General features: G+C 45.6%; 217 protein-coding genes, 6 tRNA genes, 7 rRNA genes, 1 other RNA gene, 2 pseudogenes and 1 riboswitch (2 of these 234 only partly in view). Of the genes and pseudogenes, 157 read left to right on the plus strand and 76 right to left on the minus strand.

Annotation, left to right across the window (positions count from 1 at the left end):
• Together K0I73_RS00240 and K0I73_RS00245 are read right to left on the minus strand one after the other, a co-directional pair.
• On the minus strand, positions 1-457 hold the 5' portion of the coding sequence (locus K0I73_RS00240) for a substrate-binding domain-containing protein (RefSeq protein WP_220062612.1). 449 nt of this gene lie to the left of the window's left edge; 457 of the gene's 906 nt are visible here — the first part of the coding sequence; it begins with the start codon at positions 455-457; the stop codon falls past the left edge of the window.
• Positions 458-480: 23 nt separating this feature from the next.
• Entirely contained in the window at positions 481-1,326 is an 846-nt protein-coding gene (locus tag K0I73_RS00245; protein ID WP_220062613.1) for a formate dehydrogenase accessory sulfurtransferase FdhD, read from the minus strand.
• 300 nt (positions 1,327-1,626) lie between these two features.
• Here K0I73_RS00245 and K0I73_RS00250 point away from each other — a divergent pair, with 300 nt between their 5' ends.
• The 13 genes from K0I73_RS00250 to K0I73_RS00310 all read left to right on the plus strand — a co-directional run bounded on the left by K0I73_RS00250 (position 1,627) and on the right by K0I73_RS00310 (position 16,955).
• Positions 1,627-2,097 (plus strand): DUF3305 domain-containing protein, encoded by a 471-nt coding sequence (locus K0I73_RS00250; RefSeq protein ID WP_220062614.1) that lies wholly within the window; start codon positions 1,627-1,629, stop codon positions 2,095-2,097.
• Positions 2,097-2,684 carry a DUF3306 domain-containing protein gene (locus tag K0I73_RS00255; protein ID WP_220062615.1) on the plus strand — a complete coding sequence of 196 codons (588 nt, stop codon included), beginning with the start codon at positions 2,097-2,099 and terminating at the stop codon, positions 2,682-2,684. Before K0I73_RS00250 ends, K0I73_RS00255 begins: the two co-directional genes overlap by 1 nt.
• Positions 2,685-2,872: 188 nt before the next feature.
• Positions 2,873-4,543, plus strand: a complete 1,671-nt coding sequence (locus tag K0I73_RS00260) for a 4Fe-4S binding protein (protein WP_220064192.1) — start codon at positions 2,873-2,875, stop codon at positions 4,541-4,543.
• A 10-nt stretch (positions 4,544-4,553) separates the two neighbouring features.
• Positions 4,554-5,219 carry a TorD/DmsD family molecular chaperone gene (locus K0I73_RS00265; protein ID WP_220062616.1) on the plus strand — a complete coding sequence of 222 codons (666 nt, stop codon included), beginning with the start codon at positions 4,554-4,556 and terminating at the stop codon, positions 5,217-5,219.
• Positions 5,220-5,392: 173 nt separating this feature from the next.
• A complete protein-coding gene (locus K0I73_RS00270) occupies positions 5,393-5,593 on the plus strand; it encodes a twin-arginine translocation signal domain-containing protein (RefSeq protein WP_220062617.1) in 201 nt (66 codons plus the stop codon).
• A gap of 67 nt (positions 5,594-5,660) precedes the next feature.
• The gene (locus tag K0I73_RS00275; RefSeq protein ID WP_220064193.1) at positions 5,661-8,510 is read left to right on the plus strand and encodes a formate dehydrogenase subunit alpha; all 2,850 of its coding nucleotides are present in this window, start codon (positions 5,661-5,663) and stop codon (positions 8,508-8,510) included.
• 27 nt (positions 8,511-8,537) lie between these two features.
• A complete protein-coding gene (gene fdh3B, locus K0I73_RS00280) occupies positions 8,538-9,128 on the plus strand; it encodes a formate dehydrogenase FDH3 subunit beta (protein WP_220062618.1) in 591 nt (196 codons plus the stop codon).
• Between the two features lie 50 nt (positions 9,129-9,178).
• Positions 9,179-10,186 (plus strand): formate dehydrogenase subunit gamma, encoded by a 1,008-nt coding sequence (locus K0I73_RS00285; RefSeq protein ID WP_220062619.1) that lies wholly within the window; start codon positions 9,179-9,181, stop codon positions 10,184-10,186.
• Positions 10,187-10,709: 523 nt separating this feature from the next.
• On the plus strand, positions 10,710-10,907 hold the full coding sequence (locus K0I73_RS00290; RefSeq protein WP_220062620.1) for a twin-arginine translocation signal domain-containing protein: 198 nt from the start codon (positions 10,710-10,712) through the stop codon (positions 10,905-10,907).
• A 17-nt stretch (positions 10,908-10,924) separates the two neighbouring features.
• Entirely contained in the window at positions 10,925-13,780 is a 2,856-nt protein-coding gene (locus K0I73_RS00295; RefSeq protein WP_220062621.1) for a molybdopterin-dependent oxidoreductase, read from the plus strand.
• Between the two features lie 20 nt (positions 13,781-13,800).
• Positions 13,801-14,370 carry a formate dehydrogenase FDH3 subunit beta gene (gene fdh3B, locus K0I73_RS00300; RefSeq protein WP_220062622.1) on the plus strand — a complete coding sequence of 190 codons (570 nt, stop codon included), beginning with the start codon at positions 13,801-13,803 and terminating at the stop codon, positions 14,368-14,370.
• A gap of 68 nt (positions 14,371-14,438) precedes the next feature.
• Complete coding sequence (locus tag K0I73_RS00305; protein ID WP_220062623.1) at positions 14,439-15,431, plus strand: formate dehydrogenase subunit gamma; 993 nt, start codon at positions 14,439-14,441, stop codon at positions 15,429-15,431.
• A 141-nt stretch (positions 15,432-15,572) separates the two neighbouring features.
• The gene (locus tag K0I73_RS00310; protein WP_220062624.1) at positions 15,573-16,955 is read left to right on the plus strand and encodes a class II fumarate hydratase; all 1,383 of its coding nucleotides are present in this window, start codon (positions 15,573-15,575) and stop codon (positions 16,953-16,955) included.
• Positions 16,956-17,173: 218 nt separating this feature from the next.
• On the opposite strand, the gene K0I73_RS00315 is transcribed toward K0I73_RS00310, so the two are convergent.
• Positions 17,174-18,337 (minus strand): iron-containing alcohol dehydrogenase, encoded by a 1,164-nt coding sequence (locus K0I73_RS00315; protein ID WP_220062625.1) that lies wholly within the window; start codon positions 18,335-18,337, stop codon positions 17,174-17,176.
• A gap of 195 nt (positions 18,338-18,532) precedes the next feature.
• Here K0I73_RS00315 and K0I73_RS00320 point away from each other — a divergent pair, with 195 nt between their 5' ends.
• Positions 18,533-19,402 carry an AraC family transcriptional regulator gene (locus tag K0I73_RS00320; RefSeq protein WP_220062626.1) on the plus strand — a complete coding sequence of 290 codons (870 nt, stop codon included), beginning with the start codon at positions 18,533-18,535 and terminating at the stop codon, positions 19,400-19,402.
• Positions 19,403-19,437: 35 nt separating this feature from the next.
• On the opposite strand, the gene K0I73_RS00325 is transcribed toward K0I73_RS00320, so the two are convergent.
• On the minus strand, positions 19,438-19,962 hold the full coding sequence (locus K0I73_RS00325) for a phage baseplate protein (protein WP_220062627.1): 525 nt from the start codon (positions 19,960-19,962) through the stop codon (positions 19,438-19,440).
• 373 nt (positions 19,963-20,335) lie between these two features.
• Here K0I73_RS00325 and K0I73_RS00330 point away from each other — a divergent pair, with 373 nt between their 5' ends.
• Both K0I73_RS00330 and K0I73_RS00335 read left to right on the plus strand, forming a co-directional pair.
• Positions 20,336-21,673, plus strand: coding sequence for a coproporphyrinogen III oxidase family protein (locus K0I73_RS00330; RefSeq protein ID WP_220062628.1), 1,338 nt, complete (start codon positions 20,336-20,338; stop codon positions 21,671-21,673).
• A gap of 90 nt (positions 21,674-21,763) precedes the next feature.
• Positions 21,764-22,387, plus strand: a complete 624-nt coding sequence (locus tag K0I73_RS00335; protein WP_258405243.1) for an HD domain-containing protein — start codon at positions 21,764-21,766, stop codon at positions 22,385-22,387.
• 3 nt (positions 22,388-22,390) lie between these two features.
• Here the strand turns inward: K0I73_RS00335 and K0I73_RS00340 are convergent, their stop codons facing one another.
• The gene (locus K0I73_RS00340) at positions 22,391-22,588 is read right to left on the minus strand and encodes a hypothetical protein (RefSeq protein ID WP_220062629.1); all 198 of its coding nucleotides are present in this window, start codon (positions 22,586-22,588) and stop codon (positions 22,391-22,393) included.
• A 309-nt stretch (positions 22,589-22,897) separates the two neighbouring features.
• Here K0I73_RS00340 and K0I73_RS00345 point away from each other — a divergent pair, with 309 nt between their 5' ends.
• From K0I73_RS00345 to K0I73_RS00365, 5 genes are all read left to right on the plus strand, one after another.
• The gene (locus K0I73_RS00345) at positions 22,898-23,179 is read left to right on the plus strand and encodes a putative quinol monooxygenase (RefSeq protein ID WP_220062630.1); all 282 of its coding nucleotides are present in this window, start codon (positions 22,898-22,900) and stop codon (positions 23,177-23,179) included.
• A gap of 46 nt (positions 23,180-23,225) precedes the next feature.
• Positions 23,226-23,642 (plus strand): GNAT family N-acetyltransferase, encoded by a 417-nt coding sequence (locus K0I73_RS00350; RefSeq protein WP_258405244.1) that lies wholly within the window; start codon positions 23,226-23,228, stop codon positions 23,640-23,642.
• A gap of 128 nt (positions 23,643-23,770) precedes the next feature.
• Positions 23,771-24,610, plus strand: coding sequence for a PfkB family carbohydrate kinase (locus K0I73_RS00355; RefSeq protein WP_220062632.1), 840 nt, complete (start codon positions 23,771-23,773; stop codon positions 24,608-24,610).
• Positions 24,611-25,069: 459 nt separating this feature from the next.
• A complete protein-coding gene (locus K0I73_RS00360) occupies positions 25,070-25,762 on the plus strand; it encodes an MOSC domain-containing protein (RefSeq protein ID WP_220062633.1) in 693 nt (230 codons plus the stop codon).
• A gap of 100 nt (positions 25,763-25,862) precedes the next feature.
• Positions 25,863-26,186, plus strand: coding sequence for a DUF4870 domain-containing protein (locus tag K0I73_RS00365; protein WP_220064195.1), 324 nt, complete (start codon positions 25,863-25,865; stop codon positions 26,184-26,186).
• A gap of 103 nt (positions 26,187-26,289) precedes the next feature.
• On the opposite strand, the gene K0I73_RS00370 is transcribed toward K0I73_RS00365, so the two are convergent.
• Together K0I73_RS00370 and K0I73_RS00375 are read right to left on the minus strand one after the other, a co-directional pair.
• Positions 26,290-28,206 (minus strand): methyl-accepting chemotaxis protein, encoded by a 1,917-nt coding sequence (locus K0I73_RS00370; RefSeq protein WP_220062634.1) that lies wholly within the window; start codon positions 28,204-28,206, stop codon positions 26,290-26,292.
• A 244-nt stretch (positions 28,207-28,450) separates the two neighbouring features.
• Positions 28,451-30,100 (minus strand): electron transfer flavoprotein-ubiquinone oxidoreductase, encoded by a 1,650-nt coding sequence (locus K0I73_RS00375; protein WP_220062635.1) that lies wholly within the window; start codon positions 30,098-30,100, stop codon positions 28,451-28,453.
• A gap of 228 nt (positions 30,101-30,328) precedes the next feature.
• Positions 30,329-30,463, plus strand: a riboswitch (molybdenum cofactor riboswitch).
• Here K0I73_RS00375 and moaA point away from each other — a divergent pair.
• The 16 genes from moaA to gltS all read left to right on the plus strand — a co-directional run bounded on the left by moaA (position 30,451) and on the right by gltS (position 41,690).
• Positions 30,451-31,431 carry a GTP 3',8-cyclase MoaA gene (moaA, locus tag K0I73_RS00380; RefSeq protein WP_220062636.1) on the plus strand — a complete coding sequence of 327 codons (981 nt, stop codon included), beginning with the start codon at positions 30,451-30,453 and terminating at the stop codon, positions 31,429-31,431. Its footprint overlaps the riboswitch before it by 13 nt.
• 125 nt (positions 31,432-31,556) lie before the next feature.
• Entirely contained in the window at positions 31,557-32,087 is a 531-nt protein-coding gene (gene moaB / locus K0I73_RS00385; RefSeq protein ID WP_220062637.1) for a molybdenum cofactor biosynthesis protein B, read from the plus strand.
• Positions 32,080-32,556 carry a cyclic pyranopterin monophosphate synthase MoaC gene (gene moaC, locus K0I73_RS00390; RefSeq protein WP_220062638.1) on the plus strand — a complete coding sequence of 159 codons (477 nt, stop codon included), beginning with the start codon at positions 32,080-32,082 and terminating at the stop codon, positions 32,554-32,556. The genes moaB and moaC overlap by 8 nt, the downstream gene beginning before the upstream one ends.
• A gap of 28 nt (positions 32,557-32,584) precedes the next feature.
• Entirely contained in the window at positions 32,585-32,836 is a 252-nt protein-coding gene (gene moaD, locus K0I73_RS00395; RefSeq protein ID WP_220062639.1) for a molybdopterin synthase sulfur carrier subunit, read from the plus strand.
• A gap of 1 nt (position 32,837) precedes the next feature.
• On the plus strand, positions 32,838-33,302 hold the full coding sequence (gene moaE, locus K0I73_RS00400) for a molybdopterin synthase catalytic subunit MoaE (RefSeq protein ID WP_220062640.1): 465 nt from the start codon (positions 32,838-32,840) through the stop codon (positions 33,300-33,302).
• Between the two features lie 90 nt (positions 33,303-33,392).
• Complete coding sequence (gene modA, locus K0I73_RS00405; protein WP_258405331.1) at positions 33,393-34,145, plus strand: molybdate ABC transporter substrate-binding protein; 753 nt, start codon at positions 33,393-33,395, stop codon at positions 34,143-34,145.
• Positions 34,146-34,148: 3 nt separating this feature from the next.
• Positions 34,149-34,829 (plus strand): molybdate ABC transporter permease subunit, encoded by a 681-nt coding sequence (gene modB, locus K0I73_RS00410; RefSeq protein ID WP_220062642.1) that lies wholly within the window; start codon positions 34,149-34,151, stop codon positions 34,827-34,829.
• The gene (locus tag K0I73_RS00415) at positions 34,810-35,919 is read left to right on the plus strand and encodes an ABC transporter ATP-binding protein (protein ID WP_220062643.1); all 1,110 of its coding nucleotides are present in this window, start codon (positions 34,810-34,812) and stop codon (positions 35,917-35,919) included. The genes modB and K0I73_RS00415 overlap by 20 nt, the downstream gene beginning before the upstream one ends.
• Positions 35,920-36,018: 99 nt before the next feature.
• Positions 36,019-36,381, plus strand: coding sequence for a NirD/YgiW/YdeI family stress tolerance protein (locus K0I73_RS00420; RefSeq protein WP_350355281.1), 363 nt, complete (start codon positions 36,019-36,021; stop codon positions 36,379-36,381).
• Between the two features lie 57 nt (positions 36,382-36,438).
• Complete coding sequence (locus K0I73_RS00425; protein WP_220062644.1) at positions 36,439-36,975, plus strand: PepSY domain-containing protein; 537 nt, start codon at positions 36,439-36,441, stop codon at positions 36,973-36,975.
• Positions 36,975-37,652 carry a response regulator transcription factor gene (locus K0I73_RS00430; RefSeq protein WP_220062645.1) on the plus strand — a complete coding sequence of 226 codons (678 nt, stop codon included), beginning with the start codon at positions 36,975-36,977 and terminating at the stop codon, positions 37,650-37,652. Before K0I73_RS00425 ends, K0I73_RS00430 begins: the two co-directional genes overlap by 1 nt.
• 49 nt (positions 37,653-37,701) lie before the next feature.
• A complete protein-coding gene (locus K0I73_RS00435; protein ID WP_220064197.1) occupies positions 37,702-38,961 on the plus strand; it encodes a sensor histidine kinase in 1,260 nt (419 codons plus the stop codon).
• A 15-nt stretch (positions 38,962-38,976) separates the two neighbouring features.
• Entirely contained in the window at positions 38,977-39,651 is a 675-nt protein-coding gene (locus K0I73_RS00440; RefSeq protein ID WP_220062646.1) for a TIGR01621 family pseudouridine synthase, read from the plus strand.
• Positions 39,652-39,671: 20 nt separating this feature from the next.
• Positions 39,672-39,839 carry a YqaE/Pmp3 family membrane protein gene (locus K0I73_RS00445; RefSeq protein WP_220062647.1) on the plus strand — a complete coding sequence of 56 codons (168 nt, stop codon included), beginning with the start codon at positions 39,672-39,674 and terminating at the stop codon, positions 39,837-39,839.
• A 111-nt stretch (positions 39,840-39,950) separates the two neighbouring features.
• Entirely contained in the window at positions 39,951-40,211 is a 261-nt protein-coding gene (locus K0I73_RS19055) for a DUF2986 domain-containing protein (RefSeq protein WP_258405245.1), read from the plus strand.
• Between the two features lie 255 nt (positions 40,212-40,466).
• A complete protein-coding gene (gene gltS, locus K0I73_RS00455) occupies positions 40,467-41,690 on the plus strand; it encodes a sodium/glutamate symporter (RefSeq protein ID WP_220062648.1) in 1,224 nt (407 codons plus the stop codon).
• A gap of 97 nt (positions 41,691-41,787) precedes the next feature.
• Here gltS and K0I73_RS00460 read toward each other — a convergent pair whose 3' ends face one another.
• Entirely contained in the window at positions 41,788-44,325 is a 2,538-nt protein-coding gene (locus K0I73_RS00460) for a M14 family zinc carboxypeptidase (protein ID WP_220062649.1), read from the minus strand.
• A 207-nt stretch (positions 44,326-44,532) separates the two neighbouring features.
• On the opposite strand from K0I73_RS00460, the gene nfuA reads away from it, so the two are divergent.
• Positions 44,533-45,111 (plus strand): Fe-S biogenesis protein NfuA, encoded by a 579-nt coding sequence (nfuA, locus tag K0I73_RS00465; RefSeq protein WP_220062650.1) that lies wholly within the window; start codon positions 44,533-44,535, stop codon positions 45,109-45,111.
• Positions 45,112-45,180: 69 nt separating this feature from the next.
• Here the strand turns inward: nfuA and K0I73_RS00470 are convergent, their stop codons facing one another.
• Positions 45,181-46,518 carry an MATE family efflux transporter gene (locus K0I73_RS00470; RefSeq protein ID WP_220062651.1) on the minus strand — a complete coding sequence of 446 codons (1,338 nt, stop codon included), beginning with the start codon at positions 46,516-46,518 and terminating at the stop codon, positions 45,181-45,183.
• 22 nt (positions 46,519-46,540) lie between these two features.
• On the opposite strand from K0I73_RS00470, the gene K0I73_RS00475 reads away from it, so the two are divergent.
• Positions 46,541-47,587, plus strand: coding sequence for a polysaccharide deacetylase family protein (locus K0I73_RS00475; protein WP_220062652.1), 1,047 nt, complete (start codon positions 46,541-46,543; stop codon positions 47,585-47,587).
• A 63-nt stretch (positions 47,588-47,650) separates the two neighbouring features.
• On the opposite strand, the gene K0I73_RS00480 is transcribed toward K0I73_RS00475, so the two are convergent.
• The 5 genes from K0I73_RS00480 to K0I73_RS00500 form a co-directional block, all read right to left on the minus strand.
• Positions 47,651-48,277 (minus strand): SCO family protein, encoded by a 627-nt coding sequence (locus K0I73_RS00480; protein ID WP_220062653.1) that lies wholly within the window; start codon positions 48,275-48,277, stop codon positions 47,651-47,653.
• Positions 48,278-48,281: 4 nt separating this feature from the next.
• Entirely contained in the window at positions 48,282-49,184 is a 903-nt protein-coding gene (gene cyoE / locus K0I73_RS00485; protein ID WP_220062654.1) for a heme o synthase, read from the minus strand.
• A 13-nt stretch (positions 49,185-49,197) separates the two neighbouring features.
• Positions 49,198-50,181 (minus strand): COX15/CtaA family protein, encoded by a 984-nt coding sequence (locus K0I73_RS00490; RefSeq protein WP_220062655.1) that lies wholly within the window; start codon positions 50,179-50,181, stop codon positions 49,198-49,200.
• A complete protein-coding gene (locus tag K0I73_RS00495) occupies positions 50,181-50,726 on the minus strand; it encodes a redox-active disulfide-containing membrane protein (protein WP_220062656.1) in 546 nt (181 codons plus the stop codon). Before K0I73_RS00495 ends, K0I73_RS00490 begins: the two co-directional genes overlap by 1 nt.
• Positions 50,727-50,918: 192 nt before the next feature.
• Complete coding sequence (locus K0I73_RS00500; protein WP_350355282.1) at positions 50,919-51,743, minus strand: SURF1 family protein; 825 nt, start codon at positions 51,741-51,743, stop codon at positions 50,919-50,921.
• Between K0I73_RS00500 and K0I73_RS00505 the strand changes: the two genes are divergently transcribed.
• Positions 51,661-51,879 carry a DUF2909 family protein gene (locus tag K0I73_RS00505; protein ID WP_220062658.1) on the plus strand — a complete coding sequence of 73 codons (219 nt, stop codon included), beginning with the start codon at positions 51,661-51,663 and terminating at the stop codon, positions 51,877-51,879. The genes K0I73_RS00500 and K0I73_RS00505 overlap by 83 nt on opposite strands.
• Positions 51,880-51,924: 45 nt before the next feature.
• Here K0I73_RS00505 and K0I73_RS00510 read toward each other — a convergent pair whose 3' ends face one another.
• The 7 genes from K0I73_RS00510 to yrfG all read right to left on the minus strand — a co-directional run bounded on the left by K0I73_RS00510 (position 51,925) and on the right by yrfG (position 58,845).
• The gene (locus K0I73_RS00510; RefSeq protein WP_220062659.1) at positions 51,925-52,800 is read right to left on the minus strand and encodes a cytochrome c oxidase subunit 3; all 876 of its coding nucleotides are present in this window, start codon (positions 52,798-52,800) and stop codon (positions 51,925-51,927) included.
• A complete protein-coding gene (locus K0I73_RS00515) occupies positions 52,797-53,366 on the minus strand; it encodes a cytochrome c oxidase assembly protein (protein ID WP_220062660.1) in 570 nt (189 codons plus the stop codon). The genes K0I73_RS00510 and K0I73_RS00515 overlap by 4 nt, the downstream gene beginning before the upstream one ends.
• A gap of 1 nt (position 53,367) precedes the next feature.
• On the minus strand, positions 53,368-54,960 hold the full coding sequence (gene ctaD / locus K0I73_RS00520) for a cytochrome c oxidase subunit I (RefSeq protein WP_220062661.1): 1,593 nt from the start codon (positions 54,958-54,960) through the stop codon (positions 53,368-53,370).
• 9 nt (positions 54,961-54,969) lie between these two features.
• Positions 54,970-56,532 (minus strand): cytochrome c oxidase subunit II, encoded by a 1,563-nt coding sequence (gene coxB, locus K0I73_RS00525; RefSeq protein ID WP_220062662.1) that lies wholly within the window; start codon positions 56,530-56,532, stop codon positions 54,970-54,972.
• Between the two features lie 397 nt (positions 56,533-56,929).
• Positions 56,930-57,439 (minus strand): cell division inhibitor SulA, encoded by a 510-nt coding sequence (locus K0I73_RS00530; RefSeq protein WP_220062663.1) that lies wholly within the window; start codon positions 57,437-57,439, stop codon positions 56,930-56,932.
• A complete protein-coding gene (gene lexA, locus K0I73_RS00535) occupies positions 57,436-58,053 on the minus strand; it encodes a transcriptional repressor LexA (RefSeq protein ID WP_220062664.1) in 618 nt (205 codons plus the stop codon). The genes K0I73_RS00530 and lexA overlap by 4 nt, the downstream gene beginning before the upstream one ends.
• 123 nt (positions 58,054-58,176) lie before the next feature.
• Positions 58,177-58,845: a GMP/IMP nucleotidase gene (yrfG, locus tag K0I73_RS00540; protein ID WP_220064199.1), complete on the minus strand. Its 669-nt coding sequence runs from the start codon at positions 58,843-58,845 to the stop codon at positions 58,177-58,179.
• Positions 58,846-58,942: 97 nt separating this feature from the next.
• On the opposite strand from yrfG, the gene nudE reads away from it, so the two are divergent.
• From nudE to K0I73_RS00565, 5 genes are all read left to right on the plus strand, one after another.
• The gene (nudE, locus tag K0I73_RS00545; RefSeq protein WP_220062665.1) at positions 58,943-59,488 is read left to right on the plus strand and encodes an ADP compounds hydrolase NudE; all 546 of its coding nucleotides are present in this window, start codon (positions 58,943-58,945) and stop codon (positions 59,486-59,488) included.
• A 51-nt stretch (positions 59,489-59,539) separates the two neighbouring features.
• Positions 59,540-60,352 carry a 3'(2'),5'-bisphosphate nucleotidase CysQ gene (cysQ, locus tag K0I73_RS00550; protein ID WP_220062666.1) on the plus strand — a complete coding sequence of 271 codons (813 nt, stop codon included), beginning with the start codon at positions 59,540-59,542 and terminating at the stop codon, positions 60,350-60,352.
• A complete protein-coding gene (locus tag K0I73_RS00555) occupies positions 60,345-60,806 on the plus strand; it encodes a GNAT family N-acetyltransferase (RefSeq protein WP_258405246.1) in 462 nt (153 codons plus the stop codon). Before cysQ ends, K0I73_RS00555 begins: the two co-directional genes overlap by 8 nt.
• A gap of 193 nt (positions 60,807-60,999) precedes the next feature.
• Positions 61,000-61,608 carry a TetR-like C-terminal domain-containing protein gene (locus tag K0I73_RS00560; RefSeq protein ID WP_220062667.1) on the plus strand — a complete coding sequence of 203 codons (609 nt, stop codon included), beginning with the start codon at positions 61,000-61,002 and terminating at the stop codon, positions 61,606-61,608.
• Positions 61,599-63,464: an MFS transporter gene (locus K0I73_RS00565; protein WP_220062668.1), complete on the plus strand. Its 1,866-nt coding sequence runs from the start codon at positions 61,599-61,601 to the stop codon at positions 63,462-63,464. The genes K0I73_RS00560 and K0I73_RS00565 overlap by 10 nt, the downstream gene beginning before the upstream one ends.
• An 83-nt stretch (positions 63,465-63,547) precedes the next feature.
• On the opposite strand, the gene mnmH is transcribed toward K0I73_RS00565, so the two are convergent.
• The 3 genes from mnmH to K0I73_RS00580 form a co-directional block, all read right to left on the minus strand.
• Positions 63,548-64,654: a tRNA 2-selenouridine(34) synthase MnmH gene (mnmH, locus tag K0I73_RS00570; protein ID WP_220062669.1), complete on the minus strand. Its 1,107-nt coding sequence runs from the start codon at positions 64,652-64,654 to the stop codon at positions 63,548-63,550.
• Entirely contained in the window at positions 64,654-65,697 is a 1,044-nt protein-coding gene (gene selD, locus K0I73_RS00575) for a selenide, water dikinase SelD (protein ID WP_220062670.1), read from the minus strand. The genes mnmH and selD overlap by 1 nt, the downstream gene beginning before the upstream one ends.
• A 181-nt stretch (positions 65,698-65,878) precedes the next feature.
• Complete coding sequence (locus K0I73_RS00580) at positions 65,879-66,985, minus strand: fatty acid desaturase (protein WP_220062671.1); 1,107 nt, start codon at positions 66,983-66,985, stop codon at positions 65,879-65,881.
• Positions 66,986-67,128: 143 nt separating this feature from the next.
• On the opposite strand from K0I73_RS00580, the gene fabR reads away from it, so the two are divergent.
• Positions 67,129-67,743 carry an HTH-type transcriptional repressor FabR gene (gene fabR / locus K0I73_RS00585; protein WP_220064201.1) on the plus strand — a complete coding sequence of 205 codons (615 nt, stop codon included), beginning with the start codon at positions 67,129-67,131 and terminating at the stop codon, positions 67,741-67,743.
• A gap of 75 nt (positions 67,744-67,818) precedes the next feature.
• Here fabR and trmA read toward each other — a convergent pair whose 3' ends face one another.
• Positions 67,819-68,916 (minus strand): tRNA (uridine(54)-C5)-methyltransferase TrmA, encoded by a 1,098-nt coding sequence (gene trmA / locus K0I73_RS00590; RefSeq protein ID WP_220062672.1) that lies wholly within the window; start codon positions 68,914-68,916, stop codon positions 67,819-67,821.
• A 142-nt stretch (positions 68,917-69,058) separates the two neighbouring features.
• Between trmA and murI the strand changes: the two genes are divergently transcribed.
• Positions 69,059-69,850, plus strand: coding sequence for a glutamate racemase (murI, locus tag K0I73_RS00595; protein WP_220062673.1), 792 nt, complete (start codon positions 69,059-69,061; stop codon positions 69,848-69,850).
• A gap of 43 nt (positions 69,851-69,893) precedes the next feature.
• Here the strand turns inward: murI and K0I73_RS00600 are convergent, their stop codons facing one another.
• Positions 69,894-70,355, minus strand: coding sequence for an RNA recognition motif domain-containing protein (locus K0I73_RS00600; RefSeq protein ID WP_220062674.1), 462 nt, complete (start codon positions 70,353-70,355; stop codon positions 69,894-69,896).
• 659 nt (positions 70,356-71,014) lie between these two features.
• Between K0I73_RS00600 and K0I73_RS00605 the strand changes: the two genes are divergently transcribed.
• The 7 genes from K0I73_RS00605 (at position 71,015) to rrf (K0I73_RS00635) (ending at position 76,712) form a co-directional block, all read left to right on the plus strand.
• Positions 71,015-72,557 (plus strand): 16S ribosomal RNA (locus K0I73_RS00605).
• Between the two features lie 126 nt (positions 72,558-72,683).
• Positions 72,684-72,760 (plus strand) — tRNA-Ile (locus K0I73_RS00610).
• Between the two features lie 135 nt (positions 72,761-72,895).
• A tRNA-Ala gene (locus K0I73_RS00615) sits at positions 72,896-72,971 on the plus strand.
• 327 nt (positions 72,972-73,298) lie between these two features.
• Positions 73,299-76,192: ribosomal RNA gene (locus tag K0I73_RS00620) — 23S ribosomal RNA — on the plus strand.
• A gap of 124 nt (positions 76,193-76,316) precedes the next feature.
• Positions 76,317-76,432 (plus strand): 5S ribosomal RNA (rrf, locus tag K0I73_RS00625).
• Between the two features lie 57 nt (positions 76,433-76,489).
• Positions 76,490-76,565 (plus strand) — tRNA-Thr (locus K0I73_RS00630).
• Positions 76,566-76,596: 31 nt separating this feature from the next.
• Positions 76,597-76,712: ribosomal RNA gene (rrf, locus tag K0I73_RS00635) — 5S ribosomal RNA — on the plus strand.
• Together the 16S, 23S and 5S rRNA genes with 3 tRNA genes alongside form the textbook arrangement of a ribosomal RNA operon.
• 324 nt (positions 76,713-77,036) lie before the next feature.
• On the opposite strand, the pseudogene K0I73_RS00640 reads toward rrf (K0I73_RS00635), so the two are convergent.
• A pseudogene (locus tag K0I73_RS00640) lies at positions 77,037-77,894 on the minus strand (IS630 family transposase).
• A gap of 423 nt (positions 77,895-78,317) precedes the next feature.
• Between K0I73_RS00640 and murB the strand changes: the two are divergent.
• Both murB and birA read left to right on the plus strand, forming a co-directional pair.
• Complete coding sequence (gene murB, locus K0I73_RS00645; RefSeq protein ID WP_220062675.1) at positions 78,318-79,352, plus strand: UDP-N-acetylmuramate dehydrogenase; 1,035 nt, start codon at positions 78,318-78,320, stop codon at positions 79,350-79,352.
• Positions 79,345-80,304 carry a bifunctional biotin--[acetyl-CoA-carboxylase] ligase/biotin operon repressor BirA gene (birA, locus tag K0I73_RS00650; protein ID WP_220064202.1) on the plus strand — a complete coding sequence of 320 codons (960 nt, stop codon included), beginning with the start codon at positions 79,345-79,347 and terminating at the stop codon, positions 80,302-80,304. Before murB ends, birA begins: the two co-directional genes overlap by 8 nt.
• Positions 80,305-80,308: 4 nt before the next feature.
• Here the strand turns inward: birA and coaA are convergent, their stop codons facing one another.
• Positions 80,309-81,259, minus strand: a complete 951-nt coding sequence (gene coaA / locus K0I73_RS00655) for a type I pantothenate kinase (protein ID WP_220062676.1) — start codon at positions 81,257-81,259, stop codon at positions 80,309-80,311.
• A gap of 234 nt (positions 81,260-81,493) precedes the next feature.
• Here coaA and K0I73_RS00660 point away from each other — a divergent pair.
• From K0I73_RS00660 to rplQ, 44 genes are all read left to right on the plus strand, one after another.
• Positions 81,494-81,569, plus strand: a tRNA-Thr gene (locus K0I73_RS00660).
• Between the two features lie 7 nt (positions 81,570-81,576).
• A tRNA-Tyr gene (locus K0I73_RS00665) sits at positions 81,577-81,661 on the plus strand.
• Between the two features lie 36 nt (positions 81,662-81,697).
• Positions 81,698-81,771, plus strand: a tRNA-Gly gene (locus K0I73_RS00670).
• 187 nt (positions 81,772-81,958) lie between these two features.
• A complete protein-coding gene (gene tuf, locus K0I73_RS00675; protein ID WP_220062677.1) occupies positions 81,959-83,143 on the plus strand; it encodes an elongation factor Tu in 1,185 nt (394 codons plus the stop codon).
• A gap of 282 nt (positions 83,144-83,425) precedes the next feature.
• The gene (secE, locus tag K0I73_RS00680) at positions 83,426-83,797 is read left to right on the plus strand and encodes a preprotein translocase subunit SecE (protein WP_220062678.1); all 372 of its coding nucleotides are present in this window, start codon (positions 83,426-83,428) and stop codon (positions 83,795-83,797) included.
• 9 nt (positions 83,798-83,806) lie between these two features.
• Complete coding sequence (nusG, locus tag K0I73_RS00685) at positions 83,807-84,349, plus strand: transcription termination/antitermination protein NusG (RefSeq protein WP_220062679.1); 543 nt, start codon at positions 83,807-83,809, stop codon at positions 84,347-84,349.
• A 126-nt stretch (positions 84,350-84,475) separates the two neighbouring features.
• Positions 84,476-84,904 (plus strand): 50S ribosomal protein L11, encoded by a 429-nt coding sequence (gene rplK, locus K0I73_RS00690; RefSeq protein WP_220062680.1) that lies wholly within the window; start codon positions 84,476-84,478, stop codon positions 84,902-84,904.
• A 4-nt stretch (positions 84,905-84,908) separates the two neighbouring features.
• A complete protein-coding gene (rplA, locus tag K0I73_RS00695; RefSeq protein WP_220062681.1) occupies positions 84,909-85,610 on the plus strand; it encodes a 50S ribosomal protein L1 in 702 nt (233 codons plus the stop codon).
• A 280-nt stretch (positions 85,611-85,890) separates the two neighbouring features.
• Complete coding sequence (gene rplJ, locus K0I73_RS00700) at positions 85,891-86,388, plus strand: 50S ribosomal protein L10 (protein WP_110456993.1); 498 nt, start codon at positions 85,891-85,893, stop codon at positions 86,386-86,388.
• Between the two features lie 53 nt (positions 86,389-86,441).
• Positions 86,442-86,807, plus strand: coding sequence for a 50S ribosomal protein L7/L12 (gene rplL / locus K0I73_RS00705; protein WP_028767981.1), 366 nt, complete (start codon positions 86,442-86,444; stop codon positions 86,805-86,807).
• Positions 86,808-87,048: 241 nt separating this feature from the next.
• Positions 87,049-91,080 (plus strand): DNA-directed RNA polymerase subunit beta, encoded by a 4,032-nt coding sequence (rpoB, locus tag K0I73_RS00710; protein WP_220062682.1) that lies wholly within the window; start codon positions 87,049-87,051, stop codon positions 91,078-91,080.
• 81 nt (positions 91,081-91,161) lie between these two features.
• On the plus strand, positions 91,162-95,379 hold the full coding sequence (gene rpoC / locus K0I73_RS00715; protein ID WP_220062683.1) for a DNA-directed RNA polymerase subunit beta': 4,218 nt from the start codon (positions 91,162-91,164) through the stop codon (positions 95,377-95,379).
• A gap of 189 nt (positions 95,380-95,568) precedes the next feature.
• Positions 95,569-95,943: a 30S ribosomal protein S12 gene (gene rpsL / locus K0I73_RS00720; protein ID WP_069670836.1), complete on the plus strand. Its 375-nt coding sequence runs from the start codon at positions 95,569-95,571 to the stop codon at positions 95,941-95,943.
• Between the two features lie 79 nt (positions 95,944-96,022).
• Entirely contained in the window at positions 96,023-96,493 is a 471-nt protein-coding gene (gene rpsG / locus K0I73_RS00725; RefSeq protein ID WP_220062684.1) for a 30S ribosomal protein S7, read from the plus strand.
• A 76-nt stretch (positions 96,494-96,569) separates the two neighbouring features.
• Complete coding sequence (gene fusA, locus K0I73_RS00730; protein WP_220062685.1) at positions 96,570-98,666, plus strand: elongation factor G; 2,097 nt, start codon at positions 96,570-96,572, stop codon at positions 98,664-98,666.
• Positions 98,667-98,745: 79 nt separating this feature from the next.
• The gene (gene tuf, locus K0I73_RS00735; RefSeq protein ID WP_220062677.1) at positions 98,746-99,930 is read left to right on the plus strand and encodes an elongation factor Tu; all 1,185 of its coding nucleotides are present in this window, start codon (positions 98,746-98,748) and stop codon (positions 99,928-99,930) included.
• A gap of 360 nt (positions 99,931-100,290) precedes the next feature.
• Positions 100,291-100,602, plus strand: a complete 312-nt coding sequence (rpsJ, locus tag K0I73_RS00740) for a 30S ribosomal protein S10 (protein WP_011070616.1) — start codon at positions 100,291-100,293, stop codon at positions 100,600-100,602.
• A 27-nt stretch (positions 100,603-100,629) separates the two neighbouring features.
• Positions 100,630-101,268, plus strand: coding sequence for a 50S ribosomal protein L3 (gene rplC, locus K0I73_RS00745; protein WP_220062686.1), 639 nt, complete (start codon positions 100,630-100,632; stop codon positions 101,266-101,268).
• A gap of 16 nt (positions 101,269-101,284) precedes the next feature.
• Positions 101,285-101,890: a 50S ribosomal protein L4 gene (rplD, locus tag K0I73_RS00750; RefSeq protein ID WP_220062687.1), complete on the plus strand. Its 606-nt coding sequence runs from the start codon at positions 101,285-101,287 to the stop codon at positions 101,888-101,890.
• Positions 101,887-102,186: a 50S ribosomal protein L23 gene (gene rplW, locus K0I73_RS00755; RefSeq protein WP_011863968.1), complete on the plus strand. Its 300-nt coding sequence runs from the start codon at positions 101,887-101,889 to the stop codon at positions 102,184-102,186. The genes rplD and rplW overlap by 4 nt, the downstream gene beginning before the upstream one ends.
• A gap of 16 nt (positions 102,187-102,202) precedes the next feature.
• Positions 102,203-103,030, plus strand: a complete 828-nt coding sequence (rplB, locus tag K0I73_RS00760; protein ID WP_028764679.1) for a 50S ribosomal protein L2 — start codon at positions 102,203-102,205, stop codon at positions 103,028-103,030.
• A gap of 11 nt (positions 103,031-103,041) precedes the next feature.
• The gene (gene rpsS / locus K0I73_RS00765) at positions 103,042-103,320 is read left to right on the plus strand and encodes a 30S ribosomal protein S19 (RefSeq protein WP_006083596.1); all 279 of its coding nucleotides are present in this window, start codon (positions 103,042-103,044) and stop codon (positions 103,318-103,320) included.
• 15 nt (positions 103,321-103,335) lie between these two features.
• Entirely contained in the window at positions 103,336-103,668 is a 333-nt protein-coding gene (rplV, locus tag K0I73_RS00770) for a 50S ribosomal protein L22 (protein ID WP_011863971.1), read from the plus strand.
• 9 nt (positions 103,669-103,677) lie between these two features.
• On the plus strand, positions 103,678-104,367 hold the full coding sequence (rpsC, locus tag K0I73_RS00775; protein ID WP_110456982.1) for a 30S ribosomal protein S3: 690 nt from the start codon (positions 103,678-103,680) through the stop codon (positions 104,365-104,367).
• A gap of 11 nt (positions 104,368-104,378) precedes the next feature.
• Positions 104,379-104,789 carry a 50S ribosomal protein L16 gene (rplP, locus tag K0I73_RS00780; RefSeq protein ID WP_028764677.1) on the plus strand — a complete coding sequence of 137 codons (411 nt, stop codon included), beginning with the start codon at positions 104,379-104,381 and terminating at the stop codon, positions 104,787-104,789.
• Complete coding sequence (rpmC, locus tag K0I73_RS00785; protein ID WP_011863974.1) at positions 104,789-104,980, plus strand: 50S ribosomal protein L29; 192 nt, start codon at positions 104,789-104,791, stop codon at positions 104,978-104,980. The genes rplP and rpmC overlap by 1 nt, the downstream gene beginning before the upstream one ends.
• A complete protein-coding gene (gene rpsQ / locus K0I73_RS00790) occupies positions 104,980-105,228 on the plus strand; it encodes a 30S ribosomal protein S17 (protein WP_220062688.1) in 249 nt (82 codons plus the stop codon). Before rpmC ends, rpsQ begins: the two co-directional genes overlap by 1 nt.
• Positions 105,229-105,407: 179 nt before the next feature.
• Complete coding sequence (gene rplN, locus K0I73_RS00795) at positions 105,408-105,776, plus strand: 50S ribosomal protein L14 (protein WP_011863976.1); 369 nt, start codon at positions 105,408-105,410, stop codon at positions 105,774-105,776.
• A gap of 11 nt (positions 105,777-105,787) precedes the next feature.
• Positions 105,788-106,102 (plus strand): 50S ribosomal protein L24, encoded by a 315-nt coding sequence (gene rplX / locus K0I73_RS00800; protein ID WP_110456979.1) that lies wholly within the window; start codon positions 105,788-105,790, stop codon positions 106,100-106,102.
• A 12-nt stretch (positions 106,103-106,114) separates the two neighbouring features.
• Complete coding sequence (gene rplE / locus K0I73_RS00805; RefSeq protein ID WP_220062689.1) at positions 106,115-106,654, plus strand: 50S ribosomal protein L5; 540 nt, start codon at positions 106,115-106,117, stop codon at positions 106,652-106,654.
• Positions 106,655-106,664: 10 nt separating this feature from the next.
• Positions 106,665-106,970, plus strand: coding sequence for a 30S ribosomal protein S14 (gene rpsN / locus K0I73_RS00810; RefSeq protein ID WP_220062690.1), 306 nt, complete (start codon positions 106,665-106,667; stop codon positions 106,968-106,970).
• 23 nt (positions 106,971-106,993) lie between these two features.
• Complete coding sequence (gene rpsH / locus K0I73_RS00815) at positions 106,994-107,386, plus strand: 30S ribosomal protein S8 (protein WP_220062691.1); 393 nt, start codon at positions 106,994-106,996, stop codon at positions 107,384-107,386.
• Between the two features lie 10 nt (positions 107,387-107,396).
• The gene (gene rplF, locus K0I73_RS00820; protein ID WP_220062692.1) at positions 107,397-107,927 is read left to right on the plus strand and encodes a 50S ribosomal protein L6; all 531 of its coding nucleotides are present in this window, start codon (positions 107,397-107,399) and stop codon (positions 107,925-107,927) included.
• Positions 107,928-107,937: 10 nt separating this feature from the next.
• On the plus strand, positions 107,938-108,288 hold the full coding sequence (gene rplR, locus K0I73_RS00825) for a 50S ribosomal protein L18 (RefSeq protein WP_028764670.1): 351 nt from the start codon (positions 107,938-107,940) through the stop codon (positions 108,286-108,288).
• Between the two features lie 13 nt (positions 108,289-108,301).
• A complete protein-coding gene (gene rpsE / locus K0I73_RS00830; protein WP_028764669.1) occupies positions 108,302-108,808 on the plus strand; it encodes a 30S ribosomal protein S5 in 507 nt (168 codons plus the stop codon).
• 5 nt (positions 108,809-108,813) lie between these two features.
• The gene (gene rpmD, locus K0I73_RS00835; protein WP_028764668.1) at positions 108,814-108,999 is read left to right on the plus strand and encodes a 50S ribosomal protein L30; all 186 of its coding nucleotides are present in this window, start codon (positions 108,814-108,816) and stop codon (positions 108,997-108,999) included.
• Between the two features lies 1 nt (position 109,000).
• The gene (gene rplO, locus K0I73_RS00840; protein ID WP_110456973.1) at positions 109,001-109,435 is read left to right on the plus strand and encodes a 50S ribosomal protein L15; all 435 of its coding nucleotides are present in this window, start codon (positions 109,001-109,003) and stop codon (positions 109,433-109,435) included.
• A gap of 7 nt (positions 109,436-109,442) precedes the next feature.
• Positions 109,443-110,783: a preprotein translocase subunit SecY gene (gene secY, locus K0I73_RS00845; protein ID WP_220062693.1), complete on the plus strand. Its 1,341-nt coding sequence runs from the start codon at positions 109,443-109,445 to the stop codon at positions 110,781-110,783.
• A gap of 21 nt (positions 110,784-110,804) precedes the next feature.
• Positions 110,805-110,918: a 50S ribosomal protein L36 gene (gene rpmJ, locus K0I73_RS00850; protein WP_006083579.1), complete on the plus strand. Its 114-nt coding sequence runs from the start codon at positions 110,805-110,807 to the stop codon at positions 110,916-110,918.
• Between the two features lie 116 nt (positions 110,919-111,034).
• Positions 111,035-111,391: a 30S ribosomal protein S13 gene (gene rpsM, locus K0I73_RS00855; RefSeq protein WP_028764665.1), complete on the plus strand. Its 357-nt coding sequence runs from the start codon at positions 111,035-111,037 to the stop codon at positions 111,389-111,391.
• 17 nt (positions 111,392-111,408) lie between these two features.
• Positions 111,409-111,801, plus strand: a complete 393-nt coding sequence (gene rpsK / locus K0I73_RS00860) for a 30S ribosomal protein S11 (protein ID WP_011863988.1) — start codon at positions 111,409-111,411, stop codon at positions 111,799-111,801.
• A 35-nt stretch (positions 111,802-111,836) separates the two neighbouring features.
• Positions 111,837-112,457, plus strand: a complete 621-nt coding sequence (rpsD, locus tag K0I73_RS00865) for a 30S ribosomal protein S4 (protein WP_220062694.1) — start codon at positions 111,837-111,839, stop codon at positions 112,455-112,457.
• 24 nt (positions 112,458-112,481) lie between these two features.
• The gene (locus tag K0I73_RS00870; RefSeq protein WP_011863990.1) at positions 112,482-113,471 is read left to right on the plus strand and encodes a DNA-directed RNA polymerase subunit alpha; all 990 of its coding nucleotides are present in this window, start codon (positions 112,482-112,484) and stop codon (positions 113,469-113,471) included.
• A 40-nt stretch (positions 113,472-113,511) separates the two neighbouring features.
• Positions 113,512-113,904, plus strand: coding sequence for a 50S ribosomal protein L17 (rplQ, locus tag K0I73_RS00875; protein WP_220062695.1), 393 nt, complete (start codon positions 113,512-113,514; stop codon positions 113,902-113,904).
• A gap of 441 nt (positions 113,905-114,345) precedes the next feature.
• On the opposite strand, the gene K0I73_RS00880 is transcribed toward rplQ, so the two are convergent.
• The 6 genes from K0I73_RS00880 to ccmA all read right to left on the minus strand — a co-directional run bounded on the left by K0I73_RS00880 (position 114,346) and on the right by ccmA (position 118,199).
• The gene (locus tag K0I73_RS00880) at positions 114,346-115,161 is read right to left on the minus strand and encodes an ABC transporter substrate-binding protein (RefSeq protein ID WP_220062696.1); all 816 of its coding nucleotides are present in this window, start codon (positions 115,159-115,161) and stop codon (positions 114,346-114,348) included.
• Positions 115,162-115,421: 260 nt separating this feature from the next.
• Positions 115,422-115,907 (minus strand): cytochrome c maturation protein CcmE, encoded by a 486-nt coding sequence (gene ccmE, locus K0I73_RS00885; RefSeq protein WP_220062697.1) that lies wholly within the window; start codon positions 115,905-115,907, stop codon positions 115,422-115,424.
• A 2-nt stretch (positions 115,908-115,909) separates the two neighbouring features.
• Positions 115,910-116,104, minus strand: coding sequence for a heme exporter protein CcmD (gene ccmD / locus K0I73_RS00890; protein WP_220062698.1), 195 nt, complete (start codon positions 116,102-116,104; stop codon positions 115,910-115,912).
• Positions 116,104-116,850, minus strand: a complete 747-nt coding sequence (locus tag K0I73_RS00895; protein WP_220062699.1) for a heme ABC transporter permease — start codon at positions 116,848-116,850, stop codon at positions 116,104-116,106. The genes ccmD and K0I73_RS00895 overlap by 1 nt, the downstream gene beginning before the upstream one ends.
• 1 nt (position 116,851) lies before the next feature.
• Positions 116,852-117,538 carry a heme exporter protein CcmB gene (ccmB, locus tag K0I73_RS00900; RefSeq protein ID WP_220062700.1) on the minus strand — a complete coding sequence of 229 codons (687 nt, stop codon included), beginning with the start codon at positions 117,536-117,538 and terminating at the stop codon, positions 116,852-116,854.
• Positions 117,539-117,548: 10 nt separating this feature from the next.
• Positions 117,549-118,199: a cytochrome c biogenesis heme-transporting ATPase CcmA gene (gene ccmA, locus K0I73_RS00905; RefSeq protein WP_220062701.1), complete on the minus strand. Its 651-nt coding sequence runs from the start codon at positions 118,197-118,199 to the stop codon at positions 117,549-117,551.
• Between the two features lie 335 nt (positions 118,200-118,534).
• On the opposite strand from ccmA, the gene K0I73_RS00910 reads away from it, so the two are divergent.
• Complete coding sequence (locus tag K0I73_RS00910; RefSeq protein WP_220062702.1) at positions 118,535-118,828, plus strand: c-type cytochrome; 294 nt, start codon at positions 118,535-118,537, stop codon at positions 118,826-118,828.
• Between the two features lie 164 nt (positions 118,829-118,992).
• Here the strand turns inward: K0I73_RS00910 and K0I73_RS00915 are convergent.
• Positions 118,993-120,059: pseudogene (locus tag K0I73_RS00915) on the minus strand (IS4 family transposase); the annotation flags it as partial.
• Between the two features lie 192 nt (positions 120,060-120,251).
• On the minus strand, positions 120,252-121,496 hold the full coding sequence (ccmI, locus tag K0I73_RS00920) for a c-type cytochrome biogenesis protein CcmI (protein ID WP_220062703.1): 1,245 nt from the start codon (positions 121,494-121,496) through the stop codon (positions 120,252-120,254).
• Positions 121,497-121,903: 407 nt separating this feature from the next.
• Here ccmI and K0I73_RS00925 point away from each other — a divergent pair, with 407 nt between their 5' ends.
• From K0I73_RS00925 to K0I73_RS00960, 8 genes are all read left to right on the plus strand, one after another.
• A complete protein-coding gene (locus K0I73_RS00925; RefSeq protein ID WP_220062704.1) occupies positions 121,904-123,877 on the plus strand; it encodes a heme lyase CcmF/NrfE family subunit in 1,974 nt (657 codons plus the stop codon).
• A 17-nt stretch (positions 123,878-123,894) separates the two neighbouring features.
• The gene (locus tag K0I73_RS00930) at positions 123,895-124,452 is read left to right on the plus strand and encodes a DsbE family thiol:disulfide interchange protein (protein WP_220062705.1); all 558 of its coding nucleotides are present in this window, start codon (positions 123,895-123,897) and stop codon (positions 124,450-124,452) included.
• Positions 124,452-124,931 carry a heme lyase NrfEFG subunit NrfF gene (gene nrfF, locus K0I73_RS00935; RefSeq protein WP_220062706.1) on the plus strand — a complete coding sequence of 160 codons (480 nt, stop codon included), beginning with the start codon at positions 124,452-124,454 and terminating at the stop codon, positions 124,929-124,931. The genes K0I73_RS00930 and nrfF overlap by 1 nt, the downstream gene beginning before the upstream one ends.
• Positions 124,928-125,521, plus strand: a complete 594-nt coding sequence (locus K0I73_RS00940; RefSeq protein ID WP_220062707.1) for a TlpA disulfide reductase family protein — start codon at positions 124,928-124,930, stop codon at positions 125,519-125,521. Before nrfF ends, K0I73_RS00940 begins: the two co-directional genes overlap by 4 nt.
• Positions 125,522-126,148: 627 nt before the next feature.
• A 16S ribosomal RNA gene (locus K0I73_RS00945) occupies positions 126,149-127,691 on the plus strand.
• Positions 127,692-128,040: 349 nt separating this feature from the next.
• Positions 128,041-130,934: ribosomal RNA gene (locus tag K0I73_RS00950) — 23S ribosomal RNA — on the plus strand.
• A gap of 124 nt (positions 130,935-131,058) precedes the next feature.
• A 5S ribosomal RNA gene (gene rrf / locus K0I73_RS00955) occupies positions 131,059-131,174 on the plus strand.
• A 465-nt stretch (positions 131,175-131,639) separates the two neighbouring features.
• Entirely contained in the window at positions 131,640-132,914 is a 1,275-nt protein-coding gene (locus K0I73_RS00960) for a CinA family nicotinamide mononucleotide deamidase-related protein (RefSeq protein ID WP_220062708.1), read from the plus strand.
• Positions 132,915-132,930: 16 nt separating this feature from the next.
• Here the strand turns inward: K0I73_RS00960 and K0I73_RS00965 are convergent, their stop codons facing one another.
• Positions 132,931-133,473, minus strand: a complete 543-nt coding sequence (locus tag K0I73_RS00965) for a YceB family lipoprotein (protein WP_434086691.1) — start codon at positions 133,471-133,473, stop codon at positions 132,931-132,933.
• Complete coding sequence (gene ppc, locus K0I73_RS00970) at positions 133,473-136,112, minus strand: phosphoenolpyruvate carboxylase (protein ID WP_220062709.1); 2,640 nt, start codon at positions 136,110-136,112, stop codon at positions 133,473-133,475. Before ppc ends, K0I73_RS00965 begins: the two co-directional genes overlap by 1 nt.
• Before the next feature lie 532 nt (positions 136,113-136,644).
• On the opposite strand from ppc, the gene argC reads away from it, so the two are divergent.
• The 5 genes from argC (at position 136,645) to argH (ending at position 142,096) form a co-directional block, all read left to right on the plus strand.
• Entirely contained in the window at positions 136,645-137,625 is a 981-nt protein-coding gene (gene argC, locus K0I73_RS00975) for an N-acetyl-gamma-glutamyl-phosphate reductase (protein ID WP_220062710.1), read from the plus strand.
• Between the two features lie 24 nt (positions 137,626-137,649).
• Positions 137,650-138,435: an acetylglutamate kinase gene (gene argB / locus K0I73_RS00980; protein WP_220062711.1), complete on the plus strand. Its 786-nt coding sequence runs from the start codon at positions 137,650-137,652 to the stop codon at positions 138,433-138,435.
• Positions 138,436-138,460: 25 nt separating this feature from the next.
• Complete coding sequence (locus K0I73_RS00985) at positions 138,461-139,366, plus strand: ornithine carbamoyltransferase (protein ID WP_220062712.1); 906 nt, start codon at positions 138,461-138,463, stop codon at positions 139,364-139,366.
• A 64-nt stretch (positions 139,367-139,430) separates the two neighbouring features.
• Positions 139,431-140,651 carry an argininosuccinate synthase gene (locus tag K0I73_RS00990; RefSeq protein WP_220062713.1) on the plus strand — a complete coding sequence of 407 codons (1,221 nt, stop codon included), beginning with the start codon at positions 139,431-139,433 and terminating at the stop codon, positions 140,649-140,651.
• Positions 140,652-140,734: 83 nt separating this feature from the next.
• Positions 140,735-142,096, plus strand: a complete 1,362-nt coding sequence (gene argH / locus K0I73_RS00995) for an argininosuccinate lyase (protein WP_220062714.1) — start codon at positions 140,735-140,737, stop codon at positions 142,094-142,096.
• Between the two features lie 169 nt (positions 142,097-142,265).
• On the opposite strand, the gene K0I73_RS01000 is transcribed toward argH, so the two are convergent.
• Positions 142,266-144,806 carry a penicillin-binding protein 1A gene (locus tag K0I73_RS01000; protein WP_220062715.1) on the minus strand — a complete coding sequence of 847 codons (2,541 nt, stop codon included), beginning with the start codon at positions 144,804-144,806 and terminating at the stop codon, positions 142,266-142,268.
• Between the two features lie 184 nt (positions 144,807-144,990).
• Here K0I73_RS01000 and K0I73_RS01005 point away from each other — a divergent pair, with 184 nt between their 5' ends.
• From K0I73_RS01005 to K0I73_RS01045, 9 genes are all read left to right on the plus strand, one after another.
• On the plus strand, positions 144,991-146,070 hold the full coding sequence (locus K0I73_RS01005; protein ID WP_220062716.1) for a pilus assembly protein PilM: 1,080 nt from the start codon (positions 144,991-144,993) through the stop codon (positions 146,068-146,070).
• The gene (locus K0I73_RS01010) at positions 146,058-146,639 is read left to right on the plus strand and encodes a PilN domain-containing protein (protein WP_220062717.1); all 582 of its coding nucleotides are present in this window, start codon (positions 146,058-146,060) and stop codon (positions 146,637-146,639) included. Before K0I73_RS01005 ends, K0I73_RS01010 begins: the two co-directional genes overlap by 13 nt.
• Entirely contained in the window at positions 146,636-147,259 is a 624-nt protein-coding gene (locus tag K0I73_RS01015) for a type IV pilus inner membrane component PilO (RefSeq protein ID WP_220062718.1), read from the plus strand. The genes K0I73_RS01010 and K0I73_RS01015 overlap by 4 nt, the downstream gene beginning before the upstream one ends.
• A complete protein-coding gene (locus tag K0I73_RS01020) occupies positions 147,256-147,771 on the plus strand; it encodes a pilus assembly protein PilP (RefSeq protein WP_220062719.1) in 516 nt (171 codons plus the stop codon). Before K0I73_RS01015 ends, K0I73_RS01020 begins: the two co-directional genes overlap by 4 nt.
• A 21-nt stretch (positions 147,772-147,792) precedes the next feature.
• Positions 147,793-149,844: a type IV pilus secretin PilQ gene (locus K0I73_RS01025; RefSeq protein WP_220062720.1), complete on the plus strand. Its 2,052-nt coding sequence runs from the start codon at positions 147,793-147,795 to the stop codon at positions 149,842-149,844.
• Between the two features lie 215 nt (positions 149,845-150,059).
• Entirely contained in the window at positions 150,060-150,575 is a 516-nt protein-coding gene (aroK, locus tag K0I73_RS01030; protein WP_220062721.1) for a shikimate kinase AroK, read from the plus strand.
• Positions 150,576-150,590: 15 nt separating this feature from the next.
• Positions 150,591-151,667, plus strand: coding sequence for a 3-dehydroquinate synthase (gene aroB / locus K0I73_RS01035; protein ID WP_220062722.1), 1,077 nt, complete (start codon positions 150,591-150,593; stop codon positions 151,665-151,667).
• A gap of 18 nt (positions 151,668-151,685) precedes the next feature.
• Positions 151,686-153,137, plus strand: a complete 1,452-nt coding sequence (locus tag K0I73_RS01040) for an AAA family ATPase (RefSeq protein ID WP_220062723.1) — start codon at positions 151,686-151,688, stop codon at positions 153,135-153,137.
• Between the two features lie 52 nt (positions 153,138-153,189).
• Positions 153,190-154,029 (plus strand): Dam family site-specific DNA-(adenine-N6)-methyltransferase, encoded by an 840-nt coding sequence (locus K0I73_RS01045; protein WP_220062724.1) that lies wholly within the window; start codon positions 153,190-153,192, stop codon positions 154,027-154,029.
• On the opposite strand, the gene K0I73_RS01050 is transcribed toward K0I73_RS01045, so the two are convergent.
• Together K0I73_RS01050 and K0I73_RS01055 are read right to left on the minus strand one after the other, a co-directional pair.
• Positions 154,026-154,244, minus strand: a complete 219-nt coding sequence (locus K0I73_RS01050) for a DUF2970 domain-containing protein (protein ID WP_220064204.1) — start codon at positions 154,242-154,244, stop codon at positions 154,026-154,028. The two genes, K0I73_RS01045 and K0I73_RS01050, sit on opposite strands and share 4 nt — an antisense overlap.
• A complete protein-coding gene (locus K0I73_RS01055) occupies positions 154,225-154,557 on the minus strand; it encodes a hypothetical protein (protein WP_220062725.1) in 333 nt (110 codons plus the stop codon). Before K0I73_RS01055 ends, K0I73_RS01050 begins: the two co-directional genes overlap by 20 nt.
• Before the next feature lie 214 nt (positions 154,558-154,771).
• Here K0I73_RS01055 and rpe point away from each other — a divergent pair, with 214 nt between their 5' ends.
• From rpe to trpS, 3 genes are read left to right on the plus strand one after another with little or no spacing between them, the layout of a single operon-like run.
• Positions 154,772-155,452: a ribulose-phosphate 3-epimerase gene (gene rpe / locus K0I73_RS01060; protein ID WP_220062726.1), complete on the plus strand. Its 681-nt coding sequence runs from the start codon at positions 154,772-154,774 to the stop codon at positions 155,450-155,452.
• Positions 155,449-156,147, plus strand: a complete 699-nt coding sequence (locus K0I73_RS01065) for a phosphoglycolate phosphatase (RefSeq protein WP_220062727.1) — start codon at positions 155,449-155,451, stop codon at positions 156,145-156,147. The genes rpe and K0I73_RS01065 overlap by 4 nt, the downstream gene beginning before the upstream one ends.
• A 5-nt stretch (positions 156,148-156,152) precedes the next feature.
• Positions 156,153-157,151 (plus strand): tryptophan--tRNA ligase, encoded by a 999-nt coding sequence (gene trpS, locus K0I73_RS01070; RefSeq protein ID WP_220062728.1) that lies wholly within the window; start codon positions 156,153-156,155, stop codon positions 157,149-157,151.
• A 148-nt stretch (positions 157,152-157,299) separates the two neighbouring features.
• Here trpS and K0I73_RS01075 read toward each other — a convergent pair whose 3' ends face one another.
• Positions 157,300-158,175 carry a LysR substrate-binding domain-containing protein gene (locus tag K0I73_RS01075; protein ID WP_220062729.1) on the minus strand — a complete coding sequence of 292 codons (876 nt, stop codon included), beginning with the start codon at positions 158,173-158,175 and terminating at the stop codon, positions 157,300-157,302.
• A gap of 129 nt (positions 158,176-158,304) precedes the next feature.
• Here K0I73_RS01075 and K0I73_RS01080 point away from each other — a divergent pair, with 129 nt between their 5' ends.
• Positions 158,305-159,177: a DMT family transporter gene (locus tag K0I73_RS01080; RefSeq protein ID WP_220064205.1), complete on the plus strand. Its 873-nt coding sequence runs from the start codon at positions 158,305-158,307 to the stop codon at positions 159,175-159,177.
• Positions 159,178-159,197: 20 nt separating this feature from the next.
• On the opposite strand, the gene K0I73_RS01085 is transcribed toward K0I73_RS01080, so the two are convergent.
• The 4 genes from K0I73_RS01085 to K0I73_RS01100 form a co-directional block, all read right to left on the minus strand.
• On the minus strand, positions 159,198-159,767 hold the full coding sequence (locus tag K0I73_RS01085; RefSeq protein WP_220062730.1) for a BON domain-containing protein: 570 nt from the start codon (positions 159,765-159,767) through the stop codon (positions 159,198-159,200).
• Positions 159,764-160,357, minus strand: a complete 594-nt coding sequence (locus K0I73_RS01090) for a phosphoheptose isomerase (protein WP_220062731.1) — start codon at positions 160,355-160,357, stop codon at positions 159,764-159,766. Before K0I73_RS01090 ends, K0I73_RS01085 begins: the two co-directional genes overlap by 4 nt.
• 68 nt (positions 160,358-160,425) lie before the next feature.
• The gene (locus tag K0I73_RS01095) at positions 160,426-160,770 is read right to left on the minus strand and encodes a YraN family protein (protein ID WP_220062732.1); all 345 of its coding nucleotides are present in this window, start codon (positions 160,768-160,770) and stop codon (positions 160,426-160,428) included.
• Entirely contained in the window at positions 160,767-162,617 is a 1,851-nt protein-coding gene (locus tag K0I73_RS01100; RefSeq protein ID WP_220062733.1) for a penicillin-binding protein activator, read from the minus strand. Before K0I73_RS01100 ends, K0I73_RS01095 begins: the two co-directional genes overlap by 4 nt.
• 88 nt (positions 162,618-162,705) lie before the next feature.
• On the opposite strand from K0I73_RS01100, the gene rsmI reads away from it, so the two are divergent.
• The 3 genes from rsmI to K0I73_RS01115 all read left to right on the plus strand — a co-directional run bounded on the left by rsmI (position 162,706) and on the right by K0I73_RS01115 (position 164,993).
• Positions 162,706-163,548, plus strand: coding sequence for a 16S rRNA (cytidine(1402)-2'-O)-methyltransferase (gene rsmI, locus K0I73_RS01105; protein WP_220064206.1), 843 nt, complete (start codon positions 162,706-162,708; stop codon positions 163,546-163,548).
• Positions 163,549-163,633: 85 nt separating this feature from the next.
• An RNA gene (gene rnpB / locus K0I73_RS01110) (RNase P RNA component class A) lies at positions 163,634-163,979 on the plus strand.
• A 123-nt stretch (positions 163,980-164,102) separates the two neighbouring features.
• On the plus strand, positions 164,103-164,993 hold the full coding sequence (locus K0I73_RS01115; protein WP_220062734.1) for a DMT family transporter: 891 nt from the start codon (positions 164,103-164,105) through the stop codon (positions 164,991-164,993).
• A gap of 149 nt (positions 164,994-165,142) precedes the next feature.
• On the opposite strand, the gene K0I73_RS01120 is transcribed toward K0I73_RS01115, so the two are convergent.
• The 8 genes from K0I73_RS01120 to K0I73_RS01155 all read right to left on the minus strand — a co-directional run bounded on the left by K0I73_RS01120 (position 165,143) and on the right by K0I73_RS01155 (position 173,468).
• The gene (locus K0I73_RS01120) at positions 165,143-166,537 is read right to left on the minus strand and encodes an ATP-binding protein (protein WP_220062735.1); all 1,395 of its coding nucleotides are present in this window, start codon (positions 166,535-166,537) and stop codon (positions 165,143-165,145) included.
• Entirely contained in the window at positions 166,537-167,196 is a 660-nt protein-coding gene (locus K0I73_RS01125) for a response regulator transcription factor (RefSeq protein WP_220062736.1), read from the minus strand. Before K0I73_RS01125 ends, K0I73_RS01120 begins: the two co-directional genes overlap by 1 nt.
• Positions 167,197-167,237: 41 nt before the next feature.
• Positions 167,238-168,080: an FAD:protein FMN transferase gene (locus K0I73_RS01130; protein WP_220064207.1), complete on the minus strand. Its 843-nt coding sequence runs from the start codon at positions 168,078-168,080 to the stop codon at positions 167,238-167,240.
• A 148-nt stretch (positions 168,081-168,228) separates the two neighbouring features.
• Positions 168,229-169,527: a DUF3570 domain-containing protein gene (locus K0I73_RS01135; protein ID WP_220062737.1), complete on the minus strand. Its 1,299-nt coding sequence runs from the start codon at positions 169,525-169,527 to the stop codon at positions 168,229-168,231.
• The gene (locus K0I73_RS01140) at positions 169,518-169,733 is read right to left on the minus strand and encodes a DUF4266 domain-containing protein (protein ID WP_220062738.1); all 216 of its coding nucleotides are present in this window, start codon (positions 169,731-169,733) and stop codon (positions 169,518-169,520) included. The genes K0I73_RS01135 and K0I73_RS01140 overlap by 10 nt, the downstream gene beginning before the upstream one ends.
• 3 nt (positions 169,734-169,736) lie before the next feature.
• Positions 169,737-170,219: a TlpA family protein disulfide reductase gene (locus K0I73_RS01145; protein ID WP_220062739.1), complete on the minus strand. Its 483-nt coding sequence runs from the start codon at positions 170,217-170,219 to the stop codon at positions 169,737-169,739.
• Between the two features lie 180 nt (positions 170,220-170,399).
• A complete protein-coding gene (locus K0I73_RS01150) occupies positions 170,400-172,070 on the minus strand; it encodes a BamA/TamA family outer membrane protein (RefSeq protein ID WP_220062740.1) in 1,671 nt (556 codons plus the stop codon).
• A 177-nt stretch (positions 172,071-172,247) separates the two neighbouring features.
• Positions 172,248-173,468: a threonine/serine exporter family protein gene (locus K0I73_RS01155; RefSeq protein WP_220062741.1), complete on the minus strand. Its 1,221-nt coding sequence runs from the start codon at positions 173,466-173,468 to the stop codon at positions 172,248-172,250.
• 145 nt (positions 173,469-173,613) lie between these two features.
• Between K0I73_RS01155 and K0I73_RS01160 the strand changes: the two genes are divergently transcribed.
• On the plus strand, positions 173,614-174,009 hold the full coding sequence (locus K0I73_RS01160; protein WP_220062742.1) for an MAPEG family protein: 396 nt from the start codon (positions 173,614-173,616) through the stop codon (positions 174,007-174,009).
• 190 nt (positions 174,010-174,199) lie between these two features.
• Positions 174,200-176,488, plus strand: coding sequence for a YgiQ family radical SAM protein (locus K0I73_RS01165; protein ID WP_220062743.1), 2,289 nt, complete (start codon positions 174,200-174,202; stop codon positions 176,486-176,488).
• 79 nt (positions 176,489-176,567) lie between these two features.
• On the opposite strand, the gene K0I73_RS01170 is transcribed toward K0I73_RS01165, so the two are convergent.
• From K0I73_RS01170 to speFL, 4 genes are all read right to left on the minus strand, one after another.
• A complete protein-coding gene (locus K0I73_RS01170; RefSeq protein WP_220062744.1) occupies positions 176,568-177,698 on the minus strand; it encodes a porin in 1,131 nt (376 codons plus the stop codon).
• A gap of 108 nt (positions 177,699-177,806) precedes the next feature.
• Positions 177,807-179,126, minus strand: coding sequence for a putrescine-ornithine antiporter (potE, locus tag K0I73_RS01175; RefSeq protein WP_220062745.1), 1,320 nt, complete (start codon positions 179,124-179,126; stop codon positions 177,807-177,809).
• Positions 179,127-179,184: 58 nt separating this feature from the next.
• On the minus strand, positions 179,185-181,347 hold the full coding sequence (speF, locus tag K0I73_RS01180; RefSeq protein WP_220062746.1) for an ornithine decarboxylase SpeF: 2,163 nt from the start codon (positions 181,345-181,347) through the stop codon (positions 179,185-179,187).
• Positions 181,348-181,627: 280 nt separating this feature from the next.
• Positions 181,628-181,732, minus strand: coding sequence for a leader peptide SpeFL (gene speFL, locus K0I73_RS19235; protein ID WP_110459032.1), 105 nt, complete (start codon positions 181,730-181,732; stop codon positions 181,628-181,630).
• A 652-nt stretch (positions 181,733-182,384) separates the two neighbouring features.
• Here speFL and K0I73_RS01190 point away from each other — a divergent pair.
• A complete protein-coding gene (locus K0I73_RS01190) occupies positions 182,385-182,711 on the plus strand; it encodes a YkvA family protein (RefSeq protein ID WP_220062747.1) in 327 nt (108 codons plus the stop codon).
• A gap of 11 nt (positions 182,712-182,722) precedes the next feature.
• On the opposite strand, the gene lpxL is transcribed toward K0I73_RS01190, so the two are convergent.
• Positions 182,723-183,652: an LpxL/LpxP family Kdo(2)-lipid IV(A) lauroyl/palmitoleoyl acyltransferase gene (lpxL, locus tag K0I73_RS01195; protein WP_220062748.1), complete on the minus strand. Its 930-nt coding sequence runs from the start codon at positions 183,650-183,652 to the stop codon at positions 182,723-182,725.
• A gap of 158 nt (positions 183,653-183,810) precedes the next feature.
• Here lpxL and K0I73_RS01200 point away from each other — a divergent pair, with 158 nt between their 5' ends.
• The 5 genes from K0I73_RS01200 to K0I73_RS01220 all read left to right on the plus strand — a co-directional run bounded on the left by K0I73_RS01200 (position 183,811) and on the right by K0I73_RS01220 (position 188,097).
• Complete coding sequence (locus K0I73_RS01200; RefSeq protein ID WP_258405247.1) at positions 183,811-184,389, plus strand: hypothetical protein; 579 nt, start codon at positions 183,811-183,813, stop codon at positions 184,387-184,389.
• A gap of 1,071 nt (positions 184,390-185,460) precedes the next feature.
• Positions 185,461-186,000: a hypothetical protein gene (locus K0I73_RS01205; protein WP_220062750.1), complete on the plus strand. Its 540-nt coding sequence runs from the start codon at positions 185,461-185,463 to the stop codon at positions 185,998-186,000.
• Positions 185,997-186,980, plus strand: a complete 984-nt coding sequence (locus K0I73_RS01210) for a HEPN domain-containing protein (protein WP_220062751.1) — start codon at positions 185,997-185,999, stop codon at positions 186,978-186,980. Before K0I73_RS01205 ends, K0I73_RS01210 begins: the two co-directional genes overlap by 4 nt.
• Before the next feature lie 115 nt (positions 186,981-187,095).
• On the plus strand, positions 187,096-187,611 hold the full coding sequence (locus K0I73_RS01215; RefSeq protein WP_220062752.1) for a hypothetical protein: 516 nt from the start codon (positions 187,096-187,098) through the stop codon (positions 187,609-187,611).
• A 60-nt stretch (positions 187,612-187,671) separates the two neighbouring features.
• Positions 187,672-188,097: a GNAT family N-acetyltransferase gene (locus K0I73_RS01220; RefSeq protein ID WP_258405248.1), complete on the plus strand. Its 426-nt coding sequence runs from the start codon at positions 187,672-187,674 to the stop codon at positions 188,095-188,097.
• Positions 188,098-188,940: 843 nt separating this feature from the next.
• Here the strand turns inward: K0I73_RS01220 and K0I73_RS01225 are convergent.
• From K0I73_RS01225 to K0I73_RS01240, 4 genes are all read right to left on the minus strand, one after another.
• The gene (locus tag K0I73_RS01225) at positions 188,941-189,519 is read right to left on the minus strand and encodes a lipid-binding SYLF domain-containing protein (RefSeq protein ID WP_220062754.1); all 579 of its coding nucleotides are present in this window, start codon (positions 189,517-189,519) and stop codon (positions 188,941-188,943) included.
• A 120-nt stretch (positions 189,520-189,639) separates the two neighbouring features.
• Positions 189,640-191,709 carry a S9 family peptidase gene (locus K0I73_RS01230; protein ID WP_220062755.1) on the minus strand — a complete coding sequence of 690 codons (2,070 nt, stop codon included), beginning with the start codon at positions 191,707-191,709 and terminating at the stop codon, positions 189,640-189,642.
• 91 nt (positions 191,710-191,800) lie between these two features.
• A complete protein-coding gene (locus K0I73_RS01235; protein WP_220062756.1) occupies positions 191,801-192,676 on the minus strand; it encodes a hypothetical protein in 876 nt (291 codons plus the stop codon).
• A gap of 143 nt (positions 192,677-192,819) precedes the next feature.
• The gene (locus K0I73_RS01240; protein ID WP_434086692.1) at positions 192,820-193,218 is read right to left on the minus strand and encodes a nitrous oxide-stimulated promoter family protein; all 399 of its coding nucleotides are present in this window, start codon (positions 193,216-193,218) and stop codon (positions 192,820-192,822) included.
• Between the two features lie 320 nt (positions 193,219-193,538).
• Here K0I73_RS01240 and K0I73_RS01245 point away from each other — a divergent pair, with 320 nt between their 5' ends.
• The 6 genes from K0I73_RS01245 to K0I73_RS01270 all read left to right on the plus strand — a co-directional run bounded on the left by K0I73_RS01245 (position 193,539) and on the right by K0I73_RS01270 (position 197,670).
• The gene (locus K0I73_RS01245; RefSeq protein ID WP_220062757.1) at positions 193,539-194,282 is read left to right on the plus strand and encodes a hypothetical protein; all 744 of its coding nucleotides are present in this window, start codon (positions 193,539-193,541) and stop codon (positions 194,280-194,282) included.
• 144 nt (positions 194,283-194,426) lie between these two features.
• A complete protein-coding gene (locus tag K0I73_RS01250; RefSeq protein ID WP_220062758.1) occupies positions 194,427-194,723 on the plus strand; it encodes a hypothetical protein in 297 nt (98 codons plus the stop codon).
• Positions 194,720-195,001 carry a DUF3630 family protein gene (locus tag K0I73_RS01255; protein ID WP_220062759.1) on the plus strand — a complete coding sequence of 94 codons (282 nt, stop codon included), beginning with the start codon at positions 194,720-194,722 and terminating at the stop codon, positions 194,999-195,001. Before K0I73_RS01250 ends, K0I73_RS01255 begins: the two co-directional genes overlap by 4 nt.
• A complete protein-coding gene (locus tag K0I73_RS01260) occupies positions 195,001-196,005 on the plus strand; it encodes a serine/threonine protein kinase (protein WP_220062760.1) in 1,005 nt (334 codons plus the stop codon). The genes K0I73_RS01255 and K0I73_RS01260 overlap by 1 nt, the downstream gene beginning before the upstream one ends.
• 146 nt (positions 196,006-196,151) lie before the next feature.
• A complete protein-coding gene (locus K0I73_RS01265) occupies positions 196,152-196,763 on the plus strand; it encodes a thiol:disulfide interchange protein DsbA/DsbL (RefSeq protein ID WP_220062761.1) in 612 nt (203 codons plus the stop codon).
• 694 nt (positions 196,764-197,457) lie between these two features.
• Positions 197,458-197,670: a DUF1107 domain-containing protein gene (locus tag K0I73_RS01270; protein ID WP_220062762.1), complete on the plus strand. Its 213-nt coding sequence runs from the start codon at positions 197,458-197,460 to the stop codon at positions 197,668-197,670.
• Positions 197,671-197,694: 24 nt separating this feature from the next.
• On the opposite strand, the gene K0I73_RS01275 is transcribed toward K0I73_RS01270, so the two are convergent.
• Positions 197,695-197,901, minus strand: coding sequence for a cell division protein ZapB (locus K0I73_RS01275; protein ID WP_220062763.1), 207 nt, complete (start codon positions 197,899-197,901; stop codon positions 197,695-197,697).
• Between the two features lie 162 nt (positions 197,902-198,063).
• On the opposite strand from K0I73_RS01275, the gene K0I73_RS01280 reads away from it, so the two are divergent.
• On the plus strand, positions 198,064-198,351 hold the full coding sequence (locus tag K0I73_RS01280; RefSeq protein ID WP_220062764.1) for a hypothetical protein: 288 nt from the start codon (positions 198,064-198,066) through the stop codon (positions 198,349-198,351).
• Positions 198,352-198,399: 48 nt separating this feature from the next.
• Here K0I73_RS01280 and K0I73_RS01285 read toward each other — a convergent pair whose 3' ends face one another.
• The gene (locus K0I73_RS01285) at positions 198,400-198,990 is read right to left on the minus strand and encodes an outer membrane beta-barrel protein (RefSeq protein WP_220062765.1); all 591 of its coding nucleotides are present in this window, start codon (positions 198,988-198,990) and stop codon (positions 198,400-198,402) included.
• 173 nt (positions 198,991-199,163) lie between these two features.
• On the opposite strand from K0I73_RS01285, the gene K0I73_RS01290 reads away from it, so the two are divergent.
• Together K0I73_RS01290 and K0I73_RS01295 are read left to right on the plus strand one after the other, a co-directional pair.
• On the plus strand, positions 199,164-200,510 hold the full coding sequence (locus K0I73_RS01290) for an esterase/lipase family protein (RefSeq protein WP_350355287.1): 1,347 nt from the start codon (positions 199,164-199,166) through the stop codon (positions 200,508-200,510).
• 171 nt (positions 200,511-200,681) lie between these two features.
• Positions 200,682-201,773 carry a branched-chain amino acid aminotransferase gene (locus K0I73_RS01295; RefSeq protein WP_220062766.1) on the plus strand — a complete coding sequence of 364 codons (1,092 nt, stop codon included), beginning with the start codon at positions 200,682-200,684 and terminating at the stop codon, positions 201,771-201,773.
• Between the two features lie 384 nt (positions 201,774-202,157).
• Here the strand turns inward: K0I73_RS01295 and yihG (K0I73_RS01300) are convergent, their stop codons facing one another.
• The 3 genes from yihG (K0I73_RS01300) to K0I73_RS01310 all read right to left on the minus strand — a co-directional run bounded on the left by yihG (K0I73_RS01300) (position 202,158) and on the right by K0I73_RS01310 (position 206,046).
• The gene (yihG, locus tag K0I73_RS01300) at positions 202,158-203,105 is read right to left on the minus strand and encodes a 1-acylglycerol-3-phosphate O-acyltransferase, YihG family (RefSeq protein ID WP_220062767.1); all 948 of its coding nucleotides are present in this window, start codon (positions 203,103-203,105) and stop codon (positions 202,158-202,160) included.
• A gap of 27 nt (positions 203,106-203,132) precedes the next feature.
• Entirely contained in the window at positions 203,133-204,017 is an 885-nt protein-coding gene (yihG, locus tag K0I73_RS01305; RefSeq protein WP_220062768.1) for a 1-acylglycerol-3-phosphate O-acyltransferase, YihG family, read from the minus strand.
• A 505-nt stretch (positions 204,018-204,522) separates the two neighbouring features.
• On the minus strand, positions 204,523-206,046 hold the full coding sequence (locus tag K0I73_RS01310) for a YifB family Mg chelatase-like AAA ATPase (protein WP_220062769.1): 1,524 nt from the start codon (positions 206,044-206,046) through the stop codon (positions 204,523-204,525).
• A 378-nt stretch (positions 206,047-206,424) separates the two neighbouring features.
• Between K0I73_RS01310 and paeA the strand changes: the two genes are divergently transcribed.
• Positions 206,425-207,741 (plus strand): polyamine export protein PaeA, encoded by a 1,317-nt coding sequence (gene paeA, locus K0I73_RS01315; protein ID WP_220062770.1) that lies wholly within the window; start codon positions 206,425-206,427, stop codon positions 207,739-207,741.
• Positions 207,742-207,785: 44 nt separating this feature from the next.
• Here the strand turns inward: paeA and K0I73_RS01320 are convergent, their stop codons facing one another.
• Both K0I73_RS01320 and ilvY read right to left on the minus strand, forming a co-directional pair.
• Positions 207,786-208,595 carry a GGDEF domain-containing protein gene (locus tag K0I73_RS01320; RefSeq protein ID WP_220062771.1) on the minus strand — a complete coding sequence of 270 codons (810 nt, stop codon included), beginning with the start codon at positions 208,593-208,595 and terminating at the stop codon, positions 207,786-207,788.
• Between the two features lie 181 nt (positions 208,596-208,776).
• Entirely contained in the window at positions 208,777-209,661 is an 885-nt protein-coding gene (gene ilvY / locus K0I73_RS01325; RefSeq protein WP_220062772.1) for an HTH-type transcriptional activator IlvY, read from the minus strand.
• Between the two features lie 179 nt (positions 209,662-209,840).
• Between ilvY and ilvC the strand changes: the two genes are divergently transcribed.
• The 7 genes from ilvC (at position 209,841) to K0I73_RS01360 (ending at position 219,680) form a co-directional block, all read left to right on the plus strand.
• Positions 209,841-211,322, plus strand: a complete 1,482-nt coding sequence (gene ilvC / locus K0I73_RS01330) for a ketol-acid reductoisomerase (protein WP_220062773.1) — start codon at positions 209,841-209,843, stop codon at positions 211,320-211,322.
• Positions 211,323-211,838: 516 nt separating this feature from the next.
• Positions 211,839-213,512, plus strand: coding sequence for an acetolactate synthase 2 catalytic subunit (gene ilvG, locus K0I73_RS01335; protein WP_220062774.1), 1,674 nt, complete (start codon positions 211,839-211,841; stop codon positions 213,510-213,512).
• The gene (ilvM, locus tag K0I73_RS01340; RefSeq protein ID WP_220062775.1) at positions 213,509-213,790 is read left to right on the plus strand and encodes an acetolactate synthase 2 small subunit; all 282 of its coding nucleotides are present in this window, start codon (positions 213,509-213,511) and stop codon (positions 213,788-213,790) included. Before ilvG ends, ilvM begins: the two co-directional genes overlap by 4 nt.
• A gap of 31 nt (positions 213,791-213,821) precedes the next feature.
• On the plus strand, positions 213,822-214,745 hold the full coding sequence (locus K0I73_RS01345) for a branched-chain amino acid transaminase (protein ID WP_220062776.1): 924 nt from the start codon (positions 213,822-213,824) through the stop codon (positions 214,743-214,745).
• 158 nt (positions 214,746-214,903) lie between these two features.
• Positions 214,904-216,754 (plus strand): dihydroxy-acid dehydratase, encoded by a 1,851-nt coding sequence (ilvD, locus tag K0I73_RS01350; protein ID WP_220062777.1) that lies wholly within the window; start codon positions 214,904-214,906, stop codon positions 216,752-216,754.
• A 1-nt stretch (position 216,755) separates the two neighbouring features.
• A complete protein-coding gene (gene ilvA / locus K0I73_RS01355) occupies positions 216,756-218,306 on the plus strand; it encodes a threonine ammonia-lyase, biosynthetic (RefSeq protein ID WP_220064210.1) in 1,551 nt (516 codons plus the stop codon).
• A gap of 231 nt (positions 218,307-218,537) precedes the next feature.
• A complete protein-coding gene (locus K0I73_RS01360) occupies positions 218,538-219,680 on the plus strand; it encodes a pyridoxal-phosphate-dependent aminotransferase family protein (protein WP_220062778.1) in 1,143 nt (380 codons plus the stop codon).
• A gap of 81 nt (positions 219,681-219,761) precedes the next feature.
• On the opposite strand, the gene K0I73_RS01365 is transcribed toward K0I73_RS01360, so the two are convergent.
• Positions 219,762-220,145 carry a hypothetical protein gene (locus tag K0I73_RS01365; protein ID WP_258405249.1) on the minus strand — a complete coding sequence of 128 codons (384 nt, stop codon included), beginning with the start codon at positions 220,143-220,145 and terminating at the stop codon, positions 219,762-219,764.
• A 364-nt stretch (positions 220,146-220,509) separates the two neighbouring features.
• Between K0I73_RS01365 and K0I73_RS01370 the strand changes: the two genes are divergently transcribed.
• Complete coding sequence (locus tag K0I73_RS01370) at positions 220,510-220,980, plus strand: Hsp20/alpha crystallin family protein (protein ID WP_220062779.1); 471 nt, start codon at positions 220,510-220,512, stop codon at positions 220,978-220,980.
• A gap of 73 nt (positions 220,981-221,053) precedes the next feature.
• On the opposite strand, the gene K0I73_RS01375 is transcribed toward K0I73_RS01370, so the two are convergent.
• The 4 genes from K0I73_RS01375 to ubiK form a co-directional block, all read right to left on the minus strand.
• Positions 221,054-222,961, minus strand: coding sequence for a hypothetical protein (locus K0I73_RS01375; RefSeq protein WP_220062780.1), 1,908 nt, complete (start codon positions 222,959-222,961; stop codon positions 221,054-221,056).
• Between the two features lie 183 nt (positions 222,962-223,144).
• Entirely contained in the window at positions 223,145-223,906 is a 762-nt protein-coding gene (locus K0I73_RS01380) for a phosphatase PAP2 family protein (protein ID WP_258405250.1), read from the minus strand.
• Positions 223,907-223,982: 76 nt separating this feature from the next.
• Entirely contained in the window at positions 223,983-225,356 is a 1,374-nt protein-coding gene (creD, locus tag K0I73_RS01385) for a cell envelope integrity protein CreD (RefSeq protein ID WP_220062781.1), read from the minus strand.
• A gap of 155 nt (positions 225,357-225,511) precedes the next feature.
• The gene (gene ubiK / locus K0I73_RS01390; RefSeq protein WP_220062782.1) at positions 225,512-225,766 is read right to left on the minus strand and encodes a ubiquinone biosynthesis accessory factor UbiK; all 255 of its coding nucleotides are present in this window, start codon (positions 225,764-225,766) and stop codon (positions 225,512-225,514) included.
• A gap of 161 nt (positions 225,767-225,927) precedes the next feature.
• Between ubiK and rep the strand changes: the two genes are divergently transcribed.
• Positions 225,928-227,940, plus strand: coding sequence for a DNA helicase Rep (gene rep, locus K0I73_RS01395; protein ID WP_220062783.1), 2,013 nt, complete (start codon positions 225,928-225,930; stop codon positions 227,938-227,940).
• Positions 227,941-228,104: 164 nt separating this feature from the next.
• Here rep and K0I73_RS01400 read toward each other — a convergent pair whose 3' ends face one another.
• Positions 228,105-230,686, minus strand: partial view of a sensor domain-containing diguanylate cyclase gene (locus tag K0I73_RS01400; protein WP_220062784.1) — the 3' portion only. The gene runs 61 nt beyond the window's last position; 2,582 of the gene's 2,643 nt are visible here — the last part of the coding sequence; its start codon lies beyond the right edge, outside the window; the stop codon is at positions 228,105-228,107.

A 230,686-nucleotide genomic window follows, 5' to 3' on the forward strand; every position in this document is an offset into this window, starting at 1 on the left:
GACGAGTATAGCCGTGAACCATAACCCACTGTTGATGGTTGGGGTAACCTTTAAGTAATGCAGGATGGCGAATGTTACGCTCTTCAATATTGCCCCAATGTAAGGTGCAAACATCGGCGTAACCGCGAGAGAGCAGATCGAGCCCCATACGCGATCCCGTTGAACTGTAACTAACGAGATCGCTCTTTCCAATGCGTGACATTAAACGGGCAACCAGCATGGATAGCAGGGGATCATCGCTCCCAGTAATATGCATGCGGTCAGACAGCATGCCGCTATGACAAGAGTCCATAACCCAGCGGTCGATCAGTATTTTTGGGAACAACCATTTCCCTGTTACTTTGGTCGCAGGCAATATTCGATCATTTGCCATGGCATAGACCTTCTTTTCATTAAGGTCTAGATATTCAGCTACCTGCTTGGCACTCATGTAGATGAGTTCACTCGGCTCGGTCATCAATATTCCTTTGATTCTTTTAATTAACTGATGTTACGTTTGGGCGGTGTTGCATCAAACTCGACGTTTTCTGCGCCGTTATAAATAAGAAAGTGACGCCCCTTGGCGCGAGCTATCATGGTGATCCCCAGTTTTTGAGCGAGTTCCAGTCCCATCTGGGTTGCGCCGCTGCGAGATAACAACACAGGGATCCCCATCTTGGCGACTTTAATCACCATTTCTGAGGTTAATCTTCCTGTGGTATAAAAGAGTTTGTTACCGCCCATCTCTTGTTTGAGCCACATCTCACCCGCTAAGGTATCAACGGCATTGTGGCGACCAACATCTTCGACAAAGCCAGTGATCTGATCGCCTTGGCATAATCCGCAACCATGCACTGCACCCGCATTTTTGTAGGTCTCGTTATAGGCGCTAATGTTGTTTAGTAGGCTGTATAGCATGCTCTGTTTTAGTTGTGGCTTCGGCAGTTCTATATCGTCTAATCCATCCATAAAACCACCATAAACAGTACCTTGACCGCACCCTGTAGTTACGGTTTTTTCCGCGAGCTTCTCATCTAAATGCTCAGTGGTCTCTTTGGTGATAACGGCTGCGGAGTTAACGTCCCAATCGACTATCACAGATTCAAGTTGTTTTACATTTGAAATGAAACCTTGGTTCTTTAGATAACCAAGGGCCAGCGCTTCTGGGCGCGCCCCCAATGTCATCAAGGTGACGATTGGGCGCCAATTGAGGTAGACGGTAAGTGGTCGTTCGCAGGCGATATGTTTATCGACGATCTCTCCTTGTTCGTTAATCGCTTTTACCGCGATGGTGAGCGGGGCATCCGCTTGAGTTTTTAAGAATGTAGGCTGTTTGCTAATGGTCATGAATATCATCTTTTCGCAATGGGCTAGATGCAGCATAGCAATATTCATTCCTAGGCGATGAATTGGTGTTGAAATGCGTGATCTAGTTAAATTCTCTGTGACAAAACGCCCTTTTATGTCCCGTACTAAATAGCATTTAGGACAAATTGTCCTACTCTTGAACAGGAATTGATGATCTAGTTCAAACTATTTTGATGGATCCGCTGGCATGATTTTTGCTGCAACACAGTGATATCGCTAACCCGTAGCTTGGTCCTGAGTATTGAAGACTAGGCTCCTTAATCAGTAAACGGAGACGCAATGCAACGCACTGAAAGTCAATGGCCCATGTATGTTTCACTGAAGAAAGTGGAAAAGCAGGTTGGGCGCTGGATAGCTGAAAGCTGGGAGTTGGACCAAGTGCTTCCTGCATCACAAGATGCGCCTAATGGCGCTCAGTTGATCGCATTAGAGCTGCATAAAGATGAGCGTGGCAGTTATCGAATTAACCTCGATATGGACAACGCTATGCTTTATGTGGTGTGCGATGAACTGGAAGATGGAACCTGGATCCCCACCATGATTTCAGCGGATCAAAATGTGGCTGCAGGTTGCCTTGAAGGAGATACCCCAGTGCTTAACTTTGCAATGCCTGAAGCCGTCGCTTGCTGGATCGAAGCCTTTATTACTCGTCACGGTGAGGTGGAGATCTGCGCCCATAGGCGTAAGCATGTTAATCGCCGTAAAAATGAGGGACCAAGCACTAATTCAGATCGGGGGCTAGTTTCATAATGAGTGAGCAACCCAGTGGATTACTGGCTCGTTGGAATCTGCGTCGTCAGAAAGTTCAACAAGAAGAGCAAGCTGAGCAGTTGAGCGAGCAAGAGAGTCAAGCCGTTGCATCCTCGTCTGTGACCGACGAGCCAAATGAAGTTAGTGCCTTAGAGCCTGCAGAGGCAAATAAAGTATTGATGGCTGAGGATCTGCCCGATCCCGAGAAGATTGAGGTCGGGGGCAGTTTTGCCAGCTTTATGGCTGAGAATGTCGACCCCGATGCAAAAACTGCCGCATTGAGAGCCCTATGGAAGCAACCTCATTATAACGAGATCGATGGTTTGCTCGAATACGCGCTTGATTACACTAATCAACCTAAATTATCGGCCGAAGTATCGGCTGAATTAGCGAAGAAGGTTTTCCGTCATCTAGTTAAGGATGATGAGAAAGTTCAACCTGAAGGGGAAGAGATGACCGCTTCGGCTGAGCAAGATATTGATAATGTCGAGGGTGAAACGGTAGCGGACAATTTGGACGCCACGGGAGATGACTTGCCCCAAAATGAACCAGAAGCACAGGCTGCACCTAAACCCCCTGTTGCTTAAGGTCAGTTTAGAGTGTTTTTAAATCCATAATTTTGGTACGTGAATTGCTGTGTTAGAGGCGTATTAACAACAAGGTTCTTGTCGTTGATATTAAAGGTGAAGCTGGCGCAATCCAAGTGCAGGCCAAAGAGCAAAACAGCCACCTCGCGGCATCAGCTGCCAAAACTGTTCAGGAACACAATGTGAGCATGCATTTAAAGAGTAGTGAGAGCGTGACCGACCTAAAGCAGGTTCGTCAGCAAGTATTGGGGCAGACACAGATTCTTCAAAATCTGATCCCACCAACTGTGAGCTATACCACCGAGGGTAATGTATTAGTCATTGGCCCCGAGGATTTAGCTCGCTTAGCTGCGGACAAATTGTCCAACATGGGTCAGCGTGCGATTCTGGCTAATGAGTCCATTACTAGTCAAGATGAAGCCCATCTTGAGAAGGTGATGGCCGCCGCTGACGGAGTTGAGAGTTATTACAATAAGTTAATTGAAATCAAAGGCTTTCTTGGTCAATTCCAAGTTAAAGTTGAGCTAGATACTGGCTCTGCCGACCTCAGCCTAGTTGCTATTCGTAAAGCGCATTTCGATCTTATCCTCGACCTGAGCCAGTCTCCTTGTATTAACCTTGAGATGCTACCGCCAGGGTATTTTTACGTTGGCCAAGATGAAACTAAGCTCGCCGATGCAATTGCTCAGCTTCCCGATCTAATCGGTGAGTTTGACAAGCCTCGCTATGTCAAAGTAAACAGCGAAATTTGTGCTCACAACCGTAATGGTATCGATGGTTGTAATCGCTGTCTTAATTTCTGTCCCGCAGATGCTATTTCAAGTGTGAACAAGAAGATAGAGATCGACCCTTATCTTTGTCATGGTGCAGGAAGTTGCACCAATGCTTGCCCCACAGGTGCCATTAGTTATGACCTACCGACACCACAGGCGTTGCATTCCTATCTGCATAAGCTCGTTAGCCGTTTTCGTGAGCAAGCCCAGATAGCGCCAGTCATTCTGTTCCATGATGCAGCCAATGGTGCCAGCTTAGTTGGTGACGACTTGCCTGGTGTGATTATTCCAGTAGAACTTGAAGAGATCACTGTGGCGAGCATGGACCACTGGATGTCGGCTTTGGCTTGGGGAGCAAGACAGGTCATAGTGCTAAATACCGATGCTACCGCGCCAACGCTGGCACAGATGCTTAATGGTGAGCAGTCACTCGCAAACGATATTTTCGACGAGATGGGACAGCCTCATCGCGTTAGTGTGCTTAATCAAGATCAGCTAGGTGAGCTAACTTATCTTATTGAGATCAGCGCAAGCTGGCCTGTGATTGTGCCTGGTGAGTTTGCTGCAACCACTAAGCGCCAAACCCTATATGCGGCAATAGACCATCTAAACAGCCAAGCGGCTTCTACCGATACCTGCCTAAGCAAAAGCAACATTCCTTTCGGTAAAGTTAGCGTTAATAAAGACAACTGTACCTTATGCCTTTCTTGTGTATCGACCTGTCCTACACAGGCGTTGACGGATGGAGGTGATAAGCCATCACTGCATTTTGTTGAACAAGATTGCGTGCAGTGCGGCCTGTGTGAGTCTGCCTGTCCAGAGAAGGTGATTAGCCTTACACCACAAATGAATTTCGATGCTACTGCGCGTCAGAAGCGTCAAACCTTGAACGAGGAGGAACCATTTGAGTGTATTCGATGTGGAACCCCTTTTGCTACCCAATCCATGGTGCAACGGATGCTGGAAGTAGTCGGAGGCCATAGTGCCTTTAGCGCTAACACAGAAAGATTAAAGATGTGTAGTGACTGCCGGGTAAAAGACATGTTTGAAGACATCCTTCAAGATCCTGAAAAGCAACTGCGATAAGAGTTTAGCCATGACCGAATTAGTAAGAGAAGTATCAGAAAACGATCAGCTAAGAGCCGATATCTACCAGCTTTTGGCGGCGCTACTACGTCATCAGCCTAGTGCTGAATTATTGCAGTTTCTTTCGACCCTTGAGATCGATGTCGATGACGACAGCGATATGACAAAAGCTTGGTCTGGGTTGAAGCTTGCTGCAGAGCAATTTACTACCGAACAACTCGAAGAGGAGTATTTCAATATTTTCCTCGGTGTTGGCAGTGGTGAGATTTTACCCTATGGCAGCTGGTTTATGACGGGCTCATTGATGGATAAGCCGCTTGCATTGTTACGTCAAGATTTAATGCAGTTAGGCTTTGAACGCTCTGAAGATGTGAAGGAGCCTGAAGATCATGTTGCCGCGCTTTGCGAAGTGATGGGCACCTTGATTCTTGAGGCACCGGGTTATCGTCAATTAGCATTTTATCAGCGTCACATCGGTAGCTGGATCGAGCGTTTTTGCGACCATCTAGCGCGCACCCCAAGTGCCGCGTTTTATGCGACGGTAGCTCAGTTAGCCAAGGCATTCTTTGTTATCGAAGCTAACGAGTTTGAACAACTGAGTTTAAATATTCCGGTGAACTGCCCAGGTAGTGAAGCGGTGAAGATTGAACCGTCAACCAATGAGTTAGCATCATAAGTAGACGGTTTACCCCTTATGTCAGTTCGTTGATATGAATTGGCATAGCGAAAAATGAGGGTTCGCCCTCAACACAAGTGGGTCGTAGCCTTGCAAGGTTAAGTCAAACTGAGTTTGGCTTAACTGCGATGACTAAGGTTACGGCTCAAATTGAGACAACATTAGGAGACACTATGAAGAAGCAAGCTTCCGATATGGGTCGTCGTCAACTACTAAAAGCGTTAGCTGTTGGTAGTGCTGCCGGTGCAGTTGCGACAGTCAGTGGTCAAGCTATGGCCGCGACACCAGCATCTGCCCCAGAGTCAAAGCATGGCGATGGTTATCACGAAACAGATCATATTCGTAGTTATTACGCGTCGTTACGTACCAAGTAAGTAGCTACTAGGTAGTTTACCTAAATGGTAATTACGCTGTAATTCAATAACATTAGGAGAGTGTGTGATGCGATTAACCCGCAAAACAGACCAGGCAGAAGTTGCGAAAAAGCCCGCCCTAGGTCTAAACCGTCGTCAGTTCCTTCAGACAGCAGGTCTTGCTACTGGTGGTATTGCCGCGGCCTCTATGCTTGGCGCTGGAATGATGCGCAAAGCAGAAGCAAAAGAAGTGCCTCATGATGCACCTACAGAAGTAAAGCGTACCATCTGTTCTCACTGTTCAGTGGGCTGTGGTATTTACGCTGAAGTGCAAAACGGGGTGTGGACAGGTCAAGAGCCTGCTTTCGATCATCCGTTCAACGCTGGTGGACACTGTGCTAAAGGTGCATCGCTACGTGAACATGGTCACGGTGAGAAGCGTCTTAAGTATCCAATGAAGCTGGAAGGCGGCAAGTGGAAGCGTCTCTCATGGGAACAAGCCATTGAAGAAGTTGGCCAAAAAGCATTGGATATCCGTGCTGAATCGGGCCCTGACTCAGTATTCTTTATGGGTAGTGCTAAGTTCTCAAACGAACAAGCTTATTTGTACCGTAAATTCGCCGCAATGTGGGGCACTAACAACGTCGACCACTCAGCGCGTATTTGTCACTCTACCACTGTAGCCGGTGTTGCAAACACTTGGGGCTATGGTGCGCAAACCAACTCTTTCAACGATATTCGTAATGCTAAAGCTATGATGTTCATTGGGTCTAACCCCTCTGAAGCACATCCAGTTGCAATGCAGCATATCTTGGAAGGTAAAGAGCGCGGCTCGAAAATTATCGTAGTCGACCCTCGTTTCACCCGTACTGCGGCTAAGGCCGACGAGTACGTGCATATTCGCCCAGGTACCGATATTCCTTATATCTATGGTCTACTGTGGCACATTTTTGAAAACAAGTGGGAAGATCAAACCTTCATCGACCAGCGCGTCTACGGTATGGAACGCATCCGCGAAGCCGCCGCTAAGTGGACTCCTGATGAAGTTGAAAATGTGGTTGGTGTTCCGCAAGAGCAGATGTATCGCGTTGCTAAGATGCTTGCCGAAACTAAGCCGGGCACCATCGTATGGTGTATGGGTGGTACTCAGCATCACATCGGTAATGCCAACACTCGTGCCTACTGTATCCTTCAGTTAGCTCTGGGTAACATGGGTGTATCTGGTGGCGGAACTAATATCTTCCGTGGTCATGATAACGTACAGGGCGCGACTGACTTTGGTCTGTTGTTCGATACGCTACCTGGCTATTACGGCCTGAAAACAGGTTCTTGGAAGCACTGGTGTAACGTTTGGGACTTGGATTATGAATGGGTAAAAAATCGCTTCGATCAAGCGCAATACCTTGGCCAAGATCCAATGACGTCTACCGGTATCCCATGTTCTCGCTGGCACGATGGTGTACTCGAAGACAAGTCAAAAATTGCTCAGAAAGATAACATTCGTATGTCATTCTTCTGGGGGCAGTCTGTTAACACCGAAACCCGTGGTCGTGAAGTGCGTGAAGCATTGAACAAGATGGATACTGTGGTTGTTGTGGATCCATTCCCAACGATGGCGGGTGTGATGCATACCCGTAAAGATGGTGTTTACCTATTACCTGCCGCCACACAGTTCGAAACTTATGGTTCTGTGTCGGCTTCTAACCGCTCATTGCAGTGGCGTACTCAGGTTATCGAGCCCTTGTTCGAGTCTAAGCCTGACCACGTCATCATGTACAAGCTGGCTAAGAAGTGGGGCATTGAGAAGGAGTTCTGTAAGCATATCAAGGTCAATGGTGACGAGCCGTTGATCGAGGATATCGTCCGCGAATACAACAAGGGCATGTGGACCATTGGTTACACAGGCCAAAGCCCTGAGCGTTTGAAGATGCACCAAGAAAACTGGGGCACCTTCGATATTAAATCGCTTGAAGCACCGGGCGGCCCAGCTAAGGGTGAAACCTACGGTCTACCTTGGCCATGTTGGGGGACGCCAGAGATGAAGCACCCTGGTACGCAAATTCTATATCGTACTGGTCGTGAAGTGAAATACGGTGGCGGTAACTTCCGTGCTCGTTATGGTGTTGAACACGATGGCAACAACATCTTGGCCGAAGGCTCTTACTCTAAGGGCAGCGAGATCAAAGATGGTTATCCAGAGTTTACCGATAAGATGCTTAAGCAACTTGGTTGGTGGGATGATTTAACTGCTGAAGAGAAAGCGGCTGCTGAAGGTAAAAACTGGAAGACAGACATCTCTGGTGGTATTCAGCGTGTGGCAATTAATCATGGCTGTATTCCTTACGGTAACGCTAAAGCGCGCTGTATTGTATGGAACTTCCCTGATGATATCCCTGTGCACCGCGAGCCACTTTATACGCCTCGTCGTGATCTGGTATCTAAGTATCCAACTTATGATGATCGTATGGTTGCGCGTCTTCCAACTCTGTATAAGTCAATTCAAGATCAAGACTTTGCCAAAGAGTTCCCACTGGCATTGACCTCGGGTCGTTTGGTTGAATATGAAGGTGGTGGTGAAGAGACACGCTCTAATCCTTGGCTAGCTGAACTTCAACAAGAGATGTTCATCGAAATCAGCCCTGGTGATGCAGCGGATCGTGGTCTTCGTGATGGTGATGAAGTATGGGTTCACAGCCCAGAAGGCGCCAAGATTAAGGTTCAGGCTATGGTAACCCCACGGGTTATTAACGGTGAGTGTTTCATGCCATACCACTTCGCGGGTATGTTCGAAGGTGAAAGCCTAGAAAAGAGCTATCCAGAAGGTACAGTACCTTACATCATTGGCGAATCAGCCAACACCGTATTGACCTATGGCTATGACGTTGTGACTCAGATGCAAGAGACTAAGTCTAGCTTGTGTCAGATAACCAAAGCCTAACTGAACTTGATGAGGAGATAAGCCATTATGGCAGTCATGAAATTTCTATGTGACACCAAACGCTGCATCGAGTGTAACGGTTGCGTCACAGCATGTAAGAACGAAAACGATTCTGCTCTCGAGTGGGGTATTCAACGCCGTCGCGTAGTGACCATCAATGATGGTCAGCCAGGTGAAGCATCTATCTCAGTGGCGTGTATGCACTGTACCGATGCGCCTTGCCAAGCAGTTTGCCCTGCAAACTGCTTCTACAAGACTGAAGACGGTTTAACACTACACAACAAAGATACTTGTATCGGTTGTGGTTACTGCCTCTATGCTTGCCCATTTGGCGCACCTCAGTTCCCTAAACAGGGAGCATTTGGTAGCCGTGGCAAGATGGATAAGTGTACTTTCTGTGCTGGTGGCCCAGAAGAGACCTTCTCCGATGCAGAACGTCAGAAGTATGGTGCCAACCGCCTTGCCGAAGGTAAGTTGCCTATGTGTGCCGAGCTTTGTTCGACCAAGGCGCTGCTCGCCGGTGATGCGGAAGTGGTTTCCAACATCTACCGTGAGCGTATCGCGGCCCGTGGTAACCCTAATGCAATCTGGGGTTACACCCCTAAGACTGGCGTTTAAAGTGAATAGTACCGTAAGCCCTCGGGCTTACGGTCTGTAAAGGAGTGACTATGTTATTAAAATCACTGCGCAGCCTATTCACTGTGTTGTTATTGCCGTTGGTCTTGGCGATGGGCTTAGGCTTGAGTACGGCGGCGGTTGCGGTCGATGAGCAAACCAGTCAACAGGTGGCAAATACCAGCGATGCCGATCTATGGCGAGCCGTGAAGTCTGGAGATAAGGGATACACTACGGCACAAGGTGCTGAGGGTGGCGTTATGATTAATGTTTCGGCTATTGAAGGCACAAACATTAAGAATGAATATCTTACTCCCGTTATGGCACTGGCCGTGGTAGGTGTTTTTGGTGCTTTCTTGTTCTTTTATCTGGTTAACGGAGCCTCTAAGTTAAGCCATGGTTTCTCTGGCAAGATGGTTCTGCGCTGGACTAAGGCCGACCTTTGGATTCACTGGGTACTGGCTATCTCATGCATGGCGTTGATCTTTACTGGTCTCAACATCATGCTGGGTAAACATGTATTACAGCCTTATGTCGGTACAGGTATTTGGGCATCGCTCATCTATGGCAGCAAGACCATTCACGACTATGTGGGTCCGCTGTTCATCGTCGCCTGGGCTTTATGTGTGGTTAAATGGATGCCGATGCAGACATTTAAACTGTATGACCTTAAGTGGTTCCTGGTGGTTGGTGGTTACATCAACTTTGGTCCATTTAAAGGCAAGCATCCAGACAGTGGCTTTGCCAACGCGGGTGAGAAGATGTGGTTCTGGACACTAACATTATTCGGACTCTTTATTGCTGTCTCGGGTATTATGTTGGTGATGCCAGGTCTAGATCTGCCACGTGAAGCATCGATGGCGGCATTGTTAATTCATGGTATCAGCGCGATTACCATCATCGGCTTTACTATCGTCCATATTTGGATGGCGACGGTATTGAGTGAGGGTGGTATGGAATGTATGAAGTCTGGTTACTGTGATGAGAACTGGGCAATTCAGCACCATAACCTTTGGTATGATGAGATCAAAGAGAACGGTACTTTGCAGTATAAAGAGTAAGCTAGTCGTTATAGATTAAGGCTACTTTTACTAGAACACCTCGCTAGGAAACTAACGAGGTGTTTTTTATTGCATTAACTAACCTGAGTTTAGGGCTGGCTACCTATTCGCCTTCATATTAGCTATTACTTAATGTGCAATATTTATCTCAATATTGAGATAAATATTGCACTCTGCTCAAGCATCAACTTTCTTTTTCTTTAACAACAACTTCATTACATTTTTCTGTGAGACATCTCTGCTGTTTTCTGCGATGACGAGTGTTCAATTACTCCAAAATATGACTGGCTTAACACTTTGGGTATTTATCTTTTTTTAGTGCCTAACTAACCCCGATTAGATCAATATTGCTTAACCAGTCATTGCTTATATTGCGTGCGTAACTAATCGGATGTTTTTAAAAAATATAGTTATTTTACCAAATTAACACTCATAAATAACATTGTTGCAACCAATGGGCAGTGTCTTAATTTGCATAGAACCATCCCTACTATTTCACCCTTCTTAATCCCTAGGAGCAAGAATGAAGACGCAACAGCCCGATCTCAATCGGAGATCTTTGCTGAAAGCCCTCACTATAGGCGGTACGGCTGGTGTAGCCATTGCTGCGAGTGGTGTAAGTGTTGCCAATGCAACAGAAAGTAAATCTCAAGAAAAACATGCCGATGGCTACCATGAAACTGCACATATCCGCAGTTATTACAATAGCTTGCGTAGCTAATTAGGAGAACTACAGCGATGAAGTTAACTCGCAAATCAAACGAGGCACCGGCAGTTGCTAAGCCAAGCTTAGGCATCAGCCGTCGTCAATTCATGAAGCATGCAGGTATCACAACTGGTGGTATCGCGGCAGCCTCTCTTCTCGGTACCGGCATGATGCGCCGCGCCGAAGCGAAAGATATTCCACACGATGCACCAATCGAAATTAAGCGCACCGTATGTAGTGCCTGTGCGGTCGGTTGTGGTCTGTACGCCGAAGTACAAAATGGTGTCTGGACGGGTCAGGAACCAGCATTTGATCACCCATTCAACGCCGGTGGTCACTGTGCCAAAGGGGCTGCGCTGCGTGAACATGGTCATGGTGAGAAGCGTCTTAAGTACCCAATGAAGTTGGTCGACGGCAAGTGGAAGAAGCTCTCTTGGGAGCAGGCCTTCAACGAAGTTGGCGACAAGATGCAGAGCATTCGTCAAGAGTCGGGTCCAGATTCACTCTACTTCATGGGTAGCGCCAAGTTCTCTAACGAAGGCTGCTACATGTACCGTAAATTCGCGGCCATGTGGGGTACCAACAACGTCGACCACTCGGCACGTATCTGTCACTCTACCACTGTAGCCGGTGTTGCTAACACCTGGGGTTATGGTGCGCAAACCAACTCTTTCAACGATATTCAGAACGCGAACGCGATCTTCTTCATCGGTTCAAATCCTGCCGAGGCACACCCTGTTGCCATGCAGCATATCTTGATCGCGAAAGAGAAGAACAACGCCAAGCTCATCGTGGTCGACCCACGTTTCTCTCGCACCGCGGCTCACTCAGATCTGCACTGTGCACTGCGTCCTGGTACCGATATTCCTTTCATCTACGGTATGCTTTGGCACATCTTCGAAAACGGCTGGGAAGACAAGACCTTCATCCAGCAGCGCGTATTCGAAATGGACACCATCCGTGAAGAGGTGAAGAAGTTCCCACCACAAGAAGTGGCCAACATCACAGGCGTGAGCGAAGAGCAGGTTTATCAAGCGGCTAAACTGATGGCCGAGAACCGTCCAGGTACTGTTATCTGGTGTATGGGTGGTACTCAACATCATGTGGGTAATGCCAACACTCGCGCTTACTGTATCTTGCAGCTTGCCCTTGGCAATATGGGTGTTAAAGGTGGCGGTACTAACATTTTCCGTGGTCACGACAACGTACAGGGCGCGACTGATTTAGGTCTGCTGTTCGATACCCTGCCTGGCTACTACGGCCTGAAGACGGGTTCTTGGAAGCATTGGTCACACGTTTGGGAGCTGGATTTCGATTGGGTTAAGGGCCGTTTCGACCAGAACGAATATCTGGGTCGTATCCCAATGAATACCCCTGGTATTCCATGTTCTCGTTGGCACGACGGCGTATTAGAGACGCCTGAGAAGCTAGCGCAGAAAGATCGCGTTCGTATGGCGTTCTTCTGGGGTCAATCAGTCAACACCGAAACCCGTCAGCGTGATGTGCGTGATGCTCTGGATAAGATGGATACCGTTGTCGTTGTGGATCCATTCCCAACTATGGCGGGTGTAATGCATCGTCGTAAGAACGGTGTCTATCTGCTGCCTGCGGCGACTCAGTTCGAGACCCAAGGTTCAGTGTCTAACTCTGGCCGTAGCCAACAGTGGCGTGAGAAGGTGATCGAGCCACTATTCGAATCTAAGACAGATATCGAAATCATGTACCGTCTATCGCAAAAGCTTGGCTTCGATAAAGAGTACACTAAGCGCATCGCTAAAGATGCCAAAGACATGCTCGTGATCGAAGATATTACTCGAGAAATCAACCGCGGTATGTGGACCATTGGTATGTCTGGCCAAAGCCCAGAGCGTTTGAAGCTACACACCCAAAATTGGGGTAGCTTCAGCAATAAGACGCTTGAAGCAGAAGGCGGCCCAGCCAAAGGTGAAACCTATGGTCTGCCTTGGCCATGTTGGGGTACGCCAGAGCAGAAACACCCTGGTACCCAGATCCTCTACAATACAAACAAACACGTGCTGCAGGGCGGTGGTAACTTCCGTGCCCGTTATGGCGTCGAATACCAAGGCAAGAACCTATTGGCCGAAGGCAGTTTCTCTAAAGGGGCCGAGATTCAGGATGGTTACCCAGAGTTCAGCGATAAGCTGCTTAAGCAACTTGGCTGGTGGGATGACTTGACTGCTGAAGAGAAAGCGGAAGCCGAAGGCAAGAACTGGAAGACCGATCTTTCAGGTGGTATCCAGCGTGTGGCCATGAAGCATGGTTGTATTCCTTACGGTAACGCAAAGGCCCGCTGTATCGTTTGGACCTTCCCTGATCAGGTGCCTGTGCACCGTGAGCCACTGTACACGCCGCGTCGTGATCTTGTGTCTAAGTACCCAACATATGATGATATGCAAGTACATCGTCTACCGACGCTGTATAAGTCAATCCAGCAGAATGACACTGCGGCTAAGTATCCACTAGGTTTGACTTCTGGTCGTCTGGTTGAGTTCGAGGGTGGTGGTGAAGAGTCTCGCTGTAACCCATGGCTGGCGGAGCTGCAACAAGAGATGTTTGTTGAGATCCACCCAGGCGATGCAGCCGACCGTGGTATCCGTAACGGCGATACCGTATGGCTGGAAGGCGCCGAAGGTGGCCGCATTAAGATCAAGGCCATGGTTACCCCTCGCGTTAAGCCTGGTGTGACCTGGATGCCATACCACTTCGCTGGTGTGATGCATGGTGAGAGCCTAGAGAATAACTATCCAGAAGGTACTGTACCTTATGTGCTCGGTGAGTCGGCGAACACGGCCTTGACCTATGGTTATGACCCTGTGACCCAGATGCAAGAAACTAAAGCATCGCTTTGTCAGATCACTAAAGCCTAAGTACTGGGAGAATTGCCAACATGGCTACAATGAAATTTTTATGTGACACCAAGCGCTGCATCGAATGTAACGGCTGTGTCACTGCATGTAAGAACGAAAACGACTCTGCATTAGAGTGGGGTATCCAACGTCGCCGCGTGGTGACTATCAATGATGGTCTGCCTGGCGAGTCATCTATCTCTGTGGCTTGTATGCACTGTACCGATGCGCCTTGTCAGGCAGTTTGTCCAGCAAACTGTTTCTATAAGACGGAAGATGGTCTGACGCTGCACAACAAAGATACCTGTATCGGTTGTGGTTACTGCCTCTACGCTTGTCCGTTTGGTGCGCCTCAGTTCCCTAAGAAGGGCGCTTTTGGCAGCCGCGGCAAGATGGATAAGTGTACCTTCTGTGCTGGTGGTCCTGAAGAGAACCATTCTGATGCCGAGCGTCAGAAGTACGGTTCAAACCGCATTGCCGAAGGTAAGTTACCTATGTGTGCCGAGTTGTGTGCGACTAAGTCGCTACTTGCTGGTGATGCTGAGGTTATCTCAAACATCTTCCGCGAGCGTGTTGCATACCGTGGTTCTAAGAATGCGATTTGGGGTTAATCCTCAACTTGTATAACGCCACAATGATCCATGCCGGGCTTGCTCGGTGTGGACGATAAGGATGTAATATGAACAAATGGTTCAAACAATTTAGCGTGATTTTAGCGCTAGTGATTGGTACCACATTCAGTGCGCTGTCATTGGCGCACGATGATGCTACCGATCATAGTCATGGGGCAACAGAGGGACAGATCTGGTCTGAGTTACAAGCAGGCGCAACGGGATACACCACCTCTCACGGTCAGTTCCACAATCAGCCGATCAATAGCTATGATCTGCGGGTATTGGAGCTGCGCAGTGATTGGTTAGCGCCAGCACTCATGGCGGCGTTGTTCGGCATGATCATCATCTTCGTGCTGTTTATCAAGGTGAACGGTATCTCCAAGTTGCATCATGGCTTCTCGGGTAAGTTAGTGTATCGTTGGTCTAAGTTTGATGTCTCCATCCACTGGTTGGGCGCGATCCCTTGTCTGCTGCTGATCCTCACGGGTCTGGCATTGTTAGCAGGGCGATTCTTCTTCCAGCCGTACTTGGGTGAAGGCTTCTGGGCTGGGCTGATCTATGGTGCCAAACAGATCCACGACTTCATGGCGATTCCGTTCATGATAGGTTGGGCATTGATGACCACACTCTGGGCAAAGAACCAGCTGCCTAAGATGTATGACGTCAAGTGGTTCATGGTCGTCGGTGGTTACATCAACTTCGGTCCTTTCAAGGGCAAGCACCCGGATGCCGGTTTTGCCAATGCCGGTGAGAAGATGTGGTTCTGGGCATTTGCCCTGTTCGGCCTGATCATCTCGGCCTCAGGCATGTTATTGCTGTTCCCGAACCTGTTCGAGCCTAGCCGCACCCTGAGCCTGATTGCATTGGTACTCCACTCTGTCAGTGCCATCGTTATCTGCGCCTTCTCTATCGTGCATATCTTCATGGCAACCGTGATGTCAGAAGGTGGTATGGAGTGTATGGTGTCGGGTTACTGTGATGAGAACTGGGCGACCCAGCATCACAACCTTTGGTATGACGAGATTAAAGAAGGCGGCACGCTTAAGTATAAAGAGTAATCTTTAAGCTACGAGCTACAAGTGAAACACCTCGTCGGGTAACTAACGAGGTGTTTTTTTATCTCAGCCACTTGGAAATTAGCTAGGTTGATCTGACTCGTCTAAGCTCAAGGTATCTTTAAGGCATGGAGATGAGCCGATATGGAATATAAGGCGGTGCAAGACAGCATGGGGGAGGTCAAGATCCCTGAGGATGCGCTTTACGGGGCTCAAACGGCGAGAGCGATAAGTAACTTTCCTATTAGTGGTCAATCGCTGCCACGAGACTTTATTCGCGCGTTACTGCTGGCAAAAGTTGCTGCAGCTGAGGCGAATGCCGAACTCAAGTTGCTGGACCTGCAGATTGCAAAGGCCATCGCAGAAGCGGTGCAGCAGCTGCTGGTTGATCCCGCCATGATGCGACATTTTCCTATCGATATATTTCAAACGGGTTCGGCAACGAGTACCAATATGAATGCCAACGAGGTATTAGCGACCTTGGTATCGGCCAAGCTTGGACGACAGATTCACGCCAATGATGTCATCAACATGGGCCAGAGTAGTAATGACATCATTCCCAGTGTTATTCATATTAGTGCCTTGCTGGCATTAGATCATTCGTTATTACCCTCTTTAGACTTGCTAGCGGAAACCATTAAGAAAAAGGCGCTGCAGCTGAGCGGTTATACCAAAACGGGGCGAACCCATTTGATGGATGCCATGCCAGTGCGTTTTGATCAAGTGCTTAATGGTTGGGCGAGTCAAATAGAACAGTGCCGTGAAATGTTAAAGACGCTGCGTTTGCCTCTGTCTGCGGTTGCTCAAGGTGGAACCGCCGTTGGCACAGGCGTGAACACTCATAAAGATTTTGGGCGTATCTTCTGTGAAAAATTATCAGTACTGACTCGAGTGGACTTTCATCCTGCTGACAATCTGTTCAGTCGTATGGGAAGTCATGATACGGCTGTGTCGCTCTCTGGTCAGCTCAAGTCCACCGCGGTTGCGATTATGAAGATCAGTAATGACCTGCGCTGGATGAACTCGGGGCCGCTAGCGGGACTTAACGAGATAGCGTTAGAACCACTACAGCCAGGATCTTCCATCATGCCAGGTAAAGTGAATCCGGTGATCCCTGAGGCTGCTTGTATGGTGGCGGCGCAAGTGATTGGTAATGATGCGGCGATTACTATTGGTGGTCAGTCTGGTAATTTCGAGTTAAACGTCATGCAGCCGCTCATCGCGGCGAACCTATTACAGAGCGTTGAGATATTAAGTAATGTTAGCCGACTGTTAGCGAGTAAGGCGGTAGCCAGCTTTATTGTCAATCAGGAAAAACTAGAGGAGTCTTTGAGTCGAAATCCCATTTTGGTAACCGCGTTAACTCCGCGAGTCGGTTATGTGCTGGCGGCCAAGATAGTTAAACAAGCCTATCAGCAGCAACGTCCTATAACCGAGGTCGCTCAAGAGCTGACAGATTTGAGTCAAGATGAGTTAACAAAGCTGCTTGACCCGCAGCGGATGACTTATGGCGGGTTAGGGGATTAACAGCAATAAGCATAATCACTCGCTTTGTATCAATCACCTAAAGAGACCATTTGCTCGCGGTGCAAATTGGACTCATCAATTGGATCGGCCTAGTAGTATTGGTTATTCGCGCTGTCGACTTATTATTTTGGCTGCTACAAAGCGTAACCAGATATTATAAAAAGCAAAAGAGACTGATTAAGGTCAGTCTCTTCCTAGTTTTGTTTAGGCTACTTGCTTTACCAAGCTTGTTCCAGGATCTCACGGCTAACATCTAAGCCTAGATCGCCAGACTCCGATAGCGCCGTCATACTATGAGCTTCCAGAGCGTTAACGATATCGTCAATTTGCTCTTTGGCTATATCGTAGTCACGCAGGCGTGTTTTGAGTCCTACTTGCTGGAAGAAGGCTTCGGTTTTTGCAATCGCTTGCTCGACGCGGCTCTCTTCATCGCCATCGGTGATATCCCATACGCGTTCCGCGTATTGGAGTAACTTAGCGTGCTTTTGGGTTTTACGTACACGCCATACCGATGGCAAGAGTGCGGCCAGAGTCTGTGCGTGATCGATATGAAACAGCGCAGTGAGTTCATGGCCTATCATGTGTGTGGTCCAGTCGAATGGCACGCCGACACCTATCATGCCGTTAAGCGCTGAAGTGGCACTCCACATCAAGTTCGCTCGCGCTTGATAGTTTTCTGGTTCGGCTACTGTAATAGGGCCAATTTCGATCAGAGTTCGCATGATCCCTTCAGCCGTTCTGTCTTGTACCCGCCCATCAACAGGATAAGTTGCGTATTGTTCAAGCACATGAACGAATGCATCAACCACACCGTTAGCCACTTGGATCTTGGGCAAGCTGAAGGTGAGTGTTGGATCTAGCATCGAGAAAGTAGGGTAGATGCTGGGATGGTTTACGGGGAACTTACCACCTTGGTAGCTGACAACACCAAAGGCGTTCATTTCTGACCCCGTTGCTGGCAAGGTTGCAATAGTTCCAAGCGGCAATACATCTTTCGCATCGACAGGAACAGGCGCGAATCCATGGAACAGCAGACTGCTGGTATCACCTTCAAACTTGGTCGCGAGGGCAATAAACTTGGTGCCATCCATCACTGAACCACCGCCAACAGCCAATAAGAAATCAACCGATTCTTTGCGAGCGAGCTCTGCAGCCTCGATTAAGGTTTCATATTTAGGGTTAGCTTCAATTCCACCAAATTCAATGACGGTGCGTGATCCAAGCGCAGAAATGACTTTGTCTAATGTGCCAAAACGCTTAACGCTACCACCACCATAGGTGACCATGACTCGAGCATTTGCAGGGATGAGCTTATCGAGTTCGGCAATTCTATCTTTACCAAAAACGATGTGTGTGGGGTTGCGATAGTCAAAATTAAGCATAGTCATTACCTTGTTTAGCAAGCTGTAAAATCTGAGGTTAATGTTAGTTGAATTTAACTAAATAGAAATACCCATTGCTGGAGAACGCTTGCCTATTCCTGTCTTATTTATCTTTTATAGCCTAATTTTGTGTTAATTTAATGCGCTTTCCTGTTTTGGTGATAATATCGCTATCAATGATATATAGGGGATGAGATGAGTCATATTGCGAGTTTGATGATGTCGCTGGCGACAAAAGAGGGTGTCAATGATACCGCCGTTGAGGGGATCAAGGTATTTCGCAGCTCAGCCTATGGGTCTCGCGGTCCCATGTGCTATTCACAAGGCATTTTGATCGTGGGTCAGGGGAAGAAGCGAGTATATTTAGACGATAAGGTATTCGACTATGATCCACAGAACTCTTTGGTGATGACAGTGCCAATGCCTGTTGAATGTGAAACTTTTGCATCAGTCGAAGAGCCAGTATTGGTGTTGATGATAGATATTGATATGGGTCAGCTTAATCAACTTATTCGCTTGATGGATGAGCATCACAAGCTGCCAAAAAATCTTCACGAATCTCGTCAGTCAGGCTATTTTGTCGCAGTGAATAATGAAGATATAGAGTGCTGTGTCGAGCGGCTATTGTTGGCGCTGCAGTCACCCTTAGAAGCGCAGGTCTTGGGCAAACCTATGCTGCAGGAGTTGCTATATCGTCTGTTGAGCTTGCCCAATGCCGCTCCGCTGTATGCGTTAGCCTTAAGTCATACGCGGCTGTCACGCATCGACAAGGCGCTGAGCTTTTTACATCGCAATTATGGGCATAGCGTCGAGGTTGAGCAGCTCGCCTCCTTGGTTAACATGAGTCCTTCTGCTTTTCATCGCTGTTTTAAAGAGGTTACAGCCTCTTCACCTATTCAGTATTTAAAGAAAATACGGCTTAACAAAGCAAGAGAGCTACTACAAGAGCAGAAACTGAAAGTAAAAGAGGTTGCTATAGAGGTGGGTTATGAGAGTGCTGCACAGTTTAGTCGAGAGTTTAAGCGTTACTTTAATCAGAGTCCGGGTGAGTGTGCCCGGCTATAGCTGTGCAGACTGGATATATTGTTGTGGGATGAACATCACAGCTTAATGCACTGTAGTAAGACTACGAAAGGTGGCATATTGTTATGGGCTATGCTGTGGCCTTCTGGTTCTGTGCGGCGCTTTTGGTGTTGTCGCATGCCGACATCATCGCCTTCGCCAGTCGCATATTCCGGCTCGTCTCCCGCGTCATAGTAGTACCAATCGTCATAGACGTGGGTATGTTTGGGTAATTCGGCGAGCGTGAGTTTATGCTTTTCCTCGCCGCCGATAGCCTTGAGCTTGCGTACAGACAGATCATTTTCTTGATCATTTGCCGCTAAGGTAACGCGACCAACCCCCTCGTTATAGCGCTGCCAACCTTCTGGGCAGTTGGCAAGCTCGAAGTAGGCGACAGTTCTGGCTGGAATGATGCTTCCGGATTCGGCGATCTGTTTGCTAAGGGCGATGACCTGTTGGCTGTTGGCTAGAGTATTGGTCGCGAGTTCGGTGTATTTGATATAGCCAAAGAGAGCGAGTGAGACGGTGAGCAACACCGAAACCAATAAGTTCCATTTCATCATTAACGTCCTTGTATAGACTAGCGTTCCGCCAGCAGGGCTTGAGCCTACATCTTTATTTTTATTAGTTATTCAACTTACGTTATTTAGTTCATCGCTGCAACATGTCGATTTTTGCAAAACCTTTGCGAAGCCATATTGTTACTGGTATTCGGTCATAGATGGGTGATCACCCTTATTCAATGTTTACTAAAACATGACATGCTTAACAATTCTTCGTCTAATCCAATGTTAGGTGTTGTAACTCCAAGCCAGTTCACGTTTTATATCTTCTTTAGATGATACTTTTGTGTTCCGCAAAAGGATGTGTATCTCTTTTAAGTCTTATTTATTCAATGGCTTTGCAACTCAAGGTCTGGTTCAGTTAGGAATTACTATGTCGTCTATTGTTCAAGCGGTTTCTGGAGTATTGATCAAGCCGTATCAAGCCAATATTACCGTCCCCAACTGGATGCTGAGCTCGATGGAACGGGTGATGCAGTATTATGTCGATAAGAATTTGCGACTCGATACTCAATCGGCATCTATGATGCCAGCGCCTGTGGAAGGCAAGAAGTACATGCTGTATGCCCATGTTCCTTTTTGCCATACGCTCTGCTCTTTCTGTACTTTCCATCGCTTCCTCTTTAAGGAGGATAAGGCGCGAGCCTATTTCATCTCGCTGCGTAAGGAGATGGAGATGGTCAAGGCGCTGGGCTACGACTTCGAGTCCATGTATATCGGCGGCGGCACGACGACGGTATTAGAAGATGAGCTAGCACGTACCATAGAACATGCTAAAAAACTCTTTCCTAGCATTAAAGAGGTGTCGTGTGAGTCAGATCCACAGCATCTCGATAGTCCAGGATTTAAGTTGCTTGAAGGTTTAGTTGATCGTATGTCTATCGGGGTACAGAGCTTTAATGACGACATTTTAGCGATGACAGACCGCTTAGAAAAATTCGGTTCTGGTCAGCAAACCTTCGACAAGATCATGGCGGCGAAAGAGCTATTTCCCATCATCAATGTCGATTTGATCTTCGGCTTTAGAGGTCAAACCGATGAGGTGATTCAGCACGATTTGGATATGGCCTCACGGTTAGACCCTCGTCAGATCACGACCTATCCTTTGATGATCACCCATCAAACCCGTAAGAGTGTCAAAGCCAAGCTTGCTGCACCTCAGGGGGATATGACGCGTCAGTACACTCAAATCCTTAATAGCCTGACGGGTCAATATAATCAATTATCGGCTTGGGCATTTGGTAAGGCCAACAATGAAGGCTTCGATGAGTATGTTATCGATTATGATGAGTACCTAGGCGTCGGTTCGGGTTCCTTTAGTTTCTTGAATGACACCCTGTACGTGAACAATTTTTCACTGCGTAAATATCAGGAAAACATTGCCGCTGGCCGTATGGGCGTAGAGCAGCAGAAGAATTACAGTAAGAAAGATGTGATGCAGTATCGCTTCTTATTGGGTATGTTCTCTGGTCGTCTATCACGTAAATATTTCCGTGAAACCTTTGGTGTTAATCTCGACTTTGCACTGTTTAAAGAGATGACGTCAATGAAAGCGATTGGCGCGATTAAGAATGATCCGACCGACCCTGATAATTTGATCGTCACTGACAACGGTAAGATGATGGGATTGTTAATGATGAAAGAGTTCTACTCGGGAATGGATAATGTTCGGGCGCAGCTTCGTAAGCCATTGAAACCTTGTGATATGTAGATAACCCTAGGTCAGGTTAGGTAAACGACTTGCGATGTAGATGCTAAAAGGTTGACTATAGGTCAGCCTTTTCTATTTTGGGAGTCTGCTTTGGACGCGTTTGAGATGTTATTTTCCGAGTATCTTGTGAAAGAGATGCAAACCGATCCAGCCCACGATCTGCTCCATATCCGCAGGGTAGTCAAGTCGGCTAAGGCGCTGTGTGCTCAAGAGCAGGCTTGTCTCGACGTTGTGTTACCCGCGGCTTGGTTGCATGACTGCCTCTCATTACCTAAGAATCATCTTCAACACACCCAAAGTTCGCGTTTAGCCGCGGATAAGGCGATCGAATATTTAGCCGCGATTCGTTATCCCCAAAGGTATTTTGAGCAGATCCACCATGCGATAGCCGCCCACAGTTTCAGTGCCAAAGTTGAGCCGCAAACTATCGAAGCTAAAATTGTCCAAGATGCCGATAGGTTAGATGCACTTGGCGCTATCGGCATCGCTCGCTGTCTACAAGTGGGTATCAGTCTTAATCGACCACTTTACTGCCAAGATGATCCCTTCTGTGAACTGCGCGCTCCAGATGATCACTCTTATACGCTGGATCATTTTTATCAAAAACTACTGACGCTACCAGAATTGATGCAAACGACATCGGCAAAAGCCGAGGCATTGAAACGACTTGAACTGATGAAGCTGTTTTTAGGACAACTCGTCGATGAAATTTAACCTCTAGAAGAGGTGGTGACGTTTAGGTTTAGTGGAGATTAGGGTTTCTAACTGCTTCACATCTCGTTTTACTTGTTGGATAAAAGCGTCTTCGTAATTGAGTTGTTCAAACTCAAACAGGCAGGCTCGGTAGCGTGCTAGTTTCTGCTCTGGAGTCAGCTGTCTATCCATGAACTCTTCAAAGTTAATTATCGAGTCCATTCAATAACCTAAATCTCTGTCTTATTAAGTTGATGATATCAATTTTTGTAAGTGTGAACTGTCAATGGCGATGCAAATATTGAATAGCACTAACGGATTACCGCTTTTAAAGTGTCTGTTAAACAGTGGCTTAGGTAATATTTTATTGAGGGTGGTTGTCATTTAGTGCAATTGGCTGACATGGCTATGAGAGATGGCTTACAAAAAGGAGCTAACATCACTCCATCATATTTTTAGATTGGAGAGTGTATAAATCGACAAGGTTTTAGAGTAGGTTTATGTTTCATCAATAAGGATTTTGGAGTGAATATGCTTGTACGAATTGGAGAGTTTCAGGCTGCTGTAGGGCAAGGAGATGCCTTGCATCAATTTTTACTGTCCCTGACTGATTATATTAAGGGATCTTCAGGTTGCCTCGCTTATGAGGTGCTGCGTCAGAGCGATGACTCACAAGCCTTTGTGGTGATTGAGCGTTGGGCTTCTCAAGCGGATCACCAAGCCTCAGTCGCCGGCTTTCCCGTTGCCGATATGCAGGCGGCTATGTCCTTATTTGCCGCGCCGCCGACAGGGCGTTATTACCAAGCAGATTAATGCATAGGTGTATCGCTAAGAGATGAATTATTGCAGGAGGAGCAAGGTGACAGAGGTATTGGGTGATTTTACCCTGATAAGAAGAGTCGTCGGTGTTGATGATTTTGTGCGTTTACGCCAGATCACCGGGCTGACACCCAGACCGAGAGCTGCCGCCGAGAAAGGCTTGCCTCGTAGTCTGTATGGTGTGCATATTTGTCACGATGATCGCGCCATTGCTATGGGGCGAGTAGTGGGGGATGGAGCACTTAATTTTGAGGTGGTAGATGTGGCGGTCGCCCCCGATTTTCAGGGGCAAGGACTGGGACGAGCCATTATGCAGTCGATAATGGACTATTTAAACTCAGAGGCACCTGAGGGAGCTTATATCACCTTAATGGCTGATGTTCCTGAGCTTTATCTAAAATTTGGCTTTGACTACAGTCGCCCAGCAAGTGAAGGCATGTATATCCTGCAGTCGTAATTAGTTGAGCTGGCGATTGCCCCTTGGTATAAAGGGTTTCGACAAGCCTATCAAGATGAGACTCAAACGCTGAAGCTAGGGTTTTCGGCGTTGTTTCTTCTCCTCTCTCGGCGTGAAATGGAGCATGCATGGCCAATATTCTTCTGGTTGCCAACCTCAACTGTGATCGCATCCTAAGGCTCAATAAACCCTTAGAGATGGGTGGACGTTTCCATTATCAAGATGGTGGGCTGCGGCTCGGAGGCGGTGGAGCCAATACAGGTATTGGACTCGTGTGGGCGGGGCATGATGTGGGATTAGTCAGCCAAGTTGGGCGAGATAAGATTGGTGACTGGCTGCTTGCTGAAGCCAGCACTATGGGGATCGATTGCCGCCTAATACAGCGCTATGAACAAAATACTTGTGAGATGCTGTTGGTAATGACTCCTGATGGCGAGCGCACCATTATTCGTCCAGAGCGTCCCATATTTGAATTAGCGGCGCCACCTAAATGGTCTCAGTGGGATGCGCTCTATATTAATTCCTCTGCAGAAGGGGCCGTTAGCTGGGCTAAGACGGCACTAAATGACTGTTTAGTATTGGCTCAATTAGCGAAAGACAATCGACCTAGACCTTGTCACTATTTAATTGCGTCAAAAGCTGATATGACAGGTCGTAGTGATCTATCGCCTTGGGAGTATGGGTTAACCATCGCAGGTGAAAGCTTGCGCGGCTTTATCATCACAGATGGTGAATCTGGGGCAGTGCTTTATCAAGCCGATAGTGAGGCGATAGTTGCTGCGCAGCCCGCTGACGTGGTTGATACCACAGGGGCTGGCGATGCGTATGCCGCTGGGCTGATCCATGGCTTAATGCTAGGTGAGAGTGTCATTGAGGCGATGGAGGAGGGGGCACGTTGGGCCGCTTTTGCGGTTGCCACTCAAAGCTCTATTCCTGGCAAATGGCTAAAGCAATATCTATCTGTTTAAGGATGGTGATATTGTCATCATAGTGTCACGTGGTTTGATTAAAGTGTTCATATGGGTCGCAAGTAATTCCCTGACCTTGTTATTTGTAGCTTCTTTCTAACATTGAGTGTTTTTCTGTTCTCGCCCCTATATTCTAGGGGCTTTTTTTATGCCAATTAAACTCAATGGTGAGGAGCATTGTGGGGTGCAGGTTTTGTCGTTGAAGGTATTCTCAAGGGAAACCGACTCCGTCACCTCTAACCTGGCACTAGAATCATCGAGTTAGAATAAAAAGTAAGCTCGCATGATCAACAAGCCCTATTAAGAATTGATGGATTAATCGCTATAAAATCATTATCTTCTATACCTGCATATTGGAATGTGGCCCTCTACTTTTTTGTAAATGAGACCGAGATGACAGTGGCGAAGAATGGCTTAAGTCGGCTAGACCATAGGTAAAATAGTGGCATAGGATGCTTTATGATAAAACCAATGATAGAGAGAATATCTGGCTTGTATGCTGGTGATGAGCCAAAGCAGTTTGATGGCGCAAGCAGTATGATCGACGCTAAACAATCGCGCCAGCAGTTGCTAGTGGGTTATTCAAGCGTCGAAGGCGATGCTCAGTCGGATCCTAAGCATCATGGTGGTGTCGATCGTGTGTTACACCATTTTCCTCGTGAACATTACGGTCAATATCGCCGCTGGGATATGATGAGCGGCTTTAAAGATGCCCCTGCTATGGGTGAGAATATCAGTACTGTTGGTCTCGATGAAACCATGGTTAATATCGGTGATGTTGTTGCGATTGGCGAGGTTATTGTGCAGGTGACTCAACCCCGCTCACCCTGTTTTAAGCTTAATCATCAGTTTGGTCATTCCGAGTTTGCGTTGGCGATGCAGACCAGTGGTTTATGTGGGTGGTTTTATCGCATTTTAACTCCAGGAGTGATTAACTTAAGCGATGGCATTTCTCTGGTCGAACGCCACAGCGATATCAGTGTGCGTCAAGCGATGGAGATCTACTTTGCAACGGAGTTTGATGCTACTGGTTATGACCGCCTTGTTAGTTGTGAAGGCTTGGCTCAATCTTGGATGACGAGTTTGCAGCGACGTTTGCAGAGTAAAAAAATAGAGCCTTGGCAGATACGCCTATTTGGTGTTAATCGCTGAGAGAAAAGCTGGATAAGCCAGTATTGTTAAACATTAGATGAATAATCAAGGAGCGCTATTCGTGACTGAGTACGAGGAATTATCGAGAGATGATAAGAACATGGGCGTGGCGGTACATCTTGCCAGCTTTTCAGGTTATATCATTCCATTCGGATCTATTTTAGGGCCTCTGATTGTATGGTTGATGAAGCGAGAAGAGATTGCTTTTGTCGATCAATGTGGGCGCAACTGTTTAAATTTTAAGATTAGCGTCATGATCTATGCTGTGATAAGCATGATCTTAATGTTTGTCGGTATCGGTTTTCTCTTACTGGGTTTTCTGGCCATCTTTGATATTGTGGTGACGATTATTGCCGCCATGAAGGCGAGCGAGGGGATTAGTTATCAATATCCTCTGTCGATAAAGTTTTTTAAGCCAGACTGATATTAATTGAGTTTATCGTTTGAGTGCTCTTGATTGGTAGATAGAGATAACAAAGCCCGCGTTAAGCGGGCTTTGTTTTAGTCTTAGTTTTAATCTTAGTTAATTACACTTTAAAACCTGCAACCAAGGCATCTAATCGAAGTGCTAATTGATTTAATGACTGACTGGCCTGCGCCACAGCTTGTGAAGTCTCAGTGGTTCTCTGAGTGATTTCGCTGATCTCTGTGACGTTACGATTGATATCTTCAACAACGGTAGATTGCTCTTCCGTCGCCGCGGCCACCTGAATATTCATGTCGCTAATTGCCCCAATTTGTTGGGTAATTTCGCTGAGTGAATGGCTCGCCTCATCTACAGCTTCTACACCCTCTTGGCTACGACTCTTACTCTGAGTCATGGCCTGCACCGCTCTGGCTGCTTCGGCTTGCAGATTATCGATCATCTTCTGTACTTCATCGGTGGAGTCTGCAGTACGAGAGGCTAGATTACGTACCTCTTCGGCGACGACTGCAAACCCTCTGCCAGCTTCTCCAGCACGAGCGGCCTCAATTGCCGCGTTAAGTGCTAACAAGTTGGTTTGATCGGAAACGGCCCTGATCACATCCAAAATACTGCCAATAGAGGTGGTGTGAGTCGCAAGAGATTCGATAACATTGCCAACCTGCTCAACATCTTTTGATAGCTGATTGATGGTGTCACGAGCACGAGTGACGACAACTTGGCCGGCATTAGATTCGTTGTCTGCTTCTTTTGCGTTATCGGCAGCTTGGGCGGCATTACCTGCAATCTCATGTACCGTGGCTCCCATCTCATTTATCGCTGTCACCACCATCATGGTTTGATCTTTTTGCAGTTGGCTGTCATCTAAAGTCTGTTGCGCTTGTTCGGCAACATCTTTAGCTGCTTGACTCAATTGCACGCTGGTATCGGTTACTTCAATAATAGAGCGCTGGATCTTCTCTATGAAGCTATTAAAGCCTTTGGCAAGCTGTGTGAGTTCATCATTGCCTTCGACGGGCAAGCGCTGGCGAAGATCACCTTCACCTTGGCCGATATCTTGTAGCATATCAGCTACTTTTGCGATGGGTTTACTCACTGAGCTGGCGACAAACGTAGAGAGACCAATGAATACAACGGCAATAACTAAGGTCGAAAGTAAGATTTTATAGGCAGACTCTTCAAGTAAGGAGAACACCTCGCTTTCTGGAACCTCTGCGACTAGATACCAGTCCATTGAGGGAATATAGCTACTGGCAACTAACATCGACTTACCATCAACTTCGGTTCTGGCTAGGCTAAAATCGCTGCGAGATAGCAGTGAGCTGGTATTCGCTTCTGGATAGAGTGAAGCTAAGCTGGCTTGGCCAATTTGACTGGTATTTTGATGCAGTTTTACTTGTCCTTTCGCATCGACAAGATAGACAAATCCACTATCTTCGATTTTGAATGAGCCTAATAGGTGCACCATATCATCGAGGGATTTTGCTAGGCCGACTAAGCCTCTATCATTGGGTTGTTGATAGTTGATAAACAGTTTTACTTCGCCGTTGGCTTCGGTAAAGACGTTCAGCATACGCTCTTGGCCGCTATCGCGATAACTGAAGAACCAGCCATCTTGATCTGGCGTCAAGACTCGCAAGAAACCATCTTGGGTGTAATAGGCCGCGGTTTCCCGATCGGCATAGGATGCCTGTGCAAGCTTATATTGCTTCTGCAGTCCTTTGAGTTGGTCGATGACCAATGACTCACTTTTTTCTGGACGTCCATCGACTAGCCACTGTTTAAGCATTCTACTGTTGGCCAATTGCTCTGCTGCGTTCATTAACACAGAGATATCCATCTCTACTTTATTTCGGATAGCGTGCAAAGTGTTGGGGAACTCAGAGGTCAGCATTCGTTGTTCGACAATCTCTTTAGCACTGCGTTGACTGAGTACGCCTACCAGTACAGTTGAGAGCAGCACCGCAACGGTTACCGTTAATAAGATTTTTTGTTTGATCGTTAGCATATTAAGCTTCATTGTGTTCACTCACATCTACAATATTCGAATAGTCATTCGGTAGTTTGATTGGTTAAATCTAAGGTTAGTCGCTATTTATTCAACACGCTCAACCGTTTAATGATTTTGGGTAGGATTTTTCAAACTGTGCGTTTTTAGATAACGCTTGTAGGTATAGTGAGCAATTATGAGGACTTATGTTTATAAGCGCAAGCTAAAACGCGCCCGAATTAGGCGCGTTTTTTGTTTTAACTAAACTAGTTAGTTACATATTAGGGTAGTTCGGGCCTCCACCACCTTCAGGTGTAACCCAAGTGATATTTTGGCTAGGATCTTTGATATCGCAGGTCTTGCAGTGGATGCAGTTTTGCCCGTTGATCATAAATTTCTTCTCACCCGCTTCTTCAACGATTTCATAGACTCCGGCAGGGCAGTAGCGCTGTGCCGGCTCATCGAATTTTACCAGGTTAACCGTAAGCGGAATACTGGCATCCTTGAGGCGAAGATGGCACTGTTGATCTTCTTCATGATAAGTATTCGACAGATAAACCGATGACAGCTTGTCGAAGCTAAGCTTGCCATCAGGTTTAGGATAGTCAATTTTGTTATAGGCACTGATCTCTGCCATTTGGGCGTAATCTTGCTTTTCATCACGCAGAGTGATGGGGAACTTACCGCCGAACCAGTTTTGGTCAATATAGTTAAAGGCACCGCCCAAATAAGCGCCAAACTTATGCATTGCTGGGCCAAAGTTACGTGAGGTGTAAAGCTCTTGCGCTAGCCAGCTTTGGTCGAACTTTTCTTGGTAACAGTCGAGATCTTTGCCACCTTCGACACCGGCGTGTAGTGCGTGACAGATGGTTTCCGCCGCAATCATACCGCTCTTCATCGCAGTATGGGTGCCCTTGATCTTGGCAAAGTTGAGTGTCCCTGCATCGCAGCCTATGATCAGGCCACCAGGAAAACTCATTTTAGGTAACGAATTTAGGCCGCCTTTAGTGATTGCTCTAGCGCCATAGCTGATGCGTTCACCACCTGTTAAATATTGGCTAATGACAGGGTGAGTCTTGTAGCGTTGGAACTCATCAAACGGGCTTAAATGTGGATTTTGATAATTGAGGTCGATGATCAGGCCGACTGCAACTTGGTGATCTTCTAAATGATAGAGGAAGCCTCCGCCAGAAGCACCATCGGTCAGCGGCCAACCACCAGTATGAACCACCTTTCCTTGCTGGTGCTGATCGGCAGGAACTTTCCAAATCTCTTTAAAGCCGAGTCCGTAATGTTGCGGGGTTTTCCCATTGTCGAGATGGTATTTCTCGATGAGTTGCTTACCAAGGTGGCCACGACAACCTTCACTAAATACTGTGTATTTAGCATGAAGTTCCATGCCTGGCTCAAAACTGTCTTTAGCTTGGCCATCGGCTCCAATGCCCATGTCACCAATGATGATCCCTTTTACACTATTGTCGTCATTAAACAGCAGATCGCTAGCGGGGAAGCCTGGGAAAATTTCGACACCTAGTGCTTCGGCTCGCTCGGCCAACCAGCGGGCGAGATTGCCGACACTGATAATATAGTTACCATCGTTGTGCATGGTCTTAGGGATGAAGGCATTTGGCATTGCACGAGAGGCGGAATCCGAGCTGAGCATAAATAGCTCGTCATGAGTCACGGCTGTGTGTAACGGTGCACCAGTCTCTTTCCAGTCGCTGAATAACTCGTCGAGTACTTTGGGTTCGAATACCGCGCCAGATAAAATATGTGCGCCCACTTCCGATCCTTTTTCAACAACACAAACGGACAACTCTTGTCCACTGTCTTGAGAAATCTGCATTAGTCGACATGCGGTAGCTAAGCCTGCAGGACCAGCCCCAACGATAACGACATCAAACTCCATCGATTCGCGTTCCATCACTTCACCTCTATTATTGCTTATCCCCCGATTGAAACGGGTGTTTTATTCTTTTAAACACCTTACCTTAAAATTGGAGCATGGCACAGAGTTTAAGCAGTTAAGATAGACTAATTGATAGGATTAATCAGCGTGAGGGGTGTCACATAATCTTAACGGCGAATTGATCTTGGGCAAATAATGATTCGTTAAAGGTATTATCTGCGATTGAATTAAGCCTATAATTGATAAACGACGGTTCTCCGAGCTTTCAGTCCTACGTCAAAAGATACGGGCAGTCAGCCGTGGCAATAACGCCACCGGGGTGAGAAAAGAAATTGACTCACCTCCCCTTACTTGGAAAGGTGATCATGTCTCAACTACAAGACAATTTTGGTAGACGGTTTCATTACCTGCGGATGTCAGTTACAGACGTCTGTAACTTCAAATGCACTTATTGCCTTCCCGATGGCTATCGCCCCGATGGTAAACCTAAGTTTTTAGATCTTAATGAGATTGAAAACCTTGTGGGCGCCTTTGCCGAAGTCGGTACTCAAAAAATTCGTATCACAGGCGGCGAGCCAACTCTGCGTAAAGATTTTAGCGATATCATTCGTATCGTTGCCGATAATGACAAAATCTCAACTATTGCTACCACGACTAATGGTTATCGCCTAGAAAAGCATGCCAAAGAGTGGTACGACGCTGGCTTAAGACGAATCAATGTTTCGGTGGATAGCCTTGATCCGCGCATGTTTTATCAAATCACTGGTGAGAACAAATTTGACGATGTGATGCGTGGTGTCGATGCAGCGTTAAATGCTGGCTTCGAGCGCGTTAAAATCAATGCCGTGTTGCTCAAAGGACTTAACGATAAAGACCTGCCGCGCTTTTTGCATTGGATCAAGCATACGCCAATCGATCTGCGCTTTATTGAGCTGATGGAAACAGGGTTAGGTCGTGATTATTTTCAGGCCCATCATTTGGCTGGTGCCGATATTAAAAACCAGTTACTTGAAGATGGTTGGCAATTAGATCAGTCAGCCGTCGACGATGGCCCGGCACAAAACTTTAGTCATAGTGATTTCAAAGGTCGTATTGGTTTGATCATGCCCTATGAGAAGAACTTCTGCGCCAGCTGTAACCGTCTTAGGGTATCGGCTAAGGGGAAGTTGCACTTGTGTCTATTTACCGAGCATGGCGTTGATCTGAGAGACCTATTACAGCAGCGCTCTCAGCGAGATGAGTTGATCGAGAGACTTCATGGGCAGCTACAAACCAAAAAGCAAACCCATTTTCTCCATGATGGTATTACAGGTGTCACTCAACATTTAGCATCTATTGGTGGTTAATAGTTTTCTATGACCTAACTCAAGAATAATGTTTTAGGTCATGGATATATTTAGCCTACTCATGCTTACATCCTTTATTTGGCATGATTTTCCTGATAATTCACTGTTAGGCGAAGAGAGACGTTATGGGTCATTGTACTAATTCAAAATTTAAAGCCTTAAACATCGCTGTACTTACACTATCTGACACGCGTGATCTCAGTCGAGATACATCTGGGCAGTTTCTAGTCGATGCCTTGGTTGAAACTGGGCATAAGTTGATTGATCGGAAATTGATAAAAGATGACAAATATCAGATCCGCTCAGTGTTATCGCAATGGATCGCCACCGACGATGTACAGGTGATTATCACCACTGGTGGCACAGGATTTACCGAGCGCGACAATACTCCCGAAGCGGTCAGACCGCTGTTTGATCGTGAGATAGAAGGCTTTGGCGAACTGTTTCGTCATGTCACTTATACCGAGCTGGGTACCTCAACGGTTCAGTCCCGGGCGCTGGGTGGATTTGCAAATAAAACCGCGATCTTTTGTTTGCCAGGCTCGACAGGTGCTTGCCGCACCGGTTGGAACAAGATAATCAAAGAACAACTCGACGCAACACATAGACCTTGCAACTTTGTGATGCACGTAAAAAAGGTAGCAATTGATGAATAATGAATTCACCCACATAAATGCCGATGGTAACGCCCATATGGTCGATGTCACCGAAAAGGCTGTTACTGAGCGAGAAGCTCGCGCCGAGGCCTTTATCGAAATGGCGCCATCGACGCTCGAGATGATCATGAGTGGCAGCCATCATAAGGGTGACGTATTTGCCACCGCCCGTATTGCTGGCATTCAAGCCGCCAAGAAAACCTCAGATCTTATTCCTCTGTGTCATCCTTTGATGTTGACCAAAGTCGAAGTCGATCTTGAGGCTCAACCTGCACATAATCGTGTTCGCATTACCAGCCTATGTAAGTTATCGGGAAAAACTGGTGTCGAGATGGAGGCGCTAACCGCCGCATCCGTTGCCGCGTTGACGATTTACGATATGTGTAAAGCGGTACAGAAAGATATGGTGATTTCGCAGACTCGTTTACTTGAAAAGCGTGGCGGAAAATCGGGTCACTTCAAAGTATAAATGCCAATCGTGTTTAAGGTGTAGATAAATGATAAATGTACTTTTTTTTGCTCAAGTTCGTGAGTTGTTGGGTGAAAGCGCGCTAAAGATTGAAGCGTCAGATTCGAATAAAACGGCCGAAGATTTACGTGCACAGTTAGCGGCAAAAGATGATAAATGGGGCAAGGTATTAGCGTCTGATAAATTATTGGTCGCCGTTAACCAGACCATAAGTAGCTGGGATACTCCAGTTGAAGACGGTGATGAAGTCGCATTCTTCCCTCCAGTGACTGGAGGCTAAGATGAGTAATGTTTTAGACAGAGTGCTCGTTCAAACTCAAGATTTTAGTGTGCCAGATGAGTATGCCCAGATTGCCGATGACAAGGGTGATGGTGCCGTGGTGACCTTTGTCGGTAAAGTGCGTGACTTTAATGATGGCAGCGCGGTCACCGACTTAACGCTTGAACACTACCCAGGTATGACTGAAGCTGTGCTGAATCAAATTGCCGTGGAAGCTCGCGAGCGTTGGCCGCTCAACAAGGTGACGATTATTCATCGTGTTGGCACCATGACTCTGGGTGAACAGATAGTCTTTATCGGCGTCACCAGCGCTCATCGTAAGGCGGCGTTTGCAGCATGTGAGTTCTTAATCGACTTTTTAAAGACCAAGGCGCCTTTTTGGAAACTAGAGGCGGGTGATCAAGGTAAAAATTGGGTTGAAGCCAAAGATGCCGATGAGCAAGCGGCTCAAATGTGGCAGAAATAGGCGATTGCTCGCCTAGGTCATGGGTGGTTGCTGGGGGTTGGAGATAGCAAAAAGATGGATTTATTAAGATGCCTTGCGGCAGCGAGCTTGATGTTGATCGGTTCGTTCTCTAGTTTTGCAGCCGAAGTTCCTTCGATTGCCGCTGCGGCGAATATCAAATTTGCGTTAGATAAAATTGCGACCAATTTTACCCAAGATACAGGCAAGCAGGTGCGTATCTCTTATGGCTCATCGGGTAATCTCGTTGCCCAAATTCGTCATGGCGCACCTTTCGAACTGTTTCTGTCAGCCGATGATAAGTATATTTATCAGTTGCATAAGCTGGGGGTGACTACGACCGATGGTGAATTATATGCCATTGGCCGTTTAGCGTTGACCGCGCCGAAATTTTCCTCGTTATCGCTAGACCCTCAACTTAATGGTTTGAAATCCTTATTGGAGAAGGGCGAGTTAAATCGCTTTGCTATTGCCAATCCAGATCATGCCCCCTATGGCGAACGTGCTCGGGAGTTGTTACAGCAGATCGGCTTATGGCAGCAAGTCCATCCTTATCTCATCTATGGCGAGAATGTATCGCAAGCGGCGCAGTTTGCCCTTAGCGGTTCAACTGAGGGGGGAATTGTGGCCTTATCTTTAGCAATGGCACCACAGTTTAAAGCGGCAGGTCATTATGTGGCGCTGCCAAGCGAGTTACATTCACCTATGTATCAACGTATGGTGCTAACAGAGAAGGCGGGCGATACCGCAAAGCTGTTTTTTGATTATCTTCAACAACAGCGGTCTCGTGCGGTGTTTAGTGAGTTTGGCTTTGGATTACCAAACCAAACGCTGGCCGAGCAATAGTCGATGGATTGGCAAGCGCTAGGGTTATCGGTCAAGCTGAGTGCGGTGACGGTATTGATTTTGATCCCCTTTGCTATCTGGGTGGGGCGTTTCCTCGCATATCGTCAGTTTCGTGGCAAATCTTGGATAGAAGCCTTGATCATGGTGCCTTTGGTTTTGCCGCCTACGGTCATTGGTTACTACTTGCTGGTGGGGCTGGGGAGCCAGTCTTGGTTAGGGCAGCTGCTTGAGCGGCTTTTAGGCCAACAGTTAGTCTTTCATTTCTCTGGTTTAGTGGTGGCTTCCGTATTGGTTAATATTCCCTTCGCGATTCAGCCGATCCAACGCGCTTTCGAAGCCGTGCCCGAAGAGGTCCGCGATGCTGCAGCTTGCTGTGGTATGAGCCCAATAAAAGCCCTGACAAAAATAGAGCTACCTATGGTGTGGCCTGGCGTTCTTACCGCTTTGGTGCTCTGTTTCTCTCATGTGTTAGGCGAGTTTGGCGTTGTTTTGATGATGGGCGGAAATATCGCCGGAGAAACCAAGACAATAGCGATCTCTATATACGATAGTGTACAGGCGTTTGATTTTGCCAGTGCTGGACAGATGTCGTTGGTGTTACTCCTGTTTGCGATAACTGCCTTAGCATTAACCACCAGTTTATCTCGTCGTTTAGGGGGCCTAAATGTCTCAAGACGTCGCTGATCTCTACTGCAAGGTTAATCAGACCAAAGAGATAGTGCTCGATGCCGAGTTTACTTGCCGTGCCGGTGAGCTGTTAGCCGTGGTGGGACCATCTGGTGGGGGAAAATCGACGCTGCTAAGGATGATTGCAGGGCTGAATAAGCCTGAATCTGGTGAGATCCGTTACGGCGAACGCCATTGGTTTAGTAGCCAGCATGCCCAATATCTTACGCCCCAGCAGCGTCATTTGGGTTATGTACCGCAGCATTTCGGCCTGTTTCCTAATATGAGTGCGCTAGATAATGTTGTAGCGGCGCTTGACCATATCCCTAAATCTGCTCGGGTTCGACGAGCTAAAGATTGGCTCGAGCGAGTCAATTTAGATGGCTTACCCGATAGGCTACCCGCTAACTTATCTGGTGGCCAGCGGCAAAGGGTCGCACTTGCTAGAGCCTTAGCTAGAGAACCGTCAGTCTTGCTACTCGACGAGCCTTTTTCTGCGGTTGATCGTGAAACTCGAGAGCGTTTATATCTTGAGCTTGCGAGACTGAAAGAACAGTTATCTATTCCTGTCATCATGGTGACTCATGATCTCAATGAGGCGTTATTGCTAGCCGATAGAATGATCCTCATTAGCCAAGGGATTATGCTGCAACAGGGGACGCCTAGAGAGGTGCTTACTCGACCGCGCAATGAAGCTGTTGCTAAGCAGATGGGGCTGCGTAATATGTTTGATGCCCATGTTGTAGCGCAAGAGCAGGAGCGGCAGATCACTTGGTTAAAGTTTGGTGAGCATCTAATCGCAAGTACCTATTTTGAAAGCTTAGAGGTGGGGACCAAGGTGCGATGGGTGATCCCTAATCAGGGTATTCGGTTTAACTCCATCACCAAAGGTAGACTATGTCGCAGTTTTAATAAGCTAGTGATCACAGTTGAATCCGTCCTCGCGATGGGTGAAACCATGCGTATAGTAGGCAGCATCAAGGGGGTAAAGCATCATCTTAATGCCGAAGTCCCACTGCATTTGGCGCAAAAACTCGCTTTGGCTCCCGGTGTCGAGACTGAGGTCGCATTGAAATCGGAGTTAATTCATATTTTGGAATCGAAATAAAGCGTTTAGTGGTTAAATGATCAATCGTTAATCTTACTTCCATCTCCCCTGCATTGAGCTAGCTCTAAAATGAGTTTACATATTGTGGAGAGGATGACGATGGCTATGCCCAAAAAACTAACTGGAACCTTGATCTTATCTTGTGTCTTAACCCTGCCAGCCTTTGCTGCCTACAATGGCCCTGGAGCACAAAAGCCCGTCAATAGCGCTGCCGATGCGTTGAAAGCTAAAGATGATACGCCAGTTGAGTTGACAGGCCATTTAATTAAGAGCTTGGGAGATGAGAAGTATCTATTTCGTGATGGCAGTAGCGAGGTCGAAGTTGAGATAGATAATGCCCTTTGGCGTGATATTGAGGTTAACAGTAATACCTCTGTCACCTTAAGGGGAGAAATAGACGATGAATGGCATGGCATCGAGATTGAAATAGATGAAATGGAACTGCTTGGCGATAAAGGCTAGCAAGGTCACAACAGCTGCGGTTAAGATACGGTTATTGAAGAATTTAATGGAGGAGCTATGGCTCGTTGGTTAATCAGTTTGGTGCTGCTGTCGAGTATTCCAAGCGTGGTCTGCGCCAATCCTGCGGTGCTAGAGTTGCTATCAGATAGCCAAAATCTGACCCCACAGATGTTGATTGCTAAAGCAGAGAAAGACTATCCAGGTGTTATTTCAGAGTTCGATATCGATGTGGAAAATGGGGAGCTGATATATGAGATCAGTATCATAGATACCAAGCAAGATACCGCAACTGAGTTTGAGTTCTGGGCTAAAGATGGTCGTTTAATCCGTCAAAAAGTAGAAGCGCTTGAAGCCGATGACCGCGATGAACTCAAGGCGACCAAACTCGTGCTAGAGATGGGGCTGACATTCTCCCAATTAATTAAGCAAGCGATGGGAGATAGCACGGCTCATATTCTCGAGGCTCAACTCGACCATGATCTCGGCATTAGCTACCTCGAATTAAAGCTGATTGATGAAAATGGTAAGCGTAAGCTTGCCTTCGACATCGAACAGCAACGACCTTTACCTCTGCTTAAGTGGGACCTAAATTGATGAAAATATTGCTGGTAGAAGATGATAAAACCACGATTGACTATGTGGTCAAAGGATTTATAGAACAGGGACACAATATCGAAACTGCTAGTGATGGTCATCAAGGATTGCTGTTAGCCACAAGCATGCAATATGACCTGATTATTTTAGATCGAATGTTGCCCCAGCTCGATGGCCTCAAGGTATTGGCCGCTATTCGGGCAACAGGCAATCAGACTCCTGTGCTGATCTTATCTGCGCTCAGTCATGTAGACGAACGTGTCAAAGGGCTTCGCGCTGGTGGTGATGACTACATGACCAAGCCTTTTGCGTTTTCAGAGCTATTAGTACGTGCCGAAAAATTGATGCAGCGGGGTAATTCACAACCCGCGCATACCGAGTTAACCGTTGGTAATTTAGTGATGGAGTTGCTAACGCGAAAAGTCACCTTGGAAGGAAGTGAAATAATGCTGCAACCGAAAGAGTTTCAGCTGCTTAAGTATTTGATGGAACATCCGAATCAGGTGATCAGTCGAACCTTACTTTTCGAAGCTGTCTGGGACTACCACTTCGATCCACGCACCAATGTTATCGACGTTCATATTGCCAAGTTGCGTCGAAAGTTCGAAGAGCTAGGCTATGGTGAGCTCATCGAAACTGTTCGAGGGGCAGGTTATCGCCTCCGTAAAGGGCATTAAGCCTTACCAAAGTAGTGCGTGGCGCATTACGATAATATTTTCTGCTCTGGTGACTTTGATTATCGGTACCTTGCTGTTTGGTATGTACCGGCAGTTAATTAATGAACAGGAACTTCAGACTATTCAGCACTTGGTGGCCGAGAAAACGCGTTATCAGCAGATGGCGCTAACTTTAGACAGACGTAGTTTTGCCACTCAAATTCGTAATGCCGATCCTAAAACCGCATTGGTCGCTTGGCGCAGCTCCCTTGACCTTGTTGGCGCCTTAAGCTTGATGCCAGATGATATGCCTATCTTGCCCGATACTAGAGATTTTCCGATTTTAACTGGAGGTCCAGATAAGCTGCATATACTCACCGGAGGCTTAGCAATCACCCGCTATGGACCTGTGCTTATTGCGACTCGAACCGACCAGCTGGCGACGCTTATCGAGCGTTTTGTTAATGCCGCGATCACTGCATTAATGTTAACTATTGTGCTGACACTGGCGCTGGGCTATCTCTTTTCGAAGGCTATTCTGCGTCGCCTAGTGCAATACAATCGCTTGAGTCGTCGCATTGAGCGGGGTGAGTATTCAACTCGTTTGCCTATCAGTTGGCGTCAAGATGAGTTCGATATGCTGGCGGTTAAATTTAATGGCGTGTTGGACACCTTAGAAAACAACCTGAATGCGGTGCGAGGAGCTACGGATAATATTGCGCACGATCTTCGAACGCCCCTGTCACACCTGCGCATTGGTATTGAGCAACTGCCGACCAAGTCTGCTGGCGATCTTGATGAGGCCTGCGCGATCTTAACCGAAGAGCTAGATGATTGTTTAGCCACTTTCGATGCCATGTTATCGCTTACTCGCATCGAAGAGGGGCAGCAAACATTAGAGTTACAACCGTTAAGTTTGCAGGCGATGTGCAGCGATCTGTATGAGATGGCAGATGCCATGGCGGAACTTAATGGCCAAACCTTATCACTGGTGACCGAGGATGATTACACTGTGATGGGGGATAAATATCTGCTGTTCCAAGCACTGTTTAATTTGGTCGACAATGCGATTAAATATTCGGGCGAGGGTGCGAGTGTTAAGATTGTGCAGCAAGGACCAAGGGTGCAGATCATCGATAATGGTCCCGGAATTCCGAGCGATGCAACAGATAAGGTCTTCGATCGTTTAGTGCGACTCGATCCGAGCCGCCACAATAAAGGTACAGGCTTGGGATTGTCGCTAGTGAAAGCGATTTTACAACGTCATAATGCCACTATTACTTTAGATGATAATCAGCCAGGTTTGCTGGTTACCATTACCTTTTCTTAAATATCGTAGGTCATCATGTATCAAATTATCGCCGATGAAACCGACTTCTTGGTGATCAACAAGTCTGCCAAGGTTCATTTTCATAGCCAAGACGGCACCGCCGGGGTGATGGCGCAATTGGAACTCGATCTTGGCATAAAGCTATATTCTGTTCACCGACTCGATACCATGACCTCTGGGTTATTGCTGTTTGCTAAGAGCAGTGAAGCGGCTGCGAGCTTTACCGCTAAGTTTGCTGCTCATCAGGTGCAGAAATATTACCTTGCACTTGCTAAAGGCAAGCCTAAGAAGAAGCAGGGATCTATCATTGGTGACATGGCCAAGTCACGTCGTAGTATGTATAAACTGCTGCGTAGTACCGAGAATCCAGCCATAACGCAGTTTTTTTCTCAATCGGTTGCCGATGGTCTGAGGCTATACCTGTTAAAGCCATTAAGTGGCAAGACCCATCAGCTAAGAGTGGCATTAGCCAGTATTGGCGTGCCCATTTTAGGCGATACCCTTTATGGGGGGGAAGAAGCTGACCGTGGCTATCTGCATGCCTATGGGTTGCAGTTTGAGTTAGATGGTCATCTATTCGAGTTTTGCTGTATGCCATCGTCAGGAGCGTTTTTTGTCGATGAAGCGGTAAAAAACCAGTTGCAAACATGGTCTAAGCCTGAGAAATTAGAATGGCCAAAGCGAAAATAATCAAGAAGGAATGAGCTTAAATGGATACCAATAAACTGTTATTAGTGATTATTGCGATACTACTGCCGCCAGTCGCCGTATTTTTGAAGAGTGGTGTGGGTAAAGACTTGCTGATCAACATCATCTTATGTCTGTTATTCTTTGTGCCAGGCTTACTTCACGCACTGTGGGTTGTGACTAAGTCATAGCCTGATAAGATAGAAAAAAAGCACAGCCGAAGCTGTGCTTTTTTGTGGGCAATATTTAAGTCATTATTACTTAATAAGTAATTACCTCAACTGTCGTTAATGGAGTTGCTAATGCACTTGGATCGTCAACAGTTACAGGTTAAAAGTTGTACGGGCAGGCTAGTGTTGGCACACAAACCAGGGCTTTTGGGGTATACTGCCGCGATGAACAGAAAGAAAAAAATTAATCAAACGCTTAAAGCAAAGGCCAAGAAAGCTAATGCTAAGCTTCATCACACGGGTAAGCCCAAGTATATTTCTAAAGCCGAGCGGGAACGTTTAGCGATAGAAACTCAGCATTCAGTTGAAGAGCTTTCTCCACTGAAATCTTAGCCACACCCAATTTCAATTTTTTCATTTACCTAAATAGTGACTTTAATCTTTTCATCGTCAGGCCGGCTAACGCAGATTTAAACTGTATGTGAGCGGGTTGATTCATGGTTTTTAACTCAAATGTTAATTTGCCTTTGATGAGATCAAATGTGACTGTTTTAAGACGTGGGCTTAGTGTCAATTGAGCAGGCGTGAATGGGCTAATCACTATAGATTGATTCTAGTTGTTAGTGATATGACCAATAGAGGAGTTTCATGAATACTGTATATGCCATCGGAGAGCTTGAGTCTTTCTTAGTCGCGATTTTAGTCCTATTTATTGGCCATACGGTCAATCGCCATGTGGCCGCTTTCAAGAAATATAATATCCCTGAACCCATAGTGGGCGGCTTGATTATCGCCTCAGTGATCACCCTGTTGCACTTTAACCAGATCTCATTAGAGTTCACCTTGTCGATGCAAAATACCTTAATGTTGATGTTCTTCGCCACGGTCGGGTTAGCCGCGAGCTATAAACTCTTGATGAAAGGAGGCAGTAAGGTCTTTTTGTTTTTAGGAATCGCCTCCCTTTACATAGTGATTCAAAATGCGGTTGGGGTCAGTATCGCTACGGCATTAGGCTTACAGCCTTTGATGGGGCTAATTGCAGGTTCGATAACACTATCGGGTGGTCATGGCACTGGTGCGGCGTGGGCGCAAACATTTTCCGAAGATTACGGGATCAATACTCTTGAGCTTGCCATGGCCGCCGCGACCTTTGGTTTGGTCATGGGGGGGATTATTGGTGGCCCTGTCGCTCAAAGGTTGATTAACAAAAATGCTCTTGTTTCCTCCTATGGTGTTGGTGGTAATCATCATAAAGATCACCCAGATCTGGTGACTTATGATCAACTTGAAGAAGATCGGGTGACAGCCAAGAGCATTCTCGAGGTGATGTTTATCCTGCTGCTTTGTGTCGCTGGAGCCAAATGGTTTGGCGCTCTCATTGCCTATTTTGATATCGGCTGGTTAAAGATGCCAGACTTCGTTTATGCGTTGTTTTTTGGCGTGATGATCACTAACATCACCGAGCTTTCACGTGGCTATAAGATCAACAGTGAGAGTGTCGATGTCTTGGGTACGGTATCCCTGTCGCTATTTTTGGCTATGGCGTTGATGAATCTCAAGTTGTGGGAAATTTTCGACTTAGCGGTACCTTTGTTGATCATCTTATTGGTGCAAACTGTGGTGTTAGGTTTGTTTGCATATTTTGTTACCTTTAGATTGATGGGGGCTAATTACGACGCTGCTGTTATGGCTGGTGGTCATTGCGGCTTCGGTATGGGCGCAACACCGACAGCTGTGATGAATATGGGGGCATTGGTATCGAGAACCGGCCCATCGCCACAGGCGTTTATGGTTGTTCCCATCGTCGGGGCTTTCTTTATTGATATCGTTAATGCCATCATTTTGCAGGGATATTTAAGCTTTATCGCTTAGCTAGCTTGAAGCATAAAAAACGGCAGTTAAGATCGATTGGTATTCGCTGCCGTTTTGGCTTTATTTAATCCTTAATCTATTAAGAGTAATGACGTGATTAATGCAAGGCTGGAATAAAATAGAGGCTATTGCTGTAAATTTTATCTGAGCCAAGCCAAATGTTTCTAAAGAGTAGGTTATCGGTTAAGGCCACGATTGCTCCTTTGCCGTGACGCTCAACAACAATGGCTGGGGTTTGGTTTAGACTGCGTTGGTATTCCTTTGCAAGATAGCCATCGAGCAGCGGCTCATCGGCATAAGTTGCTGCAGTGATAAAGGGGGTGGTGGTTTTAAGTAACCCTATTGCTTTATTCTTCAGCACTGGAAGCTGGGATGTTTCAATGCCAAAAGTCACAGGGTGAGTCGGATCGATATCTAGTGCGACAACTGCGCCACCAATAGCCTGCCTAGCATTTAACTTACTCTTGTCTGCAAAAGATAACCCTTCAGTAGGGAAGAGTTGGCTGAAGTGGCGGGCATTTCTAACATCACTCTTCAGTAAGTTGCCTCTACTTAGCCATTCAAGGGCACCTTTTTGGGCGACGATAATTCCGCCATCATTAACGAACTGCCCCAGTTTCCTTACCGTTTTATCTTCAAGGCTTCTATAGCTGCCATTGGCAAGAAAAAGATGGCTGTATCCCGCTAACTCTAAGCTAGGCAAACGGGAAGTATCCACTTGCGTCAATGCCACGCCGACACGGTTATCCATGAAATACCATAGCTCTCCGACCTCTGATGCAGAGGTTCCATCTCCGGTAAGGATCAGTGGCTTTATTGGTGCAATCTTGTGGAAGTCGTCGCTTCCCAGATCGATTCCGCTTGTCGATAGGCTGCTAGAGACATTATAGAAGGTGACCTGATAACTATTGGCGAGTGAAGAGACAAGGGTGGTTAGCTCTTGGGACGGCAGCTCTTGCTTACCTAATGGGATCTGCAAAGTGCCTGATGCAAATTGAGTAACCTGTTTGCCCGTATTGATACTAAATGGACTCGCGGCGAATTTTACCGTAACACCAGCCGTTAATAACTTTTGCAACATGGGAGTCGCATTTTGCTGACGCCAGTCAATTAGCAGCGCCACACTATTGGCTTCAATCCTTGGTGATGTAAAGGCGGGCGGCGTTGTAAGTAAGTCATCTACATTCAGGCTAACATCTTGAGCCAGCTGTAGATTGTAGGAATAGGCTAAGTTCCATGTCGAAACATCGTAGAAGGTGGCATCTTCAAATTCGGTGCGCTGATCGAACATTGCCAACAACAGGCTTTTTTGTGGTTGATTAATAGGAATAAACAGGCTATCCCGCTGCTCGTATCTATGTTTGCCCTGCTTGATATTGTCATTGAGATAAAAGTAGATAATTTGGTGTTGTTGCAATAGGTTTGCGAGATCATCCCGACGAGCGGGATCACCACTAGCACTAACCAAAAAGCCAGCCTCTCGCCCTGATGGTTGATGTTTATCTTTTCGTTGGTAAAATCGAGTTTGATACTCTTTTAACTCTTTTTGCAGTGCAAAAGCGCCTCTTAGGCTTGAATAGGAGGTAGCCACTTGGTTGGCGATAGCGTCTGCAAAAATAAGCCTGCCGTTATCTGAATCTTGAATTTGGCCACGAACACTTGCCTGTTCAAACAGAATGCCCACAGAGCCATTGATATCTGGGTAGCTAGAACCTTTACCATAGTAAAAGTCATCGAACATCTGCTTGCTGAAATAGGCCTGCTTGCGGGCATCGAGTGCCTCGGCGTGGTAGCTAGCGAGTTTATTGGTCAGTAGTTGGTTTTCATTCGGGGTGAGTGGGTGAGTGCGACTCGGTACGCCAGGTTGGAAAAAATAGCTCTTGTTGTGTCCCATTTCGTGGAAGTCGCCAACGTAATGAGGGTTCCACTTGTGAAATAGCGCGATACGTCCTTGAGACTCCGGATGCCTTAGGAATAACCAGTCGCGGTTGAGATCGGCAAAATAGTGATTACGACGACCCGATGGCCAATTTTGTTTATGTTCGTTGTGGTTAGGGTCGCTAACCTTAATCTTGCCCGTGTAGTTGTTGGTCCAAGTTGAAAAGCGGTCAAAGCCATCGGGGTTTTGCGTTGGGGTGATGAGTACGACCGCATTATCGAGCAGCTCTTGTATCCAGCTTTCTTGACTCGTGCTGAGTTGATAGCTGACTGCTAATGCGGCGTGAGCGCCACTTGCTTCATCGCCATGTATCGAATAAGCCAACCAAATGATCAGCGGCCCCGTTTGCTTAGTCCCCGCTTTGACTTGAGCACGATCAGCGAGTATTTGACTCAAATTAGCTTGGTTCTTGGGAGAGGTGATCACCGCTGTTAGCTGTTGCCTTGCTTCATGGCTCACTCCCGTTGCTTCAAGACTCACTCTTGGGCTTTGCTGCGCCAATTGCTTGAGGTAGAAGTTAATTTGATCGTGGCGTAGATGCCATGTGCCAAGAGGATAGCCTAAAAACTGCTGGGGAGATTCGATAGCTAATGGTGACGCACTTGCTGGCGAGACACCGACCACGCTTGGGTTATTTGATGCAAAGCAGTAAGAAAAAGAGGTGATGGTCAGTAGTAAAATACACAATCGCAGCATGATATTTCTATTTAATTATTGTATATAAAGGTTAAATTAACAGTTCGCTAACCTAGTTACCATATTATTTAATGGGTTTGTGCTCTACTTTTTAAGCAAAATTTGACGAGTAATCGTCATAGGGGCTACAAAGCTTATCGCAGTCAGAGTATCATAGTGCTAATTCTTACTAAAACACTCGGGTTTAACCTGACGGAGCATGTCTTAATGATCACCATTTCCGATGCAGCTCAGGCACATTTTGTAAAGCTACTCGCTGATCAGCCTGAAGGAACTCATATTCGCGTTTTTGTTATCAGCCCAGGTACGCCTTCTGCTGAGTGCGGTGTATCTTACTGTCCACCAGATGCCGTTGAAGCCGATGATATTGAGCTTGAGTTTAATGGTTTTCATGCCATGGTCGATGAAAAAAGCGCTCCTTTCTTGGAAGATGCAACCATCGATTTTGTGACCGATCAGCTCGGTTCGCAGCTTACTTTGAAGGCGCCAAACGCAAAAATGCGTAAAGTCGATAACGATGCGCCTTTGAAAGAGCGTATCGAATATGTGATTCAATCTGAAATCAACCCACAGCTAGCCAGTCACGGTGGTAACATCATGTTGGTTGAGATCGATGCCGAAGGCGTTGCCGTTCTGCAGTTCGGCGGTGGTTGTAACGGTTGCTCTATGGTCGATGTAACGCTTAAAGATGGTATTGAGAAGCAGCTTCTTGATATGTTCCCTGGTGAGCTGAGCGGTGTGCGAGATGTGACCGATCATGAACATGGCGACCACTCATATCAGTAACTCTGATAAATGACTAATACCAATCAGTATGAAAACGGGATGACTTAGGTCATCCCGTTTTGTTTGCAACTAACTTAGTTTTACCTTTAGTCGGTAATGAAAATGACATGCCAAGGTTAGACTTCGCGCGACCATAAACAGACTCATCGCCGCCCAAAGGGCGTGATTCCCTGACGACTGTAGTAGTATCCAGACGGGGAAAAACACGCCGAAGGTCGAGAGAATCATGCTGTTACGCATGATTTTTCCCTCCGCGGCACCAATATAAACCCCATCGAATAGGTATGAACCAAATGCCAGTAGCGGCATAAATATCACCCAAATAAGGTACTGCTCTGCAACTTGTTGTACCGTTTCAAGGCTGGTGAGCACGCTAATGATCTGGTTCCCAAAGAGTGCAAAAAATAGCATAAACAGCGTGGCGGATATCGCCGACCATAGCGTTGCTAAGGTGACGGACTCCGTCATGCGATGACGATTATTTTGGCCAAACGCCCGTCCAACCTCCGCCTCTGCATAGTAGGCGATACCATCTAACGCATAGGAGATGAGCAGCAATAAATTAAGCAACACGGCATTGGCGGCAACCGTAGTGTCGCCTAAGCTTGCTCCTTCAAATGTCATAAAGGCGAAGGTCAGTTGTAAGCACAGGCTTCTAATGAAAATATCACGATTTAAACCAAGCAGTTTTTTGTAGCTAGTTAAGGTGAGCTGACGACACAGTTCGATAAAGTCAAAACCTCCTTGTTTAACTAATTCTCGATAGACCATGCTTGCCGCTACAATAAAGCCAATAATATCGGCGATCACCGATGCCAACGCAGCTCCTTTAACTCCCCACTCAAAACCGATCACGAATAGTAGGTCTAGGATAATATTGGTCATATTGGCCGCGATTAATTGCCACATCGCGGCTTTAGGTTGCTGCCGACCTAATAGCCAGCCGAGTAGAGCGAGGTTAAGAAGCGCAAATGGTGTAGACCAGATCCTAACTTCAAAATAGACTCGGCTGTAATGCAGTACTTCAGAACTCGCATCCGACAATGCTGTGGCCAAACTCATTATTGGGGATTGAAACACAATTGCGCAGAATCCGAGGATCAGCGCTAGACTGGCCGATTGCAGTAATAGTCGATACTGACTCTGGAGATCTTTAGCGCCATAGGCCTGAGCGACGAGACCGGTCGTCGACATGCGTAAGAATCCTAACACCCATAAAATCAGCGTGATGATCGTTGACCCGACAGCAACGCCTCCTAAATAATAGGCGTTACTCAAGTGCCCAATCACAGCGGTATCCACTAAGCCTAAAAGTGGCACCGTAATGTTTGATAAAATCATCGGTAAAGCAAGCGCTAATAGTTGCCTGTTTTTCTGTTTATCCAACAGTAAATTAAGTGCTGACATAGACTCTCAGAGGTTATTTTTTATGTTAAGAAGCGTTTTACTTACGCTGATGTTCTTGATGAGCATCTCTGCTCATGCCGTGGTGATTTTACAATATCATCATGTATCTGAAGATACACCAAGCGTTACCAGCGTGACTCCAACACAGTTTCGACAACAGATGGCTTACCTGAGTGATAATGGATTTAAGGTTAAGCCGCTTTCTGAAATCGTTAACGGTATTAAGCAAGGGGTAGAGTTTGCAGATAAGACGGTAGCCATCACTTTTGATGACGGCTACCAAAACATTGCCGATAACGCGCACCCTATTTTAAAGGAATATGGTTTCCCTTATGCCATTTTTATTGCCGTTGAGCCGATTGAGCGGAAATATCGAGACGTTATGAGCTGGGATACGCTTAATCGTTTGAGCGATGAGGGCGTAGAGTTAGCTAATCATAGTTGGGGGCATGAACATCTAATTCGTCATAATCCTAATGAAACCGAGAAGGTGTGGTTAAAGCGCATCGAAGATAATTTGCTCTCAACCGAGGCCAAAATTGTGGCTAAGACGGGGCAGAATCTAAAAATGCTAGCCTATCCCTATGGTGAGTACAATTCACAGTTAGAGGCCTTACTTGAAAGCCATGGTTTTATCGGTTTTGGTCAGCAATCTGGGGCCGCAGGGAAATACTCTTCCCTTACTGCGTTGCCGCGCTTTCCTGTCGCTGGGGTCTATGCCGAACTATCGAGTTTGCAAGCCAAGCTATACAGTCTCAATATGCCTGTATTGGCCATCGAGCCTGCTAATACTCAGTTGGCTGTGGGGAATTGGCGTCCAGAGATGAAAGTTACTTTGGATATGAGTGATATCTATCCGCATCAGTTAATGTGTTTTGTACAAGGACAGGGAGCGGTAAAACCCTTGTGGATCAGTGAGAGTCAGTTTAGCGTGCGTGCAGCGCTGGACTTACCTCCAGGTCGGTCTCGTTACAATTGCACTGCGCCTAGTAAGGCAACTGGTCGCTACTATTGGTTTTCCCAAGCTTGGGTAAGGCCTAAAAATGACGGCACTTGGATACAAGAGTAATCAAGCTGAACTCGGGACAATAAACGTGGCGTTATTCCATCTCTTAACCCGAGTTCAGGTTAATCACCGATAGTGTTCGTCTAACTCTGCGATATCTGCGATCAGGTTAGCCGTCGTAATTTGCGGCAGTTTGCCAATCTCGCTGGCCTGAGGTTTGATGGTGGCGTAGCGCTTGCCCTCAGGTGAGATAAGTACCATAGAAGCACTGTGATCGACCTGATAGTTTTGGCCCTCTCCCACCATGGCATAAACGAAACCTAATTGGCGAGTTAATGGCAACAGTGAGGCATGGGAGCCTGTTGCAGCGACAAAGTCTGAGTTGAAAAAGTTAATGTAATCTAAAAGCTTAGCTTGAGTATCTCGAGCTGGGTCCACTGAAATAAAAACCACTTGCATATTTATGGTGGGCGCGAGCTTTTGGTAGGCTGCAGTCAGCTTAGCCATGGTGGTTGGGCAAACATCGGGGCAGGAAGTGTAGCCGATAAAGACTAAGCTCCATCTCCCCTTTAAACGATCATTATTAAAAATCTCACCATTTTGATCGGTTAGCTCAAAAGGCGCTAGTTCACGCTGTTGTGGATAGAGGTAACTGGTCGTGAGCTCTGGCTCTGATCCTTGGTAGGTGATCGCCGCAAAGCTACCTAAACCGGCAAATAGTAACATCCCGGCGATGATCAGAGCGATTTTCATTAGATTAACCCCAGAGGTAGTGGTCGACTAACAGCACTAGAAATAGTGTCATTAGGTGATAAATTGAAAATCGGAATACTTGCATGGCAAGGCCAGGCTTATCGCGGTATTTGAGTTCCCAAGCTTTGTAGATAAAGCCACTACTTAATAGAGTTGAACCAACTAAATAGAGTGGGCCACACATGCCAACCAGTACTGGGTAAAGTGAGGCTATAGCTAGCAGCACTGTGTAAAGCAATATGCAGGTCTTAGTGAACTCTATGCCATGGGTTACTGGTAGCATAGGGACATCGACCTTGGCATATTCTGCTTTGCGGTGAATGGCTAAGGCCCAGAAATGGGGAGGTGTCCAGGCAAAGATTATAATGACCAGCAGTAGGGCATGCCCATGGAATTCGCCAGTGATAGATGTCCAGCCTAGCAAGGGCGGCATGGCTCCAGCGAGGCCGCCAACGACAATATTTTGTGGGGTCGCTCTTTTAAGGTAGGCGGTATATATCACTGCGTAACCAATGAGGCTAGCAAAGGTCAACCAAGCGGTAAGGGGGTTAACCGCTAGATATAGCAACATAAAACCTAAGATTGCCATTGATGTGGCAAAGGTTAGCGCCCTGAAGATCGAGACTCGTCCTTTAGGAAGCGGTCTGTTATAGGTGCGGGCCATTAGCCCATCGATTCGGCGATCGATCAAGTGGTTGTAGGCCGCAGCGGCACCAGCCATCATACCAATACCCACCAGGCCTGCCACCAGAGGTTGCAGCGGCACCGCTCCTGGTACGGCCAAACACATACCAACCAATACCGTCAGTAACATTAATGCGACCACTTTGGGTTTGGTCATCTCTAAATAGTCACGCCAATGTAAGCTGCTGGCTTGCTGGCTTGTTAGTGTAAGAGGTTTTGCCATTGCCTTGCCTCGCTTATGCTTTACGCCAAAGGGCGTAGTTGATAAAAACCATGGTGAGCAGCAATAGTGCCGCTCCAGCGTTGTGAGAAACTGCGATACCCAGAGGTAGATGCAACACGACATTACTAATGCCGAGAGCGACCTGAATAACAACAAGAGATATCAGCGTCCAAGCTGCGCGCTTTAATTGGGACGATCGCGATAGGGTTAACATCCTGTAGGCGAGCCAGAGCAGTATGGTGGCGGTAACAATGGCACCGAATCGATGGGCAACATGAATTGTCATACGGGAAGAGTAATCCAAAATGCCAAACTCGTAGCTTCCTTCAGTCTTGTGTAGAGGGTTAAAGGCATGCAGTGGGTTGAGATTATTAACCCAGTCACCTTCACATATTGGCAATGCGGTACATGCTAGTGCCGCATAGTTAGATGATGTCCAGCCGCCGAGGATTGTCTGCGTCACTAATATTGCTAAGCTTATCAGCGCTAATGGCGCGAGCTTTTTTGCGGTTGGATCGCCACCCGGTATTCGTAGTGGCTTAGTACGCAAATAGAGGATCCAAAGCAGAGAGATTAAAGTAAAACCTCCAATGAGATGTGACATCACCACAATTGGCATTAACTTCATGGTGACAGTCCACATCCCGAGTGCTGCTTGAAATAAGATGAGTATAGCTATCGCGCTTGGGAGTTTTTTGGGCGCATCTTGAGTTCTAAAGCTCATAAACAAGATGTAAACGATCAATAAGCCAAGCGTGCCAGCGATATAGCGATGGATCATCTCAAGCCATGCTTTATCGGGTTCTACGGTATGTTCAGGAAAGGCCATTTGGACTTGGTTGAGCTCATGAGTCTGAGTGGGTACTTTTAACATGCCATAACAGCCTGGCCAATCTGGACAACCCAGTCCAGCGTCAGAGAGTCGCGTATAAGCGCCCATTAAAATAACGCACATGGTGAAGACGAGGGTGAGTTTAAGTAGTGGAGAGATCTGCATTAACCGACCCTCGACAGCTTAAGCATTTTACGTAAATCTGCCACCATGGCTTTTCCGAGTAAGATCTGTTGTTGTTTATCGTCCACTTGGTCATAGCGCATCACTAGTGACCCTAGTGGGTCGACGATGATCAGCTCTTGATGAAGCATCATCTCAGCTAGTTGCTGGCTGGTCTTCGCGGTATCGAATTGAAATTGTTCTAGCGCTTCAAGATCACTATTAGGTTGTAACAGAACGATTGCTTTGACCCTATCTTGATCTCGTCCTAATGCGATATGACTTTGGCGAAGGATGTAGAGGCGATCTAAGCAGCTGCTATCACACTGGCTAGGAAGCAGATAGATCATCTGCCAAGATTTAGGTTGTGGATTTTCCATCGCTAAACTGCTGTAGCTAGTATCAGGGGTGAGCAACTGGCCTTTGTTTGTGGCTCCACCATGGTAAAGGTTAAGACTCAGCACAAGTTTAGCGGCAACGACTGGTAACACGAACACCAGTAGCAGTATTAAAAGTGGTTTTGCGCCTTTGGATTTATGGGAGTTCATTTTAGCTCCTCTCGTTGATCATTTAGTGCATGGCAACTGCGGCATCACTTATGCCTGCACCGAAAAATGCCAACTTCCCGAGACGGCTAGGAAGTGATTAATTTACTGTTTTAAGCTGCTTAATTTCGCAGCGACTAAATTCTAACCTACAAGGTCTTATTGCTTTAAGCAACAGATCAATTGAGTGTGTCCTTAATTGGGCTTTTTTGTCTTTTTCTTTTTTATTATCAATAAATAAAGCATTAGCAGTAGGAATGCGCCCGCCATAGAAAACCATTGTAATGCGTAACCTTGATGCTTCTGTGCTCCGAGCGGAATCGGTTGCCAGGGTCTAGGGAGCGTATTGCCGAGTAGTCGATCGGGTTGCAGCACCGCAGGTGCAAACTCTTGCTGCAATAGTTGCCCAAGTTCAGTCAGATTAAGGTTTTGGACTCGCAGTGGATTTCCTGGCTCCGCTAATAAATGCTCACTGAGTGGGTTGGTTGATTTCTGATACAGCTTGCCATGTAACGATTGCGTGGACGTGATCGGTGCGACCATAGGTAGCTGGCGCCTATCCATTGTTCCGGCAACAAAGCCCAGTTCAACCAGCAATAAGGGAGTGCCTTGCTTAACTTGCACCGCTTGGTAGGCTAAGTACCCGACGGTGCCTTGATAAACTTGATTGTCTAGTAGGATGATTTGGGTGTTTATGGGGCTGACGTCAACCTTTAAACGATATCCAGTTAATCTGGCACCAATAGGAAGCCCTATGAGTTGCGCGAATGAGAGTGGCTCAGCATTTTGTCTTTCATTTAATTCTTGTTGCCATGCTTGCTTCTCTTCGGCTCTGCTTAGTTGCCAAAAACCTAACTTGACCAATATGCTAAACACCAGCACAGTAAGACAGGTGACAAAGATAGTCGACCAAGAGACAAGCCGCTTAGGAGCCCCCATGACTGGAATATTGTTATTTAAGTTAGTTTTAGTGCTACTACTGCTTTTCATCATATTTAATCTTGGGAGAGCACTCTTCATCTTGGTTAAGGGAGAGGACAAGGCACCAATGAGTCGATATTTGGGGCGACGAGTCCTTTTTTCCGTGTTAGTTGTGTTGTTACTATTGTTGGCGCTAGGACTTGGGATCATTTCTCCAAATCCTCGGCCTTATTAGCGTGTGTTAAACAATCAGCTTCAAAACGTAAACCAGCCTATCGGTTTATAGGACGTAAACAAAAATAAATAGGCACAACCATACGACATCCACGAAGTGCCAATACCAACTACCCGCCTGAAAGGCAAAATGTTTATCTGGAGTAAAGTGACCCTTCAACACTCTAAGAAATAGGACAAATAGAAACACAGTTCCCAAGGTGACGTGCATGCCGTGAAAACCCGTTAACAAGAAAAAGGTATTGCCGTAGACACCTGATGAAAGTGTTAACCCCATCTCTTGGTAGGCGTGCATATACTCTTCTGCTTGTAATATCAGGAACGCTAGACCCAACAATATGGTCGCGCCGAGCCACAGAGTCAGGGCGGTTCGCTTGCCCTTCTCAAGGCTGACGTGGGCAAAATGCAGCGTTACCGAGGAGGTAAGCAGGATAATGGTATTGTAAAGTGGTAGTCCGCTCCATCCCATTGCCTCTGTTTTTGTCCCATCAGGGGTGGTGACTAAGGGCCACACAGCCTCGAAGGTTGGCCATAATACTTCGTGGGTCATGGCATTATTTGATGCGCCGCCTAGCCAAGGGACCGCAATGGTTCGAGCATAGAGTAGGGCCCCGAAAAAGGCGGCGAAAAACATCACTTCAGAGAAGATAAACCAACTCATTCCTTGTCGAAAAGATCGATCCATCTGTTTCGAATATAAGCCTGACATAGATTCGTTTATTACGGTTCGAAACCAGCCAAATATCATGCTAATAATCACCACAATACCGGCTGTTAGAATATAGCCACCACTGGACTGCGGGGTATTGAGCTGTTGTACGTAGCTACCAGCTCCGAATGCGATCAGGAATAAACCGACAGCGCCTAATATGGGCCAAGCGCTCTGGGCTGGCACATAATAGTGTTCATGTTTGGTTGTCATTTTGCTGCTCCTTGTTCAACAGCACCGACGTAACCCTTATCGGTGATATTGTAGAGAGTATAGGAAAGTGTCAGTGTCGATATCGATTGTGGAAGATCGGGATCGACATAAAAAATCAAAGGTAATGCTGCGTCTGCATTGGCTGCTAATACCTGCTGGTTAAAGCAAAAACACTCAGTCTTATGAAAATAGGCCGCCCCTTGTCCTGGTGATACCGAGGGGATGGCCTGTCCTATTGTTTGGCTTAACGAGAGATTTTTGGCATGAAAGTTAGTACGAATGAGCTCACCAGGGTGAATCTGCATACGCTTAACTTCAGGAACAAATTGCCAAGGCATGTCATGTTGGGTATGTGCCATAAACTCTACGGTTACGATACGGGAGGTATCGACTGTCATTGGAGTATAGGCGGCAGCCGTAGATTGGGTTTTGCCATTAATACCAAGTTGATCACACAGCACGTCATAGAGTGGCACCAAGGCAAAACCAAAGCCGAACATACCAATAGAGCCAGCTATCAGCAGCATGATAAGTTTTCGGTTCGATTTCACTTGGTGTTGACTCATTTTATTTGATCTCCGGAGGAGTGGAGAATGAGTGATAGGGCGCAGGGCTCGGTATTGTCCACTCTAATCCCTCTGCACCGTCCCAAGGTTTTGCGGGGGCCTTTTCTCCACTCTTAATACATTTAAGCACTACGGCGAGGAAGATAAGCTGGGATAACCCAAAGGCAAATCCACCGATAGAGACAATCTGATTTACATCGGCAAACTGGATTGCGTAGTCCGGAATTCGTCTCGGCATACCTGCAAGCCCTAAGAAATGCATAGGGAAGAACAGCACATTGACCGAGATCACCGAGCACCAAAAATGGATCTTACCTAACTTTTCGTCATACATGTTGCCAGTCCATTTAGGCAGCCAGTAATAGGCGGCGGCCATAATAGAGAAGATGGCCCCCGTCACCAATACATAATGGAAGTGTGCAACCACAAAATAGGTATCGTGATACTGAAAATCTACCGGAGTGATTGCCAGCATCAGCCCAGAAAAGCCGCCAATGGTGAACAGTATGATAAAGGCAATGGCAAAGAGCATCGGGGTTTCAAAGCTAATCGAGCCTCGCCACATGGTGGCGACCCAGTTAAACACCTTCACCCCTGTCGGAACAGCAATCAACATGGTGCAGTACATAAAGAACAGCTCTGCAAACACTGGCATGCCTGTGGTGAACATATGGTGCGCCCACACAAGGAACGACAATATGGCGATACTCGCTGTGGCATACACCATTGAAGAGTAGCCGAAGAGTCTTTTGCGACTGAAGGCTGGGACTATCGCCGAGATAATGCCAAAGGAGGGGAGAATCATGATGTACACTTCGGGATGACCAAAGAACCAAAATATGTGTTGGAACATCACTGGATCGCCACCACCTGCGGCATCGAAGAAGCTGGTGCCGAAGAACTTATCAGTCAGAACCATGGTGACTACACCTGCCAACACCGGCATCACAGCAATGAGTAGAAAAGCCGTGATAAGCCATGTCCATACAAACAATGGCAACTTCATCCATGTCATCCCAGGTGCACGCATATTAACGATAGTAACTATCACGTTAATCGCACCCATGATCGAACTGATCCCCATTATGTGTATCGAGAATACAAACAAGGCTGTGCTATCTGGGCTATAGGCTGTGGAAAGTGGGGCATAGAATGTCCAACCGAAATTGGGTCCTCCACCTTCCATAAACAGCGAGCTTAACAGTATGGTAAAGGCGAAGGGTAAAATCCAAAAACTCCAGTTGTTCATTCGCGGAAGCGCCATGTCTGGAGCGCCGATCATCATCGGGATCAACCAGTTAGCAAGCCCTGTAAAAGCTGGCATTACCGCGCCAAAGACCATAACTAGACCATGAACAGTGGTCATCTGGTTGAAGAAATTTGGCTCAACTAATTGTAATCCAGGTTGAAAGAGCTCCGCCCTGATCACCATGGCCATCGCGCCACCAGTTAGAAACATAATAAAACTGAACCACAGATAAAGCGTGCCAATATCTTTGTGGTTAGTGGTTAAAACCCAGCGCATAAGCCCTTTGGGGGCACCATGATGATGGCCATCATGAGCGGCTGGTAAATCTTGTGTTATTGTGCTCATTTTAATCCCTTACTTTCCGTGACCATCAACATCGGTAGCCTGAACCGCATCACCAGAGTTATTACCCCATGCATTACGCTCATATGTCACCACAGCAGCAAGTTGTTGCGGGGTAAGCTGCGCGCCAAACGCCTGCATAGCTGTGCCTGATTTACCCTTGAGCACTATATCTAGATGACCAGAAACAGGACCTTTTACGACGGCGCTGTCGACAAGTGAAGGGAAAGCGCCTGGCAAACCAGTCCCAGTTGCTTGGTGACAAGCAACGCAATTGCTGAGATAAACTTGCTCGCCCATGGACATCAATTCTTCCATCGTCAGATCATCTAAAACCGTAGCCTTTGAATCTTGTGTTGCTTCGGTTACAGCCGTTATGTTTTCTGTCGTTGGTGAGTTTTCCGGTAAGGTGCTAGGCGTCTTTGGCGTGGTATCAGTCGCTGCAGCAGAGCTTGCCCGTTGGGAGCCACTGACATCAGCAGCTTGAATAATATCGCCAGAGTCGTTACCCCAAGCATTACGCTCAAAGGTGACTACTGCGGCGATTTCAGCTGCCGTTAGCTGTTTAGCAAATGCCTGCATCGCCGTCCCCGCTCTACCATGCAACACTATGCTAATATGATCTGATACTGGTCCTGTGATAATGGGGCTACCAATTAGGGAAGGAAATACCCCAGATAATCCCGCACCATTAGGTTGGTGACAAGCTGCGCAGCGTGCCATGTAAACCTGCTCACCTTGGGTCATTAGCTCTTCCAAAGAAAGAGTCTGGCTCAATGAGGCTTCGGCTTGCGCAGCCGCGAGACTAGCTTGGGCTTTTTGAGCTTGTATCCAGTTGTCAAAATCGGCTTCAGAAAGCACTTCGACGACGATAGGCATAAAGCCGTGGTCTTTACCGCAGAGCTCAGCACATTGCCCTCGGTAGGTACCGGGTTTATCGATACGGGTCCAGGCTTCGTTGATAAACCCTGGGTTGGCATCTTTTTTCACCGCAAATGCAGGAACCCACCATGAATGGATCACATCCTCTGAAGTCATTAAGAAACGAACTTTTTTATTAATAGGTAGAACGAGCGGTTTATCAACTTCAAGCAGATAGTGCTCGCCTTTGGCTTCACTGCCTTCTATCTGTGTTCTTGGCGTTGCAAGTAGGCTGTAGTACTCGATATCATAATCGAAGTAGCTATAATGCCATTTCCATTGGGAGCCCGTGACCTTAATGGTCAAGTCCGCATCGCTGGGATCTTCCATTGCGATCAGGGTTTGTGTTGCTGGAATAGCCATCATGATCAAGATAACGAAAGGAACAATGGTCCAGGCTATTTCGACCTTAGTGCTTTCATGGAAGTTGGCGGCAACGGCACCTTTAGAGCGTCGATGGTTAATGATCGAATAGATCATCACACCAAAGACCACAATGCCTATGGCACAACAGATGTAGAGAATGGTCATGTGGAGACCAAACACTCTTCCACTAATCTCTGTAACCCCTTCTGTCATATTTAGGGGCATATCGGCTGCGAGTATGGGGGGCGTAAACAGCAACGCCAGCAAACAATACAACACTTGCTTCACTAGACTTCTCCTCTGTCAATTGCGAAGGCAACTACAAAGAAGAGCCACACAGTATGTCTCGGCTCTATGCAAACTCTTCGGTTCCCAAAAAAGCAACGATGACTTCAAAGTGCGCTGGTGGTGTAAATATTGTTATTGCTGGTGGTGACCACGCTTGCACTTACGGCTGAATATATCAGGCTAATTTCAACGTATTGGCTCAATAAATCACTGCTGATTGAATCAATAACATCGACATCTAAATTGTTCGGATATAACAAATAATCGTTGATATCTACTACTAACTTAATCTGTGTTCAAATATTGATCAAGATCACTTTTATTTTATTTTTCTAAACAAAACAGCGACAAAAAAGCCCCTTGCGGGGCTTTAGTACGGAAAGGCAGAGTAAATCAATTAATGAAATGAGCTAAATAAACAAGCTTGTTGTAAGCCGAGATCCTCGTGCATATGGGCTGTTACAGGTAAGTGACTATTTGCATCTTCAATAACAACACCTAGGGCTTGAGTGTTTTTAGCGACTATCTGTAAGCGACGATTATCGCGTTCATCGAGTGATTGCGTCCAACTAATTACCGCACTGGATGTACCACTTGTGAGTGCTTTTTCCATTGCCCAAAGCGCTTCAACTTCATCTTTGGTATGTACGAGCAGAATGCGGTCCATGCGAACCCCTGCATCGGCGAGCATCTGTTTGTAGCCAATATTGGGTGGGCTGATCAATACGACCCATTGTCCTTGCTGGCTTAATCTCGCTAGTTGAGGAGTTAAAGCTTGTAACTCATTTTTACCTTGAGTACAGCTTGATACCGTTGAAATGGTATTTTGATGCGATGGCTTCAGTTGGCTATTCATATCAACCCAGAGGCCGGGATGACGTGGCGCATTACCGATTAAATTGTTCATTGCCAGTCTCCGTTGCGAATAACGCCGACAGCTAAACCTTCAATGCTTAGGCTCTGGTTGGTGAGATCAACAATAATAGGTGAATACTCTTCATTTTCGGCATGTAAGTACACAGTGTTGCCTTTCTTTTCGAAACGCTTAACCGTGACATCATCTTCAACTCGAGCGACGACAACCTGTCCATTCCTCGCTTGCTCTACTTTATGCACAGCAAGTAGATCGCCTTCTAAGATGCCAATATTCTTCATGCTGTCACCCCGAACTCGCAGCAGAAAGTCGGCACTGGGCCTAAACATGTTGGGATCGACCTGATAGTGTTGCTCGACGTGTTCTTGGGCGAGTATGGGTTCACCGGCGGCAACTTGGCCGATTAATGGTAAACCTAATTCTTCTGGCTCATCTTCTTGGGTGAGTTTTATCCCGCGAGATGTACCTGGCATAATCTCGATGCAGCCTTTTTTCGCCAGTGCTTTCAGATGTTCTTCGGCGGCATTAGCGCTTTTAAAGCCTAATCTACGCGCAATTTCAGCTCGGGTCGGTGGCATGCCCGTGTCGGCGATATTACGCTTAATTAGCTCTAAAATTTCAGCTTGCCTGGGTGTTAATGGTCTCATTATCAATCCTGTCTTTCCATACAGTAACTGTTAGTATATACAGTATTTGTGGTAGTGCAAGTATTAACCAGATTTTTACCTAAAACCATTAGCTTTCTCATTTTATTCATACAGACGCAGTGCCTATTCTTCGGCTAAAAGATCATCGAGTAGATCGTGATAGTCGGCTATTGCTGGGAAGTCGTTAAAAATTTTTAGTGGCTTTTGGCTATCGGGGTTCTCAATCCCAAGCAGATAACCAACACCTGCTTTTTGTGCGGCTTGTAAGATGGGTTCACTATCGTCAATGAATAAGCATCGGCTTGGGTCGAGTTGATATTGTGTGAAAAGCGTCTCCCAAAATTGGGCAGCTTCCTTAGGGTATCCCGTTGAATGGCTCGATAGCATATGGTCTAGACCTGCGGCTAAATCAGTATGTTCAAGTTTTAGTGCGAGGCTGCTTGGATGGGCATTGGTCACTAGGATTCTCGATTTCCCTTGCTCTCCTAAGGCGGTTAGAAATGGCATGCTATCTTGGCGCATTTGGATTCTGTCGACAACCTTGCGGTGCAAGGCGATGATATCGAGTTGGAGTTCTCGCTCCCAGTAGTCGAGACAATACCACTCTAAGGTACCAAAGACTTTGTCATAGGCGGCTTCTACTAGGTTTTTTGCGCGATCGATCGGCAAGTTTTTTTGATGGCTAAGGGTTTGAGGCACTAGGCTGAGCCAGAAGTGATTGTCAAAATGCAAGTCCAGTAATGTGCCATCCATATCGAGTAGCACTGTATCTATCTTATTCCATGGAAACATAATCGGTGTGAAAAAATTCCATCGGTAGAGTTGTGGATTAATCACATCATAGTAAGATTGGACTGTGATGCAAACGCCATTTTTATCAGGGACATTCATGTCGGACAAGAAGCCACAGATTTTACATGCAGAAGTTGTTGCAAAGAGCCGTCTGTTTCAGATTGAACAAGTGCACCTAAAGTTCTCTAATGATGTCGAGCGCCAGTATGAGCGCATGAAAGGGAATAATCGTGGCGCGGTTATGGTTGTCCCTATTCTTGATGACCAATTATTGTTGGGGCGTGAATATGCTGCGGGTACTCACTCCTATGAATTAGGCTTCCCCAAAGGCCTAGTCGATCCTGGTGAAACACCAGCACAGGCGGCAAATCGAGAGTTGCAAGAGGAGATCGGCTATGGGGCGAATAAGCTCACTCATCTTATGGAGTTAAGCTTGGCTCCAGGTTATTTTGCTAGCAAGATGCAGATCTATGTTGCTGAAGATCTTTATGAGAGTCGCCTAGAAGGCGATGAGCCTGAGCCTATAGAGGTTGTAAGCTGGCCGCTAAGTAAGTGGTTTGAGCTGTTATCGCTGGAAGATTTTTCTGAATCAAGAAGCGTAAGCGCCTTGTTTTTGGCTCAGAAACATCTAAAACTAAAGTAGTTAATTCGAATTGTTATATATGCATTGCCTGTTTAGGCTGTTGGAGTTGTGATGAAGCCAGAAGATTATGTTGAACAGGTGATCGCCATCGCTGTTGAGGCGGGGCTAGCGATAAAAGATATTTACCTAAAAGGTAGTTTTGATAAGGAAATTAAAGCCGATAATACCCCTGTGACATCCGCCGATCTGGCGGCTCATGAGATCATTACTTCTGCGCTTAATCGATTAACTCCCGACATCCCCGTTTTATCTGAGGAAGATGCTGAAATTCCACTTTCGGAGCGCGCCCAATGGAAGCGTTACTGGTTAGTCGATCCCTTGGATGGTACTGGTGAATTTATCGCGGGTAGCGGTGACTTTTCGGTGATTATTGCCCTCGTTGAACATAATCGGCCGATTATGGGCATAGTCTATGTGCCAATGACTGAAGTGATCTATTATGCAATTGCTGGATTGGGGGCTTACAAGCGATCTGGTAAAGGTGAGCTGCGTATCTCTAGTCGTCAGCTAACTAACGCCGACACACCTTCACTGCGATTGGCTGTTAGCCGTCGTCAGGATCCACATTCGGTGTTGAAGTTATTTAATCAATCAAGACATTGTGAGCTGGTTGTATTAGGCGGCGCTGCATTGAAAAGCTGCTTAGTGGCAGAAGGGCGCGCCGATTGTTATGTCCGTATTGGACCAACGGGTGAGTGGGATACCGGTGCCGCGCAAATTATTATCGAGGAAGCCGGTGGTCAGGTGATGGATCTTGAGTTGCAGCCCTTAAGTTACAACGAGCGGGAAACCTTAGAGAATCCAAACTTTATCGTCGTGGGTTCTACGCATCTGCCTTGGGATGAGCTATTAGTCAGTGAATAACCTGTTCTCTTTCGCTGTTCGCCCAGCACAAAAGAGTGAACTAACCTCAATATATCAACTTGAGCAATCCCTTTTTGGCGATCATTGTTATCCCGATTTTTTCTTTCGCCAGAGCTTTGATTGTTGGCCTAAAGGGCTACAAGTTGCGCTGGATAAACAAGATAATCTCTTAGGCTATATTCTCATCGCGCCAAGTGAGCAAACTCAGTGTGTTTGGATATTGTCTGTTGCGGTCGATAGTCTTGCTCAGGGGCAAGGAGTTGGTAGACGACTCATTTCCGATGCGCTTACTGATCTGCCTAAGCATGTGACGGAAGTTAAGCTCACTGTTGCGCCAACCAACCCTGCACGGCATCTGTATCTCTCCTTAGGCTTTATTGAGCAAAGCGTCGAGGAGGATTATTTCGGTGCTGGTGAATGCCGCATACTGATGTCGCTTGCTCTTGCGCGGTAATAACCTTTATTTATTGCCGTGCACAGGACAATAGACGTCCACGGTACTTTCCGCTAGTCGCATATTAATGAGTTGCTTTAGCTTAAGTCTGTATCCTCCCTGACAGCTTTTAATAAAAAACAATTATGAACGTTGTTTTTTATTTTGGTTGCTGCTATTTTGTCATCACCATTGAGGGAGTTGAGGATATGAGATGGCTAGAAGAAAAGAGCATACTCATGAAGAAATAAGGGAGATGGCTATCACTGCAGTGGTCGATCATTTAGAGCAAGATCAATTGAGCAGTTTAAGTTTACGTAAGGTCGCAACCGCTATTGGCTATGTGCCAAGTACCTTGATCAATATTTTTGGTCGTTATCAGGTCTTGCTGTTGTCTGTGTCCGAGTTGACGTTACAGCAGTTGCATCAAAGTTTGAAATTGGTTGATGAGCAAGATAATGCCGAAGCGATAGTCGCCATGGCAAGAGTATATAGCCGTTTTGCTTTAGCGCATCCTCATCGTTTTAATTTGGTGTTTGAATTAAAGATGCTTGATGACCACTTGCCACCTCTTCACAATAAGTTGATTAAGGAGTTATTTGGACTCGTAGAATGGCGACTTGCATCACTGTTCAATCATCATGAACAGCAAGAATTGCAAAAACATAGCCGGGTGATTTGGGCTGGAATACATGGGCTCACCTGTTTGGCGTTAGACGATAAACTGTTTATCGAAGACACTACACTCGACGATTTGCTCCACTGTCATGTTGATTCACATTTAACTGCAATGGGATACCAAAAGGATTTGATATGCTGCTAACTAAACGATTTTTGCCCTATTTTGTGACCCAGTGCTTAGGGGCGCTAAATGACAACATCTATAAAAATGTGCTGCTGTTAATGGTGACCTATGCCCAGATAGGAGAGTTGCCTATTAGTGTTAACCTGTTTGTAAACCTTGCGGCAGGAGTGTTCATTTTACCGTTTTTTCTATTTTCCGCCCATGCCGGTATGGTCGCCGATAACATGGATAAGGCTAAATTAATACGCAGGTTAAAGCAGTTAGAAGTGGTGATCATGTCTTGTGCTGCTATGGCTATTCTATCTCAAAGCTATATGGCTATGCTGGTGTTACTGTTTTTAACGGGCAGCCAATCGGCCTATTTTGGTCCGGTAAAGTATTCTTTGTTACCTCAAGCTTTGGCCCAAACTGAGTTAGTGAAAGGAAATGCTTGGGTTGAAATGGGGACTTTCCTATCTATTCTGATCGGAACCTTAAGTGCAGGCTTGTTAGTTGCCAACGAGCACGGCATGGTCATTACTGCCGTTACTGTTTTTGTGTTGTCGTTATCTGGTTACTTGTCTAGCAGGGCAATACCCGCGTTGCCGCCCCAAGGAGAGATCAGCAAAATCCGTTTTACTCCCTTGTCTGGAACTTGGCGTAGTATCGCCAAGGTTAAGCAGACGCCGAGTATCTGGATGGCGATTCTGGCGATTAGCTGGTTTTGGTTTTTAGGCGCCACCTATCTGACCCAATTTCCTAATTTTGCAAAGTTACACCTACATTCTGATGCCACCGTTGTTTCGCTATTACTGGCGCTATTCTCTATTGGTATTGCTGTGGGATCGTTTGTTTGTGAGCGTTTTTCATATGGTCATGTGGAGTTAGGGATTCTACCTTTTGGCGTGGCGGGATTAACTTTGTTTGGCATCGATATGTTGTGGGCTATTCCTCAACCTACCGCTCAGCTGCAAGCTGTGTATAGCCTAGGCAGCTTTGTGGGCAATGAGCAACACTATCGGGTGATGTTTGACCTGTTTATGGTCGGGGTAAGTGGCGGCTTATTTATTGTCCCGCTTTACTCATTTATCCAGTCTAGGGCTGATAAGGGAGAGTGTGCCCAGGCGATTGCCGCAAACAACATTATTAATGCCCTATTTATGGTCTGTTCGGCGCTGCTGTCGATGCTATTACTTGAAGGGTTTGGTTGGAGTATTACTGAGCTATTTTTGTTACTAGCCATACTTAACTCAGTTGTTGCCCTCTATGTGTACTCTAAAGTCCCCGAATTTACTCAGCGTTTTGTTAGTTATTTGCTCAGCCACCTATTCTATCGTGTTGCTGTGACGGGCAGAGATAAACTGCCTAGAGAAGGCGCGGGTATCATAGTGTGTAATCATGTGAGTTATGTGGATGCACTAGTGATCATGGGGGCGTCCTCAAGACCCATTCGCTTCGTCATGGATAAATCAATCAGCGAGATCCCTTTACTTAAATCCCTTTTTCGTCACGCTGGAGTTATTCCAATTTGTTCACCTAGACAGTCTGAAGTTACTTATAATCAAGCATTTGAGTCTATCCATCAAGCGTTAGCCAATGATGAGCTAGTGTGTATTTTCCCTGAGGGACGCCTAACTGCCGATGGGCAACTGGGGGAATTTAGGCCGGGGATTGATAAGATATTAGCTAGAGATCCCGTCACGGTAATCCCTATGGCGCTAAAAGGTTTGTGGGGTTCTTACTTTAGTCACAAAGATGGCCACGCCTTTAGTACTCGTCCAAAGCGCTTTTGGTCAAAAGTATCGGTAAAGTTAGATGATCCAATTAATGGAACTGATGCTAATCGACATCTGCTGCGCGATAGGGTGGCGGCTATGATGACGAGCTCAAAATAGTGCTCGGGGGAACGCTTAATTTTCACGATATGTTGAGACTAGTCTTAATAAAGCCAGAAGGTTAACTCTGGCTTTTTAATCTATTATCTCAATGCTCGCTCGTCGAGCCATTGATGCATTGCTTTATGATCACCCCGAAAGAGTATGCGGTCGCTTTTTTTGTCGATTTGATACAGGTACATAGGATCATAATATTTATTGAGCAGAATACTTATCCACTCTAAATGCGCCTCGGTATTACCTCGACTCTGTTGCACTGCTAGCGCGTGACTAATTATTGCTTGTAGTTCATCGTGCTGCTTACCACCAATCCGCTTTTTAATCCCAGTGATACTTTGGGATAAATATTCTGCAAAGGCTACAAAGCCAGCATCTTCCCCCAGGCGTTCGATATAACCGTTAGACATTTTGTGAACATATTCGTCAAGTAAACGGTTTAGCCTAGCGTCTCTATGTTCTTCTAAGATCGCGATATCAGCGGCTTGCATGCCTTTATAAAAAGCTTGTGGTAGCGCTGAGCGGCCAATGAGATAGCTTTCATCTTCGAGTAACAATGATTTGGCATTGCTGTGTTGATGTTTTAATAGCGCGACCGCTAGGGTATTTTCGAAATTGATCTGTGTTGGTTGCGCATCGTGGTACCGACCAAAGCTTGAGCCTCTGTGATGGGCAATACCTTCGAGATCGACCGCTTCGCTGCGTTTGTGCAGAAAATCTGTTTTTCCACTACCGGTAATACCGCTCAGAATTAGCATGGGCTTCTCGCTGGGAGCGGTATCGATAGTGTCTATTAAAAACTGGCGCATCGCCTTATATCCACCTTCGATATAAGGAATATCCAATCCAGCTTCTTTTAGCCATTGCTGTGTCAGCTGAGAGCGAAGTCCGCCGCGAAAGCAATATAGATAAGCATCGGGATTAGCGTTGAAATATTCTATCCAAGCATCAATCCGACGTTGTTTGACGTTGCCACCCACCAAGGTGTGGCCTAAGGCAATAGCCGCCTCTTGGCCTTTTTGCTTATAACAGGTGCCAACCAGCTTGCGCTCTTCATCCTGCATGAGTGGATGATTAGCACTGGTCGGAAAAGCCCCTTTATCAAACTCTATCGGCGCGCGAACATCCATAATGGGGTGGTCGCTAAGAAAGAGCTGCGTATATGTACTCTTAGGAACAATATTGGATATCATTAAATGAGTTCCAGGAGTTGAGGTGAGTCTGTGTTATCAACTAATTGGCCAATACTTATCGGCGCAATATTATTGGCGCTAAGTAGTGCAATTATTTCGGCTTCATGGGAACTTGATACCGAAATAAGTAAGCCGCCGCTGGTTTGCGGATCACACAGTAGGGCTTTCTGTTCCTCGGTTACTTGCGGTAGGTGTTCGCCGTAACTGTCAAAGTTGCGATGAGTTCCTCCTGGGATGCACCCCATCTCTAGATAAGCTTTCGCTTTTGGCAATAAGGGCAGAGTATCAATAGCTATCTTGGCAGATAGATTTGCCCCCAGACACATCTCGATAAGATGTCCCGCTAAGCCAAAACCGGTTACGTCTGTCATCGCGGTCACGCCACTGATCTTTGCGATAACTGGCCCAAGTTTATTCAGTTCACACATGGCATCGGGCGCGATGTTGATATCTTCGTCGGCGAGTTTCTTTTGTTTCTGCGCCGTAGTAAGAATACCTATACCTATAGGTTTTGTGAGATAGAGTTTATCGCCAGCCTTGGCTGTATTGTTTTGCTTAAGCTCAGTCAATGGGATCTGTCCCGTTACTGCAAGGCCAAAAATGGGTTCGGGTGCATCAATGCTGTGTCCACCGGCTAACATAATGCCTGCGTCGGCACAGGCTTGGCGACCACCGTCGACCACTTGCTGTGCTATTTCGGCTGGTAGTGTATTCACTGGCCAGCCTAGGATGGCAATCGCCATCATAGGCGTTCCACCCATGGCATAGATATCACTAATGGCATTGGTCGCTGCGATGCGCCCAAAAGTAAATGGATCATCAACGATTGGCATGAAAAAGTCGGTGGTACTGATGATCCCGGTTTCTTCGTTTAGCTTGTAAACTGCGGCGTCATCACGAGTACTATTACCCACCAATATATTAGGATCGTCGAAATGAGGTAGCTGTGATGCCAGAATGGTGCCTAATACTTTAGGGGAGATCTTACAGCCGCAACCTGCACCATGACTGTATTCAGTGAGTTTGATTTTTGTTTCTGACATGAACTCGAAGACTCTAATAAGGAAATGAACAACGGCCAATGATAGACCCATCTATTGACCACTTCAATCCGGTCGAGTGTGCGATGTGACCCTTTGCTAGTGATATCTTAGCTCATTGCCAGCAACAAAAAGGCCACTCGCTAGAGTGACCTTTATTTGAAGCTGATCATTGCTATTGAAATTAAGCGTAATTAGCCGTGAGTAATTTCCAGTTTTTCTTCCGTGCGAGCAGATCTTGTTTGAGCTCTTCAACTCTTACCATCAGCTGTTGACTGACAAGTTGCTTGCGTTTTGCTTCGAGTAGCTCTTTTTTTGCTTGGTAGTACTCGCTAATATGAGTCTTTAGCAGCTCATATTCAGCATGTAATTTTTCTAGCACCTCTTCTCTATTCGCGAGTTTTTCGATTCTGCGTTGGGTGCGCTTGAGTTGCATCTGTAACTTTGCACTCTCGATTCGTTCCTGAGGGGTGACGCGTCTTTGTGTTGCAAGCCCAGTCCAAGCCATTGCATTAATTAGCCATTTTGTTGGATCATACTGCCACCAGTGAATACCATTTCGATAGTCATTTTCAAAGATGTGGTGGAAGTTATGATAGCCCTCGCCATAGGTAAACACCGCGAGAATGCCATTATCTCGAGCCGTATTCTTGTCAGTATAGGGCTGCTTACCCCAGATATGAGCTAATGAATTAATAAAGAAGGTGCAGTGATGTACCACTACTAACCTAAGCAATCCCGCCATGAGTAACATTGCCCACACATCGCCGTTTAACCAGCCAAGTAAGGCGGGCAAGCCGATATTCATTATCAGCAGTAAGGGAAGGTAGTATTTATGTTGCCACATCACAATTTTTTCATTTTGTAGGTCGCGAACGTTTTTATAATCGTTATAACGCTGCGACTGATACTCCCTGAGCATCCAGCCAATATGGCTATACCAGAAACCCATGTTCGCTGAATAGGGATCTTTGTCATTGTCATCCACATGCTTATGATGAATACGATGATCTGATGACCAATGTAATGCACTGTTTTGCAATGCAAGGGCGCCGCCCAATGCAAACAGGAATCGCATCGACCAATGTGCTTTATAGGCTCGGTGAGACCATAATCTGTGATATCCAGCGGTGATCGACAAGCCACTAGCAAAAGCTAAGCCGATAAAGGCCAGCCATTCCGCGATTCCGTAACCATAGGTAATGCCGTACCAAGGAACTAAAATGACAGCACCGAGAAAGGTGATGGCAAATAGTAAAATATTGGTCCAGATGAGGGGAGGTTTGTTCATTATAATATCCAACAGCAAAAAAAATTGAGCGTACACTTGTACGCAAATTTAACCTGCTTCATTACCTAGGTCAAGGTGGGCTGCGTTTTTCTGCTAAAGAATGTATTATCGTGGGATTATCTTTATCTAGTGGATTCATCATGATGGGCATCAGAGCACAACAAAAAGAAAAAACTCGTCGGGCGTTAGTCGATGCTGCATTTAATCAATTGAGCGCAGAGCGGAGTTTTTCGAGTCTGAGTTTGCGAGAAGTTGCAAGGGAAGCCAAAATTGCGCCTACTTCTTTCTATCGTCATTTTAAAGATATGAATGAGTTAGGTCTGACTATGGTTGATGAAGGTGGTTTAACCCTCCGGCAGATGATGCGTAAAGGTCGTCAACGAGCCGAGGCTGGCGGTAGCGTTATTCGTATTTCAGTTGATACTTTTATGGAAGTACTGGAATCAAATCCAAACGTATTTCGGATTTTACTCCATGAACGCTCGGGTACTTCTGCGCCATTTCGCGCTGCGGTTGCGCGTGAGATTGAGCATTTTATCTCAGAATTGGCCCATTATACTGAGGCAACGGCAAAGAGAACGCCAGAATTAGCCAGGGCGCAGGCGGAAGCTTTAGTGACACTCGTGTTCAATGCTGGGGCAGCTGCCTTAGATATGAAACGTGTTGATCGAAAGATATTGGCTGACAGGTTAGTGATCCAGTTGCGTATGGTGGCTAAAGGCGCTGAGTCGTTACAGCAAAAAATGGAAAATCGTTGATTCAGTGTTGGATTCTAGTGAGATTTTTACGCAAAAAGGGCCATAAGGCCCTTTTGTGATTTAAAGAGTCGCTGTTTAGCGTTTTTCTAATAACACACCTGATTCCATATGATCGGTATATGGGAATTGGTCGAACAGGGCGAAGCGGGTAATTTTATGTGTTTTATCTAATACGCTTAAGTTGTCCATTAAGGTATTAGGATTACACGAAATATAGATAATGCGTTCATAACCTTGAACCATAGCCAAGGTGTTGTCATCGAGGCCCGCACGCGGTGGGTCGACAAAGATGGTATTGCAGTTGTAGCTATCTAAATCGACACCTTCTAAGCGTCTAAAACTACGTTTTTTCGCTAGCGCATCGGTAAAATCCTCGGCAGACATACGAATGATCTGTAAGTTGTCGATGTTATTAGCTTCAATGTTGTATTGCGCCGAGTCTACAGATGGCTTAGCAAGCTCGGTGGCTAATACGCGATTGAAGTTTTGCGCTAGCGCAATAGAGAAGTTACCGTTACCACAATAAAGCTCCAGTAGATCTCCAGTGCTCTGTTGGGTGATATCGATTGCCCATTCAAGCATCTTGATAGAAACCTTGCCATTAGGCTGAGTAAAGCTATTTTCTATCTGTTTATAGGTTAGCGTTTGGCCACTGACTGGCAAGGACTCAATAACATAATCCCTATCCATAACTAATTTTTGTTTACGAGCACGGCCAATGATATTGACCTTGAATAGCTCACCCAGACATTGCTTGAGGGCTTGCACTTCATCTTGCCACTGTTGATCTAATTGCTTGTGGTATAACAATGATACGAGGATTTCACCGCTTAGGGTCGATAAAAAATCCACCTGGAATAGCTTATGGCGTAATATCGTGTTGGGGCGAAGTTCAGCCATTAGGGCTGGCATCATTTGATTAATCAATGCGCTGGCGGGTAAGAATTGTTCGCAACGTACTTTTTGATTAAGAACCTTATCGAACATATAGTAGTAAAGGTCTTCGCCTTCATGCCAGACTCTAAACTCAGCGCGCATACGATAATGCTCTGGTTCTGAAGCGAATACTTCCAATGATGGAGTGTTAAAGTCAGCAAATAGTTGCGCTAATTTTTCACGTTTAGCATCAAGTTGCTTATCGTATTGGCTAGGATCCATTGCTTCTAAATTCATTTTTAAACACCATTGCTATCATTGGGGGCGCAAATAGTATACTACCCAGCGTTGATGTCCAGTATCTAGCTTTTGATTTGTCCTTTGCTATGGGAAAATATTCCCTTTACCCGTTTATGATTTTACAGTTGGAGAATTCAGTTTGTCGGCAAATATTTTAGTGTTCGATTCCGGTGTCGGTGGTCTCTCCATATTGTCTGAAATTAAGCAAACCCTGCCAAACGAGAGTTATTACTATCTATTTGATAATGCCCGCCTGCCCTATGGTGAGTTAGAAGAGCAACAACTGATTCGTGGCTGCATAAACATAATAGGTAACGCGGTTAGTCAAGTTGACGCAGATATAGTGGTGGTTGCATGTAATAGCGCAAGTACACTCATATTACCTTCTCTGCGCGCTAAGCTTTCCATTCCGATAGTCGGAGTGGTTCCCGCCATTAAACCAGCGGCTGAAATGACAAAGAATAAACATATCGGCTTGCTCGCAACACCTGGGACCGTAGTCAGGAGTTATACCCATGATCTGATACAGAGGTTTGCCACAGATTGTGAGGTGCAATGTTTCGGTTCATCGGAGTTAGTATTATTAGCTGAGGCTAAAATGGCTCAGGAATATGTCGATCAACAGTTAATAGAGAAAATACTACAGCCGATTAAGCAATCGCAAATTGATACTCTTGTATTGGGGTGTACCCACTTTCCTATATTAAGAGAGGAACTTCAGGCTTGTTTAGGCGAAGGTTTCACATTGCTCGATTCTGCGGCAGCTATTGCGGCTAGAGTGAAGGTGTTATTGCAACAGCAGCCTTCTAACGCAAGACCAATGGAGAGTATGGCATATTTTACTACGAGGGATATTTCGATAGGACTAAAAAGAACATTAGCAGACTATGGATTCTCTGTAATCGAGCAACTAACGTCATCGATAGAGTAGAGATAGACTACTAATGTTCCTTGTATAGCAAGTTAAGTAGGGTTTAGCTTACTTGCTGATCGGCGTCGGACTTATCAGCATCTTGAGATTTGGCTTCACGTACTTTTAGAGTACGTTCTTGGAAGTCAAATTCATTAAGCTTACTCATCGCCTTTTTTGCACCTGCTTCTGACATCTCGATAAAACCGAAACCTTTGCGGCGACCAGTCTTACGATCACGCACAAGACGAACTGAGTTTACAGGGCCATATTTACCAAATAGCTCTTTAACTTCTCCCTCATGTACACGATATGGCAAGTTGCCAACATAAAGTGTCATAGTGGGGCCTTTATACTGTTCATTTGATTCTGTAGTTGAACTTGAAGACTGAAGGGTAAAAATAACGCTTGCGATAATAGCACCAGTAAAAAACGCGATTGCAGAATAGAGATCTGGCGCGAACTGAGATATTGCCAATGCGCCAATGACGGCGACAATCAAAACAATAAGAAATGGCTTTTGCATATATATGTTCTCTGAAGAATTGATAATTAACTGTTAACAGCTCGTATATGGTAATGAATTATTGATCATTACACTAGTATATTGATGAAAAAACGAACTTAATTAACTAATGATATAAAGTTGCCTAGCTATCTATAGTCGTAAAAAACAGCGATTCGATACAAAAAACATCACAATGTTCAAAAGATCGCCGAGCGATCGATGAACGCTGAAAAAGCGCTTGCGCCCATCCGAGAACTGCCTATAATGCGCATCCACTGACACGGCAAAGCTCGCAGAGACAAGTCGAAACACTAAGTAGCAAGGTTAATAAACCTCGCTAACAAGGTGGTCAGGCACTGAAAAGTGCCGCATCAAAAAGTTTTCAAAAACTGCTTGACGCGACCAGGGGAATGCGTAGAATACGCAGCCCTAGCCACTTGGAACTACCGAGATGTGCTAACGCTCTTTAACAATTTATCAAGTAATCTGTGTGGACACTCACAGGTGTTGAGTTATTCGAAATTGCTTTTCTGTCTTCGGATGTAAAGCAATCAAAAATTTTACTCAATGTAAGATGAGTGTTCATAGCAATATGTACAACATGTTAGAGATTCTTCCGAGTCTTTAATGTGGAATCAGAATTCATTGAGCCGAAGCTTTAAGCTTCAACAAAACTTTAATTGAAGAGTTTGATCATGGCTCAGATTGAACGCTGGCGGCAGGCCTAACACATGCAAGTCGAGCGGTAACAGGAATTAGCTTGCTAATTTGCTGACGAGCGGCGGACGGGTGAGTAATGCCTAGGGAACTGCCCAGTCGAGGGGGATAACAGTTGGAAACGACTGCTAATACCGCATACGCCCTACGGGGGAAAAGAGGGGACCTTCGGGCCTTCTGCGATTGGATGTACCTAGGTGGGATTAGCTAGTTGGTGAGGTAATGGCTCACCAAGGCGACGATCCCTAGCTGTTCTGAGAGGATGATCAGCCACACTGGGACTGAGACACGGCCCAGACTCCTACGGGAGGCAGCAGTGGGGAATATTGCACAATGGGCGCAAGCCTGATGCAGCCATGCCGCGTGTGTGAAGAAGGCCTTCGGGTTGTAAAGCACTTTCAGCGAGGAGGAAAGCTTAAGCGTTAATAGCGTTTAGGTGTGACGTTACTCGCAGAAGAAGGACCGGCTAACTTCGTGCCAGCAGCCGCGGTAATACGAGGGGTCCAAGCGTTAATCGGAATTACTGGGCGTAAAGCGTACGCAGGCGGTTTGTTAAGCGAGATGTGAAAGCCCCGGGCTCAACCTGGGAACTGCATTTCGAACTGGCAGACTAGAGTCTTGTAGAGGGGGGTAGAATTTCAGGTGTAGCGGTGAAATGCGTAGAGATCTGAAGGAATACCGGTGGCGAAGGCGGCCCCCTGGACAAAGACTGACGCTCATGTACGAAAGCGTGGGGAGCAAACAGGATTAGATACCCTGGTAGTCCACGCCGTAAACGATGTCTACTCGGAATTTGGTGTCTTGAACACTGGGTTCTCAAGCTAACGCATTAAGTAGACCGCCTGGGGAGTACGGCCGCAAGGTTAAAACTCAAATGAATTGACGGGGGCCCGCACAAGCGGTGGAGCATGTGGTTTAATTCGATGCAACGCGAAGAACCTTACCTACTCTTGACATCCAGAGAACTTTCCAGAGATGGATTGGTGCCTTCGGGAGCTCTGAGACAGGTGCTGCATGGCTGTCGTCAGCTCGTGTTGTGAAATGTTGGGTTAAGTCCCGCAACGAGCGCAACCCTTATCCTTATTTGCCAGCACGTAATGGTGGGAACTTTAGGGAGACTGCCGGTGATAAACCGGAGGAAGGTGGGGACGACGTCAAGTCATCATGGCCCTTACGAGTAGGGCTACACACGTGCTACAATGGCAAGTACAGAGGGTTGCAAAGCCGCGAGGTGGAGCTAATCTCACAAAGCTTGTCGTAGTCCGGATTGGAGTCTGCAACTCGACTCCATGAAGTCGGAATCGCTAGTAATCGTGGATCAGAATGCCACGGTGAATACGTTCCCGGGCCTTGTACACACCGCCCGTCACACCATGGGAGTGGGCTGCACCAGAAGTAGATAGCTTAACCTTCGGGAGGGCGTTTACCACGGTGTGGTTCATGACTGGGGTGAAGTCGTAACAAGGTAGCCCTAGGGGAACCTGGGGCTGGATCACCTCCTTACCTATACGACTAACTTAATGTTTGTTGAGTGTTCACACAGATTACTTGATAGAAAGAAAGAGCAAAATATCGAAAGATAATTTTTGAGGGATTTGATTCAGTTAGAATTAAATAACCAAAAAGAATGGGTCTGTAGCTCAGCTGGTTAGAGCGCACCCCTGATAAGGGTGAGGTCGGTGGTTCAAGTCCACTCTGACCCACCAAATCTTCGTTTACTCTACGTTAACTTGTTACTCGTTTAGTGAACTAAACGTCGCAACAAGTTACCTTGACTAAACTCGATTTGGCTTCGCCAAAATTATTTGGCATTCGATATATTTGTTTGACTGCATGTAAATGGGGCTATAGCTCAGCTGGGAGAGCGCCTGCCTTGCACGCAGGAGGTCTGCGGTTCGATCCCGCATAGCTCCACCATTTACTTGCACATGGATAGAGATGCCAAAGATAAATGAAAAATTTATCTTTGGCTTTTTTAAGCCCGCTCTTTAAAAATTTGGAAAGCTGATAGTGTTAATGTGAAAGGGATAATGACGTACTTGTACGTAATTATTTGTAGCATTGACGCGAAAATTAAAATTGAGTTCTCAAACACTTAAATCAAGTGCCGAATCATTCCCTTTAATTAGGATGATGATTCATGAGTATTCTTTTGGCGAAAGTAAACACCATTAGTTGCGATACAACATCAAGCTTACCCGCTTGATAAAGTTTGTTTCCTTGTGAAACTCATTTGGGTTGTATGGTTAAGTGACTAAGCGTATACGGTGGATGCCTTGGCAGTCAGAGGCGATGAAGGACGTAGTAACTTGCGAAAAGCGTTGGCGAGCTAGTAACAAGCATTTGAGCTAACGATGTCCGAATGGGGAAACCCACTAGCATAAGCTAGTATCACAACATGAATACATAGTGTTGTGAGGCGAACGAGGGGAACTGAAACATCTAAGTACCCTCAGGAAAAGAAATCAACCGAGATTCCCCTAGTAGCGGCGAGCGAACGGGGATTAGCCCTTAAGCGTAGAGGGTGTTAGTGGAATGTGTTGGAAAGCACAGCGGCACAGGGTGATAGCCCCGTACATGAAAACTAACTTTACGTGAAAACGAGTAGGACGGGACACGTGACATCTTGTCTGAACATGGGGGGACCATCCTCCAAGGCTAAATACTCCTGACTGACCGATAGTGAACCAGTACCGTGAGGGAAAGGCGAAAAGAACCCCTGTGAGGGGAGTGAAATAGAACCTGAAACCGTATACGTACAAGCAGTGGGAGCGGTTCTTGAGACCGTGACTGCGTACCTTTTGTATAATGGGTCAGCGACTTACATTTTGTAGCGAGGTTAAGCGAATAGCGGAGCCGTAGGGAAACCGAGTGTTAACTGCGCGTTTAGTTGCAAGGTGTAGACCCGAAACCCGGTGATCTAGCCATGGGCAGGTTGAAGGTTGAGTAACATCAACTGGAGGACCGAACACACGTATGTTGAAAAATGCGGTGATGACTTGTGGCTGGGGGTGAAAGGCCAATCAAACCGGGAGATATCTGGTTCTCCTCGAAAGCTATTTAGGTAGCGCCTCGAGCGAATACCATTGGGGGTAGAGCACTGTTAAGGCTAGGGGGTCATCCCGACTTACCAACCCTTTGCAAACTCCGAATACCAATGAGTACTACTCGGGAGACACACGGCGGGTGCTAACGTCCGTCGTGAAAAGGGAAACAACCCAGACCATCAGCTAAGGTCCCAAAGTTATTGCTAAGTGGGAAACGATGTGGGAAGGCTTAGACAGCTAGGATGTTGGCTTAGAAGCAGCCATCATTTAAAGAAAGCGTAATAGCTCACTAGTCGAGTCGGCCTGCGCGGAAGATTTAACGGGGCTAAGCAATACACCGAAGCTATGGGTACTAGCGCTTGCGCTAGTGCGGTAGAGGAGCGTTCTGTAAGCCGTTGAAGGTGAAGGGGTAACCCACGCTGGAGGTATCAGAAGTGCGAATGCTGACATGAGTAACGATAAAGGGGGTGAAAAACCCCCTCGCCGAAAGACCAAGGGTTCCTGTCCAATGTTAATCAGGGCAGGGTGAGTCGACCCCTAAGGCGAGGCCGAAAGGCGTAGTCGATGGGAAACAGGTTAATATTCCTGTACTTTTGCTAACTGCGATGGAGAGACGGAGAAGGCTAGGCTAGCGCGGCGTTGGTTGTCCGCGTTTAAGGCAGTAGGTGGTGCACTTAGGCAAATCCGGGTGCACATACACTGAGAGTTGACGACGAGGTTCTACGGAACTGAAGTAGTTGATGCCATGCTTCCAGGAAAATCTTCTAAGCTTCAGGTTAGCAGGAATCGTACCCCAAACCGACACAGGTGGTTGGGTAGAGAATACCAAGGCGCTTGAGAGAACTCGGCTGAAGGAACTAGGCAAAATGGTACCGTAACTTCGGGAGAAGGTACGCTCCTGTTGGTGATGAGACTTGCTCTTTAAGCTGACGGGAGTCGCAGATACCAGGTGGCTGCAACTGTTTATCAAAAACACAGCACTGTGCAAACTCGCAAGAGGAAGTATACGGTGTGACGCCTGCCCGGTGCCGGAAGGTTAATTGATTGGGTTATCTTCGGAGAAGCTCATGATCGAAGCCCCGGTAAACGGCGGCCGTAACTATAACGGTCCTAAGGTAGCGAAATTCCTTGTCGGGTAAGTTCCGACCTGCACGAATGGCGTAATGATGGCCACGCTGTCTCCAGCCGAGACTCAGTGAAGTTGAAATTGCGGTGAAGATGCCGTATACCCGCGGCTAGACGGAAAGACCCCGTGAACCTTTACTATAGCTTGGCACTGAACATTGACCCTACATGTGTAGGATAGGTGGGAGACTTTGAAGATGAGACGCCAGTCTTGTTGGAGTCAACCTTGAAATACCACCCTTGTAGTGTTGATGTTCTAACTCTGGCCCCTGAATCGGGGTTGAGGACAGTGCCTGGTGGGTAGTTTGACTGGGGCGGTCTCCTCCCAAAGAGTAACGGAGGAGCACGAAGGTTGGCTAAGTACGGTCGGACATCGTACGGTTAGTGCAATGGCATAAGCCAGCTTAACTGCGAGACATACACGTCGAGCAGGTACGAAAGTAGGTCATAGTGATCCGGTGGTTCTGAATGGAAGGGCCATCGCTCAACGGATAAAAGGTACTCCGGGGATAACAGGCTGATACCGCCCAAGAGTTCATATCGACGGCGGTGTTTGGCACCTCGATGTCGGCTCATCACATCCTGGGGCTGAAGTCGGTCCCAAGGGTATGGCTGTTCGCCATTTAAAGTGGTACGCGAGCTGGGTTCAGAACGTCGTGAGACAGTTCGGTCCCTATCTGCCGTGGGCGTTGGATGATTGAAGGGAGCTGCTCCTAGTACGAGAGGACCGGAGTGGACGAACCGCTGGTGTTCGGGTTGTCATGCCAATGGCATTGCCCGGTAGCTACGTTCGGAATCGATAACCGCTGAAAGCATCTAAGCGGGAAGCGAGCCCTAAGATGAGTCATCCCTAGAGCTTTAAGCTCTCTAAAGGGCCGTAGGAGACTACTACGTTGATAGGCAAGGTGTGTAAGCGTTGTGAGGCGTTGAGCTAACTTGTACTAATGACCCGTGAGGCTTAACCATACAACCCAAAAGGGTTTCTAACTAAGTGAATACTTAGCGAAAGAATACAGCCACTTGATTTAGTGTGACTCAATTTTAAAACTTCCTGCTTAGGCGGGAACAGCTTTCTAAATTTCCAAATTTGTCTGGAAACCATAGCATTGTGGCACCACCTGATCCCATCCCGAACTCAGAAGTGAAACGCAATCGCGCCGATGGTAGTGTGGGGTCTCCCCATGTGAGAGTAGGTCATTTCCAGGCGCCTAATTAAGATGTTGAAATGCAATCTAGTGTAAGACATTTCGATATAAAAAATTTGCTGATATGGCTCAGTCGGTAGAGCGCATCCTTGGTAAGGATGAGGTCCCCAGTTCGATTCTGGGTATCAGCACCATGTATTAAGCATTTAGTGCTAACAAAATTTGTCTGGAAACCATAGCATTGTGGTACCACCTGATCCCATCCCGAACTCAGAAGTGAAACGCAATCACGCCGATGGTAGTGTGGGGTCTCCCCATGTGAGAGTAGGTCATTTCCAGGCGCCTAACACTTCTCGTAAGAGAGTCGATAAATCCCCAGCACTTTGTGTTGGGGATTTTTTCGTTTAACAGCTTTTGAAATATCGACTCGAACATGGGGAATATAAAGAGTCCGAACGCAGTGAGGTGCATTTCCATGTGGAGTAGGGCGAATATCGCGATAGCGATGTGCTTATGAGCGCGAAGCTTTAGCGTAGCTGGCCATGACTGGGCTTAATACGAGAAAGCCCGCTATGATGTAGTGGGCTTTTTTACGTCTGAAAATCATCAGCCGTTGGTGCTAGGGATTTTTTCTCTGTTGATTTCACACCATTCCATCTTAATACTTAGTCATTATTGCCCACTCTTTTCGTATCACTGATGAAATTGTTCCAAGCATTAGAGCAAGCAGCAACGATATCCTCGTATCCTTGAAAGCAGCGATTAGCTAAATGGTGCTGCCGTAAACAACTCCACACTTGCTCTATCGGGTTTCGTTCGGGGAGTATGGCGGTAACTTGATGAGGCTTAGATTGCTAAACCCGTTGGCGGGATCTGCCGTATGCCAACCTGTACCATCCATGACAACAGCGGCATGCCTACCCGGTTTTGTCCTTTGTGCGATCAGTGATAGATGCTGACGCATGATCTGTTTGCTTAGGTACGGCACGAGGACGAGTGCCTTTTCTTGCCCATAAACATGTGGTCGTGTTCTGCTGCCCGAAGCGTGCCTCATCTTGAAACCAAATATCAACTCGCTCAAGTGCCACACTACCAGGGATGTTAAGGATCGTTTCTTGTTGGAACTTTTTTAAAAGCCTCTTGTACCTTTATTGATTGCTTAGGATGTTTTGAACGACTCGTTATCCAACTAAAACCTAATTGTTCCAGTAATTTGTAAATCGCGTTTGGATGGTAATTAAGATTAAAGTGATATTTGACCTATCTTAGGATCGCATCACCTGTCAGCCTTCCGCCTGAATCACTCGGCATTGTTCTTCTATGTAGGCACCGAGTTGCTGCTTTTGGCTTGAGGTTCAATAGCTATCACGTCCCTTGTTTTTCTTAGTATCCAACCCTTTGATACCGTTGGCAAGATACTTAGCTATCCAAGCGTTGACGCTAGCGCGGGTAACTTTGAGCCTCAAGGCGACATCAGTGCGGTTATTTCCCTCGAGAAAGAGAGCAACGGCAAGTAATCGCATACGTTTACGAGGTTCTTTTTCTGCTCTAGATAAAGCTAAGCACTCTTCAGTACTATAAGTTTTCAAATTGGAATACTGGTTAAGGGCGGTGCGTATATTAGATCACAGCTCATTACCAATTGGTATTAAGTATGTCGGTAACATGCAACACCCTGGTGATTGCAACGAGTGGAGAGCATAGTTGAACTAGTGCCCACCGTATCGAAAGCGCTAAAGACGCCTGTTAGGTGTGTTTTTGGCGTCCTACTTCTACGTTGAACAGCCTCACACGAGAGTAACCATTCTATCGTCCATGGCCTTGAAGTAGTTGCCAAAAAACAAGCTGTGTAGATCACTTTCTTATACTGATTGGTATAAGCATTTGCTTTATGCGGCCGACCGCGATGGGGTACAATGGCATTTTTGTGTCGTTAATCAGAACTTATGGATACCAACATTTACCATTCACTCGTTAAGCTAAATACTCTCGGCGTAGACGTTAATTGTGATCAGCTGATTCATGCATGTGATCGCAAGCAGATAGTCGAAGCCTGTCTTAATGCTACCTGTGACAAAGTACCTTTGCTAGTGCTTGGTGGTGGTAGCAATATTGTGCTGACAACTAACTTCGAAGGCACTGTTGTGGTGATTGGAAGTAAGGGCATAATAGTCACTGAAGATGCTACCGCCTATAGATTAGTCGTTGAAGCAGGCGAAAATTGGCATGATTTGGTCGTATTTTGCCTAGAGAATAAGATGCCAGGGCTAGAAAATCTTGCATTAATTCCAGGTTCTGTTGGTGCCGCACCAATACAGAATATTGGAGCCTATGGTGCTGATTTTGCGCAATATTGCGATTGGGTCGAGTACCTGGATCTTGAAACGGGGCTGTGTCAGCGCCTCAATGCTTCTGAATGTCTTTTTGGATATCGAGACTCGATATTTAAGCAGGCATTAAAGCAGAGGGCAGTGATTTTAAGTGTCGGACTAAGCCTAGATAAGCAATGGAATCCTAATCTGAGCTATGGCCCATTAAGGGAATTTAAGCGTGAGAGTGTTAGCCCTCAGATGGTATTTGATTGTATCTGTACCACACGCCAGCAGAAGTTACCTGATCCTAAGGTTTTAGGTAATGTAGGAAGCTTCTTTAAAAACCCGATAATTAGCCTGGAACAGTATGAGGCGTTGCAACAGCAGTATCCTGACATTGTAGGCTATGTGATTAATGAACGCGAAGTTAAGCTGGCGGCGGGTTGGTTGATAGAGCGGTCTGGCTTTAAAGGTATGACCCATGGTGGTGCAGCGGTCCATTTGAATCAGGCACTAGTACTCATTAATAAAAGCCATGCAACAGGTTATGATGTGTGCCAATTGGCTCGTCATATCATTGCAAAGATACGGAACCATTTTATGGTGACGTTAGAAGTAGAACCTCGAATTTTTGGCGCAACAGGGCAAAAGGAGATTAATGATGCATGATCAGTGGCAGCGTAAAAGGACAATTCTTGCTGAGTTAAGTAAAGGAGGTTTCGTTTCAGGAGAGGCTTTAGCGACCAACCTTGGGATCTCTCGCGCCGCCGTGAGCAAGCACATTGCTAGCTTAGAAGAGTTTGGTGTTGATGTTTTTAGCGTTAAGGGAAAAGGTTATAAGCTAGCAACACCGCTAAGTTTGATAGATGAAAGACAGTTGAAGGCCGCTTTAAATGCTCGCTGTTTTTATTTTGATGACATCCCTTCAACTAACGCTTTTTTACTTAATCATGTAAATGAACTCAGTAGAGGCGATATCTGTATTGCAGAGCACCAATCCGCTGGTCGAGGACGCCGCGGGCGGACTTGGGTGTCGCCTTATGGTGGCCACCTTTATGCGTCGCTTTATTGGCAGTTCTCTCAGGGCATGGCACAAGCCATGGGTCTTAGCCTTGTGGTCGCATGCTCATTGGTTACTGTACTGCGTAACATGGGCGTTGCTGGCGTTGGCGTTAAGTGGCCGAATGATATCTATCTAAACCATAAGAAGCTCGCTGGCGTATTAGTGGAAATGAGCGGTCAGGCCGATAGTGAATGTCATGTCGTCATCGGTATCGGCGTTAATATGTCGATGTCAGCCCAGCAATCACAAAAGATAGATCAGCCTTGGAGTGATCTGTCTGAATTGGCGCAGATGCCTGATAAGACTGCGCTTATGGTTCAATTGCAGCAGCAGTTAGTTGCGGATCTGGAGCAATTTGAAGTCGATGGCCTAAAAGCCTTTAAGCAACGCTGGCGCGACGTCGATCTATTCGATGGTCAGCCCATTAAACTGTTAATGGGTGATAATGTCGTTGAAGGTATCTGCTGTGGTATAGATGATCAAGGTGCCGTTTTATTGCAAAATGAGCAGGGGATTCAGGCCTATGTTGGCGGTGAAATATCGCTGCGTGCGCAATAAGTAACTATTTTCTTAGTAACACCTGGTTCATCAAATGATCAGTACCTTTACGGAGGATTAGATGAGCCCGGTCTCTCGTCGGTAGAATGTTGAGATTGAGATTAGGGCCATTAATGCTATCCCAAATGTTAGCGGCTATCTTAGTTGCCTCGCCATCACTCAACTCAGAATAATGGTGAAAGTAGGAACTAGGGTCGCTAAATGCGCCACTTCTAAATTGCAAAAATCGGGATATGTACCAATTTTTTAGCAGTGATTCTTCTGCATCCACATAAATGGAAAAATCCACAAAATCAGAGACAAAAGGTTGTTGAATCGCCACATGAGTATCTTGACCTGTCTGGAGAACGTTAAGTCCTTCAATGATTAGAATATCAGGCTGCTGAATAATTTGATTAGTATCAGTGATTCTATCGTAACTAATATGTGAGTAGATTGGCGCGTGAACAAGACTCTCACCCGCCTTTATCTTAGAGACAAATTCGACCAGCATCTTCATATCATAACTTTCTGGAAAACCCTTACGCTGCAATAAGCCACGGTGCTTCAGTTCCGCTAATGGATATAAGAAGCCATCCGTGGTGACTAGGTCAACTTTGGGGTGCTCCGGCCACTGCCTAAGCAATGCCTGTAAAATACGTGCTGTGGTACTTTTACCTACGGCCACGCTACCAGCAATGCTGATAATGTAGGGACGTTTAGGGGGGATTCGTCCCAGAAATTGATTCAGTACCAAACCACGCTGTTGCTTTGCTCCTACGATAAGGTTTAATAGTCGACTCAGTGGTAGGTATATATCTGTCACTTCATCTAAGGAAATTGATTCATTTATGCCACGTAAATCTTCTAGATCTGTTTCGCTCAACATTAACGGCACAGATTTTCTGAGTTCCGCCCACTGTTGACGCTCGAATGCTAGATATAGAGCATTGTGAATTTGGTTTGTGGCTTGCATTGACATATCTCCCCTTAGGAAACGCACAGTACACCATCATCTTTAGGGGAACAACTGCAAAAACACCTTTAGCACCATGAGGATGAATCAATCTGCGATTTTTGACTGAATAGTATACGGATACAGTCTTGTTTGACCGAAAAAACACCGTTTAACCATTTTTTTTAAAGATTTTTAGAATTAGCTATTGCACTTGTGCTCATGATTACCTAATATCCGCTACCGAAATGACACGCCGGCATAGCTCAGTTGGTAGAGCAACTGACTTGTAATCAGTAGGTCCCGAGTTCGACTCTTGGTGCCGGCACCATTTCTCTGGAGGGGTTCCCGAGTGGCCAAAGGGATCAGACTGTAAATCTGACGGCTCAGCCTTCGAAGGTTCGAATCCTTCTCCCTCCACCATTTTTCTAGGTAGTTAGGTAACCTTAGTTAGGTTGCGCGGATGTCGTATAATGGTATTACTCCAGCCTTCCAAGCTGATAACGCGGGTTCGATTCCCGCCATCCGCTCCAATTTTCGCTGATTGTGCCCATATCTAAGAGCAATCCCCTCCGGGGTCAGTTCTCGATAGACTGCCTTCGGCCTTCCTACTAAGCTCCCTAAATATCTTAACTAAATCGATTCGATGACATTACAGGCATCGGATTTTTTGTTGTATGTAGATTTCATCACCAAGTATCTCTTAATTGGGGCAATACCATGGCTAAAGAAAAATTTGAACGTAGCAAACCTCACGTAAACGTGGGCACCATCGGTCACGTTGACCATGGTAAAACAACTCTAACAGCAGCTATCTCAGCTGTATTGGCTAAGACTCACGGTGGTGAAGTTAAGAACTTTGCTCAAATCGATAACGCTCCAGAAGAGCGTGAGCGTGGTATTACAATTAATACTTCTCACATCGAATATGACACACCAACACGTCACTACGCACACGTAGACTGTCCAGGTCACGCGGATTATGTTAAGAACATGATCACTGGTGCTGCACAGATGGACGGCGCTATCCTAGTAGTAGCTTCTACAGATGGTCCAATGCCACAAACTCGTGAGCACATCCTGCTTTCACGTCAGGTTGGCGTACCATTCATCATCGTATTCATGAACAAGTGTGACATGGTTGATGACGAAGAGCTTCTAGAACTAGTAGAAATGGAAGTTCGTGAACTTCTATCTGAATATGACTTCCCAGGTGATGACCTACCAGTTATCCAAGGTTCTGCGCTTAAAGCCCTTGAAGGCGAACCAGAGTGGGAAGCTAAGATTCTTGAACTAGCTGACGCTCTAGATACTTATATCCCAGAGCCAGAGCGTGCAATCGACGGTGCCTTCATTCTACCAATCGAAGACGTATTCTCAATTTCAGGCCGTGGTACAGTAGTAACTGGTCGTGTTGAGCGTGGTATCGTACGCGTAGGTGACGAAGTAGAAATCGTTGGTATCAAAGATACGACTAAGACTACTTGTACTGGTGTTGAAATGTTCCGTAAGCTGCTTGACGAAGGTCGTGCAGGTGAGAACTGTGGTGTACTACTACGTGGTACTAAGCGTGATGAAGTTGAGCGTGGTCAAGTATTGGCTAAGCCTGGTTCAATCACTCCACACACTACTTTCAAGTCAGAAATCTATGTTCTGTCTAAAGAAGAAGGTGGACGTCACACTCCATTCTTCAAAGGCTACCGTCCACAGTTCTACTTCCGTACAACTGACGTAACCGGTACTATCGAATTGCCAGAAGGCGTAGAGATGGTAATGCCTGGTGACAACGTAGCAATGACTGTAACGCTAATCTGCCCAATCGCGATGGACGAAGGTTTACGCTTCGCAATCCGTGAAGGTGGTCGTACAGTTGGTGCTGGTGTTGTTGCAGAGATCGTAGCTTAATCGCGACGAGTCTTAACAGACACTGAAAAAGGCAGCTTAGGCTGCCTTTTTTGTTTTCGGTGATAGATTTTTGTTGGTAACAGTGACTGAGTCGCCTTGCCAATCGTAACGAATAAGAATACAATCTATGGCCGATTTTTGACCCTCTGGGCTGACTTTTTTGCTCCGAGATTAATTTATTTTCGGGCATAATGTGGGCGGTCAAATCAATCTTTGCTTAATAAAGAATTTATAGACTGGCCAGACTTAAGCTCAGGTCGTAGTGAGTAACGGAATTAACCGATGACAACAAATACAGAAAACCAGGGTAACTCTCTGGATATCGTAAAATGGGGCCTAGTAGTGATTCTACTGGCGGCTGCCATTATTGCTAATCAAATGTATAGCGAAGCTAGCGTATTGGTTCGTGCTATCGGTGTCGTAGTGGCATTCGCAGTAGCCGGCTTTATTGCTCTTCAAACCGTGAAGGGCAAGGAAGCGCTGACTTTTGCTCGCGAATCTCACATTGAAGTTCGTAAAGTGGTTTGGCCTACGCGTCAAGAAGCCCTAAATACGACATTCATCGTTCTAGCGGCAACAGGTATACTGGCATTGATCCTTTGGGGTATGGATGCAGTATTGCTGAGAATTGTTAATTTTATTACAGGCGTATAGGCATTTCGTATGACTGAAGCAAAAAAAAGATGGTATGTGGTTCAGGCCTTTTCTGGTTATGAAGGTCGTGTGTGCAAATCATTGCTTGAACACATCAAAATGCACGAAATGGAGCACTACTTCGGTGAGGTTTTAGTACCGACTGAAGAAGTGGTCGAAATGCGCGCTGGTCAGCGTCGCAAGAGCGAACGCAAATTTTTCCCTGGCTATGTATTAGTTCAGATGGAAATGAATGACGAAAGCTGGCATTTAGTGAAAAGCATCCCGCGTGTGATGGGCTTCATTGGCGGTACTTCAGATCGCCCTGCGCCTATTTCTGATAAAGAAGCTGACGCAATTTTGCAACGCCTTCAAGAGACCACTGAGTCTCCAACTCATCGCGTTATGTTTGAGCCTGGTGAAGTTGTACGTGTTACCGACGGTCCTTTCGCAGACTTCAATGGTACTGTTGAAGAAGTCGATTACGAGAAGAACCGCGTTAAAGTGTCGGTGATGATTTTCGGTCGTTCGACGCCTGTAGAACTTGATTTTGGTCAGATTGAAAAAAGCTGATTAAATAAAGCACAAAAATTATTGGAAATGGGTGCGGATTTTTGTATAATCCGCACCCATTATTTTCGGGGAGCTAACCGACATGTCGTCGCTAGCGTTTGTACCCATACTTGAGGAAAATGTCTCATGGCAAAGAAAGTTGATGGTTACATCAAACTACAAGTAGCAGCCGGTGCTGCAAATCCGTCGCCACCAGTTGGTCCAGCATTGGGTCAGAAAGGTGTTAACATCATGGAATTCTGTAAAGCATTCAATGCTCGTACTGAAAAGTTCGAGAAAGGTATGCCAATTCCTGTCGTTATCACTGTTTACACTGATCGCTCTTTCACTTTTGAAACTAAGACGCCACCTGCTTCATTCCTACTGCTTAAAGCAGCAGGTCTTAAGTCTGGTTCAGGCCGTCCTAACACTCAAAAAGTGGGGACTATCAAGCGTAGCGCTGTCCAGGAAATCGCTGAGACTAAAGCCGCTGATATGACTGGTGCTGATATTGAAGCGATGACTCGCTCAATTGAAGGTACTGCGCGTTCAATGGGTTTGGTAGTAGAGGATTAATATAATGGCAAAGCTAACTAAACGCGCGCGTTTGATCCGCGAAAAAGTAGAAGTAACTAAGAGCTACGACATCAACGAAGCTGTTGCACTACTTAAAGAACTAGCTACTGCTAAGTTCGTTGAGAGTGTAGACGTAGCGGTTAACCTAGGTGTTGACCCACGTAAATCTGACCAAAACGTGCGTGGTGCTACTGTACTACCACACGGTACAGGTCGTGACGTACGTGTTGCTGTGTTCACTCAAGGCGCTAACGCTGACGCTGCTAAAGAAGCAGGTGCTGAACTTGTTGGTATGGATGACCTTGCTGCACAAGTTAAAGCTGGCGAAATGAACTTCGACGTAGTTATCGCATCTCCAGATGCAATGCGCGTTGTTGGTCAGTTAGGTCAAATCTTAGGCCCACGTGGTCTAATGCCTAACCCTAAAACTGGTACTGTGACTCCAAACGTTGCAGAAGCAGTTAAGAACGCTAAAGCTGGTCAAGTGCGTTATCGCAATGACAAGAATGGTATTATCCACACTACTATCGGTAAAGTGGACTTCGATACTGTTCAATTAAAAGAAAACCTAGAAGCTCTTCTTGGCGCGCTTATCAAAGCTAAGCCAGCTGCTGCTAAAGGCGTTTTCGTTAAGAAAGTTAGCATCTCTACCACTATGGGTGCAGGTGTTGCGGTTGATCAGGGTACCCTGACTCCAGCTGCTTAATTTCTTAGCATGATTTTACAAGGTGGGCGTATTAGTCTATAATGCGCGCACTTTGTGGGTTGAGGTCTATTTTTTATCGCTTTGTTGCGTTACTCGATAGACCCTCGTCCAAGACCGTAGGTGTTAGCGTATAACGATAACTTAATTTCCTACGTAGACGGTGTCGGACCCCAGTTAGATTCTATTCTGCCTGGATATTCGCGCCGTAAGTAACTAAGTCAATTGATTTAGTTTGGTAATTGCTAGGGAATTCCCTAGATAGAATCCAGGAGTAAAGCCAATGGCATTAAGACTCGAAGACAAAAAAGCGATTGTTGCTGAAGTCAACGAAGCTGCCAAAGGTGCTTTATCTGCAGTTGTAGCCGATTCACGCGGTGTAACTGTAGGTGATATGACCGGTCTTCGTAAAGCCGCTCGTGAAGCTGGTGTGTACGTTAAAGTTGTACGTAACACTCTAGTTAAACGCGCTGTTGAAGGTACTGCTTTTGAGTGCCTAAGCGATACGTTTACAGGTCCTACTTTGATCGCATTCTCTAATGAGCATCCAGGTGCAGCAGCGCGTCTTCTTAAAGACTTCGCTAAAGTACAAGGTAACTTTGAGATCAAAGCAGCAGCCTTTGAAGGGGAATTAATCCCTGCAGATAACATTGATCGTTTAGCAAAACTACCAACATACGAAGAAGCACTAGCTCAGTTCATGATGACTCTAAAAGAAGCATCTGCTGGCAAGTTCGTTCGTACATTGGCCGCTCTACGCGATCAGAAAGAAGCTGCTTAATTTTACAAGCTGCTTAATTAAATTGAATTCAGTACAATTAGGAATTTTTTGTTATGTCTATCACTAAAGACCAAATCTTAGAAGCCCTTGCAGCAATGTCTGTAATGGAAGTTGTTGAACTAATCGAAGCAATGGAAGAGAAGTTTGGCGTTTCTGCCGCTGCTGCTGTTGTTTCTGGTGGTGGCGAAGCTGCTGCTGCTGAAGAGAAAACAGAATTCGACGTAATTCTTACTTCTCATGGCGACAACAAAGTTGCAGTAATTAAAGCACTTCGTGGCGCTACAGGTCTAGGCCTGAAAGAAGCTAAAGGTATGGCTGAATCTGCTCCAGTAGCAGTTAAAGAAGCTATCTCTAAAGAAGAAGCTGAAGCTCTTAAGACTGAACTTGAAGCGGCTGGTGCTGCTGTTGAGATCAAGTAAGTTATAATATAACTTACAACCTCCCGAGTGATCGGGCGGAGGCTGGCGGTTTTTTAACCGTCGGCCTTTTTTGCGCTGTAAGCGTAGGCGATTTTTTATTCACCGTTTGTCGCCAGATTTTGCAGTTCCTAGCAGAGATTACTGGTTAGGTTCTTGCTATCAACGGTGATGGGCAAACGTGCTGTTTCAACCATTGAGTGTTGTTTCAGTCTTGGTCACATCTCGCAATCAGAGGAAACCCATGGTTTACTCCTATTCTGAAAAGAAGCGTATTCGCAAAGACTTTGGTAAGCGTCCACAAGTTTTGGATATCCCTTACCTATTGTCAATCCAGTTGGACTCCTTTAAGAAGTTCACCGATCAAGATCCTACAGGCGAGCGTGGTTTAGAAGCCGCTTTCCGTAGCGTTTTTCCCATCAAGAGCTTTTCTGGCAATTCAGAGCTGCAATATGTCAGCTATAAGCTAGGCGAGCCAGTTTTTGATGTGAAAGAGTGTCAAATTCGCGGTGTTACGTACTCTGCGCCACTACGTGTTAAGTTACGTATGGTTCTGTATGACCGTGAAGCTGCGCCTGGCACAGTAAAAGATATTAAAGAACAAGAAGTCTATATGGGGGATATCCCTCTTATGACTGATAACGGTACCTTTGTTATCAATGGTACTGAGCGTGTTATCGTTTCACAGCTACATCGTAGCCCTGGTGTGTTCTTCGACCACGACCGTGGTAAGACCCACTCTTCTGGTAAGGTGCTTTATAACGCACGTATTATTCCTTACCGTGGTTCTTGGTTGGATTTTGAATTCGACCCTAAAGATGCACTATTCGTACGTATTGACCGTCGTCGTAAACTTGCGGCTTCTATCATCCTACGTGCGCTAGATTACTCTACCCAAGATATTCTTGATCTGTTCTTTGAACGTGTTCAATACAAGATTAAGAAAGATACTTTGGTAATGGGTCTAGTTGCTGATCGCCTACGCGGTGAAACAGCAAGCTACGATATTAAAGATGCTGAAGGTACTATCTTAGTTGAGAAAGGACGTCGCATTACTGCGCGTCATATTCGTCAACTTGAAAAGACTAATACTACAGAGCTTGAAGTACCAGTTGAGTACATCTCTGGTAAGATCGCGGCACAAGATTATATTGACCCAGATACGGGCGAAGTATTGGTTTCTGCTAACGCAGAGATCAGCCTAGAAGATCTTGCTAAGCTTTCAATGGCCGGCATCAAAGAGATCGATACACTGTTTATCAACGAGCTTGATCACGGTGCATACATCTCTGACACATTGCGTATCGATTCTACAACTAACCGTCTAGAAGCGTTAGTTGAGATCTATCGTATGATGCGTCCTGGCGAGCCACCAACCAAAGATGCTGCAGAAGCATTATTCCAGAACTTGTTCTTCAGTGAAGAGCGTTATGATCTATCTAAAGTAGGTCGTATGAAGTTCAACCGTCGTCTAAGCATTGATGACGATGAAGGTACAGGCATTCTTACCAAAGAAGATATCGTTGCAGTAATGCAAAACATCATCAAGATCCGTAACGGTAATGATGAAGTCGATGATATCGATCACTTGGGTAACCGTCGTATCCGTAGTGTTGGCGAAATGGCTGAAAACCAGTTCCGTGTTGGTCTAGTTCGTGTAGAACGTGCCGTACGTGAGCGTTTAAGCCTTGGTGATCTTAATGAACTTATGCCTCAAGATCTGATCAACGCTAAGCCTATTTCTGCTGCAGTGAAAGAGTTCTTCGGTTCTTCACAGCTGTCTCAGTTCATGGACCAAAACAACCCACTATCAGAAGTGACTCATAAGCGCCGTATTTCGGCTCTTGGTCCTGGTGGTTTGACTCGTGAGCGTGCAGGTTTCGAAGTTCGAGACGTTCACCCAACTCACTACGGTCGTCTATGTCCAATTGAGACCCCTGAAGGTCCAAACATTGGTCTAATTAACTCGTTAGCAAGCTTTGCGCGTACTAACTCTTATGGTTTCCTTGAAACACCTTACCGTAAGGTAGTTGATGGTGTGATTACTGATCAGGTTGATTACTTGTCAGCAATCGAAGAAGGCCGTTACGTTATTGCACAGGCAAACATCGAGATTGATGCCGATGGCCGTATGGTTGAAGAGCAGATTGCTTGTCGTCATAAGGGTGAATCTACCTTTATGCGCGCTGCCGACGTTCAATATATGGACGTATCGCCACAACAGATCATCTCAGTTGCTGCGTCACTGATCCCATTCCTAGAACACGATGATGCTAACCGTGCATTGATGGGTGCGAACATGCAACGTCAAGCGGTTCCAACATTGCGCGCCGATAAGCCGCTTGTTGGTACTGGTATCGAACGTACGCTAGCGGTTGACTCAGGTGTTGTTGTTGCAGCTAAGCGTGGTGGTTATGTTGATTACGTTGACGCTAGCCGCATTGTAGTTAAGGTAAACGAAGCAGAATTGACTCCAGGTGAAGCTGGTATCGATATCTACAACTTGACCAAATACACTCGTTCTAACCAGAACACCTGTATTAACCAGCGTCCATGTTGCAGCGTTGGTGACCCAGTTGTTCGTGGTGACGTACTAGCCGATGGCCCATCTACCGATTTAGGTGATTTGGCACTTGGTCAGAACATGCGTATCGCGTTCATGCCTTGGAACGGTTATAACTTCGAGGATTCGATCTTAATCTCTGAGCGCGTTGCGCAAGAGGATCGTTTCACCACTATCCACATTCAAGAGCTTTCATGTATCGCTCGTGATACTAAGTTGGGTAGCGAAGAGATCACTGCTGATATTCCAAACGTAGGTGAGTCTGCGCTTTCTAAGCTAGATGAATCAGGTATCGTTTATATTGGTGCTGAAGTTAAGGGTGGCGACATCCTAGTGGGCAAAGTGACGCCTAAGGGTGAAACACAGCTGACTCCAGAAGAGAAGCTCTTGCGTGCTATCTTCGGTGAAAAAGCATCAGATGTTAAAGATAGCTCACTACGTGTACCTAACTCAGTTAAAGGTACTATCATCGACGTTCAGGTATTTACCCGTGACGGCGTTGAGAAAGATAAGCGTGCGGTAGAAATCGAAGAGATGCATATCGCTCAGGCTAAGAAAGACCTAACTGAAGAATTTAAGATTCTTGAAGATGGTGTGATTGGCCGTGCTCGCAACCTATTACTAGGTGCTGGCTACACTGAAGTACAGCTTGATGCAATTCCACGTTCACAGTTGTTAGTGCAAACTATCGACGATGAAACTAAGCAAACTGAACTAGAACAGTTAGCTGAGCAAGCGGAAGAGCTAAAAGCAGACTTCGATAAGAAGTTCGAGATCAAACGTCGCAAGATCACCCAAGGTGATGACTTAGCACCTGGCGTACTTAAGATCGTTAAGGTTTACCTTGCGGTTAAGCGTACTATCCAGCCTGGTGATAAGATGGCGGGTCGTCACGGTAACAAGGGTGTTATCTCTAAGATTAACCCTGTAGAAGATATGCCGTACGACGAAAATGGTAACCCAGTGGACATCGTATTGAACCCACTAGGTGTACCATCTCGTATGAACATCGGTCAGGTTCTTGAAGTGCATTTAGGCGCTGCAGCGAAAGGTATCGGTGACAAGATCACTGCTATGCTAGAAGAGCAGCGTGAGCTTGCAGAGCTTCGTAATTACATCAAGCAAGTTTATGAACTTGGTGAAGACGTGCAGCAGCGCGTTGATATCGATTCATTTACTGATGAAGAAGTTATTCGTCTTGCTAAGAACCTTAAAGGCGGTATTCCGACTGCGACTCCAGCATTCGATGGTGCAAAAGAGAAAGAAATTAAGGAGATGCTAGAATTAGCTGGTCTTCCTACTTCTGGACAGCGCACCTTGTTTGACGGTCGTACCGGTAACCAATTCGAACGTCCAGTAACCGTTGGTTACATGTACATGCTTAAACTTAACCACTTGGTTGACGATAAGATGCACGCGCGTTCAACAGGTTCTTACAGTCTTGTTACTCAGCAACCACTGGGCGGTAAAGCTCAGTTTGGTGGTCAGCGTTTCGGTGAGATGGAAGTGTGGGCACTTGAAGCATACGGTGCCGCTTACACTCTACAAGAGATGCTTACTGTTAAGTCAGATGATGTTAACGGTCGTACTCAGATGTATAAGAACATCGTCGACGGTAACCATCAGATGCAGCCAGGTATGCCTGAGTCCTTCAACGTATTGCTGAAGGAGATCCGTTCACTCGGTATTAATATCGAGTTGGATCAACAGTAAGACTAAGGCACGCCAAAGTTTGGCAATAAACGGTGCTCTGCGTGAGCGGAGCACCCGGTTTAACTCCTTCAGGAGAGAAACGTGAAAGACTTATTAAAGTTTCTGAAACAGCAAAGCAAGACTGAAGAATTTGAAGGGATCAAGATCGGCCTAGCGTCGCCAGATCTCATCCGCTCTTGGTCATTTGGTGAAGTTAAGAAGCCAGAAACCATTAACTACCGTACTTTCAAACCTGAACGTGAAGGTTTGTTCTGTGCGCGTATTTTTGGTCCAGTAAAAGACTACGAATGTTTATGCGGTAAGTATAAGCGTCTTAAGCACCGTGGTGTGATCTGTGAAAAGTGTGGTGTAGAAGTTACCCAGACTAAAGTACGTCGTGAGCGTATGGGTCACATCGATCTAGCAAGCCCAGTGGCACACATTTGGTTCTTGAAATCATTGCCGTCCCGTATCGGTTTGATGCTAGATATGACTCTGCGTGATATCGAACGTGTACTTTACTTCGAATCATTTGTGGTGATCGAGCCTGGCATGACCAGCCTTGAACGCGGCCAGATGCTGACTGAAGAAAACTACCTCGACGCACTCGAAGAGTACGGTGATGAGTTCGAAGCCAAGATGGGTGCTGAAGCAGTTCTAGAATTGCTACGTGCTATCGATCTTGAGAAAGAGATTGAGATGATGCGCGAAGAGTTGCCATCGATCAACTCTGAGACTCGTCGTAAGAAGATCACTAAGCGTCTTAAGCTCATTGAAGCTTTCTTCACTTCAGGCAACAAGCCAGAGTGGATGATTCTCAAGGTGCTACCGGTTCTGCCACCTGATCTACGTCCTCTAGTTCCACTAGATGGCGGTCGTTTCGCTACGTCTGATTTGAACGACCTTTATCGTCGTGTGATCAACCGTAACAACCGTCTAAAGCGTCTGTTAGATCTAGCTGCTCCAGATATCATCGTACGCAACGAAAAGCGTATGTTGCAAGAGTCTGTCGATGCGCTACTAGATAATGGTCGTCGTGGTCGTGCTATTACGGGTTCTAACAAGCGTCCGCTTAAATCTTTGGCCGATATGATCAAAGGTAAGCAAGGTCGTTTCCGTCAGAACTTGCTAGGTAAGCGTGTTGACTATTCTGGTCGTTCGGTAATTACCGTTGGTCCTACTCTGCGTCTACACCAGTGTGGTCTTCCTAAGAAGATGGCACTCGAGCTATTTAAGCCATTCATCTATGGTAAGTTAGAAGGTCGTGGCCTAGCTACCACTATCAAAGCTGCTAAGAAGATGGTTGAACGCGAAGTACCTGAAGTATGGGACGTTCTTGATGACGTGATCCGCGAACATCCAGTGATGCTTAACCGTGCACCAACACTGCACAGATTGGGTATCCAGGCGTTCGAACCTGTCCTTATTGAAGGTAAAGCGATTCAGCTACACCCACTCGTTTGTGCGGCATACAACGCCGACTTCGATGGTGACCAAATGGCTGTTCACGTGCCGCTAACGCTTGAAGCGCAGCTAGAAGCACGTTCACTAATGATGTCTACTAACAACATCCTTTCACCTGCAAACGGTGAGCCGGTGATCACACCGTCACAGGACGTTGTATTGGGTCTTTACTACACCAGCCGCGAACGTGTTAACGGTTTAGGTGAAGGTATGGCGTTCGAATCTGTTGCAGAAGTTGAAAAAGCTTACCGCACAGGTTGTGCCGAACTACATGCTCGCGTAAAGGTTCGTATTACAGAGACAACAATAGCTGATGATGGCGAACGTACCGAAGGCCGTCGTATCGTAGATACTACTGTGGGTCGCGCACTATTATCTCAGATTCTGCCAAAAGGCTTATCTTATGATTTGGTTAACCAAAACATGGGTAAGAAGCAGATCTCTAAGCTATTGAACACTTGTTACCGTCAACTAGGTCTTAAAGATACGGTTATCTTTGCTGACCAATTGATGTATACCGGTTTCCACTTCGCGACAGTATCGGGTGCCTCTGTGGGTATCAACGATATGGTTATTCCTGATGAGAAGTACACGCTTGTAGCAGATGCTGAAGCTGAAGTACTTGAGATTCAAGAACAGTTCCAGTCGGGTCTAGTTACTGCCGGTGAGCGTTACAACAAAGTCATCGATATCTGGGCAAGTGCGAACGAAAAAGTTTCTAAAGCGATGATGGATAACCTGTCTACAGAGACAGTGATTAACCGTGATGGTGAAGAAGAAACTCAAGCATCGTTCAACAGCATCTACATGATGGCCGACTCGGGCGCTCGTGGTAGTGCTGCACAGATTCGTCAGCTAGCGGGTATGCGTGGTCTGATGGCTAAGCCAGATGGCTCAATCATCGAAACTCCAATTACGGCTAACTTCCGTGAAGGTCTAAACGTACTACAGTACTTTATCTCTACTCACGGTGCGCGTAAGGGTCTAGCGGATACGGCACTTAAGACAGCGAACTCGGGTTACCTGACTCGTCGTCTAGTTGACGTTGCTCAAGATTTGGTTGTTATCGAAGACGATTGTGGTACTCACGAAGGTCTAACAATGAAGCCACTTATTGAAGGTGGTGATGTTGTTGAGCCATTACGTGAGCGCGTACTTGGTCGTGTGGTTGCAGAAGACGTTTACTACCCAGGTACTGAAGACGTTCTTGCTCCACGTAACACCCTGCTTGATGAAGCATGGTGTGACACCTTAGAAGAGCATTCAATCGATGAAGTGATTGTACGTTCTGTTATCAGCTGTGACACAGACTTTGGTGTGTGTGCTGCCTGTTATGGTCGTGATTTGGCTCGTGGTCATATTATCAACCAAGGTGAAGCTATCGGTGTTGTTGCCGCTCAGTCAATTGGTGAGCCAGGTACACAGCTTACGATGCGTACGTTCCACATCGGTGGTGCGGCATCTCGAGCTTCTGCTGAAAACAACGTCCAAGTTAAGAATGCCGGTAACCTTAAACTGCACAACGCTAAGCATGTTAAAAACAGCGAAGGCAAGTTGGTTATCGTATCGCGTTCATCTGAGCTTGCAGTAATTGATGAGCTTGGTCGTGAGAAAGAGCGTTACAAGGTACCTTACGGTACGATCCTAGAGAAACTAGAAGATGCGACAGTTAACGCTGGCGACATCATTGCTAACTGGGATCCGCATACTCACCCAATCATCTCTGAAGTTGCGGGTAGCATCAAGTTCGTTGATATGATTGATGGTGTCACTATGACACGTCAAACAGATGAACTAACGGGTCTATCTTCAATCGTTGTCTTAGATGTTGGTCAACGTCCTTCTGCTGGTAAAGAGATGCGTCCTGCGATTCGTCTAGTGGGTGCCGATGGCAACGACTTGATGATCCCTGGTACTGAAGTACCAGCGCAATACTTCTTACCAGGTAAGGCGATTGTAAACCAAGACGATAATGCACCAATTAACGTTGGTGACGCCTTAGCACGTATTCCACAAGAATCGTCTAAGACTCGCGATATTACCGGTGGTCTGCCACGGGTTGCTGACTTATTCGAAGCGCGTAAGCCAAAAGAACCAGCAATTCTTGCTGAGTACTCAGGTACTATTTCGTTTGGTAAAGAAACCAAAGGTAAGCGTCGTCTCGTGATCACGCCTAACGATGGTGGTAAGCCGTACGAAGAGATGATTCCTAAGTGGCGTAACCTAAACGTGTTCGAAGGTGAAAAAGTCGAACGTGGTGAAGTTATTGCTGATGGTGCAGAAGCTGCGCACGACATTCTACGTCTACGAGGTATTCACAAGGTAGCTAACTATATTGTTAATGAAGTCCAAGACGTTTACCGTCTACAGGGCGTAAAAATTAACGATAAGCATATCGAAGTGATTATTCGTCAGATGCTGCGTAAGTGTGAGATCACTGAAGCGGGCGATAGTGATTTCTTACCTGGTGAGCAAGTGGAAGTGTCTCGCGTTAAGATCGCTAACCGCGAACTTGAAGCGCAAGGCAAAGCACCTGCTAAGTTCGAACGTGAACTATTGGGTATCACTAAAGCGTCTTTGGCGACCGAGTCATTTATCTCAGCGGCATCGTTCCAGGAAACTACACGCGTATTGACCGAAGCTGCCGTTGGCGGTAAGAGCGATAAGCTACGTGGTCTGAAAGAGAACGTTATCGTAGGTCGTTTGATCCCTGCGGGTACTGGTTATGCGTATCACCAGAAACGCAACCAAGCTAGTGCTAAGAAAGGTCAGACTGAAGAAGCACCAACTATTAGTGCAAGTGAAGCTGAGCAAAACTTAGCAGATCTACTAAATCTAGCGGGCAGTGCTGAGTAATTAGCGCTTAAACGTAAATAGATTGTAAAAAAGGCACCTTTGGGTGCCTTTTTTTACTTTAATTGAGTAAAAAGTTGGCTATTTCTTGACAGAAACACCAGACACTTCTAAAATTTCGCGTCCCACACCTGTGGGATATAGATTTTTCACACCTTACTGTTGAGTTTATCAACTGATTCGGAGCTATACATGGCAACTGTAAACCAGTTGGTACGTAAGCCTCGCTCGCCTAAAGTCATCAAGACTGCCGTGCCAGCGTTGAATGCGTGTCCACAAAAACGTGGTGTTTGTACTCGCGTATACACAACCACACCAAAAAAACCTAACTCTGCACTACGTAAAGTAGCTCGTGTGCGTCTAACTAACGGTTTCGAAGTAACTTCGTACATCGGCGGTGAAGGCCATAACCTGCAGGAGCACAGCGTGATTCTAATCCGTGGTGGTCGTGTTAAAGACTTACCTGGTGTTCGTTATCACACTGTTCGTGGCGCATTAGACTGTGCTGGTGTTAGTGAGCGTCGTCAAGGACGTTCTAAGTACGGAGCTAAGCGTCCTAAGTCTTAACGTTTTCCGTTAAGTAAGGCCAAGCTAGATTATTTGAGATTCCAGTTTTGGGGTCCCTGAAGCATACGGAGAAATTGTTATGCCAAGACGTCGCGTTGTAGGACAACGTAAAATCCTACCAGATCCAAAATTTCATAGTGAGTTGTTGGCTAAGTTCATCAACGTCATTATGCAGGACGGCAAAAAGTCGACTGCAGAAAAAATTATCTACAAGGCACTAGATGTTGTCGCTGAAAAGAAAAGCGAAGATCATCTAACTATCCTTGAAGCAGCCCTGGACAATGTACGTCCAACTGTCGAGGTTAAATCTCGTCGTGTTGGTGGTTCTACTTACCAGGTACCATGTGAGGTTCGTCCAGTGCGTCGTAACGCACTAGCGATGCGCTGGTTAGTTGAAGCTGCGCGTAAGCGTGGTGAAAAATCTATGGCTCTACGTCTAGCAGGTGAAATGCTAGATGCTTCTGAAAATAAAGGAACTGCTGTTAAGAAGCGCGAAGACGTGCATCGTATGGCAGAAGCGAACAAAGCATTCGCTCATTACCGCTGGTAATCTTTTGGTGCAGGCTTTTGCCTGCACCATGTTTTACATGACTAAGGTGATTACCTTAGTAAAGAGGGTTTAAATCGTGGCTCGTACAACTCCAATTGAGCGCTACCGTAACATCGGTATCTGTGCTCACGTTGACGCAGGAAAAACCACAACTACAGAACGAGTACTGTTCTATACCGGTATGTCTCATAAGATCGGTGAAGTTCATGATGGTGCAGCCACCATGGATTGGATGGAACAGGAGCAGGAGCGTGGTATTACTATCACATCCGCAGCTACCACTACATTCTGGCGCGGTATGGAAGCACAGTTTACTGAGCACCGTATCAACATCATCGATACCCCTGGCCACGTTGACTTCACTATTGAAGTTGAACGTTCGCTACGTGTTCTTGATGGCGCAGTTGTCGTTTTCTGTGGTTCATCTGGTGTTGAACCACAGTCAGAAACTGTCTGGCGTCAAGCGGACAAGTATCATGTGCCGCGCTTAGTGTTCGTCAACAAGATGGACCGCGCAGGTGCAGACTTTGACCGTGTCGTGAAGCAGATACGTAACCGTCTGGGAGCGACTTGTGTGCCGATTCAAATGAATATTGGTGCAGAAGAAGAGTTTAGCGGTGTAGTCGATCTGATCAAGATGAAGGCCATTAATTGGAATGAAGCTGATCAGGGTATGACTTTCACTTATGAAGAGATTCCTGCGGATCTAGTCGATAAGGCTAGCTCAATGCGTGAATTCCTCGTTGAGAGTGCGGCTGAAGCCTCAGAAGAACTGATGGACAAGTACCTAGAAGGTGGCGAGTTATCAGAAGAAGAGATTAAAGCAGCATTACGTAAACGTACTCTAGCTAATGAGATCGTTTTAGCGACCTGTGGTTCTGCGTTTAAGAACAAAGGTGTGCAAGCGGTCCTCGATGCTGTTGTTGATTATTTACCATCGCCAGTCGAAGTTCCTGCTATTAAGGGCATCGACGACAAAGAGCAGGAAGTTGAGCGTCCAGCGGACGACAACGCACCTTTCTCAGCGTTGGCATTTAAGATTGCAACAGACCCATTTGTTGGAACACTGACCTTTATGCGTGTTTATTCAGGCGTATTGGAAACAGGTTCTGGCGTATATAACTCGGTCAAACAGAAACGTGAGCGCATTGGTCGTATGGTGCAGATGCATGCAAACGATCGTAATGAGATCAAAGAGGTTCGCGCTGGAGACATCGCAGCTGCTATTGGTCTAAAAGATGTCACCACTGGTGACACGCTCTGTGATATTGACCATAAAGTTATTCTCGAACGTATGGAGTTTCCTGAGCCCGTTATCACGATCGCTGTGGAACCTAGATCTCAAGCTGACCAAGATAAAATGGGGATTGCGCTGCAAAAGCTTGCGGCAGAAGATCCATCATTCCGCGTTGAAACCAACGAAGAATCTGGTCAAACCCTGATTTCAGGCATGGGTGAGTTACACTTAGACATCATCGTCGACCGTATGCGTCGCGAATTTAGTGTCGAGTGTAATGTTGGTAAGCCACAAGTAGCGTACCGTGAGACTATTCGCTCTAGTGTAGAAGTTGAAGGTAAGTTCGTACGCCAATCAGGTGGCCGAGGTCAATTCGGTCATGTGTGGTTAAAGCTAGAACCTCAAGAAGAAGGTTTTGGTTACGAATTTGTCAACGAGATTGTTGGTGGTGTTATTCCAAGAGAATACATACCTGCAGTAGATAAAGGTATCCAAGAACAGATGAAGAATGGCGTACTCGCTGGCTTCCCTGTATTGGATGTTAAAGTCACTCTGTTTGATGGCTCATATCATGATGTCGATTCAAACGAGATGGCGTTTAAAGTCGCTGGCTCCATGGGCTTCAAGAAGGGCGCTCTCGAAGCAGACCCTGCGTTGCTTGAACCTTGTATGAAGGTTGAAGTAACCACTCCTGAAGACTATATGGGCGATGTAGTAGGTGATTTAAATAGACGACGCGGCTTGATTGAAGGAATGGACGACGGCATTGGCGGCGTTAAACTTGTTCATGCTGTAGTACCTTTATCTGAAATGTTTGGTTACGCAACAGACTTGCGTAGTGCGACTCAAGGTCGTGCTTCATACTCTATGGAGTTTTTGAAGTACTCTGATGCACCACAGAATGTTGCTAAATCCGTTATAGATGCGCGCGGATAAGCGTAGATTAGTCTATAACTCATATTGAATGCTATTGCTCAGCAACGCTGAGCATTTTCTGAAAAGAAAGGAATATATCGTGGCTAAAGAAAAATTTGAACGTAGTAAACCCCATGTTAACGTTGGTACCATCGGTCACGTTGACCATGGTAAAACAACTCTAACAGCAGCTATCTCAGCTGTATTGGCTAAGACTCACGGTGGTGAAGTTAAGAACTTTGCTCAAATCGATAACGCTCCAGAAGAGCGTGAGCGTGGTATTACAATTAATACTTCTCACATCGAATATGACACACCAACACGTCACTACGCACACGTAGACTGTCCAGGTCACGCGGATTATGTTAAAAACATGATCACTGGTGCAGCACAGATGGACGGCGCTATCCTAGTAGTAGCTTCTACAGATGGTCCAATGCCACAAACTCGTGAGCACATCCTGCTTTCACGTCAGGTTGGCGTACCATTCATCATCGTATTCATGAACAAGTGTGACATGGTTGATGACGAAGAGCTTCTAGAGCTAGTAGAAATGGAAGTTCGTGAACTTCTATCTGAATATGACTTCCCAGGTGATGACCTACCAGTTATCCAAGGTTCTGCGCTTAAAGCCCTTGAAGGCGAGCCAGAGTGGGAAGCTAAGATTCTTGAACTAGCTGACGCTCTAGATACTTATATCCCAGAGCCAGAGCGTGCAATCGACGGTGCCTTCATTCTACCAATCGAAGACGTATTCTCAATTTCAGGCCGTGGTACAGTAGTAACTGGTCGTGTTGAGCGTGGTATCGTACGCGTAGGTGACGAAGTAGAAATCGTTGGTATCAAAGATACGACTAAGACTACTTGTACTGGTGTTGAAATGTTCCGTAAGCTGCTTGACGAAGGTCGTGCAGGTGAGAACTGTGGTGTACTACTACGTGGTACTAAGCGTGACGAAGTTGAGCGTGGTCAAGTATTGGCTAAGCCTGGTTCAATCACTCCACACACTACTTTCAAGTCAGAAATCTATGTTCTGTCTAAAGAAGAAGGTGGACGTCACACTCCATTCTTCAAAGGCTACCGTCCACAGTTCTACTTCCGTACAACTGACGTAACCGGTACTATCGAATTGCCAGAAGGCGTAGAGATGGTAATGCCTGGTGACAACGTAGCAATGACTGTAACGCTAATCTGCCCAATCGCGATGGACGAAGGTTTACGCTTCGCAATCCGTGAAGGTGGTCGTACAGTTGGTGCTGGTGTTGTTGCAGAGATCGTAGCTTAATCGCGACGAGTCTTAACAGACACTGAAAAAGGCAGCTTAGGCTGCCTTTTTTGTTGCCTGTAATTTGCTAAATAGTAGGACTAGCTTTTCTGATCTGAATGAGTATAATACTCGCCACTTAGACGGTTAGTAGACAAAGTGATGCTAATTCGTTCAGTGGGGTTGATCTCTAAGATTAGATCAGTATAATACCCCCTCGCCTTAACCATTAGGCGAAAGATTGTCGGCTCTTGAAGCCGACGTAAAATAATACAGCGACTCCGATTTGGAGTCGAACGGTTAAATCATCTCGCTCTGCTTTTCCATTAGGAAGAAGCTAGAGGGTGATTTTTTATGTGTCCATTTTAGGAGCTCTGGTCAATGCAGAACCAAAGAATCCGTATCCGCTTAAAAGGATTTGATCATCGTTTGATCGATCAGTCTACTGCGGAAATCGTTGAAACTGCTAAGCGCACAGGCGCCCAGGTACGTGGTCCAATTCCACTTCCAACGCGCAAAGAGCGTTATACCGTTTTGATCTCTCCACACGTTAATAAAGATGCGCGTGATCAGTACGAACTTCGTACTCATAAGCGTCTTGTTGACATCGTAGAGCCGACTGAAAAGACTGTAGATGCACTTATGCGTCTTGATCTTGCGGCAGGTGTTGACGTTCAAATTAGCTTAGGTTAATTGAGATCCTTAGAAGAGGTTTGAGAGATGGCTATCGGTCTTATCGGTCGTAAAGTAGGTATGACTCGCATCTTCACTGAAGATGGTGCGTCAATACCTGTAACAGTAATTGAAATCGCAGCTAACCGTGTTGCTCAAGTGAAAACTTTAGAAACTGACGGTTACCGTGCACTTCAAGTAACTACTGGTACCAAAAAAGCTAATCGCATCACTAAGCCAGAAGCTGGTCACTTTGCTAAGGCGGGCGTAGAAGCCGGTCGTGGTTTGTGGGAAGTTCGTCTGGAAGACGGTGAAGGCGAAGGCATTGAAGTTGGTGCCGAGCTTAATGTTGATATCTTCGCTGATGTAGCGAAAGTTGATGTTACTGGTCAATCAAAAGGTAAAGGTTTCCAAGGCGGTATTAAGCGTTGGAATTTCCGTACCCAAGATGCAACACATGGTAACTCTTTGGCACATAGAGCTAACGGTTCTATCGGTCAAAACCAAACACCTGGTCGCGTTTTCAAAGGTAAGAAAATGTCAGGCCACATGGGTGCCGAGCGTGTTACTACTCAAAATCTAGACGTTGTACGTGTAGATGTTGAACGTAACTTGCTATTGGTTAAGGGTGCAGTTCCAGGCGCTACTAATGGCGACCTGATCATCAAGCCTGCCGTTAAAGCTTAGGTCTGAGGAGATAGTAATGGAATTGGTATTGAAAGACGCACAGAGTGCTCTTGAAGTTTCCGAAACTACCTTCGGCCGTGACTTTAATGAAGCACTGGTTCATCAGGTAGTTGTAGCATACGCTGCAAACGCGCGTCAGGGCACTCGTGCTCAAAAGACTCGCGCAGAAGTAACTGGCTCTGGCAAAAAGCCATGGCGTCAAAAAGGTACTGGCCGTGCACGTGCTGGTACTGTTAAAGGCCCAATCTGGCGTGGCGGTGGCGTAACATTCGCTGCTAAAACTCAAGATCATAGCCAAAAAGTTAACAAGAAGATGTACCGCGGAGCGCTTAAGAGCATTCTGTCTGAATTAGTACGTCAAGATCGCCTTGTTGTCGTTGAGTCATTTGGTGTTGAAGCTCCTAAAACTAAAGAGCTAAAAGCTAAATTGGCTGAAATGAACCTGGAAGACGTTTTAATTGTTACTCCAGAAATTGACGAGAACTTGTTCTTAGCTGCACGCAACCTATACAAAGTTGACGTTCGTGACGTTGCTGGTATCGATCCAGTAAGCCTAATCGCGTTCAACAAAGTACTAGTTACTGCCGATGCTATTAAGCAAATCGAGGAGATGCTGGGATGATAAGCGAAGAACGTTTGCTAAAAGTTATTCTAGCGCCACACATCTCTGAAAAGAGTACTGTATGCGCTGAAAATAACAACACGGTCGTTTTCCGTGTGGCTATCGATGCGACTAAAGCTGAAGTTAAAGCTGCAGTAGCTAAGTTGTTCGAAGTTGAAGTAGATTCAGTTCGCACTTTGGTTAACAAAGGTAAAACTAAGCGTCACGGTGCCCGTACTGGCCGTCGTAGCGATTGGAAAAAAGCCTATGTAACTTTAGCTGCTGGTGCTGATATCGATTTCGTCGGCGCTGAGTAAGCAAAGGAGAATTATCATGGCAGTTATTAAGTGTAAGCCAACCTCTGCTGGTCGTCGCCACGTAGTTAAAGTGGTAAACAGCGATCTGCACAAGGGTAAACCTTTTGCTGGCCTGTTGGCGAAAAAGTCTAAAAGTGGTGGCCGTAACAACACTGGTCGTATCACTGTTCGTCACGTAGGTGGTGGACACAAGCAGCATTACCGTATTGTTGACTTCAAACGCAACAAAGATGGTATCCCTGCAAAAGTTGAGCGTTTGGAATATGATCCAAACCGCACAGCTAACATCGCACTTGTTTTGTATGCTGATGGTGAGCGTCGTTATATCCTTGCTGCTAAAGGCATGCAAGCTGGAGATAAAATCCAGTCTGGTATCGATGCAGAAATCAAAGCGGGTAACGCTTTGCCATTACGCAACATCCCAGTAGGTAGTGTTGTACACGCAGTTGAAATGAAGCCTGGTAAAGGTGCTCAGATCGCTCGTTCAGCAGGTACTTATGTACAAGTTGTAGCTCGTGATGGCGCTTACGCTACTCTACGTCTTCGCTCTGGCGAAATGCGTAAAGTACCTGTAGATTGCCGCGCGACATTAGGTGAAGTTGGTAATGCCGAGCATATGCTACGCCAGTTAGGTAAAGCAGGTGCTAAGCGCTGGAGAGGCGTACGCCCAACAGTTCGTGGTGTTGCAATGAACCCTGTAGACCATCCACATGGTGGTGGTGAAGGCCGTACTTCTGGTGGCCGTCATCCGGTTTCTCCATGGGGTGTCCCAACTAAGGGTTATAAGACCCGTAGTAACAAACGCACCGACAAGTACATTGTACGTCGTCGTAACAAAAAGTAAGAGGATTCGCCATGCCACGTTCTCTCAAGAAAGGTCCATTCATTGACCTACACTTGCTGAAGAAGGTAGAGAAAGCGATGGAAGCGGGTGACAAAAAGCCTATTAAGACTTGGTCTCGCCGCTCTATGATCATCCCTAACATGATTGGGTTGACCATCGCTGTCCATAATGGTCGTCAGCACGTACCTGTGTTCGTAACTGACGAAATGATCGGCCACAAGCTTGGTGAATTTTCACCAACTCGCACTTATCGCGGCCATGCTGCTGATAAGAAAGCGAAGAAGCGTTAATACGGGAGACTCAAGATGGAAGTTTTAGCTAAACATCGTTTTGCCCGTACGTCGCCTCAAAAGTGTCGTTTGGTTGCAGATCAAATCCGTGGACTGCCTGTTGCTAAGGCTCTCGAAATTTTGACTTTCAGCCCTAAGAAAGCAGCTGTACTTGTTAAAAAAGTACTAGATTCTGCTATCGCTAATGCTGAGCACAATGAAGGTGCTGACATTGACGAGCTGAAAGTTGGAAAAGTCTTTGTAGACGAAGGTCCAACAATGAAGCGTATCATGCCACGTGCCAAAGGCCGTGCTGATCGTATAATCAAGCGTACCAGCCACATTACTGTGGTTGTATCAGATCGCTAGGAGTTAGCAATGGGACAGAAAGTACATCCTAATGGTATCCGTCTGGGTATCACTAAGCCTTGGATCTCGACTTGGTACGCTGATAAATCAGATTATGCCAATAACTTGAGTAGCGACTGGGAAGTGCGTAAGTTTCTAGAAAAGAAACTTAAGCAAGCATCAGTTTCTAAGATTGTTATCGAGCGTCCAGCGAAGAGTGTTCGCGTTACTATTCACACTGCCCGTCCAGGTGTTGTGATTGGTAAGAAAGGCGAAGACGTTGAAAAGTTGCGCAACGAAGTTGCCAAGTTGACTGGTATTCCAGCTCAAATCAACATCGCTGAGATCCGTAAGCCTGAGCTAGATGCGAAGCTTGTTGCCGAAGGCATCGCTTCACAACTAGAGCGTCGTGTTATGTTCCGTCGTGCTATGAAGCGCGCAGTACAAAATGCAATGCGTCTTGGTGCCAAAGGTATCAAAGTTGAAGTGAGCGGCCGTCTAGGCGGTGCTGAGATTGCGCGTTCGGAGTGGTATCGTGAAGGTCGTGTACCTCTACATACTCTGCGTGCTGATATCGACTATTCTACTGCAGAAAGTCACACTCAATACGGTGTGATCGGCGTTAAAGTTTGGGTCTTCAAAGGTGAAGTCCTAGACGGCGTTGTTCCTGCGCATGAAGAGCCGAAACAGCAGCCGAAGCGTAAGCCTCGCGGTAAATAGGAGAGCTGGCAATGCTGCAACCAAAACGAATGAAGTTTCGCAAAATGTTCAAAGGCCGCAACCGTGGTCTTGCGAACGGCACTGAAGTTAGCTTCGGTGAGTTCGGTCTGAAAGCTGTTGGACGTGGTCGTCTTACTGCTCGTCAAATCGAATCTGCGCGTCGTGCTATGACACGTCACATTAAACGTCAAGGTCAAATTTGGATCCGCGTTTTCCCTGACAAGCCAATTACCTCTAAGCCTCTTGAAGTGCGTATGGGTAAAGGTAAGGGTAACGTAGAATACTGGGTTTGCCAGATTCAACCTGGTAAGGTTCTTTACGAGATGAATGGTGTACCTGAAGCTTTAGCGCGTGAAGCGTTTACTTTAGCTGCTGCCAAGCTTCCAATTAAGACTACCTTCGTAACTAAGACGGTGATGTAATGAAAGCGAGCGAACTAACACAGAAGAGCGTTGAAGAATTGAACGCTGAACTGCTTGGTCTGCTGCGTGAGCAGTTTAATCTGCGTATGCAACACGCCACTGGTCAGTTGACTCAGACTCATCAGCTTAAAATCGTGCGTCGTAATATTGCGCGCGTTAAGACCATTATTACTTCTAAGGCGGGTGCATAATGACTGATAAAATCCGTACTTTGCAAGGTCGAGTACTTAGCGACAAGATGGACAAGTCTATCACTGTTGCTATTGAACGTAAGGTAAAGCATCCTCTATACGGGAAGTTTATCAAGCGTACTACTAAGATCCATGCACATGACGAAACAAATCAGTGTAATGCTGGCGATATCGTGACTATTCGCGAATGCCGTCCGCTATCTAAGACTAAGTCTTGGACTCTGGTTGAAGTAGTAACAAAAGCCTAATTTATTAGGTATTTAGCGAAACGGCTCCTGCAACTGGAGCCGTTTTTATTTTTAGTACTATCTATTCCTATTTTTGGGTGTTATACTTGCGCGCCATTTTGGTCAATAATGTCGTCCAAAATGGTTAAAATATGCCCCAATTGTGGGATTTGTGAAGTAACGATAGCGGAGCACTTAAAATGATCCAAATGCAATCGACTCTAGAAGTCGCCTGTAATAGTGGCGCTCGTAGAGTTCAGTGTATTAAGGTCTTGGGTGGCTCTCATCGTCGTTATGCCGGTATCGGCGACGTCATCAAAGTTTCTGTAAAAGAAGCAATTCCTCGCGGTAAAGCGAAGAAAGGTGACGTGTATAACGCGGTGGTAGTCCGTACTAAGAAAGGCGTGCGTCGTCCAGACGGTTCTGTCATTCGCTTCGATCGGAACGCAGCGGTTTTGCTTAATGCAAACCTTGCACCGATTGGTACTCGTATCTTTGGACCAGTGACGCGTGAATTGCGTACCGAACAATTTATGAAAATTGTTTCACTGGCACCAGAAGTACTGTAAGGAGCTTCAAAATGGCAGCTAAAATCCGTCGTGAAGACGAAGTAATTGTACTAGCAGGTAAAGACAAGGGTAAACGCGGTAAGGTTTCTCGAGTTTTGCCAACTGGTAAATTAATTGTAGAAGGCATCAATCTTATCAAGAAGCACCAGAAGCCTAACCCTCAAATGGGTGTGACTGGTGGTATTGTTGAGAAAGAAGCACCGATACAAGCATCAAATGTAGCGATTTTCAACTCTGCCACTGGCAAAGCTGATCGCGTTGGTTTCCGATTTGAAGACGGCCAAAAAGTCCGTTTCTTTAAGTCGAACAGTGAACTCGTTAAGTAATTGGAGTAAACGATGGCGAAACTGCATGATAAATATAAAGAGACTGTTATCGCTGAGCTTGCTAAGAAGTTCGGTTATACCAGTGTCATGCAAGTCCCTCGGATTGAGAAAATCACCCTTAATATGGGTGTTGGCGAAGCTGTAGCAGATAAGAAAGTTATGGAGCATGCGCTTCGTGACATGACTGCTATTGCTGGTCAAAAGCCAGTTGTAACTGTTGCTCGTAAATCAGTTGCTGGTTTTAAAATCCGTGATGGCTACCCGATCGGCTGTAAGGTAACTCTGCGTGGCGAACGCATGTGGGAGTTCCTTGAGCGTTTAGTTGATATCGCAATCCCGCGTATCCGTGACTTCCGTGGTTTGAGCGCTAAGTCGTTCGACGGACGCGGTAACTACGCGATGGGTGTACGTGAGCAAATCATCTTCCCGGAAATCGATTACGATAAAATCGATAAAATCCGTGGTATGGATATTGTTATCACTACTACTGCGAAGAATGACGAAGAAGGCCGTGCTTTACTAGACGCCTTTAACTTCCCATTCAAGAAATAAGGGTAGCGAAATGGCAAAAAGTTCAATGAAAGCACGTGAAGCAAAACGTGCCAAGCTCGTGGCTAAGTATGCTGAAAAGCGTCTAGCTCTTAAGGCTATCATTAGCAATCCAACAACTTCTGAAGAAGATCGTTGGGATGCAGTTCTTAAGCTGCAAGGCCTACCACGTGACTCAAGTTCTGCGCGTCAGCGCAATCGTTGTAGTCAAACTGGTCGCCCACATGGTTTCCTACGCAAGTTCGGTCTAAGCCGAATCAAATTGCGTGAAGCAACCATGCGTGGTGAAGTTCCTGGCCTGCGTAAGGCCAGCTGGTAATACTTGTCACGGAGTAAGCTAATATGAGCATGCAAGATCCAATTGCGGATATGTTAACTCGCATTCGTAACGGCCAAGCTGCTAACAAAGTATCAGTATCTATGCCTTCTAATAAGCTAAAAGTTGCTATTGCACAGACGCTTAAAGAAGAAGGTTATATTGCTGACTACACCGTAGCAGGCGAAGCTAAACCGGTTTTAGAAATCACTTTAAAGTATTTCCAAGGCCAACCAGTCGTTGAGACTATCCAGCGCGTAAGTCGTCCTGGTCTTCGTATTTACAAAGGTAAAAACGAACTACCAAAGGTGATGGGCGGACTGGGTGTCGCAATCGTGTCCACTTCTAAAGGTTTGATGACTGATCGTGCCGCCCGCCAGAATGGCATGGGTGGGGAAGTTATCTGCTACGTAGCATAAGGAGCTAGCAATGTCTCGTGTCGCAAAAGCACCAGTCGCTATTCCTGCAGGCGTAGAAGTGACTTTAAACGAACAAACTATCACCGTAAAAGGTTCTAAAGGTAGTTTGACTCGAGTGATTAACGCTGAAGTTTCTGTTGTTGTTGAAAACAACGAAGTTAAGTGTTCTCCAGTTGAAGGCGCTAAGACCGCTGCTCAAGCTGGTACCGCTCGAGCTCTAATCAACAACATGGTTGTTGGTGTTAATGAAGGTTTCGAAAGAAAACTTACTCTAGTTGGTGTTGGTTACCGTGCGAAAATCGCTGGTAACGGCGTTGATTTGACTCTAGGTTTCTCTCACCCTCTAGTTCACCAGCTTCCTGACGGCGTAACTGCAGAGTGTCCAACTCAAACTGAAATCGTACTTAAAGGTACTGATAAGCAGTTGATTGGCCAAGTAGCTGCAGAGATTCGCGGCTACCGTCCACCAGAGCCTTATAAAGGTAAGGGTGTTCGTTATGCTGATGAACAAGTACGCCGTAAAGAGGCTAAGAAGAAGTAGGTAACGCGATATGGATAAGAAAACATCTCGCTTACGCCGCGCTACTCGCGCCCGTAAGAAGATCCAAGAGCTGGGCGTTAACCGTCTGGTTGTACATCGTACACCACGTCACACGTACGCACAGGTTATTGATGCCAACGCGCAAGTTGTGGCGGCAGCTTCTACTGCTGAGAAAGCGGTATCAGAGCAGCTTAAATACACAGGTAACGTTGATGCAGCAAAAGTAGTGGGTAAAACCGTTGCAGAGCGTGCTATCGAAAAAGGCGTAACTGTAGTTGCATTCGATCGTTCCGGCTTTAAGTATCACGGACGCGTTGCTGCATTAGCAGACGCAGCTCGTGAAGCTGGCCTACAGTTCTAAGGAATGATTAAAAATGGCTAAATTTGAAGCTCAACAACAAAAAGATGATCTGCAAGAGAAATTGGTTGCAGTAAATCGTGTTTCTAAAGTAGTTAAAGGCGGACGTATCTTTAGCTTCACTGCATTAACTGTAGTGGGCGATGGTAACGGTAAAGTCGGCTATGGCTATGGTAAAGCGCGTGAAGTACCTGCAGCAATTCAGAAAGCAATGGAAAAGGCTCGCCGTAACATTGTTTCTGTAGAACTTGTAAATGGTACTTTGCACCACCCTGTTAAGGGCCGTCATACTGGTTCGCGTGTTTACATGCAGCCAGCCTCTGAAGGTACCGGTATTATCGCCGGTGGTGCTATGCGTGCCGTATTGGAAGTAGCAGGCGTTCATAACGTACTGTCGAAAGCATACGGTTCTACTAACCCGATCAACATCGTTCGCGCAACTGTAGATGCGTTGGTGCACATGAAGTCACCAGCACAAATCGCAGCTAAGCGTGGCCTGAATGTTGATGAAATTCGAGGTTAAGCACCATGGCTACTAAAACTTTAAAAGTGACACAGACTAAAAGCTCAATTGGACGTTTGCCAAAGCATCGTGCAACTTTGACTGGTCTAGGTCTACGCCGTATTAATCACACTGTTGAAGTTGAAGATACTCCTTCAATTCGCGGTATGATTAACAAGGTTTACTACATGGTTTCGGTGGAGGAAGTATAAGATGCGTCTAAATACTCTATCACCTGCTGCAGGTGCTAAATCAGCAGCTAAGCGTGTAGGTCGCGGTATCGGTTCTGGCTTAGGTAAGACTGCTGGTCGCGGTCACAAAGGTCAGAAGTCTCGTTCAGGCGGCGGCGTTCGCGTCGGTTTCGAAGGTGGTCAAATGCCACTTAAGATTCGTTTGCCGAAGTTCGGTTTCACCTCGCGTAAAGCGTTGGTATCTGCCGAAATTCGTATCAGCGAACTAGCTAAAGTTAACGGTGATGTTGTCGACTTGAATGCACTGAAAGATGCGAATCTAGTAACTCGCAACATACAGTTTGCTAAAGTCGTTCTTTCAGGTACCATTGAACGCCCTGTGACCGTTAAAGGTCTTAAGGTAACCAAAGGTGCTCGTGCAGCTATTGAAGCTGCCGGCGGAAAGATCGAGGAATAATACGTCGATGGCAAAACCAGGACTTGATTTAAAAAGCGCGAAAGGTGGATTTTCTGAACTGAAAGCTCGCCTCCTGTTCGTGATTGGTGCGATTATCGTCTTTAGAGCCGGTTCGTTCGTACCAATTCCTGGTATTGACGCAGCTGTATTAGCAGAGCTGTTTAATCAGCAGAAGGGTACCATCTTAGGCATGTTTAACATGTTCTCTGGTGGCGCCCTTGAGCGTGCTTCTATCTTTGCATTAGGTATCATGCCGTATATTTCGGCATCGATTATCATGCAATTATTGACGGTTGTTCATCCTGCTCTTGCCGAACTTAAAAAGGAAGGCGAGTCAGGACGTAAGAAAATTAGTCAATACACACGATATGGCACTCTGGTCTTGGGTACATTCCAAGCGATCGGTATCGCAACTGGTTTACCAAATTTAGTCCCAGGTTTAGTTGTAAACCTTGGCTTTGGTTTCTATTTCGTTGCGGTTGTGAGTCTAGTCACAGGAACTATGTTCCTAATGTGGCTAGGTGAGCAAATTACCGAGAGAGGCATAGGTAACGGTATCTCGATTTTGATTTTCGCTGGTATTGTTGCTGGTCTACCTTCTGCTATCGGCCAAACGGCTGAGCAGGCGCGTCAAGGCGACTTGAACGTACTAGTATTATTGTTGATTGCGGTAATTGTATTTGCTGTGACCTATTTTGTAGTGTTTGTTGAGCGTGGACAACGTCGCATCGTTGTTAACTATGCTAAGCGTCAGCAGGGCCGTAAGGTGTTCGCTGCGCAAAGTACTCACTTACCACTTAAGATAAACATGGCTGGTGTAATTCCACCAATTTTTGCGTCAAGCATCATCTTGTTCCCAGGCACACTGGCTCAGTGGTTTGGACAAAATGAAGGCTTATCTTGGTTAAGTGATTTTTCACTTGCAGTATCACCAGGTCAGCCGCTTTACTCATTATTGTATTCAACAGCAATTATTTTCTTCTGTTTCTTCTATACTGCGTTGGTGTTTAACCCTCGCGAAACAGCTGATAACTTGAAGAAGAGTGGTGCGTTTATTCCCGGGATCCGTCCTGGAGAACAGACTTCGCGTTATATAGATAAAGTAATGACTCGCCTAACATTAGCTGGCGCATTATATATTACCTTTATCTGTTTAATTCCGGAGTTCATGTTAATTGCGTGGAAGGTACAGTTCTATTTTGGCGGTACCTCACTACTAATTATGGTAGTCGTAATCATGGACTTCATGGCTCAGGTTCAGACCCATATGATGTCTCATCAGTATGAGTCTGTGATGAAGAAAGCTAACCTAGTTAACAAAGCGAATTTAGATCGCTTTGGTCGCTAATTAGCTTTACGGAGTGATGAAATGAAAGTTCGAGCTTCCGTGAAGAAGATCTGCCGTAACTGCAAGATCGTCAAGCGTAGCGGCGTTGTACGCGTTATCTGTGTTGAACCAAAACACAAACAGCGTCAAGGCTAAAAACTTTTGACCAGCTCAACTTTTGAGCTGGTCAAAATATTATTTGCAAAATTGTCATCTGTCGAGTATCCTACCGGGCTTTTCACAGATGGCCTTTAACTTATGAGGAGTGCATAGTGGCCCGTATCGCTGGCATTAACATTCCTGATCAAAAGCATACAGTCATTGCATTGACTGCTATCTATGGTATTGGATTAACTCGCGCACAAAAAATCTGCGCGGCTACTTCAATTGCTGAAGATGCTAAGATCAAGGAATTGAGCGAAGCTCAAATAGACACACTACGCGAAGAAGTTGCTAAATACATTGTAGAAGGTGACTTACGTCGTGAAGTATCCATGAACATCAAGCGTCTAATGGACCTTGGTTGTTATCGTGGTCTTCGCCACCGTCGTAGCCTGCCCCTTCGTGGGCAACGTACTAAGACCAATGCGCGTACGCGTAAAGGTCCACGTAAGCCAATTAGAAAGTAACGGGAAGGTAAACCAATATGGCTAAAGTTCCGTCACGTTCAACGCGCAAGCGCGTACGTAAACAGGTTGCTGATGGCATGGCTCATATCCATGCATCTTTCAACAACACAATTATCACCATTACAGATCGTCAAGGTAATGCACTTTCTTGGGCAACATCTGGTGGTTCAGGTTTCCGTGGTTCACGTAAATCTACCCCATTCGCTGCACAGGTAGCTGCTGAGCGTGCAGGTGTTGCTGCTCAGGACTACGGTGTTAAAAACCTTGAAGTTTTCGTGAAGGGTCCAGGTCCAGGACGTGAGTCAGCTATTCGAGCGCTGAACGCGGTTGGTTACAAAATAACCAACATTACCGATGTGACGCCGATCCCTCATAATGGTTGTCGTCCTCCTAAGAAACGTCGCGTTTAATCGCTCGTTTTTAATAGGATAGTTGGAGAAAGAACATGGCAAGATACTTGGGTCCAAAGCTCAAGCTCAGCCGCCGAGAAGGTACTGACCTTTTCTTAAAAAGCGGTGTGAGAGCAATTGATTCGAAGTGTAAGCTTGAAGCTGCACCTGGACAACACGGCGCTCGTAAGGCTCGTTTGTCTGAGTATGGCGTTCAGTTACGCGAAAAACAAAAAGTTCGTCGTACTTATGGTGTGCTAGAAAAGCAATTCCGTAACTACTACAAAGACGCTGCACGTCTAAAAGGTAACACTGGTGAAAACCTTCTTACTCTTTTAGAAACTCGTTTAGATAACGTTGTATACCGTATGGGTTTTGGTGCTACACGTGCAGAAGCACGCCAGCTAGTTAGCCACAAATCTATTATGGTCAACGGCCGCGTTGTTAACATTCCATCATTTAAAGTGTCTGCAAATGATGTAATTAGCGTACGTGAGAAGTCTCAAAAGCAAGCTCGTATTAAGGCTGCTTTAGAAGTTGCGTCTCAGCGCGAAAAGCCAACATGGGTTGAAGTAGATAATGCTAAGATGGAAGGTGCTTTCAAGCGTCTACCAGAACGTAGTGATTTATCTGCGGAAATTAACGAACAGCTGATCGTCGAGCTTTACTCTAAGTAAAGCTAATAAACAAGAGAGGACACAATGCAGGGTTCTGTTACAGAATTTCTTAAACCGCGTCTCGTTGATATCGAGCAGGTTAACCCAACACGTGCCAAGGTTACACTCGAACCGCTTGAGCGTGGTTTTGGTCATACTTTAGGTAACGCGTTGCGTCGTATCCTATTGTCGTCTATGCCCGGCTGCGCGGTTACCGAAGTCGAGATTGATGGTGTACTGCACGAATACAGCAGCAAGGAAGGCGTACAAGAGGATATCCTAGAGATCCTATTAAACCTTAAAGGTTTAGCAGTGGTTATCGAGGGTAAAGACGAGGCTATGCTTACTTTAAGCAAGTCAGGCGCAGGCCCTGTTACCGCAGCAGATATCACGCACGATGGTGATGTTACTATTATGAATCCTGATCATGTTATCTGTCATCTGACTGGTAATAATGATATCAGCATGCGTATCCGCGTCGAACGTGGTCGCGGTTATGTTCCAGCTTCGGCTAGAGCACAAACCGAAGACGACGATCGTCCAATTGGTCGTTTGTTAGTGGATTCATCTTTCTCACCTGTCGCGCGTATTGCTTACAATGTTGAAGCAGCACGTGTTGAACAGCGTACTGACTTAGACAAACTCGTTATCGATATGACCACAAACGGTACTATCGATCCTGAGGAAGCAATTCGTCGTTCTGCAACAATTTTAGCTGAACAGCTAGATGCGTTTGTTGAACTTCGTGATGTCACTGAGCCAGAGCAGAAAGAAGAGAAACCAGAGTTCGATCCGATTCTGTTGCGTCCTGTCGACGATCTAGAGCTAACTGTACGTTCGGCTAACTGTTTGAAAGCCGAAGCGATTCATTACATCGGAGATCTGGTACAGCGTACTGAGGTTGAGCTACTTAAAACACCTAACTTGGGTAAGAAATCTCTTACCGAAATTAAGGATGTGTTGGCTTCTCGCGGACTTTCATTAGGTATGCGTCTTGAAAACTGGCCTCCAGCTAGTTTAGCAGACGACCTATAAAGTCCTAGTTTGTACAGATTTAGGTAATAAGGATTAGGTCATGCGCCATCGTAAGAGTGGTCGTCAACTAAACCGCAACAGCAGCCATCGCCAAGCTATGTTCCGTAACATGGCAAGCTCGTTAGTCCGTCACGAAGTGATCAAGACTACTGTAGCTAAAGCGAAAGAACTGCGTCGCGTAGTTGAACCTCTAATAACACTTGCTAAGAGTGATAGCGTTGCAAATCGTCGTTTGGCGTTTGCTCGTACTCGCGACGCTGAAGTCGTAGGTAAGTTATTTAATGAATTGGGTCCACGCTACCAGGAACGTCCTGGTGGATATACCCGTATCCTTAAGTGCGGTCTACGTACTGGTGATAAAGCGCCTATGGCGTATATTGAACTAGTAGGTCGTCCAGAAGCTGCTGAAGCTGTTGAAGACGCTGCTGAGTAACACTTGGATTCATTGTTAAAAAGCCGGGCAATTGCCCGGCTTTTTTATGCCACAATTTTGGTAAACCAATTATAACCAACAATATAGGGCTTCGGAAATGAACTCGAATTTGCCATCATTCGAGCGAAATCTCTCGTTTTCGGGTTTATTAAAAGTATCTACATTGTTTTAGAGCTAGTATTAATGGAGTGTCAGTACTGTTGTTAATTCGGAAAGATAGGTATTGAAGTTGCTGTTAGATGCAGTCTTATTTAGAGGTTCAATCATTTATAATGTTGCGATCTGTTACCAATAAACCTTGAATACCAGTAGAAAATGTAGCGTAGGCTATATATTTACATCAAAAGACTCACGCGGTGAGCATTGAGTTTTGTTTGGTTCTTGTGAAGAGCTCAGCCTTGATAGGTGGGTGGTTACGTTTTGGTGTATTAGTTCTAAGCTTTAAGGCGTCCAATATGAATGTTCAGCCATTATATCCGGTAAGGTGATATTCCAACGAAGAAGTCCAGAACGGCTAAATAGGAGACGTCCTGTTTGGTCACTTACATAATGCAGTTGTCTTATATCTGAACCTGCCAGTATCTGCACTACAAGTTCGCCCGCCATACGTCCATGTATATATCCATCTAGAACATAACCTCCAATATTCGCTTCAGGCCCAATGCTGAAGTCCCAAAAACCAAAGTGTGGTAATGGCGAATGAGTTGCGGTCCATTGGATGATGATGTTCGGTTCAGCGTGACTCCCATCTTCCTTCGTCAGTGTATGGTAGAGACCTATGAATATGGCGTCATAACCTAATGACTTACTCTCCAATATGGTTCTCTGCCAATTATTTTCGGTATCGATCATGTCGAAATCAATATCCAGTTTCCCAATTGAAATTGAGGTTGAATGATTTCTGATTTGGCTAATTGCAACCGCTGATGTGCGACTGTTATCGAACATCATAAGCAGTTTTTTACGTTCATCTTTTTTTGTGAGAAGCTTGTCGGCGAATAGCAAAGCTCTTCTAAATAGTGGTCGTTCTAATACTCCTGTAAAGTTTTCGTAATAGTGCAGTGAAAGGTTTCTTGGGTTTGCGTTTAGTCCGAGGAATACGACTGGGGTTGTATCGTTGCCAAGCCGCTCACTAAGCGATGAGACCGCGTAGTCATCTGCGAGGATGATTAAGTCTGGTTTTGACTCAGTGAGCACTTTCCACGCCGCTTCAGACCGTGCTGCATGTTGTTCAGCTGGTAGGCGCTTAGTGTCCATGTAAAAACTAGTGATATGGTGTTTATCGTTAAAAGTCGCGTTTAGCCCCCTGTAATAGTTAATAACCCAAGGATATTCAGCGTGGTAGCTATTTATTATAGTTATATTTTGTGAGTAGCTAGAACCTGATAATAGTATTACCAATAACATTATGAGGAGACGCATGACTGCTTCATCTATTAAATAGTTATAGAATTAGTTTAGTCACTAAATAATAAAAAAGGCCTCATATTGAGGCCTTTTAATTTTATGGGGTGGTATTAGTAACCCGGTTTTTGATCTGTATCATATTCGAGTTTTTCATGGGTTTGCCCCATGGCCTCAGCAACTTCTGGCGGCATATAGTTTTCATCATGCTTGGCAAGCACTTCAGTGGCTTCAAGTTTACCGTTCTCTATTAATACGCCTTGAGCCACGATACCTTGTCCTTCACGGAATAGATCTGGCAGTAAGTCGTCGTATGTCACTTGAATCTCACCACCTAGCGAGTCATGCACGGCGAACTCTACATGGAGACTGTTCGGATCGCGGATCATTGATCCTACAGTAACCATTCCACCAACACGAATGCGTTGACCGACTTCAGGTTTTACACCTGTGTCTTTTTTTCCTTGCGTGATCTCCGTCGGAGTGTAGAACAAGTTTAAGTTTGAGTTCAGTGCATATAAAAGTAGGGATGCGATTGCGGCAACACCACCAATTAAGGCACTAGCAAGGGCAAGTCTCTTCTTACGTCTAGCGTTCACAGTTAATTACTCCGATTTGCTTTTAGGCGTTCTTCACGTTGCATTTTCTTCGATATTTCAGTCAAGATTCTGCGTTTTTGACGCATACTGAAAAAAATCAAAGTGCCCAGTGAAAAGATCGTGATCCCGTAAGATAGCCATACATAGAAAGCATAGCCACCCATGTTAATAAAATCTGTTAATGATTCGAACTGCATTATTTGACTCCTTCGGCGGTAGCTAGTTCCCTTACCCATGGACGCATGCCATTACGAGCAAGAATTTCAGCTCTAAAACGTACCAGCGTTATCGCTCCAATCATCAAACCAAATCCTAGTATATTAATCAGTAGCGGATAAAGCATCTCTGGAGCCATTGATGATTTTTCGGTAATTTTAATGGTTGCAGGCTGATGCAGCGAGTTCCACCATTCAACCGAATACTTAATAATAGGAATATTGATTACGCCAACAATAGCCAAGATGCCTGCAGCACGAGCAGCGAGTACCTTATCTTCAAATGAGGCATATAATGAAATTACGCCTAAATAGAGGAAAAGAAGAACTAGCTCAGATGTTAAGCGAGCATCCCAAACCCACCAAGTTCCCCACATGGGTTTACCCCAAGCCGCACCAGTAATTAATGCAATAAATGTCACTACTGCACCCACAGGGGCAATTGCCGCAGCGGCCCAGTCAGCAGACTTAATTTGCCATACTAAACCGATAAAAGCTGATGTTGCCATGGCCATATAAGCCGACATAGACATTGACGCTGCTGGCACATGGATGAATATGATTCGATAACTGTCCCCTTGTTGGTAGTCGACAGGTGCAAAGAGTAAGCCCCAGATAGAGCCAACACCTATAAATCCAATAGCAAGTGTTGCGAACCAAGGGAGTAACGTGCCAGAGAGATTATAAGCACGTTGAGGATCTGCGTATGAATGTAGCCATTTCCACATATTAGTTAGTACTCACTCTTAGAGAGGCGCCAATTGCAAACGGTGCCAAAATTAACGAACCGACCAACATCGCACCAATAATGGCAAGATGGCCGCTGTAGGATAGATTTAAACCTGCGGCATCGATTGCACTGGTCGCAAATATCAATACCGGAATATAAAGCGGTAGGATAAGCAAGCTGAGTAATACACCGCCTTTGCGTAATCCTACTGTTAGCGCAACACCAATTGCGCCGAGTAAACTTAATACTGGTGTTCCAAGTGCCAATGTTGCCATCAATGCACCATAGCTATTCTCTTCGAGATGCAGGAGCACGGCAAGTAATGGTGCGACTAAAATTAATGGCACCCCTGTTAGTATCCAGTGCGCTAACACCTTTGCTAAAACCATTAAAGATAATGGCTGCGGGCTCAGTAGCATCTGCTCTAGGCTACCATCGACAAAGTCAGCCTTAAATAGTCGCTCCAATGAGAGCATTGAAGCAAGCAATGCCGCAACCCATATAATCCCTGGTGCCACTCGAGACAAAACCTGCGGCTCTGGGCCTATGCCTAACGGAAACAGGGTAACGACTAAAATAAAGAAAAGTAGTGGATTAAAAATATCCCCTTTATGTCTTATCGCTATTTGTAAGTCACGCTTTAAAAGCGTGAAAAATGCTTGGGTAAAACTAATGCCTTTTTTCATCTACTGCACCTTATACAAAGCGGTAATCTAAGCGAATTTTTCGCAGAATATCGTCACCTATGATGCCCATATCTTGGTGAGTCGTCATTATGACGCATCCACCATTCTCGGCATGTTTTAGAAACAGGTGTTCCAACTCTTCAACGCCTTTTTTGTCAATTGCAGTAAACGGTTCATCGAGTAACCAGACTTTACAGTTAGTGTGCCACAGCCTTGCTAGTGCGGTTCGTCGGTGTTGACCTGCAGAAAGATGTCCAGCTAGCGCTTCTTCAAATCCAGAAAGATTAACTTTTGCTAAAATCTCATTGGTGCTGAACTCATCATACCCACTGATTCTTAAATTAAAGTTAAGGTTTTCTTCGGCGGTTAACTCACTTTTTACGCCTGCTAAATGGCCTAAATATAAAAGATCATCGTTGTATTCATCACGACATCGAGTGATATCTTCACCTTTATATAGTGTGTCTCCAGCATAAGGTCGGGACAAACCTGCGAGAATACGCAGTAGGCTAGTTTTACCCGCGCCATTCGGACCTTCAATTTGGACTATTTCACCAGCTTGGATGTTGAAACTTAATTCATCAAATAAGATTCGCTCTTCACGAATGCAAGTTAAGTTATCGGCCGATACCAGTGTTGTTGCTATTTTTTTTTCTACCACTGAACCCTCTATCTCAAGCCATATATCAACGCAAGTGATATTAACATATTCCCTTATTAGGGTTTAGTATTGGTTACTTTTTAGTGTCAGCAATTTGATATGCTTCCAAAAAGTGAAACCTTTTATTACTCGCATCGAACTTTTTCAACTTTTGCTAATGTAACAGTTAAATGTCTGTTTGCGCGCGTTATCAGGGGACAAATTCTGATATTAGTCACAAAAAGGTGAGATTTGTTGAAGTTTGATGTATCCTTAGCCCGCGATAAATAAGTCTGCCCAGTATAAAGTCAGGGTGGCATTGAGCTTTGTTAATATTTGCATTAGGAACATTGAACATGAAAAAACTGTTAGCATTGTCAGCAGTGGCTGCTTTGACCTTGTCTGCAAACGTATTTGCACAAGAAGGTGAGGCTATCTACAACAAGGCATGCCATGTATGCCATAGCATGGGCGTTGCCGGTGCACCTAAAGCCCACGATGCTGCTGCATGGGAACCTCGTTTAGCGAAAGGTCTAGATACGCTATTAGGTAGTGTTAAGACTGGTCTAAACGCAATGCCACCAGGTGGTATGTGTACAGATTGTACTGATGACGATTACAAGAACGCGATAGAGTTCATGTCTAAGTAATTTGTTGTCAAAGAAAGAGCCGGCTTGATGCCGGTTTTTTTATGCCTGCGATTTGCTCTTAGGTTGTCTACAGCTTTCAACGTAAACACCCAATGCAAAGTATTCAAGTATTGGGCAAGACACAAAAAAGCCAACTTCAAAGTCTAATGTTATTCGGTTAATAATTACTGCTTATATTTCAGTGGGTAACAGCTATAACTATAGGGCTCTGATCGTGGATACGTTCGGTGCTTTCTTTTTTATCTGGAAGGATAAAGTGTTTTATATCGGCTTGCATTTGCTTCAGCTTAGCCGGTAATTTTCTATCCGGCGATAAAGCAAGCCACCTCAATAGTGTGTCTATTAAGCTTATTGCCGCGGTAAAACTGATACGCGTTGGAGCGACTTCAGTTTCCTTTGCTATCGCTACCATTTCTAAGCGAACCAGATTGTAAGCGATAAGTGCGCCCCATAGTTCTTGTCTGACACCTTGAGCAAATCGACTTCGTAATGTCACCTTAGTTTGCAGTTGAGTTTGCTTAAGCTCACCATATCCTTCCTCTATCTCCCAGCACTGCCAGTAGATATTTAGCAGCTTATCCAGTGGATACCGAGTGGGGGCAACCAATGAGGTAACAAAGCCTTTAATTTCACCCTTTGGCTTTTGATAAGCAATAAAACGGGCACGTCATGTTTCAGGTAAATTTGGGTTCTTGTTTCTCGCTTGCGGTGAAACAGGTATATCAATAAGCAAATCATTATCAGAAAACGTTTCGACGACTTCATAGCGCATTTTCGATTTGACTGGCGTTAACCAGTGTCGCTGTTCTCCTGAGCTTCTCCAGCTTAAAAGTAAGTCTGCAGAGAAGTAACAACGGTCAAATAAGGTTAAGGAGTTATCAAAGGCTGCACCCAATACCATTCTGGTCTCGGTCGATATAAGGCTGACTAATCGAAGCTGAGGGTAAGGCTTGTGCGTGTTTGAAATAAAACCAAACTCGTTTGCGTTCTCTTCTGAGTCTTGTCAACGAAACACTTTTCCATCAACCGCGAGAGTTGTAAGCTCCAAATCATTATTCTCCCCCAAAGCTTGCTCAAGCCAAGCAGAGATAGTGGATTTAAGTAGGTATGGCATTGGGGCTTCGCTTAGGCGACGGCGACAGTCTGTCAGTACACTCGGTGCAACACGGGACTAAATACTGTCGCCAGATTGAAGAGCAATATCCATGGAGCTGCAGATTTCCTTAATCGACAGCTTCCATTACAGCGCGATAGCCCCCACTTTCTTCAACAGACTCATGTACTAATTCAAGCTCTTGAGCAAACATAAAAAATCCCCACCAGAATACGGGTAGGGATTATCAATCATCTGCAAGATCGTTCAAGTGCTCTTAAACGCTCGGCATTAGACTCTAAAGTCGGCTTTTTGCTATACGCAATGGGATTACTGAACTTGCGTATTGAGAACTAATGTACCCGTTGAGCCTACTTTGATAGTGTCTAGTCTACCTTGGAGGTCACCAGGTTGTGCTTTAACTGAGCCATGTTTAGATAAGACTGCAATAATCTCAACATTCTTTGCATCGCTAAGTTTAATATCGCCACCCATACCTGTGCTATCATCCAAAGTGATGGTCACAGGCAGTGATTTTGCTGATACCTTAGTTGCTGCAAGTGGTACTTTCGGTCCTTCAGTATTTCGCGCGAAGATGAATAACATATCGGTACCATTGACTTGCTCTAGTAGCTCAGGAGCAACCGAAACATCTATCGTTACGGTTTTGTCTGTGATCCCTTGCTGATGAGTTGCGTCGTTTGGCATATCGCCAGTTTCTGCTTGCATTCTCATCTTGGCACTTTCGATGGCATTCATAATCGCACTGCGATCAACATCGTTACGATTACTGTCAAGTATGGTTTGCCATGCAACAATAGACTTGTCGTAGTTGGCATTGAAAAACGCATCCATACCGACTAAAAGCAGAGTAGAAGGGTCTTCAGGATCTAAAGCTAAAGATTGATCAACGATCGCTTGCACTTGCGGCGTCATGCGTTGATTCGCTTTGTAATAAAGTGCAGTAGCTTTCGGTCCGAGCAGTTCTGCGTGGGTGCCGACTAACTCCATCGCTTTATCGAAAGCCTTTACAGCATCGTCATATCGATTGGCACTAATATAAGTATGACCTAAACTAAATAGCAACTGACTATTGTCTGGTTCAGCTTTTAATTGCGCTTCCATCATTTCGATGCGCTGCGCCATGATTTGGCTTGCGTCCATACCTGCATGAGGATTATCTGGTACCGCTTTGTCTAAGTTTGCGTAAGCGCCTAAGTCAGAATATAAGTAGCCAGATAGACCAATAACTACAGCTGACATTAACACTGGCCATAATAGGCCTTTAGGTTTTACCTGATTAACCAATGACTCGTCTTCACCCTGTTTCATGTCTTGTAACAGGCTAATTTCAAGTTCTTTCTTTAATGAATCGAACTCAACTTGGTCTAATAGCTCATCTGCGAGTTCTTTTTCTAATGTAGCTAGTCGATTGTTAAAAAGTTCTAGGTTCGTTTGTTTACGAACGCCAGCTTCCTCCGCTTGCAGCATTTTTTGCTGACGGAAGTGTGGAAACCAAATCAGCACTAGGCTGACTAACACAAAAAGCGCAATAAAAATCCAGAGAGTGGTCATTATTTCTTTTTCACATTAGTTACAGAAATGCGGGGATGCCGCGCGATTAGAGATAAGATTATACGGAAAGATTATTCATTGAACAGTAATATAAGGCCTATGTTGTTTTAAAAGGTGATACTTTTGCACTGGTTCACAGTTCGATTCTATTTTCTAAAATTGGCTGAAACTTAAGTTTCAAACAAGAGTCAGAGAATAAAATCTGTCAGTTTTAACAATTATAACCTCTGCCTTGAATCCACAAGAATGAGACAGGTCACCCATAATTGCGCAAAAGAAGCAGACAGATACAACAGCAAATACTAAAATGACTCAAATTTTGTACCTTGAGTAGTGTAAATCGCAAACTCGCTTGAATTGGAATAGCTTAAGCTTATCTGATTCTTATATAGGACTGAGGAAAACCCATGATCCCTGAACTAGGACACTTTTCGTTGATAATAGGATTGGCATTTGCCTTTCTATTGGCCAGCGTTCCCTTAATTGGTGTTGCTCGTAAAGACCAATACCTTGTGAGATATGCCTGGCCATTGAGCTACGGTATGTTTTTCTTTATTTTTCTTTCTGTGATCGTACTTGGCTATAGCTTCGCGGTTGATGATTTCTCCGTCGCTTATGTAGCACATCATTCTAACTCCCAACTTCCTATTTTCTTTAAGATAGCCGCGGTATGGGGTGGCCATGAAGGTTCGTTACTGTTTTGGGTATTTGCGCTATCTGTGTGGACTGCTGCCGTTGCATTTTTTAGCAAAGGCTTAGAAGAGGTCTTTACTGCACGAGTCTTAGCTATCTTAGCGATGATCGTGATTGGCTTCTGCTTATTCATGCTTTTAACTTCTAGCCCATTTGAGCGTTTATTTCCTATTCCTATGGAAGGGCGTGACCTTAACCCTATGTTGCAAGATGTTGGGTTGATCTTCCATCCGCCAATGCTCTACTTGGGTTATGTTGGCTTCTCCGTGAGTTTTGCGTTTGCTATTGCAGCCCTAATGGGGGGGCGTTTAGATTCGGCATGGGCTCGTTGGAGTAGACCTTGGACGCTTGCAGCATGGATTTTCCTGACCGGCGGTATTTCACTGGGTTCTTGGTGGGCATATTATGAATTAGGTTGGGGTGGCTGGTGGTTCTGGGATCCAGTTGAAAATGCTTCATTCATGCCTTGGTTGATTGGTACGGCATTATTACACTCTGTTATCGTGACTGAGAAACGAGCAGCTTTCCGCAACTGGACAGTATTGTTGTCTATCTTTGCATTCTCATTAAGTTTGTTAGGTACGTTCATCGTTCGTTCTGGCGTATTGACTTCTGTTCACTCATTTGCCGCCGATCCAAGCAGAGGGATGTTTATTCTGTTGTTGCTTGGTTTAGCTATTGGTGGTTCGCTAACACTGTTTGCATTCCGTGCTAGCGATATGAAGAGCCCTGCACGTTTTGAATTGATGTCTAAAGAGACTATGTTGCTTATAGGCAACATCTTGCTAACCGTTGCTTGCGGTACTGTATTGTTAGGAACGCTATATCCGTTACTTATCGATGCGCTTAACATGGGTAAGATTTCTGTAGGCCCACCATACTTTAACGCAGTTTTCGTTCCTATCGTTTTAGTGTTGTTTCTGTTTATGGGAGTTGGTCCAAACATTCGTTGGAAGCGGGCTAAAGCAGGTGAGTTGAAGAGCAAGTTACTGGTCCCCGCAATAGTGGCGGCAGTCATCGGTGTTGCGGCGCCTTTCCTGGTTGATGGTAATTTCAATGTATGGGTTGCATTTGGCATAGGTACGGCGACTTGGATCGTACTCGCGACACTAAGAGCTGGATACGACATCATTAACGGTAAAGATGGTTTAAGTCTTGCCCGTATGGGACGAAGCCAATTAGGTATGGTGATCGCTCACTTTGGTATTGCAGTTTCGGTTGTTGGTGCAACTATGGTGTCTAACTACTCTATTGAAAAGAGTGTTCGAATGGGCCCTGGTATAACTCAAGAGCTTGCGGGTTATAGCTTCCATTTTATCGAAACTAAAAATGTAGTGGGTCCTAACTACACGGCCCAGCAAGGGCAGGTTGAAGTCAGTAAAGATGGAGAGGTGATTACGCTGTTAAAGCCTGACCGCCGCCAATATAACGTACGTACTATGGATATGACCGAAGCAGGTATTGATTGGGGGGTATTCCGCGATCTATACATCACTATGGGTGATCCTATTACCAGTACTGAATTTGCAGTACGTCTTAACTATAAACCATTCGTTCGTTGGTTATGGTTTGGTAGCATCTTTATGATGGTTGGTGGTGTTTTTGCTGCGTCTGATAAGCGCTATCGTCGCGCCAAGATTAAAGAAACTACACAAGAAAAAGCTAAAGAAGATTTAGCAACGGCATAACTTGAATTGGGGCAAGTATGAAGAACAGGTTAGTACTATTTATTCCGTTGATATTGTTTCTGGCGATGGGAATATTCCTCTATAAAGGTTTATTCCTAAATCCACAGCAATTGGATTCAGCTCTAGAAGGAAAGCAGATCCCGGTTTTCCAGTTAGAAAAACTTGAAGATTCAAGTGAGATCATCACCAACGAAACACTTAAGGGACAGGTATCCTTACTCAATGTTTGGGCTACATGGTGCCCATCTTGTAAGTATGAGCATCCTTACCTGATGCGTTTGGCAAGACAAGATATTTTGCCGATTTATGGTATTAACTATCGTGATGAACGTGCTCTCGCCGTGAGAGAGTTAGCACGAGAAGGCGATCCGTACACCAAGAATCTTTTCGACCATGATGGTCGTTTAGGGTTAGATCTTGGTGTTTACGGTGCTCCGGAGAGTTTCTTAGTCGATCACAACGGCATTATTCGTTTTCGCTATGCTGGGCCTATCGATATGCGTGTCTGGAAAGAGACGCTTTATCCAATGATTCAAGAGTTACAAGCCCAAGCTAAAGCGGAAGGAGCATCTTAATGAAAGCGTTTATTGGCCTAGTTGGGGCATTATTGCTGTCTATCGCTATGGTAGGCACAGCAGTGGCGACTCCAGTAGATACTTATGAGTTTAAAAACGTCGACAATCAAAAGCGAGCGCTCGATTTAGCGCATTCGTTGCGTTGTCCTCAATGTCAGAACCAAAACCTCATCGACTCTAACTCTCCTGTAGCGCAAGATTTGCGTTTGGAAGTTTATCAAATGGTTGATGCTGGCAAAGGCGATGCTGAAATTATCGAGTTTATGACCAGCCGTTATGGTGAATTTGTACTTTATAAGCCACGTATGGAAAGCAAGACCTATCTATTATGGTTAGGTCCAATAGTGCTTTTGCTATTTGGGTTAATGATAGGTTTTATCTTTGTTCGCAAGCAGCGCATCAGCGGTGCGGTAGAACAAGAGCTTAGTGTTGAAGATCAAGCCGAGCTAGATAAACTTCTTAATCGAGATAATAAATGAGTAAGCTTTTAGGAACGAGTTTAATCGTGCCTTTATTGATGTGTGCTTCGCTCGCATCAATGGATGCTATGGCATATCCAGGTATGCAAAAAAAAACCGAAGGGCAGGTGCAATCTAGCGTTGATCTTATCAACGTGTTACCTAAGTCCTATCCAATAGATGTCGTTGCGTTTAAAGATGGTAATGGCAAAGCGGTCGACTTCAGCGAGTATCGTGGTCAGATCGTAATGGTAAATATGTGGGCGACCTGGTGTCCTCCATGTGTGAGAGAGCTACCCGCTTTAGATCGCTTTAAAGCAAAGTTTGATCAAACTAAATTTACCGTATTACCAATCTCTATTGATATCGACGGTAAAGATAAGGTTGAACCCTTCTTAAAAACACTCGGTATGGAAGCATTCCAGACTTACTATGATCAAACTCAGGCTTTGGGAGAAGTGTTTCCCTTAGATACTATCCCGGCTACGTTTATATTGAATAAACAGGGGGAGTTAATTGCGTTTGTAAGGACATTTGTAGATTGGGATGATCCTAAAGCGGTAGAGCTCATCAACAGTTTTATAGATAAAGAAGCCAATAAATCGATTTAAATAGCCGATTTGATTCAAATCTAAACAAAAAAGATCGTATTTGCCTAAAAGATCGGCATGCGATCTTTTTTTTGTAAAAATCCCTTGCGCCCATCCGAGAACTCCCTATAATGCGCATCCACTGACACGGCACAGCAGGCCAACGAGTTAGCGACAAGCTAGAGAGTATGCGACTTGCAGCGGTGTTAGGGATTCAAAATCGCAAGCGATTTGAATGTGGTGGTAAGCGCTTCGGTAGGCTTCCAGTGTTGATTGATAATTACATTAGTGGTTAACAAATCATCGCTTGGAAAACTTCTTAAAATAAGCACTTGACGCCGACAGCGGGAAGTGTAGAATACGCATCCCTAAGCCAACGACCTAGCGTCAGCGGCGGCTAAATGAGCGAGTCAATCGTCATGTTAGCAACGCTCTTTAACAAGATGAAACAAGAAATCTGTGTGGACACTCACAGGTGTTGAGTTATTCGAAATTGCTTTTCTGTCTTCGGATGTAAAGCAATCAAAAATTTTACTCAATGTAAGATGAGTGTTCATAGCAATATGTACAACATGTTAGAGATTCTTCCGAGTCTTTAATGTGGAATCAGAATTCATTGAGCCGAAGCTTTAAGCTTCAACAAAACTTTAATTGAAGAGTTTGATCATGGCTCAGATTGAACGCTGGCGGCAGGCCTAACACATGCAAGTCGAGCGGTAACAGGAATTAGCTTGCTAATTTGCTGACGAGCGGCGGACGGGTGAGTAATGCCTAGGGAACTGCCCAGTCGAGGGGGATAACAGTTGGAAACGACTGCTAATACCGCATACGCCCTACGGGGGAAAAGAGGGGACCTTCGGGCCTTCTGCGATTGGATGTACCTAGGTGGGATTAGCTAGTTGGTGAGGTAATGGCTCACCAAGGCGACGATCCCTAGCTGTTCTGAGAGGATGATCAGCCACACTGGGACTGAGACACGGCCCAGACTCCTACGGGAGGCAGCAGTGGGGAATATTGCACAATGGGCGCAAGCCTGATGCAGCCATGCCGCGTGTGTGAAGAAGGCCTTCGGGTTGTAAAGCACTTTCAGCGAGGAGGAAAGCTTAAGCGTTAATAGCGTTTAGGTGTGACGTTACTCGCAGAAGAAGGACCGGCTAACTTCGTGCCAGCAGCCGCGGTAATACGAGGGGTCCAAGCGTTAATCGGAATTACTGGGCGTAAAGCGTACGCAGGCGGTTTGTTAAGCGAGATGTGAAAGCCCCGGGCTCAACCTGGGAACTGCATTTCGAACTGGCAGACTAGAGTCTTGTAGAGGGGGGTAGAATTTCAGGTGTAGCGGTGAAATGCGTAGAGATCTGAAGGAATACCGGTGGCGAAGGCGGCCCCCTGGACAAAGACTGACGCTCATGTACGAAAGCGTGGGGAGCAAACAGGATTAGATACCCTGGTAGTCCACGCCGTAAACGATGTCTACTCGGAATTTGGTGTCTTGAACACTGGGTTCTCAAGCTAACGCATTAAGTAGACCGCCTGGGGAGTACGGCCGCAAGGTTAAAACTCAAATGAATTGACGGGGGCCCGCACAAGCGGTGGAGCATGTGGTTTAATTCGATGCAACGCGAAGAACCTTACCTACTCTTGACATCCAGAGAACTTTCCAGAGATGGATTGGTGCCTTCGGGAGCTCTGAGACAGGTGCTGCATGGCTGTCGTCAGCTCGTGTTGTGAAATGTTGGGTTAAGTCCCGCAACGAGCGCAACCCTTATCCTTATTTGCCAGCACGTAATGGTGGGAACTTTAGGGAGACTGCCGGTGATAAACCGGAGGAAGGTGGGGACGACGTCAAGTCATCATGGCCCTTACGAGTAGGGCTACACACGTGCTACAATGGCAAGTACAGAGGGTTGCAAAGCCGCGAGGTGGAGCTAATCTCACAAAGCTTGTCGTAGTCCGGATTGGAGTCTGCAACTCGACTCCATGAAGTCGGAATCGCTAGTAATCGTGGATCAGAATGCCACGGTGAATACGTTCCCGGGCCTTGTACACACCGCCCGTCACACCATGGGAGTGGGCTGCACCAGAAGTAGATAGCTTAACCTTCGGGAGGGCGTTTACCACGGTGTGGTTCATGACTGGGGTGAAGTCGTAACAAGGTAGCCCTAGGGGAACCTGGGGCTGGATCACCTCCTTACCTATACGACTAACTTAATGTTTGTTGAGTGTTCACACAGATAACTTGTTCTTGTTAGAGCAGGTGGCACGTCTTAACGGCGATGCTTGTTCTTTAAAAATTTGGAAAGCTGATAGTGTTAATGTGAAAGGGATAATGACGTACTTGTACGTAATTATTTGTAGCATTGACGCGAAAATTAAAATTGAGTTCTCAAACACTTAAATCAAGTGCCGAATCATTCCCTTTAATTAGGATGATGATTCATGAGTATTCTTTTGGCGAAAGTAAACACCATTAGTTGCGATACAACATCAAGCTTACCCGCTTGATAAAGTTTGTTTCCTTGTGAAACTCATTTGGGTTGTATGGTTAAGTGACTAAGCGTATACGGTGGATGCCTTGGCAGTCAGAGGCGATGAAGGACGTAGTAACTTGCGAAAAGCGTTGGCGAGCTAGTAACAAGCATTTGAGCTAACGATGTCCGAATGGGGAAACCCACTAGCATAAGCTAGTATCACAACATGAATACATAGTGTTGTGAGGCGAACGAGGGGAACTGAAACATCTAAGTACCCTCAGGAAAAGAAATCAACCGAGATTCCCCTAGTAGCGGCGAGCGAACGGGGATTAGCCCTTAAGCGTAGAGGGTGTTAGTGGAATGTGTTGGAAAGCACAGCGGCACAGGGTGATAGCCCCGTACATGAAAACTAACTTTACGTGAAAACGAGTAGGACGGGACACGTGACATCTTGTCTGAACATGGGGGGACCATCCTCCAAGGCTAAATACTCCTGACTGACCGATAGTGAACCAGTACCGTGAGGGAAAGGCGAAAAGAACCCCTGTGAGGGGAGTGAAATAGAACCTGAAACCGTATACGTACAAGCAGTGGGAGCGGTTCTTGAGACCGTGACTGCGTACCTTTTGTATAATGGGTCAGCGACTTACATTTTGTAGCGAGGTTAAGCGAATAGCGGAGCCGTAGGGAAACCGAGTGTTAACTGCGCGTTTAGTTGCAAGGTGTAGACCCGAAACCCGGTGATCTAGCCATGGGCAGGTTGAAGGTTGAGTAACATCAACTGGAGGACCGAACACACGTATGTTGAAAAATGCGGTGATGACTTGTGGCTGGGGGTGAAAGGCCAATCAAACCGGGAGATATCTGGTTCTCCTCGAAAGCTATTTAGGTAGCGCCTCGAGCGAATACCATTGGGGGTAGAGCACTGTTAAGGCTAGGGGGTCATCCCGACTTACCAACCCTTTGCAAACTCCGAATACCAATGAGTACTACTCGGGAGACACACGGCGGGTGCTAACGTCCGTCGTGAAAAGGGAAACAACCCAGACCATCAGCTAAGGTCCCAAAGTTATTGCTAAGTGGGAAACGATGTGGGAAGGCTTAGACAGCTAGGATGTTGGCTTAGAAGCAGCCATCATTTAAAGAAAGCGTAATAGCTCACTAGTCGAGTCGGCCTGCGCGGAAGATTTAACGGGGCTAAGCAATACACCGAAGCTATGGGTACTAGCGCTTGCGCTAGTGCGGTAGAGGAGCGTTCTGTAAGCCGTTGAAGGTGAAGGGGTAACCCACGCTGGAGGTATCAGAAGTGCGAATGCTGACATGAGTAACGATAAAGGGGGTGAAAAACCCCCTCGCCGAAAGACCAAGGGTTCCTGTCCAATGTTAATCAGGGCAGGGTGAGTCGACCCCTAAGGCGAGGCCGAAAGGCGTAGTCGATGGGAAACAGGTTAATATTCCTGTACTTTTGCTAACTGCGATGGAGAGACGGAGAAGGCTAGGCTAGCGCGGCGTTGGTTGTCCGCGTTTAAGGCAGTAGGTGGTGCACTTAGGCAAATCCGGGTGCACATACACTGAGAGTTGACGACGAGGTTCTACGGAACTGAAGTAGTTGATGCCATGCTTCCAGGAAAATCTTCTAAGCTTCAGGTTAGCAGGAATCGTACCCCAAACCGACACAGGTGGTTGGGTAGAGAATACCAAGGCGCTTGAGAGAACTCGGCTGAAGGAACTAGGCAAAATGGTACCGTAACTTCGGGAGAAGGTACGCTCCTGTTGGTGATGAGACTTGCTCTTTAAGCTGACGGGAGTCGCAGATACCAGGTGGCTGCAACTGTTTATCAAAAACACAGCACTGTGCAAACTCGCAAGAGGAAGTATACGGTGTGACGCCTGCCCGGTGCCGGAAGGTTAATTGATTGGGTTATCTTCGGAGAAGCTCATGATCGAAGCCCCGGTAAACGGCGGCCGTAACTATAACGGTCCTAAGGTAGCGAAATTCCTTGTCGGGTAAGTTCCGACCTGCACGAATGGCGTAATGATGGCCACGCTGTCTCCAGCCGAGACTCAGTGAAGTTGAAATTGCGGTGAAGATGCCGTATACCCGCGGCTAGACGGAAAGACCCCGTGAACCTTTACTATAGCTTGGCACTGAACATTGACCCTACATGTGTAGGATAGGTGGGAGACTTTGAAGATGAGACGCCAGTCTTGTTGGAGTCAACCTTGAAATACCACCCTTGTAGTGTTGATGTTCTAACTCTGGCCCCTGAATCGGGGTTGAGGACAGTGCCTGGTGGGTAGTTTGACTGGGGCGGTCTCCTCCCAAAGAGTAACGGAGGAGCACGAAGGTTGGCTAAGTACGGTCGGACATCGTACGGTTAGTGCAATGGCATAAGCCAGCTTAACTGCGAGACATACACGTCGAGCAGGTACGAAAGTAGGTCATAGTGATCCGGTGGTTCTGAATGGAAGGGCCATCGCTCAACGGATAAAAGGTACTCCGGGGATAACAGGCTGATACCGCCCAAGAGTTCATATCGACGGCGGTGTTTGGCACCTCGATGTCGGCTCATCACATCCTGGGGCTGAAGTCGGTCCCAAGGGTATGGCTGTTCGCCATTTAAAGTGGTACGCGAGCTGGGTTCAGAACGTCGTGAGACAGTTCGGTCCCTATCTGCCGTGGGCGTTGGATGATTGAAGGGAGCTGCTCCTAGTACGAGAGGACCGGAGTGGACGAACCGCTGGTGTTCGGGTTGTCATGCCAATGGCATTGCCCGGTAGCTACGTTCGGAATCGATAACCGCTGAAAGCATCTAAGCGGGAAGCGAGCCCTAAGATGAGTCATCCCTAGAGCTTTAAGCTCTCTAAAGGGCCGTAGGAGACTACTACGTTGATAGGCAAGGTGTGTAAGCGTTGTGAGGCGTTGAGCTAACTTGTACTAATGACCCGTGAGGCTTAACCATACAACCCAAAAGGGTTTCTAACTAAGTGAATACTTAGCGAAAGAATACAGCCACTTGATTTAGTGTGACTCAATTTTAAAACTTCCTGCTTAGGCGGGAACAGCTTTCTAAATTTCCAAATTTGTCTGGAAACCATAGCATTGTGGCACCACCTGATCCCATCCCGAACTCAGAAGTGAAACGCAATCGCGCCGATGGTAGTGTGGGGTCTCCCCATGTGAGAGTAGGTCATTTCCAGGCGCCTAACACTTCTCGTAAGAGAGTCGATAAATCCCCAGCACTTCGTGTTGGGGATTTTTTCGTTTAACCGGTTTGAAATATCGACTCGAACATGGGGAAGTAAATAGTCCGAATGTAGTGAGGCTCAAACCCATGTAGAGTAGGGTAAAGCGTCTGCGCTTATCAAGCGCAGCTTGATGCTGGAGCTGAACGCGGAGAGCTAGCTCGAAGCTGACCATTTCCAGGCGCCTAACACTTCTCGTAAGAGAATCGATAAAGCCCGTTGCTAACACAACGGTTTTTTTTCGTTCTTATCTTAAAAAATTACTCTACGAATATGTCACATAGCTCGGTGCCTGCTGTATTGTGACGTGGATATACGTTTATTTATGCTGACTGCACTTAATACACTACTTCATACTATTGCTATTCGTCTTAGTGTTACCTACCTTATGGCATCTAAATGTTTTTCCCCAAAGGATGGATATGAAAATTGAGATGATTTGTACTGGTGAAGAGGTGCTTTCGGGACAGATAGTCGATACGAATGCGGCTTGGGCTGCAAATGCATTGATGGATCATGGTATTGAGATGCAGCAGCGTATTACCGTTGGAGATAGACTTGATGATCTGGTCAGTGTATTTCAGGAAAGGAGTCATCATGCGGATATCATCTTAGTTAATGGTGGTCTAGGGCCGACAAGCGATGACATGTCATCTCAGGCTATGGCGTTAGCTAAAGAGGTGCCGCTGATTGAGAATGCAATTTGGCGTCGTCGCATGGAGGATTGGTTTACTCGCAATGGTCGTGAGATGCCGCCGAGTAATCTAAAACAGGCTATGTTGCCCGAGTCCGCAGTGATGGTCGATAACCCAGTTGGAACCGCTTGCGGTTTTAGGGTAAAGCTAAATCGTGCTTGGCTGTTTTTTACTCCTGGAGTACCGTTCGAATTCAAGCAGATGGTTAACGAGCAGTTTATTCCGTTCGTTAAGAGTCTTGCCGATTCTCATATTGAAGTTGCAGTGCATAAGTTATTGACCATAGGTAATGGTGAGTCTGTGTTAGCAAATAGACTAGAGAATCTTACCTTGCCTGGTGGAATGACGTTGGGCTACCGCTCATTTATGCCCTACATAGAGATTAAGTTGTTTGCCCGTGGTGATGATGTCATTGAGCAGCTACCTGAAACAGTATCATTAGTTAAGCAAGTATTGGGCGATTGTGTTGTTGCGGAGAATCTTGATTCATTAGCGGGAGTCATTCACCAACAGCTGCTTGCACAGGGCGCTAGCTTGAGTATTGCTGAGTCCTGTACTGGTGGAATGATCGCAAGCAATCTGGTCGCTCTTGCGGGAAGCTCGGCTTATTTGCATCAAGGCTTGGTGACCTATAGTAATGAGTCAAAAGTTAAGGTGCTCGGAGTCGATCCTGCGACACTTGATGATCACGGTGCTGTCTCTATCGCTACGGTGGAAGAGATGGCTAAAGGTGTGAGAAACATACTCGACAGTGATTATGCGCTGGCGACGAGCGGTATAGCTGGGCCTGATGGTGGTAGCGAACAAAAGCCTGTTGGCACGGTCGCAATAGCATTGGCGACTAAGAGTGGAGTGTACAGCCAAATGCTCAAATTTCCGGCGCGGTCTAGAGAGTTGGTTCGAAGCTTAAGCACTGCTGTCGCTTTAGATATGCTGAGGCGTGAGCTGCTACAGCAGCCAGTAATTGTTGATTACGGCTCTTATCATCGATTTCCAAAGTAGTGCTTAGTCTCTGTAGCTAATCTTTGAAAATGAGTTTTAGTTTACCAGGGACCACCTCGATTCTCTTGGTCATCTCGGCGATTAACGCTTGGTTGCTCTCTTTTACATCGAGAACGTAAACCGGTTGTGTTTCGAGAAAATGCGTTAAAAATTGCATGACTTGAGGCGCGATCGGGGTGATTGCTTTTTCGATATCTTTCGGTGTTGATTCGACTTTAACTAAGTTGAGTTGGTTCAGATAAACACTATGAGTTACAGCATCGTACCAAGGCTTGGCTTCAAACTTTACAATTAACTTTGCCTTTAGTGGCATTAGCGGATTGCGTACCTTTATCGTGCTGTACGCCATAATCCCCATGGTTTCAGCTTGTTGGCCCAAAGTAACTTCAACATTGTTGATCTTCATTTCGATCCCAAATAGCTGGTTACCCTGTTTGGTTTCGAAATGAATCTCGTTGTTTAAGTAATTGGTTAGCTCTTGCTCGGTAATGCTGTATTGGCTGACGCAGCCAGTCAATAGCAGCAATACACTGACCAATGTTAATCTGATTATTGGCATCAACCTGTGTTTCTCATTCCGGCTGCCACTCCTGCAATCGTCAGCATTAATGCTAACTGCACATTGCTTGATGAAGCCTCTTCGTTCTTGCGTGTTCTCGCGAGTAGTTCCGCTTGTAAGAAGTTAAGCGGATCTATGTAGGGATTACGTAGCTCTACAGACTCTCTATTCCAAGGTGTATGTGACATTAATATATCGGCTTGGGTCAGTGCTAAGACGGCTTTAATACCAGTTGCCATACGTTCTCGTAATGCTTCTCCAAGGTGATGAAGCTCTTTCGGTACTAGGCAGGCTTCGTAGTATTTTGCGAGATTAGGCTCCGCTTTGGCATAAACCATCTCAAGCATAGAGATGCGGGTTTCAAAGAATGGCCATTGCTGCTCCATCTCTTGTAACAGTGCAAGTTCGCCGCGATCGGCCGCTGCTTGTAAAGCCTCTCCAGCGCCTAACCATGCTGGTAACATAAGCCGATTTTGCGACCAAGCAAAGATCCACGGAATAGCTCTTAGGCTTTCTATGCCGCCATCGACTCGTCGTTTTGCAGGTCTGCTGCCGAGTGGCAATTTGCCTAGCTCAACTTCTGGCGTAGCGGCGCGGAAGTATGCAACAAAGTCGGGTTCTTCTCTCACTATGGCACGATAAGCTGCAACCGAATCCGCCGCAAGTCTCTCCATGGCTTCACGCCATTCAGGTTTTGGTTCTGGTGGCGGTAACAGTGTTGCCTCCATCACTGCTGAGGTGTACAGAGCTAAGCTTTGCACTGCGAGCTTAGGTAAACCAAACTTGAAACGGATCATCTCTCCTTGTTCTGTCACGCGAATGCGTCCATCAACAGAGCCCGGAGGCTGGGATAAGATAGCTTTGTGAGCCGGTCCGCCGCCTCGGCCAATGGTGCCGCCACGGCCATGGAATAGGGTAAGTTTGATATCGGCGCGCTGACATATCTGAACCAGTTGTTCCTGAGCGCGATACTGTGCCCATGCTGCAGCCATTACCCCGGCGTCTTTAGCCGAGTCAGAATAACCAATCATCACCTCTTGGCTGCCTTTGCAATAACCACGGTACCAATCGATATTAAATAACGCCGACATACAACTAGAGGCATTGTTGAGGTCATCTAAGGTTTCAAACAGCGGCACGACCCTCATAGGGTGTGGGCATCCCGCCTCTTTAAGTAATAAGAGCACGGTTAATACGTCTGATGGCTGACTCGCCATAGAGATAACGTATGAGCCTAATGCCTTGTCCGACTGATTGGCAATGAGTCTAACTGTGTTTATGACTTCGGCTACTTCGTCGCTAGGTTGCCAATTGTTGGGGATCAACGGGCGCTTACCCGTCAACTCTCTTAACAGAAAGGCTTGTTTCTCATGTTCATCCCAATGGTTGTAATCGCCCAACCCAAGATAACGAGTCAATTCTGCAATAACATCGCTATGACGCTGAGCATCTTGTCTAATATCGAGTCTCAGCATATGAATACCAAAACAGGCGATACGGCGAAGCATATCGAGTAATAGACCGTTAGCGATAAGGCTCATATTTGAGTCTATCAAGCTGTTATACAGTAAAGTTAAAGGTTGCTTTAAATCATCTTCATGCCAAATAAGTTGACTCAGGTCGACTTCGGGTAAATGGCCTTCAAGGCGCATGTTTAAGTAGTCGATTGTATCCCGTAGTTTCTGTCTGATTTCCCGTAATACATCTCGATAGGGTTCATGGCTATTATTAGTGAGGGCCAATAACTCATCATTGGCTTCTTCCATCGATAGTTCGTTGACGAGTAGAACAACATCTTTCAAGAATAATCGGGCGGCGGTATGACGGTTGCGGTCAAGCACCTCTTGGGTGACCTTAGCTGTGACGAAAGGATTGCCATCACGATCTCCGCCCATCCAGCTAGAAAATCTTACCGGGGCTATATCGGTTGGGATCTGCTTACCAGTTCGCTCTTCAACTTGTTCATTTAGCTGACGTAGAAAATCAGGGATCGCTTGCCATAGGGAGGCTTCTATTGTGCTGAGCCCCCATCTGGCTTCATCTACGGGAGTTGGGCGCTCGTGGCGGATCTCATTGGTATGCCAAATTTGTGCTATCAACTGACGTAATCGTAGGTGATGCTGCTTTCTCTCTCTCTCTGTCAGCTGTGGATTTTCAAGTGCCGCGAGGCTGTCTACGACAGCAGAATACTTTTGAATCAGCGTACGTCTTGAGATCTCTGTAGGATGGGCTGTGAGAACGAGATCGATATCGAGTGTTTGCAAGCATTGGAGCATCTTATCTTGATCGACTCGACCATTTAACATGCGGCCGAGAAGTTGCTCTACCGGATCGGGAACGCAAACGAGCTCATCGCAGTTTCTACTGATAGTGTGGAACTGCTCGGCGATGTTGGCCAGATTAAGAAATTGATTGAATGCTTTGGCGAAAGGGACGAGTTCATCATCAGGCAATGCGGCCAATAAGGTTAACATCTCTTCTCTCGCGGCATCATTTCCTTGGCGAGAACTTTTGGCTAAGTGTCTAATCTGTTCTATTTTTTCTAAAAAAGGCTCATCTAAATGTGTGCGAATGGTATCGCCCAATATCTGACCTAAGGTGCCTACATTAGATCGTAGCGATGCGTACATATCAGCCATAAATGCTCCATATCGTCCAATTAATCAGTCACAATACCCAGCCTATCGGGCTAAGGTCAATACAACACTCACTGTTATTGTGAACTTATGTGTTGAACATCACTGCTGACCGAATATTCATTTAAACCACAAATGAAATTTTGCCTGCATCATCGGACACTGTTCTATTAGCCAACAATTAGTTCATCGTTCGTTTTGTATACAACTATACTAAGCTGCAATAATATAATTCGGTATATAGATCCAAATATGCCAGGTTTGTTACTTGTTGCTTAAAAATATTCAAATATATATTCAATTTTATTGCATAAATAAATTTTCATGGTAGTCTATCAAACAGCTAGAGCAAGCGCCATTATCCAAGGCTTAACTTTGAGACTTAAAATGAATATTTCATACTTAAAAATTGATTATAAGGTAACCTGTAAAAACTTCCTGCGACGATAGACTTGTCATATTGGTATTCTGCCAGGGCTTAAGATGTGCCCCCTCTTTTTCCTTTTTTACTGTTAATTTATAGAAGTCATAGAGCATGAAGAACATAGCCATAATTGGTGCCAGTGGATACACAGGCGCACAGATCACCTCATTGATTCAGGCCGATGCGCATCTGAGCATACAAGGCTTGTATGTATCTGAAAATAGTCTCGATAAAGATAAAGCACTCGCTGAACTCTATCCTGTTTACAGTCATATTAAACTTCCTTTACAACCGCTATCTGCAGAGGCGAAGGCTATTATTGTGGCTGAGGCTGATGCAGTGGTATTGGCGACCGATCACCAGGTAAGTTTACATTTGGCTGCTTGGTTTTATCAAAAGGGCGTCACGGTTTTTGATCTGAGTGGCGCTTATCGATTCGAAGATGTGGCTCAATATCCCAAATGGTATGGTTTTGAACACCAGTATCCAGAAGTGTTATCTCAAGCTGTTTATGGCTTGGCCGAGTGGAATAGTGATGCAATTGCAAACAGTAAAATGATTGCTGTGCCTGGGTGCTATCCAACGGCATCGTTAACAGCCCTCAAGCCTTTAGCCGCACTAATCGGTGATAGCTTGCCGGTTATTAATGCTGTTAGTGGTGTGACTGGCGCAGGTAGAAAAGCCCAACTTCATACCAGTTTTTGTGAAGTGAGCCTAACACCGTATGGCGTTTTAGGTCACAGACATCAACCTGAGATAGTTACCCAGCTTGGACAACAAGTTATTTTCACTCCCCATCTTGGTAATTTTAAGCGTGGTATTTTGGCAACCATCACAGTGCAGTTGAAAGCCGGGACTACCGAGGCTGAAATTACTCAGGCGTACAGCGTTTATAATCAATGTGAGCTGGTCAAGGTACATCAAAATCAATTTCCGAAAGTAGACGATGTAGTACATACACCCAATTGTTTGCTGGGATGGAAGTTTGATCCAGACACGGGTTACTTAGTGGTGGCTAGTGCGATAGACAACTTGATGAAAGGTGCGGCTAGTCAAGCGCATCAATGCATAAAGATTCATTTTAATTATTAATCCATTTCTGAGAGACTCGGCATTATGTCTGCAAATAAAAATACGTTAGTGCTAAAAGTTGGTGGCGCCCTAATGCAGTGTGATATGGGGATGGCACGTCTTATGTCGACGGCGTCAAACCTTATTAAAGCGGGACAATCTGTTGTTATGGTTCATGGTGGAGGTTACTTAGTTGATGAGCAACTCGCAGCCAATGGCATGGAGACGGTCAAGCTTGATGGATTGCGCGTAACTCCTGCTGAGCAAGTCCCGATTGTTGTTGGTGCGCTTGCGGGCACCTCGAACAAAATCTTGCAGGCGGCGGCAGTTAAAGCTGGCATTACTTGTGTGGGAATGAGTCTCGGTGACGGCGGCATTGTTTCTGCACATATAAAAGATGAGCAACTTGGCTTTGTTGGTGAAGTGGCACCTAAAGATCCGACTTATTTGAATTTTGTATTGTCGCAAGGCTGGATGCCAATTGTTAGCTCCATTGCCATAGATGACTTAGGGCAGCTCCTGAATGTTAACGCCGATCAGGCCGCAACCGTATTAGCTAAGTTGGTGAATGGTAAGTTAGTACTGCTTTCTGATGTGAGTGGTGTGTTAGATGGCAAAGGACAATTAATCCCTTCGCTTACGAAATCTCATGCAGATGAGCTGACGAAACTAGGCGTTATCGATAAAGGCATGAAAGTTAAAGTGGAGGCTGCATTAGAAGTGGCCCAATGGTTGGGGCAAGCCGTACAGGTTGCTTCATGGCGAGATGCAGAGCAGCTTGCAGCGTTAGAGAGAGGCGAAGCCATAGGTACCCAAGTGCAACCGCAGTAAATTATAATTTTTCAGGAGTAGATTAATGAACCATTTATTATCGATTAAAGAGCTTAGCCAGCAGCAATTGATTGAACTGCTAACATTAGCAAAAAAGATCAAAGCCAATCCTAGTGCATACCGCCAGGCTTTGGATGGCAAAAGCGTAGTGATGTTATTCGAGAAGCCTTCATTAAGAACTCGTGTAAGTTTTGATATCGGCATCAATAAACTGGGCGGTCACTGTCTTTATTTAGATCAACAGAATGGTGCCCTGGGCAAGCGTGAACCCGTGTCTGACTTTGCGGCAAACATCTCCTGCTGGGCCGATGCCATTGTGGCTAGAACGTTCGAACATTCGACCATTGAGCAGTTAGCCGAATATGGCAGTGTGCCGGTAATTAATGCGCTCTCGGATATGTACCATCCGTGTCAGGGCTTGGCTGACTTTTTAACCTTGTCTGAGCAGTTTGATGATGTCAGTAAGGTTAAATTAGCTTATGTTGGTGATGGTAATAATGTGACTCACTCTTTGATGTATGGTGCTGCGTTGCTTGGGGCCACTATGACGGTCGTTTGTCCTCAAGGGCATTTCCCCGATGGAAAAGTCGTGCTTGAAGCTCAAGAGATCGCGGCAGCCCATGGCGGTCAGCTTATTTTGACGTCTGATATTGAGCAGCTCGAAGGCCATGATGCCATTTACACAGATACATGGATCTCTATGGGTGACAATGCAAGTTTGGATGAGATAAAGGCTAAATTTGATCCATACCAAGTGAATAAAGCTTTGATGGGCAAAGCTGGGGCTCAATATTTCATGCATTGCCTGCCTGCATACCGTGGTGTAGAAGTGACTGCAGAAGTGGTCGACGGTGAAGGCTCATTGATTCTGCAACAGGCTGAAAACCGTATGCATGCTCAGAATGCTGTTTTAGTAACACTATTAAGTTAATCAGATACTCCAGACACGATATTGAATGCGGTGGCGTTCATCGAAATTTATTAGGAAACAAGAAATGTCTATTGAAGCTAAAAAATCAGTTAAGAAAGTGGTGTTAGCCTACTCCGGTGGTTTGGATACCTCGGCAATTATTCCATGGTTAAAAGAGACTTATAATGATTGCGAAATTGTGGCTTTCTGTGCCGACGTTGGACAGGGTGCTGCAGAGCTAGAAGGTTTGCACGAAAAAGCGATCTCTTCTGGTGCGTCAGAGTGTTATATCGTCGATTTGAAAGAGGAGTTGGTGGCGGATTACATTTATCCAACCATCGCCACAGGTGCTATTTACGAAGGCACTTATCTACTTGGCACCTCAATGGCACGGCCGATTATTGCCAAGGCACAGGTCGAAGTCGCACGTAAAGTGGGTGCCGATGCCGTGTGCCACGGTTGTACTGGGAAGGGAAATGATCAGGTTCGTTTCGAAGGTTGTTTTGCCGCACTTGCACCTGATTTAACTGTGATTGCGCCTTGGCGTGAATGGGAAATGGTAAGCCGTGAAGACCTGCTTGATTATCTTGCAGAAAGAAATATCGCTACTACCGCTTCAGCGACCAAAATTTATAGCCGTGACGCTAACGCTTGGCATATTTCCCATGAAGGTGGTGAGTTAGAAGATCCGTGGAACGAGCCAAGCAAAGGCGTTTGGACCATGACTGTCGCACCAGAAGATGCACCAAATGAGCCTGAGTATGTGTCGCTTGAAATTGAAGCGGGCCGTGTTACCAAGGTAAATGGTGAAGCATTATCACCTTATGAAGCCCTGATGACGCTCAATGAAATAGCTGGTGCTCATGGTGTTGGACGTATCGATATTACCGAAAACCGTTTGGTAGGTATGAAGTCTCGTGGTTGTTATGAAACGCCCGGTGGCACAGTGATGTTTGCTGCTCTACGTGCAATTGAAGAGCTCGTTCTCGATAAGACGAGTCGTGAGTGGCGTGAGCAGATCGGAGCTAAGATGGCTCATCTCGTTTATGACGGTCGTTGGTTTACTCCTTTATGTGAATCATTGATTGGTGCATCAGAGCCATTGGCCAATCTGGTTAACGGCGAAGTGGTGATTAAGCTTTATAAAGGGCAGGCGCAAGCGGTGAAGAAACGCTCGCCAAACAGCTTATATTCAGAAGCGTTTGCCACCTTTGGTGCCGACGATGTATATAATCAAAAAGATGCTGAAGGTTTTATTCGTTTGTACTCTTTAGCTAGCCGTATTCGAGCATTAAACGCGAAGTAATTACAGCATCACAGTTTATAAGGGGCGTGATTCGCCCCTTAATTTTTAGAATCAAAGCATATTGGACTAAAGAGGATTTCGAGATGGCGTTATGGGGTGGAAGGTTTACTCAAGAAAGCAGCGCACTGTTTAAGCTTTTTAATGATTCGTTACCCGTCGATTATCGTTTGATCGAAGAGGACATTATCGGTTCTATCGCCTGGGCCGATGCGATAACTTCGGTTGGTATTTTATCCGATGTAGAATGTATCGAACTAAAAAGCGCTCTGAATCAGCTTCTAGATGAGGTTAAAGATAAACCTGAGTTGATCTTAGCGTCTGGTGCTGAAGATATTCATAGTTTCGTTGAGCAGTCGCTTATCGCCAAGGTCGGTGACCTAGGTAAGAAGCTACACACTGGGCGTTCGCGTAACGATCAGGTGGCAACGGATCTTAAGCTATGGTGTAAAAAAGAGGGCCAAGCTTTACTGGCTTTATTAGGTAAGTTGAGAACAGCGCTGCTTGAACTTACTGAGCGTGAGTTAGATGCTGTGATGCCAGGTTATACCCACCTTCAACGTGCTCAGCCTGTAGCATTTGGCCATTGGTGCTTAGCCTATGTTGAGATGTTTGAGCGTGATATTAGTCGCTTAGAAGATGCATTAAAGCGTGCCGATACCTGTCCACTGGGAACAGGAGCTCTTGCTGGTACTGCCTATCCTATGGATCGGTATGCATTGGCTAAATCACTAGGTTTTGGCGCACCAACCTTAAACAGCTTAGATACAGTATCGGATAGAGACCATGTCATTGAGTTATGTAGTGACGCTTCTATCAGCATGATGCATCTCAGTCGTATGGCTGAAGATCTGATTTTCTTTAATAGCGGTGAAGCTGGGTTTATTGAACTGGATGATCAAGTGACCTCTGGCTCATCCCTTATGCCACAAAAGAAAAACCCAGATGCGTTAGAGCTGATCCGTGGTAAGACTGGCCGTGTTTATGGCAGTTTAGTCGGTATTCTAACCACAATGAAAGCCCTGCCGCTGGCATACAATAAAGATATGCAGGAAGACAAAGAAGGCTTATTCGACGTTATGGATAGCTGGGCTATCTGCCTTGAAATGGCGGCATTGGTGTTATCTGGCTTGAAGGTTAATCGTGAGAATACTTTAAGAGCCGCTCAACAAGGCTATGCAAACTCCACAGAGCTCGCTGATTACTTAGTCGCCAAAGGCATGCCTTTTAGAGAAGCGCATCATGTGGTGGGTGAGGTTGTGGTTGCCGCGATTGCTCAGAAAAAACCGATCGAGGAGTTTGAATTAGCGACATTACAAACCTTTGCTGCGGTGATTGAGCAGGATGTTTATGGCTGTTTAACTATCGACTCTTGTTTAGCTAAACGCGAAGCCCTAGGTGGCACCTCTTTACCGCAAGTCAAAGCGGCTTTGAGTGCCAAGCTATAAAGCAAGTCTTTGAATATCAGGATTAGATTCTAATTTTGTTGAATAAAAAACCTGCAGTTGCAGGTTTTTTTATGTTTAATTTTTGATTACACCAAAATTTTGGCGCTTAGGTTTACAGCTAAACATGCCTTTAGCTAGCTTTATTTGTCGATATCAACCTTAACCATCATTATTGGAATAACTCTTCAACTGGGTCATCAATAAAGATGTCTCCCTGCTCTTCTGGTTGGGTCGCGAACTCCGCAGGCTCTGTACCGCTAACGAAGTATTCAAAGGCACTGGTGTGATCCGTTTTACGGCTTAGCTTCCCTGTAGCTAAATCTATCCGAGCAGATACAACGCCCTCTGGTGGTTGAGCCGGAACTTGTGGCGTACCGGCTAAGGCATTTTTCATAAACTCGTTCCAGCCTGGACCTGCCGTTTTAGCACCGGCTTCAGCCCCCGAGATCTGATCTTTGGCACCATTAGTATTCCATGCCGTACGACCGAGTTCTTGACTGTGATCATCGAAACCGACCCATACTGTCGTCGCTAATTTAGGATTGAAACCACTAAACCAAGTATCTCTCGATTCGTTGGTTGTACCGGTTTTACCTGCGATATCGCGGCGATTAACGACCCGTGCCGCTCGCCAGGCAGTGCCGTTCCAGCCAGTACCTTTACTCCAGTCACCGCCACCCCAGATAACACTTTTCAAGGCTTCAGTAATTAAGAATGCGGTTTGCTCTGAAATGACTCTTTCACCATGTCTAGCGTCGATAGCACAGCTGCTGTCGATAGTCTCGGCGATGGTGGATTGGTTATCAGTCACCACAGCAAACTCACTCGCCATGGCTGCAAATGGATCTGCTTTAGGCGGTTCTATTTCCACTGGAGTGCAGGCAAGTGTGGGCTCTGCTTGTTCGATGATCTGCTGATAGGCATTTTCAATATGGTCGATGAAATAAGGTTCGACCCTATAGCCACCGTTGGCGAAGACTGAAAATGCCGTGACCACTTGCAGTGGAGTCACCGATGCGGACCCCAGCGCAAGAGATTCGTTTTTCGGGAGATCATTTCTATCGAAACCAAATTTGACTAGTGTGTCTATTGCGCTGTCTAGGCCGGTATAACGCATAGCTCGAACTGACATAACGTTAATAGACTGGGCTAAGCCAACTCGCAAACGGGTTGGGCCTGTATATCTGTCTGGTGAGTTTTTTGGACGCCATGCAGTGCCTTGGCGTATATCGGCATTGTTGATCGGAGCGTTATTGATCAGGGTGGCTAGGGTGTAGCCTTTCTCTAATGCAGCAGTGTAAATGAATGGCTTTATATTCGAACCCAGTTGGCGTTTAGCCTGAGTGACGCGGTTATATTGACTGGTATGAAAACTATAGCCGCCAACCAATGTTTTGATTGAACCATTGTAAGGATCAAGTGAAACTATGGCGCTCGCGACTTGAGGGATCTGTGCCAGCTGCCATATATTGCCATTGTGTCTTATCCAAATTTGTTCACCGGCACTAACCACATCTGCAGCAAGTTTTGGGGCGCTACTTTGACGTTGATTAGAAATAAATTTTCTTGCCCAGCTAAGTCCTTCCCATTCAAGCGTGATCTCTTCACCTTTGTCGGTAAGAACCTGCGCACTTTGCTCTGCAACTGACATTACCGCCGCAGGTTCAAGCCCTTGAAAACCTTGGGTGGCTTTGAGCTTCGCTACAATTTGGTTAGTGTCTGGAGTTTGAGTCTCCCAAAGCACCTCTGTCGCGCCTCGGTAACCATGCCTTTCATCATAGGCATAGACGTTATCACGCAGTGCTTGTTGGGCGTACTGCTGTAGGGTTGAATCGACTGTAGTGTAGACGTTATAACCGCCAGTATAGGCTTCCTCTTCACCAAATTTATCAACCATATAGTCTCGAGCCATCTCTGAGATATAAGGGGCATATAGCTCTATCTCTGCGCCATGATATTTAGCTGTGATTGGGGCGGTGATCGCTTCTTGATATTCCGCTTCGGAAATATTTTCCTTTTCTAACATTCTGCTAAGTACCCAGTTACGTCGATTCATCGCTCTTGCTGGGTTTCTGATGGGATTTGCTGCCGACGGTGCTTGTGGCAATCCCGCGATCATCGCCATCTCTGGCAAAGTAAGTTGTTCGAGTTCTTTGCCGTAATAAACTTGTGCTGCCGCGCCGACACCGTACGCTCTATTCCCTAGAAAAGATCGGTTGAGATATAAGGTGAGGATCTCTGTTTTACTCAGCGCTTTTTCGATCTTAAGTGCTAAAAATATCTCTTTGATTTTTCGTATGTAAGTTTTTTCTCTGGATAAAAAGAACCCTCTCGCAACCTGCTGGGTGATGGTACTTGCGCCTTGGCTCTTTTTCCCTGTCGTTGCCAGAATCACGGCGGCACGAATAATACCTATAGGGTCTATCCCTTTATGTTCAAAGAAACGTGCATCTTCGGTGTCAAGCACTGCATTGATGAGTTGTGATGGAACTTGTTCATACTCAACAGGAATGCGACGTTTTTCACCAAACTGGGAAATTAATTTCCCATCGGCGCTATAAATACGTAGAGGTGTCTGCAATTTCACCGTTTTGAGAGTGGTTACATCGGGGAGTTCTGGGAGCACATAAAAATATGCCGCAGCAATTGCACCTATTCCTAAAAGAGCTAGGCTAAATAGGGCGATGGTAATACGTTTGAACCACTTCACTAGATTATTCCAATAAATATAGCAGGCACAACAGTATATAAGGCGAGTGGCTATTGGTGAAGTAAAAATGGTTGTCAAAAAAATGGCAATTGTAAAAGTTATAAACATTTTGTACAAATATCTATAACGAGTTGATTTTGTGCTAATCTAATTCCTGAAACTATAACAAAAGTGACAATTGACTATGCTTTCAAATTTATGGAAGCGTCAGGCTCCGCAGATGGTGGGGATCGATATTGGTTCCCATGAAATAAAAGCAATACTGCTGAGTAAGACTGCTGATGGTTATAAAATATTGAGTCATGCATCGGCGCCAGTGAAGAAGGGTGCTGTAAATGATCATGAAATACGAGATGCTGATGCTGTTTTAGAGTCGTTGAAGTTGATTAAACGAGCATTACCTAAAACGGTTAAATATGCAGCCGCTGCGGTTTCAGGTTCTGCTGTGATGACCAAAGTTATATACATGGACGCTGCGCTGAGCGAAGAGGAGATGGAGACTCAGATCGAGATCGAGGCGGACAACCTTATCCCATACTCTCTCGATGAAGTCAGCATCGATTTTGAAACCCTCAATGTTAATAGTACCGATGTTTCTAAAGTCGATGTTCTGCTCAGTGCATGTCGAACTGAAAATATAGATGCTCGAGTCGATAGTCTCGATGAGATCAACTTAGAGACAAAAGTGGTCGATGTTGAAGGTTATGCCTTAGGTCGTTCATTCGAACTCATCTCATCGCAATTGCCTGACGGTGCAGAAAATAAAATTGTCGCCTTAGTTGATATCGGTGCCAATATGACCACATTTGCTGTGGTTGAAAAGGGAGATACTACTTTCATCCGAGAGCAAGCTTTTGGTGGTGAGCAGTTTACTCAATCTATTTTGTCATTTTACGGCATGTCTCATGAGCAGGCTGAAAAGGCCAAGCTCGAAGGAGATTTGCCTCGTAATTATATGTTTGAAGTGTTGTCGCCCTTCCAGACACAGTTATTACAACAGATAAAAAGAACCTTGCAGATTTACTGTACTTCGAGTGGTAGAGATAAAGTGGATCATATCGTGTTATGCGGTGGGACCTCTAAACTCGAAGGAATGGCAAATCTACTGACGAATGAACTGGGTGTCCACACCATCATTGCCGATCCATTTTTAGGATGTTTACATGCTGATGAAGAGGTAAAGACTCGTTTGCAACCCAATATTAATAAATACATGGTTGCGTGTGGATTAGCGCTGAGGAGTTACTCTCAATGGCGAACATAAACCTATTACCTTGGCGGGAAGAGGCGCGAGAAAAACAGAAACGTGATTATCTTGGGATATTAGCCGCTGTTTTTATTGGCGCATCATTAATTGTTTATTTAGCGCTGACTGTTATTGATATGATGACCGAAGATCAACGCGGTAGAAATGCGTATCTTCAGTCTGAGATTCAACTACTAGAAAAGCAGATTGCAGAAATTAAAAAAATTCGTGAGCGTAAGAAAGATATTGAGCGGCGAACAGAGATCATTCTTAATTTGCAGCAGGCTAGAAATTTACCTACACACGTTTTAGATGAGCTTGTGCGAATCGTTCCTCCTGGAATATACCTTTCCAGTATTGAGAAGAAGGGCAGTTTACTCTGGATTGAAGGGCGTAGTGAGTCAAATAATAATGTCGCAAATATGATGCGTAAGGTTAAGTCTTCATTATGGCTACATGATCCAAATATGCGTTCGATTGTTTCTCAAAATGATGACATGCGCCAACTGCAGCGATTTAGTTTAAGGGTTTCCATTGGCGACGAGAGTGTTGACAGTAATAAAACTGTTGAAGGAGCGAGCAAATGAAACTCGATCTAAGTCAATTTAATGATATCGACTTTGAGAATATCGGTGGTTGGCCCGCTCAAGTTAAAGCCGTATTTGCGCTTTTTCTAGCAATTCTAATTTTTATTGCCAGTTATTTCTTGTTTGTTTCCGATGCAATCGATACCTTAAAGCTCGAACAAGATAAAGAAATTACCTTGCGAGATGATTTTAAAGCGAAATATCAATTAGCAGCTAATCTTAAATTGTACCGAGAGCAACTTGCGGTGATGGAGGTGCAGTTTGCCGAGCTGCTTAAGATGCTGCCATCGCAAAATGAGATGCCGGGATTATTAGACGACCTCACCTTTGTCGCGACGGATTCTGGTTTAGGCATTCAGAGCTTAGAATGGAAAGAGGAAATTCAGCGAGACTTCTATATTGAATTTCCCATTAGTATGGCCGTAACTGGCGAATACCATGACATGGGACAGTTGGTGAGTGATGTCGCGAAATTGCCTCGAATCGTTAGCTTGCATGATTTTGTTATTAAAAGGAGCGATCAAGGAACCTTGGCGATGGAAATTCTAGCCAAGACTTATCGTTTTAAAGAGGGTGCGCAGTTGCCTGCAGAAAAGAATGCAAAGGGGACTAAGAAATGAAGAAGTTATCTTTGTTAGTCCTAAGTATTCTGGTAACTGGTTGTATGGGTGATCGGAGTGATTTAGAGCAATTCGTTACAACGACAAAAGCTCAACATGTTGCTCATGTTCCACCGTTAAAAGAAACGCCTAAATTTGAACATTTTGCTTATCAAGCAAATTTAATGCGTAGTCCTTTTGTGCCGCCTTCGCGGGAGTTAACCGAAGAAGTTGTTGATACAACGAAAGACTGTCTGCAACCAGACTTAAAACGCCGTAAGGGACGTTTAGAAACGTATGCGTTAGATAATCTCAAGATGCGAGGCACTTTAAGTGAGAGCCAAAGTATTTGGGCGTTAATCGAAACAAATGATGGAAGTGTTTATCGTTTAGGTATCGGTGAATATTTAGGTCTTTATCATGGTCGAATTGCTAAAGTAACACCGCAAACGGTCGAAATAATTGAATTAATTCCAGATGGAACAGGTTGCTGGGCTGAAAGAGTGAGCAACATGGAACTAACTGGTGAATAACAAGCGAAGGATGAGGGAATAATGGAATCTTCTGCCGCGAAAAACGCATTATTAAATATGTCACCTTTTTTTAAGGCTGCTTTGGGATTGGCTTTAATATTAGGTGTGGCACCGTATTCTTCTGCTGCGAACCGCTTAGTGGATGTTAAATATCACTCAGTTGTCGATCATCAGCTTGAATTACAATTGGTGTTTGAGGGTAATGTTACTAAGCCTCAAATCAACCTAAATGCTTCACCTGCCCAAATAATTTTGGATTTCGACGACAGTTTATCGGGTTTAGAAAAAGATACGCTGCCTATCAATAATGTCGGAGTTAAATCAATAACGACCACACAAAATAACGAACAATTAAAAGTGCTGGTGGATTTGGCTAAAGTTAAAGCCTATCAAGGTAAAGTCCTTGGTAATACTTACCGTCTGACGATTAACGATGAAGTTGCTAACAGAAATGAAAGTGCTTCGAATCCCTTTGTTAATGGCGTTAAAACGATAGATTTCCGTCGTTCGGCAAATGGCGGCGGAGAGTTGTTGGTTAAGTTAAATAATGCCTCTGTCGCCGCCAATGTAGAACAGGTTGGTGCGAAATTAGAACTGAAATTATACAACACAGATATTGGTTCAGACCTACTGTATGTGATGGATGTTCAGGATTTTGCCACACCAGTTAAGAGCTTTGAGACCTTTAAAGATGAGCTTACAACTCGAGTTTTAGTCGATGTCGCAGGGCAGTATGAATACGATTACAAGCAAGAGGGTGATCTATTTCGCTTAAGCATTAAACAAGCTGAAAGAGCTACCGTTGTGAAGGAAGAGAAGAAATATGATGGGCGCTCGCTATCGCTTAACTTCCAGAGTATTTCTGTTCGAACTGTGTTGCAGATCATTGCCGATTATAACAACTTCAACTTAGTCACCAGTGATACAGTCGAAGGTGATATCACCCTTAGACTCGACGATGTACCTTGGGACCAAGCCTTAGATCTTATTTTGCAGACTAAGGGGCTAGATAAGCGTATTGAAGGCAACATCTTGATGGTTGCTCCCGCTGAAGAGTTAGCTATACGTGAAAAGCAGGAGTTGGAAAACCAGAAAGAGGTTAAAGAGTTAGCGCCATTATATTCAGAGTATTTGCAGATTAACTATGCCAAAGCGACAGATATATCTACTCTGCTTAAGGGCGATGACTCAAGTTTACTTTCTGCGCGAGGCACAGTTGCAGTAGATGACAGGACCAATACGTTACTGGTTAAAGATACAGAAGAGAGCCTTGAAAATATCCATCGTTTGATTGAAGTGCTCGATATCCCCATCAAGCAAGTATTGATCGAAGCTCGTATGGTTACGGTTAAGGATGATGTTTCCGAGAACCTAGGTATTAAGTGGGGGATTACAGATCAACAAGGCAGCAAAGGAACCTCGGGTAGTTTAGAAGGAGCCAATGATATTGCTAACGGTCGAGTTCCTGATATTGGGGATCGACTCAATGTGAATCTGCCTGCCGCTGTTTCAAATCCAGCGAGTTTGGCATTCCACGTTGCTAAATTAGCCGATGGTACCCTGCTAGATCTTGAGTTGAGTGCACTCGAACAAGAAGACAAAGGGGAGATTATCGCCAGTCCACGTATCACTACATCGAACCAAAAGGCGGCTTATATAGAGCAAGGTGTTGAGATCCCTTACGTTGAATCGGCATCTAGTGGTGCAGCAACGGTACAGTTTAAGAAGGCGGTATTATCACTTCGTGTGACGCCACAGATCACCCCAGATAATCGAGTGATACTCGATCTTGAAATCACTCAAGACTCACAAGGTAAGGTTGTTTCAACGCCTTTAGGTCAAGCGGTGTCTATTGATACTCAGCGTATTGGTACTCAGGTGCTGGTGGATCATGGCGAAACGATTGTGTTGGGTGGGATTTATTCTCAGAATTTGATAAATCGAGTGAGCAAAGTTCCTGTTCTGGGCGATATTCCTTTCCTCGGCTATCTGTTTAGAAACACGACAGATCAAAATGTTCGTCAGGAGTTGTTGATTTTCGTGACACCTAAAATTATCTCTGAAGATATCTAAGACTCTATTTTTTATATAGAAGAAGCCAGCGCATCGGCGCTGGTTTTTTTGTGGCTTAGTATAATTTCACAGAATTTACATGCTGCTCTTGCGTTTAAGGTGAGTTAACTGAGATAATCCGTGGTCAAGTCTCATTAGAGCAAGGTAACATTTAAGGTCGACCTGATTTTCTGGTTGGCGTAGGCAAACTTAATATAAGATTCAGACGTAAAGCAATGGCTGAAAAACGTAATATTTTCCTAGTAGGTCCTATGGGGGCTGGTAAAAGCACTATAGGTCGTCATCTGGCGCAGATGCTCCATTTAGAATTCCACGATTCCGATCAAGAAATTGAACACCGTACAGGTGCGGATATTGCGTGGGTATTTGACGTTGAGGGCGAAGAGGGTTTTCGTCGTCGCGAAACACAAGTTGTCGCTGATTTAACTGAAAAACAAGGTATTGTTTTAGCTACCGGCGGCGGATCAATTCAGAGCAAAGATATTCGTAATAATCTTTCTGCTCGAGGTATCGTGGTTTATTTAGAAACGACCATCGATAAGCAGGTTGCACGTACGCAGCGTGATAAGCGTCGTCCACTGCTGCAAGTTGATGACCCTCGTGAGGTATTAGAAAGCCTTGCTGAAATACGTAACCCTCTATACGAAGAGATTGCAGATGTGATCGTTAAAACCGATGAACAAAGTGCAAAAGTGGTTGCTAATCAAATTATTGAACAGTTAGGTTTTTAATTATTAGGCGGTAGTATGGAACGGATTCAGGTTGAGCTTGGTGTACGTAGTTACCCTATTTATATTGGCCCGAATCTACTGAAACAACCCGAATTATTTGCAGGTTGCCTTCAGAACAAAAAAGTTCTTATCGTTACTAATGATACAGTAGCGCCCTTGTACTTAGAACAGGTACAGGCGCTATTGAATCCTCTCCTATGTGCTACGCCTGTCATTTTGCCTGACGGTGAACAGTACAAAACACTTACACAAATGGATGATATCTTTACCTCACTGCTGTCGCAGAACATGGGGCGAGATACTGTATTGATTGCGTTAGGCGGCGGTGTCATTGGCGATATGACAGGATTTGCCGCAGCATGCTATCAGCGTGGCATCGATTTCATTCAAGTTCCAACGACACTGTTGTCCCAAGTTGACTCATCTGTCGGCGGTAAAACTGCTGTGAATCACCCTATGGGCAAAAACATGATTGGGGCGTTTTATCAGCCACAGCTTGTTGTGATCGATACCGCCTGTTTGTCGACTCTGCCAGTAAGGGAGTTTGCTGCCGGTATGGCAGAGGTGATTAAGTACGGCATTATATGGGACCAAGCGTTTTTTTGTTGGTTGGAAAATAATGTCGACGCGCTGAAGTCATTAGATGAATCTGCTTTAAAATACGCGATTGCTCGTTGCTGTCAGATAAAAGCCGATGTGGTGGCTCAGGATGAAACAGAGCAAAGTGTTAGGGCATTGCTTAATCTGGGGCATACATTTGGTCATGCTATCGAGGCTGAAATGGGTTATGGCGTTTGGCTTCACGGTGAAGCTGTTGCTGCTGGCACAGTCCTTGCTGCACAAACTGCATATAAGATGGCCTTGATTGATGAGTCAATTGTTTGTCGTATCATAAAGATATTTGAAGCGTTTGATTTGCCTGTCGAGGCTCCAGAATCGATGAACTTTGAACAGTTTATCAAACATATGCGGCGAGATAAGAAAGTGCTACAAGGCAAACTTCGTTTGGTATTACCTGAGGGCTTAGGTCAAGCAGGTATCTATAGCGAAGTTCCTGAATCACTTTTGGAAGAGGTTATCGGCCGCGCTTAGTTGTTGTGTGGTGACTCCGTGACTTTTCAAACATCAATATTATTACCTAGCCAAGAATCCTTGTTGCATCGTCTGCAGCATGTCGTGCTATATGGCCAACAGCTAACAGTGCTGACAGGTGATGATGGAGCTGGGAAAACCACAATTGTTACCGCCCTTGTCGACGAATTAGATGCTGTTAGTTCTGCATTGGTCACTTGCCCTCAACATGCTGAAAGTGCTGAGATTCGACGTAAAATATTAGTCCAATTATTATCAGAGCCTCTGTTTGATGATGAATTAACTCTTCCTGAAACGCTTCTTGAATTATCAGATTCCCTGCCTACAAGTTCTCATATCGTCATTGATGATGCCCATTATTTGCCTTTAGAGGTGTGGGCTGAATGTATTGTCTTGAGTCAAATGCTGTTGAAGGGGAAAAGCATCTCTTTGACCTTAACGGCTCCAAGTTATTTCTTATCTGAGCTGTTAACTCAATTACCTGAAAGTCAGCATCAGCTGATATTGCCGATGGCGATTGAGCCATTGCCCGATGTCGAGAGAGAGGCATTGTATTACTCGCTATTGCATCGAAGTGAACAAACACCTTTTACACCCAGAGAAATCGTTCGAGATCAGTTGCAACAACAGCAGGGCTTGCCTAGCGAAGTTGTTACCCTACTGTACTTGGCGCTGCATGGTGAACCTGAAAAGGTTAAATCGAATCCTTGGGTGTTGCCTTGTATTATTGCGGCAGTTGTCATTTTCACTGTAGCTATTGGGTATTTCTTTGTTGCTTCCGGTGAAGATTCATCCGGTTTTAGTCGAGAGCGGACTGTTTCATCGGTACGTGCTAGTCAGGAGAACTATGCCTATGGTGAAGCTTTGCTGTTTCCCTATTTTTCTCAGCGCCAACAATGGATAAATACCGAGCCATTAGCTGTTGAACTAACTGATAGAAAAAATGAAAGTGACAAGGATGTTGATGCTGCTCTAGAGTTAGATGATGTTGTCAGTAATTCTGATAGTCAACAGGCTAACTTTGATGATACCTCTAATCAAAGCGCTTCAATTGTTGAAGATGAGCTTGAGACAAGTGAGACAGAGAGGGTTGAAGTTTTTGCTGTTTCACCTAGAGAATTACCCACAGAAGTTGCGAGTCAAATTGCGCTAGTCGAAGATAAGTCATCAACATCTGTTGTTCTGGATCATCCGAGTTCAGGTTATACGCTACAGCTTGCTAGTGTTAATAAGCCTGAGTCGTTAGATGAGATTATAAACAGATTAGATTCAACCAAAGAGATGAAGGTCGCGAGATATAAGCAACGCTGGGTTATCTTATATGGGCAATATGAATCGCTAGAACAGGCTAGAAATGCAGCAAAGCGATTGCAACAAGAGATGGGACTTCAGTCACCTTGGTTACGAATGTGGGCAGATTTATCTCAATATCAGCTACAACAAGGGCTCCCTAGTCGTGAAATTCAATAATAAACAGAGTACAATCGGCTACTTGTTTTCACTGCGCATTCAATCGATTTAGATGATTAAAAAACAGAGAGCCTTTCTTAAATGGGCTGGCGGAAAATTTAAACTGGTTGATGCGCTTACGCAACACCTTCCACAAGGCGATAGATTAGTCGAACCTTTTGTCGGTGCTGGCTCGGTATTTCTCAATACTCGTTACAATCGTTATTTATTGTGTGATATCAACCAAGATCTGATCAATCTGTATCAGATAGTTCAAGAGACTCCAGAAAAATATATTTCTGCGGCTAAAGCCATGTTTGTTGATGTTAAGAATGACAAAGAGGCTTATTACCAGGTTCGTCGAGAGTTCAATCAGACATCAGATCCTTTTTTACGTTCGGTGTACTTTCTGTATATGAATCGCCACGGCTTTAACGGCTTATGTCGATACAATAAGAAAGGGGGGTTTAATGTGCCTTTTGGTTCATACAAGAAGCCCTATTTCCCACATGATGAGATCATGGGCTTTGCCGATAAAGCTCAAAATGCGGAGTTTCGTTGCATTGGTTACGAGCAAGCTTTTGATTTAACCCAGCCGGGCGATGTGGTCTACTGTGATCCGCCATATGCACCTCTATCGACAACTTCAAGTTTTACCACCTATGTCGGTTCAGGTTTTAGTTTAGATGATCAGGCATTGCTCGCTCGAAAGGCTCGTCATACCGCAATCGATCGTGGTATTCCCGTCCTGATCAGTAACCATGATATCGCCCTTACTCGAGAGCTTTATCACGGGGCTCGTTTTGATACTATCCAAGTGCAACGCAACATCAGCCAAAATGGTAATGGCCGTAAGAAGGTTAATGAATTAATGGCGCTGTATGATGATAGGTATCACAGCGAGAATGATTAAGCTAAAACCAGTTTTACAATAAATATTAATGAAATAACCAATATAATCGCCATAACAATTCCCATGATAATGAAAGGGAGAGGGGATTGTGATTGAAAATCTCTTTGGCGGTTGCGCTCAGTTTGCACGCCAAAAAATGCCGCTATTGTAGTCAATAGCAACTGAATTAGGGATTGGCGTTTAGTAGCTATTTTGCTAACTCGTTGGATTGACATCATCGAGCGGTCTCTCGTGATGACCGTGAAGTAGCTCTAATAAATCGAGAAAATGGAACTGATTAGAGCGGCTTTTACCCGTAAGCCAGTTACCCCAGCTAATATTGTCAGCTTGCTGAGCGCAGCGGTTGTTTGGGTGGTTGGCGGGTAATGTAGGATTGTAATTTGTATTGCCATCGCATACGCAGGCTACAGATGCGGTATTATCTGACAGACTTTTTACGCTAAGCGCCGTCATCCCGACTGCGGTAGCCGCAATCGCCAGCATCATCGCTGATTTCATGCTAGCTGAAAGCTTTACTCTGTTTTTCATATCTACGTCCTGTTGAATACGCAAACCCCACAATTGCAAACATTATAACAAAGACGTCTATATTTTGAACATATTTTTCGCTGCTCAATTTTATAGTCTGTGAAATTTGCTCATTTCTGAGATTGCGCGCGGGTTAATATTCGATAAGTCCTAGAGTGGCAACAAGCCTATAAGGTAGAATAGCGTATTTCTTATCCATACTAGCGAGTTTGCCATGCGCCCATTTTTAATTGCTCCTTCAATTTTATCCGCTGATTTTGCCCGTTTAGGGGAAGATGTCGATGCCGTTCTCAGTGCCGGCGCGGATGTTGTTCATTTTGATGTTATGGACAATCATTATGTTCCAAACTTAACCATTGGCCCTATGGTGTGTAAGGCTCTGCGAGATTACGGTATAACTGCCGATATTGATGTGCATCTCATGGTTAAGCCTGTCGATCGTATTATTCCCGATTTCGCCGATGCTGGAGCCTCGATTATAACTTTTCATCCAGAAGCGTCTGAGCATGTCGATAGAACCTTGCAGTTGATAAAAGAGGCTGGTTGTAAGGCGGGTTTAGTATTTAATCCAGGTACTCCATTGCATTACTTAGATTATGTGATGGATAAGCTCGATGTGATCTTGTTGATGTCGGTTAACCCTGGATTTGGTGGTCAGTCATTTATCCCTTCTACGTTAGATAAGCTTCGCCAAGTGCGTGAGCGTATCGACGCAAGTGGCTTCGATATCCGCTTAGAAGTTGATGGTGGTGTAAAGGTTGATAATATTGCCGCAATAGCCGCCGCAGGTGCCGATATGTTTGTCGCGGGTTCAGCTATTTTCAATAAACCCGATTACAAAGCCGTTATTGACGAGATGCGTCAAGAGCTAGCTAAGGTAGATGCAAACTCATGATTAATGCGAAACAGTTAAAGGCAATCGCTTTTGATCTGGACGGCACCTTAATTGACAGTGTACCAGATCTGCATGCCGCAACTAACGCCACGCTCGAAGAGTTGGGACTTCCCATTTGCCAAGAAGAACAAGTGCGGTCATGGGTGGGCAATGGCGCCGAAAAGTTAATGGAGCGTGCACTGACTTTTGCCAAAGCAACAGAAATTGAGAATGCCGAGCTACAAATGGCTATGCCACTGTTTATGCGCCACTACGAGCAGCATCTTCAGTGTCACAGTAAGCTATATGATGGTGTCAAAGCTGCGCTTGAACAGTTAGTTCAAGCGGGGCATCAACTGGCGATTGTTACCAATAAGCCTTATCGTTTTACCGTGCCCTTGCTTGAGGCATTCGGTATTGATCACCTATTTAGCCTAGTTCTTGGCGGTGACTCACTCGAAAAAATGAAGCCCGATCCGCTGCCGTTAACTCATCTGTTAGCCGAGTGGCAGCTTTTGCCGTCGCAACTTTTGATGGTGGGTGACTCTAAAAACGATATATTTGCCGCTAAAGCGGCGGGTATTGCCTCAATCGGCTTGACCTACGGGTACAACTACGGTGAAGATATTGGGCTCAGCGGTCCAACGGCCGTCTGTGACACCTTTAGCGAAGTATTGGCGCAAATAACAGATCGTCAAAATGTATTGGAGCAATAAAACGTATGACTAAACCTATCGTTCTTAGCGGTGCCCAGCCGTCAGGTGAATTAACCATTGGTAACTATATGGGCGCGTTACGTCAGTGGGTTGCTATGCAAGATAGTCATGATTGCCTGTACTGCGTTGTTGATCTGCATGCGATCACTGTTCGCCAAGATCCTGCAAAATTGCGTGACGCTTGTCTAGACACGCTCGCGCTGTATTTGGCGTGTGGTGTCGATCCGAAAAAGAGCACAGTATTTATTCAGTCTCAGGTACCGCAGCATACTCAGCTTGGGTGGGCGCTTAACTGTTACACCCAAATGGGTGAGTTAAACCGTATGACCCAGTTTAAGGATAAGTCGCAAAAGCATGCCAATAATATCAATGTTGGCCTATTCGGCTACCCTGTATTGATGGCTGCCGATATTTTGCTTTATCAGGCTAATGAGATCCCCGTGGGGCAAGATCAGAAGCAACATCTTGAGCTGACTCGTGATATCGCGACTCGTTTCAACAACGCCTATGGCGACACATTTACGATTCCAGAGCCATTTATCCCGGAGCACGGTGCCAAGGTGATGTCGCTGCAAGATCCGCTCAAGAAGATGTCTAAGTCAGATGACAACCGTAACAATGTCATCGGTCTGCTTGAAGATCCTAAAGCAGTATTGAAAAAGCTGAAGAAAGCGATGACCGATAGCGACGAGCCACCAGTGGTACGTTTTGACGTTGAAAATAAGCCTGGTGTTTCAAATCTACTCAGCTTGATGTCTGGTGTGACAGGTCAAAGTATTGCTAGCATCGAAAAAGATTTTGAAGGCAAGATGTACGGTCATCTAAAAGTTGCTGCTGGCGAAGCCGTAGTTGGCATGCTTGAGCCTTTACAAGCACGCTTCAAAGAGTTTAGAGCCGATCAAACATTCCTCAATCAAGTGATGCATGAAGGTGCCGAAAAAGCGCAAGTACGTGCAGAAGTGACCCTGAAGAAGGTTTATGAAAAGATTGGCTTGTTAGTTTAAGCCATTATCTTTGATGCTAAAGAAGCCAGCCTTGCTGGCTTTTTTTATGGAACTTGGGCTAGCGCGTAACTCAAACCGTCCTCTGCTGTATTGACAGCTTGGCAGTCACTTTTGTGAATCGTCTTTTATGTGCTTGCGCGGCTTAGCGCTATTTCTGTAGTGTTAACCAGTTAATAAAACTCGCAATGGCTGGCTCTTTGAGCCGTCGTTGCTTGCATAAAAAATTAAACTCGAACCCTGTATCGATACCAGCAAAGGGTAGGGCGATTAAACGGTGCTTAGCAATATCATCGACCACCATAAAGTCCGATGCTAAAGCGATACCTTGGCCGACAATAGCCGCTTCTATTGCTAACAACACATGGCTAAAGAGATGCTGTTTAGTATGATGAGGGATCGCCATGTCGTTGTCTTCGAACCAACGCTGCCAATCGAGTCCTAATGGACCTTCGTCGACGGTCAGCAGTTGCTGCTCAACCAACCAGTTTATATCCAGAGTCTGCCCCTGATTGATGAAATCTGGACTACAAACTGGGATTAACCTTTCTTTATGCAGTAATTGTTGCCAGTATCCTTTTTGATTTTTTTGCCCAGTAATAAACATGTCGGCTTCACTATGGGACAACACAGGATCGTCGCTGATCATATCGAGTCTAATTTGAATATCAGGTTGATGGCGTCTAAATTCACTTAATCTAGGTATCAACCATTTCACTGCGAACGAGCTGTAAACGGCTAGGCGAAGTGCCTGCTGTTTTTCGCCTGTGATCTGCTGATTTAGCACACTCAACTCATTGAAGATCCGAGCCGCCTCTTGGTACAAGAGTTCGCCTTTATCGGTCAGTTTCAATACTCGACCTTCACGGCGAAACAGTGACTGTGCGAAGTGATCTTCAAGTAGGCGGATCTGATGGGATACCGCACTTTGGGTAATGCATAGCTCGTCGGCAGCACGGGAGAAGTGCTGTTGACGCGCAGCGGCCTCAAATACTTGCAGGGCTCGTAATGGCGGAATTTTTCTCATAGTCAGATTTAAACTCGATATAACAGTTAAGGTATGAATTTAATTCATCTATGATAAGAAATCATCATTTCAGCTTTAGTTTTATGCTCTCTATCATGCAGCCATGTAGTTATTGCGAGAGAGTAGATGATGCAGCGCAATATTTTGATTGGCTTAGGCTTGTTGCTGTTTGGTAACGTGTTTAGTGCGCTCTATGATGTGTCGATTAAATGGTTGCCAGAAGATAGTAGTGCAACCATGTTTCTGTTGCTTCGCCAATCGACAGCGATTTTAATGATGTTGCCATTATGGTGTTATGCGGGCTGTCCAAGAACCGATCATCTCAAGCTGCACTTTCTCAGATCCAATAGTGGATCTATTGGTGGTTTGTTACTGATCATTGGCTTGTTATCCTTGCCACTTGCTACCGTAAGCTCGCTGTTTTATTCGGCTCCCTTGATGATTATCGTTATGGGGGTGCTGTTTCTAAAAGAGCGTCTAACTCGGATACAGGTGATAGCGACGATATTGGGATTTATCGGTATTGTGATCATCTTGCGTCCAAGCGAGATTAATATCGCAGGGCTAGCAGTGTTACTTGCCGCAATGATTTTTGCCGCCAATCAGCTTGCGCTGCGCAAATTACCCGACAGCGAAGCGGCCAGCACCACAGTGATGTTGTATAACTTACTCAGTTTACCCTTGGTAATAATCATTGCCGCAGTGCAAGGATTTACTGGTTTTAGTTGGTATGTATTAGGTGTCGCCTTGCTCAGTAACAGTTTCTTACTGGCCTATCAGCTTTTTTGTGTATTAGCTTATCGCAAGGCGCAAGCGGGAGAGATCGCCGTTGCCGAGTACAGTGGACTGCTATTTTGCGTCTTCTTTGGTTGGCTTTGGTTTGACGAATGGCTTGATGGTTTAAGCTGGTTTGGAGCAGGATTAATCGTGTTACCGTCGTTACTATTACCTAAAATGAGATTGGCGTTAGCAAAACGTCGGCTGGCCATACAGCAGTTATAACAGAAATAAGCCAAGCACCATTATGTGCTTGGCAGATCAAAGACTTTAATCACTTTCCTAACGCCAGCAGTATTACGGGTGATCTCCACCGCTAAATCAGCCTGATCTCGAGTGACGACCCCAAGTAAAAACACCTCACCGTTTTCGGTGATCACTTTTATGCGGGTCACATCTAACTCTTTATCATTGAGCATGCGGGTTTTTACCTTAGTGGTAACCCAAGTATCGTTGCTGCGAGTTGTAAAAGAGGTCGGGTTGCCAATGCGGATCTGGTTATGGATTTTTCCGCCAAGGTTTAAGCCTTTCACCGTGTTTATCGCCTTATCGCGCAACATGGAATTGGGCGCTTGGCCTATCATCAGCACATTACCATTCATGGCGACACCTGTGATATTGGTTTGATTTTTAATATCTTCATGAGCGGCAAGCGCATTCGATATTTGGAAATCAGCATTGGTATCGTCTAGCTGGATTGAAAAGCTGCGTTCGTCATTGATCATCATGGCGCCGCCAACGGCGCCGACCATTACGGCACCGGCGCAGCCTTGCAGCATTAACACTATCGCAATTAATGGGAGCAGAGCTCTCATGCTTGCTCGTCCTGTGGGAAGAGAGTGCGATCGATATTGTCACAAAGACAGTGAATAACTAGCAAGTGGACCTCTTGAATGCGAGCGGTCACATTGGAAGGCACTCGTACTTCGACATCATTTACGCCCATCAGGCCTGCCATAGCACCGCCATCTTTACCAGTGAGTGCCACTATAGTCATATCGCGGCTTAAGGCTGCTTCCATTGCCTTTATGACGTTGCCAGAGTTACCGCTGGTGGAGATGGCAAGCAGGATGTCACCTGGTTGACCTAGGGCCAATATCTGCTTAGAAAAAATCTCATCATAGCTATAGTCATTGCCAATCGCCGTGATCGTCGATGTATCTGTTGTTAAGGCGATGGCGGGCAAAGGTGGACGTTCGATTTCGTAACGATTTAGCAGTTCGGCTGAAAAATGCTGTGCATCGCCCGCGCTACCACCATTACCACAGGCCAGAATCTTGTTACCGCTTAACAGGCATTGCACCATCATCTCGGCTGCTTTCTCAATTGCCTCAGGTAAGGCTTCGGCAGCGTCGATCTTAGTTTGGATCGAGTGAGTAAAGCTGTCTTTAATGCGTTCTAACATGGATGTATCCTTCAGAATGAAAACTTTGTTAACCAGCCTCAAGTAGTATAAGCGAGGCTTAAAGATCACTAAAATGCATCGGTGATCCAATTAATTTCACTAGCGTCTATTGCGACGACATCGAAGCGACATTGAGCATCAATATTGTGTCGTTGCATATAATGGCTCGCCGCTCGGCGCAACCTATCAATCTTTCCCCGGCTAATTGCCTGTATTGCTCCGCCAAATTGTTTCGATTGGCGATATTTAACTTCAATAAAAATCCATTTTTGACCTTGCATCATTATGAGGTCAATTTCACCAAATGGGTAGCGCACGTTACGCTCGACAAGCTTAAGCCCTTGTTGTTCCAAATAGGCAAGAGCATTGTCCTCTGCTTGCTGTCCTTGGGTTAGGTGCTTTGGCTGGGTCATATTGGTCGCAGGTTTCCACGTTGATAGCGCCCCCAGCTTAGCTGACGGTTAATAGTACCATTGGGCGAGGCTGAAAGCAGTCCGCTACGTCCCGAATATTGATAGCCTGGAAGCGCGCGCATCTGGGCAAGCTTACTCACAAGCTCAAGTGCATCATAGCCCATGATATAGAGACGTTTTTGACTATTGCTCCAAGTGGGCCAAAGCTGCTCTACTTCCGCGGTTTCGCTATTGGGCTGCAGTAACCAAGGGATATCACTAATGGTTAAATTATTGAGCTCTTGGGCAGAGGCACGAGAGTTACTTTCTATACGGCTGCGACTGGTGGTGTACAGCGGCACGGGTTCGGCAAATACACTGAAATTAACATCGATAAATGGCTTAAGCAGTGGTAAATCTTGGTTGTTGGCTATCATGTAAATCGCGTCGATATCACGGCGAGATCTAAAATCGGCTTCAACTTTGCTGCCTAATAGTGCTTTGATGCGCGCAATTCGCTCTTTACTGTCGATAACGCCCAGAGACTTCTGCACAGTCACTTTCATTTCGTCACCACTGTTATAAAAATGTACTTCAGCGGCTTGTTGAGTGAGTGACTGCCACTTTTGATTAAACGATTCGGCCATCCGCTGACCAATACTATCGTTACTGGCTAGCAACAGCGGTGCCGTTATTCCGTCATCAAATAGTTTTTGTGCGGCATCGATGGCTTCATCTATCGGAGAGAGCGCAAAGAAAAACTGATCTTGGTCTGCCGTTATGTTGTCGACATTATTAAGGAACAGCTGCGGGATGATCGGCTTTTTATCGTCGGATGTCGCCGAAGAACTGCTTTGCTGTGCTTGTAGCAGCGTTTCCACTTCAGACTGCAGTAGTGGACCAATAATAAATTCCGCTCCAGCGTCAACGGCTTGTTGATAGGCTATGTCTGCACCAATGGCTGAATCGTAAAAGTTAACTGATACTGAATCGTCAGGGTTAGCGAAATAACTCGAGATAATCCCCTGTTTTACCGTGTTGGCGATAGCGGCTCTTGGGCCCGTTAGTGGCAGTAGTACCGCTATGTTCTTTGGTTTATAGGGCTTAGCATTAATCGCTCTTTCGAGATCGGTCGGCAATTTTATCGCGCCAGGGTGACGAGGATTATCATGCTGCCAATTTCCTAAATGTTGCACTAGGATTTGAGGGTCTATGGCATAATGCTTCGCGATATACGCCAGCTGCAACCAGCCTTGAAAAATGGGGTTGCTCGTATCTTGGCTAAATGAGAGTAAAGTTTGTTCGTGCAGTGGTTGTAATATCCGCCAGATCTGATCGCTCACTTCGTTTGCTTCGCTCGCCGGAAGATGCTTACTGAGTAGACTGAGCTGCCTTGCTTGTTCAATCGGTTGCTTTGTTAGCTGGTATAAGCGCGCTTTTAATTTGTAATACGAGACCATTTGCCAATCGGCTAAGCGCCATTGGCTGGGATAATTAAGTTGAGCCAAGGCATCATCGAAGGTTGATGTTAATTCTAAAACCCGAGCCGTTAAGTATTTGTGCTCTGCAACGAGTTCTGGTTTTTGAGTTAAGGAGCCTTTAATGGAGGCTAACGCATTAGTCGCATTAGCTGTATCGCCTTGATTTATAAATGCATGGGCGGCAAGAAGCATCAATCTGTCGCGCTGCTCGCTCGATGTTGCTTGTGCGGCGTCGGCTAGATATTGTGAGCCACTTAGGGTCGCAGTCACCAAAGAAACCTGGCTTTGTCTCTCTTTTACGGGCGCCATTTGGGTGGCACAACCGAATAAAACAGTTGATAAAATCGCGATTGAGATAAATTTAGTTGTATTCAGGCTTTTTAACACAGGACTTCACTCTGGTAAGATGCTGGCTGTAGTTTAACCTTCTCTTCCGCTTGACGAAAGTCTTGTGACAATCATTACAGAGGTAGATATGGACCTGTCGGTCGCTCTTTACATTGTTCCAACTCCAATCGGTAACCTTGGAGACATCAGCAGCCGCGCTATTGAGGTGTTGAATCAGGTATCACTTATTGCCTGTGAAGACACTCGCCATAGTGGCAAACTTCTTAGCCATTTTGGTATCGAAACCCGTAAAACTGCGCTGCATGATCACAATGAAAGAGATCGCGCCCAGTGGATCATTCAAAAGCTATCTAACGGGGAGGCGGTAGCATTGATTTCCGATGCGGGGACACCGTTAATATCTGATCCTGGTTATCACTTAGTTTCTCAAGTGCGTGAGGCGGGTTATAACGTGATCCCGCTGCCGGGTCCTTGTGCGGCCATTACCGCCCTGAGTGCATCGGGTTTGCCGTCAGATCGTTTTTCGTTTGAAGGTTTTTTACCTGCTAAAGAGAAAGGGCGCTTAGATAAATTAACCGAACTAGCTGAAGATCCTCGCACATTGATCTTCTATGAGTCTCCACACCGGATAGTACATAGCCTTGAATCTATGGTTACCGCATTAGGTGCTGATCGTCATGTTGTTATGGCGAGAGAGGTGACCAAGACGTTCGAAACCTTCCTGTCAGGCCCTGTTGCTGAAATATTAGAAACCGTCAAACAAGATCCTAATCAGCAAAAAGGGGAAATCGTCCTCATGTGTCACGGACACAGAATCGATGAAGATCAAGGAATACCGACAGTCGCGGTAAATACCCTAAAGCTGCTCAGTGAAGAGTTACCACTGAAAAAAGCGGCCGCCATCGCCGCTCAAATACATGGTTTGAAAAAAAACGCTTTATATAAGTTTGGCTTAGAGCTTGGTCTGTAGCCCTATTTTGCTGAGATAGCCATCATGACCACAGCGCTGCCAATATTAGGTGGTACGCTTGGCCTCATTAGGCTATAATCCGCGCCGAGTTGGCCAGACAGTTGCCGCGCTCAATAGAGCGGGGAGGAAAGTCCGGGCTTCAAAGAGCAGGGTACCAGGTAACGCCTGGGCGGTGTGAACCGACGACAAGTGCAGCAGAGAGGAGACCGCCAATCTTCGGATTGGTAAGGGTGAAAGGGTGCGGTAAGAGCGCACCGGGCGGCTAGTAATAGTCCGTTGCAAGGTAAACTCTACCCGAAGCAAGACCAAATAGGGTCCCGTATGGCGCTGCTCGCGTTGGGACCGGGTAGGTCGCTTGAGCCTGTGAGCGATTGCAGGCCTAGATGAATAACTGTCCACGACAGGACCCGGCTTATCGGCCAACTCACCTATCAATGAAAGCCCGCTTGTTTATGACAAGCGGGCTTTTTGTTTTTCCTGTTTTATTCCCTTAGACAAATATGCAGCTTACAAGTAATCTCGTGAGCTAGTTCACGCTTTATTGAGGTTGTCTTTTGCCTGCAAATTTCTTGTTATTGCTTGCTGCTGCCATTTGGGGATTTGGTTTCGTCGCCCAAGCACTCGGCATGGAGCACTTGTCTCCCTTTATGTTCAATGGGTTGCGGTTCTTTATCGGCGCATTGAGTCTACTACCGCTGCTGGTGTGGTTTTATCGCCAACAGCGTTTGGTGGTGGGCGGTAAGCGTTCACTCGCTATAGGCTCACTGTGTCTGGGGGCCATATTGTTTGTTGCCGCCTCATTTCAGCAGGTAGGGTTGCTGCACACCACGGCTGCTAATGCGGGTTTTATTACTGGGCTTTATATTGTGCTAGTGCCGATTTTAGGTTTAGCACTAAAACATAAAACTGGCATCAACACTTGGGTTGGATGTGCCATTGCGGTCATCGGTCTCTATTTCCTGAGTATTAAAGACAATATGAGCATAGGGTTAGGTGATGGATTGCAGCTTATTGGTGCACTGTTTTGGGCGATGCATATCTTGGCTATCGATCACTTTGCTAAAAAACACTCCCCGTTATTGTTGGCGCAGCTACAGTTTGTCATCTGTGGCGTATTGAGCTTATTGGTGTCGGTGGTTATAGAGGTCACTACTTTGGAAAATGTGGCGGCTGCATGGGGCTCATTAGCTTATGCTGGCATCGTATCTGTGGGTATTGCTTATACCTTGCAGGTGGTGGCGCAGAAGCATGCGCATCCTGCCCATGCAGCGATTATCTTATCCTTAGAGGCGGTGTTTGCCGTTATTGGTGGCATTTTATTCTTGGGAGAGAGCTTAGATAACCGGGCGCTGTTTGGTTGTAGCCTAATGTTAATCGGCATGCTGGTCTCGCAAGTTCCACTGCGTTACTTAGTCAAGTCTCGACATCAAAAAGTCGAGGCTTGATGGCATCGGAAATGTGACAGCAATGCGGCGGTTAAGGATATCTCACACACGTTAGTGGTTACTTACTATAAAACTCATAAAATAGAATGTCATGAGTCGGCTTATCGACCAATTCAACCTTTTGTTATAAATCAACATATCTGTAATGTTTAATGGCTAGCGGTTAAGTTTGGGAAAGTGATTATTACTTGCACTCCGCCTGTAGTGTGTTGACTAATGCTGAGCCTGCCGTTATGAAGTTCTATGATGTGCTGACAGATCGATAATCCAAGGCCAGCGCCAGTACCTTCGTTTTCATTCACTCGGTAGAAGCGTTCAATGGCATTGTCTATCTGGGCTTTAGTCATTCCTTTTCCACTATCAGTAATATTGATCTCTACACTATTTTGCTTTGCTATTGCGCCGATAGAGATGAGAGATTCTTTAGGACTGTATTTACAGGCATTTTCAATAATATTTCTTAGTACGAGTTCGAGATAGAAATGATCGCCTTGTAGGCTCAGCTCTGGTGGAATATTAATATCCCATTCGAAATCTGCAATTCCTGGTATTAATTGATTGAGCGCAGCTTCAACCATAGATTGAACATTACAGCACCCCAAATCTAGCTCCTCTATGGAGTCGACTCTGGCCAGTAATAGCAGTTGTTCTACCGTATGACTTAAACGGGCTACACCCGTATCGATGGCATTGAGATGCAAGGTTGCCTGATTTGAGCTTGGGATCAGCTCTTTCAAACCATCTTGATGCAACTTAATCACAGACAGTGGCGTTTTCAACTCGTGGGCAGCATCGGCACTAAAGCGTCGCTCTCTGGCTATGGCATGTGCGAAACGGCTGATATAGAGGTTTAGTGCCGTTTGTACAGGCTTTAGCTCACTGGGCAATGGCATCGCAATTGGCGTGACGTCATGGGGCTTACGCTGATTCAGTAATCGCTCAAGGGCTTTGAGTGGTTTGAATAGCCAATAAGAGAGTAACAAGATGGCGATTAAGATCAGCGGAACAACGAGTGCGGGGGCACTGAAAGCATTGCGCATAATTTGTGAGACGAGCTCGCGGCGCACTTCGTCCTGTTGTGCTGTGATGATCCAGACATTATTGGGGGTGGAGAAATAACTAAAAACATGCCACAACTGGCCGTCACGCTCAAGCAGGTGATATCCCTGTTTAAAGTCTGTAAATGGCCGCTTAGGAATATTGTCTGATCGCATTAATGCTTCGCGCTCAACCGACCAAACCTGAAACGCCAATTTGTGTTCATAGGCCAGTTTGAGCGCATCAGATTTCTCAGTAAAGGATTCGATGTTACTGTCTTCGATATGTAATACGAGTGCTTGTTCGGTTAGCGATGGGGTTTTACTGGCCGTGATTTCATAGTGGTAAAACAGCTCCAGCGTCTTGGCTGTTTGCAACAGTTGCGCATCAAATAGCTCCTCTATCTGATCTGATGCATCGGAGGTGCTCATCCAACTCGATAGCCCGACAGACAAGCCTATACCACACAGTATCAACAGGGTGAGCATGAGCCGCAATGAGTACATTATTCAATTTCCATTAATGTGTAGCCTATGCCGCGTACGGTTTTAATCAGTTCATTGGCGGTCTTTTTACGCAGATGATGGATATGGACCTCAATAGAGTTACTGCCGACCTCTTCCCATCCATAGGTTAATTGTTCGAGTTGTTGCCTGGTTAACACCCTGCCACAGGATTGAGCCAGCTCGTGCAGCAGTTGGTATTCGCGGCGAGATAGCGCAACCGATAGCCCACGAAACAATACTTCTCGGGTTGAGAGGTTGATATCTAACGCACCCACATTGAGCACATTGTTATCACGTCCATGTTGGCGACGTACAATGGCGCGAATGCGTGCGGCCAGTTCTCGTATATCGAACGGTTTACTAAGGTAATCATCTGCGCCCATATCGAGGCAATCTAATTTGGTATCGAAATCGGTATTGGCGGTCAGGACGATAGTGGGGATCGACAAGCCTTGTTGACGCCAATGCTTAAGGAGGTCGACCCCATTGCCATCAGGCAGCCCAAGGTCGAGTACGATGGCACTAAAGGTTTCGTTATGGACTGCGTTAACGGCCTGTTGGTAGGTGCTAAGGTGATCGACTTGCATCCCTAATTTGCCTAAACTGAGGCAGATCCCTTGGGCGAGTAGATCATTATCTTCGACGAGCAGTATGCGCATATGTGTCCTACATAATATTGGTCAGTGATGAGTCTTTCTATCTATCGATATACTTTAAAATACACACCTTGCGCGCTTAAAAAGGATTCCGCATTACTGCCTTCAAGCATGGCCATGGTCGATAGCATGCCCGCCATGACGCAGTTTTGCGCTAACACAGTGACTGAACGAGGCGCGAGTTCAACGGGGAAACCTGTACTGGGATCAATAATATGGCCATAGCGTTTGCCATTTCGTTCGATAAAGCGACGGGTATCCCCGCTGGTGGCCAGCGCGCCTTGACGAATTTGCAATACAGCAGAGGCATTATCGAGATCATCTGGATTCTCGATACCGACTTGCCATGGCGGATTTTGGTCATCTCTGGTAACAGGGCAGGCTATATCGCCGCCAAAATTAACCAGTACCGAGACCGTCGGCCAACGGTTAGCAATTAAGTTGGCGGCACTGTCCACCGCATACTCTTTGGCTATGCCACCCAAATCTAGATTCATCTTGGTGGGCATCACGATAGTCGATGTTGAAAATTGCACCGCGGAAAAGTCGATCAATGCCTTCGCCGCTTGGATAGCGTCATCATCGGGAATAATGGCATTTTCCCCCTCTTCAAAACGCCACAACTTCATTAATGGGCCGGCGGTGATATCAAATCGGCCATCGCTTAACTCGAAACACTGTTGGGCAAACGTCAATAGGCGGTAGGTCTCGTCGTCAATTGCAACGGGATTTGTATCGCTATGATTGATATGCCAAAGCGGGTTATGGGTGATAAAACGGCTATATTTGGCTTCTATTCGCCTAGCTTCTTTAACGGCAATAGCGAGTATTTCACTCGCTATTGCTTTATCAAAGCTGGCAATTAACAGTTCACAAGGGCTAGCCATGGCGCGAAATTGCCCAACAAATCCCCAAGGCCGAGGCTGCAATTGTGCTTCCTTTGGCAATGAAACGGGGGGGCTTGTATCAATCTCATCTGCAGCCTTGTATCCCATGGCTATCCTTGTTTGTAGGCATTAACTGCCGCTAACTGGCTTAAAAAGAGTAGCTAAATTGCGCGACTATGGCTTTCACTTGTGGGAATAAGTCATGGTTTTGCAATTGGCCAAGCAATTGGGTGCCATTGTTGTCTGGATTTTGCTGATAGTACTCCAATCGATAACTCATTTCATGGCCGCCAGCCAATCTTTGGCCAAATTTAATCCCTAGGGTATAAGCGCTCATATCACCGATGCGATAGTCAGCACTGGCATACTCGGGCAGAGGTTCTCCAGCCACTAAGAATGGCGTGTAAAAGTCTGCTCCTTGTTGCTGGTAATAACGCAGGTGAACCTGGCCATAAAAGTTACCGCTGAAGTAGTATCGATAATGGGTTTCTAAGGTGTGCGATTGTATGCCCCAATCATCGGTGCTATAGCGATAAGAGAGATCGACAATCCCAGAATCTAGCGCCCCCTTAGTCATCATGTAAAAGCTGTGCTTAAGGCGGGAATCTGGTCGACTCTCATACAGATAATGTTGGCTGGTACCAGTATCGTCAACTTGGCTTAAAATTTTATAGGGATCATTCATATAACCCGAGACGCTCGATAATCCGTAGTTGGCTTGAAATAACCAGCGACGGCTTAAGATTTGGGTCACGCTGAGCATGATATCAGCAGTGGACTTGTCGTCCGAGCTATCCATACGTGTTTGATCGAAAGCGGCCTTAAATTCGGCTTCCGTATCATAGTCTTTTCTTAGCGCCATAGAGGAAAAAGCGACAGGGCGTCCGCCGACAGGGTCGACAACATCATAGGTATAGGAACCCGATAGAGACAAGGTGGTATTGTCTTTATTGAAGCTGCGCTCAACGCCACCATTGAGTCCCATCGACATATAGTCAAACTCTTTAGAGCCATAAAGCCCGCCGTTGACTTTCCACTCTGGAGTTAAGGTTTCGCTCCAGTTAGCACTCGCCTGTACACGAGTATCATGGAAGGTGTCATCGAGTGGCGTGTCACCAGCACCGATAGTATATTCGCCGTTACCAGAAGGGCGGGTAAAGGTTTGGCTAGCATTTTGCGCCACGGCGCCCGATGCCGATGCACCTGTTAGACTATCGACGACCAGCTTCATGTCCAGTAGTGAGGTATCACCAAAGGATTTTTGAACATTACCTATCGCCTCGACGGCTTGAACCCTGTCTTGCTCGCCGTAATACATCACAGCGGCATCGACCTTCCAGTCATCGGCGCTCGAATCTGGGGTTACCGCTTGAACCTGTTGCCCAACTAAGGAACAGCTTGCCATCGCCAAGGCGCTAGCAATGTTACGATGTTTGGTTAATTGCATCCGCAACCTCCGCCTGCAAATGCGCGGCCACCGCTGGTGCCTTCTTTACTAAAATAGATATGATCATCGAGGGCCAGATCTAGCTTCTCTGCATCGAGCGCCATGTCGGCACGTGCCAATTGATCTTTTTCCCAGGGCTGGACTCCTAAGCTGGAGCAGGCGGATAAACTGGCGATAATAGCAATCGCGATAACAGACTTATTCATCGGTTATTCCTTCAAAAGTGTCACGAGCTCTTGCTCATATTGATCGGCATACTCTTCAAAAAAACCTACGTGGCTTTGTACCAACTCACCTTGTTTATTAAAGATATAACTGCTTGGCATACCTTGAAGATCGAATGCGGCAGCAGCATCGCCTTCTGGGTCGAAACGGAGATGAAACTTCGCCGGTAATAGGGATAGAAATTTATCGGCGAGTGCTTTGTCTGAATCCAAATTAATCGCAACCACGGCCAAACCTTGGTTTGCATATTTAGCGTGCATGGCATTCATCCACGGGAATGATTTACGACAAGGGCCGCACCAAGAGGCCCAAAAATCGACATAAACCACTCTGCCTTTAAACTCTTCAAGAGTCGTGGTTTCTGCTTGAGCATTTTGAACGGATTGAGTTAAAGCGGGTTCTGCACTAATCGGCAGCGAGAGTAAACTTGGCAAGATAACACCTAGCAACAGCACGAATTTCTTCATATATAGGTTCCAGTATGAGCGCTTGTGATCAATTTATTAGCCTAATCTTAAGGCTTCCTTAACAAAATAGCTTAAAGCAATTTTGAGCGTGATGGATCATTTGAGAGCTGGTTAATGATTTTAGTGGAAGGCTTGTAAATGAAAGGGCCATATTCCCCAATGAAATATGGGTTGTTGCAATTAAAAGTGCTGCTTGACTTGAAAGCGCCATTCCCAGCTATTAATCCCTTCACCGCTGGTGTAGGGGAGGGTGAAGTCGATGTGGGCTACATTGCCATAGCTAGAGCGAGACGAATAGATTCGTGCGCCAATGCCAATGCTACCAATAGGGTCAGAGACGGCATTGTTTTGATCATCTCCGCCGCTGGCTTGACCATAATCCGTGAATACTGCCCAGCCTAGCTCGGCTAATTGATAGAGGTTAATGTTTGGGTAGTTGCGAACTTCTGCAGTGACTAACCATTGATTGTCACCATGTTGATAGTCGTTGGGGTAGCCGCGAACGCCAGTGTTATCGCCAAGTGTGAAGGGCTGATCAATATAGTTATTCTGTGAGGTACTCAGTCTTACTTTTGAATATGCAGTCCATTTAGGAGAGATTTGATAGAAGTATTCAGCAGCTATACTGACCTTAAAATAGTCAGCTTGGCTGGTCTCAAAAACGCCCTCTCCAGTGGCACTCACTAAAATCAGTTGTTGATCACTTTGATAACCCCGAGATGACAGCCAGTCTAGATGATAACCGACTGGAGAGCTGTCTCTTGTGTCTGAGGTTTCTATTCCTAGCTTTATGTAATGTTGCCAGCCAAGATTAAAGTCTTCGTTATGGTTGATGAGGTGGACATTATTAAGCACCTTGTAGTCATCCTGAAGGTACTGATAACCAATCCATGGGTATAAAAAATCTCTATCTTGTGGCAAGGGCGAGTTTGGGTACTCTTCTATGTTGGTAAAGCTATTTTTGTCTTGGGTGATCCCGACCATAATACGAGATAGTGAGTCGCCTTGTTTATTTAATAGCCAGCCATATTGGGCATTATAGTAATCTACTTTATGCTCAAACTCATTAATGTCTTTGCCATTCTGGCGTATTGTATCAACTCGCAAATCATTGATATATCTGCCTGAATACATGTTTGGGTCGTTGAGGGTGTAAAAGGGTTTAGTGAAGTCAACCATAGTCGCTTCACCGTCGCTATTATCGTAGAAGTTAGCGCTCAGTGTTGAGTGTTTTATCCACCTATCCATAGGCACTCTAAAGGCCAATTGATAGCCCGTTCTGTCGGCGCTGGATTTGTATTTTAAACGTGTTCTAATACCATATCCGAGGAGGTTGTCTTCCTTGATTCCTACCGAAAACTTGCTGTCTCCACCGCTCCGTCCTGCACTAAAAGTGGGTAGCAGTGACCAGTTATCCCAAGTTTCTACCAGCACGGTTTTCTCTTCGCTAGGTTCAGCATCAGGGTCATTTAGCGCAAAGCTTACTTTTGCATCGCGAATATATGGCTCGTATCTCAAGATGCGCTGGGCTTCTTCGAGATCTTTTTGTGACACTTGGTCTGTTTCACTGAAACTGAGTTTATTTAGAATGGTGGATTCACGGCTGTTGATATGTAAATAGTTGGCCCAGCGATGAATAAAAAAAGCATCAGGATCGGACTCGTCGAAGATAGCATTACTCACAACGATAATTTTTCCAACAGGCTGCTTGTTTGCCTTTGAACTCATCTCGTCAGCGCTGTTTGTAGGAGAGGCCGTCACATTAGCTTCAGGCGCAGTATCTTCTGCCGCTGCTAGCCAGCAAACAGATAAACAACCTATGACAACAAGACAGCGAGCAACACCTGACATATAACAACCTACCGTATTGAAACTTGTTATTAGCAACTGTGATTTTACAAAATGAGCACAATTTAATAACACACTGTGGGAGCAGATTAGTCAAGGTGTAAGGTGAAATAAGAGGATGATTTTACTTGAGCAAATACTGATATGCAGAATGCTGCCACATCAGTATTTTATTTTAAGCTATAGGGTTCCGCGTGGTGGTACGGCAACGTTTGCAAAGATTAATCCCGCGACCAAGGACATAAAAATAAGGAAGATTTGTGAGCCAATGTGAGATTGATTGAGCATAGTCTCGCCCAGAATAAGGGTATTGAGTCCAATGTAGGTTTTACTACCTGGTACCAAGATCACTATCCCTTGGAGTAGGGCGATTGATGCAGGTGCTTTCATCCAGCGAGCATAGAGATTTGAGTAGATCCCAACTGCTAATGCACCAAAGAAAATGCCGATCGAGTCACCCAAATAAATCCCCGCTAGCATGGCGGAGAAGAAGGCGATGATACCGGCAAATATGCCCCAAGGAGAATCTTTAAGGCGCGCCTTGAAGATGATAACCAGTGCGGTGGACAAAATAGGTACTGCAGACCAAATCGCCCAACGTGGCAGCGGTGTAGGTTCGAAGTAGATCGCCTCACCAAAAATGGCATTACCGATCACCATGCCAAAAATGGCGCCAAAATAGAGTTTAAATAGCAACATGGACGCATCCATGATGCGGGCTGTGCCAGATATCAGATCGCGTGCGGCGAGTTCGGCTAATCCGAGGGTAAGCGCGAGACCGGGGACAAAAATAATAATTCCAGAGAGGATCACCACAGGAATATTGATATAGGGATCGAAGTAGGAGATCCCGCTGGCAGCGATAGCACACAAAATTGCCGCCAATGGTTCTAAGGTTTCGGCCATCCTTTTTGAGCGCTCGGCGTGATAAACCAAACCGTAGACCATGATACCTAGAGTGGATGACCAAAAAACATCGTTCCAACTGGTTCCCATCAGCATGGCGAAAGCCCCCGCCGAGCTGCCAAAGGCGAGCAGAGTTAACAATGGGCCATAGGGGTTAGGTTTGTTGGCGATCTCTTCGAGTCTTTCGGTGGCTTCTTGCAAGGTTCGTTGACCAGAAACGAGTTCGCCAACCAGTTCATCGGTACGAGCCAGAGAGCCAAGATCTAGATCACCAGGTCTGACTCTGGCAACATGATTGTATTCCTGATCCGCATCATGTTGTAAAACAAAGGTCATAGACGTGGGGGATATCAGAAAATAGCCTTCGATACCCAATAGTTTAGAGATGGTTTGCAGGTGAGATTCTAGTCGATAAGCAGGTGTACCAAATTTGTGCAGGTACTTTCCTAACTTAATGATAAAACGTCTTTTTTCTATGAATTCTGCGTTATCCAATTGTACAGTCCATGATGCTGAAACTTATGGGTAGTGTTAAAACGAGCGCATCTTAACCTATCTTGTACAAAAAAGGTTAATGGCTTGGAAATTTTTTGACTTAAGCATAGAGTATGTAGAGTTTTTTGAGGGATAGGAGAATATTATGTCAGTAGCAGTTTCAGGGTTTTATATTGGATTAACCGCCATCATGGCCGTTTATTTTAGCTTGCGAGTCGTGAAGTTAAGAAGAGGACTTAAAATTGGTTTAGGTACTGATGGTAACCAAGATCTGACCTTGGCAAGTCGTGTCCATGTCAATCTTGTCGAGAATGCGCCCATCGCTATGGCACTATTATTAGTGGCGGAAATTAATGGGTTAGCCGAGGTGTATATTCACCTGATAGGTACAGTTTGGCTGGTGGCTCGTATGCTTCATGCCATCGGGCTAACGCAAGGCCAAGGTGGTTATCATTTCGGACGTTTCTGGGGCGTGTTATTGACCTGGATCCTAATCCTTACGCTATCTGTGGTTAATATTGGTTATTTTATTCTAGGGTGATTTTTTAACGGGGTTGCTGCTTTTTTGTTCGCGTAAATGACCGTTTCGCTGTTATACTCCGCGTCCTTTTTGTTGCCCTCTACGCACTGCCTAACTTAGGCCGAGTTATAGAGTGTCGCAGAAGTTATTGGGATACTTAAAGCTCAGTAACTACAATTATTGTTGGTTTGGAAGTTAGGCAGTCATATTCATGCAGGTTGAATCCACGTTATTTACGCATCCCAAATATTTAAATCGCACTGAAAAACCAGCGCCATTTTTACCTATGTCTCGAAAAGAGATGGATAAATTGGGCTGGGATAGTTGTGACATCATAATTGTCACTGGCGATGCCTATGTGGATCATCCCAGTTTTGGTATGGCGGTGATCGGGCGCATGCTCGAAGCCCAAGGATTTCGCGTGGGTATCATCTCACAGCCCGACTGGTCGAATAAAAACGATTTTATGAAGTTAGGTAAACCTAACCTCTATTTTGGTGTGACTGCCGGCAACATGGATTCGATGATCAACCGTTACACCGCTGAGCGTCGTTTGCGCCATGATGATGCCTACACTGCGGGTAATATCGGTGGCAAGCGTCCCGATCGCGCCGTGACTGTGTATACCCAGCGTTGTAAAGAAGCCTTTAAGCAGGTACCAGTGGTGATTGGTGGTATTGAGGCGAGTTTACGCCGTATCGCCCATTATGATTATTGGTCAGATAAGGTGCGCCGCTCGGTGATTCTCGATGCCAAGGCCGATATTTTAGTCTATGGCAACGCCGAGCGTCCGCTGGTGGAGCTGTCACATCGTATCGCATCTGGTGAGCCGATAAGTGAGATCCATGATGTGCGTGGCACCACGGTGATCCGTAAAGAGCCCCTGGCAGGTTGGAAGGGGATGGACTCGCGCAAGTTGGATCAGCTGCATAAGATCGACCCTATCCCCAATCCCTATGGCGCCGATGATGTGGGTTGTCAAAATCTCTCTGGCCCGAGCGATGTTAAGGTGTTCGACAACGAAGCGCCCAAGCCGATTTCGGTGCAGCCGCCACGTCCTAAGCCGTGGGAAAATACTTATGTGTTGTTACCTAGCTATGAAAAAGTGGCCGAAGATAAGTATCTCTATGCTCATGCTTCGCGCATCTTGCACCAAGAGCAAAATCCAGGTTGTGCCCGAGCACTATTTCAGGCCCATGCCCAGCGCGCAATTTGGGTCAATCCGCCTGCTTGGCCATTGAACACCGATGAGATGGATGGAGTTTTCGACTTAGCCTATAAGCGGGTGCCACATCCTGTGTACGGCAATGAGAAAATCCCTGCCTATGACATGATCAAGACCTCGATTAATATCATGCGAGGCTGTTTCGGTGGCTGCTCATTTTGTTCCATTACCGAACATGAAGGGCGGATTATTCAGAGCCGTTCACAAGACTCTATTATTAAAGAGATCAAAGATATTCAGGATAAGGTTCCCGGTTTTACTGGGGTTATCTCCGATCTTGGTGGACCAACGGCTAACATGTATCGCTTAGGTTGTAAGAGCGAAAAAGCTGAGAAAACCTGTCGAAGGCTCTCTTGCGTATTCCCCGCTATCTGTGGTCATCTCGATACCGATCATCAGGCTACGATCGATCTGTATCGTGCGGCACGGGATGTACCGGGCATTAAGAAGGTACTGATTGCTTCTGGCGTGCGTTATGACTTGGCGACCGAAGATCCACGTTATGTGAAAGAGTTGGCGAGTCATCATGTCGGGGGCTATTTAAAAATTGCCCCAGAGCACACCGAAGAGGGACCGCTCACTAAGATGATGAAGCCAGGCATGGGTACCTATGACAAGTTTAAAGAGCTGTTTGATAAGTATTCTGCCGAAGCGGGCAAGAAGCAGTATCTTATCCCCTACTTTATCTCGGCGCATCCAGGCACTACTGATGAAGATATGGTGAACTTGGCATTGTGGCTAAAGGGCGAGAAGTTTAAGTTAGATCAGGTGCAAAACTTCTATCCGTCACCCATGGCCAATGCCACGACCATTTATCACACTGAGCTGAACTCGCTAAAAAACGTCAAGCACACCAGTGAGACGGTGGATGTTCCCAAGGGCGGACGTCAGCGTAAGCTGCATAAAGCCTTGCTGCGCTATCACGACCCAGCGGGTTGGCCGATCATCCGTGAAGCCTTGATTAAGATGGGCAAAGAACACTTAATTGGCGGTGGCTTAAATTGCTTAGTGCCAGCCGAAACTCGTCAAGAGCGCCAAGGTTTGTTGGCCAAAGCCGCTGGTGGTAAAACCCCTGCGGGTAAAAAAGCGGTCACCCGTTTTTCGGCAAACCAATTTGATGATCGAAAAGGAAAGGCCACATCTTCTGATAAGCCAAAATCAGCGGGAAAAGCCTCAACCAACAAGCAAGGTGCGGGTAAGTCTGGTTCAACAGGCAAGGGCGCTAAACGTCCAGTAAAAAATGCATGGGGCACCACGCCTAAACATCAAAGATAAGTTTTGAAACTAAAAAAGGCCACGCTGTAAATTCCATTTGCGTGGCCTGGCGTAGCAAAATAATTTGCTAATGGGTGCATCAGAAGAAGTAGTTGATCCCTACCGCAAAACCGTTCTCTTCACCGGCTTCTTGAGCGGCGTCATCCATTGAACTGAAGTCTAGCTTGGCTTCGGCAAACATCACTGTGTCATTGCTGTAACGATAGTGCAGACCGATCATCGCAAATTGGCGAGTCCACTTACCTTGAATGGTGCTTGTCGCATCAGTGTCTAGATCTAGGTAAGTTAGCACCGCCATAGGGACAAAGCCGTTGTCGTATTGATAGGCGACCATCAACTCTGCACCAGTTGCATCGTAGAATTGACCATCAACAACTTCATTGTTCTCGCTTTGGTGCGCGTTAAAACCAATATATAGGCCTTTTGAATCTCGACCATCGGCATAGTGATAGTATTCGCCGTACATTGCACCGATACCAATGATCTCATTGGTTAAGTCCACATTGGCGCCATCAATCGTGCCCGTTACCTTGCTGGTGTTGAAACCAGCAAGCAGGCTTAGGTTGTCATTGACATGGTAGGTTAAGCTGGCGCCATAGTTGTCGTCGGACTCTAATTGGGCATTGTCTTCGACAATTTTGTGATTGCTATTGGCAGCATATTGCAGAGCGATATGCAGTGGGCCGAAGTCGTTACGATATTGGAAGGCTGAATCGGCGCGACCAGTACCGTTTAGACCACCATCCCCGAAAGTGTAAGCTCCTACGGAGTAACCTGCGAATACATTGGGTAAATCGGTTGTGCCAGCAACATCATAGTAGGCACCCCATTGTTTACCAAAGGTTAGGCTACCCCATTTATCATGGGACATACCAACATAGCCAAGACGGTTATTGAGGAAATCGTCGGTCTTCTCGGCTGCAAGTGCGCTACCATCGAGCACTAGGCTATTCTCACCCGAAACTATGTTGATACCCCACTCCGTGCGAGCATAGGCAGTCCAACCATTTCTTTCTTCACGCTCGAAGTTAAAGCTCATCTGCGATAAATTGTTGACGACCTCAGTCTCATGGGTGTCATTGACTGCTGCGAAGCCTAACCAACCTGTAATGCTGACAGCGTTTTTGTCATCTTTATACACTTCGAATGCATTGGCACTGCCAGCGGTTAATAATAGAGGAATAGCCAGTGCGAGTAATGTCTTGTTCATAAATCCACCTTAATAAGTCGTGCTGTTTTCAGCTTTAAATAACTGCTCAACGGTCTTGATATTTTGTTGATGCCTTCATTGGGGCGGGATGAAGGCATCGGAGTGTAATTAAGCGGCTTTCATCTCGGCTTTATGTGCCTTGTTAGAGATCACGCCATAGATGGTCCAACCGAAGAAAGTACAGATTGAACCTAGCATTACTGCCGTTTCGCCTGAGCTATATAGGGCATAGAAGCTATATAAGGCACCGATAACGGCGATGATGTTAGATACACGCGCCTTGTGGGCTGGGATTTTGAGTTGCTTTTGCATCACGCCAAGGGCTGCCATAGACAGGATGTAAGGAATGATGTTGGTTACAACGGCTAGGTTAACTAGCGCTTCGAACTGCTTGTTCAATGTTGGGCTGATGGTCATCAGTGACAGTACTGACTGGATCATGACTATGATGGTCATACCAGCAACTGGAGCTTCAGACTTGTTCAGTTTAGAGAATACTTTTGGAAAGAAACCTTCATCGGCAGAGGACTTGAAGACCTGTGCGATGGTGAACTGCCAACCTAATAGAGAACCAGTACAAGAAAGTACCGCACAACCCATCACAATTTTACCGATAGTTGGGTTGAACATTTCGGCAAATACTAGACCGAAGGGAGCGTTAGAGGCGGCAAGTGCTTCATTGGAAACAATACCTGCAACGACGTTAGTAGAGATGATGTAGATGATGGCCGCACCGATAGTACCGCCCAATACGGCGATAGGTACGTTCTTCTCTGGGTTATCGACGGTTTCTGAGTTAGCGCAAGCAGACTCTAGACCAAGGAAGGCCCATAGTGTCATCGCAATAGAACCGCCGAGAGCATCGAAGAAAGGCAGATCATGCGGGTTCCAAGCGCCAGTATACATATCAACATCGAACCAGAACCAACCAATGAGTGACACACCGATCACTGGGATGATGATACCCCATACGGTTACACTACTGACTTGACCAGTAATGCGTGCGCCGCCGAAGTTAGCGATGGTGGTGAGCCAAAGTACGCCAATCGTCGCCAGACAGATGGCGATTGGACTCATCTCAACTTCCAACATCACTGCGCCGTAACCAACTGCAGAGATGGCGATAGCCACGTTAGCGATCAGCAGTGATACCGCGTAGGTATAGTTGGCCATAAAGTTGCCATTGCGGCCGAAGGCATATTCGGCATAACCGCCCATACCGCCAGATTTTTTACTGAACATCCCGCATTTAGCGAATGCATAGGCTAACGCCGTTGAACCTGCGGCTGTGACTAGCCAAGATAAAATAGAGATAGTACCCACTTGCGCCAGTGCAGTAGGTAGCATGATGATACCCGAACCCATCATATTCACAATTGTGAGAATGGTAAGTTGGGTAACACTGATCTTATTGTTTGATTTGCTCATAATAGTTACCTAAGTTTGTTGTTACGCAGAGAGCACAAGGCTCTCTGCATGGATATGATTAGTTTTTCAATACATAACCGAGTGCTTGAACTCGGCCGTTATCGGTTTCTTCGAGGTAAACCCCTTGCAGTTCTGGTGAGAATCCTGGTAGCAGGTTGATGCCTTCTTCTAATGCTAAGAAGTAGCGTTGTACCGCACCGCCCCATACTTCACCTGGTACCATACAAAGCACTCCTGGTGGATATGGCAGCGCACCTTCAACCGCGATACGGCCTTCAATTTGAGACAAGGGCACGAGTTCGGCCTTGCCTTGAATAAAGGCGATATTAGCTTCTTGAGGGTTCATTACGGCTTTAGGGAAGTGTTGTTGACGGAACATCTCTTTTTGCAGCTGCTTAACATCGCGGCTGACGTAAAGATCGTGCATCTCTTGGCAGAGTTGGCGAATGGTATAGCCTTGGTATCTCGCCTTGTTGGCGTTGTAGACGTTAGGAAGAACTTCGGCTAATGGCGCATCTTCATCGACCAGTTTTTCGAAGCGTGAAATTTGCGACACTAAGTGTTGCATCTTCGCCATATCTTCCGCAGGCGTCATTAGGAAGAGGATTGAGTTTAAGTCGCACTTCTCTGGAATGATGTTGTTTTCACGGAGGAAGTTAGCCAAGATCGTTGCTGGAATACCAAACTCGGTATAGCTTCCTGTTTCGGCATCGATACCTGGTGTGGTTAACAGGAATTTACAAGGATCTACGAAATATTGTCCCTTCTCATAGCCTTCAAATGAGTGCCATTTTTGACCTGGTTCAAATTCGAAGAAACGTAGGTCGTCAGCCATTTGCTCGGTTTCATAATCTTGCCATAGGCGGCCGTCGATCATGGTTGGCACAAATGGTTTGATATATTTGCACTTCTTCAGCAGTAATTTACGAGCTTCGATCCCGGCCTTAACCGCTTCACGCCACAGGTAGCGACCACTGGCACCTTCGTGCATTTTGGCGTTAACATCTAGTGCGGCAAACAGTGGATAAAATGGGCTAGTCGAAGCATGCATCATGAAGGCGTTATTGAAACGCTTATGGTTGCAATATCTCTCTTGGCCTTTGATATGTTTATCTTTTTTGTGAATTTGTGAAGTTTGAGAGAAACCAGCTTGCTGCTTATGCACCGACTGAGTCACGATAATGCCAGGATCGTCAGGTGTTAACTCAAGTAACAATGGTGAGCAGTCATTCATCATTGGAATAAATTGCTCATAACCGACCCAAGCAGAGTCGAAAAGAATGTAGTCACAAAGATGACCAATTTTATCAACGACTTGGCGTGCATTATAGATGGTACCGTCATAAGTCCCTAGCTGGATGATCGCTAAGCGGAAAGGACGAGCTTCATCGGCACGTTCTGGGGCTGTTTGACGAATTTGTTCACGCAGATAACGTTCGTCAAAACAGTGAGCATCGATACCACCAATAAAACCAAATGGGTTACGCGCCGTCTCTAAATAAATAGGGGTTGCACCCGCTTGAATCAGTGCGCCATGGTGGTTAGATTTATGGTTATTTCGATCGAACAGTACTAAATCACCTTTCGCAAGTAATGCGTTAGTAGCCACTTTATTTGATGAAGATGTTCCGTTTAACACAAAATAAGTTTTGTCGGCATTAAAAACCTTAGCCGCATATTTTTGCGCATCATTTGGTGCACCTTCATGAATTAATAGATCGCCAAGTTTAACGTCGGCATTACACATATCAGATCTAAATACAGTTTCGCCAAAGAAGTCGAAGAACTGGCGTCCTACTGGGTGTTTACGGAAGAATTGTCCACCCTGGTGGCCAGGACAAGCAAATGTAGAATTACCCATCTCGACATATTTTTTCAAGGTGCCAAAGAACGGTGGTAATAATCCTTCCTCATATTTTTTAACCGCGGTTTCGACTTGTTTTCCGTAGAAGTCAGTATTATTTCCGCAGAGTTCAAATACGCCAGTGATTGATGAACAAATATCGTCTGGAAATGTTTCTTCACAACAAACAGAAACGAATATTGGAAGCTTTAATCCTGTTTCTTTTATTCTTTCTACAACACCTTGTCTTACATCGTCAACGGATAATACAGCAGCTCCAACGTCACAGAAGTCAGTGTTTAAAATATTAACAACATCTCTTTTGGTATTAAAACATGATTGAACGGACAAACTTGCTGCCACTTTAAGTGATTTCATAAAAAACCTTTATATAAAAAATTGATAGCAGGGCTCGTACCAAATAAACAATCTATTTGATATTAAATAAAAGATATAACTATGCCCTGGTGCAGGTTTTGAATAACAGTAAGCTAGTACTCGATACAGGTATTCCTTCCGAAATAAAGTGGAATGACGAGTATGCCGAATAAGCTTTAGTTACAGGAATCCTGCACTAAAAATAGTGTTTAATTTAAATTTGGAATGAGGCTGTAATTGAGCTAGGCGAAAGCAGTCGCCCACCAACTACAGTATAGAACTATAGGGAAGTGTAGAAAGAGTAGTCAAAGTAGTCGCGTTGGCTTGGCATCATGATATGTCTCGTCCGCCTTATATGTGCCATGATTTTGGATTTTCTCTTCATATGCTGCTCCGTTAATTATTTAGAGAAAAAGATTAATACGTTCACTTTCGGAATAGATTTTATAACTGTAATAAATATAAAAAATTGAACTGTGTCTAGTTTTTAATTCTGTGTAGAAAATAATTTAAAAACATTATTCATTTGTTAAAACCCTTTATTACTTAAATATGATAATCTAAACTATGTGGCGTGAATAATTATTCTTTTTACTTGTCTTTTGCGCTCAAATCATCATCCATTGCTTGGTTTTTATTCACTATTTTTACCTTTTTATTGTATGGTGTGGCTTTGTTTTTCTGTTTTCCTTTTCTCATATTTTTCAAATATGAAATTAATGTTTTTTATTTCTCAATAACGGATTAGAAGATTTGTAGATTTATACCGTGTTATTGTTGTGATTATGTTTGTTTTTTGGTTTGTTCTTGGTTGATCCTTTTGGTTTGAGGTTTGAGTATTCATAAAACATGTTTTGATTCTCCAAAAATATTGCTTGTCTACAAATAACCTTCTGCAATTTAGTTGAGCTACAGTAAGCCGATCTTCGAATGAAAATCTTGGTTTGATTAGGGCTAAATGCTGCTAACGTTACTAGGTTAGAATCGGACCCAGATATGAGTATGAAATTTAAGTTCACTGTTTAACAGGAGGGAGCATGACCCAACAAGATTATAGTGATGAGAGTTTTTGGCAAAAAGTTAAACAGTTTGCTAAGCAAGCAGGGCGTGAGGTGATAGAGAATGCCTTGTGTTTATATTATGCTGCGCAACGACCCGATACCCCTAAGTGGGCGAAAACCGTGATATTTGGCGCTTTGGCTTATTTTATTGCGCCGATAGATGCGATTCCTGACCTTACGCCTTTTGTTGGCTTTACCGATGATTTGGGAGCGCTGGCAGCTGCGTTAGCTATGGTAAGCGTCTATGTGGATGACAATGTCAAAAACCAAGCCGCAGAAAAGACCGCCGCCTGGTTTGATTGATTCTGCGGTGCTTAATAGAGTGACGCTTCACCTTCAGGGCGATTTTTAAAGCGGCGATGCAGCCACATATATTGCCCCGGCGCTTCCATGATAGATGTTTCTACAATTTTATTGATAAACCGAGCACCGGCCTCGGGGTCATGCTTGGGAAACTGATCAATGAGCGGCGCTTTTATGGTGAGCGTGTAATCTCCGTTGTCGTTATTACGCACCATTACGAGCGGCACAATCGCACAGTCTGATCCATCGACCAGTATGCTAGTACCTGTGGTCGTGCAGGCATTCTCAACTGCGAACAATGGCGCAAAGGCCGAACGCCTGCGGCCGTAATCATGGTCCGGCGCATACCAGAGACGCTCGCCATTATTTAATGACTCCAGCATGAATTTGATATTTTTTCTATCGATTAAGGTATGCCCACCACGAGATCGGCCCTGATATTGAAAGTAGTCGAAGCAGGGGTTGTTGTTAGGGCGGTAAACGCCCATGCCTGAGATATGTAGGCCAAAGGCGCGGGCACCTAACTCAAGGTTGAGGGAATGCACCGCGACTAACAAGACACCGCGCCCCTCGGCAGCCAGCTTATCGATGTGTTTTGTCCCTTTAATGGTGACATGTTTTGCCACTCTAGCGTCGGACCAAAACCACGCCATGCCAGTTTCAAACAGCGCTAAGCCTGTGTTATCAATATTCTCTTTAACCAAGCGTTCACGCTCATCGACACTCATCTGTGGAAAACAGATTGCTAAGTTACGTTCGATGGTCTTGCGGCGGCCTTTCATAAAACTAATCGCAAGACGCCCAAGCATTTTTCCCAGCCGAATTTGGACAACGTAGGGAAGGAGGCTGCAAAGGTAACTCGTGCCGACGAGCAGCAGAACTCCCCAATATTTGGGATGCAGCAGTGCAATTGAAAATGTCGGCGCGATGTATTTACTCATAATAGAATGGGGTTTATTGATTAAGGCATGATATTTGGTTCAAGATTATACGCAGTTGCCGAGTAAGGATCTCAGATATATCGGTGCCTATTTATTCAGTTTTAATTTATCTGGCTGTGGTACTGTTTTTGATTACCTTAATGGAGAGCAAAAATAAAATGAAAAAACAGTTACCTCTGTTGGTTGCACTATCGACCATGTGTGCGATGCCAGTGATGGCGGCTAGCATTGAGCAAAATGCATTTTTTGACAAGATTGCAGCACATTGTGGCAAGGCCTTTGAAGGCGTTGTGACCGCTGGCAACAGCGCGGATTCGGCGTTTAGTGGCAAGAAGTTAGTCATGCATGTGCGCGAGTGCAGTGACAAGGAGTTAAAAGTGCCATTTCATGTGGGAGATGATCATTCGCGTACCTGGGTGATCACTAAAACCGATTTAGGGCTTAGGTTAAAGCATGACCATCGTCATCAAGATGGCACTGAAGACAAGGTCACTATGTATGGTGGCGATACCATAGATAATGGCACTGCGGAGTTACAATCCTTCCCGGTTGACCAATTTTCTATTGATAACTTCACCCAGAATGGCCTTAGCCAGTCGGTCACCAATGTGTGGCATGTGGGGATTTCTGACACCAGCTATCTGTATCGACTCACCCGAGAAAATCGTGACTTTAAAGTAGAGTTTGATTTGACCAAACCTGTGGCGTTGCCGCCAACGCCATGGGGGCACAAATAGCCTTGCAATGAAGGCTGGGCATTTTCTGTACGCCTGGCCGAATTGGTATTGAGTGGGGATTAGAAGGTCACACCTTTGCTGGTATTAATCGTCTGTCCGGCGGGTGTAGTACATGGAAGCACCAATGTCGTGATCACAGGGAAGTGAGGGAACGACGAATGTGCAAGCACTCTTTTGGCTCGGTGAGTGAAGCGTAGTTTCGTGCTTACGAACTGGCTTTTAGATAGGGATATCGTTGTGAGTACTTCCATGTGGGCTCTGCGAAATCATCTGACCTCCAAGGACGGAGGGAATGCCGAAAAATGTCTGGAACATTCTCGGCCATGATTTCGAAGGCCAAAACCGCGCTTACACAGGGTTATTTTATCTCTTCGATTTAGCTTCACTTGATACGAATAATGAGTAAAAAGCTAACGTGCTTTTGCCCCCATTGTGATTTAGCACCTTGTCTGTGGAGCAGTTACAAGCAGACTTTCTCGCCTAGAATTTTTCATCCATTTCAGTCAAATACTGCAACGCATTTGCAATGCCTAAAAGCTGGACAGGGATACAGTCATATTCAATTTATGACGATTTCTATGTTAACTTCGTGCGCGTTTTCACATTTCATTATGAATAAATTCATTTAAAATCATGCGCATATAAAGACCATGGGTTAGATAATAGGTTTGAAAAACGCGCATGCGCACTAATAAAATGTTCTTGACCTGCGGTAGACGATTTTTAGCAAAAAAGAAGTGATATTTAAGTCTAGCCGAAGGAATAGATAGAGCCAAACGGGATGGAAGAAACGCCTCATTTATGATAGCTTGAAGGCACTTGCTAAGGCTCGTAAAGCGAAGCTTTCAAAGAGACCTGCAATTGACTTCAAGTAAAGCAGCGATGCTTCCCTCACGCCGCAGGGGGCATCAATTAAGCCCCAAGGGCATGGAATAAGAGCTCACGGATTGAGTAGCGATAACCTCCTCTCTCCGAAAGTAAAGAACAACCCGTTACACGAGACCTTCGGCTCGTGAACTAAATCGTTATGCGCCCAGATCTGCGTCCATGTTTTGCATAATGAGGTGAGTATTGGAATTAATCGAAAAGAAGTTAAGAGACACTCCTGAAGACCACAAGAAGTACTTAAAACGGTTAAGTGAATATATAAGATACCTGATTGAAAACGGTCGAATACTGGAAGCCAAACATTTCTTTAATAAACTACAAGAGGTTAAACCTAGTCATATAAAAACAATAATCCTAGGTTACGAACTTGCCATTAAGACCTTTGATAATGAATCAGTTGTGTTGTTCGATCGTGCCTTATATGACAGCAAGCATGATGAAGAGTTACTGTTAAGAATGAGGCTAAAATATTATTATTCCGTGAATAATGAAAAGCAGTTCACAGACCTTGTTGAGTATCTTCTTTTTGAAAGGAGTATAAAGACTGAAACTTTTCACCTTATCGGTGAGTTAGTGATTACTCAAAATACATACAAGCCCATATCTATCCTAGTCAACTATCTTAAAAGTAAGAACCAAATGCTTCATAAACAGGTTGAAGGGCGGGTTCGTGGAATTGTCCTCCAGAAGCTTGCTGATACTTTAGCGGAATCACGAAAATGAAATCATATTTGATTGTCAAAGTTCTTGAAATGGCGAGCGTTTGTTTGCCTACGACAACGGTGTATTCGAATGTTGAATTGCGCTCTTCAAGCGTAGATTCGCCAGAAGAAGTTTATTCACTTGAAGCATGTGCCAAGAAGTTGAATCTTGATTTTGATAAATATCGTCACTGTGCTCGTATAGCTACGATTGTAGATAGCAATGCGCTAGAAACTGCTGTTTCTTGCGCAGAAAGTAGATTCGAAGAAATTTTAGATCTTAAATCAATAGAAGTACCTATCTCTAATTATGCTCTGTCATCCATTGGCTTTGTAAAAGACCTTGACACAGGAAAGTTGCATGAACTGAAGCAATCGAAGCACCAACCGACTATGTCATTTATGACTCATCAAGGAAATACACAAAGAGTAGATGTCACTCACTGCATCCTAGCCCAAAACTCTGAACTAAGTGAGCGATACTTGCGATCTTTACATTGGTTTAGAAACAGTAAACACGAGAATAATCCTCAGTTGAAAATTCTTTTTAACTGGTTTGCAGTAGAAGCTCTGTTAAAAGAATCGGAAAAGGACAATGTTGCTGTATATATTAGGTGGTTTCTAGGCTTTCCTAATGGAAAGGCTGGGACTCTAGTTGATAATAGAATTCTGAGAGAGCTAGAGAGTCATAAGAATTACCTTTTTTGGAAGAAGGAATTGGTAAATGTGCTAGAAAAAATACGTATATTCAGAAATGACTCTGCGCATCATGGCTTCAGATCTATTGATTTTACACCTGCGCAATTAGAGCTTTATAGTCAGGTGATGGTTTATGGAGTCACACGTTGTCAGGGAGCAGTGCAAACTGCAATTTTAAATGGGGTTAAGTCAGTGCAAGAATTCAAAGACTATATGCCAACAATTTTTGAGTATAATCAGTACTTAATAAATGATGTGCATGGGAGTATTTTGCTTAGTTTACATAGGCTTAGAATCGCATAACAAAGCATTTAAGAGTGATTCGCAACGCTTGGCATTTTCGCTTCGCTCAAGTATAACCAAGCGTCGCTCACACCTTAATGCGGCGTTAGCTTTCACAAGCATGAAAGGAGATTTAATGAAAAATAGATTGTTATTCGCGTTGCTAGCTACGTTTGGATTTAGTGGTGCAGCGTTATCAGATAGTAATAACCAGAGAAGCATAGAGGAAATAAGGTCAGTAGTTGAGGTCTTTCGAGTTTCAATAATTCAGAAAGATAAAGAAAGGTTTAAGTCTTTATTTTATAGCGATAACATTCCATTTATTGCGGTGTTTAGTGATGAAATGCTTGACCTTAAAAGAAAAGAAAATCCGAATTATCCTCGCTCCGTAGATTTTGGAAAATTCGGTTCTCCAATTGAGAGAATGATTTCTGATGAAGAAGAGCAAGAAGAGAAAATCTGGAATGTTCAGATTGAAACTGATGGATACCTAGGCTCCGTCCATTTCAATTATAGTGACCATGTAGATGGTTATAAACGTGCATGGGGAACTGAAGCTTGGGATCTAGTTAAAGAAGACACAGGTTGGAAAATAGTGTCGGTGACGTTTACTGTTACGGAAAATACGGAACCCAATGAGAATAAAAGCTAACCAGCGGCTTAAATTCGCTCCGCTCCGTCGGACGTTAGATTACCAGAAGGAAAATTGGCATTGGTAGATATTTTAAAAGCAAGTTCCTTACACGCACCCAGCATCCAAATTTTGCTACATCAGCTTGGATATCAATGCAATACTGCAGAAATAGTCTCAGCCATAGACTCGTCAGATGCTAATTCAGGTTTATTTGTTGCAATAAGTCATGGCAACGTAGTCGGTTTTATGTCACTTATTTACTTTTTCTATTTTCCTCTTCAAAGGCGTAATTGTCGTATAACTGCGATTGTTGTAGATGAATACGCTAGAGGTAATGGTATCGGGAAAAAGTTAATCAACCATGCACTCGCTAAAGCAAGAAGTCTTTCCTGCGCGCAGCTAGAAGTAACAACATCTTTAGTTCGCGAAGCAACTCAGGCATATTATGAGCGTACTGGTTTTATCAAGTCATCGTTCAGGTACTATTTAGACGTTGGCATCTAACAATCTGCTGTAGTCGCTCGCAGGCTCGCTGGGACGTAAACACATGGGCTGCGTCGCTTCTAATTTTGGCTCATAGAAATTTTTATATGAAATTCACCTGATAAAGCCGACGACCTAAAACATTTTTGTCTAAAAACGATTTAGCTTTGACTGCCTTGTGGTACGAAATAAGGTCAAATCGAAGAGGTAGAAAACTCGGTGCAGATGCGGCTGCGGACGTTGATGGCATGGCCGAAAATGCTCCCGACATTTATCGGCATTACCTACATCCATGTAGGTCAGATGCCATCGTCGAGCCTCCACGGATGGATTCACGGCGTGTAGCAGCAGTATCTGCACATTCCTCGCCGGACAGGCGATTAGTTACAATGAAGATACAAATTTCAAAGACACTCTACCAACGCTAATTCAGCCAAATGTTATAAGCCAAAAATGCCAACACCTTCATTCGAAGGTAAATCCACTTTTGTCCAAAAACGACTTAACTCTAGATTGTCCGAGTGATACTCGTAAGGTCAAATCAAAGAGATAAAATGACTCAGTGTAGATGCGGCTGAGGCCGTCGATTTCAGGGATTAAATTCATGGGAGGGTTTACAACGATATCCCTATCTAAAAGCCAGTTCGGCAATCCCTGCCTCTCGTTCGTGTGCTCGAAGCTACGCTTCACTTACCGTGCCGAGGAAGTGCCTGCACGTTAAGGTCGTTCTTTCATATCAGCACTTGCAGTAAGCAATCGACAAACCATCAAGCAATGGTTTCAAACCAAGCGTTTAAATGATGATTCGAATAGAAGTTCAAATTAAAGAAGTAGGGAGCTATCTTGCTCCCTACTAGATGATAACTATTTGGGGTCGAAGGTGAAGGATTGTCCTGCGAGCGCAGCTTCATACATCAGGCCACCTTTGGCGGCGGTAAACACCGCCATGCCATTGATGTAGGCCGCGCTTGCAGCCTTGTTGCTGCCAGCTTGTCCTGCACCCGCCGAGTTACCAGTGGTCCCCACTTGTGCATTGGCGCCGACGTTAATCGCTACTGCCGATGCATTTGCGCTGAACTCGAAACTGCCGCTAGTGAACTCTTCATAAGCTTTGGCATTCTTGAAGAAGATGATTTCGCTGTAGGCTTGCCCGCCCAACTGGAAGCCAATCGACAGTTGCGACAAGCTGGTGTCGCCAGTGTGGACTCTGCCTTTATAGACTCGACCTTTACCGTAGGCCGCACCTATGCCTATGCCGCCTTTGCCAACGGTAGGGAAGATGGCATAACCATAAGCGGTATTAAAAAATTGCTGGGTGTCTGGGGCTTTTTTGAAACTGTTTATGGCTTCGCCATAGCCATCAGCAGCAAGCGAAACTTGAGAGAAGAGCAAGCTAAACAAGACGCAACAGCCAGTCGCCAAGGTTGATATTAACTTTTTCATTTTGATCTCCAATCATTTGGGTCTGTTTAGCATACGCTCAGATGGATAATAATTGAATGACACCTGATTAAAAAAGCACCTAAAAAGGTGCTTTTTCATAGTTTGTCAGTTTAGGTTAAGTTATTCAATTTCTTTGCCTAACACATAGTGTTCAAACCACTTTTGATCCCAGTCCATCTTGGCTTGTCTGTGCTGGTATTTGCTCAGACCATGGCCTTCACCCGGGTAGACCACTAGCTCGACCGGCACATTCAGGTAGTGCTTGAGGGCGCGGTAGAGGCCCTGAGCATGACCCAGGGGCACGCGCTGATCGTTCTCCCCTATGTGGATCAGGGTTGGTGTCTTGATCTTGTCGGCGTGGGTCAGCGACGAGCCATGGGTATAGGCCTCTGGCTTCTCCCAAGGGAGGCCTTGCATAAAGTTGATCACATGGCCTGGGGTATCTTCAAGCATCCATTGTAGGCGTTGATCAAATACGCCTGCGCCTGAACTTGCTGCTTTAAAGCGATTTGTGGTGCTGATCAATGCGTTGGTGAGATAACCACCGTTGCTCCAGCCCATGACCGCCATCTTGTCGCCATCGACAATGCCTTGCTCGATAAGGTGATCGACACCTGCCATGATGTCGGCTACTTCAATGTCGTGTTCTTTACCCACTAAGTCGGTAAGGAATTTGTCGCCATAACCGGTCGAACCGCGGTAGTTAGGCGATAGCAGTGCCCAGCCGTTTGCGGTAAAGGTTGATCGACCATAGGAGCGGTGCTGTAACGCATAAGGTGTCGCCGATGTGGGGCCACCGTGGATTTGTACAATTAATGGTAGTGGACCATCACCTTTTTTGTAGCCAGCAGGGAGATCCAGAATACCTTCAACTTGGCTACCATCAGGCGCTGTCCATTTGACTACAGATATTTGCGGTAAGATCCAGCTATCGACTTGCGGGTTAATATTGGTGATGCGCTTATATTTGGCTTTCTTGCTGGCAGCATCGGCGATAAACAGATCACTAAAATGATCTAAACCGTTATGGCTAAAGGCGAGCTTTTTACCGTCGTGGCTAAAGCTGTAGCTGCCGATCACTAGGTCGCCAGCAATGACTGTGCGTGTGTCACCCTGTTGCTTGCCATCTATTTCGCTGCAAAATAACTTTACCCGTCCATGATCTGAGCCGCGATAGCAGATCTCATTGCTGTTCGGGCGCCACTGGATATCGCCAGAGTTCAGTGTCATATCACCACTGCGGCTCACCTCAATGACCTTGGCTTTATCATTTGTTGGCGTTGCGACAAATAGTTTACCTGGATGGCCGTCAAAATCGATTCTAAAGGCTAACTGTTGATTATTTTCATTCCAGTCGAGCCCAAGTAGCCAGCCGTAAGGTGAAGGAGCGTTGTCACGCCAAGCAGTATCTTGCAATACCTTGTTAGTGGCGGTTTTAGTGTCGAAAACCTCGATGTCAGACCAACCTTCAAGATTCACTAGTTCGTTGTCTGTGGTGGTAATTCGGGCAATTTGGCTGGCATCGGCGTTGACATTAAACTCCCAGACCACTTTGTCATCATCTAGTAGCAAGCTCTGTTGGTAGTGGGCTAAATCGAGCTTGTATAGCGGGTTAGTGGTGACTTTTCCGTGACCATATTTCGGCGTGCTGTGGCTCGCGCGCATCCCCGCCCACAGATCTTTATCTGTCTTGGTCTTATTGCCGAGAAAATAGAGAGTGTTGCCATCGACGCCAAGTTGGAAAGCGTTAACACCCTCAACTTCTTTTGTTACTGGCACACTCTCGCCGCCTTGAATTGATAACCTAAATACTTGGGGCTTGCCGTTGTAGGGGGCTTTTTTATCTTCGTTGCTTTGTTTGCCTATGTAGTAAACGTATTGTCCTTCAGGGCTCCACTGTGGACTCGACTCACTCTCGTTGGTGAAGGTGAGACGTTCGGTTTTACGGGTTTTAGTATCGATAAGCCACAGATCTTTTTGTGCTTTATCGAGTTCTTTGTCCCAACGCGACTCTAACCAAACTGCGTGCTTACCATCAGGGCTGAGTTGGACATTGCTCATGTTAGCTATGTCGAAAAAATCACTATTGGTGATCTTGTGCGTACGTTCTGTTGCGATAGCTTGACCATTAAGGCCGATAAATCCAGCGGAGATCACCGCAAGCACGGTGAGTTTGTTTACCCTTCCCATCTTGATCCCTTCTGTTATCAATTATCATTATTCTTGAGCGCCCGAGTGGCTGCCAGATACCTTAACTCAAAATACTAGTCGCTGGAATTGGTTAGCGATTTTTCTCATCTAGCATAATCTGTTGCAGATAGTTGAGTTCTTCGGCATTGAGTAACTGTTGGCTGGCTTTTTTGGCGGAATTGTCGTTTATCTGATTGGATAAGCTTCCTCTAAGGTAAGCAGAGGTCGTGATCTGTTTGAGACCATATATCGCTAAGCTATATACGGTGAGTAACAAACACAGTCGGGTTATCGCTTGAGCAGTTACGGTCACCTGGTCACCAAAGTAGAAGGGCAAGATAACCAGCATTGTTCGCACTAGCCAATTAACTAACATGGCTAAAGTGAGAGCGAGCAGCCAGCGAAACTTAATATCTTTAAGGCTGTTTTGATGGGCTCTGCTGGATCGTGCTCTAAACTGTTTTAATAGCCTGATGATCAGATAAAAGTAGACCGCTGTTTGTAGACTCAGTAGCCCCGGGAGAATCGAGCCTAACAGAGTGACATGGCTGAGACCATTTTGAACGGGTGTACTAATATAGGAACGAAAATCATGGTTAAAGGCGAACGTCAGCCCTATCATTATGCTCAGAATCAGTGCTGGGGAGAAATGCCAAGATAACCTAATCTGTTGTTTTATATTATGTAAGCTGCGATAACAGTAAAGGTAAAGCAGTGGCATCATTAGAAAATAGACTGGGACAATTAAAATAAATAGTAATTGTAATGGCAGTGGCGAGTTGTGTTTGCTAATAAGGCCGGTAAAAAAATAGAGTGCAATTAAGCTAAATAGTGCCCCGAGTAATTTATGGCTACCGTTGCGGTCGTGGTAAAGATAGCGAATATAGATCCCCAACCCGATGCAATGTAGTCCACCGAGCAATGAAAGCCACCAATAACCTTCGAGTAAGAAATTGTTGTAAGTCATATCCATATTGCGCCATTGTCGATGCAAATTGCTCGATGACGCAAGTAGATTGTTTGATTAAGCAACAATAAGGAGTGTAAGGTTATGTGGTTGATAATCGTCTGTATAAGGTCGCGTTAGATTAGTGCCAAATTTCGTTAAAATCAGTCGTGCAGTTTCTCTTTAGCATTTCTGATGTGTCGATTAGAAGCAGCGGCGGGTGGCTTCCCCGGCACAGCGCCACGTTCGTTAAGTAGGTGTCGGATCGCCATTATAGGGTGGGGAAGCAACATGCGTGGTCCAGCGTAGATCATGATCTCTCGCGCTTTGGCTTTTAAATCGGGTTTGTAGCAATGTACTGGGCATTTATTACAGGTGGGTTTAGCCTGACCATAAGGGCAGCGATCGAGTTTGGTATGGGCGTAATCAAGAAAGGCATGGCAATCGGGGCAGTTTGCAACATCACCTTTTGCGTCACAATGAGCCTTACAGTAGATATGTACCATAGCTGCGATCGTCTTAAATTCTCGTAGCAATTTTCCACTCAGGATCTCTTCGTTCATGATATATCCGACCTCGTTACTGGGTTATAGCTAGATTAGCGCTGGGCGAAGATGAATACAAAAGCCATGTATGAATTTATGAAGGTGCGCACAAAATAGAGGTTTTAAACAAGCAGATTGACCAGAGTTCTGGATGATCCTAGAGGTTAATTTAGGGTTAGATCCGCTAATTTGGACACTGTTTTTGATACCCGAGTGAAAAAGAGGTATAAATAATTGATTTATAGCAAGAGAATCGATTACTAATATCGGTTACTATCTATACATATTTATAAAATGTAATTAGCCTTAACGGCGCGGTCAACTAACGGTGGATGATAATGAAATATATAGCCATTATTTTACTTGTAGCTGTCGGAGTGTACTTATATAAACGAGCACAGCGACTAGCACAAGAGGAGCAGCAGGAAGCGCAACAACCTGTTGAGAAGATCGTGTCGAGCGAGGAGGTTACGCCTTCGACTCCCGTTGGCGACGATGTCGCTAAGCCAAAAGATGAAGCGTTAGAGTTTGAGTCGGCTGCCGCAGTTGAAGTTGTCAGCGAAGAAGTTAAAGCTGCTGCAGAGCCAGAGCCAGAGCCAGAGCCAGAGCCAGAGCCAGAGCCAGAGCCAGAGCCAGAGCCAGAGCCAGAGCCAGAGCCAGAGCCAGAGCCAGAGCCAGCATATAAGATGGTGGCAGTAACTGATGAGTCTTGGGCTAATGAGAAACTGGCTAAAGCGTTAGCCGAATACCGCACAGCTCCGAGTGTCGAAGACAAACATCTTGCCCTGCTGCAAGCCGTGGCTGAGTGTTATAAACAACGTAAGCAAGAAAAGTATCGTGACTATGGTGCGGCATTATCGCCTTATTATCAGTCGTTGTTCGCAGCACTACCTACACCAAGTGGTGAGAAAGGTGTTGGCTTTATGCAATTGGCGACCTTGCTTAACGATAGCGGTGACTTTGATGGTGCCCTAGAGGTTTGTCAGGCAGCTATAAGCTATGGCTTAACCGATGGCACAGTGACCGGGTTTGAGGGGCGCATAACCCGCATCGAAAAGGCCAAGACAAAAGCGCAGAAGTAATCTACTGCAACGCGGACTCAAGCCGTGTAAAATGCAATAAAATTGACGTTAAAGGCGAACATGGTTTCGCCTTTTTTATGCCAGAAGCATTTATCTCTGTAGGTGTGTGGTACCGATGCCGTTATAGCCATAATTGGAGGTTTTATGAATGTTCGCTTGCTCTTGTTGTTAAGCGCTATGTTATTGGGAGCGACAGCTTGTACTCAGGTTCCTCAATGGACACTATTTTATGTTTCCGATCAAGATAAGATGCCTGAGGGAGCGCTAGCCCCGCATATCGCAGGTTATTATGAACAACTGGAACAATGTTTAGCGAAAGGGGCGGGTATGGTGAAGCTCAGCCAATCTGGCAAAGGCAGTTATCAGTGTGGCTATGAGTGCAAAGATGATCAAGCTGGTGATGTGCAATGCGCTCGATTTGAGCGAGTCCCCGCATTATGAAGTGGGCCTTAGACAGAGACTCTAAAAGCTTATCGATTAGCGACGATATCTCATTCGACCAATTTGAGCGCTTTGCCGAACCTTTAGCGCAAGCATTAGATTGTCGTGTGATAGAACGTCATTGGGGCGCTGATCGCCATCAATGGTTATTGGAGTTCGAAGGCACTCTATTACAGCTTCACTATGAGTTTTATGGCGATATCTGTTGGTTGTCTGTTGAGCGTGACGATGACTTTGAAGTATTAGAATATTTAGCAACATTATTGGAGTTGCCTTGATGAGTGATGTTCAAACGAGCGCAAGTTTTCATTATCAAGCGTTAACCCCAGATCTCATTCTCGATGCGATTGAGTCAGTGGGTATTTATCCTGAAACGGGTTTACTTGCGCTCAACAGTTATGAAAATAGGGTGTACCAGTTTCGTAGCGATAACAATGAGCGCTTTGTTGTAAAGTTTTACCGTCCTCAGCGCTGGAGTAATGAGCAAATTGGTGAGGAGCATCAGTTCTCTGCAGAGCTAGCGGAGCAGGAGATCCCTATCGCTACTCCAGTGATCATTAATGGTAAGTCATTGCAGGAATATCAAGGTTATCGTTTCGCACTGTTTCCTTCTATGGGAGGCAGAGCGTTTGAAGTTGACAACTTAGATCAACTCGAAGAGGTCGGTCGTTTTATTGGGCGCATGCATCAATATGGCAAGGCAAAATCATTTAGTTATCGCGAGCGCTTGTCGCCTGAACTGCTAGGTGATGAGTCACTGGCATGGTTAAAGGCTTCTGGTCATGTGCCTCCTAGCCTTGAAACGGCCTATTTTACGATTGTTGAGCAGGTGCTCGATAAAGCTAAGTTATTGTGGGCCGAGGTCGATGCGAAAGAGATCCGGTTACATGGCGATCTTCATCCGAGCAATATTCTCTGGACACCTGATGGGCCCGGTTTTGTCGATCTCGATGATGCGAAAATGGGTCCTGCAGTACAAGATATCTGGATGATGCTCGCCGGTGATCGCCAACAGCAAACCTTGCAATTAGAGGTGTTACTTGAGGCTTATGAGGAGTTTTGTGATTTTGATAAGCGTGAGTTAAAACTTATCGAGCCACTTAGGGCGATGCGAATGCTGCATTACAACGCCTGGCTTAGCCGTCGATGGGAGGATCCAGCTTTTCCTATGAACTTCCCTTGGTATGCAGAAGAGAAGTATTGGGAGCAACAGATCTTAGCATTTAAAGAGCAATTAGCGATGCTGGATGAGCCTCCATTAAGCTTACTGCCAAATTACTAAAATGTGTTTACTTAACCTGAACTCGGGTTGCTTGAACTTTTTGTAACTAAAAAATGAACTTATGTGCTTGAGATAGACTCGAATGCACATTATGTTATGGTCCAAATTCGTATTGTGATGGTGTTATAGCACCAAAAGGAATGATTATGAAAAAAGCGTTACTGGTTGCACTGGCATTACTTATCGCGCCAATGGCGGCATTGGCTGTGGATTACAAAGAGGGCGTTCATTACACAGTCGTCAATGATGGCCCAGCCACCGCGAAGCCTGAAATTGCCGAATTTTTCTCTTTTTATTGCCCTCATTGCTACAACTTCGCTAAGAACCAAGTGCCTCAGATAAAAGCTAACTTACCAGAAGGTGTGGTGTTCAAACAAAATCATGTTGAGTTTATTGGCCGTGAGATGGGACCAGAGATGTCACGAGCATTCGCTGTTGCGCATCAACTCAATGTAGACGAAAAGATCGAAAAAGCCTTGTTTACAGCAATCCACGATCAGAAGCAGCGTTTTGTAAGCCGTGACGATATTCGTCAGGTATTTATTGCTAATGGTATTGATGGCAAAGATTTCGATGCCGCAGCAAACTCGTTTATGGTGAGTGCTCAGATGGCGCAGATGAAGCGTGCCACTGAAAATGCTAAGTTGTCAGGTGTCCCAGCATTAGTGGTTAATGGCAAGTATCGTGTCGAAACGGGTGCGATTAAATCTTACGATGAGCTACTTGATATCGCTTACTACCTTACAACCTTGAAGTAAGCCCTCTCCGTTGGAATTGATATAAGAAGGAGCCTAAGGCTCCTTTTTTGTTTTCAGTCTTAAACCATCTACTTCAGAAGATGGTTATCATCAATCAAGTTTGACCTGAAATAGAACATATCCAAGTTGGGCTCAGCGTTACCGTTAAGCTTTGCTAGAAGTGCTTTGCAAGCTTCTAAACCAAGGATGGTTTTAGCAGAGTCTATAGGGATGTTGATGGCAGCTTGCTAAAGCAAGATAGGAAAGCTCCCTTCTAGGGCGTTATATCAAAGCCACCTTATTCAGAAGGTGGCTTTTTTACTAAGTCATATCCGCTATTAGGTTGGTGAGGCCCCATGTTGTGGCATATTTTCTTGAGCTGTGGAATTGAAACTTTGCTATTTATAGGCAAGAAGTTACAGACAAAAAAAACCGCATTTCCGGTCGCTATGGAAATACGGCTATTGAGCTATATAGCTCTATTTACCCTGAGTAACTTAGTCAATCTACCAGTGTGTCAAAATTTTGGCAAGCGCCAATTTTATGTTTTACGCTAGCTATTAGTCTGATAGACAATACAAATTTTTAAGTCTACGGCAATCGGGGGCAATTTTTTACAAAAAAATGGTCAGGGAGGTGAAACTATCGTGGTAAAAAGTTTGTCCAACTTAAGAATAATAAGAAATAACGCACTGCCGTTTGCTTGGAGGTCTCAATGAGGGTTTTTCCTGTTTACGCACCGAAACTTATCGTAAAACATGCACGTATCTTTGTATCTGGAGTGATTTGGGTAAAAGATTTAGGTCGATTAGAGTTCGACAATGGCAGGTTTTTGTTGCCGCGTCAGAGTTTGCCCCAAGTAAAACAGGCTATCACTGAATTAAACCAACTGATTCAGAATCAGCATAACGAAGCGAAGACGGCTTAAGTCTTCGCTTGTTTGTGAGCGAATTTACTCGCTCACTTCATCATTTAGCAAGCCAACAAGTCCGGTGACCTTCTCGTTCCACGAGTTTAGGTCTTGGCTTAGTTGTTGGTTCTTTTCGGCTAAGCTGCTATTTTTTTGTTTCTCTTCTTCAAGCTCCATTTTTAGTAGCTCAATTGTTTCGAGTGCAGCTTGGATTTTTGTCTCCAGCTTGGACAGTAGTTCAAGGCTCATCGGGAGTCCTAATAGTTTCTGGATGGGTCTATGATTCTATCAGCGCCTAGGTCTCAGTGAATAGCTAATTTATCACAATCGAGTGAAAAATAGACGATAAACGGATTAAACATCGTTTATTTTGTGCCAGCATGACAGTAACTGGTTTTTTTGTGGGTTCTCATGAGTTTTCAGCCTTTTGTGCAGTCGGATAGAGCCGATCAGCGATTACGCGTCGGTGAACTCAGCCTGACCATTAACGGGCAAAGTATGACGGCCCTATTTGACCGCCAACTGCCGGGCAATGAGGGACTCTCCTTACATCTTGCCTTGCTAGGGAATGGCATGGAGACCCAGGTTGGTCGAGGGGAGAATCGTGGTAAACATCTGCTGGAAGATTTCCTGGTCTTGAGCCATAGCCGCTACTTAGCTATAGACGGCAAAGCACTTGGCTGGAGAATGAGGCAATAGATGAATAATAAGAAAGCCCCTTGCGGGGCTTTCTTGTAAAGACGTGGCTTAGAAGCGGTAGTCTACAGACAGATAAACCTGCTGGCTGTCATCAAACGAGAATGATGCCTTGTCACCTGCTTCTGAGGTGAGGGTCTTGTCATAGTCTTGCTTCAGGTAACGGTAGCCGATCTCAGTGCTCAGGCTGTCGTTGATCTTGTACATGAAACCGGTTTGACCACCCCATACGAAGTTGTTTTTTGATTTCAGCATATCGACATCTGGACTCGTGTGGTTAACACCCGCGGTTGCACCGATGAACCAGTTGACCTTGTTGTTCGCATCCAGGCCGACCAGGTAATCATAAGACATCAGGAAGCTCTGTTGCTTACCGAAGTCGTCTGAGTTGTAAGAGTAAGTACCGTATACACGGTTGTTGTCGTTCAGGTAGGCACCACCGCGTAGCTCATAGATCATGTCGCTATCTGAATCTTTGAATGTGCCCTCGCTGAAACCAGGGTCGACCGCTTCGGTGATCTCTGCCTTGTAGTTGTTCTCTTGTGAACCTATACCGCCACCGATGAACCAATCTGCGGCCATAGTTGGCGCTGACAATGCTGCTGTGATTACTGCGGCTACTGCTAATGTCTTCTTCGTCATAATATGCTCTCTTAAAAGGTGGTGTTGTTTTCGTTGAGGGCATAGTAAGTTAGCCTTGCTGAACCAAAACTGAATGAGATCTGCAAGTTAGATTGTAGGTGTCTTGTCCATAGATGTGACGCCAGTGGTACGCAAGGTTCCCCGATGAGCGTCGAGACAAATGAAGGAGTGAGATGATGAAACTGGTGTTTGTGCATGGATGGAGTGTCACCAGTACCCAGACCTATGGCGAGCTGCCCCAGGCGCTGCTTAAGCTGGCCCCTGAGGCGCTAGATCTGGATATTCAACATATCTATCTGGGGCGATATATCAGCTTTAACGATTCGGTGACGCTGGAAGATCTCAGTATTGCCTTCGAGTCGGCACGCCTCGCCGAGCTGGGGGATGAGCCCTTCTCTGTGATAACGCACTCCACCGGCGGTCCACTGATTCGCCACTGGTTGTGCCGCTATTACCAAGAGGCAGCAACCACGCCGCTACAACACCTGATCATGCTGGCACCCGCCAATCATGGCTCGGCATTGGCGCAGTTGGGGAAGTCCAGGGTTAGTAGACTCAAAGCCTGGTTCGATGGTGTCGAGCCGGGTCAGCGAGTATTGGATTGGTTGGAGCTGGGCAGCGACGGTCAGCATCAACTCAACCTGAGTTGGCAGCAAAAGGATTGGCTTAGCAGTGACGTCTATCCCTTCGTGCTCACTGGAGAAACCATAGACGGTGCGCTATACGACTATATGAACAGTTACACCGGCGAGGCGGGCTCTGATGGCGTGGTGAGGGTGTGCGCCGCCAACATGAACTTTGTCTATGCCCGGCTGGTGCAACAAGTTGGCGTACTCTGCGACAGCTTCGATGGCGAGTGCGCCGAGACCCTGGTGTTAACGGAGCTCGCCCAGGCCGTTGAGCCTTGTGTGTTAGGGATTGTGCCTAGGGCGAGTCACAGTAATCGCAAGATGGGGATCATGAACTCGGTTACCCGAAGAAATGCTGCTAACAAGCCTGTGGTCGCCGATATTCTCGATTGTCTGAGGGTAAAAGATCGCCAGGGGTACCGTAAGCTGAGAGAAGAGATAGCGCTTAAGTCCGAGGCGAGTCGTAAACAGCCCCGTTACTGCATGCTGGTGGTGCGTGTGTTCGATAACCTGGGCCATGCCGTCACCGATTTTGATTGCTATCTCTTGGCGGGCGATGAGTACCATGCCTCGCGGTTGCCCCACGCCATGGTGCTGGATAAGCAGCGTAACAGCGTCAACGGTAACGTGATCATCTTCTATTTGGATGCCAACAAGCTTTCCAGGATAAAGGCGGGTAAGCTGGGACTTAAGCTGATCCCAAGGCCCGCAGAGGGTTTTTGCCATTACAAGAGCGCCGAGTTTCACTGTGAGCCCGAGCAGTTAACCCAGCTGTTTGGCGCCGATCAGACCCTGATGCTCGATGTGCAGCTTGAGCGCTATATTGCCCCTAATACCTTCAGCTTTGCCAAGATTGGCGAGCCGGAGAGTTTTAAGGATATCGAGCCCTAGTGCTTGCGAGAAAGACTCTAGCGGCGGGTCACTTCTCTGTTTGATTCCACTTTTGCTGTTTAAAAATCTGTACTGCATAGAGGATGAAGAATTTCGTGCCAGACCGCTAATGGCTTGACTTTATAGCGGTGCATCCATAGTCTGCTTATTCAGTAATCAAGGTGGTATGCAATGCACATAAACTATAATTTAAAACCTGCGTCTGAGCGCCGTACTGAGCAGTTTCAGCCTGAAGCCAATGTTGGATTCGGTAATTTAAGAACTGATCATATGTTTTTGATGGATTATCGCGATGGGGAGTGGCGTGATCCGAGAGTTGTCCCATATGGACCTTTTGAGGTCGCCCCTGGTGCAATAGCACTGCACTATGGGCAGTCGGTGTTTGAAGGTGCTAAAGCCTTTATGCATGACGATGGTGAAATCTATACCTTTCGTTTAGACAAAAATGCCGAGCGCCTAAACCGTAGCGCGGACATTCTTTGTATTCCAGCGCTACCAGAAATGATGCAGCTTGCGGGCATTAATGCCTTAATTGATGTAGATCGTTTATGGTTTCCGATGCAAGAGGGTGCCTGTCTGTATATTCGTCCCTTTATTTTTGCGACTGAAGACAGACTCTCTGTTAGCCCAAGCCAGCAATATACTTTCTGTGTGATGCTCAGCCCAAGTGGTGCCTATTACGCCGATGGTTTTGACAAGGCGATTCGTCTACTGATCACCGAGCGTTTTCACCGTGCGGTGTCCGGTGGCACTGGCGCATCAAAAGCGGCTGGCAATTATGCCGCCTCTTTGAAAGCCGGTAAGGCTGCCGCTGAATATGGTGCTGCGCAAGTACTGTATCTCGATGCCAATAACAAGCAAATTGAAGAAGTCGGCGCGATGAACCACTTCCATGTGCTGAAAGATGGCACCATTATTATTCCGAAATTTACCGATACCATTTTAAAGTCAATCACCTCACAATCTATTTTGGATTTGGGTGAACAGTTGGGGTGTGAAATACGTCAAGAGACGGTGATGCTCGATAAGTTTATTCGTGATATCGAATCGGGTGAGATTATTGAAGCGGGTGGGTTTGGCACTGCTGCCGTTGTCTCTCCAGTGGGCTCTTATATTTTTGAAGATAACCGCATCGTGACGGTTGGCAATGGTGAAGTCGGTGAGCATACTCGCCGTATTTACCAAGTGTTAACCGATATTCAAAAGGGTAAGCGTCAAGGGCCTCAAGGTTGGAGCCAACACGTAGCACGTGTTGCCCCCTAGCTTCATTGGTTTAGACCGCTGCTAAATAAAAAGCGCCAATCAGGCGCTTTTTATATTTCTAAGAATCTAATTTGGTAATAGGGTTACGTTAACAAGAACCGATTGCATAGTGGTGTTTTCAGACGTTGGCCTAAACTTTTGCACACTTTTTGACACGATTTAACCTAAATAGCGCTTGTGAGAGTTTTGTTTTGAATCGAACGGCTTTCTCGGGGGAAACCTTACACCTCAAGTCCCTATTTGGCTGGAAATGAGAATCAACCTTTCTGCATGATCTTTAGCAAATGCAAAGCGTGGGTATTTTTCATGGCTATGTTTATCGAAATTGTTGATCAACAAATAGAGAAAACAGAGTCAAGCAAACATGACTCTGTTAAGTGAGGATTAAGTGCCTTCAGAGGCTGATGCGACTGGCTCGCTTACGAGTTGAGCAGAATTATATTTGAGTAGAATTTGATGGATCTGCTCATCTTTTTGTTGCCACACCCCATTGAGCCAGCGTTGGAATTGGGCTCTGCACTCAGCATCGTTAAAATAGCGAGTATTATCGACTTCAGGAACGGGTAAGGTTTCAATGCGGATCACGATATGTTTAACCTTGCCGTGCATCACTTCTGCTAGCGTATCGTTTTTTGAGTCAGGGTAGACTAATGTCACGTTGAGCAAATTTGTAAACTGCTCACCCATTGCGGAGATGGTAAAGGCGATTCCCCCGGCTTTGGGGCGGAGTAGATAGCGATATGGAGAGCGCTGACGCATATGCTTCTCTTTGGTAAAACGACTGCCTTCAACATAGTTGATGATGGAGGTAGGAATGGTTTTAAATTTCTCACAAGAGCGACGAGTCGTCTCTAAATCTTTGCCTTTTAATTTGGGGTTCTTCCTTAACTGCTTAGCGCTGGTTCGATTCATGAAAGGCATATCGAGGGCCCAGCAACCTAAACCTAAAAACGGCACAAAAATCAGCTCTTTCTTTAAGAAAAACTTAAGCATAGGGATATTGTTGCGCAGCACATAGGTTAATGCCGCAATATCAAAGCCGCTTAGATGATTGCTGATAAGTAAGTACCAACCATCTTTCTTGAGTCCTTCAAGTCCCTCAATATCCCATTCTATTTTGGCTAGCAGATGGAGAATACCGCCATTGCAGCATGCCCAGCCCCACATAAAGCGATTCATTATTAGGGTTAGTACATTTCTAAACGCTGAAATGGGTACCAGCAATTTTACTAGGCCACCGATAAAGATTAGGCTGCTCCAAAGCGCGGTATTGATGATCAATAGCAGCGTGCTAAGGACGAATAAAATAGAACCTGGTAAAAAATTTAACATCTTTGTGAAACACCTTTTGAATACAAATTATTGCTTAGCCAGTTTTTCAAGCGTGAGATCTTTTCGTTTCCAAATTTGGTTGAGCTCATTTTGGAAGCCAATTTTAAACTCTCTGTCATTCATATAATCACCACGTAAAGTTGGTGGTATTTCGGATACTTTGATATCGACTCTGATCTGCTTCACTTTGCCTGAAATATAATCCCAGTAGCTTGGCGTCTGCTCTGGGTAGTAGATCGAAACATCAACCAATTTATGAATTTGTCCATCCATGGCCGATAGGGCAAATGCCATCCCGCCCGCCTTAGGTTTGAGCAGATGTTTAAATTCAGAGTTTTGCTTGCGGTGCTTTTCTGGACGAAACCGAGTGCCTTCAACAAAGTTCATCACACTCACGGGTTTAGATTTAAACTTGGCACAGGCTTTACGAGTGATCTCGATATCTTTGCCCCTAAGTTTGGGGTTTTTACGCAGTTGAGCGCTGCTGTACCGGCGCATAAATGGAAAATCTAAAGCCCACCAAGCGAGTCCGAGTACAGGAACATAAATCAACTCTTGTTTTAGGAAGAATTTTAAGAATGGGATCTTATAATTAAATACCCGTTGTAATACTGGAATATCAACCCAAGACTGATGGTTTGCAATAACCATATACCACTCTTTGGTCGATAGCTCGGAATTACCTTCGACGATGATTTCTACTGGATGGAATAGGCGCTCTATAAAGGTATTCACACTAATCCATGCTGTTGCACAGTGATCGAGTAGATAACTACAAACAGTACGTAAGAGATCGATGGGAATTAGTTTTATGATACTTACCAATAAGATAGGTATTACCCAGAAGACAGTATTGACGACATAGCAACTAAAAGCCAAGCAGCCTCTTATTAGTGATAAAACCGAGCCCATTTAATTCCCCATTAAAAATTCGGAGACCTATGTTACTCGCCCTAGCGCTTGAGCTCAATGATCACGTGTTAAACCATAAAAAATTCGACGATATTCTAGCCGTTGCTCGCCCTAGCGCTTGAGCTCGATGATCACGTGTTCACCTCGTTGCCGATATCGTTAAAAACCATAAAAATTCGACGATATCCTAGCCGTTGCTCGCCCTAGCGCTTGAGCTTGATGATCACGTGTTCGCCTCGTTGCCGATATTGCTAAAAACCAGGAAAAATATGCCAATAGACTAGCTATTACTCGCCTGCTGATTTGATGCTGAAGACCCTGAACCCTGAACCCTGAACCCTGAACCCTGAACCCTGAACCCTGAACCCTGAACCCTGAACCCTGAACCCTGAACCCTGAACCCTGAACCCTGAACCCTGAACCCTGAACCCTGAACCCTGAACCCTGAACCCTGAACCCTGAACCCTGAACCCTGAACCCTGAACCCTGAACCCCGAACCCCGAATTAATAACTACTCTTTAGGCTGTTTAAGAGTCTGTCCATCGCCCTGTAACCAAGTGCTTGAGCTATGTGGCTGCGGTCGACATCTGTTGATTGTGCTAAGTCTGCAATGGTGCGGGCGACCCGTTGTAAGCGATGGTAGCTCCTTACCGATAGACCGAGTTTATTTACGCTTTGCTCCAGAAATTCAAGATCAGTGTGAGTAAAGCCAGACGTCTCTGCCAGTTGTTTTCCTGTTAATTCGGCGTTGAGAACGCCTGCGCGATTGAGCTGTTTCTCTCTAGCTAGCCTTACTCGCTCTGCAATGGTTGCACTGGTTTCGGTTGTCTGTTGTTTCTGCGTGAGAGTGCCCTCGGGAAGTCTAGGGACATCTATAGTGAGATCAAACCTATCGATAAACGGGCCCGATAGCCGTGAAAGGTAGCGCTGGATCTGATCGGGCGTCGCTCGAGCATTAGCTGTATCGCCGCAAGGGCTAGGATTCATTGCTGCAATAAGCTGAAATCGACTGGCAAAGGTGAGTTTTGCAGCTGCGCGCGAGATAACCACTTCACCTGTCTCCATGGGTTCACGTAAGCAATCTAGCACTTTGCGAGGGAACTCGGCTACTTCATCTAAAAAGAGCACGCCTCTATGAGCTAATGAGATCTCTCCTGGCTTTGGATGGCTCCCTCCGCCAACCAGAGAGATCGATGAGCTAGTGTGGTGCGGGCTGCGAAATGGTCGATGATAAAACTGGGAAACAGGAATTGTTCGGCCTGCGACAGAGTGTATTGCGGCGACCTCTAAGGCTTCGTCGTAGCTAAGTGGTGGTAAGAGTTGCATTATCCGACTAGCGAGCATGGTTTTTCCTGTGCCAGGAGGGCCAAGGAAAAGTAGATTGTGATTGCCTGCCGCCGCTATCTCTAGAGCTCGCTTGGCTTGATATTGACCGATAACATCACTAAGACATTTTTGGCTGCTCTCGGCTTCTGGTTTAAGCCATTCAAGCCCTTCTGTGATGCGGGGGAGTTGTTGCTGACCATGTAGATACTCGCTTAACCCAAGTAGATGACTGGCGAAGTAGGTTTGATGGTAGCCGACTAAGTCCGCGTCGCTGCGATTGTCTAGCGGGATCACCAATGTCTTAGATTGTTTGCGGGCATCGACAATGACGGGTAGCAGTCCCGGACAGAAGCGAATATGGCCTGATAGCGCGAGTTCACCTACAAACTCGTGATTTTTTAGGGCTGTATCTGGTATCTGTTTCGAAGCCGCTAAAATTCCAATAGCGATGGGAAGATCATATCTTCCTCCCTGTTTGGGAAGATCTGCTGGCGCGAGGTTGACTGTAATACGTCTTTGGGGAAATTCGAATCCTGCATTTATAAGAGCACTACGCACTCGCTCCTTGGCTTCTTTGACTGAGGTTTCTGGTAAACCCACAAGACTAAACGCGGGCAGGCCATTACTCAGGTGGACTTCCACTGTGACTTCGGGGGCTTCAACGCCAAGACTCGCTCTGGTGGTTACGCAGGCAATAGCCATAAACAAATCCTTTTGTTTTTATTGTTTTGCCAAATAATAGCGGTGTGATTTCTGATATTTAAAGTGTAGCAGTTAAACATTAGCTTGTTATTGTTAACTATATTTCACCAGTGAACCTAGCTATTTATATTGCCTATTGGCTATTTTCTGATATATAGACGCCATTATCTGTCTGCTATCACACATTAAGATATGGGCGTTGTTAGCATTAAATCGTGTTAGTGACGTAATCCACATCACGTCTTATTGGTGTCAGAGTCGATATAATCTGTTGCTCACCCCCTATATCGTTATGTGCTGCTTTCAACTTATTGGATGCTAGCGCTAGTGGGGAGAGCTAGGTCGCTGTTGGCCTGTCGTTGTAAAGTTAGGTGTAAAATGAGTTTCTTTGATAATGCGATGATCATCCTGTTGTTAATCGGCACTAGTTGCTTTTTTTCCATGTCTGAAATTGCCTTGGCCGCGGCGCGAAAAATTCGCCTGCGATTAATGGTGGAAGAGGGAGATGAAAGAGCAGAGAAAGTGCTTGGCTTGCAGTCGCACCCTGGTAATTTTTTCACTGTCGTGCAGATAGGCTTAAATGCGGTCGCCATTATGGGCGGTATCGTTGGTGAATCCGCCTTTACTCCCTATGTTAAAGCGGCGCTTGTTCATTGGGTGAGTGAGCCTTGGTTAAGTCAAGTTAGCTTTATCGCTTCATTTTCCATTGTCACTAGTTTGTTCATTTTGATTGCCGACTTGATGCCCAAGCGCGTTGCAATGGCAATGCCTGAGCGTATTGCGGTGACCTTAGTTGGACCTATGTTGATCTGCATTCAAGTTTTACGACCTTTAGTTTGGTTCTTCAATGGTTTAGCTAGCATTGTTTTTCGAATTCTACAGATCCAAACGATTCGTAATGATCAAATAACCTCTGATGACATCTATGCCGTAATGGCCGCAGGGACCGAGGCGGGTGTGTTAGATAAGGGAGAGCAACAGATGATGGAAAACGTGTTTGAGATGCAAACGGTTCCTGTTACTTCCGCGATGACGGCCCGTGAAAGTTTAGTCTACTTCCTGCTGCAAGATAGCGAGGAGGATATCAAGCGGAAAATTACCAATGATCCGCATACTAAGTTTCTGGTTTGTGACGGCCAACTCGATATCATTAAAGGTGTCGTTGATGCCAAGGAATTGTTAATTCGAGTGATTAACGGTCAAAGTATTAGTTTGAAGGGGAGCTCTCTGGTTCGTCCGAGTCTGATTATTCCTGATAGCTTAAGCCTATCGGAGACCATGGAATATTTTAAAAATAATCGCTCGGATTTTGCGGTGGTGATGAATGAATATGCCTTGGTTGTTGGTATTGTGACGACCAATGATCTGCAGAGTGCGGTAATGGGAGCTTGGTCGCTACATGAAAGTGAAGAGCAGATTATCGCCAGAGATAAAAACTCTTGGCTCGTTGATGGTGTTACCCCGATAACCGATGTGATGCGGGCTTTCGCTATTGAGCAATTTCCCCAAAGTCAAAATTATGAAACCATTGCGGGTTTTATGATGCATATGCTTCGAAAAATTCCCAAGCGTACCGACTTTGTCAATTATGCAGGGTATAAGTTTGAGGTGGTCGATATCGATGCTTATAAGGTCGACCAACTTATGGTGACTCGATTGGAAGCTATTTCTGAAGTTATCGCTGCACCAGAATAGCACTACTATTTTGATGGTCTAGGCTAAGTCTGCTTAAGCTAAGTTTAGGTTGAATATGCTTGGCTTGAAATAACTTCATAGTCACTATTTTTCTGCTTACTTTGGTACATGGCAATATCGGCATTCTTCATTAATGTTTCTCTATTTACCCCATCGTGGGGAAATTGAGCTATGCCGATACTGATGCCTACAGCGAGCGAGTGGCCCTCACAATGAATATCCTCAATAACGGTATTGCGGATTTGTTTTGATAGTGTAATCGCGTGTTCTAGGTTGGCAGAAGGGAGTACTATGGCAAACTCATCGCCACCCAATCTAGATGCTAAAGATGGTGGAGAGACTAGTCTATTGATTCTACTGGCAATGATTCTCAATACTTTATCTCCAGTGTCGTGGCCAAGGTTGTCGTTAATCATCTTAAAATCATCGAGATCCATCATAATAAAACTGAAAGGTTTTGAGAGATTTTTACAATGTTGTTCTAATTGTTCATATAGCAGATGGCGATTTGCCAGTTCTGTGAGTGGATCGTGATTAGCTTGGTAATGCTTCTCTTCAAGTATTTCATGTAATTGTAAGATGGTTTCTTGGCTCATTTTGACAATTATCCAGACAAACATGCCGCCTCCACAGAAGATGGCTGATACGACCATCTCTAATGTTTCGGTGGCTATGCCTAATAGTATCCAAATAAACCCAATATACCCGACGATAAATACCCCTATCATAGACATCAGCAAACGCCAGCCCTGAGCTTGTTGAGGGTGAAGATGGCAGAGGTGATAGCTGGGAATTAATGATGCAAGGAGTCCTATCAAGCCAATTAATACGATAAATATGGCGATTGCTGTCATAGTGCTAGGTTCCACCTTTTTATTTTGATATTAAGTATAGGTGGAGCGGAACGGATATGCTTTCTTTGCCAAATTTGACATCACTGTTAAAAGTTTTGCTCAGGATTAAGGTGTCACTCCAATTTAATACCCAGAGTTCTACCTCTAAAATAGCTAATTTATTGTCTCGGGTTCAGGTGAGTTAACTTGCTTGATTTAGCTCTTGCAGAAATGCAGCGATAACAGGTTCATCTTCACGACTCTTTTTACTGCAACATCCGAGCTCGAATGGTGGAATGGCCACAGGCGAAGATAATTGTTGAATTCTGTCTTTTACTGGGCTGTTCTGGATCACGATCTCAGGGGTAATACTCACGCCGCATCCTAGTGCCACCATAGAGGCAATGGCCTCTTGACCAGATACTTGAGCATAAACATTGGCATTGAGTCCAAGCTGTTTAAACCAGTTATCGATACGACGTCGTCCTGGGCCGTGTTCTGGGATGATAAATGGCAGTCTGTCCCAAGGGATGTAGGATTCGGTAAGTAATTGTTGCACCGCGCATTTAAAGGTTGGTGCGATGATCACTAATGGGACATTATCTATTTTGATAAAGCTGAGCGCATCGGGTAAATGTTCCGGTTTAGCGGCGATACTAATGTCGGCACGATTTTGGCGCACCATCTCTACTGCATTCGCGGCATCGCCAGTGATGAGTGCTATTTCCACTAAGGGATGTTCATTTCTAAATCTATCGAGCAGCCCTGGTAGATGACTGTAAGCGGCGGTGACCGAGCAATAGAGATTAAGCCGCCCACGTAACAGATCTTGTTTCGGATCTAGCCGATGCCGGAGTTTACTCCAGTTATCTAAGGTCTGTTCGGCAAAGTGACGATACTCAATGCCAGCACTTGTCATTGTAACGCTGCGGTTATCCCGTTCAAACAGTTTGGCTCCCACTTCCTCTTCTAATCGTTGCATGGTTCGACTTAGCGTCGATGGACTAACATGCATCTGTTGTGCGGTTCTTGCAAAATGTAGACTGTTAGATAGGTGAAGGTAGAGCTTTATTGTACGAATATCCATGCAGTTACCTTAGTCGATTTGCTTAAATCTAAACCTGTTTATTGCGTTAAATGCAACATCATGTTTCGAATATATCATTTTAAGCAATGATTGCCATAGGCTATAGTGATTTCAATCACAGCTTGGCCACGTCTGGTTAAGCCAGTTTTTTACGTTTTCATTCAAAGGTGGAACATCTGATGGCTAATTACTTTAACTCTCTGAATTTGCGTCAACAATTAGAACAGCTAGGTCAGTGTCGTTTTATGGATCGCAGTGAATTTAGCCAAGGCTGTGACTACATCAAAGGTTGGAACATCGTTATTTTGGGTTGTGGCGCCCAAGGCCTCAACCAAGGTTTGAACATGCGTGATTCTGGCTTAAACATCTCATTTGCTCTGCGCCCACAAGCCATTGCAGAGAAGCGCGCTTCATATCAAAAGGCGACCGGAAATGGTTTCCGTGTAGGTACTTTCGAAGAGTTGATTCCTGATGCAGATTTAGTGCTTAACCTTACTCCCGATAAACAACATACCGACGCAGTAAATAGCGTAATGCCTTTGATGAAACAGGGCGCTGTTCTTTCATATTCTCACGGTTTCAATATCGTCGAAGAGGGAATGCAAGTTCGCCCAGATATCACGGTGATCATGGTGGCACCTAAGTGCCCAGGTACTGAGGTTCGTGAAGAGTATAAGCGTGGTTTTGGTGTGCCGACGCTGATCGCCGTTCACCCTGAAAACGATCCTAAGGGTGATGGTTTTGAAGTGGCAAAAGCTTACGCAAGTGCAACAGGTGGCGATAGAGCTGGCGTGCTGCACTCATCATTTATCGCCGAAGTAAAATCTGATCTAATGGGCGAGCAGACTATTTTGTGTGGCATGCTGCAAACGGGTGCAATTTTAGGTTATGAGAAGATGGTTGCCGACGGTATTGAGCCGGGTTATGCGGCTAAACTGATCCAACAAGGCTGGGAAACGACTACCGAAGCGCTTAAGCACGGTGGTATTACCCATATGATGGATCGTCTTTCAAACCCAGCCAAGATCAAAGCATTTGAGATGGCCGAAGAGCTTAAAGGTATCCTTGCGCCGTTATTTGAAAAACATATGGATGACATCATTAGCGGTGAGTTTTCTAAGACCATGATGGCAGATTGGGCCAATGATGATGCAAACCTGCTTAAGTGGCGTAACGAGACCAATGAAACGGGTTTTGAGAATGCACCTCAGTGCGATGAAGCTATAGATGAACAAGCCTATTTTGACAAAGGTATCTTCTTAGTTGCCATGATTAAAGCGGGCGTTGAGCTGGCGTTCGATACTATGGTGTCATCGGGTATCGTTGAAGAGTCGGCTTACTACGAGTCACTACATGAAACACCGCTGATTGCTAACACCATTGCACGTAAGCGTCTTTACGAGATGAACATAGTTATCTCTGATACCGCTGAATATGGTTGTTACCTATTTAACCACGCCGCAGTGCCTTTGCTTCGTGACTATGTGAATCAGATGTCATCTGAGTATTTAGGTGGTGGACTTAAGGATAGTGGCAATGGTGTTGATAACCTGCGTTTAATCGAGGTAAACGATGCGATTCGTCATACTGCGGTTGAATATATCGGTGCCGAACTTCGCGGTTATATGACCGAAATGAAACGCATCGTTGAAGAATCTTAGTCATTTCAATATCAATTGGTTAAGTCCAGCTTAATTCGGTGGGCTTAACCCAATAAATACCAAGCTATGTTTGGTCGTGGATGACTGCACATAGCGAATAATTTGGTCAAATGAGTAGAAAGCTATCTCGATAGGGTCGCTTTGAGTTGTCGTTCGACAGAGGCGATTAACAGTTTTGACAGACAGTAGCAGGTTTTTGTTGTGTTATTCACGGGCTTTGTGGTATTGATTAAAAGGTCTACTGAATTTTAATATTGTAGACACCGAATTTAAGCAAACACACTGATTAGGAATTTTCAATACACCATGTTTAATCAAGCTGCCCTACTCATTATTGAGATTATTACCGTCGTGATTATTAGATCACAGCGGGGGCATCGCATGGCGCATCGAACAACCTAATTAGGTAAAGATTGCAACAGAAACCCCCGCTCCGAAAGGACCGGGGGTTTTTTGTTATTAGCGATTCAAATCGCTTGCTTAACCCCGAAAAACTTGAGATGTAGGATATAGCGAATGGAACAAGGGCAGCAGATCAGAGGCGCAGACGCCGTTATCAAAGTACTTGCCGCGCATGGCGTAACCACAGTATTTGGTTATCCTGGCGGCGCAATTATGCCCATCTATGACGCTCTGTACGGCGCGCCAGTTGAACATCTCTTGAGTCGTCATGAACAAGGCGCCGCATTTGCTGCTGTAGGCTATGCCAGAGCGAGTGGTAAAACAGGGGTTTGTTTTGCAACATCGGGCCCTGGTGCGACCAATCTTGTGACTGCGCTGGCCGATGCCTTGCTTGATTCGGTTCCCTTGGTCGCTATTACTGGTCAAGTGTCTACCGCCGTGATCGGCACCGATGCCTTTCAGGAGATTGATGTACTCGGTATGTCGCTGTCGTGTACCAAACATAGCTTTATGGTGACCGACATCGATGAGCTTGTACCGACCCTGTATCGCGCTTTCGAGATCGCTGCATCAGGTCGTCCAGGGCCTGTTTTGGTCGATATTCCAAAAGATATTCAAATAGCCATGCTCGATTATAAAACACCGCTATTAGGTTTGATGACTGAGCCACAGGCTGATTCGAGTCAGCTTGAAGCGGCCAGAGTGCTGCTCTCGAAATCGAGCAAGCCTATGCTTTATGTTGGTGGCGGCGTTGGAATGGCGGGAGCGGTTGAGCAGCTTAGAGACTTTATTGATGAGACAGGTATTCCTTCGGTAGCCACTCTCAAAGGGCTTGGCTCTATTGCCCATGACTGCGAAGGCTACTTGGGTATGCTGGGGATGCACGGCGGCAAAGCGGCGAATATCGCAGTACAGGAATGTGATCTGCTGGTTGTAGTTGGCGCGCGTTTCGATGACCGCGTGACGGGGCGTTTAGCCTCATTTGCCGAACATGCAAAAGTATTACATCTGGATATTGATGTCGCCGAGTTAGGTAAGCTACGTCGCCCAGACGTCGCCATTGCTGGGGATCTACGCCAAATCTTACCCGCTATCGCCCAACCAATGGCCATTGCGCCTTGGTTGGCAGAAGTTGCCAATTTAAAGGCGCAACATCAATGGAATTATGACAGGCCTGGGGAGCTTATTTTTGCGCCCAAAATGCTCAATAGTTTGGCAAACAAGCTACCCGAAGACAGTGTGATAGCCTGTGATGTGGGTCAGCACCAGATGTGGGTTGCGCAGCATATGTGGTTTAGGCGGCCTGAAGATCATCTATCGAGCGCAGGTCTTGGCACCATGGGCTTTGGTTTACCTGCGGCGATTGGCGCTAAAGTCGCGCGCCCCGATGCCTGTGTGGTTGCCGTGTCGGGTGACGGCTCCTTTATGATGAATGTGCAGGAGCTCACCACAGTTAAACGTCGTCAAATTCCGTTAAAGATTCTGCTTATCGACAACCAAAAGCTGGGAATGGTCAAGCAGTGGCAGCAGCTGTTTTTTGAAGAGCGTTTTAGTGAAACTGATCTGTCCGATAACCCTGATTTTGTCACTATGGCGTCGGCGTTTGGTATTCCCGGACGCACCATTACTCAAAGCGTTGAGGTCGATGCAGCACTCGATGAAATGCTTAACACTCAAGGGCCGTTTCTGCTGCATGTCAGAATCGATGAAGCCCACAACGTATGGCCACTGGTTCCTCCAGGGGCATCTAACCGCGATATGATGGATGAGATGGAGAAACAGACATGATCTATAACCTAGCCTTAACCTTAGCTCAGCAACCCGAGGTACTAGAGCGTGTGCTACGTGTGACTCGTCATCGCGGTTTTAAAATCACTACATTAGATATGAAGTTGGCCGATAATGGTACCACTCTGGTCGATATGGTGGTGGAGAGTGAGCGAGCGCTAGAGCTACTCAGTCATCAGCTGAGTAAACTTATTGATGTCACAGAGTGCAAAGTCTTATCGGCAGAGCAATTATCGACAAAACTGTCTACTACATTATTACAACCCGCTAGCGCCTAAAACGCTTAAGCCCTATAAGTGAGAAAATATTATGGCCGCAAAAACTGCAGAACTGATTTGGTTTAATGGTGAGATAATGCCGTGGGGCGATGCTAAGGTGCATGTTATGTCTCATGCACTGCATTATGGAACCTCGGTATTTGAGGGGATTCGAGTTTATGCGACTCACCTTGGCCCCGCAGGTTTTCGTCTAACCGAGCATGTGCAGCGACTGTATGATTCGGCAAAAATATACCGCATGCCAATTCCGTATAGCTTTGATCAAACGATGCAGGCGTGTCGTGATATTGTCGTTGCCAACAAATTAGATGGCGCCTATATCCGCCCGCTAGCGTTTTATGGCGATGTCGGTATGGGGATCACCCCGCCTAAAGATGCCAAATGCGAGCTATTAGTGGCAGCGTTTCCTTGGGGGGCCTATTTAGGTGAAGACAGCATGGAACGCGGCGTCGATGTGGCGGTGACATCGTGGAATCGTCTGGCGCCGAATACCATTCCGACAGGGGCGAAAGCTGGTGGTAACTATCTGTCATCTTTACAAATTTCAACCGAAGCTAAACGAAATGGCTTTGATGAAGGTATTGCTCTCGATGTTAATGGTCTCGTTAGCGAAGCCGCGGGTGCTAACCTATTCGTCATTAAAAAGAATAAGCTGTACACCCCACCTGCGACGGCTGCTATCTTAATGGGGATCACCCGCGACACCATCATAACCTTGGCGCGTGATAAGGGTTATGAGGTGGTGGAAGAGCCTATGTCGCGCGAGTTTTTATACTTAGCCGATGAGATGTTTATGACGGGCACTGCGGCAGAAATTGTGCCAGTACGTAGTGTGGATCGTATCGAGGTAGGTGCAGGCATGCGTGGCCCTATCACCAAAGAGATCCAAGCGAGTTTCTTTGGTCTGTTTAATGGTGAAACAGAAGACAAGTGGGGCTGGTTAGAGCCGATTTAGGATTGGTCTAGGCTCATCCCTTGTTGGTATTAAAGATTAGATGATTTAAACCGAGTTTAGATTAGTGACAAGCCCGATAACGCTTCGGCGTTGTCGCAGGGCAAACATTCAAAGCTAGGCGAACCGATATCGCCTAACGATAAAAAGGAAGCAATTTCATGGCAAAATTACGTTCAGCTACCAGTACCGAAGGTCGCAATATGGCTGGTGCTCGTGCACTTTGGCGAGCGACTGGGGTAAAAGATAACGATTTCGGTAAGCCGATTATTGCCATTGCTAACTCCTTTACTCAGTTTGTGCCAGGGCATGTTCACCTTAAAGATATGGGCTCGTTAGTGGCTGGTGCGATAGAAGAGGCGGGCGGTATCGCTAAAGAGTTTAATACTATCGCCGTCGATGATGGCATTGCTATGGGGCACGGCGGCATGCTTTACAGCCTGCCATCACGAGAGCTTATCGCCGATAGCGTAGAGTATATGGTTAACGCCCACTGCGCCGATGCGTTAGTGTGCATCTCAAACTGCGACAAAATTACTCCCGGTATGTTAATGGCGGCGCTACGTCTTAATATTCCTGTGGTGTTCGTCTCGGGCGGGCCGATGGAAGCAGGTAAGACAAAACTCTCAGATAAGATCATTAAACTGGATCTAGTCGATGCCATGGTCGCCGCAGCGGATGACCGCATCTCAGACGCCGACAGTGAAAAAATTGAGCGAAGCGCCTGCCCAACGTGCGGCTCATGCTCAGGCATGTTTACCGCGAACTCGATGAACTGCCTCACCGAAGCACTCGGTTTATCATTGCCGGGCAATGGTTCAATGCTCGCGACCCACGCCGATCGCCGCGAACTCTTTTTAGAAGCGGGTCGCCGTGTGATGGCGCTGGCTACGCGTTACTACAAGCACGATGATGAATCAGCCTTGCCACGCAACATTGCAAACTTTAAAGCATTCGAAAACGCTATGGCGCTGGATATCGCTATGGGCGGCTCGTCCAATACCGTGTTGCATCTGTTAGCTGCTGCTCAAGAGGGCGGTGTCGATTTTACCATGGCCGATATCGATAGAATGTCGCGTCAGGTACCGCACCTTTGTAAAGTCGCGCCATCGACACCTAAGTATCATATGGAAGATGTCCATCGTGCTGGTGGGGTGATGGGGATTTTAGGTGAACTCGACAGGGCGGGTTTACTGCATACCGATGTGAGTCATGTGGCTGGCGAAAGCCTTAAAGCGGTATTGGCTAAATATGATATCGCCCAGAGCAATGATGAAGCGGTGCATCAATTTTTCTCTGCAGGGCCTGCCGGTATTCCAACTACTAAAGCTTTTAGTCAAGATTGCCGTTGGCCAAGTGTCGATGTCGACCGTAAAGAGGGCTGTATTCGTACTCGTGAATTTGCGTTTAGCCAAGAGGGTGGCCTAGCTGTGCTATCGGGCAATATCGCCCTTGATGGCTGTATTGTTAAAACTGCCGGCGTCGACGAAGCTAATCATACCTTTGTGGGCAGCGCTCGAGTCTATGAGAGTCAAGATGACGCCGTAGCGGGTATCTTAGGTGGCGAAGTGGTTGCTGGTGACGTAGTAGTGATTCGTTATGAAGGCCCTAAAGGTGGTCCAGGCATGCAAGAGATGCTTTATCCAACTAGTTATCTGAAATCTAAAGGCCTAGGTGCGGCTTGCGCGCTTATCACCGATGGTCGATTTTCTGGCGGTACATCGGGTTTATCTATCGGTCATGTCTCTCCTGAAGCGGCTGCGGGTGGCACTATTGGGCTAGTTGAAACCGGGGATCGAATCGAAATCGATATTCCTGCGCGTACCATTAAGCTTGCCGTTAGCGAGATAGAACTGGCCAGCCGCCGTGCAGAGATGCAGTCGCGTGGCAAACTGGCTTGGAAACCCAAAAGTCGACAGCGCGCGGTATCGCTTGCGCTTAAAGCCTACGCCATGCTTGCGACTAGTGCCGATAAAGGCGCTGTGCGAGATGTTAGTAAGCTGGAGGATTAATATGTTGGCATTAGCCTCACAATCTCAGTTAGATTTAGCACACTATTATCTGCAGAAGATACTGTTATCCTCTGTCTATGATGTGGCAAAAATCACCCCGCTTTCTAGCCTGAATAAACTCTCTGCGCGTTTAGGCTGTCAAGTGTTTTTGAAGCGCGAAGATATGCAGCCTGTGCACTCGTTTAAGTTGCGTGGGGCTTATAATCGTATCGCTCAGCTTGATGCAAAGGAGTGTGAGCGCGGCGTCGTGTGCGCCTCTGCCGGCAATCACGCGCAAGGGGTGGCAATGTCGGCGTCGGCGCGTGGAATAAGCGCGGTGATCGTGATGCCAGAAACCACTCCCGAAATTAAGGTCGATGCGGTGCGCCGCCTTGGTGGCACAGTGGTGCTGCATGGTCAGTCTTTCGATATGGCCAATGAGTATGCCCAGCAACTCGCTAAAGACGAGGGGCGCGTATATGTCGCCCCGTTCGATGATGAAGCGGTTATTGCGGGTCAAGGTACGATTGCGCAAGAGATGTTGCAGCAACAACGCGATCTCGAGGTGATATTTGTGCCCGTTGGCGGTGGCGGCCTGATCGCGGGTATCGCCGCCTATTACAAAGCGGTTATGCCGCAGGTGAAGATTATCGGAGTTGAGCCAGAAGACTCAGCCTGCCTAAAAGCCGCATTAGAAGCCGATGAACGTGTGGTGTTATCGCAAGTGGGGTTATTTGCCGATGGTGTGGCGGTAAAACAGATAGGTGCCGAGCCTTTTCGTCTGGCACGTGAATATGTCGACCACGTGGTTACCGTTACCTCTGATGAGATCTGCGCTGCGGTTAAAGATATTTTTGAAGACACCCGCGCGATAGCTGAGCCCGCAGGTGCCTTATCACTGGCTGGACTGAAAAAATATATCGGTGACGAGGGTAAAGGCCAAAAGGTGGCAGCTATCTTGAGTGGGGCTAACGTTAACTTCCACAGCCTACGTTATGTGTCGGAGCGCTGTGAACTCGGTGAGCAGAAAGAGGCTATTTTGGCGGTTAAAGTGCCAGAACGTCCCGGCATTTTTTTACGCTTTTGTGAGTTGTTAGATAAGCGTGCGATGACTGAGTTTAATTACCGTTTTTCTAGCCGTGACAAGGCGGTGGTGTTTGCGGGTATTCGCCTGTCTCATGGTCAGGCGGAGCTGGACGAGATAGTCGCGCGGCTTGAGGGCGATGGCTTCGAGGTGCAGGATCTGTCTCATGACGAGACGGCTAAACTCCATGTGCGTTATATGGTGGGTGGTCATCCGCCAGAAGATCTTGATGAGCGTCTATTTAGCTTTGAGTTTCCAGAGCATCCCGGCGCCTTGTTTAAGTTTTTGACTACCTTGCAGAGTAAATGGAACATTAGTCTATTTCACTATCGTAATCATGGTGCCGCTTATGGGCGCGTACTTGCTGGCTTTGAAGTGCCAGAAAGCGATGCAACTGCGTTTCAGCAGTTTTTAACCGATGTGGGATTTGTCTATCAAGAAGAAACCCAGAGTCCTGCCTATAAATTGTTTTTGGATAACCGCGATTAATGGTGGTGTTGCTCATGGAAAGCGACAAACTTTAATGTTTAAAGGGGCGCAGTAGCGCCTTTTTTTATGTTATCTTGCAATGCATTAAAAGCAATAAGATACCAATTATGGTACTTCAATAACTGTTAATACGTAGGGAGATAACCGAGCCCCTTAGCGGAGGTTATCTGATAAAACGACAGTTAGCCTTAACCCTAACTTTTTAAGCCACGGCTTTGAAGAGGAAATAAGATGTTAGCAGCACCGAAAGTAAATGCATTTAACCCCCCTCGTAGAACGCTGATGGGCCCAGGTCCTTCAGATGTTTATCCAGAAGTATTGGCCGCTCAGGCTCGTCCAACAATTGGTCATCTCGACCCGCTATTTGTCGGCATGATGGATGAACTCAAAGCGCTGATCCAATATGCGTTTCAAACTAAAAATGCCATGACCCTAGCGGTATCTGCACCGGGTAGCGCCGGTATGGAAACCTGTTTTGTTAATTTAGTTGAGCCCGGCGAAAAAGTGATAGTGTGCCGTAACGGGGTGTTTGGCGAGAGAATGCGTCAAAATGTTGAGCGCGTTGGTGCTACAGCCGTAGTCGTTGATAACGAGTGGGGCACACCAGTTTCGGTTAGCGATGTTGAGGCCGCGCTGAAAGCCAATCCTGATGCGAAGTTTTTGGCTTTTGTTCATGCCGAAACATCGACGGGTGCATTGTCAGATGCCAAGAGTCTCTGTGCGTTAGCCAAGCAGCATGATTGTCTTTCTATCGTCGATGCCGTGACCTCCTTAGGTGGTGTAGAGCTAAGAGTCGATGAATGGGGAATAGATGCGATTTACTCGGGCAGCCAAAAATGTCTCTCCTGTGTGCCAGGTTTGTCGCCAGTGTCGTTTTCACCTGCGGCGGTAGAGAAGCTTAAAGCACGCAAAACACCAGTACAGAGCTGGTTTTTAGATCAAAGCCTAGTGATGGGTTATTGGAGTGGCGATCAAGGTGCTGGCGGCAAGCGAAGCTATCATCATACTGCGCCTGTTAATGCATTATATGCTCTCCATGAGTCGCTTCGCCTACTTGCACAAGAGGGGCTTGAAAACGCGTGGGCACGTCATCAAAACATGCATCAAGTGCTGCGTGAAGGGCTCGAGGCGTTAGGGCTTCAGTTTGTTGTTGAAGAGCAATCTCGTTTACCGCAACTTAACGCCGTGTATATTCCTGACGGGGTTGATGATGCCTTAGTGCGCAAGCAGTTACTGGAAAACTATAACCTAGAGATAGGGGCTGGATTGGGTGCATTGGCAGGTAAAGCATGGCGTATCGGTTTGATGGGCTTTGGTGCAAGACGTGAAAACGTCGCGTTATGTTTACGAGCCCTTGAAGAGGTGCTGCGTTAGTTACAACTGATGGCTCACGTAATAAAAAGGGGAATTAAATTTCCCCTTTTTTGTGGCTGATAATGAGTCGCTCCACGCGTTCTAATCTATTGTCATACCAAAGGAGATTAACGCTAGGGTCGACACCACTGTAACCAGTGAAAAGATAGTACCGAGAATCGCAAATATCTTTTTGCGCTGCTTCTGAAATAATCCCGCTATACCTAAACCTGTTGCGACCAGCGCGGTGCCGATAAAGGCAAATAACAGTATTCCAACGACAACAGCCTCCACAGATTCTTCGTTCATCCCACCTGGTGTGGTCGCTTCTATCACGCCTGCGACGATTAACAGCCCAAAGATGAGCATCATTGAGACAATGCTAAGTACAAATGATGCAATACCCAGCCCTGAGTGTTTCATTTCAATAGCGGGGCTTGGTGTTAGTGCAGGAGTTGTTGGCGGCAGTGCTTCGGTAGCTTCCATGCGATGGTCCTTAAGTTCATGTTAAAACAATTGAAAAAATATCGAGAAAATTCGTTAACGTAAAATACGCTTAGCGATTAATTATTTCAATAAAAATAATGTGAATCATTGGTTTATAGATATTCTTATCTTGTTTATTGAGGCGACTTTGATGCGCATAAATCGTGCCTTTTTTAGGTCGGCTATAGCGCTTTTTGAGGGATGATTGATCTAGCTTAACTTGGGAGGCAATTGTTTTTTTACCTAGGTTGGCAGCGACTAAAATGAGGGTTAAGGAAGCCTAGAGGGCTTGCGCTTTAGGCTGTTTGTAAATCCTCTGCATCAGCCTTGTTTAAGGAGATGCGAGCCAACAAAGGAGCTTGTTATGAAATCATTCTTTCCCTCAATCTTTCATAAAGATGATCCACGTACTGCATTGCAGTCGCGGTTAGATAATGTATTCGATGACTTTGCCAAAGATTGGTTAACGACTTGGCCAAATGTCCGTGCAGAGCTCGGCGTTATGCCTGCCATTGATGTGAAAGAGAGTGCCGAATATATCGAGATCAAGGCCGAACTGCCTGATATGAATGAAAAGGATATCAATGTTGATATTCGAGGCAACTACCTCATTATTAGTGGCGAGAAACATAATGAGCAGGAAAAGGATGACAAAGGATATCATCTACGAGAGCGTTCTTTTGGTTCATTCCAACGTCAGATCCCACTTGGATTCAACCTCGATGCTGAGCAGATCACCGCGCAATACAAGAAAGGTGTATTGGCGATTCATGTGCCTAAACCAGCAGAGTTACAGCAAGATGCAAAAAAAGTGAAAGTGGCTTTTCATGATTAGTAGATAACTAACCAGTTTAATGGCGATGAAATAATAAAAGGCACCGAGAGGTGCCTTTTATCTATTGCTGAAACTAATTATGGTGGCAAACAGCAGGTGGCAGTGGGGTATCGTCTTTTACGATTAACCTTGGCAGTTGGTTGGTGATCTGGGTGTATATCTCTGGGTATTTCAAACGGATTAGTGACATTAAACGTTGATGATATGGATAGATATTGGGCTCAAGTACCATTAGTGCTGATAAATACTCTAATAGATGCTCTGGATTAAATTGGTAATTGTTCGTATCTAATAATAGGTAAAGCGGATCTCGTCCATTAGCTCTAGCTGGGTAGCTAATGTGGTGGCTAACTAGGTATTTAAGCAGAGTGAGATCTTGGTTAAGTATTGCCATATCAAGTAAACTTCTACCTTCATAATCTAGCTTGTCGATATCTAGACCTTGGGTTATTAGGGAGGTAATGTTTTTTCTGGAAAAGCGATAAATACGATTGTAGTCAAATGTCTCTTGACGTAATTGGCTCAGTTGTAATGGCGTGAAATACTCTGGGTTGTAACCTAACAGTTGATAGAAAAAATCGCGATTCACCGCTTCTTCTAACTGCGAGTTCTCGACCATTTTAATGGCTTTTTTTATCTGTTTTTGCTTAGCAAGCCTGTATACAGCATCATTTAAGCTCTTGTTATTACTGCGTCTGTAGGGCAACCTTTGTCGCTGGGTATCACTAAAACAATCGGCTAATACTGGATCGATGTCGTTAAGGTTAGCCACGTTTACTTGTTTGCCTTCTCTAATCAGTTTATGGCTAAAGTAACTAAGGTCATGTGGTTGCCATTGGCTGTTCACATTTTCAACTAATAACTGGCACTGTGTTAACTGTGCAGGTGAAGTCTGTTTTGCTAGTGCTTGAGTTAGATCGGTATTCAGTTCTTCGATCAATGGGGAATTAGGATCATATGCTAACGACTTTTTCGGTACAATTTGAGTTAGATCAAGCTCAAATTCATTTTGCAAAATTGCCAACTGTTCGGCATCAAATTGATAAATATTCCGAGGAAAATGGCCTGCTATTTGTTGCTCGGTTTGAGAGGTGAAGTTTGCTGGGCTATTTAGTGCCTGTAAGGTTTTAATTATCCTAACCTGCCTTGCAAATGCTCCGTCGTCTAATGGTTTATTGAAACTAAAAAAATAATCCAAATGAGCAAGTGCATACTCCATAGTTGTCCCCAAATAGGGATCATTGCTTAATTCACTATTTTTTGTCAGGAGTAAATTAAGCACTCTCTCTTGCCCATTTGCAGCTGCGGTCTCAATGAGGTGAAGATTTTCACCTGCGAATATATGATCACCTAGTAGAGCGTTGACATCTTCTAGTTTATTAACGGCGTGAAAGAGTAATGCTTCGGATAGCGAGTCTTGTTGTAGTAGCCAGTCAACATCATCTACCGTTAACCCTGTTGCTTGGATAAGTGCAATGGCATCATCATCACTTAATTCAGTAATATTTTTAAGACTTGGTTGAGGTACAGGCCTTTCCCAAACAAAATCCGTATAGATTTCGGGAAACTGTTGTTTGGCTTGTTCGTCAAGTTCTCGATTTTGTTTACTAAGCTGTGAATGAAATTTTAACTGTTTCACCCGCCAATTTGCTGCATGAAGTTGGCTCGAAAAATGATCGATAGCCAATGTAATATCATCGATAGAATATCCCTTGTCTAACCATTGATCCCAGTCTTGCTCATTGGCCCAATCCCTACGCGTATTTTTGTTAGATTCGATAAGTAGTATACAGCTCTGATAATTGTTAGGTGAGTCTGCCTTGGCGTGGAGCTCTTCAGTATCGAGTTGGAGGGATGATGAGAGAGGGGGCTGGCTTGTTTTTATGCTGTCATATGAATAAGGAGAGTTGATGGAAGGGGTTTGGAAAAACCAATATAGCGCTGCAATGACCACTAGTGTAGCAACGATGTACTTTTTCATTTAGTTTCAATCCTTAAAACCTAGTTATAGTTATATTTTACATGAGGATTATATCACTGTCGTTCTCGTGGCTATAGAGGATAACCAGCTAAACTGCGCTTACCTGTTCACTTTCATCAATGTTTAAGCGGATAGCTGTTGGATCATGATGAGAGGTCAATTGGCTCATTTGAGACGACATTGCTAACTCCTTTGGACTGCAGGTATTAGCAATGAATAGCAACTAATCATACACCAAATACTGATTAGGCCTATTAGACCGCCAATCACGGTAGAAGCGAGCACGTCTTGTGACCAGTGCATGCCAAGTAGCATGCGACTAAAGCCCATGCCTAAGCTCCATACGCATAATAGAGATGGGAATAGATATTGGCCGCTAAGCAATAGAAAGTAGCTCATTACCATAGATAAGGTCACGGCAAATAGCGTATGCCCAGAGGGGAAGGCAAAGCCCACTTCATGAAGCCAATGGTTGGCGATACGATTAGACAGCTGAAGGTTGTTAGGGGCGGAGATGAACTTGCTTATCGCGCTGTCTATGACGGGCTTACGTTGGTCGGTGGGCAGTTGATAGAACTCATCAATATTGAGTAGTTGCTGCTGATGCAGCAATTGGGCATTGGGCCTAGGCTCGCTGAAATACGGCTTTAGAAACTGGTTGAGTGTTAAAGTCGACACCATACTAATAGAGACTGTGATTAACAGTGGCAGAAAGTGGGCTTTGGGTATTTTTCTATAGCAGAACCCGAGCAAGACTAAGACGGTAAGCACCCCAAATGGCGCCGTGCCAGAAGAGGTCAGCCAATATAGGGCTTCTGCGTGGGATGAATTAAGTGTGATAAGTGGAAACAGTTCCGTGCCGCTTAACAAGAGTATGGCTGGTACAATAATAAGCAACATCCAGCCAAGTAGCAGATAAGTTTTATGGCTTCTTGAAAGTGTCAAAGAGATGTCTCGCGAAAAAACAGTAAGGCTAACGCGCCATGGATTGGCTAGCTAGCCTTAGTTGTTAAAATCGCGATTAAATTTGCTTAATGTCATCAATCTTATGAGGCGCATGACGGGTTATGTACATTAATATCAACATTACAATGACGAGTAGTCCCGTTCCCATAAGAAGGGCGTAATCTTCTAGCTTTAGAATGGAGTAGAGCACGCTATAGAGGGCGATTAACATTGCAGCCATTATTCCACTTCGCTTGGCGCTACGGGTAACACTGCCAATATAGATTGAAACCGAAAAAAGCGGCACACAAGCGGCCAGTAGATAGGCGTAACCGAAACTAATATGTTCCGATAGTGATAACAAAATTAGATAAAATAGTGTCATGGCGCTGGCGACCAATAGATATTGGATCGTCGACAGTATTTGATGCTGCCCGAGTTCAAAAATCAATAATAGAATACTGGTTAATATGATAAATAGCAGACCGTATTTTACCGCTCGTTCAATTTTCCCATAATGAGTGACGGGTTCAAATAAGGTTGCCTGGGCTTTGACTTCTTGTAAGTTTATTTGACTGTTTTTACTAAAGAACTGAGGGTAATTACGAGTCAAATAACTTACCTTCCATTGAGCATTGAAACCGTTAGCATCAATACTTCTATCCGTAGGCAATAGACCATTAAAACTTGGATGTGGCCAGTCAGCATCGAGGGTTATCGTGGTTTGTTGTCCTGTTGGCAGCACACTTATTCCCTGGGAACCACGCAGTTGAATATCAAAAGTTAAGTCGAGTACTTGTGATTTTTCGTTTAAAGAGATTAATTGATGAAAGCCTCGTTCTAAGCCCGATATTTGCTCAAGCCCAGTGCCAGACATTAGCGGATTACCTTGTGGTAGTGATTGAGTTGTTTTATTGCTGGGGCTGCCTAAATTAGTTTGAAATTGATTAATACTGTCAATGGCTTGATTGGCTGAGATGCCAAAAACGATCCTAGCGAATTCTGGTTGAATTTTTACTAAGTTAGGCTGTTTAAACTCAACTATATCGAATTTTGCTTTGCCAGTAATGTGTGCGTTATAAACCAATGACTGAAAAATGCCGCGGGACAAAAAGTCATGTTTTAGGGTGATATTAAGGTTGAGATCTTTAGGTAAAATGACGAATTCACTATCGATAGTATGTCTCGTTTTTGTGAGTTTCCCTTGCTCATTAAAGCTTTCTTGGATCACCTCGTAGGTATAGGGAATCACTATTGCTGGTCCTGATATCTGTTGCTGTTCACCCCAGGAATGACCTATCTCGTTTACCACATCATGGTAAAGCGATTGTCGATCAGAGGTGATATCCATCACGAGTCCAAGAGGGATAAGTGAGAGCAGTGATAGTATCGCAATAAAAACTAGTTTTTGACTGATTGGACTACTGCCCAGCCCGAAACGATTTAACATGTAAGTTCCCTTTTTCATTTGATCACATTTTTGACATTATTGTATTTAATCATTTTTAAAGTAGGGAATGAGGGCAGAGTGATGATCAATTATGGCGAAAAAAGGTAATAAAAAAGAGCGCATAGCGCTCCTTTCATTTTGTATTGGTGAGAAACTCATTCAGCTTGAGTAAGCTTGGCTTCTAAGGCATCAACCTGTTTTTGTAGCATTTCTAGCTTTTCACGGGTTTTTAGTAGTACATGTTGTTGTACGTCAAACTCCTCACGCGAGACTACATCTAGTTTCATCAACTGATTCTGTAGGATCTGTTTGCTCTTGTCTTCAAATTCGCCAGCAAACTGCTTAAGACCACTTGGAAGGTTTTCACTAAGTTGCTTAGCAACTTCTTCGATTTTCTTTGGATTGATCATTGTTAATTCCGCTGTTGGCTAATCAAGTCTAGATGGTTGAGAATTGTACCTGCTTTAAGTTTACATCGATAGTTGGATTTTTTGTCAATGGCGAGGTAGAGATTCTGGTATGATCTGCCGCTGGTTTAAATGCTTTTTATCTGCGTGGTAATTGTTAATTCATGAAGCTCAATCCCGGTCAAAATGATGCTGTTCACTATGTTTCTGGTCCTTGTTTGGTACTTGCGGGTGCTGGCAGTGGTAAGACGCGTGTGATCATCAACAAAATTGCCTATTTGGTGCAAAAGTGTGGTTATCAAGCGCGAAATATCGCTGCAGTGACCTTTACCAATAAAGCGGCCCGAGAGATGAAAGAGCGTGTCGCCCAATCGATGGGACGTAAAGAAGCGCGCGGATTGTGGATCTCAACCTTTCACACCTTAGGGCTTGAGATCATTAAGCGTGAATATAAAGTGGTGGGATTAAAGCCCGGTTTCTCGCTGTTTGATGATCAAGACACCTTGGCGCTATTAAAAGAGTTAACCGAGAACGAACTTGATGGCGATAAAGATCTATTAAGAATGCTGACAACGGCGATCTCAAATTGGAAAGGTGATCTGGTTATCCCAGAGCAAGCGAGAAAGATAGCCAAAGATGAGCAATCGCAGCTTTTTGCTTTGTTGTACCAACGTTACGCCCAGCACATGAAGGCCTATAATGCGTTGGACTTTGATGATCTTATTCTTATTCCCACTCTGTTACTGCGACATAACCAAGAGGTAAGAGAGCGCTGGCAAAAGCGAATTCAATACCTGTTGGTGGATGAGTATCAAGACACCAACACCAGCCAATATGAATTGGTAAAGCTATTGGTTGGCGAGCGTGCTCGTTTTACCGTTGTGGGTGATGATGACCAATCTATTTACTCGTGGCGTGGAGCAAAACCACAAAACTTAGTGCTACTTGGCAAAGATTTTCCTTCATTGAGGTTAATTAAGCTTGAGCAAAATTATCGCTCTAGCCAGCGCATTCTGCGCGCTGCCAATATTTTGATTGCCAATAACCCCCATGTTTACGATAAGTCATTGTTTAGTGAATTAGCCTATGGCGAACCGCTTCGAGTGCTTATGGCCGCCAATGAAGAGCAGGAGGCAGAACGGGTTGTTGCCGAGATGATTCGGCATAAGTTTGTCGGCAGAACTCAATTCGGTGATTACGCCATCTTGTATCGCGGTAACCATCAATCGCGTCTGCTTGAACGTGCATTAATGACCAACCGCATTCCCTATAAGCTCAGTGGGGGGACCTCGTTCTTTGGCCGAGCAGAGATCAAAGACATCATGGCGTATTTGCGTTTAGTGGTGAATCCCGATGATGACAACGCCTTTTTACGGGTAGTTAACTTACCAAAGCGCGGTATTGGCCCTGCGACACTAGAGCGTTTGGGAAATTATGCTAATGAGAAACATATCTCTATGTTTGAGGCTATTTTTCACTCGGAATTGAATCATCATCTACCGCCAGCAGCAATGTCAGCGCTATATCAGTTTGGCAAATTCATCGTCGATACGGGAGAAGAGTCCAATCGTGGTGAACCCGTTGAGGCGGTGAAGCATCTGATCCGTAATATTAATTACGAAGATTATCTGTACGAGACCAGCACCAGTGCCAAAGCCGCAGAGATGCGGATGAAAAATATCTCAGAGTTGTATCGCTGGGTGACAGAGATGCTGCAAGGGGATGATTTAGATGAGGGGATGACACTGCCTGAGGTGGTCACTCGATTAACGTTGCGTGACATGATGGAACGCAACAGTGAAGATGAAGCTGGCGATCAGGTTCAATTAATGACTTTACATGCCTCAAAGGGACTTGAGTTCCCTTATGTGTTCATGGTTGGGGTTGAAGAGCGAATCTTACCTCATCAAACCAGCATAGATGAAGACAACGTCGAGGAGGAGAGGCGCTTAGCCTATGTGGGGATCACACGTGCTCAAAAGGAACTGTGGTTTATGATCTGCCGTGAGCGACGTCAATTTGGTGAAGTGATGCGCTGTGAGCCGAGCCGTTTTTTGATGGAATTGCCACAAGATGATCTCATTTGGGAAAATCGTAAGCCAGCGCAGACTGAGCAGCAGCGGGTTCAATCTGGCAAAGCCAATATTGCTAATCTTAGGGGGATGTTTAAAAAATAGAGCGCCTTATTCTAATGGCATTGGCGAAAAGGGAACAACTCTTCCATCATCCATTCGCCTTGAACTCGTTGTCAAACAACACGCAGAGTAGATCACTTTCTTATACTGATTGGTATCACTATGTAATGTAATTGGGGCTGCTATTCTGTAGCTCTTAGTTCAGGCTATGCATATAAACTAGTATCGTCAGCTGCCGTTGGTAGTGTTTTAGGCTTAATTGATTCACCTAATGCTTGGCCTTGGCCAGCGAAAAAACCTAAGCTTGCGAGCTGTTGTCGTTGCAGATCACTTTTAACACCTTGTACGTAGAGTGTCAGATCTAATGCTTCTGCCGCTAGCTGATGAGCTTTTAGTAGTTTCTTGTGCTGCGGGTCATTTAAGTGGCTAATGTAGCTAGGGTCGAGTTTTAGGCCGCTAAGAGGAAGAAAGCTTAAACTGCTCAAAGCGCTGTGGGCACTGCCATATGCACTCAGTCCTATATTAAGTTGTAGTTTACTCAACATATTAAAGGTGTTGATATGACTGTCACTGTCTTGTACAAACGACTTCTCGTCAAAAAATAGCCATAAATTATCGGGTTTGAAATAACACTCTTTTATACGATTCTTCAGTTTACGTACGGCATGTTTATGCTTTAAATGTTCGCTCGAGATATTGATATGCAACTGAGTATTGCTTTCAATTATTGTGGTAAGTTTGGGATAATCTTTATTAATTTGATCGAATAGGTATAGGTTTAATTCTTTGGTCAAATTACAGTGCTCGGCAATATTAGTCAGCTGTGCCTGTTTTATCTTACCTAGTTGAGAATGTTGCCAATATAAGTTGGGCTCGAGAGCGATGATTTTTTCTGAATCGAGAGTCATCACTGGAAAATATTGCAGTGCTAATGCTTTTTTAGCAATCGCTTCTCGCAGCTCTATCTCCAAGGTGATGTCATGCGAATTCTGCTGAGTGATACTGTTGTCATAGACAACATAACAACCTTTGCCATTTGACTTTGCTTGATACATAGCTGTATCAGCGCCTCTAAGTAGAGATTCGCTGGTATCGGTACTGTTTTGACTGCTAAATGAGATGCCTATACTGGCTCCAGAGGTAAAGCTCTGGTTCGCCAGTTCGTAGGGTTGAGATAGCTCTCCTAAAATACGCTCTGTTACTTCGATGGCGTCACGAGCGTCATTAATACTGTCGAGTAATATGACAAACTCATCACCGCCGATCCGAGCTAACGTATCATTGTCTCTAATGCATAAATTGAGTCGACGTGCTGTTTCTATGAGGAATTTATCACCCTGTAGATGACCTAAAGTATCGTTGATTAATTTGAAGCGATCTAAGTCTATAAACAGTATGGCAAACCTATCAGACCCATGACGACGAACATGCTTAACTGCTTGAGCTAGTCTTTCCATGAAACGAGCGCGGTTAGGCAGTCCCGTTAAAGTGTCATGGCTAGCATCATGAACCAGTTGTTGTTCGACTTTACATCGCTGCGCTATCTCTTTCTCAAGATCCTGATTTAGCATCGCCAGCGCTCTGGTGCGCTGTGCGACTTTTTCCTCTAACTGTTCATAGCTTTGCCTCAGAGACTCGGCGGATAATTTGCGCTCAATCGCCGTTGCAATATGTTGTGAAACAAAGGTCAGTAGGTCTAAATCTTTTTCTTGATAGGTTTGTGAGGAGGTGAAGCTATAAATTGTCAAGGCGCCTCTTACGATCCCTTGGATAAATAAAGGAACGCCTATCCATTGATAGATTGTTTCGGTGTAATTGAGTTGCGGCGCTTTTGCGTAAAGTTGTTTGGATGCGACGAGTGATTTGATGTCGTTGCTATCGAGTAATAGAGGTTTTTTTTTCTTTAATACAAATTCAGTTAAGCCGTCGGAAAAGGGGCGATTTTGCGGTGCGCCTACGTTTAGTTGAGAGACGTAGAAGGGAAATTGTAAGTGGCGGCTTTTCTCATCTAGTAAACCGATATAACAGTTATTCGCCGGTAGAAGGTGGCTAATAACTCGGTGCAGTTCGGCATAAAAGGTATTGTCATCTAGATTTGAGTTGGAAAGTTCGGCAATTTCGAAAAGTGATTTCTGTAAATTCTCGGCACGGCGTCTCTCTGTGACCTCTTGCTTGAGTTTGTCATAGGCGACACTTAGCTCTTTGGTTCTGTGTTTAATGGCAGCTTCAAGGTGGTGTCTATGCTGTACTCTTTCGATAACACCTGAAATATGTTGACTAATAAAGGTCATTAATTCGACCTCTATATCGCCATAATTTATCGCTGGGTTATAACTCTGAACTACGATAACGCCAATGGCCTGCTCGCCACTAAAAATAGGTACACCTAACCACTGATGGCAATCGGAACCTCTACTAACAATTTGACCGTCGGAAATGAGTTGCTCGAATTTATCATTGTCGCATAGCAAAGGACGTTTTTGTTTTAGGACATATCCAGTTAAACCGCTAAACAGCGTGCTGGATATATCCTCTAAAGGATACAGGTCACTTGGGTGTGGGTCTTTCTCATCAACCCAAAAGGGGATATTGAGTTCACCTGTGATTTGGTTGAGTATGGCTATAAAAAAATTGTCGGCAGGAAGTAACTTATTTAGATTGCTTTGGATCCCTGAATAGAATTCATCCTCTCGTTCGACCGTCGCCGCGAGATTAGAGATGTCTAGCAATGTATTTTGGACTACTTCAGATCGCTTATATTTTTGCGCTAGGCTTTTTAAGCGATCAA

The sequence above is a fragment of the Shewanella mesophila genome (assembly GCF_019457515.1).
Classification (GTDB): Bacteria; Pseudomonadota; Gammaproteobacteria; order Enterobacterales; family Shewanellaceae; genus Shewanella; species Shewanella mesophila.

Bases quoted from the DNA above. Each gene is read 5' to 3' on its own strand.
- rplP (WP_028764677.1), top strand. From the start codon at position 104,379: ATGCTGCAACCAAAACGAATGAAGTTTCGCAAAATGTTCAAAGGCCGC.
- K0I73_RS00990 (WP_220062713.1), top strand. From the start codon at position 139,431: ATGTCTATTGAAGCTAAAAAATCAGTTAAGAAAGTGGTGTTAGCCTAC.
- cysQ (WP_220062666.1), top strand. From the start codon at position 59,540: ATGAAGCCAGAAGATTATGTTGAACAGGTGATCGCCATCGCTGTTGAG.
- ccmD (WP_220062698.1), bottom strand. From the start codon at position 116,104: ATGCAGTTCGAATCATTAACAGATTTTATTAACATGGGTGGCTATGCT.
- K0I73_RS00960 (WP_220062708.1), top strand. From the start codon at position 131,640: ATGAAAATTGAGATGATTTGTACTGGTGAAGAGGTGCTTTCGGGACAG.
- K0I73_RS01210 (WP_220062751.1), top strand. From the start codon at position 185,997: ATGAAATCATATTTGATTGTCAAAGTTCTTGAAATGGCGAGCGTTTGT.
- yrfG (WP_220064199.1), bottom strand. From the start codon at position 58,845: ATGTTTCCATGGAATAAGATAGATACAGTGCTACTCGATATGGATGGC.
- K0I73_RS00305 (WP_220062623.1), top strand. From the start codon at position 14,439: ATGAACAAATGGTTCAAACAATTTAGCGTGATTTTAGCGCTAGTGATT.
- rpsL (WP_069670836.1), top strand. From the start codon at position 95,569: ATGGCAACTGTAAACCAGTTGGTACGTAAGCCTCGCTCGCCTAAAGTC.
- rsmI (WP_220064206.1), top strand. From the start codon at position 162,706: ATGGACCTGTCGGTCGCTCTTTACATTGTTCCAACTCCAATCGGTAAC.
- rpsC (WP_110456982.1), top strand. From the start codon at position 103,678: ATGGGACAGAAAGTACATCCTAATGGTATCCGTCTGGGTATCACTAAG.
- rpsS (WP_006083596.1), top strand. From the start codon at position 103,042: ATGCCACGTTCTCTCAAGAAAGGTCCATTCATTGACCTACACTTGCTG.
- K0I73_RS01140 (WP_220062738.1), bottom strand. From the start codon at position 169,733: ATGAATAAGTCTGTTATCGCGATTGCTATTATCGCCAGTTTATCCGCC.
- rplC (WP_220062686.1), top strand. From the start codon at position 100,630: ATGGCTATCGGTCTTATCGGTCGTAAAGTAGGTATGACTCGCATCTTC.
- K0I73_RS01065 (WP_220062727.1), top strand. From the start codon at position 155,449: ATGATTAATGCGAAACAGTTAAAGGCAATCGCTTTTGATCTGGACGGC.
- mnmH (WP_220062669.1), bottom strand. From the start codon at position 64,654: ATGATATCCAATATTGTTCCTAAGAGTACATATACGCAGCTCTTTCTT.
- ccmI (WP_220062703.1), bottom strand. From the start codon at position 121,496: ATGACCACTCTCTGGATTTTTATTGCGCTTTTTGTGTTAGTCAGCCTA.
- K0I73_RS01365 (WP_258405249.1), bottom strand. From the start codon at position 220,145: ATGGAAGCTACCGAAGCACTGCCGCCAACAACTCCTGCACTAACACCA.
- K0I73_RS01020 (WP_220062719.1), top strand. From the start codon at position 147,256: ATGAAGAAGTTATCTTTGTTAGTCCTAAGTATTCTGGTAACTGGTTGT.
- nudE (WP_220062665.1), top strand. From the start codon at position 58,943: ATGTCGGACAAGAAGCCACAGATTTTACATGCAGAAGTTGTTGCAAAG.
- ppc (WP_220062709.1), bottom strand. From the start codon at position 136,112: ATGGCTGATATGTACGCATCGCTACGATCTAATGTAGGCACCTTAGGT.
- K0I73_RS00495 (WP_220062656.1), bottom strand. From the start codon at position 50,726: ATGAACTCCCATAAATCCAAAGGCGCAAAACCACTTTTAATACTGCTA.
- K0I73_RS00255 (WP_220062615.1), top strand. From the start codon at position 2,097: ATGAGTGAGCAACCCAGTGGATTACTGGCTCGTTGGAATCTGCGTCGT.
- rplO (WP_110456973.1), top strand. From the start codon at position 109,001: ATGCGTCTAAATACTCTATCACCTGCTGCAGGTGCTAAATCAGCAGCT.
- K0I73_RS01255 (WP_220062759.1), top strand. From the start codon at position 194,720: ATGAAGTGGGCCTTAGACAGAGACTCTAAAAGCTTATCGATTAGCGAC.
- K0I73_RS00250 (WP_220062614.1), top strand. From the start codon at position 1,627: ATGCAACGCACTGAAAGTCAATGGCCCATGTATGTTTCACTGAAGAAA.
- rplX (WP_110456979.1), top strand. From the start codon at position 105,788: ATGGCAGCTAAAATCCGTCGTGAAGACGAAGTAATTGTACTAGCAGGT.
- K0I73_RS01075 (WP_220062729.1), bottom strand. From the start codon at position 158,175: ATGAGAAAAATTCCGCCATTACGAGCCCTGCAAGTATTTGAGGCCGCT.
- rep (WP_220062783.1), top strand. From the start codon at position 225,928: ATGAAGCTCAATCCCGGTCAAAATGATGCTGTTCACTATGTTTCTGGT.
- rpsJ (WP_011070616.1), top strand. From the start codon at position 100,291: ATGCAGAACCAAAGAATCCGTATCCGCTTAAAAGGATTTGATCATCGT.
- secE (WP_220062678.1), top strand. From the start codon at position 83,426: ATGACAACAAATACAGAAAACCAGGGTAACTCTCTGGATATCGTAAAA.
- K0I73_RS00500 (WP_350355282.1), bottom strand. From the start codon at position 51,743: ATGAAGAGTGCTCTCCCAAGATTAAATATGATGAAAAGCAGTAGTAGC.
- K0I73_RS00325 (WP_220062627.1), bottom strand. From the start codon at position 19,962: ATGATGAAATGGAACTTATTGGTTTCGGTGTTGCTCACCGTCTCACTC.
- K0I73_RS01025 (WP_220062720.1), top strand. From the start codon at position 147,793: ATGGAATCTTCTGCCGCGAAAAACGCATTATTAAATATGTCACCTTTT.
- ccmB (WP_220062700.1), bottom strand. From the start codon at position 117,538: ATGAAAAAAGGCATTAGTTTTACCCAAGCATTTTTCACGCTTTTAAAG.
- K0I73_RS01125 (WP_220062736.1), bottom strand. From the start codon at position 167,196: ATGCGCATACTGCTCGTCGAAGATAATGATCTACTCGCCCAAGGGATC.
- rplF (WP_220062692.1), top strand. From the start codon at position 107,397: ATGTCTCGTGTCGCAAAAGCACCAGTCGCTATTCCTGCAGGCGTAGAA.
- K0I73_RS00470 (WP_220062651.1), bottom strand. From the start codon at position 46,518: ATGTCAGCACTTAATTTACTGTTGGATAAACAGAAAAACAGGCAACTA.
- K0I73_RS01375 (WP_220062780.1), bottom strand. From the start codon at position 222,961: ATGAAAAAGTACATCGTTGCTACACTAGTGGTCATTGCAGCGCTATAT.
- moaB (WP_220062637.1), top strand. From the start codon at position 31,557: ATGGGTCATTGTACTAATTCAAAATTTAAAGCCTTAAACATCGCTGTA.
- rpsG (WP_220062684.1), top strand. From the start codon at position 96,023: ATGCCAAGACGTCGCGTTGTAGGACAACGTAAAATCCTACCAGATCCA.
- K0I73_RS01275 (WP_220062763.1), bottom strand. From the start codon at position 197,901: ATGAGCCTTGAACTACTGTCCAAGCTGGAGACAAAAATCCAAGCTGCA.
- K0I73_RS00940 (WP_220062707.1), top strand. From the start codon at position 124,928: ATGAGTAAGCTTTTAGGAACGAGTTTAATCGTGCCTTTATTGATGTGT.
- rplE (WP_220062689.1), top strand. From the start codon at position 106,115: ATGGCGAAACTGCATGATAAATATAAAGAGACTGTTATCGCTGAGCTT.
- rplA (WP_220062681.1), top strand. From the start codon at position 84,909: ATGGCAAAGCTAACTAAACGCGCGCGTTTGATCCGCGAAAAAGTAGAA.
- K0I73_RS01280 (WP_220062764.1), top strand. From the start codon at position 198,064: ATGAGTTTTCAGCCTTTTGTGCAGTCGGATAGAGCCGATCAGCGATTA.
- K0I73_RS01285 (WP_220062765.1), bottom strand. From the start codon at position 198,990: ATGACGAAGAAGACATTAGCAGTAGCCGCAGTAATCACAGCAGCATTG.
- rplR (WP_028764670.1), top strand. From the start codon at position 107,938: ATGGATAAGAAAACATCTCGCTTACGCCGCGCTACTCGCGCCCGTAAG.
- K0I73_RS01010 (WP_220062717.1), top strand. From the start codon at position 146,058: ATGGCGAACATAAACCTATTACCTTGGCGGGAAGAGGCGCGAGAAAAA.
- K0I73_RS01005 (WP_220062716.1), top strand. From the start codon at position 144,991: ATGCTTTCAAATTTATGGAAGCGTCAGGCTCCGCAGATGGTGGGGATC.
- argB (WP_220062711.1), top strand. From the start codon at position 137,650: ATGTCTGCAAATAAAAATACGTTAGTGCTAAAAGTTGGTGGCGCCCTA.
- murB (WP_220062675.1), top strand. From the start codon at position 78,318: ATGGATACCAACATTTACCATTCACTCGTTAAGCTAAATACTCTCGGC.
- K0I73_RS01230 (WP_220062755.1), bottom strand. From the start codon at position 191,709: ATGGGAAGGGTAAACAAACTCACCGTGCTTGCGGTGATCTCCGCTGGA.
- rpe (WP_220062726.1), top strand. From the start codon at position 154,772: ATGCGCCCATTTTTAATTGCTCCTTCAATTTTATCCGCTGATTTTGCC.
- K0I73_RS00440 (WP_220062646.1), top strand. From the start codon at position 38,977: ATGTATCAAATTATCGCCGATGAAACCGACTTCTTGGTGATCAACAAG.
- lexA (WP_220062664.1), bottom strand. From the start codon at position 58,053: ATGAGACCATTAACACCCAGGCAAGCTGAAATTTTAGAGCTAATTAAG.
- speF (WP_220062746.1), bottom strand. From the start codon at position 181,347: ATGAAATCACTTAAAGTGGCAGCAAGTTTGTCCGTTCAATCATGTTTT.
- K0I73_RS00245 (WP_220062613.1), bottom strand. From the start codon at position 1,326: ATGACCATTAGCAAACAGCCTACATTCTTAAAAACTCAAGCGGATGCC.
- K0I73_RS00290 (WP_220062620.1), top strand. From the start codon at position 10,710: ATGAAGACGCAACAGCCCGATCTCAATCGGAGATCTTTGCTGAAAGCC.
- K0I73_RS01095 (WP_220062732.1), bottom strand. From the start codon at position 160,770: ATGACCCAGCCAAAGCACCTAACCCAAGGACAGCAAGCAGAGGACAAT.
- K0I73_RS00560 (WP_220062667.1), top strand. From the start codon at position 61,000: ATGGCTAGAAGAAAAGAGCATACTCATGAAGAAATAAGGGAGATGGCT.
- moaE (WP_220062640.1), top strand. From the start codon at position 32,838: ATGAGTAATGTTTTAGACAGAGTGCTCGTTCAAACTCAAGATTTTAGT.
- K0I73_RS01015 (WP_220062718.1), top strand. From the start codon at position 146,636: ATGAAACTCGATCTAAGTCAATTTAATGATATCGACTTTGAGAATATC.
- rpmC (WP_011863974.1), top strand. From the start codon at position 104,789: ATGAAAGCGAGCGAACTAACACAGAAGAGCGTTGAAGAATTGAACGCT.
- nfuA (WP_220062650.1), top strand. From the start codon at position 44,533: ATGATCACCATTTCCGATGCAGCTCAGGCACATTTTGTAAAGCTACTC.
- K0I73_RS00320 (WP_220062626.1), top strand. From the start codon at position 18,533: ATGAGTCATATTGCGAGTTTGATGATGTCGCTGGCGACAAAAGAGGGT.
- ubiK (WP_220062782.1), bottom strand. From the start codon at position 225,766: ATGATCAATCCAAAGAAAATCGAAGAAGTTGCTAAGCAACTTAGTGAA.
- moaA (WP_220062636.1), top strand. From the start codon at position 30,451: ATGTCTCAACTACAAGACAATTTTGGTAGACGGTTTCATTACCTGCGG.
- K0I73_RS00910 (WP_220062702.1), top strand. From the start codon at position 118,535: ATGAAAAAACTGTTAGCATTGTCAGCAGTGGCTGCTTTGACCTTGTCT.
- K0I73_RS01200 (WP_258405247.1), top strand. From the start codon at position 183,811: ATGAAAAAACAGTTACCTCTGTTGGTTGCACTATCGACCATGTGTGCG.
- lpxL (WP_220062748.1), bottom strand. From the start codon at position 183,652: ATGAGTAAATACATCGCGCCGACATTTTCAATTGCACTGCTGCATCCC.
- ilvY (WP_220062772.1), bottom strand. From the start codon at position 209,661: ATGGATATTCGTACAATAAAGCTCTACCTTCACCTATCTAACAGTCTA.
- ilvC (WP_220062773.1), top strand. From the start codon at position 209,841: ATGGCTAATTACTTTAACTCTCTGAATTTGCGTCAACAATTAGAACAG.
- secY (WP_220062693.1), top strand. From the start codon at position 109,443: ATGGCAAAACCAGGACTTGATTTAAAAAGCGCGAAAGGTGGATTTTCT.
- K0I73_RS00345 (WP_220062630.1), top strand. From the start codon at position 22,898: ATGCTTGTACGAATTGGAGAGTTTCAGGCTGCTGTAGGGCAAGGAGAT.
- ilvM (WP_220062775.1), top strand. From the start codon at position 213,509: ATGATCTATAACCTAGCCTTAACCTTAGCTCAGCAACCCGAGGTACTA.
- birA (WP_220064202.1), top strand. From the start codon at position 79,345: ATGCATGATCAGTGGCAGCGTAAAAGGACAATTCTTGCTGAGTTAAGT.
- modB (WP_220062642.1), top strand. From the start codon at position 34,149: ATGGATTGGCAAGCGCTAGGGTTATCGGTCAAGCTGAGTGCGGTGACG.
- speFL (WP_110459032.1), bottom strand. From the start codon at position 181,732: ATGAAGAGAAAATCCAAAATCATGGCACATATAAGGCGGACGAGACAT.
- rplD (WP_220062687.1), top strand. From the start codon at position 101,285: ATGGAATTGGTATTGAAAGACGCACAGAGTGCTCTTGAAGTTTCCGAA.
- K0I73_RS00330 (WP_220062628.1), top strand. From the start codon at position 20,336: ATGTCGTCTATTGTTCAAGCGGTTTCTGGAGTATTGATCAAGCCGTAT.
- rpmD (WP_028764668.1), top strand. From the start codon at position 108,814: ATGGCTACTAAAACTTTAAAAGTGACACAGACTAAAAGCTCAATTGGA.
- K0I73_RS00270 (WP_220062617.1), top strand. From the start codon at position 5,393: ATGAAGAAGCAAGCTTCCGATATGGGTCGTCGTCAACTACTAAAAGCG.
- K0I73_RS00360 (WP_220062633.1), top strand. From the start codon at position 25,070: ATGATAAAACCAATGATAGAGAGAATATCTGGCTTGTATGCTGGTGAT.
- K0I73_RS00870 (WP_011863990.1), top strand. From the start codon at position 112,482: ATGCAGGGTTCTGTTACAGAATTTCTTAAACCGCGTCTCGTTGATATC.
- K0I73_RS00530 (WP_220062663.1), bottom strand. From the start codon at position 57,439: ATGAACAATTTAATCGGTAATGCGCCACGTCATCCCGGCCTCTGGGTT.
- rpsE (WP_028764669.1), top strand. From the start codon at position 108,302: ATGGCTAAATTTGAAGCTCAACAACAAAAAGATGATCTGCAAGAGAAA.
- trmA (WP_220062672.1), bottom strand. From the start codon at position 68,916: ATGAATTTAGAAGCAATGGATCCTAGCCAATACGATAAGCAACTTGAT.
- K0I73_RS01240 (WP_434086692.1), bottom strand. From the start codon at position 193,218: ATGAACGAAGAGATCCTGAGTGGAAAATTGCTACGAGAATTTAAGACG.
- K0I73_RS01215 (WP_220062752.1), top strand. From the start codon at position 187,096: ATGAAAAATAGATTGTTATTCGCGTTGCTAGCTACGTTTGGATTTAGT.
- K0I73_RS00310 (WP_220062624.1), top strand. From the start codon at position 15,573: ATGGAATATAAGGCGGTGCAAGACAGCATGGGGGAGGTCAAGATCCCT.
- rplL (WP_028767981.1), top strand. From the start codon at position 86,442: ATGTCTATCACTAAAGACCAAATCTTAGAAGCCCTTGCAGCAATGTCT.
- modA (WP_258405331.1), top strand. From the start codon at position 33,393: ATGTTGATCGGTTCGTTCTCTAGTTTTGCAGCCGAAGTTCCTTCGATT.
- K0I73_RS01310 (WP_220062769.1), bottom strand. From the start codon at position 206,046: ATGGCTATTGCCTGCGTAACCACCAGAGCGAGTCTTGGCGTTGAAGCC.
- K0I73_RS01360 (WP_220062778.1), top strand. From the start codon at position 218,538: ATGTTAGCAGCACCGAAAGTAAATGCATTTAACCCCCCTCGTAGAACG.
- K0I73_RS01190 (WP_220062747.1), top strand. From the start codon at position 182,385: ATGACCCAACAAGATTATAGTGATGAGAGTTTTTGGCAAAAAGTTAAA.
- K0I73_RS01145 (WP_220062739.1), bottom strand. From the start codon at position 170,219: ATGAAGAAATTCGTGCTGTTGCTAGGTGTTATCTTGCCAAGTTTACTC.
- K0I73_RS01130 (WP_220064207.1), bottom strand. From the start codon at position 168,080: ATGGCTAGCCCTTGTGAACTGTTAATTGCCAGCTTTGATAAAGCAATA.
- K0I73_RS01260 (WP_220062760.1), top strand. From the start codon at position 195,001: ATGAGTGATGTTCAAACGAGCGCAAGTTTTCATTATCAAGCGTTAACC.
- K0I73_RS00430 (WP_220062645.1), top strand. From the start codon at position 36,975: ATGAAAATATTGCTGGTAGAAGATGATAAAACCACGATTGACTATGTG.
- K0I73_RS01265 (WP_220062761.1), top strand. From the start codon at position 196,152: ATGAAAAAAGCGTTACTGGTTGCACTGGCATTACTTATCGCGCCAATG.
- fdh3B (WP_220062618.1), top strand. From the start codon at position 8,538: ATGGCAGTCATGAAATTTCTATGTGACACCAAACGCTGCATCGAGTGT.
- tuf (WP_220062677.1), top strand. From the start codon at position 81,959: ATGGCTAAAGAAAAATTTGAACGTAGCAAACCTCACGTAAACGTGGGC.
- rpsH (WP_220062691.1), top strand. From the start codon at position 106,994: ATGAGCATGCAAGATCCAATTGCGGATATGTTAACTCGCATTCGTAAC.
- K0I73_RS01170 (WP_220062744.1), bottom strand. From the start codon at position 177,698: ATGAACAAGACATTACTCGCACTGGCTATTCCTCTATTATTAACCGCT.
- K0I73_RS00365 (WP_220064195.1), top strand. From the start codon at position 25,863: ATGGGCGTGGCGGTACATCTTGCCAGCTTTTCAGGTTATATCATTCCA.
- K0I73_RS00265 (WP_220062616.1), top strand. From the start codon at position 4,554: ATGACCGAATTAGTAAGAGAAGTATCAGAAAACGATCAGCTAAGAGCC.
- K0I73_RS00895 (WP_220062699.1), bottom strand. From the start codon at position 116,850: ATGTGGAAATGGCTACATTCATACGCAGATCCTCAACGTGCTTATAAT.
- rplB (WP_028764679.1), top strand. From the start codon at position 102,203: ATGGCAGTTATTAAGTGTAAGCCAACCTCTGCTGGTCGTCGCCACGTA.
- K0I73_RS00375 (WP_220062635.1), bottom strand. From the start codon at position 30,100: ATGGAACGCGAATCGATGGAGTTTGATGTCGTTATCGTTGGGGCTGGT.
- rplJ (WP_110456993.1), top strand. From the start codon at position 85,891: ATGGCATTAAGACTCGAAGACAAAAAAGCGATTGTTGCTGAAGTCAAC.
- K0I73_RS01290 (WP_350355287.1), top strand. From the start codon at position 199,164: ATGATGAAACTGGTGTTTGTGCATGGATGGAGTGTCACCAGTACCCAG.
- ilvA (WP_220064210.1), top strand. From the start codon at position 216,756: ATGTTGGCATTAGCCTCACAATCTCAGTTAGATTTAGCACACTATTAT.
- K0I73_RS01345 (WP_220062776.1), top strand. From the start codon at position 213,822: ATGGCCGCAAAAACTGCAGAACTGATTTGGTTTAATGGTGAGATAATG.
- aroK (WP_220062721.1), top strand. From the start codon at position 150,060: ATGGCTGAAAAACGTAATATTTTCCTAGTAGGTCCTATGGGGGCTGGT.
- K0I73_RS01135 (WP_220062737.1), bottom strand. From the start codon at position 169,527: ATGCAATTAACCAAACATCGTAACATTGCTAGCGCCTTGGCGATGGCA.
- K0I73_RS01120 (WP_220062735.1), bottom strand. From the start codon at position 166,537: ATGTACTCATTGCGGCTCATGCTCACCCTGTTGATACTGTGTGGTATA.
- trpS (WP_220062728.1), top strand. From the start codon at position 156,153: ATGACTAAACCTATCGTTCTTAGCGGTGCCCAGCCGTCAGGTGAATTA.
- K0I73_RS00275 (WP_220064193.1), top strand. From the start codon at position 5,661: ATGCGATTAACCCGCAAAACAGACCAGGCAGAAGTTGCGAAAAAGCCC.
- rplV (WP_011863971.1), top strand. From the start codon at position 103,336: ATGGAAGTTTTAGCTAAACATCGTTTTGCCCGTACGTCGCCTCAAAAG.
- K0I73_RS01080 (WP_220064205.1), top strand. From the start codon at position 158,305: ATGCAGCGCAATATTTTGATTGGCTTAGGCTTGTTGCTGTTTGGTAAC.
- ctaD (WP_220062661.1), bottom strand. From the start codon at position 54,960: ATGAGCACAATAACACAAGATTTACCAGCCGCTCATGATGGCCATCAT.
- paeA (WP_220062770.1), top strand. From the start codon at position 206,425: ATGAGTTTCTTTGATAATGCGATGATCATCCTGTTGTTAATCGGCACT.
- K0I73_RS00460 (WP_220062649.1), bottom strand. From the start codon at position 44,325: ATGCTGCGATTGTGTATTTTACTACTGACCATCACCTCTTTTTCTTAC.
- fabR (WP_220064201.1), top strand. From the start codon at position 67,129: ATGGGCATCAGAGCACAACAAAAAGAAAAAACTCGTCGGGCGTTAGTC.
- K0I73_RS01270 (WP_220062762.1), top strand. From the start codon at position 197,458: ATGAGGGTTTTTCCTGTTTACGCACCGAAACTTATCGTAAAACATGCA.
- rpsQ (WP_220062688.1), top strand. From the start codon at position 104,980: ATGACTGATAAAATCCGTACTTTGCAAGGTCGAGTACTTAGCGACAAG.
- K0I73_RS00985 (WP_220062712.1), top strand. From the start codon at position 138,461: ATGAACCATTTATTATCGATTAAAGAGCTTAGCCAGCAGCAATTGATT.
- K0I73_RS01225 (WP_220062754.1), bottom strand. From the start codon at position 189,519: ATGAAAAAGTTAATATCAACCTTGGCGACTGGCTGTTGCGTCTTGTTT.
- K0I73_RS19055 (WP_258405245.1), top strand. From the start codon at position 39,951: ATGCACTTGGATCGTCAACAGTTACAGGTTAAAAGTTGTACGGGCAGG.
- rpsN (WP_220062690.1), top strand. From the start codon at position 106,665: ATGGCAAAAAGTTCAATGAAAGCACGTGAAGCAAAACGTGCCAAGCTC.
- moaC (WP_220062638.1), top strand. From the start codon at position 32,080: ATGAATAATGAATTCACCCACATAAATGCCGATGGTAACGCCCATATG.
- K0I73_RS01245 (WP_220062757.1), top strand. From the start codon at position 193,539: ATGAAATATATAGCCATTATTTTACTTGTAGCTGTCGGAGTGTACTTA.
- rpsD (WP_220062694.1), top strand. From the start codon at position 111,837: ATGGCAAGATACTTGGGTCCAAAGCTCAAGCTCAGCCGCCGAGAAGGT.
- ilvD (WP_220062777.1), top strand. From the start codon at position 214,904: ATGGCAAAATTACGTTCAGCTACCAGTACCGAAGGTCGCAATATGGCT.
- cyoE (WP_220062654.1), bottom strand. From the start codon at position 49,184: ATGGCAAAACCTCTTACACTAACAAGCCAGCAAGCCAGCAGCTTACAT.
- K0I73_RS00285 (WP_220062619.1), top strand. From the start codon at position 9,179: ATGTTATTAAAATCACTGCGCAGCCTATTCACTGTGTTGTTATTGCCG.
- ilvG (WP_220062774.1), top strand. From the start codon at position 211,839: ATGGAACAAGGGCAGCAGATCAGAGGCGCAGACGCCGTTATCAAAGTA.
- yihG (WP_220062767.1), bottom strand. From the start codon at position 203,105: ATGTTAAATTTTTTACCAGGTTCTATTTTATTCGTCCTTAGCACGCTG.
- K0I73_RS00565 (WP_220062668.1), top strand. From the start codon at position 61,599: ATGCTGCTAACTAAACGATTTTTGCCCTATTTTGTGACCCAGTGCTTA.
- K0I73_RS00490 (WP_220062655.1), bottom strand. From the start codon at position 50,181: ATGCAGATCTCTCCACTACTTAAACTCACCCTCGTCTTCACCATGTGC.
- moaD (WP_220062639.1), top strand. From the start codon at position 32,585: ATGATAAATGTACTTTTTTTTGCTCAAGTTCGTGAGTTGTTGGGTGAA.
- K0I73_RS00880 (WP_220062696.1), bottom strand. From the start codon at position 115,161: ATGGACACTAAGCGCCTACCAGCTGAACAACATGCAGCACGGTCTGAA.
- rplW (WP_011863968.1), top strand. From the start codon at position 101,887: ATGATAAGCGAAGAACGTTTGCTAAAAGTTATTCTAGCGCCACACATC.
- nusG (WP_220062679.1), top strand. From the start codon at position 83,807: ATGACTGAAGCAAAAAAAAGATGGTATGTGGTTCAGGCCTTTTCTGGT.
- K0I73_RS00580 (WP_220062671.1), bottom strand. From the start codon at position 66,985: ATGAACAAACCTCCCCTCATCTGGACCAATATTTTACTATTTGCCATC.
- argC (WP_220062710.1), top strand. From the start codon at position 136,645: ATGAAGAACATAGCCATAATTGGTGCCAGTGGATACACAGGCGCACAG.
- K0I73_RS01320 (WP_220062771.1), bottom strand. From the start codon at position 208,595: ATGACAGCAATCGCCATATTTATCGTATTAATTGGCTTGATAGGACTC.
- K0I73_RS00965 (WP_434086691.1), bottom strand. From the start codon at position 133,473: ATGCCAATAATCAGATTAACATTGGTCAGTGTATTGCTGCTATTGACT.
- K0I73_RS00260 (WP_220064192.1), top strand. From the start codon at position 2,873: ATGCATTTAAAGAGTAGTGAGAGCGTGACCGACCTAAAGCAGGTTCGT.
- rpmJ (WP_006083579.1), top strand. From the start codon at position 110,805: ATGAAAGTTCGAGCTTCCGTGAAGAAGATCTGCCGTAACTGCAAGATC.
- K0I73_RS00515 (WP_220062660.1), bottom strand. From the start codon at position 53,366: ATGAGTCAACACCAAGTGAAATCGAACCGAAAACTTATCATGCTGCTG.
- K0I73_RS00505 (WP_220062658.1), top strand. From the start codon at position 51,661: ATGACTGGAATATTGTTATTTAAGTTAGTTTTAGTGCTACTACTGCTT.
- K0I73_RS00510 (WP_220062659.1), bottom strand. From the start codon at position 52,800: ATGACAACCAAACATGAACACTATTATGTGCCAGCCCAGAGCGCTTGG.
- aroB (WP_220062722.1), top strand. From the start codon at position 150,591: ATGGAACGGATTCAGGTTGAGCTTGGTGTACGTAGTTACCCTATTTAT.
- yihG (WP_220062768.1), bottom strand. From the start codon at position 204,017: ATGGGCTCGGTTTTATCACTAATAAGAGGCTGCTTGGCTTTTAGTTGC.
- coaA (WP_220062676.1), bottom strand. From the start codon at position 81,259: ATGCAAGCCACAAACCAAATTCACAATGCTCTATATCTAGCATTCGAG.
- K0I73_RS01295 (WP_220062766.1), top strand. From the start codon at position 200,682: ATGCACATAAACTATAATTTAAAACCTGCGTCTGAGCGCCGTACTGAG.
- rpoB (WP_220062682.1), top strand. From the start codon at position 87,049: ATGGTTTACTCCTATTCTGAAAAGAAGCGTATTCGCAAAGACTTTGGT.
- K0I73_RS00925 (WP_220062704.1), top strand. From the start codon at position 121,904: ATGATCCCTGAACTAGGACACTTTTCGTTGATAATAGGATTGGCATTT.
- K0I73_RS01150 (WP_220062740.1), bottom strand. From the start codon at position 172,070: ATGTCAGGTGTTGCTCGCTGTCTTGTTGTCATAGGTTGTTTATCTGTT.
- K0I73_RS00370 (WP_220062634.1), bottom strand. From the start codon at position 28,206: ATGAAGCTTAATATGCTAACGATCAAACAAAAAATCTTATTAACGGTA.
- K0I73_RS00420 (WP_350355281.1), top strand. From the start codon at position 36,019: ATGGCTATGCCCAAAAAACTAACTGGAACCTTGATCTTATCTTGTGTC.
- gltS (WP_220062648.1), top strand. From the start codon at position 40,467: ATGAATACTGTATATGCCATCGGAGAGCTTGAGTCTTTCTTAGTCGCG.
- K0I73_RS01370 (WP_220062779.1), top strand. From the start codon at position 220,510: ATGAAATCATTCTTTCCCTCAATCTTTCATAAAGATGATCCACGTACT.
- K0I73_RS00355 (WP_220062632.1), top strand. From the start codon at position 23,771: ATGGCCAATATTCTTCTGGTTGCCAACCTCAACTGTGATCGCATCCTA.
- K0I73_RS00340 (WP_220062629.1), bottom strand. From the start codon at position 22,588: ATGGACTCGATAATTAACTTTGAAGAGTTCATGGATAGACAGCTGACT.
- nrfF (WP_220062706.1), top strand. From the start codon at position 124,452: ATGAAAGCGTTTATTGGCCTAGTTGGGGCATTATTGCTGTCTATCGCT.
- K0I73_RS01090 (WP_220062731.1), bottom strand. From the start codon at position 160,357: ATGTTAGAACGCATTAAAGACAGCTTTACTCACTCGATCCAAACTAAG.
- selD (WP_220062670.1), bottom strand. From the start codon at position 65,697: ATGTCAGAAACAAAAATCAAACTCACTGAATACAGTCATGGTGCAGGT.
- K0I73_RS01045 (WP_220062724.1), top strand. From the start codon at position 153,190: ATGATTAAAAAACAGAGAGCCTTTCTTAAATGGGCTGGCGGAAAATTT.
- argH (WP_220062714.1), top strand. From the start codon at position 140,735: ATGGCGTTATGGGGTGGAAGGTTTACTCAAGAAAGCAGCGCACTGTTT.
- K0I73_RS01050 (WP_220064204.1), bottom strand. From the start codon at position 154,244: ATGTCAATCCAACGAGTTAGCAAAATAGCTACTAAACGCCAATCCCTA.
- potE (WP_220062745.1), bottom strand. From the start codon at position 179,126: ATGAGCAAATCAAACAATAAGATCAGTGTTACCCAACTTACCATTCTC.
- K0I73_RS01235 (WP_220062756.1), bottom strand. From the start codon at position 192,676: ATGACTTACAACAATTTCTTACTCGAAGGTTATTGGTGGCTTTCATTG.
- K0I73_RS00295 (WP_220062621.1), top strand. From the start codon at position 10,925: ATGAAGTTAACTCGCAAATCAAACGAGGCACCGGCAGTTGCTAAGCCA.
- K0I73_RS01160 (WP_220062742.1), top strand. From the start codon at position 173,614: ATGTCAGTAGCAGTTTCAGGGTTTTATATTGGATTAACCGCCATCATG.
- creD (WP_220062781.1), bottom strand. From the start codon at position 225,356: ATGTTAAATCGTTTCGGGCTGGGCAGTAGTCCAATCAGTCAAAAACTA.
- rplN (WP_011863976.1), top strand. From the start codon at position 105,408: ATGATCCAAATGCAATCGACTCTAGAAGTCGCCTGTAATAGTGGCGCT.
- K0I73_RS01055 (WP_220062725.1), bottom strand. From the start codon at position 154,557: ATGAAAAACAGAGTAAAGCTTTCAGCTAGCATGAAATCAGCGATGATG.
- K0I73_RS00930 (WP_220062705.1), top strand. From the start codon at position 123,895: ATGAAGAACAGGTTAGTACTATTTATTCCGTTGATATTGTTTCTGGCG.
- K0I73_RS00425 (WP_220062644.1), top strand. From the start codon at position 36,439: ATGGCTCGTTGGTTAATCAGTTTGGTGCTGCTGTCGAGTATTCCAAGC.
- rpsK (WP_011863988.1), top strand. From the start codon at position 111,409: ATGGCTAAAGTTCCGTCACGTTCAACGCGCAAGCGCGTACGTAAACAG.
- K0I73_RS00480 (WP_220062653.1), bottom strand. From the start codon at position 48,277: ATGAAAATCGCTCTGATCATCGCCGGGATGTTACTATTTGCCGGTTTA.
- K0I73_RS00600 (WP_220062674.1), bottom strand. From the start codon at position 70,355: ATGCAAAAGCCATTTCTTATTGTTTTGATTGTCGCCGTCATTGGCGCA.
- K0I73_RS01165 (WP_220062743.1), top strand. From the start codon at position 174,200: ATGCAGGTTGAATCCACGTTATTTACGCATCCCAAATATTTAAATCGC.
- K0I73_RS00415 (WP_220062643.1), top strand. From the start codon at position 34,810: ATGTCTCAAGACGTCGCTGATCTCTACTGCAAGGTTAATCAGACCAAA.
- K0I73_RS00315 (WP_220062625.1), bottom strand. From the start codon at position 18,337: ATGCTTAATTTTGACTATCGCAACCCCACACACATCGTTTTTGGTAAA.
- rplQ (WP_220062695.1), top strand. From the start codon at position 113,512: ATGCGCCATCGTAAGAGTGGTCGTCAACTAAACCGCAACAGCAGCCAT.
- rplK (WP_220062680.1), top strand. From the start codon at position 84,476: ATGGCAAAGAAAGTTGATGGTTACATCAAACTACAAGTAGCAGCCGGT.
- K0I73_RS00445 (WP_220062647.1), top strand. From the start codon at position 39,672: ATGGATACCAATAAACTGTTATTAGTGATTATTGCGATACTACTGCCG.
- K0I73_RS01085 (WP_220062730.1), bottom strand. From the start codon at position 159,767: ATGAGAGCTCTGCTCCCATTAATTGCGATAGTGTTAATGCTGCAAGGC.
- K0I73_RS01250 (WP_220062758.1), top strand. From the start codon at position 194,427: ATGAATGTTCGCTTGCTCTTGTTGTTAAGCGCTATGTTATTGGGAGCG.
- K0I73_RS00475 (WP_220062652.1), top strand. From the start codon at position 46,541: ATGTTAAGAAGCGTTTTACTTACGCTGATGTTCTTGATGAGCATCTCT.
- fdh3B (WP_220062622.1), top strand. From the start codon at position 13,801: ATGGCTACAATGAAATTTTTATGTGACACCAAGCGCTGCATCGAATGT.